The organism is Burkholderia reimsis (genome assembly GCF_003294055.1).
GTDB lineage: Bacteria > Pseudomonadota > Gammaproteobacteria > Burkholderiales > Burkholderiaceae > Burkholderia > Burkholderia cepacia.
Map to the genome: position 1 here is coordinate 115,344 of NZ_QMFZ01000001.1, position 230,686 is coordinate 346,029.

188 protein-coding genes and 5 pseudogenes (2 of these 193 only partly in view) are annotated in these 230,686 nt (G+C 66.4%); 98 read left to right on the plus strand and 95 right to left on the minus strand.

All coding sequences use genetic code 11. The features are described from left to right. Nucleotides 1–3: the start of a LysE family translocator gene (locus DPV79_RS00530; protein WP_113044477.1), read on the minus strand. The gene continues 615 nt to the left of window position 1, outside the view; the window shows 3 of its 618 coding nt (coding positions 1–3); the start codon lies at nt 1–3; its stop codon lies off the left edge, out of view. 67 nt (nt 4–70) lie between these two features. Between DPV79_RS00530 and DPV79_RS00535 the strand changes: the two genes are divergently transcribed. Then, complete coding sequence (locus DPV79_RS00535) at nt 71–994, plus strand: LysR family transcriptional regulator (RefSeq protein WP_113044478.1); 924 nt, start codon at nt 71–73, stop codon at nt 992–994. Between the two features lie 121 nt (nt 995–1,115). Here DPV79_RS00535 and DPV79_RS00540 read toward each other — a convergent pair whose 3' ends face one another. Further along, entirely contained in the window at nt 1,116–1,988 is an 873-nt protein-coding gene (locus tag DPV79_RS00540) for a LysR family transcriptional regulator (protein ID WP_113044479.1), read from the minus strand. Between the two features lie 96 nt (nt 1,989–2,084). Between DPV79_RS00540 and DPV79_RS00545 the strand changes: the two genes are divergently transcribed. Next, on the plus strand, nt 2,085–3,491 hold the full coding sequence (locus tag DPV79_RS00545) for an MFS transporter (protein WP_113044480.1): 1,407 nt from the start codon (nt 2,085–2,087) through the stop codon (nt 3,489–3,491). On the opposite strand, the gene DPV79_RS00550 is transcribed toward DPV79_RS00545, so the two are convergent. Continuing rightward, nucleotides 3,485–4,093 carry a short chain dehydrogenase gene (locus DPV79_RS00550; protein WP_059489384.1) on the minus strand — a complete coding sequence of 203 codons (609 nt, stop codon included), beginning with the start codon at nt 4,091–4,093 and terminating at the stop codon, nt 3,485–3,487. The genes DPV79_RS00545 and DPV79_RS00550 overlap by 7 nt on opposite strands. A gap of 106 nt (nt 4,094–4,199) precedes the next feature. Here DPV79_RS00550 and DPV79_RS00555 point away from each other — a divergent pair, with 106 nt between their 5' ends. Further along, entirely contained in the window at nt 4,200–5,105 is a 906-nt protein-coding gene (locus DPV79_RS00555; RefSeq protein ID WP_113044481.1) for a LysR family transcriptional regulator, read from the plus strand. A 208-nt stretch (nt 5,106–5,313) separates the two neighbouring features. Here DPV79_RS00555 and DPV79_RS00560 read toward each other — a convergent pair whose 3' ends face one another. Continuing rightward, a complete protein-coding gene (locus DPV79_RS00560) occupies nt 5,314–5,940 on the minus strand; it encodes an NADPH-dependent F420 reductase (RefSeq protein ID WP_113044482.1) in 627 nt (208 codons plus the stop codon). Between the two features lie 81 nt (nt 5,941–6,021). Here DPV79_RS00560 and DPV79_RS00565 point away from each other — a divergent pair, with 81 nt between their 5' ends. Next, a complete protein-coding gene (locus tag DPV79_RS00565) occupies nt 6,022–6,402 on the plus strand; it encodes a winged helix-turn-helix transcriptional regulator (protein ID WP_034196196.1) in 381 nt (126 codons plus the stop codon). A gap of 393 nt (nt 6,403–6,795) precedes the next feature. Here DPV79_RS00565 and DPV79_RS00570 read toward each other — a convergent pair whose 3' ends face one another. The 3 genes from DPV79_RS00570 to DPV79_RS00580 all read right to left on the minus strand — a co-directional run bounded on the left by DPV79_RS00570 (nt 6,796) and on the right by DPV79_RS00580 (nt 9,264). Next, complete coding sequence (locus DPV79_RS00570) at nt 6,796–7,179, minus strand: nuclear transport factor 2 family protein (RefSeq protein WP_113044483.1); 384 nt, start codon at nt 7,177–7,179, stop codon at nt 6,796–6,798. A gap of 329 nt (nt 7,180–7,508) precedes the next feature. Beyond that, the gene (locus DPV79_RS00575; RefSeq protein ID WP_341867597.1) at nt 7,509–8,141 is read right to left on the minus strand and encodes a 2'-5' RNA ligase family protein; all 633 of its coding nucleotides are present in this window, start codon (nt 8,139–8,141) and stop codon (nt 7,509–7,511) included. 217 nt (nt 8,142–8,358) lie between these two features. Next, a complete protein-coding gene (locus DPV79_RS00580) occupies nt 8,359–9,264 on the minus strand; it encodes a LysR family transcriptional regulator (RefSeq protein WP_021160247.1) in 906 nt (301 codons plus the stop codon). Between the two features lie 118 nt (nt 9,265–9,382). Here DPV79_RS00580 and DPV79_RS00585 point away from each other — a divergent pair, with 118 nt between their 5' ends. The 3 genes from DPV79_RS00585 (at nt 9,383) to DPV79_RS00595 (ending at nt 11,501) form a co-directional block, all read left to right on the plus strand. Next, nucleotides 9,383–9,973 (plus strand): flavodoxin family protein, encoded by a 591-nt coding sequence (locus DPV79_RS00585; RefSeq protein WP_021160248.1) that lies wholly within the window; start codon nt 9,383–9,385, stop codon nt 9,971–9,973. An 87-nt stretch (nt 9,974–10,060) separates the two neighbouring features. Further along, nucleotides 10,061–11,116, plus strand: coding sequence for an aldo/keto reductase (locus tag DPV79_RS00590; RefSeq protein WP_113044485.1), 1,056 nt, complete (start codon nt 10,061–10,063; stop codon nt 11,114–11,116). 94 nt (nt 11,117–11,210) lie between these two features. After that, nucleotides 11,211–11,501 carry a DUF1330 domain-containing protein gene (locus DPV79_RS00595; protein ID WP_113044486.1) on the plus strand — a complete coding sequence of 97 codons (291 nt, stop codon included), beginning with the start codon at nt 11,211–11,213 and terminating at the stop codon, nt 11,499–11,501. Between the two features lie 142 nt (nt 11,502–11,643). Here the strand turns inward: DPV79_RS00595 and DPV79_RS00600 are convergent, their stop codons facing one another. After that, entirely contained in the window at nt 11,644–12,672 is a 1,029-nt protein-coding gene (locus tag DPV79_RS00600; protein WP_113044487.1) for an NADPH:quinone reductase, read from the minus strand. A gap of 143 nt (nt 12,673–12,815) precedes the next feature. On the opposite strand from DPV79_RS00600, the gene DPV79_RS00605 reads away from it, so the two are divergent. Both DPV79_RS00605 and DPV79_RS00610 read left to right on the plus strand, forming a co-directional pair. Beyond that, complete coding sequence (locus DPV79_RS00605; RefSeq protein WP_059585989.1) at nt 12,816–13,169, plus strand: winged helix-turn-helix transcriptional regulator; 354 nt, start codon at nt 12,816–12,818, stop codon at nt 13,167–13,169. A gap of 119 nt (nt 13,170–13,288) precedes the next feature. Beyond that, nucleotides 13,289–13,711 (plus strand): hypothetical protein, encoded by a 423-nt coding sequence (locus DPV79_RS00610; RefSeq protein WP_113044488.1) that lies wholly within the window; start codon nt 13,289–13,291, stop codon nt 13,709–13,711. Between the two features lie 243 nt (nt 13,712–13,954). Here the strand turns inward: DPV79_RS00610 and DPV79_RS00615 are convergent, their stop codons facing one another. Both DPV79_RS00615 and DPV79_RS42450 read right to left on the minus strand, forming a co-directional pair. After that, nucleotides 13,955–15,022 (minus strand): hypothetical protein, encoded by a 1,068-nt coding sequence (locus tag DPV79_RS00615; RefSeq protein WP_425267345.1) that lies wholly within the window; start codon nt 15,020–15,022, stop codon nt 13,955–13,957. Nucleotides 15,023–15,230: 208 nt separating this feature from the next. Further along, nucleotides 15,231–15,386 carry a hypothetical protein gene (locus DPV79_RS42450; protein WP_165843467.1) on the minus strand — a complete coding sequence of 52 codons (156 nt, stop codon included), beginning with the start codon at nt 15,384–15,386 and terminating at the stop codon, nt 15,231–15,233. Nucleotides 15,387–16,079: 693 nt separating this feature from the next. Here DPV79_RS42450 and DPV79_RS41885 point away from each other — a divergent pair. From DPV79_RS41885 to DPV79_RS00630, 3 genes are all read left to right on the plus strand, one after another. After that, a complete protein-coding gene (locus DPV79_RS41885; protein ID WP_133295594.1) occupies nt 16,080–16,310 on the plus strand; it encodes a hypothetical protein in 231 nt (76 codons plus the stop codon). Between the two features lie 214 nt (nt 16,311–16,524). Continuing rightward, a complete protein-coding gene (locus tag DPV79_RS00625) occupies nt 16,525–17,691 on the plus strand; it encodes a porin (RefSeq protein WP_042975541.1) in 1,167 nt (388 codons plus the stop codon). A gap of 686 nt (nt 17,692–18,377) precedes the next feature. After that, nucleotides 18,378–20,891 carry an EAL domain-containing protein gene (locus DPV79_RS00630; protein ID WP_113044491.1) on the plus strand — a complete coding sequence of 838 codons (2,514 nt, stop codon included), beginning with the start codon at nt 18,378–18,380 and terminating at the stop codon, nt 20,889–20,891. 20 nt (nt 20,892–20,911) lie between these two features. On the opposite strand, the gene DPV79_RS00635 is transcribed toward DPV79_RS00630, so the two are convergent. Beyond that, a complete protein-coding gene (locus tag DPV79_RS00635) occupies nt 20,912–22,153 on the minus strand; it encodes a YncE family protein (protein WP_208866693.1) in 1,242 nt (413 codons plus the stop codon). Between DPV79_RS00635 and DPV79_RS00640 the strand changes: the two genes are divergently transcribed. Next, nucleotides 22,136–22,537, plus strand: coding sequence for a hypothetical protein (locus DPV79_RS00640; protein ID WP_048027594.1), 402 nt, complete (start codon nt 22,136–22,138; stop codon nt 22,535–22,537). The two genes, DPV79_RS00635 and DPV79_RS00640, sit on opposite strands and share 18 nt — an antisense overlap. 193 nt (nt 22,538–22,730) lie before the next feature. On the opposite strand, the gene DPV79_RS00645 is transcribed toward DPV79_RS00640, so the two are convergent. Beyond that, on the minus strand, nt 22,731–23,021 hold the full coding sequence (locus tag DPV79_RS00645) for a toxin-antitoxin system YwqK family antitoxin (RefSeq protein ID WP_081066321.1): 291 nt from the start codon (nt 23,019–23,021) through the stop codon (nt 22,731–22,733). Nucleotides 23,022–23,114: 93 nt separating this feature from the next. Continuing rightward, nucleotides 23,115–23,447 (minus strand): hypothetical protein, encoded by a 333-nt coding sequence (locus DPV79_RS00650; RefSeq protein ID WP_113044493.1) that lies wholly within the window; start codon nt 23,445–23,447, stop codon nt 23,115–23,117. 299 nt (nt 23,448–23,746) lie between these two features. Between DPV79_RS00650 and DPV79_RS00655 the strand changes: the two genes are divergently transcribed. Continuing rightward, complete coding sequence (locus DPV79_RS00655; protein ID WP_165843468.1) at nt 23,747–24,271, plus strand: GNAT family N-acetyltransferase; 525 nt, start codon at nt 23,747–23,749, stop codon at nt 24,269–24,271. Nucleotides 24,272–24,354: 83 nt separating this feature from the next. On the opposite strand, the gene DPV79_RS00660 is transcribed toward DPV79_RS00655, so the two are convergent. Next, nucleotides 24,355–24,870: an SRPBCC domain-containing protein gene (locus tag DPV79_RS00660; RefSeq protein WP_165843469.1), complete on the minus strand. Its 516-nt coding sequence runs from the start codon at nt 24,868–24,870 to the stop codon at nt 24,355–24,357. 367 nt (nt 24,871–25,237) lie between these two features. On the opposite strand from DPV79_RS00660, the gene DPV79_RS41890 reads away from it, so the two are divergent. Then, nucleotides 25,238–25,996, plus strand: coding sequence for a hypothetical protein (locus DPV79_RS41890; RefSeq protein WP_133295596.1), 759 nt, complete (start codon nt 25,238–25,240; stop codon nt 25,994–25,996). A 116-nt stretch (nt 25,997–26,112) separates the two neighbouring features. Here the strand turns inward: DPV79_RS41890 and DPV79_RS43200 are convergent, their stop codons facing one another. Next, nucleotides 26,113–27,117 carry a hypothetical protein gene (locus DPV79_RS43200; protein ID WP_244321686.1) on the minus strand — a complete coding sequence of 335 codons (1,005 nt, stop codon included), beginning with the start codon at nt 27,115–27,117 and terminating at the stop codon, nt 26,113–26,115. 1,139 nt (nt 27,118–28,256) lie between these two features. Between DPV79_RS43200 and DPV79_RS00670 the strand changes: the two genes are divergently transcribed. Together DPV79_RS00670 and DPV79_RS43795 are read left to right on the plus strand one after the other, a co-directional pair. Next, nucleotides 28,257–28,868 carry a GNAT family N-acetyltransferase gene (locus DPV79_RS00670; protein ID WP_027792048.1) on the plus strand — a complete coding sequence of 204 codons (612 nt, stop codon included), beginning with the start codon at nt 28,257–28,259 and terminating at the stop codon, nt 28,866–28,868. Between the two features lie 31 nt (nt 28,869–28,899). Then, nucleotides 28,900–29,070 carry a phosphotransferase-like protein gene (locus tag DPV79_RS43795; protein WP_080982067.1) on the plus strand — a complete coding sequence of 57 codons (171 nt, stop codon included), beginning with the start codon at nt 28,900–28,902 and terminating at the stop codon, nt 29,068–29,070. Between the two features lie 352 nt (nt 29,071–29,422). Here the strand turns inward: DPV79_RS43795 and DPV79_RS00680 are convergent, their stop codons facing one another. Further along, nucleotides 29,423–30,730: an MFS transporter gene (locus tag DPV79_RS00680; protein ID WP_113044496.1), complete on the minus strand. Its 1,308-nt coding sequence runs from the start codon at nt 30,728–30,730 to the stop codon at nt 29,423–29,425. 1 nt (nt 30,731) lies between these two features. After that, nucleotides 30,732–31,082, minus strand: coding sequence for a carboxymuconolactone decarboxylase family protein (locus DPV79_RS00685; protein ID WP_113044497.1), 351 nt, complete (start codon nt 31,080–31,082; stop codon nt 30,732–30,734). A gap of 328 nt (nt 31,083–31,410) precedes the next feature. On the opposite strand from DPV79_RS00685, the gene DPV79_RS00690 reads away from it, so the two are divergent. Further along, nucleotides 31,411–32,934, plus strand: a complete 1,524-nt coding sequence (locus DPV79_RS00690) for a sugar ABC transporter ATP-binding protein (RefSeq protein WP_113044498.1) — start codon at nt 31,411–31,413, stop codon at nt 32,932–32,934. Nucleotides 32,935–32,946: 12 nt separating this feature from the next. Beyond that, a complete protein-coding gene (locus DPV79_RS00695; protein WP_369869768.1) occupies nt 32,947–34,002 on the plus strand; it encodes an ABC transporter permease in 1,056 nt (351 codons plus the stop codon). A gap of 40 nt (nt 34,003–34,042) precedes the next feature. On the opposite strand, the gene DPV79_RS00700 is transcribed toward DPV79_RS00695, so the two are convergent. The 4 genes from DPV79_RS00700 to DPV79_RS00715 are packed head-to-tail and all read right to left on the minus strand — an operon-like array spanning nt 34,043 to nt 38,583. Continuing rightward, nucleotides 34,043–35,002: an ABC transporter permease gene (locus DPV79_RS00700; RefSeq protein WP_113044499.1), complete on the minus strand. Its 960-nt coding sequence runs from the start codon at nt 35,000–35,002 to the stop codon at nt 34,043–34,045. Beyond that, nucleotides 34,995–36,023, minus strand: coding sequence for an ABC transporter permease (locus DPV79_RS00705; protein ID WP_048027770.1), 1,029 nt, complete (start codon nt 36,021–36,023; stop codon nt 34,995–34,997). The genes DPV79_RS00700 and DPV79_RS00705 overlap by 8 nt, the downstream gene beginning before the upstream one ends. Beyond that, entirely contained in the window at nt 36,020–37,570 is a 1,551-nt protein-coding gene (locus tag DPV79_RS00710) for a sugar ABC transporter ATP-binding protein (protein ID WP_060064093.1), read from the minus strand. The genes DPV79_RS00705 and DPV79_RS00710 overlap by 4 nt, the downstream gene beginning before the upstream one ends. Continuing rightward, nucleotides 37,567–38,583, minus strand: coding sequence for a sugar ABC transporter substrate-binding protein (locus DPV79_RS00715; RefSeq protein WP_059688730.1), 1,017 nt, complete (start codon nt 38,581–38,583; stop codon nt 37,567–37,569). Before DPV79_RS00715 ends, DPV79_RS00710 begins: the two co-directional genes overlap by 4 nt. Nucleotides 38,584–38,832: 249 nt before the next feature. Here DPV79_RS00715 and DPV79_RS00720 point away from each other — a divergent pair, with 249 nt between their 5' ends. Both DPV79_RS00720 and DPV79_RS42455 read left to right on the plus strand, forming a co-directional pair. Beyond that, the gene (locus DPV79_RS00720; protein WP_113044500.1) at nt 38,833–39,903 is read left to right on the plus strand and encodes a substrate-binding domain-containing protein; all 1,071 of its coding nucleotides are present in this window, start codon (nt 38,833–38,835) and stop codon (nt 39,901–39,903) included. A 215-nt stretch (nt 39,904–40,118) separates the two neighbouring features. Further along, nucleotides 40,119–40,265: a hypothetical protein gene (locus tag DPV79_RS42455; RefSeq protein ID WP_165843470.1), complete on the plus strand. Its 147-nt coding sequence runs from the start codon at nt 40,119–40,121 to the stop codon at nt 40,263–40,265. A gap of 146 nt (nt 40,266–40,411) precedes the next feature. On the opposite strand, the pseudogene DPV79_RS43205 reads toward DPV79_RS42455, so the two are convergent. Further along, nucleotides 40,412–40,679 (minus strand): annotated as a pseudogene (locus tag DPV79_RS43205) (site-specific integrase); the annotation flags it as partial. Between the two features lie 415 nt (nt 40,680–41,094). On the opposite strand from DPV79_RS43205, the gene DPV79_RS00735 reads away from it, so the two are divergent. Further along, nucleotides 41,095–41,427 (plus strand): cupin domain-containing protein, encoded by a 333-nt coding sequence (locus DPV79_RS00735; RefSeq protein ID WP_059495802.1) that lies wholly within the window; start codon nt 41,095–41,097, stop codon nt 41,425–41,427. Nucleotides 41,428–41,599: 172 nt separating this feature from the next. On the opposite strand, the gene DPV79_RS00740 is transcribed toward DPV79_RS00735, so the two are convergent. Continuing rightward, nucleotides 41,600–41,899, minus strand: a complete 300-nt coding sequence (locus DPV79_RS00740) for an H-NS histone family protein (RefSeq protein WP_021160271.1) — start codon at nt 41,897–41,899, stop codon at nt 41,600–41,602. Between the two features lie 280 nt (nt 41,900–42,179). On the opposite strand from DPV79_RS00740, the gene DPV79_RS00745 reads away from it, so the two are divergent. Continuing rightward, nucleotides 42,180–42,668 carry a RidA family protein gene (locus tag DPV79_RS00745; RefSeq protein ID WP_113044502.1) on the plus strand — a complete coding sequence of 163 codons (489 nt, stop codon included), beginning with the start codon at nt 42,180–42,182 and terminating at the stop codon, nt 42,666–42,668. Between the two features lie 783 nt (nt 42,669–43,451). Further along, the gene (locus tag DPV79_RS00750; RefSeq protein ID WP_042975551.1) at nt 43,452–43,703 is read left to right on the plus strand and encodes a hypothetical protein; all 252 of its coding nucleotides are present in this window, start codon (nt 43,452–43,454) and stop codon (nt 43,701–43,703) included. A gap of 63 nt (nt 43,704–43,766) precedes the next feature. Here the strand turns inward: DPV79_RS00750 and DPV79_RS00755 are convergent, their stop codons facing one another. Continuing rightward, complete coding sequence (locus tag DPV79_RS00755; RefSeq protein ID WP_059652168.1) at nt 43,767–44,879, minus strand: histidinol-phosphate transaminase; 1,113 nt, start codon at nt 44,877–44,879, stop codon at nt 43,767–43,769. A 434-nt stretch (nt 44,880–45,313) separates the two neighbouring features. Between DPV79_RS00755 and DPV79_RS00760 the strand changes: the two genes are divergently transcribed. From DPV79_RS00760 to DPV79_RS00775, 4 genes are all read left to right on the plus strand, one after another. Next, complete coding sequence (locus tag DPV79_RS00760) at nt 45,314–46,399, plus strand: helix-turn-helix transcriptional regulator (RefSeq protein ID WP_244321687.1); 1,086 nt, start codon at nt 45,314–45,316, stop codon at nt 46,397–46,399. Between the two features lie 456 nt (nt 46,400–46,855). Beyond that, nucleotides 46,856–47,842: a TRAP transporter substrate-binding protein gene (locus tag DPV79_RS00765; protein ID WP_048027553.1), complete on the plus strand. Its 987-nt coding sequence runs from the start codon at nt 46,856–46,858 to the stop codon at nt 47,840–47,842. Then, the gene (locus DPV79_RS00770; protein WP_113044504.1) at nt 47,839–48,411 is read left to right on the plus strand and encodes a TRAP transporter small permease; all 573 of its coding nucleotides are present in this window, start codon (nt 47,839–47,841) and stop codon (nt 48,409–48,411) included. Before DPV79_RS00765 ends, DPV79_RS00770 begins: the two co-directional genes overlap by 4 nt. 4 nt (nt 48,412–48,415) lie before the next feature. Then, complete coding sequence (locus tag DPV79_RS00775) at nt 48,416–49,768, plus strand: TRAP transporter large permease (protein ID WP_027792027.1); 1,353 nt, start codon at nt 48,416–48,418, stop codon at nt 49,766–49,768. Nucleotides 49,769–49,868: 100 nt separating this feature from the next. Here DPV79_RS00775 and DPV79_RS00780 read toward each other — a convergent pair whose 3' ends face one another. Genes DPV79_RS00780 through DPV79_RS00890 form a run of 23 tightly spaced genes read right to left on the minus strand, consistent with a single transcriptional unit; the run spans nt 49,869 to nt 73,649 of the window. Then, nucleotides 49,869–50,117 (minus strand): hypothetical protein, encoded by a 249-nt coding sequence (locus DPV79_RS00780; RefSeq protein WP_113044505.1) that lies wholly within the window; start codon nt 50,115–50,117, stop codon nt 49,869–49,871. 32 nt (nt 50,118–50,149) lie between these two features. Next, nucleotides 50,150–51,568: an FAD-binding oxidoreductase gene (locus tag DPV79_RS00785; RefSeq protein ID WP_113044506.1), complete on the minus strand. Its 1,419-nt coding sequence runs from the start codon at nt 51,566–51,568 to the stop codon at nt 50,150–50,152. A 2-nt stretch (nt 51,569–51,570) separates the two neighbouring features. After that, nucleotides 51,571–52,113, minus strand: coding sequence for a hypothetical protein (locus tag DPV79_RS00790; protein WP_021160282.1), 543 nt, complete (start codon nt 52,111–52,113; stop codon nt 51,571–51,573). A 44-nt stretch (nt 52,114–52,157) separates the two neighbouring features. Further along, nucleotides 52,158–53,237: an ABC transporter permease gene (locus DPV79_RS00795; RefSeq protein WP_060170278.1), complete on the minus strand. Its 1,080-nt coding sequence runs from the start codon at nt 53,235–53,237 to the stop codon at nt 52,158–52,160. Beyond that, complete coding sequence (locus tag DPV79_RS00800) at nt 53,230–54,243, minus strand: ATP-binding cassette domain-containing protein (protein WP_113044507.1); 1,014 nt, start codon at nt 54,241–54,243, stop codon at nt 53,230–53,232. Before DPV79_RS00800 ends, DPV79_RS00795 begins: the two co-directional genes overlap by 8 nt. A gap of 13 nt (nt 54,244–54,256) precedes the next feature. Continuing rightward, nucleotides 54,257–55,330, minus strand: coding sequence for a TauD/TfdA family dioxygenase (locus DPV79_RS00805; protein ID WP_048027529.1), 1,074 nt, complete (start codon nt 55,328–55,330; stop codon nt 54,257–54,259). Nucleotides 55,331–55,333: 3 nt separating this feature from the next. Then, on the minus strand, nt 55,334–55,996 hold the full coding sequence (locus DPV79_RS00810) for a class I SAM-dependent methyltransferase (protein ID WP_060221573.1): 663 nt from the start codon (nt 55,994–55,996) through the stop codon (nt 55,334–55,336). Between the two features lie 38 nt (nt 55,997–56,034). After that, nucleotides 56,035–57,279, minus strand: a complete 1,245-nt coding sequence (locus DPV79_RS00815) for a citrate/2-methylcitrate synthase (RefSeq protein WP_113044508.1) — start codon at nt 57,277–57,279, stop codon at nt 56,035–56,037. Between the two features lies 1 nt (nt 57,280). Continuing rightward, nucleotides 57,281–59,131, minus strand: coding sequence for an acyl-CoA dehydrogenase family protein (locus DPV79_RS00820; protein ID WP_165843471.1), 1,851 nt, complete (start codon nt 59,129–59,131; stop codon nt 57,281–57,283). Then, the gene (locus tag DPV79_RS00825) at nt 59,131–60,222 is read right to left on the minus strand and encodes a hypothetical protein (RefSeq protein ID WP_113044510.1); all 1,092 of its coding nucleotides are present in this window, start codon (nt 60,220–60,222) and stop codon (nt 59,131–59,133) included. The genes DPV79_RS00820 and DPV79_RS00825 overlap by 1 nt, the downstream gene beginning before the upstream one ends. Continuing rightward, nucleotides 60,219–61,811, minus strand: a complete 1,593-nt coding sequence (locus DPV79_RS00830; RefSeq protein ID WP_113044511.1) for an acyl-CoA ligase (AMP-forming), exosortase A system-associated — start codon at nt 61,809–61,811, stop codon at nt 60,219–60,221. The genes DPV79_RS00825 and DPV79_RS00830 overlap by 4 nt, the downstream gene beginning before the upstream one ends. 24 nt (nt 61,812–61,835) lie before the next feature. Then, nucleotides 61,836–63,011 (minus strand): PLP-dependent decarboxylase, encoded by a 1,176-nt coding sequence (locus DPV79_RS00835; protein ID WP_060307511.1) that lies wholly within the window; start codon nt 63,009–63,011, stop codon nt 61,836–61,838. Then, entirely contained in the window at nt 63,001–63,981 is a 981-nt protein-coding gene (locus tag DPV79_RS00840) for a beta-ketoacyl-[acyl-carrier-protein] synthase family protein (protein WP_113044512.1), read from the minus strand. The genes DPV79_RS00835 and DPV79_RS00840 overlap by 11 nt, the downstream gene beginning before the upstream one ends. 3 nt (nt 63,982–63,984) lie before the next feature. Continuing rightward, nucleotides 63,985–64,968: a ferritin-like domain-containing protein gene (locus DPV79_RS00845; RefSeq protein WP_165843472.1), complete on the minus strand. Its 984-nt coding sequence runs from the start codon at nt 64,966–64,968 to the stop codon at nt 63,985–63,987. Further along, nucleotides 64,969–65,601 carry a hypothetical protein gene (locus DPV79_RS00850; RefSeq protein WP_113044513.1) on the minus strand — a complete coding sequence of 211 codons (633 nt, stop codon included), beginning with the start codon at nt 65,599–65,601 and terminating at the stop codon, nt 64,969–64,971. Between the two features lies 1 nt (nt 65,602). Further along, nucleotides 65,603–66,505, minus strand: coding sequence for a hypothetical protein (locus DPV79_RS00855; RefSeq protein WP_059590712.1), 903 nt, complete (start codon nt 66,503–66,505; stop codon nt 65,603–65,605). A gap of 7 nt (nt 66,506–66,512) precedes the next feature. Next, nucleotides 66,513–66,767, minus strand: a complete 255-nt coding sequence (locus DPV79_RS00860) for an acyl carrier protein (RefSeq protein ID WP_011350104.1) — start codon at nt 66,765–66,767, stop codon at nt 66,513–66,515. 58 nt (nt 66,768–66,825) lie between these two features. Next, complete coding sequence (locus DPV79_RS00865; RefSeq protein ID WP_111999175.1) at nt 66,826–67,929, minus strand: hypothetical protein; 1,104 nt, start codon at nt 67,927–67,929, stop codon at nt 66,826–66,828. 14 nt (nt 67,930–67,943) lie between these two features. Next, nucleotides 67,944–69,263 (minus strand): hypothetical protein, encoded by a 1,320-nt coding sequence (locus tag DPV79_RS00870; RefSeq protein ID WP_113044514.1) that lies wholly within the window; start codon nt 69,261–69,263, stop codon nt 67,944–67,946. Then, complete coding sequence (locus DPV79_RS00875; protein WP_059688706.1) at nt 69,253–69,993, minus strand: outer membrane lipoprotein-sorting protein; 741 nt, start codon at nt 69,991–69,993, stop codon at nt 69,253–69,255. The genes DPV79_RS00870 and DPV79_RS00875 overlap by 11 nt, the downstream gene beginning before the upstream one ends. Next, entirely contained in the window at nt 69,990–71,207 is a 1,218-nt protein-coding gene (locus tag DPV79_RS00880; RefSeq protein WP_113044515.1) for an ABC transporter permease, read from the minus strand. The genes DPV79_RS00875 and DPV79_RS00880 overlap by 4 nt, the downstream gene beginning before the upstream one ends. Then, the gene (locus tag DPV79_RS00885) at nt 71,179–71,889 is read right to left on the minus strand and encodes an ABC transporter ATP-binding protein (RefSeq protein WP_113044516.1); all 711 of its coding nucleotides are present in this window, start codon (nt 71,887–71,889) and stop codon (nt 71,179–71,181) included. Before DPV79_RS00885 ends, DPV79_RS00880 begins: the two co-directional genes overlap by 29 nt. Continuing rightward, nucleotides 71,886–73,649, minus strand: a complete 1,764-nt coding sequence (locus tag DPV79_RS00890; protein ID WP_113044517.1) for a fatty acyl-AMP ligase — start codon at nt 73,647–73,649, stop codon at nt 71,886–71,888. Before DPV79_RS00890 ends, DPV79_RS00885 begins: the two co-directional genes overlap by 4 nt. Nucleotides 73,650–74,067: 418 nt before the next feature. Here DPV79_RS00890 and DPV79_RS00900 point away from each other — a divergent pair, with 418 nt between their 5' ends. The 3 genes from DPV79_RS00900 (at nt 74,068) to DPV79_RS00910 (ending at nt 77,552) form a co-directional block, all read left to right on the plus strand. Continuing rightward, a complete protein-coding gene (locus DPV79_RS00900; RefSeq protein WP_059484001.1) occupies nt 74,068–75,015 on the plus strand; it encodes a fatty acid desaturase family protein in 948 nt (315 codons plus the stop codon). A gap of 56 nt (nt 75,016–75,071) precedes the next feature. After that, the gene (locus DPV79_RS00905) at nt 75,072–75,944 is read left to right on the plus strand and encodes a ferritin family protein (RefSeq protein ID WP_113044706.1); all 873 of its coding nucleotides are present in this window, start codon (nt 75,072–75,074) and stop codon (nt 75,942–75,944) included. Between the two features lie 615 nt (nt 75,945–76,559). Then, a complete protein-coding gene (locus tag DPV79_RS00910) occupies nt 76,560–77,552 on the plus strand; it encodes a LysR substrate-binding domain-containing protein (protein ID WP_048027489.1) in 993 nt (330 codons plus the stop codon). Nucleotides 77,553–77,891: 339 nt separating this feature from the next. Here the strand turns inward: DPV79_RS00910 and DPV79_RS00915 are convergent, their stop codons facing one another. After that, on the minus strand, nt 77,892–78,197 hold the full coding sequence (locus tag DPV79_RS00915; RefSeq protein ID WP_113044518.1) for a DUF4148 domain-containing protein: 306 nt from the start codon (nt 78,195–78,197) through the stop codon (nt 77,892–77,894). 278 nt (nt 78,198–78,475) lie between these two features. On the opposite strand from DPV79_RS00915, the gene DPV79_RS00920 reads away from it, so the two are divergent. From DPV79_RS00920 to DPV79_RS00935, 4 genes are all read left to right on the plus strand, one after another. Further along, nucleotides 78,476–78,685, plus strand: a complete 210-nt coding sequence (locus DPV79_RS00920; protein WP_113044519.1) for a hypothetical protein — start codon at nt 78,476–78,478, stop codon at nt 78,683–78,685. A 321-nt stretch (nt 78,686–79,006) separates the two neighbouring features. Further along, on the plus strand, nt 79,007–79,684 hold the full coding sequence (locus DPV79_RS00925) for a response regulator transcription factor (RefSeq protein WP_021160456.1): 678 nt from the start codon (nt 79,007–79,009) through the stop codon (nt 79,682–79,684). A 79-nt stretch (nt 79,685–79,763) separates the two neighbouring features. Next, nucleotides 79,764–81,095, plus strand: a complete 1,332-nt coding sequence (locus tag DPV79_RS00930; RefSeq protein WP_244321699.1) for a HAMP domain-containing sensor histidine kinase — start codon at nt 79,764–79,766, stop codon at nt 81,093–81,095. A 58-nt stretch (nt 81,096–81,153) separates the two neighbouring features. Beyond that, nucleotides 81,154–81,837, plus strand: a complete 684-nt coding sequence (locus tag DPV79_RS00935; protein ID WP_113044521.1) for a response regulator transcription factor — start codon at nt 81,154–81,156, stop codon at nt 81,835–81,837. Nucleotides 81,838–81,896: 59 nt separating this feature from the next. On the opposite strand, the gene DPV79_RS42460 is transcribed toward DPV79_RS00935, so the two are convergent. Beyond that, nucleotides 81,897–82,052 carry a hypothetical protein gene (locus DPV79_RS42460; protein ID WP_165589098.1) on the minus strand — a complete coding sequence of 52 codons (156 nt, stop codon included), beginning with the start codon at nt 82,050–82,052 and terminating at the stop codon, nt 81,897–81,899. Between the two features lie 69 nt (nt 82,053–82,121). Continuing rightward, nucleotides 82,122–82,394 (minus strand): DUF4148 domain-containing protein, encoded by a 273-nt coding sequence (locus tag DPV79_RS00940; RefSeq protein WP_113044707.1) that lies wholly within the window; start codon nt 82,392–82,394, stop codon nt 82,122–82,124. A gap of 322 nt (nt 82,395–82,716) precedes the next feature. Here DPV79_RS00940 and DPV79_RS00945 point away from each other — a divergent pair, with 322 nt between their 5' ends. Next, nucleotides 82,717–83,892 carry a porin gene (locus DPV79_RS00945; protein WP_113044522.1) on the plus strand — a complete coding sequence of 392 codons (1,176 nt, stop codon included), beginning with the start codon at nt 82,717–82,719 and terminating at the stop codon, nt 83,890–83,892. A gap of 455 nt (nt 83,893–84,347) precedes the next feature. On the opposite strand, the gene DPV79_RS00955 is transcribed toward DPV79_RS00945, so the two are convergent. From DPV79_RS00955 to DPV79_RS00995, 9 genes are all read right to left on the minus strand, one after another. Further along, nucleotides 84,348–94,931 (minus strand): LysM peptidoglycan-binding domain-containing protein, encoded by a 10,584-nt coding sequence (locus DPV79_RS00955; protein ID WP_133295597.1) that lies wholly within the window; start codon nt 94,929–94,931, stop codon nt 84,348–84,350. Nucleotides 94,932–94,991: 60 nt separating this feature from the next. Next, nucleotides 94,992–96,428, minus strand: a complete 1,437-nt coding sequence (locus DPV79_RS00960; RefSeq protein ID WP_113044524.1) for a hypothetical protein — start codon at nt 96,426–96,428, stop codon at nt 94,992–94,994. Next, nucleotides 96,425–100,027, minus strand: coding sequence for a hypothetical protein (locus DPV79_RS00965; protein ID WP_113044525.1), 3,603 nt, complete (start codon nt 100,025–100,027; stop codon nt 96,425–96,427). Before DPV79_RS00965 ends, DPV79_RS00960 begins: the two co-directional genes overlap by 4 nt. 719 nt (nt 100,028–100,746) lie before the next feature. Beyond that, complete coding sequence (locus DPV79_RS00970) at nt 100,747–101,094, minus strand: hypothetical protein (protein WP_124923075.1); 348 nt, start codon at nt 101,092–101,094, stop codon at nt 100,747–100,749. A 461-nt stretch (nt 101,095–101,555) separates the two neighbouring features. After that, nucleotides 101,556–103,022 carry an efflux transporter outer membrane subunit gene (locus DPV79_RS00975; protein ID WP_113044527.1) on the minus strand — a complete coding sequence of 489 codons (1,467 nt, stop codon included), beginning with the start codon at nt 103,020–103,022 and terminating at the stop codon, nt 101,556–101,558. Continuing rightward, the gene (locus DPV79_RS00980; RefSeq protein ID WP_113044528.1) at nt 103,015–104,220 is read right to left on the minus strand and encodes an efflux RND transporter periplasmic adaptor subunit; all 1,206 of its coding nucleotides are present in this window, start codon (nt 104,218–104,220) and stop codon (nt 103,015–103,017) included. The genes DPV79_RS00975 and DPV79_RS00980 overlap by 8 nt, the downstream gene beginning before the upstream one ends. Next, nucleotides 104,210–107,464 (minus strand): efflux RND transporter permease subunit, encoded by a 3,255-nt coding sequence (locus DPV79_RS00985; protein WP_113044529.1) that lies wholly within the window; start codon nt 107,462–107,464, stop codon nt 104,210–104,212. Before DPV79_RS00985 ends, DPV79_RS00980 begins: the two co-directional genes overlap by 11 nt. Before the next feature lie 157 nt (nt 107,465–107,621). Continuing rightward, nucleotides 107,622–108,296 (minus strand): response regulator transcription factor, encoded by a 675-nt coding sequence (locus DPV79_RS00990; protein ID WP_021160466.1) that lies wholly within the window; start codon nt 108,294–108,296, stop codon nt 107,622–107,624. 22 nt (nt 108,297–108,318) lie between these two features. Then, nucleotides 108,319–109,227, minus strand: coding sequence for a LysR family transcriptional regulator (locus DPV79_RS00995; RefSeq protein ID WP_042975648.1), 909 nt, complete (start codon nt 109,225–109,227; stop codon nt 108,319–108,321). Between the two features lie 422 nt (nt 109,228–109,649). Between DPV79_RS00995 and DPV79_RS01000 the strand changes: the two genes are divergently transcribed. Then, a complete protein-coding gene (locus tag DPV79_RS01000; protein ID WP_021160469.1) occupies nt 109,650–110,024 on the plus strand; it encodes a hypothetical protein in 375 nt (124 codons plus the stop codon). A gap of 75 nt (nt 110,025–110,099) precedes the next feature. Here the strand turns inward: DPV79_RS01000 and DPV79_RS01005 are convergent, their stop codons facing one another. Next, nucleotides 110,100–111,188, minus strand: coding sequence for a porin (locus DPV79_RS01005; RefSeq protein WP_165843480.1), 1,089 nt, complete (start codon nt 111,186–111,188; stop codon nt 110,100–110,102). A gap of 920 nt (nt 111,189–112,108) precedes the next feature. On the opposite strand from DPV79_RS01005, the gene DPV79_RS01010 reads away from it, so the two are divergent. Further along, a complete protein-coding gene (locus DPV79_RS01010; RefSeq protein ID WP_113044708.1) occupies nt 112,109–112,783 on the plus strand; it encodes a lytic polysaccharide monooxygenase auxiliary activity family 9 protein in 675 nt (224 codons plus the stop codon). A 98-nt stretch (nt 112,784–112,881) separates the two neighbouring features. Here DPV79_RS01010 and DPV79_RS01015 read toward each other — a convergent pair whose 3' ends face one another. Continuing rightward, nucleotides 112,882–114,285 (minus strand): GGDEF domain-containing protein, encoded by a 1,404-nt coding sequence (locus DPV79_RS01015; protein ID WP_113044531.1) that lies wholly within the window; start codon nt 114,283–114,285, stop codon nt 112,882–112,884. Nucleotides 114,286–115,099: 814 nt separating this feature from the next. On the opposite strand from DPV79_RS01015, the gene DPV79_RS01025 reads away from it, so the two are divergent. Then, nucleotides 115,100–116,173 carry a chitinase gene (locus DPV79_RS01025; RefSeq protein WP_244321688.1) on the plus strand — a complete coding sequence of 358 codons (1,074 nt, stop codon included), beginning with the start codon at nt 115,100–115,102 and terminating at the stop codon, nt 116,171–116,173. 54 nt (nt 116,174–116,227) lie between these two features. Here the strand turns inward: DPV79_RS01025 and DPV79_RS01030 are convergent, their stop codons facing one another. Then, nucleotides 116,228–117,106, minus strand: a complete 879-nt coding sequence (locus tag DPV79_RS01030; protein WP_113044534.1) for an SDR family oxidoreductase — start codon at nt 117,104–117,106, stop codon at nt 116,228–116,230. A 185-nt stretch (nt 117,107–117,291) separates the two neighbouring features. Here DPV79_RS01030 and DPV79_RS01035 point away from each other — a divergent pair, with 185 nt between their 5' ends. Then, the gene (locus tag DPV79_RS01035) at nt 117,292–118,254 is read left to right on the plus strand and encodes a GlxA family transcriptional regulator (RefSeq protein ID WP_059686248.1); all 963 of its coding nucleotides are present in this window, start codon (nt 117,292–117,294) and stop codon (nt 118,252–118,254) included. A gap of 78 nt (nt 118,255–118,332) precedes the next feature. Here DPV79_RS01035 and DPV79_RS01040 read toward each other — a convergent pair whose 3' ends face one another. Next, nucleotides 118,333–119,265 (minus strand): LysR family transcriptional regulator, encoded by a 933-nt coding sequence (locus DPV79_RS01040; RefSeq protein WP_113044535.1) that lies wholly within the window; start codon nt 119,263–119,265, stop codon nt 118,333–118,335. Between the two features lie 208 nt (nt 119,266–119,473). On the opposite strand from DPV79_RS01040, the gene DPV79_RS01045 reads away from it, so the two are divergent. From DPV79_RS01045 to DPV79_RS01055, 3 genes are all read left to right on the plus strand, one after another. Then, nucleotides 119,474–120,340 (plus strand): NmrA family NAD(P)-binding protein, encoded by an 867-nt coding sequence (locus DPV79_RS01045; RefSeq protein WP_113044536.1) that lies wholly within the window; start codon nt 119,474–119,476, stop codon nt 120,338–120,340. 219 nt (nt 120,341–120,559) lie between these two features. Then, the gene (locus DPV79_RS01050; RefSeq protein WP_048027470.1) at nt 120,560–120,967 is read left to right on the plus strand and encodes an MAPEG family protein; all 408 of its coding nucleotides are present in this window, start codon (nt 120,560–120,562) and stop codon (nt 120,965–120,967) included. After that, nucleotides 120,942–121,952 carry a PLP-dependent cysteine synthase family protein gene (locus tag DPV79_RS01055; protein ID WP_244321689.1) on the plus strand — a complete coding sequence of 337 codons (1,011 nt, stop codon included), beginning with the start codon at nt 120,942–120,944 and terminating at the stop codon, nt 121,950–121,952. The genes DPV79_RS01050 and DPV79_RS01055 overlap by 26 nt, the downstream gene beginning before the upstream one ends. Before the next feature lie 704 nt (nt 121,953–122,656). Here DPV79_RS01055 and DPV79_RS42465 read toward each other — a convergent pair. Further along, complete coding sequence (locus tag DPV79_RS42465) at nt 122,657–122,809, minus strand: hypothetical protein (RefSeq protein WP_165843473.1); 153 nt, start codon at nt 122,807–122,809, stop codon at nt 122,657–122,659. A gap of 110 nt (nt 122,810–122,919) precedes the next feature. On the opposite strand from DPV79_RS42465, the gene DPV79_RS01060 reads away from it, so the two are divergent. The 5 genes from DPV79_RS01060 to DPV79_RS01080 all read left to right on the plus strand — a co-directional run bounded on the left by DPV79_RS01060 (nt 122,920) and on the right by DPV79_RS01080 (nt 129,623). Next, nucleotides 122,920–123,519: a LysE family translocator gene (locus DPV79_RS01060; RefSeq protein ID WP_060067513.1), complete on the plus strand. Its 600-nt coding sequence runs from the start codon at nt 122,920–122,922 to the stop codon at nt 123,517–123,519. A 496-nt stretch (nt 123,520–124,015) separates the two neighbouring features. Continuing rightward, nucleotides 124,016–125,632: a tryptophan halogenase family protein gene (locus tag DPV79_RS01065; RefSeq protein ID WP_113044538.1), complete on the plus strand. Its 1,617-nt coding sequence runs from the start codon at nt 124,016–124,018 to the stop codon at nt 125,630–125,632. Further along, a complete protein-coding gene (locus DPV79_RS01070; protein ID WP_113044539.1) occupies nt 125,632–126,717 on the plus strand; it encodes a monodechloroaminopyrrolnitrin synthase PrnB family protein in 1,086 nt (361 codons plus the stop codon). Before DPV79_RS01065 ends, DPV79_RS01070 begins: the two co-directional genes overlap by 1 nt. A gap of 65 nt (nt 126,718–126,782) precedes the next feature. After that, on the plus strand, nt 126,783–128,483 hold the full coding sequence (locus tag DPV79_RS01075) for an NAD(P)/FAD-dependent oxidoreductase (protein ID WP_048027462.1): 1,701 nt from the start codon (nt 126,783–126,785) through the stop codon (nt 128,481–128,483). Nucleotides 128,484–128,507: 24 nt separating this feature from the next. Further along, the gene (locus DPV79_RS01080) at nt 128,508–129,623 is read left to right on the plus strand and encodes a Rieske 2Fe-2S domain-containing protein (RefSeq protein WP_059492937.1); all 1,116 of its coding nucleotides are present in this window, start codon (nt 128,508–128,510) and stop codon (nt 129,621–129,623) included. A 285-nt stretch (nt 129,624–129,908) separates the two neighbouring features. Here the strand turns inward: DPV79_RS01080 and DPV79_RS01085 are convergent, their stop codons facing one another. Then, nucleotides 129,909–130,166: a DUF4148 domain-containing protein gene (locus tag DPV79_RS01085; RefSeq protein ID WP_059492936.1), complete on the minus strand. Its 258-nt coding sequence runs from the start codon at nt 130,164–130,166 to the stop codon at nt 129,909–129,911. Nucleotides 130,167–130,366: 200 nt separating this feature from the next. On the opposite strand from DPV79_RS01085, the gene DPV79_RS01090 reads away from it, so the two are divergent. Both DPV79_RS01090 and DPV79_RS01095 read left to right on the plus strand, forming a co-directional pair. After that, a complete protein-coding gene (locus tag DPV79_RS01090; RefSeq protein WP_021160488.1) occupies nt 130,367–131,044 on the plus strand; it encodes a heavy metal response regulator transcription factor in 678 nt (225 codons plus the stop codon). After that, nucleotides 131,041–132,552 (plus strand): heavy metal sensor histidine kinase, encoded by a 1,512-nt coding sequence (locus DPV79_RS01095; protein ID WP_113044540.1) that lies wholly within the window; start codon nt 131,041–131,043, stop codon nt 132,550–132,552. The genes DPV79_RS01090 and DPV79_RS01095 overlap by 4 nt, the downstream gene beginning before the upstream one ends. On the opposite strand, the gene DPV79_RS01100 is transcribed toward DPV79_RS01095, so the two are convergent. The 3 genes from DPV79_RS01100 to DPV79_RS01110 form a co-directional block, all read right to left on the minus strand. Continuing rightward, the gene (locus DPV79_RS01100) at nt 132,533–134,074 is read right to left on the minus strand and encodes an efflux transporter outer membrane subunit (protein ID WP_113044541.1); all 1,542 of its coding nucleotides are present in this window, start codon (nt 134,072–134,074) and stop codon (nt 132,533–132,535) included. The genes DPV79_RS01095 and DPV79_RS01100 overlap by 20 nt on opposite strands. A 30-nt stretch (nt 134,075–134,104) precedes the next feature. After that, on the minus strand, nt 134,105–135,496 hold the full coding sequence (locus tag DPV79_RS01105) for an efflux RND transporter periplasmic adaptor subunit (protein WP_113044542.1): 1,392 nt from the start codon (nt 135,494–135,496) through the stop codon (nt 134,105–134,107). A 70-nt stretch (nt 135,497–135,566) separates the two neighbouring features. After that, complete coding sequence (locus tag DPV79_RS01110; protein ID WP_113044543.1) at nt 135,567–138,794, minus strand: efflux RND transporter permease subunit; 3,228 nt, start codon at nt 138,792–138,794, stop codon at nt 135,567–135,569. A 269-nt stretch (nt 138,795–139,063) separates the two neighbouring features. On the opposite strand from DPV79_RS01110, the gene DPV79_RS01115 reads away from it, so the two are divergent. The 6 genes from DPV79_RS01115 to yjfF all read left to right on the plus strand — a co-directional run bounded on the left by DPV79_RS01115 (nt 139,064) and on the right by yjfF (nt 144,845). Beyond that, complete coding sequence (locus DPV79_RS01115; RefSeq protein WP_021160494.1) at nt 139,064–139,342, plus strand: DUF4148 domain-containing protein; 279 nt, start codon at nt 139,064–139,066, stop codon at nt 139,340–139,342. 13 nt (nt 139,343–139,355) lie between these two features. Then, nucleotides 139,356–139,619 carry a hypothetical protein gene (locus DPV79_RS01120; protein ID WP_113044544.1) on the plus strand — a complete coding sequence of 88 codons (264 nt, stop codon included), beginning with the start codon at nt 139,356–139,358 and terminating at the stop codon, nt 139,617–139,619. A gap of 543 nt (nt 139,620–140,162) precedes the next feature. Next, complete coding sequence (locus DPV79_RS01125; protein ID WP_060330537.1) at nt 140,163–141,125, plus strand: ABC transporter substrate-binding protein; 963 nt, start codon at nt 140,163–140,165, stop codon at nt 141,123–141,125. A gap of 83 nt (nt 141,126–141,208) precedes the next feature. Beyond that, complete coding sequence (locus DPV79_RS01130) at nt 141,209–142,723, plus strand: sugar ABC transporter ATP-binding protein (protein ID WP_021160498.1); 1,515 nt, start codon at nt 141,209–141,211, stop codon at nt 142,721–142,723. After that, nucleotides 142,720–143,760 (plus strand): ABC transporter permease, encoded by a 1,041-nt coding sequence (locus DPV79_RS01135; protein WP_113044545.1) that lies wholly within the window; start codon nt 142,720–142,722, stop codon nt 143,758–143,760. Before DPV79_RS01130 ends, DPV79_RS01135 begins: the two co-directional genes overlap by 4 nt. Beyond that, nucleotides 143,757–144,845: a galactofuranose ABC transporter, permease protein YjfF gene (yjfF, locus tag DPV79_RS01140; RefSeq protein ID WP_059492929.1), complete on the plus strand. Its 1,089-nt coding sequence runs from the start codon at nt 143,757–143,759 to the stop codon at nt 144,843–144,845. Before DPV79_RS01135 ends, yjfF begins: the two co-directional genes overlap by 4 nt. A 99-nt stretch (nt 144,846–144,944) precedes the next feature. Here yjfF and DPV79_RS01145 read toward each other — a convergent pair whose 3' ends face one another. After that, the gene (locus tag DPV79_RS01145) at nt 144,945–146,033 is read right to left on the minus strand and encodes an aldose epimerase family protein (RefSeq protein ID WP_113044546.1); all 1,089 of its coding nucleotides are present in this window, start codon (nt 146,031–146,033) and stop codon (nt 144,945–144,947) included. A 27-nt stretch (nt 146,034–146,060) separates the two neighbouring features. Next, complete coding sequence (locus DPV79_RS01150) at nt 146,061–147,254, minus strand: XylR family transcriptional regulator (protein ID WP_021164181.1); 1,194 nt, start codon at nt 147,252–147,254, stop codon at nt 146,061–146,063. Nucleotides 147,255–147,518: 264 nt separating this feature from the next. Between DPV79_RS01150 and xylA the strand changes: the two genes are divergently transcribed. The 6 genes from xylA to DPV79_RS01185 all read left to right on the plus strand — a co-directional run bounded on the left by xylA (nt 147,519) and on the right by DPV79_RS01185 (nt 154,688). Further along, the gene (xylA, locus tag DPV79_RS01160) at nt 147,519–148,841 is read left to right on the plus strand and encodes a xylose isomerase (RefSeq protein WP_113044547.1); all 1,323 of its coding nucleotides are present in this window, start codon (nt 147,519–147,521) and stop codon (nt 148,839–148,841) included. 4 nt (nt 148,842–148,845) lie between these two features. Then, entirely contained in the window at nt 148,846–150,324 is a 1,479-nt protein-coding gene (gene xylB, locus DPV79_RS01165) for a xylulokinase (RefSeq protein WP_113044548.1), read from the plus strand. A 115-nt stretch (nt 150,325–150,439) separates the two neighbouring features. Then, nucleotides 150,440–151,468: a D-xylose ABC transporter substrate-binding protein gene (xylF, locus tag DPV79_RS01170; protein ID WP_021163238.1), complete on the plus strand. Its 1,029-nt coding sequence runs from the start codon at nt 150,440–150,442 to the stop codon at nt 151,466–151,468. A 60-nt stretch (nt 151,469–151,528) separates the two neighbouring features. Next, nucleotides 151,529–153,088 carry a D-xylose ABC transporter ATP-binding protein gene (xylG, locus tag DPV79_RS01175; RefSeq protein WP_113044549.1) on the plus strand — a complete coding sequence of 520 codons (1,560 nt, stop codon included), beginning with the start codon at nt 151,529–151,531 and terminating at the stop codon, nt 153,086–153,088. Further along, nucleotides 153,085–154,320 (plus strand): sugar ABC transporter permease, encoded by a 1,236-nt coding sequence (locus DPV79_RS01180; RefSeq protein WP_021163236.1) that lies wholly within the window; start codon nt 153,085–153,087, stop codon nt 154,318–154,320. Before xylG ends, DPV79_RS01180 begins: the two co-directional genes overlap by 4 nt. Nucleotides 154,321–154,358: 38 nt before the next feature. Further along, nucleotides 154,359–154,688 carry a hypothetical protein gene (locus DPV79_RS01185; RefSeq protein WP_021163235.1) on the plus strand — a complete coding sequence of 110 codons (330 nt, stop codon included), beginning with the start codon at nt 154,359–154,361 and terminating at the stop codon, nt 154,686–154,688. Between the two features lie 172 nt (nt 154,689–154,860). On the opposite strand, the gene DPV79_RS01190 is transcribed toward DPV79_RS01185, so the two are convergent. After that, nucleotides 154,861–155,817, minus strand: a complete 957-nt coding sequence (locus DPV79_RS01190) for a mannuronate-specific alginate lyase (protein WP_113044550.1) — start codon at nt 155,815–155,817, stop codon at nt 154,861–154,863. Between the two features lie 193 nt (nt 155,818–156,010). Here DPV79_RS01190 and DPV79_RS01195 point away from each other — a divergent pair, with 193 nt between their 5' ends. From DPV79_RS01195 to DPV79_RS01220, 6 genes are all read left to right on the plus strand, one after another. Then, nucleotides 156,011–157,510, plus strand: a complete 1,500-nt coding sequence (locus DPV79_RS01195) for a sensor histidine kinase (protein WP_113044551.1) — start codon at nt 156,011–156,013, stop codon at nt 157,508–157,510. Continuing rightward, the gene (locus DPV79_RS01200) at nt 157,492–158,877 is read left to right on the plus strand and encodes a sigma-54-dependent transcriptional regulator (RefSeq protein ID WP_113044552.1); all 1,386 of its coding nucleotides are present in this window, start codon (nt 157,492–157,494) and stop codon (nt 158,875–158,877) included. Before DPV79_RS01195 ends, DPV79_RS01200 begins: the two co-directional genes overlap by 19 nt. Before the next feature lie 399 nt (nt 158,878–159,276). Further along, nucleotides 159,277–159,816: a hypothetical protein gene (locus tag DPV79_RS01205; RefSeq protein ID WP_226193319.1), complete on the plus strand. Its 540-nt coding sequence runs from the start codon at nt 159,277–159,279 to the stop codon at nt 159,814–159,816. 40 nt (nt 159,817–159,856) lie between these two features. Then, on the plus strand, nt 159,857–160,402 hold the full coding sequence (locus tag DPV79_RS01210) for a hypothetical protein (RefSeq protein WP_021163229.1): 546 nt from the start codon (nt 159,857–159,859) through the stop codon (nt 160,400–160,402). A gap of 13 nt (nt 160,403–160,415) precedes the next feature. Next, nucleotides 160,416–161,675 carry an MFS transporter gene (locus tag DPV79_RS01215; protein ID WP_113044709.1) on the plus strand — a complete coding sequence of 420 codons (1,260 nt, stop codon included), beginning with the start codon at nt 160,416–160,418 and terminating at the stop codon, nt 161,673–161,675. Between the two features lie 37 nt (nt 161,676–161,712). Beyond that, nucleotides 161,713–162,966 (plus strand): arsenic transporter, encoded by a 1,254-nt coding sequence (locus DPV79_RS01220; protein ID WP_059813180.1) that lies wholly within the window; start codon nt 161,713–161,715, stop codon nt 162,964–162,966. 36 nt (nt 162,967–163,002) lie between these two features. Here DPV79_RS01220 and DPV79_RS01225 read toward each other — a convergent pair whose 3' ends face one another. Both DPV79_RS01225 and DPV79_RS01230 read right to left on the minus strand, forming a co-directional pair. Continuing rightward, nucleotides 163,003–165,108 carry a TonB-dependent siderophore receptor gene (locus DPV79_RS01225; RefSeq protein WP_113044710.1) on the minus strand — a complete coding sequence of 702 codons (2,106 nt, stop codon included), beginning with the start codon at nt 165,106–165,108 and terminating at the stop codon, nt 163,003–163,005. 355 nt (nt 165,109–165,463) lie between these two features. Next, nucleotides 165,464–166,165: a FadR/GntR family transcriptional regulator gene (locus tag DPV79_RS01230; protein ID WP_059492907.1), complete on the minus strand. Its 702-nt coding sequence runs from the start codon at nt 166,163–166,165 to the stop codon at nt 165,464–165,466. 233 nt (nt 166,166–166,398) lie between these two features. On the opposite strand from DPV79_RS01230, the gene DPV79_RS01235 reads away from it, so the two are divergent. From DPV79_RS01235 to DPV79_RS01270, 8 genes are read left to right on the plus strand one after another with little or no spacing between them, the layout of a single operon-like run. Beyond that, complete coding sequence (locus DPV79_RS01235; protein ID WP_048027418.1) at nt 166,399–167,943, plus strand: sugar ABC transporter ATP-binding protein; 1,545 nt, start codon at nt 166,399–166,401, stop codon at nt 167,941–167,943. Further along, the gene (locus tag DPV79_RS01240) at nt 167,936–168,967 is read left to right on the plus strand and encodes an ABC transporter permease (RefSeq protein ID WP_011549867.1); all 1,032 of its coding nucleotides are present in this window, start codon (nt 167,936–167,938) and stop codon (nt 168,965–168,967) included. Before DPV79_RS01235 ends, DPV79_RS01240 begins: the two co-directional genes overlap by 8 nt. Nucleotides 168,968–169,009: 42 nt before the next feature. Further along, nucleotides 169,010–169,957 (plus strand): ABC transporter substrate-binding protein, encoded by a 948-nt coding sequence (locus tag DPV79_RS01245; protein ID WP_113044553.1) that lies wholly within the window; start codon nt 169,010–169,012, stop codon nt 169,955–169,957. A 36-nt stretch (nt 169,958–169,993) separates the two neighbouring features. Continuing rightward, complete coding sequence (locus tag DPV79_RS01250) at nt 169,994–171,010, plus strand: aldo/keto reductase (protein WP_113044554.1); 1,017 nt, start codon at nt 169,994–169,996, stop codon at nt 171,008–171,010. Further along, nucleotides 171,007–171,882 carry an amidohydrolase family protein gene (locus DPV79_RS01255; protein WP_113044555.1) on the plus strand — a complete coding sequence of 292 codons (876 nt, stop codon included), beginning with the start codon at nt 171,007–171,009 and terminating at the stop codon, nt 171,880–171,882. The genes DPV79_RS01250 and DPV79_RS01255 overlap by 4 nt, the downstream gene beginning before the upstream one ends. Nucleotides 171,883–171,904: 22 nt before the next feature. After that, the gene (locus DPV79_RS01260; RefSeq protein ID WP_113044556.1) at nt 171,905–172,915 is read left to right on the plus strand and encodes a zinc-binding alcohol dehydrogenase family protein; all 1,011 of its coding nucleotides are present in this window, start codon (nt 171,905–171,907) and stop codon (nt 172,913–172,915) included. 31 nt (nt 172,916–172,946) lie between these two features. Beyond that, a complete protein-coding gene (locus DPV79_RS01265) occupies nt 172,947–174,107 on the plus strand; it encodes a mannitol dehydrogenase family protein (RefSeq protein ID WP_113044557.1) in 1,161 nt (386 codons plus the stop codon). After that, nucleotides 174,104–175,627: a UxaA family hydrolase gene (locus DPV79_RS01270; protein WP_113044558.1), complete on the plus strand. Its 1,524-nt coding sequence runs from the start codon at nt 174,104–174,106 to the stop codon at nt 175,625–175,627. The genes DPV79_RS01265 and DPV79_RS01270 overlap by 4 nt, the downstream gene beginning before the upstream one ends. A gap of 227 nt (nt 175,628–175,854) precedes the next feature. On the opposite strand, the gene DPV79_RS01275 is transcribed toward DPV79_RS01270, so the two are convergent. After that, nucleotides 175,855–177,441, minus strand: a complete 1,587-nt coding sequence (locus tag DPV79_RS01275) for a methyl-accepting chemotaxis protein (RefSeq protein WP_113044559.1) — start codon at nt 177,439–177,441, stop codon at nt 175,855–175,857. Nucleotides 177,442–177,839: 398 nt separating this feature from the next. Here DPV79_RS01275 and DPV79_RS01280 point away from each other — a divergent pair. Beyond that, nucleotides 177,840–178,813 (plus strand): annotated as a pseudogene (locus DPV79_RS01280) (methyl-accepting chemotaxis protein); the annotation flags it as partial. Between the two features lie 178 nt (nt 178,814–178,991). On the opposite strand, the gene DPV79_RS01285 reads toward DPV79_RS01280, so the two are convergent. The 3 genes from DPV79_RS01285 to DPV79_RS01295 form a co-directional block, all read right to left on the minus strand. Further along, nucleotides 178,992–180,170 (minus strand): fumarylacetoacetate hydrolase family protein, encoded by a 1,179-nt coding sequence (locus DPV79_RS01285; protein ID WP_113044560.1) that lies wholly within the window; start codon nt 180,168–180,170, stop codon nt 178,992–178,994. Nucleotides 180,171–180,202: 32 nt separating this feature from the next. Continuing rightward, complete coding sequence (locus DPV79_RS01290) at nt 180,203–181,984, minus strand: IlvD/Edd family dehydratase (protein WP_113044561.1); 1,782 nt, start codon at nt 181,982–181,984, stop codon at nt 180,203–180,205. Nucleotides 181,985–182,163: 179 nt separating this feature from the next. Next, entirely contained in the window at nt 182,164–183,201 is a 1,038-nt protein-coding gene (locus DPV79_RS01295; RefSeq protein WP_174392705.1) for a LacI family DNA-binding transcriptional regulator, read from the minus strand. Nucleotides 183,202–183,497: 296 nt separating this feature from the next. On the opposite strand from DPV79_RS01295, the gene DPV79_RS01300 reads away from it, so the two are divergent. Together DPV79_RS01300 and DPV79_RS01305 are read left to right on the plus strand one after the other, a co-directional pair. After that, nucleotides 183,498–184,844: an MFS transporter gene (locus DPV79_RS01300; protein WP_113044562.1), complete on the plus strand. Its 1,347-nt coding sequence runs from the start codon at nt 183,498–183,500 to the stop codon at nt 184,842–184,844. Nucleotides 184,845–185,455: 611 nt separating this feature from the next. Further along, a complete protein-coding gene (locus tag DPV79_RS01305; protein WP_165843474.1) occupies nt 185,456–186,787 on the plus strand; it encodes a DUF4832 domain-containing protein in 1,332 nt (443 codons plus the stop codon). A 103-nt stretch (nt 186,788–186,890) separates the two neighbouring features. Here DPV79_RS01305 and DPV79_RS01310 read toward each other — a convergent pair whose 3' ends face one another. Beyond that, entirely contained in the window at nt 186,891–188,057 is a 1,167-nt protein-coding gene (locus DPV79_RS01310; RefSeq protein ID WP_113044564.1) for a pyridoxal phosphate-dependent aminotransferase, read from the minus strand. Nucleotides 188,058–188,110: 53 nt separating this feature from the next. On the opposite strand from DPV79_RS01310, the gene DPV79_RS01315 reads away from it, so the two are divergent. Further along, nucleotides 188,111–188,761 (plus strand): GntR family transcriptional regulator, encoded by a 651-nt coding sequence (locus DPV79_RS01315; RefSeq protein ID WP_244321690.1) that lies wholly within the window; start codon nt 188,111–188,113, stop codon nt 188,759–188,761. A 45-nt stretch (nt 188,762–188,806) separates the two neighbouring features. Further along, the gene (locus tag DPV79_RS01320) at nt 188,807–189,319 is read left to right on the plus strand and encodes a hypothetical protein (RefSeq protein ID WP_133295598.1); all 513 of its coding nucleotides are present in this window, start codon (nt 188,807–188,809) and stop codon (nt 189,317–189,319) included. A 97-nt stretch (nt 189,320–189,416) separates the two neighbouring features. Here DPV79_RS01320 and DPV79_RS01325 read toward each other — a convergent pair whose 3' ends face one another. The 4 genes and pseudogenes from DPV79_RS01325 to DPV79_RS01335 form a co-directional block, all read right to left on the minus strand. After that, nucleotides 189,417–190,061 carry an NUDIX hydrolase gene (locus tag DPV79_RS01325; RefSeq protein WP_113044567.1) on the minus strand — a complete coding sequence of 215 codons (645 nt, stop codon included), beginning with the start codon at nt 190,059–190,061 and terminating at the stop codon, nt 189,417–189,419. 161 nt (nt 190,062–190,222) lie between these two features. Further along, entirely contained in the window at nt 190,223–190,795 is a 573-nt protein-coding gene (locus DPV79_RS41895) for a hypothetical protein (RefSeq protein WP_133295599.1), read from the minus strand. Nucleotides 190,796–190,994: 199 nt separating this feature from the next. Continuing rightward, nucleotides 190,995–191,204, minus strand: coding sequence for a hypothetical protein (locus DPV79_RS43210; RefSeq protein WP_244321691.1), 210 nt, complete (start codon nt 191,202–191,204; stop codon nt 190,995–190,997). Nucleotides 191,205–191,285: 81 nt separating this feature from the next. After that, nucleotides 191,286–191,438 (minus strand): annotated as a pseudogene (locus tag DPV79_RS01335) (transposase domain-containing protein); the annotation flags it as partial. Nucleotides 191,439–191,892: 454 nt separating this feature from the next. On the opposite strand from DPV79_RS01335, the pseudogene DPV79_RS01340 reads away from it, so the two are divergent. After that, nucleotides 191,893–192,126, plus strand: a pseudogene (locus DPV79_RS01340) (response regulator transcription factor); the annotation flags it as partial. Between the two features lie 121 nt (nt 192,127–192,247). Here DPV79_RS01340 and DPV79_RS01345 read toward each other — a convergent pair. The 9 genes from DPV79_RS01345 to DPV79_RS01385 form a co-directional block, all read right to left on the minus strand. Further along, a complete protein-coding gene (locus tag DPV79_RS01345; RefSeq protein ID WP_165843475.1) occupies nt 192,248–192,547 on the minus strand; it encodes a hypothetical protein in 300 nt (99 codons plus the stop codon). 128 nt (nt 192,548–192,675) lie between these two features. Beyond that, nucleotides 192,676–192,984 (minus strand): EthD family reductase, encoded by a 309-nt coding sequence (locus DPV79_RS01350; protein ID WP_113044568.1) that lies wholly within the window; start codon nt 192,982–192,984, stop codon nt 192,676–192,678. A gap of 70 nt (nt 192,985–193,054) precedes the next feature. Then, nucleotides 193,055–194,536, minus strand: coding sequence for an MFS transporter (locus tag DPV79_RS01355; protein WP_059648722.1), 1,482 nt, complete (start codon nt 194,534–194,536; stop codon nt 193,055–193,057). Nucleotides 194,537–194,586: 50 nt separating this feature from the next. After that, nucleotides 194,587–195,183, minus strand: a complete 597-nt coding sequence (locus DPV79_RS01360) for a TetR/AcrR family transcriptional regulator (protein WP_048027395.1) — start codon at nt 195,181–195,183, stop codon at nt 194,587–194,589. Nucleotides 195,184–195,314: 131 nt separating this feature from the next. After that, the gene (locus tag DPV79_RS01365; RefSeq protein ID WP_113044569.1) at nt 195,315–196,787 is read right to left on the minus strand and encodes an NAD-dependent succinate-semialdehyde dehydrogenase; all 1,473 of its coding nucleotides are present in this window, start codon (nt 196,785–196,787) and stop codon (nt 195,315–195,317) included. 99 nt (nt 196,788–196,886) lie between these two features. Next, on the minus strand, nt 196,887–197,378 hold the full coding sequence (locus DPV79_RS01370) for an Lrp/AsnC family transcriptional regulator (protein ID WP_006749694.1): 492 nt from the start codon (nt 197,376–197,378) through the stop codon (nt 196,887–196,889). Nucleotides 197,379–197,463: 85 nt separating this feature from the next. Then, nucleotides 197,464–198,864 (minus strand): aspartate aminotransferase family protein, encoded by a 1,401-nt coding sequence (locus DPV79_RS01375; protein WP_113044570.1) that lies wholly within the window; start codon nt 198,862–198,864, stop codon nt 197,464–197,466. A 161-nt stretch (nt 198,865–199,025) separates the two neighbouring features. Continuing rightward, the gene (locus DPV79_RS01380; protein WP_059555402.1) at nt 199,026–199,952 is read right to left on the minus strand and encodes a 2-hydroxyacid dehydrogenase; all 927 of its coding nucleotides are present in this window, start codon (nt 199,950–199,952) and stop codon (nt 199,026–199,028) included. 12 nt (nt 199,953–199,964) lie between these two features. After that, on the minus strand, nt 199,965–200,825 hold the full coding sequence (locus tag DPV79_RS01385; protein ID WP_027792827.1) for a GNAT family N-acetyltransferase: 861 nt from the start codon (nt 200,823–200,825) through the stop codon (nt 199,965–199,967). 432 nt (nt 200,826–201,257) lie between these two features. Between DPV79_RS01385 and DPV79_RS01390 the strand changes: the two genes are divergently transcribed. The 15 genes and pseudogenes from DPV79_RS01390 (at nt 201,258) to DPV79_RS01460 (ending at nt 219,922) form a co-directional block, all read left to right on the plus strand. Further along, the gene (locus DPV79_RS01390) at nt 201,258–201,926 is read left to right on the plus strand and encodes a haloacid dehalogenase type II (protein ID WP_021156521.1); all 669 of its coding nucleotides are present in this window, start codon (nt 201,258–201,260) and stop codon (nt 201,924–201,926) included. A gap of 173 nt (nt 201,927–202,099) precedes the next feature. Then, nucleotides 202,100–203,638 (plus strand): methyl-accepting chemotaxis protein, encoded by a 1,539-nt coding sequence (locus DPV79_RS01395; RefSeq protein ID WP_113044571.1) that lies wholly within the window; start codon nt 202,100–202,102, stop codon nt 203,636–203,638. A 741-nt stretch (nt 203,639–204,379) separates the two neighbouring features. Then, the gene (locus tag DPV79_RS01405; RefSeq protein WP_113044573.1) at nt 204,380–205,966 is read left to right on the plus strand and encodes an ABC transporter substrate-binding protein; all 1,587 of its coding nucleotides are present in this window, start codon (nt 204,380–204,382) and stop codon (nt 205,964–205,966) included. A 79-nt stretch (nt 205,967–206,045) separates the two neighbouring features. Next, nucleotides 206,046–206,999 (plus strand): ABC transporter permease, encoded by a 954-nt coding sequence (locus DPV79_RS01410; RefSeq protein ID WP_048027389.1) that lies wholly within the window; start codon nt 206,046–206,048, stop codon nt 206,997–206,999. A 30-nt stretch (nt 207,000–207,029) separates the two neighbouring features. Next, a complete protein-coding gene (locus DPV79_RS01415; protein WP_021156526.1) occupies nt 207,030–207,989 on the plus strand; it encodes an ABC transporter permease in 960 nt (319 codons plus the stop codon). Then, on the plus strand, nt 207,989–209,863 hold the full coding sequence (locus DPV79_RS01420) for an ABC transporter ATP-binding protein (RefSeq protein ID WP_113044574.1): 1,875 nt from the start codon (nt 207,989–207,991) through the stop codon (nt 209,861–209,863). Before DPV79_RS01415 ends, DPV79_RS01420 begins: the two co-directional genes overlap by 1 nt. 197 nt (nt 209,864–210,060) lie before the next feature. Next, complete coding sequence (locus DPV79_RS01425) at nt 210,061–211,338, plus strand: NAD(P)/FAD-dependent oxidoreductase (protein ID WP_165843481.1); 1,278 nt, start codon at nt 210,061–210,063, stop codon at nt 211,336–211,338. Between the two features lie 107 nt (nt 211,339–211,445). Next, the gene (locus DPV79_RS01430) at nt 211,446–211,910 is read left to right on the plus strand and encodes a helix-turn-helix domain-containing protein (protein ID WP_113044711.1); all 465 of its coding nucleotides are present in this window, start codon (nt 211,446–211,448) and stop codon (nt 211,908–211,910) included. 91 nt (nt 211,911–212,001) lie between these two features. Further along, nucleotides 212,002–212,736, plus strand: a complete 735-nt coding sequence (locus DPV79_RS01435) for a cupin domain-containing protein (RefSeq protein WP_060147576.1) — start codon at nt 212,002–212,004, stop codon at nt 212,734–212,736. Nucleotides 212,737–212,738: 2 nt separating this feature from the next. After that, complete coding sequence (locus DPV79_RS01440) at nt 212,739–214,064, plus strand: NAD(P)/FAD-dependent oxidoreductase (RefSeq protein WP_021156532.1); 1,326 nt, start codon at nt 212,739–212,741, stop codon at nt 214,062–214,064. Between the two features lie 192 nt (nt 214,065–214,256). After that, nucleotides 214,257–215,726, plus strand: coding sequence for an aldehyde dehydrogenase family protein (locus DPV79_RS01445; protein WP_113044575.1), 1,470 nt, complete (start codon nt 214,257–214,259; stop codon nt 215,724–215,726). Nucleotides 215,727–215,795: 69 nt separating this feature from the next. After that, nucleotides 215,796–216,983: a M20 aminoacylase family protein gene (locus DPV79_RS01450; RefSeq protein ID WP_113044576.1), complete on the plus strand. Its 1,188-nt coding sequence runs from the start codon at nt 215,796–215,798 to the stop codon at nt 216,981–216,983. Between the two features lie 11 nt (nt 216,984–216,994). Next, a pseudogene (locus DPV79_RS01455) lies at nt 216,995–217,270 on the plus strand (hypothetical protein); the annotation flags it as partial. A 724-nt stretch (nt 217,271–217,994) separates the two neighbouring features. Continuing rightward, nucleotides 217,995–218,261, plus strand: a complete 267-nt coding sequence (locus DPV79_RS41900; RefSeq protein ID WP_124467537.1) for a hypothetical protein — start codon at nt 217,995–217,997, stop codon at nt 218,259–218,261. Between the two features lie 17 nt (nt 218,262–218,278). After that, nucleotides 218,279–219,922 (plus strand): DUF2334 domain-containing protein, encoded by a 1,644-nt coding sequence (locus DPV79_RS01460; protein ID WP_048027378.1) that lies wholly within the window; start codon nt 218,279–218,281, stop codon nt 219,920–219,922. A gap of 169 nt (nt 219,923–220,091) precedes the next feature. Here DPV79_RS01460 and DPV79_RS01465 read toward each other — a convergent pair whose 3' ends face one another. From DPV79_RS01465 to DPV79_RS01480, 4 genes are all read right to left on the minus strand, one after another. Then, nucleotides 220,092–222,050, minus strand: coding sequence for a phosphatase PAP2 family protein (locus DPV79_RS01465; RefSeq protein ID WP_113044577.1), 1,959 nt, complete (start codon nt 222,048–222,050; stop codon nt 220,092–220,094). Nucleotides 222,051–222,386: 336 nt separating this feature from the next. Beyond that, the gene (locus DPV79_RS01470; RefSeq protein WP_113044578.1) at nt 222,387–223,907 is read right to left on the minus strand and encodes a sensor domain-containing diguanylate cyclase; all 1,521 of its coding nucleotides are present in this window, start codon (nt 223,905–223,907) and stop codon (nt 222,387–222,389) included. 276 nt (nt 223,908–224,183) lie between these two features. Then, complete coding sequence (locus tag DPV79_RS01475; protein WP_113044579.1) at nt 224,184–226,529, minus strand: sensor histidine kinase; 2,346 nt, start codon at nt 226,527–226,529, stop codon at nt 224,184–224,186. After that, nucleotides 226,522–227,355, minus strand: coding sequence for a response regulator transcription factor (locus DPV79_RS01480; protein ID WP_059485554.1), 834 nt, complete (start codon nt 227,353–227,355; stop codon nt 226,522–226,524). Before DPV79_RS01480 ends, DPV79_RS01475 begins: the two co-directional genes overlap by 8 nt. Before the next feature lie 1,436 nt (nt 227,356–228,791). On the opposite strand from DPV79_RS01480, the gene DPV79_RS01485 reads away from it, so the two are divergent. Continuing rightward, nucleotides 228,792–230,686, plus strand: the 5' end (the start) of a protein-coding gene (locus DPV79_RS01485; protein WP_113044580.1) for a YadA-like family protein. Its footprint extends 2,908 nt past the window's final position; 1,895 of the gene's 4,803 nt are visible here — the first part of the coding sequence; the start codon lies at nt 228,792–228,794; the stop codon falls past the right edge of the window.

Here is a 230,686-nt window from a genome sequence, read left to right on the forward strand (position 1 = left end):
CATCGTCCTGTCCTTGCGATTGATGGCTTGATGGCGCAATCTTATGGGTCAATTTTCATCCGGAAAAGCGATGATTTCTGACCAGAATGGTGAGGTGGATTCACAATCGATGCGCGCGAACCTGCCTTCGCTGATGGCGCTGCGTTGCTTCGAGGCGGCGGCGCGTCACGAGAATTTCAGCCGTGCCGCCGACGAGCTGTGCCTGACCCACGGCGCGGTCAGCCGCGCGGTGCGGCTGCTCGAGGACGACCTGGGCGTGGCGCTGTTCCAGCGGCGCAGCCGGCGCGTGTTCCTGACCGACGCAGGCCGCAAGCTGGCGCAGGCGGTCCACGACGGGCTGGGGCTGATGCGTCACGCCGCGCAGGAATTGCGCACCGAGGCCGCCCGGGCGCGGCGCTGGGTCCTGTCGTGCGAGCCGACGCTGCTGATGCGCTGGCTGATTCCGCGCTGGCCGGATTTTCAGGCGCGACATGCGGGCATCGACGTTCACCTGGCGGCCGCGGGTGGCCCGTTTTCATTCGACAGCGGCATCGACATGGCGATTCGACGCAACGACTTTGCGTGGCCGGCGGGTTATCACGCGGAGCGTCTGTTCGCGGAGCGGGTGGGGCCGGTTTGCCGGCCGGACAAGGTCGATGCGTGGTTTTCCGCTCGTCGCGGCGAGCGTTCGTTGAAGGCGGACGTTCCGCAGTTGCATACGCGGACACGGCCGGACGCATGGAAGGAGTGGGCGGTTGCCGCGCATCAGCCGGCCGTGAGCGGGCGCGGGCAGGTGTTCGACCATTTCTACTTCAGCCTGCAGGCGGCGGTTGCGGGGCTGGGTGTCGCCATCGGCCCGTGGCATCTCGTTCGCGACGATATCGAAAGCGGTGTGCTGGTCGCGCCGATGGGGTTCGTCGAGGATGGTTCGCACTACTGCCTGTTGACGCCGGAGCCGGTGGTGGCAGGCCGTGCGCAGGCGGATGTGCTTGCGTGGTTGAGGGCGGTGGCCTGAACGGCGCGCGGATGCCGGGGACGGGCGGTTGACGATGAGCGGGACCGGTTGCTTCCGACGTTGAAGCGGCACGCTGACGGCCGGCTCGGCCAGCACGATCGGGCGACCGTAGTCGCCGTCGCTACGGTCGGGCGTCCGGCGCGAACGTCCTGCCCGTCACGTCCACGATGAAGTCGATTGCCGCGCGAATCGTCGGCGCATGTCTGAGGTCGGCATGCACGACCAGCCAGAGATCCCGGGCATACGGTTCCCCGTCGAACGGCAGGCGCTGCAACCCGGGATCGTCGTCGCCCATGAACACCGGCAGCCCGGCCACGCCGATGCCTGTACGTGCCGCCACCTGCTGCGTCGTGATGTCGCTCACCTCGCACGCGATACGGCGGCCTCGCGCGATCGACTCGAGCCATTTCTGATGCGGCATTTCCGCGAATTGCGCGTCGTAGCAGATGAAGGCCCAATCGTCGGGCGACGACGCGTGCGCATAGTCGCGGCTCGCATAGAGCCCGAACGCCATCTCGCCCAGCTTGCGTGTCACGTTTTGCGGTTCCTCGGGGCGAAACAGGCGCACGGCGATATCGGCTTCACGACGGGCGAGCGACACGCGTTGCGCCTGGCTGGCCATCGACAGCCGAATGCCCGGATGCAATTGCGCGAATTCATGCAGATGATTCGCGAAGAAATTGTTTGCGAGTACGGGCGGCACGCTGATCGTCACGGTGCCGTGCATCGGCAGGTGTTCCGTGAGCGCGAGGCGCTCGATCGCAAACGCATGCGCCTCCATTTTCTCGGCGAGCTCGAGTATCTGCCGGCCGGCGGCGGTCGGTCGGCACGCGCGCGGCAACCGGTCGATCACGCGGATCTTCAGTTCCGCTTCGAGTGCGCCCAAGCGGCGGCTGACGGTTGCGTGGTCGACATTCAAGCGCCTGGCGGCTGCCGAAAGACTCCCCGTTTGTGCGACGGCAACGAAGTAGCGCAGGTTTTCCCAGTCGAACATCGGTGCATTTTCTCCAGGTTGCTGTGCTGTTTTGCGGAATATTCGCACAGAAGGCGATCCTCTACGCTTCAATCCTCCCCATGCGAAGGATTGCCGATGCAGACCTCATCCAGACATCACGCGCGACTGGTTCAGACGGCCGCGTGCCTCGGTTTTGCTGTCGTCCTGATCGACGTCAGCGTCGTCAACGTTGCGCTCGATGCATTGCGGATGGCCTTTGGCGCAGCGGTCACGGACCTGCAATGGGTCGTCAATGCGTATGCGCTCGTGTTCGCGGCAACCCTGCTGATGGCCGGCGCCCTCGGCGACCGGCTGGGCGCAAAGCGCGTGTTCATTGCCGGCTACGCGATATTCACGCTCTCGTCGATCGGCTGCGGCATCGCGCATTCGATGGAAGCGTTGATTGCCTGGCGGCTCGTTCAGGGGATCGGCGCGTCGCTGCTGGTGCCGAACTCGCTGGCCGTGCTGCGCGTCGCATTCGACGACGCGGCGGCGCGCAGCCGGGCGATCGGCTGGTGGGGCGCCGGCGGCGGCATCGCGCTGGCCGCTGGGCCGTTGGCCGGCGGGTTGCTCATCGCTGCCGTGGGTAGGCGCAGCATTTTCCTGGTCAACGTGCCGGTCGGCCTGGCCGGTATCTGGATGACGTGGCGGTTTGCACCAGACACGAAAGCGCAGCGCGGAAGGCGCCTGGATCTTCCCGGACAACTGACCGGTGCGTCGGCGCTGGCGGCGCTCACGTTCGCGTCGACCGAGATCAGTGCACTGGGGTGGCGCAGCCCGGTCATCGTGGGCGCATTCGCGTTGTGCGTCGGGCTGGGCATCGCGTTCGTCCGGCTGGAAGCGCGCAACCCGGACGCGATGCTGCCATCTGCGTTGTGGCAGGACCGGATCGTCCGCAGTTCGATCGTGATCGGCGCGATCGCGAATCTGGTCTTCTACGGGATCGTGTTTACGTTGAGCCTGCTTTTTCAGTCGGTGTGGCATATGACGCCCGTGCGTACGGGCGTCGCATTTCTGCCGATGATGGGCGTGCTGATGGTCATGAGCATCGCTTCCGGCAGACTCACCGGCAGGCTCGGTGCGCGCACGCTGGCGACGGCCGGCCTGTCGATATCCGCGGTCGGGTATCTCGCGATGTGGCCGGCGATCGCCGTGCACTCCAACGCGCTGCTCGCGATACCGATGCTGCTGGCAGGCAGCGGCATCGCGCTGACGATACCGACCATCACGGACGCGGCGCTCGCGGCGGTGAGCGCCGCGCAGTCAGGGGTGGCGTCCGGGTTGTTGAATACGGCCCGGCAGGTGGGCGGCGTGTTGGGCGTCGCGCTGTTTGGTTTCTTCGTTCGGGCGGCAGACGGCGCGACGTTCGTTCACGGAATGGCGCGGGCGTTGATCGTTTCGGTTCTGTTGCTGGTGGCCGGTGCGGTGATGGCGTGGCGGAATCTGGGGCAGGCAGGGGCGCGAGGAATTCGGGCTCGCGGGGCGAGCCCTCAACGTCAATGACCGACCCGATAGACGCGACCGCTATGCACGCCTTCCACGCTGCGTCGATAGGCCATGGCCACACGTGACGCCGGCACGCTCTCGCAGCCGGGAAAGAACGGACCGAACCGATCCATGGATTCCGTCAGCACCGTCGGGCTCACGACGTTGATCCGGATGCCGCGCGGAAAATCGCACGCGGCCGCGCGCACGAATCCTTCAATCCCGGCATTCGATGCGGCGGCATGGGCGCCTTGCGCAATCGGATCATCGACCGCGATGCCCGAGGTCAGCGTGATCGACCCGCCGTCGACCAGATAGTGCTGGCCCACCAGTGCGACACGCACCTGGCTCAGCAACTTGTCCTGCAATCCCTGGTGGAAATCGGCCGCCGTCATCTTCTCGATCGGGGCAAGGATGACATTGCCCGCGGCGGCGACGATTGCGTCGACTTGCCCGATCTTCTCGAACAGCGCACTCACGCTCTCGTCACGGGTGATGTCGACCTGATGGTCACCGGACGTGCGACCCACGCGAACGACTTCGTGTTTTCCGTCACGCGCAAGCTCATCTGCCACGGCACGACCGACGTCTCCGCCGGCGCCGATTACAACGATCTTCATGGAACCACTCCTTTTCGATTTCAGGTTGGAGCAGCCATTGTTCTTCGAACCAATATTGAGATAAATGTGCTCTAATTTCCGACACTACTAATCGCCAGTTCGCAATATGGACAAGCTGCGTTCAATGGAAACCTTCGTTGCCGTCGTGGAAGGGGGCAACTTCACCGAGGCGGCGCAGCGGCTTGGCATGTCGGCGGTCATGGTCGGCAAGTACGTGCGCGAACTTGAAGAGCGCCTCGGCGCGCGCATGCTGGAGCGCACCACGCGACGGCAGAGCCTGACGGATGCGGGGCGCGTGTTCTACGAAGACGCCAAGCGCGCGCTTGAACAGGTGCGGATCGCCGAGACGTCGGTCGAGCGATTGCGTGCGTCGCCGTCCGGCACGTTGCGGATCAGCGCGCCGATTACCTTCGGCGCATGCGTCGTCGCGCCGCTGGCCGCGACGTTCCAGCAGATGCATCCACTCGTGCGCATCGAGTTGGCGTTGAGCAATCGCGTCGTCGACCTGGTGGACGAGGGTTTCGATCTCGCCGTTCGAATTGGCGAACTGGGTGACGTCGATCTGATCGCAAAGCCGTTGACCATGTATCGCATGGTGATTTGCGCATCGCCCGGTTACCTCGCGCGGCATGGACGTCCGGAGACGCCGCAGGATCTGGGCGTGCATCACTGCCTTTCTCACTCCGTGTGGAACGGCCGTAACGGGTGGAAGCTCGGCGGGTGGGACGGGCCACAGGTTTCGCAGGATCCGGTCTTCACGTGCGACGACGGGAACGGGCTGCGCATGGCCGCCATCGCGGGCGCGGGATTGTTGCTGCAGCCTGAAGTTCTGGTGGCGCACGATCTGGCGAGTGGCGTGCTGGTGCCGGTGTTGCAAGCGTACTTGCCGGCGCCGCACCCGGTTCATGTCGTGTATCGGCACGATCGGCGGCCATTGCCGAAGCTGACTCGTTTCGTCGAGCATTTGATCGAGCATGGTGCGGGGCCGGGGGGCGAAGTCGGACGCAGGTAGCGATCGTGGAATCGTGGCGAAGCGAATGTCGACGGGAAACGACGCGTCGCGGGTGTCTATGTGTCAACTGAACCAACGGGAAGCAGGCGACGCGTCGCGAGTGCGTGGCACTTGAGAGCCGAAGCGATCGTCAGCCCGCTGGCGCCGCGCCATTTCTGCGCGGCCGGGATTCCATTGGCGACCGCGTCGAGGTTGAACGCCCAGGTTTCTAAGCGAGCGCGCGGTGGTACACGAAGCCGGCATTCGTTCCGCCGCCCCGGCCTACGGCGATCTGAATATTGAGGTGTGCCATGGCCTCGAGATAACGGGCGTAGTTCAAGGGGCCGGTCACGACGGGCGCGAACCCCGCACTTTCCGCGATCCCGGCGACTGTGGTGTTGGCCTGGACGTCGTTGCCCGCGATGAATGCCGTAACGGCATGGCCGCCCCGATCGATGCGATCCGGCGTCATGATGTCGGCGAACACCGTGTTGAAGCACTTCACCAGACGCGCGCCCGGCAGCAGGTGGCCGATCGCCTCGGCTGCCGATCCGTCGGCCCCCAGCGGAAGTGGCGACCAGTCGTCCTTCAGCGCATTCGTTGCGTCAACAACGACCTTGCCGGCCAGCTGATGTGCAAGGGAGGGAAGTACCTCGGCGCACGCCTGATAGAGGACGGCGATGACGACAACATCACCATGCGCCGCAGCCTCTTCCAGCGACACGACTCGGTACCGGGCGCCCGGGCGCGCCCTCGCGGGATTGCGCAAGCCGACCACCACATCATGTCCCGCTGTGACCAGCAATTCGGCCAGATTCCCGCCAAAATTTCCACCGCCCAGGAATGCGATCTTCATGGCATGTACCTCACGATTGATTGGGTGGCATCATTCTTTCAATTCCGGTTTCTGCAATCAATTAGGTACCTGAGAGTAACCATGACGAAGAAGATCGAGTTGCCGCCCGATGCGTTCCTGAAAGTCTGTCCGTCACGCGCGGTGCTTGCGCGTATCGGGCAGAAGTGGACCGTGCTGGCCATGGTCGCGATGAAGGATGGGCCGATGCGTTTTGGCGACATCAAGCGCCGCCTGGAAGGTGTGTCGCAGAAGATGCTGACCCAGACGCTGCGCGCGATGGAGCGTGACGGACTGGTGGTGCGCAATGTCTATGACGAGCTGCCGCTGCGTGTCGAGTATGCGCTGAGTTCTCTGGCCGGTACGCTGCTTCCGCTCGTCATCGATCTCAAGGCATGGGCGGAGAATGCGCTCGCGACGATCGAGGCGAGTAATCGTGCGTTCGATCGTGAGCATGCGGAGTAGAGGGAGGGGGGCTGGGTGGGTTCAAGCCTTTTATGCGCTGGCGTGCTCGTTGTTCGCGCGGTCACTCGCGAATCCGCTGACAACGCGGGTGCGTGACAATGCCCGGTTCCAACGTTTCTCCGATCACCTGCTGAACGATTCAATCAAGTTGTTGCATCGACCGGTTGAATCCGCAGCCCGGAGGCGACACTCACAATCCCCCAAAGCGGCCATCAGACTGGCGACAAAGTATGCCCCGTGCGGTTTGGCCAGAGGCCGATTGGCACGCCACTCGTTCCGCGTGATGGCCAAGACTGTCGTAGTGCACTCTTGGCCCTTGATGCGACGACGATGAAGTCAAATTCAAGCAAGGCAACCAGTAAGCGACTGGGCTTATCTCGCTGCAATGCGTTGTCACCCGATCTGCTGAACCCATTGACTCCGCCAACCCGGTGCTTCAAAGGGCTCCGAAAAATACTGGGTTTCGTGAACGACCTTGCCGTTGCGGAACTCCATAATGCTTACCGTGTAAGCAGGTCGCCCGTTATAGGTGATGGAGTATTCCGTAATCCATAGATTGCCTTCTCCTAGAATCCGTCTGACATCGAAACCTGCTGGCTTGCCTGGATGATGACTCCGCAGTTCCTGCAAATTCATCCGCCCGAGGATTCGTTCACCCGACTGGGGATAGTCACAGATGGCATCGTCATCGTAAATATCGTGCTCTGCATCGAGATCGCCGGCCGCCGACGCTTGCCAGTGCGCATTCAGAGCTTCACGTATTTTATCTTCCTGCATGGAATACCTCCGGATATCATTTACGTTCATCGATTGCGTGCGTCGTGGGTGAAACCCGGGGCTGTCCATCTTGAGGACTGCGACTCCGCGAAGCATGTGCTTAACGAGTGCTCTTGCGGCGGGAAGTAAAGGTCTCGACTTCATCGGGACGGGCAGTCGATAGCCACGGGGCGAGCTTGCGAATTGTCTACGATCTTCGAGCACGTGTCGAACGGCCGGTTGTGGGCCGAACGCGACCGGCCTGCTTTCCACAAAGCGGCCATTCGCTTCAGATGGGGCAAACGCCTAGTCCCATGGAACAGTCCAGACCGGACTGCGGTCGATCGTCGCTACACGTAGACATTTGGAAGATCAATCACATGCATCTTCCTCCAGTGGCCCGACGAGTTCTCCAGCAGAGTGACAGCGCTACAGCGCGTTCGAATGGTCCCCCGCGCAGACAGACGATGTTCGAGCTCGACGGCAGCCAAATGTGCTGTCGCAGCATCTCCGTGCGCGACAGTCAGATGTGGAACGATGCCATCGTGTGCACCACCATAGGGGCGAAACATGGGGAAGCGCTCGACCAACGCAGTCGTCAAGGCGACGAACGGTTCTGGTGGATCGGGAGCAAGATAAGTGGTGACCGCAAACCGCTCGACCTTCGTCAACGAGAATTCGAACGGCTGCACAACACTCAGCGCGCTTTGCGCCTGGCGAAGGACATCGGGCGTAATTTCGTCAGGCGGCATGAAGGGAAACAGAACCGTGATATGCGCCGGCACGCCCAGGTCAGAGGTGGCATCAAACCGGCTCCGAAGGTCCGCTACTGTTGACTCGGCTGCGGGAACCTCAACGACGAACGCTGTTGTGAGCATTCCGGAATCCTCTCGCGTCGATTGACCATTTATGGTTGCGGATCCAACCCTTCTTGACCTGCGTCGAAAGCCAAATCGGACATTCATCGTGCTGCCTGCGGACATCAAGCGACCGTCCAGCTATGATCGCCTGACCTATGGATTCTGATCCAACGCTTCGCAACTTTGCGATTTGCCACGACCATTCGACTTGCGTTCCAGTAAGCGACCTTCGACGAACGTACCAGCGCCAGCGCGATTCAAGGCGTGATCGACGAAGGTGTCGGCGAACGACCGTATGACCGAACGACCCGCGCCGGACATAATCCACCACACCCGCCGCTCAATCAAGATAAGGCTCCAGCACCCCCTCGATCCAGTCCATGAAGGCCCGGACGCGAGGCGACAGATTGCGCCGATGGGCCACGACAAGCGACGCGGCGAGCGGCTCGGGCCGCAAGTCGGGCAGCACCTCCACCAGCGCGCCGCTTTCGATGTAATGCGCAAGCGTCGGATATCCCGCCTGGATCAACCCAAGGCCTGCCAGCCCGGCTGCATGATAGGTCTGCACACTGTTGACCTGCATCGCGCTCGGCAGCGGTAGCGACGCATAGCCGTCGCCGTCCGGGTATTCCCATCCGGCGTGCCTGGCACCGAGTGTCAGCGTGTAGTGGATCATCCGGTGTCCCTGCGTGCGCAGATCATCGAGCGTGTGCGGTGTGCCGTACCGCGCCAGATAGCTCGGGCTCGCCGCATTGGTCATCCGCAGTTTTCCCAGCGGCCGGGCAATCAGCGTCTCGTCGACGATCGGCCCGAGCCGGATCACGCAATCGAATCCCTCCTGGACGAGATCGACACGCCGGTCGGTGCTCGAAAGTTCCAGTTCCAGTTCCGGATGCGCCGCCATCAGTTGCGGGAGTGCGGGAATCACGACGCTGCGTGCCAGCTCGGTGGGCATGTCGACGCGCAGCCTTCCCCGCAACGGTGTGCCGTTGCCGGAGAACATCGATTGCAACTCCTGTACTTCGGCCAGCAGGTCGCGCGCGCGTGAATAAAAGGCGCGCCCGTCTTCAGTCAGCTGAACGCGCCTCGTGGTCCGGTGCAGGAGCGCAACGCCCACATCCCGCTCGAGTTCACGGATCACCATCGACACACGTCCCTTCTGAATACCGAGGCTTTCGGCCGCGCGCGTGAAGCTCGTCATTTCGGCGACACGGGCAAAGATCAAAAGCGCGTCGAGGTTTTGCATTGTTCACCCAGCGAGTAACAGAACGTTCAATTTGTCATCGTTTATAACTCAGTTGCGGCTCGGTAGAGTGGCTTTCCATGTTGTCCACCGCGGACAACCCGAACGAAAGGAAGCACCCATGACACCACACGCCGCTCCGGTCAACACAGTCGTCGTATTCCACTCCGGCTACGGGCATACCGAGCGCATGGCAAGCGCTGTCGCCGAAGGCGCCCGCGCCGTGCTCGTCGCGATCGACAGCGAGGGAAACATTCCAGCGGATGCCTGGGAAACGCTCGCCGGCGCGGACGCGATCCTGTTCGGCTCGCCGACCTACATGGGCGGCCCGAGCTGGCAGTTCAAGAAGTTTGCCGACGCATCCTCGAAGGTCTGGTTCGAAGGCGGATGGCGGAACAAGATCTTTGGCGGCTTCACCAACAGCGCCAGCATCAACGGCGACAAGCTCAACACGCTCGAATACTTCTTCCTGCTGGCCGGGCAGCACGGCGGCATCTGGGTCAGCATGGACATCAAGCCGGCGAACGTGAAAGCCTCGATGCGTGACGACCTGAATCGCATGGGCGCCTATATCGGGCCGATGGCGCAAACGCCTGCCGATGCGTCGCCCGAGGAAATGTCGCCAGGCGACCTCGAGACGGCACGCCGCCATGGCATGCGCGTCGCGACGATCGCCGGACAGTTCCGGTCTGGAACACCTCGAGGCAACTGAAATCCCGGCATGCGCGACGGGACGGGACGTGACGCAACGCAACGGACGCCGCCGCATGCCATTCAGCCACGTTTGAAGGGAAGGGTGATGAAATACAAGCAACTGGGCCGCACCGGCCTGTACGTTTCCGAGTTGTGCCTCGGCACGATGACGCTGGGCGGCAACGCCGACGCCGGCATGTGGAAGGCGATCGGCGCCGTCGAACAGGACGAGGCGAACCAGCTGATCGCCCGCGCGCTTGCCGACGGAATCAATTTCATCGATACCGCCGACATTTACTCCTTTGGCCAGTCTGAACGCATCGTCGGGCAGGCTCTCCGGGACATCGGCGTGCCGCGCAGCGAGATCGTGCTCGCGACCAAGACGGCCGGCGTGATGGGCCGCAAGCCCAACGAACAGGGGGCGTCGCGCGGCCACATCATGGATTCCGTGCAGAGAAGCCTGGAACGGCTTCAGGTCGACCATATCGACCTGTACCAGATTCACGCCAACGATCCTGTCACGCCGATCGAAGAGACGCTGCGCGCCCTCGACGATCTCACGCGGCAGGGGCTGGTGCGATATGTCGGCGTGTCGAATTGGCGCGCGGGCAAGATCGGCAAGGCGCTCGGGCTGAGTGAGGCGCTTCGCGCGACGCGCTTCGAGACGCTCCAGGCCTACTATTCGATCGCCGGACGTGACGTCGAGCGCGAACTGGTGCCACTCGTCGTCGAGGAGCAGATGGGGCTGCTCGTCTGGTCGCCCCTCGCCGGCGGGTTGTTGTCGGGGAAGTTTGGTCCCGGTGCGTCGACCGACAGCGGTTCGCGGCGCACCCATTTCGATTTTCCGCCGGTCGATCCTGAGCGAGCCTGGCCGTGCGTGGCAGAGATGCGCGTCATCGCCGATGCGCACGATGTCTCGGTCGCGCGGATCGCGCTCGCGTGGCTGCTTGCGAGGCCGCACGTCACGAGCGTGATTGTCGGCGCCAAACGGATCGAACAGCTTGAAGACAATCTCGGCGCGGTCGATGTCGTCCTGACCGAGGCCGAGCTTGCGCGTCTCGATGCCGTGAGTGCTTTGCCGGCCTGCTATCCCGGCTGGATGATCGAGCGTCAGGAGGCGGGCAGGCGCCCTCAACCTTTCCGGCGCGTCGGGTCGGAATAGAACCGGCTAATGCACCTCAATCCGGTCGAAGCAAGTCGTTGAAGATCGCCCCCCGCATTGAATTGCGTGTTCCCGCTACCCAAGAGAGATCGACATGCCAAAAGGTTATCTAGTCGCACATGTCAGCGTTTCGGACCCCGTCGCCTATGCTGCTTATGCGGAAGCCGCGGGCGATGCAATCAAGGCTTTCAGCCCCAAGGTCATTGCGGCCTGGGGGCAGTATGAAAACCTCGAAGGCGAGGCCCATGAGCGGCATGTGGTCCTCGAGTTCGATTCGTTCGCCGAGGCCAGGCGTTTTTATGAGAGCCCCGAATACCAGACGGCCAAGGCACTCCGCGCCGGGGCGGCAACCGGGACCTTCGTCATTCTCGAGGGAGCTTCATGACGCTGACCACGACACGTTCGAACATGAGCGTCGTCGGTTCGATCTCGCGGCAGGGGGCCTCACGAATTCCGGCCGTCCTTCGCCGGAGGTGCCCGGCTTGCGAATGCGGGGACGCTGGTTTGCCGACACGTCCTTGCGGTGATCAATCATTCGGCTGAATGTCCCCCGGCCCATGCGACCGGACGAGCGACGGCCTGACGATGATCTTGCCGATAACCTGGCCAGATTCTTGCGCCTCGTGGGCTTCGACGATGGCGTCGAGCGCGACTTGCATGCCTATGGTCGGCACATAGGCGCCGTCCTCGAGGCATTGGCCGATCGCTGAAACGGCTGCGGACTTGGCGGCCGCCGGGACGGTGTAAATGTAGATGAACCGGAATGAGCAGCCTGCGATCATGGCGTCGAGCAGGGGAAGCGGCACCTGATCGGCAGCGGATCCTACGGCATACGAACTGATGATGCCGCCGTTGGCGAGGCAACGCATATCGATGTCGAGGTTGTCTTGCAGACTGACTTCCACGATACGATCGACTCCCCGCTGCTGTGTTGCCGACTTCACGATCGCGACCACATCCTGCAGCCGTCGATTGATCACGAGGTCGGCACCCGCACGCCGTGCAGCGTCTGCCTGCCCGGGCGTTGAAATGGTGGTCGCGACCCACGCGCCGGCCCATTTTGCAAGCAGGATTGCTGCGGTTCCGACTGCTCCCGCGCCGCCCTGGACGAGTATCGCGCGACCGTTGATGTCGCCGTCCGAGAAGAGACATCGATGGGCCGTGAGTGCCGGAATGCCCAGGCAGGCGCCGACCTCGAACGAAACGTTGTCGGGCAAAGGAACGGCCTGTGCTTCCGGAACGACCGCATATTCCGCGGCCGTGCCGAAGGGGCGGCGATATTGGGCTTCGAACAGCCACACCCGTTCGCCTGTCCGTGTCGGCGCAACGCCGGCACCGACCGCGTCGATCACGCCCGCGCCGTCTTGATGCGGAATGACCATCGGGAATGCGGAAGGGCCGGAGAAGCCGGTACGCGCCTTGATGTCGCTGGGATTCAGGCCCGATGCGTGGATGCGCACCCGGACTTCGCCCGGACCCGGTTGCGGAACCGGAAAATCTCCGAGCCTCAACACTTCCGAAGCGTTGCCCTGACGTTCGTAATAAGCGGCCTTCATCGATCGGGTCCCTTGAATGAGTCCGGTCGCCGGTTATCGGCGGCCGATGTAACGATGCCGGGACTATCGGCGGTCGGCCGCTTTTGCACAAGAAGGCACGTCTTTGATATATAGGGAAAGAAATTATCCTATTGGGAGCCGGCATGACATCTTCGGTTAGCACGTATCCGTGCTCGGTCGCCGCGACGGTCGATGTCGCGGGAGGGAAATGGAAGCCGCTGATCGTGCACTATCTGCTGGGCGGTACCAAAAGGTTCGGCGAGTTGCGCGGCTTGATCGGAGCGGTGACCCAGCGCTCGTTGACGTTGCAGCTTCGCGAGCTCGAATCGGATGGCATCGTGACCCGTACGGTTTTCGCCGAGGTCCCGCCCCGCGTCGAATACACGTTGACCGAATTCGGCAGAACGCTCGCCCCGGTGCTCGACGCGATGAAGCAATGGGGCGATGCTTACCTCGCGCGACTGGAGCAATCCGCGGGGCGCCGGCCGTGTTCGTGAGTGTCCCGTTGCGTTGGCGATGGATGTCCGGACACCGTTGCCCGGCGAGTCGTTGAAAACGCGCACGTGCCATAATTCGCCGGTTCCTGGGCTACCCGACGCATCGTGTCCTTCACGAAATGATTTTGATCAGATCTCTCGCCGCCGCCTGCCTGTTGCTGGCGGGATGTATTGCCGCGGCGCACGCCGAGACGTATCCGCCAGAAGTGTCGAGAAACATCGACAAGCTCCAGTCCCGATGTGCCGGCAAGTCCAACGACCCCAAGGCGGCCGCCTGCATCGAATACAAGGCGACGCTGGCCCGCACCGTTCCACCTGCTGTCCAGGCGTTGATGCGTCAGGAAGAAGTGGTCGATGGCCAATGCAGGAACGGCGCGGCACCGAAACTATTGCCTGACGGGCAATATGCTCCGGGCAGTGCGTGCGCACAACGCGAGCTGATGATGAAAACCATTCGCCAGCATGGCTGGTGCTGGGGGCATACGGACATGGACAGCTATCATCCGGGCTGGGTGGTCTGTCATCCCGGTGAATGGCAGTGAAGCCGGGCGAAGCTGTTGCTGAAACGCTCGCGTGACGGCATCGGCGGCGTTCGCGGATGGTTGCGGATTCGACGCGCCGGGGGCGACGGGCCGAGGATTGTGAATGATCGAGCGGCTCGTGCCGAACGACCTTTTGAATCCGCCGCGGAACCCGGTCACTGCCTGCTTCGACAATTCGCGACTGACCTGACCCGGTTCGCTAAAGGCTATCGACACTGGTGCGTGTTGAAAACACGCCGACTGTCACTCGGACGACGCCGGCACCTCATTTCCCTGAGCCGCACCGCATTGATGGCAATGCGGGAAAAAGAAGAAATTCCGGCCGCCGCATTCGCAGACATTGAAGAGTCGTAATCCGCAATGCACGCAGAACGTGGAGTCGTCGCCGCCGAGATTCCATTGTTTGTCGCATGACGGGCAGCGCTTCTTTTCGAGCGAACGAACGGCTTTTTCGTAGCCGATCGTGCGCGCGCGTTCTCCCTGATCCTGCTGCAATTCGAGCCGTTTGCGTTCGGCATAGCGCTGAAAGGCCTTCATCATGTAAAGGCCGGCGAACACCGTGAGCGCGATGCCCACCAGGACCCGGACATAACCGCCGAAATTCGGCAAGTACGGAACCAGTTCGATGAAGAACGCGCTCAGTGCAAACAGGCCAAAACCGTACACGAAAGGCCAGTAGCGCATCTTGCGGTAGCGTATGAACAACCAGATCGCAACCAGGAGTATCGGCAGCGTCAGCGCAAGCCGCAGCCCGAACACTTGCAGCTCGTAGTGCCGTGTCGCTTCGTCGAAGCGCCGTTCGGCTGCCGCGTCCGCTTCGGCGATCTGCGTGTCCACTTGAGTCTGCTGCGATGCCAGCGCCCGTTGCTGGTCGTTGATCGCATCGATCTGATGCTGCCAGTTGACCACCACGGCCTGGAGCGAATCCAGTTTGCGAGTTCTCGCCAGAATGTCGGGGTCCCTCGCACTGTCGCCGGTCACCGAGCGCGTCGCCAGCCAGTTGCGGAAGCTTTCCTTCTCGGCCGCATACTCCTTCGCGGCGCGGCTGCGCGCGACCTCCATGGTGTCGGCCTTGTCGGCAAGCGCGTTGTGCTGCGCCTGCAGATTGCGCCGCGCTGCGTCCAGCCGCGCTTTCGTCGGCGCATCGGCGAATTGCTCGATGGCGGGCGGGCCGCCCGTCGGGGCAAACGCCATGTCGCGGATCACGAGGCTGCCGAGCATGTTCAGAAAGACGGCGAAGATGATCGCGATTACCCATGAGGCGAGTCGCAGGAGCCGCGCGGGACTGGTCAGGCCGTCGCCGGAAGTCATCATTGTTTTGCCTTTGTTGGAATGGTTCGCAGTGTTATCAATCTTGACACAATGGTCGAATGTCGCTTTTTGGCCGGCTGACTGCCGCCTGATGCGGTCAGCGGTAATGCGTCAAAGCGGCCGCCGGTCACCCGGAAACGCCGCCCGTTGCACTGAACCACGCAGCCCTTGACGTTGGCTCAGATGAAATGTCGGGCTTGCAAGGCGGTCATCGCGGCGAATCCAGGCCGAGTTGCTCCGCTAGCTCAGGGAAGCCAAGCGACGTTGCCATCCTGGCAAAGGCATCCTGCTCTGTTGTCGATGCAACTGCAAGTGCCGCTGCGATCTCCTCAAGCGCGTTGACGTCGTCGTCCTCGGCGTGCAAGTTACTCCGCTGATCGCGGGAGCCACGACACATGACGGGCCACTTGCGAGCTCATCTGCAATTCGCAAAATCGCTCGATGTCGGACGGTACGTGTTCACGGAGTCGAACGGGGCATGAATTCATTCAGGTACCGGAAGCAGCCAGGCGCATTTCTCGAAAGGAGTCACACGCGGTCACGGAATCATCACGACACCGGGTTTTCGTCTGATCGTGGATCAGCGTCACGGCGCGGATCTTGCTGACGCGGTGTCCTCGGGCCAGTTCCTATAAGGGTAAGTCCGGCATGGCGCAACGTTATCAAACCAGATTAACTTATATCAAACAATTTTTGACGCAAAATTATGTTCCTGATATGGTCTTTCGCACTCGCTAAGCGCGATCCGGCCACGTTGGTGCCCGGCGATTAGGTCGCGTACTTCGCCAGCGGTTGAACCGGACGCTCAAGCAGCCTGCAATGGGGGCCGGTACTTCCAGACGGTCTTTTGTAACAGGTGGAGCGTGGTCCGGTTTCGTCATCGCCGGACTTGCTCGCGGGCATTGCACGGGCGCTGGACGTGACGACGCCGGACTGCTCCGAAATGCCATCGGGGAACGTTCGGCTGAGTGAGGTGATCCGCTCGAGTTGTCCGGCTTCGCGGATTCGGTACATCGGTTCGCCGGATCATGAATACGGCGGGACGATGTCAGTTCGAATGAATCCTCTAGTGCGCGCTCGTGGTCAAGGTGTACCCGGAAATCACCGCGCAGGGGACAAGTTTCTTCGCGTGATCGACGGTGAAGTTTCGCCGGAGCTGGAAGGCAAGGTATCGATGCGGCAAACAGGCGACCCGGCACATTCCCGATTCACGGTGCCATATGGCCGGAGCGACAACGGAAGCAAGGAAGCGGCTTTGATCCAGATCGGGATGCCGCGATTGTTCTGATCGAAAGCGTGCCGGACAGGTCGAGATGCGTGGTACCTCTCCGCATGCAATTTTGAGGATGACGAAATGATTGATTTGATTATGCCGATCTGGCGAATATGACGCTGGCCGTTGCGGCCGAGACGACGCGCAGGCCGTGCGCCGTCATCTGCATTCGAATACGACACAACCCGTTTCAAACAATCCCAAAACCACTCCTGACTGTGAAATACAGATGAAAAACAAAAACATCAACGTCAGCGTTATCGCTGTTGCCGCATTCGCCGCATCTTCGGCAGCAATGGCGCAGTCGTCGGTCACCCTGTACGGCATGCTCGATTCGGGTATCGGCTACACCTCGAACATCAATGGCCACAAGCGGTTCGGCCTCGACGGCGGTGCCGTAGGTTCGAACAAGTGGGGCCTCAAGGGGGACGAAGACCTCGGCGGCGGCCTCAAGGCGGTATTCAAGATCGAAAACGGTTTCAACATCGGTACAGGCGGGATAAACGGCCAGGGGCCGATTGGTTCCACGCGTTCGCTGTTCAACCGCCAGGCCTACGTCGGCATCGCTTCCGATCGGTACGGTACGCTGCGCATGGGGCGCCAGCTCGACGCCGTGACGGAAATGGTGCAGGGCCTGACGGGCGACGCCATTTCAGCATCGACATTCTCGACGCCGGGCGACGTCGACAACAACGACAACACGACGAACCAGAACAGCGCCGTGAAGTACATTTCGCCGGTCATCAACGGCTTCCAGGCTGAAGGTGCGTACTCGTTCGGCGGTGTTGCCGGTGCGATGGGTTCGGGGCAGTCGTGGTCGGTGGCGGCGAACTACGCTCAAGGCGGCCTGACCGTCGCCGGCGGTTACTTCCGCGCGACCAACCAGGGTGAGAACGGGTGGCAGAACGCAACGGCACAACCGGGTTTCGGTACCGCGCTGGGCTATCCGAGCTCGGGTTACAACGGTGGCAACGCGTTCAAGAGCGCGGGCATCGCCCAGGTCGCTACCCAATACCAGATCGGTCCGTACACGGCGGGCTTGCGGTACTCGAACGCGCAGTACCAGGGCAACAACGGCCAACCGTCGATCCACTTCAACGTGCTGGGCGCACTCCTGCAGTACCAGGTCACCCCTGCATTGTCGCTGGCCACCGGGTACACGTATGTCTACGGTTCCGCAGCCACGCCCAGCCAGGCTGCCGAAGGCCGCACGATGGCTTCGATCAACCAGGCGTCGCTCGGTGCCATGTACGCGCTGTCGAAGCGCACGTCGGTTTACGCCGTCGGTGCCTACGTCCATGCCCAGGGCGCTCAGGCTTCGGCTGCCGACTTTGGCAACACCTCGTCGGGCGGTAACCAGGTTCAAGTCAACATCGGCATGCACCATAGCTTCTGATCCTCAAATTGCAGGCCCGGAAGCCCGGAGTAGTGGGTGCAATACGCCGGGCTTGCAGCATTCTGGTGGTTCCACATGACCATGAGCGCTCGGATCGTCAACGATTCGAGCGCTCGTGTCAGACGGCTGCAAGCGGGGCCGCAAACGGGCCGCAAGCGGCCGGGGCGCAGCTGGCCGCCCGATCTCGAGTCTCGTTCGACGAATCGCCCGGACTTCACGGCAGCCGCGACCGGCTTCCATTCCTCCATGAGCGTCGCCGCCGGTCCATGCGACGCCTTGTCGCCCGCGTGTAGCAAAAAAAGCCAGCTGAAGCCGGTGGTGTCTCGGCCACATTGACGGTTCACCGGTCCCGCAGCCGCTCGACTTGCCGTCCCGCAGCACGAATGTCGTCGCGGCACTCAACTCTTCCACGAATCTGTCGTTAACTCAGGGCGGCTGCCTCCGAGTGGGCGGCGCTCCGGCGTCTGAACCCGCTGGACAAGGGATCGTCAAATGCGACGTCGCGGCCCATGTGCCACGCCCGCCGCCGCGACGCCTCACGCGATGGGTCAATGCCCCGTCTGCGAGTTCGATGAGTACGCAACCATTCAGGGCAAGCGATATCGCACCGTGCCTGTCGCCGCGGGCGAGCCTGAAGGTTGCCGGATCGAAGCGCGCCGGCGAGGGCTTTTCGTCTTGGTTAGAGAATGTATCCGAGCAGCTACGATGTTCCGATTGCGCGCCTCGTCGCGCGTCAGATTCTGTCCTGCACGCCCGCCACGCCGGTGCGGGAGGTCGCGCGACGCATGTTCATCGAGCGTTGCAGCTCGATCGTCGTGATGGAGGATGAACAGGTCGTCGGGATCTGGACCGAGCGCGATGCACTGTCGGCCGGCGACGATCCGCACGGGCTCGATCGGCCGGTCAGCGAGGTAATGAGCCAGCCGGTGCTGACGCTCGAGGCCAACACGCCGCTGGGCGAGGCCGCGATGAAGTTCAAGCAGTCGGGCGTCCGGCACTTCGTGGTGGTCCGCGATAGCGCCCCGATCGGCGTGCTGGCGCAGACCGACGTCGTCGTGAACCAGGGGCCGGAGTTCTTCCTGTACCTGAAGCCGATCGAATCGATCCGCATCCATCCGCCCGTCGCGGTGTCCGAGCAGGTCGCGCTGCACGACGTCATCGCACGGATGCGCACGCAACGACTCGACGCGATTCTGGTCGGCTACGACGACGGCGAGCACGGCATCCTGACCGAGCGGGACATCGTCCGGCTCCTGGCGGAAGGCGCGTCCGAGGGCGCGGTCGGGGCCTACGCGAGCAAGCCGCTGCAGATGCTGAGCGCAAAGCAGAGCCTGTATACAGCACAGCGCTTCATGACCGAGCACAATATGCGGCACGTCGGCATTCGGGACGAGGCGGGCAGGCTGACCGGGCTGCTCTGTTTCGCGGACGTGCTGCAGAGCATCGAGCATGAATACGCGAACGAGTTGCGCAGCGCCGTGCGCGAGCGCGACGAAGCGCTGGGTCTCGCGCGCTTCAACCTGCGCATGGCGGATCGGGTGTTCGAATCGGCGCTCGAAGGCATCATGGTCACCGATCGGCACGCGAGGATCGAGCGCGTCAACCAGGCCTTCACGCGCCTGACCGGGTACACCGCGGACGAAGTGATCGGGCGCAACCCGGGCCTGCTGAGTTCCGGGCGCCAGACGCCGGATTTCTACAAGCAGCTGTGGCATTCGCTGACGACCGATGGCCACTGGCAAGGCGAAATCTGGAATCGCCGCAAGACCGGCGAGCTGTTTCTGGAATACCTGACGATCACCAGCATTCGCGACAACGACGACGAGATCTCGCACTATGCGGCGATCTTCTCCGACATCACACAGCGGCGTCAGGCGGAGGAGCGGCTGGGTTATCTCGCCACGCACGACGTGCTCACCGATCTCGCGAACCGGGCGCTGTTCGAGGAGCGGCTCGCGCACGCGATCGCTCACGCGAAGCGGCTCGGTCACAAGGTCGCGGTGATGTACCTCGATCTCGACCGCTTCAAGCTGGTCAACGACACGCTCGGCCACAACGCCGGCGACGAGGTGCTGAAGCAGGTTGCGGAGCGCATCGTCGCGTCGGTGCGCGCGAACGACACGGTGGCGCGCATGGGCGGTGACGAATTCGCGCTCGTGCTCGAGGAATTCGACGATGTCCGCGACGTCGGGCGCGTTGCACGCAAGCTGCTGGACGAAGTGGCGCGGGCGATCGATGTCGGCGGTCGCGAGATCTTCGTGACGCCGAGCATCGGCATCAGCATCTATCCGGATGACGGCACCGAGGCGGAACACCTGATCCTGCTCGCGGACCAGGCGATGTACGGCGCGAAAAGTCGCGGCAGGAACGTGTTCCAGTTCTTCGAGAGCAAGATGACGTCGTCGGCGATGGAGCAGCTGGAGACGCTCGGCGAGCTGCACCGCGCGCTCGAGCAGAACGAATTCCGGCTGTTCTACCAGCCGCAATACGATCTGGCCAGCGGCCGGATCGTCGGCGTGGAGGCGCTGCTGCGCTGGCTGCATCCACGCAAGGGCCTGGTGCCGCCGGGCGACTTCATCGGGCTGGCGGAGCGGTCGGCGCTGATCGTCCCGATCGGCCGGTGGGTGCTGCGCGAAGCCTGCCGGCAGGCGCGCCGCTGGCTCGACGAGGGTTTCGAGTTCGGGCGGGTGTCGGTGAACGTGTCGGCGCGGCAGTGCTTTACCGACCATTTCCTCAGCGACCTGACGACCATCCTCAGCGAAACCGCGCTGCCGGCCGAATGCCTGCAGCTCGAGTTGCTCGAAAGCATGGCGATGAACACCCGCGAGGAAATCGGCATCCTGCTGCGCGAACTGGCGACACGGGGGATCAGCCTGGCGATCGACGATTTCGGTACGGGCTATTCGTCGCTGGTGTACCTGAAGGATCTGCCCGTCGATACGCTGAAGATCGATCGGTCGTTCCTGACGGACTGCGGTTCGGGCAGCACGGATGATGCAATCGTGCGCGCGATCGTTGCGATGGGGCGCGCACTGGGGCTCGATGTCGTGATGGAGGGCGTCGAGACGGAGAAACAGCTGGCGTTCCTGCAGGAAATCGGCTGCCACCAGGTGCAGGGGTTTCTGTTCGCGCGACCGCAGCCTGCTGAACAGCTGGCCGGGATCTCGTTGCGTCGCGGTGTCGAATTGCTGACCGAGTGAGGCGGTCGGGTGTCAATATGTCAGCCGCCGAGGTTCCCCGCGATCGCGCTACTGCCGCTTTTGAACGACAGCATGTCCGTCACCTTGCCGGTATAAAAATCGATGATTTCACCGCCATGCGTCAGCAGCCGGTCGCCGAACCAATCTGCTGCCAGTCGCGCGGGCGGCCCACGGTGACGTTGAATGGCATGTTCGACCGCACCGGTATGTGCGTCGATCACCAGATCCTCGCCCCAATTGCAGCGTGCCGTTTCCGGCAAGGGTAAGCACAAATGGCTGCCACTCTTGTTGAACAGGATGTTGGCCGAGAGAACCTCGCCAAATTCACCAATATCGCGCGACCATACCACCGAGCCATTCCGGTCACAGCACAGCAATTGATTGGTATCGCTCGCGACGAACATGACTGACCCATCGCGCGCAAAGCGCAGGCGCTTGACCTTGCCGCCCGCCGGGAGATTGACTGTGTTGATCTCGCCGCTGCGGCAATTCACGGTCAGCACCGAATTCCTGGTTCGTTTGTCTGGAGCCCACAGGAGTCCGTCGACCGGATCCACGTCGCCGAAACGTGCATCGAAATCGCGCGCGACAGGATCGCCAAGCTCGCCGGTGTCCAGATCGATCACCACCGGACGGCCTTTGTCATTGCTCTTGAAGACGCTTACCAGCGCATAGCGCCCGGAAGGATCCAGGCGCGTCCAGAACGACAGAAACTTGTCGGTCTGATGCAGGACGGTGCCATCGGCAACTACGGTCAAGCGGCTACGGTTGGTATTGCGTGCGATTATCCACGACGCCGATGCCAATGCAAGGCGACGGCCGTCGCGCGATACATCACACACCGTATCGTCCGTCTGCGCGCCGGCGACCGAGGTAATCGTTTTCGAATCACGGTCGTATTGCACTAACGCCGGCTCGGGAAGGAAAGCGTCAGTTGGGTCAAAGAACACGAGACCGCGGGGGACATCGATGTACACAAGTAACTCCGGCGAGAAATGCGCAAAAGACGTGTCGATCGCGATTGTTTGGGTTACCACTGACGCCTTGCGTCGGCGGATCATGTCCTGATTATCAACAGACTGGCACGTGGCGTCGAGCGATTGGTTCTGGGCGGCTGGTCGGAGCTGGTTGACCGTGGTCGAACCTGAAGAGACGGTCCGGTTTGCCGGAAGCAGGCATTCAACATTACACTTGGCCTTTGATTTACCTTCCCCTATCGAGCTTTCTTTCGAGCCCGCTTTGTCATGGATGACTCCGCTCAAATCGACAAAATCGTGGAAGATTCGTTTGGCCTTTGGATTACGGGTCTTTTCAGCGCGATCGGCGGCAATTCACCGGGTATGGCCTTCCATAGTCATAGAGATGCATTCTTTCGAGTCGTCGAGCATCTACTTCAGACGGGAAGGATCAAGTTCATTGCCCCGGGAGCGGATTGCTATGTCTCGCCCGAACATCCGAATCCTCGATTTACGATCAACGATCACCAAGCGCAGTGGCACGCTTCGCCTGACGAGATCATCTCCTACCTCCGAGACAGGTGGCCGGAGGCTGCATGCCATGAGCACGATCTGTTACTGCTCGATTACTTCTACAGCATCCCCGCAGTGATATGGGTTGGCGACGACGGCACCTTGGTGGCATCTTGATCGGAGCGATCGCGCCAACTATTCGAGAAGCTGACCGAAGCCCGATTGATGACGATCTAGGTGGTGATGCCGGATGTCTGAAAGTGGCCGACTGCAGCCCGACGGCGAGCCGTTGTCGGATGCCGGCGTCGAACGGACTGCATCCGGTTGAATCCACCACCCACAACGGCCGTTGCTGCCGGGCAGGCTTGCGCTATGTCTGGGGCTGACCATCTGCATTCCAATACTCCCAGACTCCAACCTCGGTTCCCCGATCATAGTTACCGGACGCAGCAATGCTGCCGTTAGGATGGAAGTCCTTCCATGGACCATGTTCGACGCCGTGATCATAGTTTCCCTCGGAAACTACGGTGCCATTCTCGCTATATGCGACAAAGAGACCATGCCTAATCCACCGACTGCCGTCGGAATTGAGGTACCGAGAGTAACGATATTTGATGTCACCGTTCTCGTAATAGATCTCCGCGATCTCCAAATCGGGCATGCTCTATTGTTCTCCGAGTTTTCCAGAATCCCAGTATGAGTTTCTTGTCTGCGAAGCATATCAGTGACCGCACTTGGCCGGCAGCAGACTGCGCTAGCTGGTAATGCTTTTCCCTCTCAAATAGTTGAGCAGGTCTTCTTGTGTCAAGCCCGGGGCTCCCCAGTCCAGCCAGTTGCGAAAATATTCCGGGTAAGCGAAATACACACGCTGGCCAACCTTGACGAAACCGTCTTGCTTGCCATGGGCGCTCACGAAACGAAGGTGCTCAATCGTCATTACGTAAGCGTTGCGCGCATCGTCGCTCGGAAAATGTTCTATCGTCGGGGAAACCCGGTACGAGGAGTCGCCAAGAAGCAAGTCCACAAGGTCCAACGCGTGGCCGCCGTCAACCAGCCGAAGGATTTCAGATCTATCCGCTGCGCTCACATGATGCTCCCTTTCAAAGGTAGGGATGAGGTGCGACTCTCGGCCATCCTACCCTACTACCGACTAGTAGGGCCGCCGGCCTCCATTGAACCCGCTCCTGCCAGATCGGGCAATCTCAGTGAGCGTGGCGAGTGGCTGCTCCTGGCCGACTGCAGCCCGACGGCGAGCCGTTGTCGGATGCCGGCGTCGAACGGACTGCATCCGGCGGGATGCTGACCCGGAGCGGTCACTCAACGTTCCTCCAAGCGGACGTTCGCGGCGACAGCGCAGTGCACCATTGCCGAATTAACCAGCTTAGAATGGAATTTCTCATTTCGCACGAGTACCCGATGCTCACAGCGCTCCTACTTGTCAGCGAATCTGCTAGCGACTACGCAAACGTCTTTCGCGTCTTTATTGAAGCACCTTCGTACACGGAACTCGTTGAAGGCCGTTCGCCCTCCACGGAAGATGTCAACGATTTCTTCTTCGGCAAGCCAGTGGGCACGGATGCGGCACAAAAATCAGTCTTCGGATTTTTTGTCGGACCGGACATGATCGGCTGCGCAGATGTGATTCGTTCGTATCCAACTGACGACTGCATATGGATTGGCCTGATGCTCCTCACCGAAGCGGATCAGGGGCGAGGCTATGGAAAGGCCGCTTTAAAGCTGTTGATTGAGATGGCGGGCGAGTGGGGCTATCGCGCCGCGCAACTTGCAGTCGTTTCAACCAATCCTCGCGCATATGCATTCTGGCAGCGCGAGGGCTTTGAGGAGATTCGACGCGCGAGCAGTCCGAGATTTACCGGTGATCTCATCGTCATGCAGCGCCCAATCGGATAGCGAGCTCGATCGGCTCAAAATGGTCGGCCAACGACGGCCACTGTTGACCTCGTCGGCGTCGGACGTCAAGCATGCATATGCGCTCAGGACCGGTTCGCTTCCACATGTCGCTTGATCGCAGTATTCATTGCCTGAAATTCTCGTCGCGTTTCCTTGATCACGTCTCTAGTCAATCGCCCGGCGAGCAACCCAGAGAACGTCTCCGTCTGTTCAAGATGGGTGCCGTTAGCTGCAGCAGTGAGGCGAATGCAATGCGTCCCGTCGAAAACGCCCCGAACCCATACGCTGCCACGCCAGCAAAGATCTCGTTCCGGGCGAACGAGCAGAACAGTCGGCTTGAATACCATCGAATCCGTTCCAGCGCCCAACACGATCCGGATCGTTGCACCTTCCTTGAAATCGCCGTCAATACGCGTAATGAAGGGATTCCAATTACTATATCCGGCACCTTCCGATACAAGCTTCCAGACATCGGCGGGAGGTCGATCGATAAGAACATCTGCATTTACCGTACTGTCTTCGTGAAGGGCGTATAGGCTTCCAAATATGCCAACAACACCGGCAACGGTGCCTCCTAGCAACCATCTTCGTAAGCCCATATTCGCTCCGTAATCGGTCGCAATCTTTCCGACTCGACCTCGGTCACGGATTGTCGTCGATCTACGCATCGATGTCGAACGGCAGAAATTGGCCGGCTGCTACCTTCCGGGGTTGCTTGCACTTGCCCTAGCACAGTTGCCCGAAACCGACCCGGAGCGGCCCTCCAGATAGGGCCATGCGGTTCCCCGGCTACAATGATTGTAGCAACCGTGCTGACAGCTTCGTCCAGTATCGGTCTTGCAAAGCAGGGACCCAGGTATTTTCTCTGAGTTGTCGCGGCCCTGATTACGTCGAGCCTCTTGATGCGAGTATTTCTATATGTCATTTCGATCCCTTCATGACGACCTGCTCGCATACCAAGGCCAGATGGCGTTCGTCGATGTGCTGATTCCTTGGATAGAAGAGAATCCCGCCGAAATCGAACGGCTCCGATCCATTCGCTTAAGAAGCGGTAGGCCTATTCCGAATGTATCCGAAGACGAACGCTGGTTGCTTTATGCAGCTAGCCGCGTTTTCGAGCTTCTAGTGCTTTGTTTCCAGAGTGGACGAGCCGATGGAACTGAGTGGCGTGGCCCCGCCATCTCGGAGGATGAGCTTGTGTGCTTCTCGGAACGCATCGGCTTGGATGTCGTGCGACCCAATCGATATTCGCCTTTCCATCACGAGATCGCTGCGCTACTTTGCTCTGCCGAGGCGGCTCAGTCACCTCAAATTGCCAAATATCACTGGCCATGCCTGATGCTCGGTCCGCTTCTTTTGATGCGGGCGGGCGTCACTCTATCTGCAAACGCCAGTGTCATGCGCCCAGAGGTCGCTGACGCTTCTACTCTTTATTGGGCTTTTCGCAGAAAGACACGACCGCACCACGATCTCGCCCACGGGTGGGGGCACAACTCATCATGGCGAACTTCTTTTAGGCGCGATTACCACTTGGGCGACACCTTCCACTTTAATGTCGACGGCACGGTTGATCTTTTGGAACTTCATGCAGAATCGTGCAACGAAGAAGGACTGTCGCCGAAGGAGCGCATGGAACTCCTCGCGAACCGCTGTTTTGTTACCGCTATCAAGGATAGCGTCGATCACTTTCCCTATGATGATCGGTTTTCAATGAAAGCTATGTAGCAGAGGTCGCCGGCCCGACCCTTTCATCGAAGGAATCCTCCCAGAGAATTTCGACTGCTTACAGTCGTCACTCATATGACCGCTTCTCCGCCGGCGAGAACTTGCCAGACTCCTCCTTACAAAGAGGAAGTTTCGAGGCAATCACTTCGACGGATCAAGACCCTCACCGCGCGCAAGAGGTGATGGTTTATCGTCGGAATCAGTGTTGCCGGAATCTCATAAGGGCCTGCGGTCCGAAAGTCGGCTGCATGCATGATGTGAACCAACCCGACGTTGAACTGAACGAACGCTTCAATGGTCTGGTCGTTCCGCATGGCGGCTTTCATTGCGTCCTCGTCGAACCAACGCGACGAATATAGTGTGAACGTCGGTGCGTCGACCGGCGGAAGCGCCCGGAAACCCGCATGGTCAAGCCAGTCGAATTGCGCCCGGTTCACCTGGACGATACTGGACATGCCATAAAGGCCTGTACCGCTGCGCTCGAGATGGTCGATCCACCAGTCGTTTTGCCATCGCTCGTAACCGAGCAACGCGCCCTCTAAGCGCACCATGTTCTCGCAGCCGTCGCCTTCCCTGTTGAGATTCTGACGAAAAAATTCCAGAGCCGGGATGCGCCACTCCTCGCCTTTGAGCGTATACAGAACTTGTCCGATTCGACGCGCCGGGCGGCCTGGACAAGCCGGTACCTCGCGGATGATTTCCTGGGAATGCAAGACGCCTTGAGCCACATACTCGTCGAAGCGAGCCTTCAGTACGACCGACGGCGGCCATTCGCTGTTGAATTCAATGAACCCGAATGGTTTGCGCCCTTGCACCATCAAAGCCAGCTCGTAGCCGGTATGGACAAGGTACGGTACGAGAATGCGAGCCGTCACATATTTTGCGAGAAGGGTTTCGCGCGAACCATGTTCAAACTCGATCGCGAAGGCGTCGCATACGTTGGCGACCTGTGTCGGCGACAGAAGATAGCAGTCGTCGAGGTCCGCATCCTCGGATGCGTTCGGGTCGACCATTCGCCGCAGCGCATCAAGGTCGTCGGTTTCGAATCGAACCTCGAGGCACGGGTACAGAAGATCCGGATCGATCGCCGACAGAATGAACGAGGTTCTCGGATATCTCATGGTAATTCCCGGTGCGTCAGTTCGAAGACTTCGACATACGCCAGATCCTTTGGGCAACGCGACACTGCCATGTCGTTGCTCGAAGCGCGTGCTGATTGTTGACGATCTGCTGGAGGATGTCGAATGGCTGGTCCTTGTTATCGTTATGCGCCGGGTCGGGATGCTAAAGCCGGGTGATACTGATCGCTACCGCTCTCCATCACCAGAAACTGGCCAAACGGCGAAGTTCGCGCGGACGCGCCCGGGCCGCTGGTAAACTCGGGCTGCCAAAGCAACTTTTCCCGGTCACATGAGCACGCAACCCGCAGCAGCACCTGCAACCGTCACCCCAATGATGCAGCAGTGCCTGCGCCTTGCCTGACAAGGATCAGCCCGCAAAGCTACGCCAATAACTACGTCCACCCTTTTCGGAATCTGTCGTTAGCCCAAAAGGGCATGGCATCGAACGTGTCACAATCATGCGTCGTCGCGAAAAACCAACTGGGCAACTTGTGAAGTCACTACTCATTCTGGTTGCATTAACAGGCTTGTCGGTCGTTTCGACAGCGCAGGGACAGAACGCTGCGACTCTCATCGGGTTATCAAAGGATCTATCTAGGCATATGAATGGCCCCGACGGCGAGTACGGGTTCATTCGTGTCGAGACGCCTCACTGCCGTCAGTTTGGACTGGGAGCCAGCGAAGATCTGCCACCTCCAAATCAATACCGTTTCGTAGATTTTATTCACGCGCAGAATGCGAACGTCGATACGCGCGGAGTGACGTTTACGATGCGGTCAATACCTTTGCCCTGGTGCAAGCCGGGCGAAGGTATGTACTAATGGTCCGTCTCTGATATTTTGTGATTGCTTGTTCGTTGTCTAGCGTCGCGAGAGTTTGGAAACGCTTGGCTGCCGCTCACCATCACCCGCACCTGGTCAAACGGCGAACTTCGCGCGTGAACGCCGAAGCCGCTGGTAAACTCGGGCAGCCAAAGTAACTTTTCCCGGTCACATGAGCACCCAACCCACCACAGCACCTGCACCCGTCACCCCAATGATGCAGCAGTACCAGCACCTTATCTGATAAGGCTCAAAATCAAAAGCTACGCTGTAAGTTACGCCAATTCATTCAACGAGCGCCTGCTGCCTAAACCGAACATGCACGATACAAAACTATCGGTAGCGCCCCTGCCGCATCAGTTCCTTGAATCGGCGTTGGTTTTGCTGGATGCAGCGTTCGAACAAGACCCAATCCTTGCCTGGTGCCTGTTCGCTGAAAACTGGGGATTCGACGAGCGCCGCACAAACTATCTGAGAAGCTATTTGAGATATCACCACGATGCGCTCATGCCTGCTTTGGGCGCGTGGCGTAGCGGTGACCTCGTTGCCGTGAGCTACTTTGCGCCGGCGTCCCGCGCAGAATCATCCGGCAACTTTGCCGAGCTGGGACATCAGATCGCAAGCACCTGTGGCGAACTATCCTTGCGAAGAATCGATCTGCTTCGCGAGAGTTCTGGCTCGAACTCCTCTGTTGCAAACTCAAGCTGGATTGAGTTCATCGGTGTGTCCCCGATGCTACAAGGCGAAGGGATCGGGTCGACGCTCCTAAATGCGACCTTGGCGCATCTTCGCGAGATCGAACCATCTGGGATGATTTCCTTGGAAACCGCTGAGTCGCGCAATATTCCGTTCTACGAGCGCCATGGCTTTGCGATCAAGGAACGCATTGATCGTCCGGGACTGACGCAATATCGCCTATCAATCAGCTAGTCGCCCCTTCGGGCTTAGAACGGGCTCCGTGATGCCGATCACCGAAACGCTCCCCCCTCCGGGAGCCATCGTTGTACTTAACGGGCCAAGTAGCTCGGGCAAAAGCACGTTGTCCAAGTATCTGTGCGAGAACCTGCAGGAACGCTACTTACATGTCGAGCTTGATCATGGTCATGAGCGTTCTCCTCGGGGTAAAAAATAAAAAAGCGCCGTAGGCGCCTTGGTCGTGTGTACAGGAAGGGGGAGCTGCAATCCCGGATGTCCTGCTATGGACGTAACGAACCACGGCGCATCGAGTGACGGCCGTGATGATGACGAGATTGGTTCGGGACGTTACGGATTTCCATGCCGGTCATATTGGCACATTGATTTTGATTTGTGAACTGATCCGCCTGGCTGCGCGGCCGCAAAGTATGCGCGAACCCTGTCGGGAAACAGCTCTGGCGCATGCGTCGAGCGTTATTCGAGCCGATCGTCATACGCGAACTTCAGCCGGGACTCGAACGCAGTCGACAGTGACGAAGCCATACCCGGCACTGGCAGGAATGGACAGGTCACGACGGCGATTGAAGATCGAACAGTTCGCGGTTGGTCTGGAGATAGTGGGGCAAGCCGCCATCGTCGGAATTGAGCATGAGCCTCAACGGCCTGGAAAAGGCAATGCAAAGGAGCGCAAGTACGAAAAGTTCGCTGCCGTAGATGATGACTGCGTTTGGCGATAAGGCTTTCAGCGCCGCGCCCGACATCCAGATACCCAATGGAGCGGCGGCCGTGCAAAGAAACATCAGGCTCGATTCCATGCCGGCACGATGCCCGGCTGGAATGGCCATTGCCCGTTTCGAATTGACGGTGACGTTGAACATCGTCAATCCGGTACCCAATGCGAAACCGAGCATGCACCAGACGGGGAGCGTGTGCGAGCAACCGAACGCGAAGATGGAGGCGCCGATCATTGCAATGCCGACGATCGAAATGGCGTGATCGGAAACAATGCGTCGTGCCTGCTGGATCAGCAAGGCCGAAGCCGCCAATACGCCCGCACCTAATGACAGTTCGATGCCGGCGACGTTCAGCATCGAGCCTCCCTCCGCGAGAACCTTGGCCGGCAACAGGAAGAAAACGAACGGGACGAACAGCATGTTGGCAAGCAGCGACGCTGTCGCGATCGCCCGCTCGGCGCGAATACCGAGCACCCGCTGCATCCCGCGGCGCAGATCCTGGAAAAACGACGGCGCTTCGCCGGGGCGCGCGTGCACCGATTGGCCCGCGCTGAACGACATGTGGAAGGCGAGCGCCGCTACGACGCCGAGACAACTGCTTGCGACACTCACCCATAGCGCGGACTCGCCGCCGAATGCCCCGATCATGAAACCTGCCAGCGTCGGGCCGAACAGGATATTCAGGATGAAACCTGACGCCTTCAGGCGCAGACCTCGACGAACCTCGTCGGCATCCGGTGAAATTTCAGGTATGAGCGGCGTGCTCAGCGGCATGAGGGCCGCCACGGCGACACTCGAAGTCACGCTTGCGACGACGATGACGACGATAAGCCAGTTCGTGTTGGTGCCGTGAAGCGCAAGTGCGACGACGACGACCGGTATCACCGACGCAAGGGCAAGCAACGATGCGCCCAGCAAAACCGTACTTTTTCGGACTCGGTCGGCGACGATGCCGGTGAACGGAAGGATCAGCAGGGTCGTCGCCCACGTTGCGATCAGCGTCAGCGTGAGTGCCGACGGGTTCGCGATACCCTTGAGCAAAAGCCAGGTGGCATAGAACTGCAGGATGCGAGACGAAACCGTCACGGCTGCGTCGGCGCATACATACGTCACGATCAGTTGCCACCGGGTCGAGGGCATCATGCTATTCGTTATTCTGAAACGTGTCGGCGACGGATTTGAAAATGGCTGCCGCATTGAACGCCCGCGCATTCCCGGCAAAACCTTGCAATGAATACCTCGCGGATCTGCTCGACCGATATGCCGATACGCCGAGATGCAAGGCAGCGCCAGGCTGGAAACACAATTGATTCTCGCAGCCGCTCATCGCACTGCTTACTCCAAGCGTGACGAGGTGCCGCGTCTTCAGATCGATGCCGGGCCGGCGATACGCGTATCCGTAAATGTCCAGACTCTTTGCGAATCGCGCGAACTGCGGGGCTATGTTTTCAGATAAACAAAGTCGGGTAAACAAAAAAATATTGGAGCGCGTCACGCAGCGGTTCCCACATCCCCGGCAGCGCTAGGGGCGTGACAAGGTGCGAATTCGGGATTCTCGCCCACGTCATATCGATGACAGAAATCGTTGTTTGCGGGTACGTCGTGCGGCACGCTAGATTGGCCGAACCGGCGTCGATGCCTGCGCGTCGCAGTCATGCTCAACGTGGATCGACGTGGAAGCTGAAGCCGATAAGCCGCGGCACGCTGTCCCCGCCCAAGCGGGATTGCCCCTGCGCAAAGCATTCCGCCGCACGTTTCCGGTGACCGGGTGGCGTTGCGCACATGGCGCCGCTCGCCGAGCGGCACATCTTTTCGACACGGCATTGACGACGACTTCATCAAATCCCCGAATTGATCGACGGCATCGCGTCGCGCGGCCGCCCGTCCTGACGGCCATCGGCGTGTCGAAGCGCTTCGGCGCGACGACCGCGCTCGCATCGCTCGACCTGTCGATCGGCGCCGGCGAGGTCGTCGCGCTGATGGGGGCCAACGGCGCGGGCAAATCGACGTTCGTCAAGATCCTGAGCGGCGTGATCCGTCACGACGGCGGCACGCTGACGCTGCGCGGCACGCCTTACCGGCCCGCGTCGCCGCACGCGGCGAAGCAGCTCGGCATCGCGACCGTGCATCAGTCGGTTGCCGACGCGGTGGTGCCGACGCTGTCGATCGCCGACAACCTGCTGCTCGACCGGCTGTGCGATCCGGCATCGCCGTGGCGCGTGCCGCCGGCCGCCCGGCGCGATGCCGCACGGCCGCTCGCCGAACGCGTCGGGCTCGATGCCGACCTGGCGGCGCCGCTCGCGTCGCTTTCGCTGGCGGACCAGCAGCGTGTGACGCTCGCGCGAGCACTTGCCGGGCAGCCGGGCCTGCTGATCCTCGACGAACCGACGGCGAGCCTGTCGGCGCCGGAGGCCGAGCGCCTGTTCGCGCTGCTCGATACATTGCGTGACGAAGGCGTCGCCGTCCTGCTGGTGTCGCACCGGCTCGGCGACCTGCGCCGTATCGCTGATCGCGTCGCGATCGTGCGCGACGGACGGATCGTCGCCGATCTCGCCGCACCGGTCGATTTCGACGCGGCGGTCGAAACGATGGTCGGGCGGCCGTTGCCGAAGGCGCGTGCGCCGGGCCCGGCGCCGATCGCGCGGCCCGGCGACGGCGGCCTGAGCGTGCGCGGGTTGCGCCTGACGCAGGCCAGCGCGCCGTTCGATCTCGACGTGCGGCGCGGCGAGATCGTCGCGATCGCGGGGCCCGTCGGCGGCGGCAAGTCGCGCTTCGCAAACACGATCTTCGGCGCCGTGCGCGCGGCGCAGGGCGCGATGACGCTCGACGGCAGGCCGTGGCGCCCGCGTTCACCTGCCGACGCGATTCGCGCCGGCGTGTTCCTCGCCGGCGAGGATCGCTGGCGCACGTCGCTGTTTCCCGACAGCGTGCCGTTTGCGTCGATCGCGGGCACGATCAGCTTTCCGTTCCTGTCGCGCTGGTTCGGCGGCGGCGCGGTGCGCGCCGAGCGCGAGCGCACGGCGGCGGCCGCCGCGATCGCGCGCTTCGGGATTCGCTGCACGGGCCCCGACGACCGTCTCGTGCGGCTGTCCGGTGGCAACCAGCAGAAGGTCGTGCTCGCCCGCTGGCACGCGGAACCCGCGCGGCTGCTGCTGCTCGACGAACCGTTCCAGGGCATCGACGCCGGTGCGCGCGCCGATATCGTCGACATGTTGCGGCGCCATGCGCACGAACGCGCGACGCTCGTGTTCGTCAGCGATCTCGAGGAAGCGGTCGAAGTCGCCGATCGAGTCGTCCGGTTCGATCGCGCGACGCTCGATCATTCATCCTCCCACCCGTCGGACTGATCCATCACGATGCTGAAATCCGCCACACCTGCCGTTGCACCCGATGCGCCGTCCACCAGGCCGGCGCTGTCCGCGTCGGCCCGCCTGCGCGCCGGCCTCGAACGCACCGGCATCCTGCTTGTGCTCGCCGCGCTGGTCGTCGTCTTTACCGTCAACGAGCCCGCGTTCCTGAACGTGGACAACCTGTTCAGCATCCTGCAGGCGGTGTCGATCGTCGCGCTGCTCGGGATCGGTGTGACGATCACGCTCGCGGCGGGCGGCTTCGACTTGTCGGTGGGCAGCATCGCCGCATCCGCGCAGATGGCGGCCAGCTACGTGCTGGTTGTCTGGCACGGCAGCGCGCTCGCGGCGGTGGCGGCCTGCGTGGCGCTCGGTGTGGCAGCCGGCCTGTTCAACGGTGTGCTGATCACGCGCTTGCGCGTGCCGGACCAGCTTGCGACGCTCGGCACGCTGTTCCTGCTCGCGGGCCTGCAGTTGATTCCGACCGGCGGGCGTTCGCTCGCGACCGGTTCGGTGCTGCCCGACGGCACGGAAGCGAGCGGCATGTTTCCCGACGCGTTTCTCGCGCTCGGGCGCCTGCGTGTGTTCGACGTGGTGCCGTTGCCGGTTCTGATACTGGCGGCGGTGACGGTGCTGGCTTGCGTCGCGATGGAAGCGACGCGCTGGGGCCGCGTGATCTATGCGATCGGCGGCAACGAGACGGCCGCGCGGCTGGCCGGTGCGCCGGCGGCGCGCTACCGGGTCGCGGCGTATGTCGTATCGGGCGCAATCGCGGCATTGGGGGGCGTGCTGATCTCTGCCCGCGTCGGGCGCGGCGACGTCAGCGCCGGGCACTCGCTGCTGCTCGACGCGGTGGCCGCCGCGCTGGTCGGGTACGCGGTGTGGGGCGCGAAACGGCCGAACGTGTTCGGCACCGTGGTCGGGGCCGTGTTCGTCGGCGTGCTGCTCAACGGCCTGACGATGCTGAATGCGCCGTATTACCTGCAGGATTTCGTGAAAGGGGCGCTGCTGGTGCTCGCGCTGGCGTTCACGTTCGGCATCGGCCGGCGCGCGGACGCCCGCGCCTGAGCGCGGCGTTGGGGGGGGCGGGGGCACGGCGTGCGGCGGCTCACGCGGCGCGCACACGCCGCCCCATGAAACTCAGCGCGAGCACCGCGAGGATCAGCGCGCCGGTGGCGACCTGCTGCCAGTAGAAGTTCCAGCCGATCAGCAACAGCCCGTTGGCGACGAGGCTGATCAGCAGCACGCCGAGCAGGGTGCCGGCGACGCCGGGACGGCGTGTCGGCGACAGCGTCGTGCCGATGAAGGTCGCGCCGATCGCGTTCAGCAGGAAGCCGTTGCCGGCATGCGGCACATAGGCCTTGACCGTCGACGACAGCAGCAGGCCGACCACGCCGTAGACGAGCGCGCTCGCGACGAACGTCGCCACGACGGTCGCCGCGACCGGCAGCCCCGAATGGCGCGCGACGCCCGGCTGCGCGCCGAGCGCGGCGCTGTAACGCCCGAACGCCGAATGCGCGAGCACGACATGCACGGCCGCGGCGAGCACGACGACGCACCACAGCGGCACCGGCATGCCCGCGAGCGTACCGTGCGCGAGCGCGCCGAACAACGGCGGCAGCGCCACGTTCAGCAGGTAGACGGGCTGGCCGCCGCCGGTGGCGAGCTGCTGGACGGTCTGGCCGATGAACAGCGTGCCGAGCGTCGCGAGAAACGGTGCGATCCCGAGGCCGGCGACCAGCGCGCCGTTGAACGTGCCGACCAGCACCGCCGCACCGAGGCCGCCGAGCAGGGCCGGCAGCACGCCTACCTGGTGCGCGACCAGCTGCACGAACACGAGGCTCGCGACGTCGATCGCGGTGCCCAGCGACAGGTCGACCGCGCCGATCGACAGCGCGAGCGTCATCCCGAGCGCGGCGATCGCAAGCAGCGCGAAGTTGTTCACCAGCACGTCGGCGAGATTGGCGGGCCGCATGAACCCCGGTGCGAACACGGCGAAGAAGGCGATCACCGCGAGCAGTGCCGCCACGAGCGAGAACCGCTGAAGGCGGCCGATCCGTTCAGTCATGGGCATGGTGTTCCGTATGGCGGCGCCGAATCAGCGCGGTCGTTGCGACGACGAACAGGATCAGCGCGCCTTCGACGCCGTTGACCCAGTAGCTCGACACGTTGTCGAGCTGGAAGCCGTTGCCGACGATGCCGACGAACAGCGCGGCGAGCAGCGTGCCCGGTATCGTCGGCACGAGCCGCCGCGAGAACACGACGCCGAGCAGCGCGACCGCGACGACGGCCAGCAGGTTTTCGCCGGCGCCGGGCGAGCTGCCGCTCAGCAAGGCACTCGACGCCAGCGCGGCCAGCGCGGCGGAGACGCCGCTCAGCACGTAGCTGGCCGCGACATACGCGTTCACGCGCAGCCCGGCCGCGCGGGCGGCATCGCGATGCGCACCGGTCGCGGCGAGCCGCAGGCCGAAGCGGGTTCGGTGCAGCAGCACGCCAGACAGCAACGCGACGATCAGCAACGCGGGCGCGAGATGCGGTATGCCGAACGGGCCGCTGTCGATCAGAAAGGCGAGCACCGGGCTCGCCGCCGCGACCGACGTGTTCTGCGTCAGCACCAGTTCGAAGCCGGCGCACAGATTCATCGTCGTCAGCGTGGCCAGCAGCGGGACGATGCGCAGCGCGATCACCGCGAACGCATTGAGCGCGCCGACCGCCGCGCCGGTGGCCAGCATCAGCGCAAGCGCCGCGCCGTCAGGCGCCCCGTCGCGCAGCGCGACGGCCTGAACGGCTGCGCAGAGACCCATGTTCGCCGCGACCGACAGGTCGAGACCGCCGCGGATCGGATCGGGGCCGCCGCCGATCAGCACGGCCGTCAACCCGAACCCGAGGATGCCGACCACAGCCGACTGCTGCAGCACGTTCGCGAGGTTTGCGACGGTCAGAAAGAGCGGCGAGCTCGCGGCAAACACCGCACACACGACGGCGAACGCGAGTGCCGCGCCCCAGCGCAGCCAGAATTGCGCGCCGAACGTGCCCGGCAGCCGCGCGAACGCCGCTCCGGGCGGCGCACGATCGAGAATCCGGTTCATGCGGCCACCTCCTGCCGCGGCGTGTGGCCGCGTGCGCCGGTCGCCCACGCGAGCAGATCGTGGCGCGTGGCGTCGCGGGTCGCGACGTCGCGCACGATCCGGCCGCGTGCCATCACGAGCACACGATCGGTGACGTCCAGCAGCTCGATCAGGTCGCTCGAGAACAACAGAATCGCCGCGCCGTCGCGTGCGAGGCGATCGAGCAGCCGGTAGATTTCCGCTTTGGCGCCGATATCGACGCCCACCGTCGGCTCGTCGAACAGATACACCGGCGACGTGCGCTCGGCGCCACGGCTCAGCCATTTCGCGAGCGCGACTTTCTGCTGGTTGCCGCCGGACAGCTGGCGCACCGGCGCGTCCGGGCCGGGCGCCCGCACGTCGAGCGCGGCGATCAGCCGTTGCACCGCGTCGTCCTCGCGGCGCCGCGCGACCAGACCGAATCGGGTGAAGCGCGCAAGGCTCGCGAGCGTGATGTTCTCGCGCACGGACAGGCTCGGCGCGATGCCGTGCGAGCGGCGGTCTTCCGGCACGAACGCGATGCCGCGACGCACCGCGTCGCGCGGGCTGCGCAGCCGCGTCACGCGGCCGTCGAGCGTCACCGTGCCGCGCACGCCGCGTTCGAGTCCGAACAGGCTGCGCACGACCTGCTTTCCGCCGGAACCGAGCAGCCCCGTGACACCGACGATCTCGCCGCGCCGGACCTCGAACGACACGTCGTCGAACCGGCCGGGCGCCGCGAGGCCGGCGACCCGCAGCGCGGACGGGCCGGGCACGCGTACCGGCGCTTGCGATCGTGCGGCGATCCCGGTGCCGATCATCGCCGCGACGAGCGCCTCGGTCGGCGTGGTCCGTGCGTCGACGTGCGCGACGTCGGTGCCGTCGCGCAGCACGGTGACGCGATCGCAGATCGCCGCGATCTCGTTCAGGTAGTGCGACACGTAGAGGATCGTCAGCCCGCGGCGCCGCAGCCGGTCGAGTGTCTGCAGCAGGCGGTCGACCTCGCTGCTGACGAGCGCGGCGGTCGGTTCGTCGAGCACGAGGATGCGCGGGTCGCGCATCAGCGCGCGCGTGATCTGCACGATCTGCCGCTCGGCGACGCTCAACTCGGCAATCAGGCGGTTCGGCGGCAGGTCGAGGCCGAAATGCGCGTGCAGCGCGTCGCTGGCATCGCGTCGCATCCGGCGTGCCGCCAGCAGCCCGAGCGGCCCCGCGCCATAGGCCGGTTCGTTGCCGAACTGCAGCGCCTCGGCGACCGTGAACGTCGCCGGCAGCAGACGCTCCTGGTGAATGAACGCAATGCCTTCCGGCGGCGCGCGGTGTGCGAGCGCCTGTGTCGCACCGTCGATCGCGATCGTACCGGCATCGGCCGTGTCGATGCCGGCGAGAATCCGGATCAGCGTCGACTTGCCGGCGCCGTTCTGCCCGATCAGCCCGTGCACGGTGCCGCGCGCGACGTCGAGCGACGCACCGCGCAGCGCCGGCACGCCGTCGAAATGTTTGACGATCCCGCGCAGCGCCAGCGCGGGCGGGCGCGTGTCGGCGCTCATTTCGGGGCGGCGGCCTGCCCGAGCGTCTGCTGGGCCGAGCCGGCGTTGTCCTTCGTGACGAGCAGCGACGGGACGTACGTATAGGGCGGCAGCGTGCGCTCGCCGGCCAGGTAGCGCGCGACGTTGTCGACCGCGGTCTTGCCGATCAGCGCGGGTTGTTGCGCGACCACGGCCGCCGCGCTCGATTTCGGGTCTTTCACGAGCGCGACGACATCGGGGCTGCCGTCCACCGCGTAGGTCCTGATCTCGCTGCGGCGCGCGGCGTCGACGGCCTGCGTCGCGCCGACTTGCGGCACGTCCCACGCGGCCCAGATCGCGGCGATCTGCCCCTTCGGGTATTTCGCGAGCAGCTGGCTGACCTGCGCGTACGCGCTCTGCACGGTGTTCGGAATCACGTCGCGCAACTCGGGCTGCAGGATCTTCACCTTCGGGTAGTACTTGAGCACCGCCTTCAACTGGTCATAGCGGATCGCGCACACCGGCACGCCGTAGAAGCCGTTGAACACGAGAATGTTGCCTTCGCCGTGGATGTCGTTGACGAGCTTCAGCGCGAGTTGTTCGCCGATGAAGAAGTTGTCCGAGGTCGTGACGTTGAGGCTCGACGGCGAGGCCGTGTCGATCGTGAACAGCGGAATGCCGGCCTGCCGGATCTTTTGCAGCCACGGTTCGAGCACGCTCGCCGTGCCGAGCTGCTCGATGATCGCATCGGGTTTCTGCGCGATCAGCGTCTGGATCTGCGCGATCTGGCGGTTGTCGTTGCGGCCGGCGTCGAGTGCGATCGGCGTCCCGCCGAGCCGCTTCACTTCGTCGATCGCACCCTGGTATGCCTTCAGGTCCCAGTAATGATCGGTGCCGATCGCCGTGATGCCGATGCGCTTGCCTTTCAGCGACGGCACGGCGGCGTTACCTGCCGCCGCATCGCCTTGCGCGCGGGCAGGGGAGAGCGCGGCGACGGCGGCGAGCGTCAGCAGGGCGGCGGCAAAGGTGCGACGGGTTCGGGCGGGACGGGTCATGGCGTCGATGGGCGCTGAAAAAAAGAGTGGGCTGAACTTTGCGACTCTAATGACGACGCTCCCGCACGCTAACCATCGATTCCTGCTACGCATATCACGCGCGCGCTCGAATGCTTGTTCCGGGTGCGACGCGGCCGGCTTGAACGATTTGCCATCCGAAGGAATATCGATTGCCGAATCGCTCGGTTTGAACGGGTTCGCCGCGCTGATAGATTTTCCGGATACCGACACCAGCCAAGGAAGATCCGCATGCGATTCCCGTTTCGCCGTCCGTCCCGCCCCGTCCGGATGATCCGCGCGCTCGCGCTCCTGTCCGTTGCCGCGTTGACCGTGCCCGTGTCGCATGCCGGCCCGCTCAAAGGCGCACCCGCGCCGTTCGACAAGGGCGGCGTGAAGATCGCGCTCGTCAACTACCTGTCGACCGGCGATTTCTTCCAGGCATACGAGGCCGGCGCGCAGAAGCAGGCGAAGGCGCTCGGTATCGACCTGCGCATCTACGAAGGTCGCCAGGACGCAACCGAGCAGCGCGAGCAGATCCAGCAGGCGATCAGCGTCGGCGTGTCGGCGATCATCGTCAACCACGGGCTCCCCGAATCGCTGAAGGACGTCGTGCAGCGCGCGCTGGACAAGGGCATCAAGGTCGTCGCGTTCGATGTCGACCTCGGTAACCCGAAGGTGCCGCAGATCGAGCAGAGCGATCGCGACCTTGCGAACCTGTTGCTCGACCAGGCGGTGAAGGACAACGGCGATGCGTTCTCGGCCGGCTACGTGTATGTCGCCGGGTTCGCGCCGCTCGACCGGCGCGACGCCGCGTGGCGGGACTTCAAGCGCGCGCATCCGAAGGTGCGCGAGCAGGCGCGCTGGGGCACCGTCGACAATCCGATCGCGCAATCGGTCGCGAACCAGGCCGCGGCCGCCTATCGCGCGCATCCCGACATCCGCGTGGTGTTCGCGCCTTACGACGAATTCGCGCGCGGGGCGAAGCTCGCGGCCGACGAGGCGAAGCTGGCGTCGAAGTTGCGCATCTATAGCGCCGACATTTCGACCGCCGATATCGAGGCGATCCGCGCGCCCGGCAGCGCATGGGTCGCGACGGCCGCCACGAATCCCGCAGTCGTCGGCGCGGTGTCGGTGCGGGCCGCCGCGCTGCTCGTCGCGGGGCAGGATCCGGGCCGGCGGATCGTCGTCAAGCCGACGCTGATCACGCGCGATGATCTCGTGAAGAACGACATCCGCACGATCGCGGAGCTCGGCGCGAAGTTTCCCGCGTTCCGCGCAAGCGAGGCGGCGACGGCCTCGTGGATTCCGGCGACGGATTAACGCGCGGTCGCTTTTGCCTACGGTACGTGACCGTACGTAGCACTGGCGGGCTTCGATGCTCGGGCGCCTTTACGGGCAGACGCGGACCCGCCGTTGCTTTTGCATGGCTGATGCAGGAGATGCTGACGACCTCCGCGAACGAAGCCGGCCGCCGGGACTGCAGATACGCGGGCAAACGAACGCGATCGACGGGGAGGCCGATCACACGCGCCGTCGTGGACGATCATGCAGACGTCAACAATCTGACGGATATCCCGCATCCGATGCGAGCCGAACAGCACGGCAAGTTCAGTGTCGGCGATCAGCCTGCTAATGGCTGCGTTTATCAAAACCTGACTCGCGTGACCGACCCAATGGCTTGAACGACCGGCTAAACCCAACGATTTGCGTAACGTGACAGTTGTCGCCAGGAACGGCCGCATCCCGACGGGAAGCGGCCGTTTGCTTTGGATGGGCCAATGGCCGCTTGTGGCCGGCAAACGACCGCTCGCCGGCCGTTGGGTCGGGTCTGCGCTTGTTCCGCCATCTCAAGCGCATCGTCAACCTCGACGCCGAGGTATCGGCCAGTGCTCTCAAGCCTTGTATCCCCGGGCAGAAGTTGAACGGCCCGCAGGTTCTTCGTTCGCCGATAGATCGGAGAGACCCCTTTCCGCCGCATGGTGTGCGTGCCATACGCCGCGTCGTCCAGGCTGAGGGACGCGATCCAGCGATGAACCAGCCGAGCGTATTGTCGGCATCGAAAGATGCGGCGAAGCGTGCAGCCGGCTCGAAAACAGAATCAATTTTCGCTGCCTGTTTCGCTCTTCGTTCGTTTTGACGGTCAGGGAAAGCAACTCGAACGGGGTATTCGGATTCTGTAGCGTTGCGACCTTCGGATGTCCAGTGCGCAATGTTTCCAGCGCGTAACGTGCTTTCGTGTAGCGGTAAAAACGCATCGGCGGTTGGCAAGGTCAAGGATTCCGACACGATCGCGAACCAGCCCCGCCGTCTGCTCGACGCGATGTCTCCCAACAGCGTCCATTGAGAAAAGGACGATGATCGTCTGTTGCTGGCCGATCATGGAAATAGGCACCCCCATCGTCTTCTTCCAACGAAACGAGCCGGTTCCAATCGCATCCATTGGGCTACAGTGAACCTTTCCCGCCACCGTCAACCCTGGCGCCCATCCAATACCGCCGACGAGGCCAACCCATGCAACTTCAAACCGGCAACCTGTTCACCGCCGATGGCCGGCGCGATGAGGACGAAAAAATCGACCTCCTCGTCACGGGCCAGCGTCTGAACGTCGAGCGAATCGTATCGATGGGCCACACGAGCCCGGACGGTTTTTGGTATGACGACGCACGCGCCGAATGGGTCGTGCTGTTGTCGGGAGCGGCGGTGCTCGAATTCGAGGAAGGCCCGACGCGCCATGAAATGCATCCCGGCGACTACGTGCTGATCGAGCCGCATTGCCGCCATCGCGTTGCGTGGACGCACGAAGAAACGCAAACCGTCTGGCTTGCGATCTATTACGAACGTTGAATCAGGAAATAGTGCGAGGGCGGGGCCGAATGCAATCCGGCGCGCAGCATGCCGCCGCGCGCCGAATGAGACAAAGCCTCATCAACCCGGCACGGTCGTTGAATACCGCCGGTATCGATGCCCAAATAGCAGGACGGCGCGCAAAACCGCGCGCCGGTACGCGTCGAGAATCCTATTCCTGGATCAGGAATCGATTGCGATTCTTCGCGTCCTTGATCCATGCGGGCGCGCGACCGCGGCCCGACCAGGTTGCCCCGGTCTTCGGGTCGCGATACTTTGCCTGCACGGGGGCGGCCGCTTGCTTGGCCGGACGGCCGCGACGGTTACCGAAAATGTCCTTCTCGGTAATGCCGAATTCCGCAACCTTGGTGCGGATGTCGTCGACGATCGCCTGGAATTCCGCGGCACGTGCAGCTTCGGCTTTCTCGGCCAAAGCTTCCATCTGGGCTTTCAGTTCCTTGTACGTTGCCATGTATCGCTCTTCAGGTTTGAGTACTCACATGATAGCGGTTTCAACGGAAAATTTTGAGGAAAATTCGCCGACTACGTGTTTTGTCGTCAATATGGCGATGCAGGACTGCTTCGAACACCTGAGAAGTGTGTCGTATTGACGAACACGTAGAGGATTACCCGGGCATCTTTAACGGCACCAGCATGTCAAGTTGACCGATCGCACGGGTTTTCTTCTTCAAGACAGGCAACCGGGATTTAACGACTCTTTACATTTTTATGAAGTATCGGGGAATTCACTGATGAACAGAGACGAGAAGCTGATTCAGATTGCCGCCGAATTCGGCTTCAATCCGGATGAGGAAATCAGGATTGGTGGAAAGTACACCCCCATTCTGGTCGACGGGAATTCGGCCTATATTGCCGGCCAGATTCCACGGATCGGCGAAGTGGTGCATTTCGTTGGCGTAGTGGGGGAATCCGTTTCGCTCGATGAAGGTCGCCGGGCTGCCGGCGTATCGGCACTGCGTGCGCTCTCGCTGATCAGAAAGCGCTGCGGCACGCTTGACGTAATAGCGACAGTGCCGCGCATGACCGTGTATGTGCGAAGTGCACCCGGCTTCACGATGCAAAGCGAAGTTGCCGACGGCGCATCCGATGTTTTGTATGCAGTGCTTGGCGACGCCGGTGTTCATACGCGTACGTCGGTCGGCGTGCTGCAATTGCCCAAAGGCGCATCGGTGGAAGCGGATTTCATTTTCGGGTTGAAGCAGGGCAATGCCGATATCTGATTTCGACGGACTGTATCGCTCAGGTAGGTCGTTTCGCGAAACATCCGGATATTCGCGCGTGACATGCGAGTCACTACCGACAAGCGCTTGCAATACCTAAAAAACACCCGCCGATGGACTTCGACAGGTTGCCCGATCAAAAGGATTCGACGAAGCGTCAGGCGGCGTTCGATACCGGCGATGTGAATGCGCGCGGCGAGCCGGGCAAGTGGGCCGCGCCGTCGCGCACGCCGTGTCGAAACAATCTCGCACGCTGGCGCGTTACGCAGGCGCAAACGTTTTCGACGTGCACGGCGCACGACGGACGCCACACGCCACGCGTTCCTGTCCTCAATCGTCGTGAACACGAAACCCGGGCCACACTCATGCGCGCTGCAAATCCTCGCCCCGTGCCTGCCCGGCGGCAGTGCGCCGGTTGCACGCCATTCAAGTAGCCAGCCGATCGCGAATTGATCCCCGGCCGGCCGCCGCATGCGCGCCTCCCGACACCCCACGATTTCCGGAAATCCCCCCGCCAATATCTGCCGGCATCCCCACTTTGGGAGATGCCATTGCCCGACAGCAAGCCTACGATTGACCACAGGGCATCGGGGGCGGATGGCATCAGAACAAGCGGGCAGGCCCGCCATTCCGGGTCGAAATCAACACATGCCCACGCAGTTTATTGACACAGCTTCTGCGTACGATGGCGTTCGACGTGTGCGGTGAGTCGCTTTCATCGCAACACGATGGCGCGTTGATGACGGAAGGCCTGCTGTCGTATTTCGGGGAATTTCAATCAATATGCTGGCACGAGACTATGTGGAACGAGAGCTCTCTCACATCCAGAGAATGGTGGCTCTCCTGGACAGCGAACAGAACGCTGACGATGTGTCGATGTCGGGCGCGGGGCGCGTGCGGCATCCGAGCTACTGGCGCGGGCGAATCGAGGAGCTGCTGTCGGCGCCCGATGTGCCGCGCCACATCAGAAAGCTCAGCGAAGCGGTGCTCGCGAAGATCGACGAGATGGAAATGCGCTTCGCGGCGATGAAGTAAGTGCATCGTCGGATACGGCGCCGGCACGTTTCCCGTCGCGTCGTCGACCGGATGGCCGGTCGCTTATCCGGCCGCCATCACGTCAAGCAGGGCCGCACGGAACGCGGCCATCTCCGCAGCGGTGCCGATGGACACGCGCAGATACGCGGGCGGGCCCGATTCGCGAATCAGGACGCCGTGGCGCAGCAGGCCGCTCCAGATCCGGTGCCGGTCGGCAAACTCGCCGAACATCACGAAGTTCGCATCCGAATCGGCCACCGTGAGGCCCAGGCCGCGCAGCCAGCCGACGGTCGAATCGCGCTCGGCCTTGATCGTTTCGACTTGCGACAGCATCTCGTCGCGCGCGACCAGCGCCGCGCAGGCCGCCGCCTGGGTGAAGGCGGACAGGTGGTAGGGCAAGCGAACCAGCTTCAGCGCCTGCACGACCGCGGGCGCGCACGCGCAATACCCGACGCGGCCGCCCGCGAACTTGAATGCCTTGCTCAACGTGCGGGTCACGATGAGCCGCGGATGATCCGGTAGCAGCGTCACCGCGCTGGGTACGCCGTGACGCCGGAACTCCGCATAGGCTTCGTCGACGACGACCACGCCCGGCGCGACGTCGAGGATGGCGCGAATATCGCCGACCGGCAGCGCGGTTCCGGTCGGGTTGTTCGGCGACGTCAGCAGCACCACGCTCGGCTGGTGCGCTCGGATACTGTCGAGCGCCTGATCCACGTCCAGCGCGAAATCCCCGGTGCGCGGCAACGTGTGGAGGCGCGTGAAAGTCGTGCGGCAGTATTCGTCATACATGGGATACGCGGGCGTAAAGGCCAGCGCCGATCGCCCCGGACCGCCGAATGCCTGCAGGATCTGCTGGATCACCTCATTCGAGCCGTTGGCGGCCCAGATGCCCGCTGCGTCGACCGTCACGCCGGTGTCGTGCGTCAGATACGCCGCCAGATGCGATCGCAGCCCGGCAAAGTCGCGATCGGGATAGCGGTTCGCCGCGCGCGCGGCGTCGGCCACCGCGGTCGCGATGCGCTCGACGAGCGCGGGCGACGGCGGATAGGGATTCTCGTTGACGTTCAGGCAGACCGGCACGTCGAGCTGCGGCGCCCCGTACGCGTGCTGCAACCTGAGGTCCTCGCGCAGCGGCAGATCCGACAAGGCGACTTCTTTCCAGGTCTGTTGCATTGAAAACACTCCGTACGGTATCGATTGATCGGCGCAGCAGGTTTTTAAGGCGGCAAAAAACAAAAAAGGCGCCGCAGGCGCCTTGGTTGTCGTCTTGATCGGGCATTCACCCGATGCAATTGCTAGATGCGAAACGAACCACGGCGCAACAGGGGGCGTCCGTGGTGATGGTGCAGCGAGTGCGTGGTGTTTCGAATCGACATGCGTCGCATCATGGCATACCGCGGTCCCGAAGAAAAGCGCGCGACCCCATGTGCGCCGGATTCGATTGGACCCATGGCGCCGGAAAAATGCCCATTACGTCTGACGATAAACGGTAACAAACGTCGTATTTCGACCAAATGCGAACGAGTGATTCAAACGCTGGCGCCAATTGACTAAGATGCGCAGAAGACGTTCGACAAAAACGCACGGCGCGGGGTGGCCAGATGCAAATGAACGGGTTGATTCCATCGGCATGGATCGATGACGTCTATGCCGCGGCACTGGGCGATCAGCGCTGGGAAACGGTGCTGGACGGGCTGCGATCGTGGGTCGGCGTGCGCATGGTCACGCTGCTGTCGTTCGACGATGCGGCGCGGGTGCCGGCGATCGAGAAGGCGGCGGGTGACGACGCGTCATGGGTCGCCGCGTGTTACCACACGTACAACACCGAGTTCTATCGGTACGACCCGGTCGTGCCGGTCGCCGGCAACTGGCCGGCGGGCCGCTGGTTCGAGGACGTCAGGCACCTGTCCGCGCACCAGCGCGCGCACAGCGAGTTCTATCAGGAGTTCCTTCACCCTTACGGGATCGGCAGCATCTCGGGCCTGTACATCCATCGCGGCGTGGGTTCGGGCGCATTCCTCAGCGTCCAGGGCGGCCTCGAATCGCAGGGGCTGTCCGACGATCAGCGCCGCGCGATCGAAAACATGGGCATGCACATCAGCCGCGCGCTGCAGATCCAGGCGCGGATCGGCGAGCTCGAGGCGCGCGTGGCTGCGGCCGAATCGGCGCTCGATGCGATTCCGGTGCCGGTGTTCCTGCTCGGCGCGCAGCGCGAATTGCGCTATACGAATCGCGCGGCCGATCAGCTGATCGCGGCGGAGCCGGCGTTGCGGGTGGTGAACGGGCGTTTCGCGCCGGAAGGCTGCGTCGACGACGTGCAATGGCGGCACGCGTACGCGCGCGGCGGGCTGTTGTTGCGGCGCGCGACGGGCGAACCGTTGCCGCTGGCGTTGATGCCGGTGCCCGAGCAGTCGCGCCTGATGCGCGAGCGGCCGGGCGTCGCGACGCTGATGACGGCCGCCGACCTGCGTTCGCCGTCGGCCCGCGCGCAGCGGCTGCGCGTGTTCTACGGGCTGTCGTCGGCCGAGGCCGATCTCGCCGTGCTGCTGTGCTGCGACGGGCTGTCGCCGCAGGAGTGCGCGGGGCTGCGCGGCGTGTCGATCGGCACGATCCGCACGCAGATCAAGTCGATCTACGCGAAGACGGCCGTGGCACGCGCGGCGCAACTGACGTCGCTGGTCATGCAGACATGACGGCAACGGTAGGCGAGCGCGCCTGTCGTTGCACGCTTTCCCCCTTCTTTCCTTCCTGAATCGCGCCGCCGGCGGCGCGTGCGCATGACATTGCGCCGACGTACACGCGTCGAGATCAGTCATCCTATGACATTGGAAAGCAAAGCGAACGATCGATTTCCACCGTCGGTAGCGGCAACCGACCAGCCGCTCGCCGCAAATGTGAACCCGCTTCCGGAAAACGTTTCGCATGGCGCCACCTAAACAGAGAATACGATTCCCCGAAATTCGCTGCAAACCCTTCGTGGCTGCGGTTCTACGGGTATGCACCAAGTGAGTTAAACGATTAACCGACGTACATTCGCGTCAACACGTCATACGACGTATGACTCTGCGGTCGGCGAGCACGGCGTCGAAGCGTGCGCATGCCGGCCGCTCGCCGCGCGACAACGAGTACAACCATCAAGGAGACTGACGATGAAGCACCGATTCACCCGCTCCCGTACCGCCCTGGCCGTTGCGCTGCTGGCCGGCTTCGCGATGTCCGCCCAGGCGCGCGTGTTCCGCTCGGCGGACGTGCATGGCGACAACTTCCCGACCAACATGGCCGTGAAGTTCATGGGCGACGAACTGTCGAAGCAGACGGGCGGCAAGGATTCGATCAAGGTGTTCGGCAACAGCGCGCTCGGCTCGGAGAAGGACACGGTCGACCAGGTGCGGATCGGCGCGATCGACATGGCGCGCGTGAACGGCGCGTCGTTCAACGAGATCGTGCCGGAATCGCTGATCCCGTCGTTCCCGTTCCTGTTCCGCGACGTCGATCACTTCCGCAAGGCGATGTACGGCCCGGCGGGCCAGAAGATCCTGGACGCGTTCACCGCGAAGGGGATGATCGCGCTGACGTTCTACGAGAGCGGCGCGCGCTCGATCTACGCGAAGCGCCCGGTGCGCTCGCCGGCCGACATGAAGGGGCTGAAGGTGCGCGTGCAACCGTCCGACCTGATGGTCGACGAGATCAAGGCGATGGGCGGCACGCCGACGCCGATGCCGTTCGCCGAGGTGTACACGGGGCTGAAGACGGGCCTCGTCGACGCGGCCGAAAACAACATGCCGTCATACGAGGAAACCAAGCACTACGAAGTGGCGCCCGACTACTCGGAGACGCAGCACGCGATGACGCCGGAAGTGCTGGTGTTCTCGAAGAAGGTCTGGGACACGCTGTCGCCGCAGGAGCAGGCGGCGATCAGGAAGGCCGCGGCCGATTCGGTGCCGTACTACCAGAAGCTGTGGACCGCGCGCGAGGCGTCCGCGCAGCAGGCGGTGACGAAGGGCGGCGCGAAGGTCCTGCCGGCCGCGCAGATCGATCGCGCGGCGTTCGTGAAGGCGATGCAGCCGCTGTGGACGAAGTACGAGAAGACGCCGCAGATGAAGCAGATCGTCGACGAGATCGAGGCCACCAAGTGACGCGTCGCACTTCCCTGAACGGCGCCGCGGCCGCCGGCGGGGCGGCCGCCGCTCCGGACGGCACGGGGCCGGCGCGGCCGCATGCCGCGCCGCTCCTGCGCTGCGTGAACGACGTGCTGTTCCGCGTGCTGGCGGTGATCGCGTCGACGTGCCTCGCGGTGCTGACGGTGCTGGTGTTCTACGCGGTCGTGATGCGCTACGCGTTCGAGAACGCGCCGGATTTCGTGGAGCCGATCGCGCTGCTGCTCGTGATCGTGATCGCGATGTTCGGCGCGGCGATGAAGGTGCGCGACGGTGGTCACATCGGCCTCGATTCGCTCGTGCGCCGGCTGCCGCCCAGGTCGCGCAAGGTGGTGATCGCGATCCAGCACGTGAGCCTGATCGCGTTCGCGATCATGATCATGGCCGGCTGCGGCAGCATGGCCGCCGAGACGATGGGCGACCGCATCCCGATCATCGGGCTGCCCGAAGGCGTGCGCTACCTGATCGCGATGCCGGCCGCGATCGCCATCATCCTCTTCTCGCTCGAGCACCTGCTCGCGCTTCGTCGTTCTTCGCCGGGGCAATAACGCCATGGAACTCGCGATCCTGTCCGTCAGTTTTCTGATTTTCCTCGTGCTCGGCGTGCCCGTGTCGTTCGCGCTCGGCATCGCCTGCGTGCTCACCTATATGGTCGAAGGCCTGCCGATCGCGACCGCGATGCAGGCGATGATCTCGGGGATGAATGCGTTCTCGTTCCTCGCGGTGCCGTTCTTCATCTTCTCCGGCGAACTGATGCTGCACGGCGGCATCGCGGACCGGATCCTGCGCTTCGCGCAGGCGACCGTCGGCCACTTTCGCGGCGGCCTCGGGATGGCGAACGTCGTCGCCTGCACGCTGTTCGGCGGCGTGTCGGGTTCGCCGACCGCCGATACGTCGGCGATGGGCGGCGTGGTGATTCCGCTGATGAAGCGCGAAGGCTACAGCGCCGCGTACGCGGTCAACGTGACGACGCACGCGTCGCTCGCCGGCGCGCTGATGCCGACGTCGACCAACATGATCATCTACGCGTTCGCCGCGCAGGGCATCACCGGGATGCTGCACGGCCAGCCGGTGAGCGGCGTGTCGATCGGCGACCTGCTGTTTTCCGGGCTGCTGCCGGTGTTGTGGGTGATGGGCTTCGTGCTCGCCGCCGCGTACTGGCAGGCGGTGCGCCACGGTTATCCGCGCCGCGAAGACGGTTCGTCCGCGCTGCCCGCGTTTCCCGGCTGGTATGCGGTGCTGCGCAGCTTCGTCGGCGCGGTGCCCGGGCTGATGGTGATCGCGATCATCCTCGTGTGCGTCGCGAAGGGGATCGCGACCGCGACCGAAGCCGCGGCGATCGCCGTCGTGTACTCGCTCGTGCTGACCGCGGTCGTGTACCGCACGCTGACGGCCGAGAAGCTGCGCCGCGCGCTGTCGCATGCGGCGCGCACGACGGGGGTCGTGCTGCTGCTGATCGCGGTGTCGAACATGCTGCGCTTCCAGATGTCGTACCTGGAGATTCCGGATGCGATCGAGGGGCTGCTGAAGCAGTCGACCGCCGCGCCGTGGCTGATGCTGCTGTACATCAACATCATCCAGGTGTTCCTCGGCACGTTCGTCGACATGGCCGCGCACATCCTGATCACGACGCCGCTGTTCCTGCCGATCGCGATGGCGTGCGGTGTCGGGCCGGTGCAGTTCGGGATCATGCTGCTGCTGAACTGCTCGCTCGGCCTCGTGCATCCGCCGATCGGCTCGGTGCAGTTCGTCGGCTGCGCGATCGGCAACGTGTCGATCGGGGAGACGACGAAGATGGCGTGGCCGTATTACCTCGCGATCTTCAGTGCGATCAACATCGTCACTTACATGCCGTTCTTCTCGACCTGGCTGCCCAGCCTGATCAGCGGGCACGCGGTGTTCTGACCGTATGCGTTGCCTGACGCGGCGCCGGACGACCGAGGTTGTCCGGCGCCGCGTTTGTTTGCGTGGCGCCCTTTCAATTCAACGGAATGCACATGCCCGCTCAATCCTGCTGCGTATCCGGCTCGCCGTTTCCATCGGCCGACCGTTCGTCGCGCCGGTCCGCCAGCTCGCGCCACAGCGCCGGGCGCGCATGATCGCGGGGCGGCAGCGGAATCACGTACGCCACCCCTCGCACGTTGATCACGGCCCCCGAGTCGGGCAGCGTGGCCGGAATGCCGGAGAGCGGCGGGTCGGTACCCGGTTCGGAATCCGTACCCGGGCCCAGGCTGGACGGGTGTCGAAGCATCATGCAAATTCTCCCTGGCGCCGCGAAACGGCGCATCAATAGCGCACCCGCCCGATCAACCCCAACGGATCGACGGCGTGCTGGACGGCGGCGGCGAGTTCCCGTTGTGCGGCCGGCACGTGCTTGCGGTAATACGCGACGTTGACCGGCCCGACGCCATGCTCCGCGCTGAAGCAGCCACCGGCCCGCACGACGCGCTCGTACAGCGCACCGCGCAGCGCCACCTGCTGCAGCGGCCCGTAGCGTTCCGCGCCGGCGTGGGGGATCGACACAACGAGATGGCAGCCGCCGTCGCCGAAATGACCGAACGCGTGGCAGCGCAGCGACGGATGCGCCGCCGCGATCCATTGCTCGGCATCGGCGACGAATGCGGCCAGCGCGCCGCGCGGAAACGACACGTCGAACGACAGCGGAATGCCGTGCTGCGCAACCGCGACCGGCAGTGCATCGCGGATCCGCCAGAACCGTTCGGCCGGCGCGCAGGCCGCGTCGAGCACCACGCGTTCACCCGCCAGCGTGTCGAGCGTCGCAATCGCGCGATCCTCGAGCAGCCCGTCGAGCCCCGGCATGCCGGTCGCGATCTCGACGAGCGCATAGCATGCGGCGGCATCCGCTTCAAACGGAATGCGCAGCGCAGGAAACGCGGCGGCGACGCAACCGACGGCCGCGGCCGACATGAATTCGAACGCCGACAGCATCTCGCCGAACGCGCGCTCGAACGCGAGCAGGCCGGCGAGCGCCGCGTCGTACGACGCAAACGCGACGAACGCGGCACACGACGACCGTTCGAGCGGTGCGAGCGCGAACGACACGGCCGTCACGAGCCCGTGGGCGCCGTTCGCACCGATGAAGCATTGCGTGACGTCGAAGCCCGCGTTGCGCTTGCGCAGCGGCGCGAGCGCGTCGATCACGGTGCCCGCCGCGTCGGCGAGCACGACTTCGACGCCGAGCACGTTGCGGCGCACGTCGCCGTACTTGATCAGGCGGCTGCCGCCCGCGTTGGCGCCGACGAGGCCGCCGGCCGCCGGATCGCTGCCGAGGTCGATCGGCAGGCAGAGGCCGGCGTCGGCCGCCACGCGGTTGATGTCGGACAGCCGCGCGCCGGCCTCGACCGTGATGCTGCGATTTGCCGCGTCGAACGCGCGAACGGCACGCATCCGGTCGAACGACACCACGCATTGCGTGCCGCTGCGATCGGGCACGGCGGCGCCGACGAGCCCGGTCCGCGCCCCCTGTGCGACGAGCGCGACGCGGTGCGCGACGGCGACCCGCGCGAGCGCGCTCGTGTCGGCGGTCGATGCCGGCCGCGCGACACCGAGCGCGAGGCCGCTGTGTCGCGTCACGTCCGTCGCGTAAGGCTCGCACGATTCGGCCGACGCACCGTCGAGCCAGCCGTCGCCGAGCGTCGCGGCGAGCGCGTGCCGTTGGGCGGCGCGGTCGGGCAGCGCGCTCATCGTCAGCCGGCCCGCACGAGCTGCTTGCGCAGGCGGCCGCGCACGACGACCAGCGCGATCAGCGGCACGACGCCGCCCCACAGCGGGCTGTGGCGCATCGCGATCGACACCGCGAGCGCGACGACGGTGACGGCGAGCAGCACGATCGACAGCGAACGGGCGCGCGCATGGTCGACGAACGTGCCGTCGACGAACCCGCCGTCCGACCACGCGGTATGCACGATGCCGACGACCAGCACGCACACGAGCATCGCGGCCGGCCCGAGTTCTTCTCCCCACAAACGGCTACCTGTCGGCGACACGAGCGCCAGCACCGCGCCGATCACGAGGAACAGGTCGACGCCGATCGCGATGCTGTTGCGGTCCGCGCGGCGGATCAGCCATGCGCCGTGCACGAGCGCGAGCACGCCGCCGATCAGGAACGCGTGCGTCCAGCGCACGTCCGGCTGTCCGGGCCCGAGCCGGCCGTAGAACAGGAACACGATCGCCGGCAGGAAGTTGCTCGCGTGCAGCAGGTAGTCGGTGATGGGATTGCTCGATTTCATCGGGGGATTCTCCTTCGTCGAAACAATGGGCGACGCGTCATGCGTCATGCGTCGTGCCAGCGGAACAGTCGCGCGGCGGCGAACAGGAACAGCGCCGTGCTCGCGGTCATGCCGAGCAGTTGCGGCGCGAGCTGCGCGTACGGGGCGCCGTCGACCAGCGCGCCGCGCAGCGCGACGGCGAACTGGTTGGTCGGCAGGAATGCGAGTACCGCCTTGAGCCAGGCCGGTGCGTCGTGCATCGGGATCGTCAGGTCGCTGAAGAACAGCAGCGGGTAGTAGGTGACGTTGCACGCGAGTTCCGCGGCCGCGAGCGACCGCGCGCGGCTCGCGAGCAGCACGCCGATGCTGAGCACCATCGCCGCGCCGAGCAGCACGATCGGCAATGCACGCAGCCCGTCCGGCGTCGCGATCGGCAGCGCGATGCCGAACGCGACACGCGCGACCGTCAGCAGCACGAGCGCCGACAGCGCCATCATCACCATCCGCGCGACGATCAGCGCGGCGAGGAACACGCCGCGCGAGACCGGGAAGCACACGTACAGCTTGAAGGTATTGCGTTCGCGCAGCGACGCGATCGCGGTGGTCGTCGAGTTCAGGCCGATCGCCATGAACGCCATCACGAGAATGCCGGTCGCGAAGAACGCGCCATAGTCGAACGGGCGGCGCGCCGGTGCCGCGTTCTCGAAGCGCGCCTGCGCGGCCGGCAGCCCGAGCCGCTGCGCGGCGCAGCGGGCGAGCGCGATCTCGACGACGCGCGACGCGGCCTTGACCGCGAGCGAGCCGTTGAAGTCGTAGCGGATCGTCGCCGGCGTGCGCTCGTCGGCGCCGAGCACGACGGTCACGCGATCGGCCGCCGCGCCGCGCCCGCCGAAGGTCGCCTTCACCGTGTCGCTGTGCGTGAGGCTGGCGACGATCTGCGCTTCGCATGCGCGGCTGTACGGCGTCGCGCCGCCGGGCACGTCGAACGCGATGTCGGCGGTGCCGAGCGACCCCGATCCGCCGAACGCGAACAGCATCACGCTCAGCAGGAACACCGGGAACACGAGCGTCCAGAACAGCGACGAGCGGCTGCGCAGATAACCGAGCAGCTCGTTGCGCACGAGAATCAGGAACACCTTAGTCATGGACGGGGCCCTCGGTACAGAGGCGCAGCAGGTCGCCCGGCGTGCTCGGCGCGAGCGCGAGATGCTGGATGCCCTGTTCGCCGACGATGCGGTGCACGTTCGGATGCAGCGTCGCATCGCCGAACACCTCGACGACGTGCGCGGCCGACACGCGCACGCCGGTCACGCCCGGCAGCGCCGCGAGCCGCTTGCGCAGCGCGCGCGCGTCGGCTTCGTCGCGGCAATGCAGGACCGCGCGCGCTTCGCCGACGAGCTCGGCGCGCAGCGCGTCCTTGTCGCCCTGGTAGCGCACGCCGCCGTCGCGCACCCAGACGAGATCATCGACGACGGCAAGCTCCTCCTCGGCGTGGCAGATCATCGCGACGCTCGTGCCGCGCGCGCGGTGACGCAGCAGGTCGATCACGACGCCCGCATAACGACGGTCGAGGCCGGTGAACGGTTCGTCGAGCACGGCCAGTTCGGGGCGGTGCGCGAGCGCCACGTAGAGATCCACGCGCTGGCGCTGCCCCTTCGACAGCGCGCGGCACGGCTTGTCGAGCAGTTCGGCGATGCCGAGCGCCTCGGTGACCGCGGCGTCCGCCTGCACGTACATCGCGCGGTGCAGCGCGACGATCTCCGACACGCGGAGATGGTCGGGATACTCGACCTTCTGCAGCTGCGCGCCGAGCCGCCGCAGCGACGGCGTGTCGCGCATGAAGCGCGCGGCCGGCACGTCGAGTACGCGCACGTCGGTGCCGCCGCGCCGGAAGCCGAGCAGCGTTTCGAGCAGCGTGGTCTTGCCGGAACCGTTCGGCCCGACGATCGCCGTGACCGCGCCGAGCCGGAATCGCACGTGCCGCGCGGAGAAACGGAAATCGCCGGCCGCGACGTCGATCGCGCGCGCGCCGAGCGCCGCACCCGGCGCGTGCGCATCGGGCAGCGGCTGCGAGGCCGTGCGCAGCGGCCGGTCGAACGCGGCGTGCGGGCCGAACAGCGCGCGCACGGAGGCGAGGAACGAATCGCTCATCGTCGGCTTCCTGTCAGTCGAACAGCATGACCTGCGTGTCGCGCGCGCCCCGGTACGGGTTGCGGCCGTGCGCGACCAGCATGTTGTCGACGACGAGCACGTCGCCGGCCTGCCACGGGAATGCGAGCTCCTCTTCGTCGAACGCATCGTAGATCGCGACGAGATCGTCGAACGGCATCGGCGAGCCGTCGCCGTAGCGGATCTCGTACGGGAACGCGGCGCGCGCGCCGTACATGCGCTGCAGGTAGCGGTAGCTGAGCTCGCCCATCGAGCGCGGGTTCGGGTGCTGCGCGCTGGCCTGGTTGAACCAGACGGTTTCGCCGGTGCGCGGATGCGCGCGCAGCGCGCTGCCGACGTGCGACACGGTCACGCTGCCGTCGTCGAGCCAGCGGCAGCCGACGCCGCGTTCCGCGCACAGCCGCTCGACCTCGTCGCGGTCGCGCGTGCCGAACGCGTCGTGCCACGGCCGGTGGTATTCGGCGAACGGCAGGTTCGGGTTGGCGGCGAGGCCGTCCGCGCGATCGCCGGGCGCCGCGAAGTTGCGCAGGTACATCACGCCGCGCGCGGCGAACCGTTCGCGCAGCGCGGCCGGCACGCGTGCCGTCACGCGCCGCATGTCGCAGATCGGCGTTTCGCCGCCCGCATCGGCCGGCTGCCGGCAATAGAACGCGACGAGGCGCGGGAACGCGGGCATGTAGGCCATCTCCTGGTGCAGCCCGATCTTGAACGGCGGCGGCATGCGGGTCGATTCGTACACCTGGCCGTCGATCTGCTTGCGCGGCGCGGCGCCCGCCGTGTAACCGTTCGCGTGCGCCGGATACAGCGCGCCGAGGCGGCCGAACGCGGCGGTGTCGGGCACCGCGAAACCGCGCCACAGCAGCGCGCCGCACGCGTCGAGCAGCGTGTCGATCGTGTCGAGCCGCGAGCGGTACCACGCGACGAACATCTCCGGCGAGGTCGCGAGCTCGGCGCTGCGCGGCGTCACGCACAGCGGCAGCGTCGCGCCGGGCGCGACCGCCGCGCAGTGCACGTCGTCGGCGCCGAGCCGCACGGCGGCGTGCGCGGCGAGAAAGGCGAGGTCGGTCATCGCTCAGGCCAGCGCCGGTTTCTTCAGCAGGATCTCGAAGCCGAGCGCGCCGAGCCCGGCGCTCGGGCTGTAGATCGACGCGACGTCCGCGAGGCCGGCTTCGGCGACGAGCGCGCGCGCTTCGTCGAGCGTGATCTTTTCCTCGACGTGGGTCGGCGGATAGTCGGCGGCGGCGCGCATCTCGGTGAAGCGGTCGAGCAGGTGCTGCGGCGCGTCGCGGCGCATGTCGTGCACGAGCGCGATGCCGCCCGGCTCCAGCACGCGATACATCTCGGTCAGGCTGAGCGCCTTGTCGGGCAGGTGGTGCAGCGTCGCGCGGCCGACGGCCATCGTCAGCGTGCCGTCGTCGAACGGCAGCGCGAGCGCGTCGCCGACGCGCATCTCGATCGTGTCGTCGAGATCGAGTTCGCGGATGCGCGGGCGGCCTTCGTCGAGCATCGCCGGATCGAGGTCGATGCCGACGTAGCGCCAGCCGCGCATCGCCGGGTCGGTGGCGAGCCGCACCGGCACGACGCCGGTGGCCGTGCCGATGTCGGCGATCACGCCGGGCGTCATTCCGCGCGCGAGCTGGCGGATGCGGCTGATGAACAGCAGGTCCCACGGTTCGAGCGTTTCGGTGGCGAAGCGATCGTAGTCGTTCGCCGGGCGCAGGTTCTTGAGCAGCATGACGTTCCTTTTGCTGAATGGTGCCGATGGATGAAGGTTCACAACCAGCCGACCGGCACGGCGGCCAGCAGCCGTCGCGCGGTCGCGCTGTTGACGCCGAAGGCCGGGCGTCGCCGGCGCTCGACCGCATGCGCGGCCATCGCCGCGATGCGCGCGCCGAGCCCGACACCGACGCCCCACGACGGCGCGGCGACACCGAGTTCGAGCAGCGTCGCGGCCGTCAGGAAATCGATGTTCGGCCGCAACGCGCGGCGGGCGTCGGCCTGCGCGCAGCACGCGTCGAACAGCGTCACGTATGCACCGTCGAAGCCGTGCGCGGCGAACAGGCCGCGCATGTGCGGCGGACGCGGATCGGCGACGAACAGCGGATGGCCGAAGCCGTACAGCGTGTGTTTCGCGTCGAGCGCCGCATCGATCGCCGCGCGGCCGGCGGCGTCGTGCGCGGCGGGCGGTGCGTCGATGCCGCCCGGGACCGAGCGTGCGAGCGCGGCGAGCCAGTGCATCGCTTCGAGTGCCGCGCCGACGTGCGACGGGCCGCTCGCGAGGAAACCGGACGCGATCGCCTGCGTGAGCGTGACGCCGGTGCCGATCGCGACGCGCGGCGCGAGCACGGTCGGCGTGATGTAGCCGAAGCCGGCGTGCCACGCGACGAGCAGCATGTCCATTGCCGCTTGAGCCTGCGCATCGTGGCGCGTCGCGCCGGTCAGCACGAGCATGCGTTGCGCTTGCGTCGCGGCGGTATCGAGCGAAGCGCCGCCGTCGGTGCCGGCGGCAAACGGACGGCCTTCGATCGCCGCGTGCAGCAGGAACGGCGCGGCGGCCGCGCACAGCAGCATCGTGTCGAGATCGGCGTCGTCCGGCGCGTTGCCGGGCATGCGTGCCGTCACGTCGTCGAAGCCGCGCAACAGGCCGGACGCGGCCGCGAACACCGGCGCGACACCCGCCGCGCCGAGATCCGCGGCGACGGACTGCGCGGCCGAGCCGGGCGCCAGCGCCGAGGCGAACGCCGCGAGCCGCGTGCGGATCGCGGCCTCGTGTTTGCCATGAGCCGTGTTGCCCGGCGCGACGTCGAACCACAGGTGCGCGAGCGCGCCTTCGAACGTCGTTGCGCCGATCAGCGCGTTCAGGTCGAGATCGCGCACGCGCAGCGCCTCGGGCTCGAGCGTCGCGCCATCGATGTCGGTACCGCGATGGCGCGTTGCGGGGCGGCCGAGCAGGTTGCGCGGGGCGTCGCCGGTCGAGGTGGTCGAAGCGTTCGTGCCGGAATCGAGTGTCGTGTCCATGTCATTCCGCCTGCACGAGTTCTTCGCTGCTGACGCTGATCGCCGCGTGCGCCATCGCGGCGATCACGGCCGCGTGCTGGTCGACCACGGGCAGCACGTTCGCGAAGTAGTAGCGCGCGCTTTTCAGCTTGCCGCGATAGAACGCGAGTTCGGCCGGCGTGTCGGCCGTGTCCGGCGCGTCGAGCCGGCGCGCGGCGATCGTCGCCGATTCGAGCAGCACCCACGCCGACGTGACGACGCCGAACATCTCGAGAAAACGCGTGTAGAACTGGCTGCTGCGGTGCGTATGACCGTCCTGCACGTCGCGCGCGATGTCGTCGAGCGCGGCGGCGATCCGGTCGGCGCCCGTGCGCAGCGCGTCGAACAGCGAGCGCAGCTCCGCATGCGTGCCCGTGTGATGCTGGCGCGCGAGGAACACGTCGAGTTCGTCGCGGTAGTACTGGATCAGCCGCGAATGGCGGCCGAAGCCGAGCTTGTCGCGCACGAGGTCCTGCGCCTGGATGTAGTTCGTGCCTTCCCAGATCGACAGGATCTTCACGTCGCGCGCGTTCTGCTCGACGGGGCTCGCGTCGGTGTAGCCGAGCCCGCCGTGCACCTGGATCGCGGTTTCGCAGATCCGCCATGCCTGATCGGAGATGAACGCCTTGCAGACCGGCGTCAGCAGCAGTTGCAGCTTGCGATGGCGCTCGATCTCGGCCGGATCGGCGTCGGGTGTCGCTTCGAGCATCGCCGCGCGCGTCGCGGTCGCGGCGAGCTTGCCGAGCAGGCCGCGGCAGCCGTCGACGCGGCTCTTCATGTCGACCAGCATGCGCTGCACGTCCGCGTGCTCGACGATCGCGACGCGCGCGGCATTCGTGTTCGACGCGCGCTCGATCGGCCGGCCCTGCAGCCGGCGGCCCGCATACTCGACCGCGTGCAGGTACGCGCTCGACGCGACGCCGACGCCGAACATCCCGGTACTCATCCGCGCCTGGTTCATCAGCGGCATCAGCTGCAGCAGGCCGACGTTGCGCCGGCCGCCGAGCAGCCAGCCGCGGGTCGTGCCGTTCGCGCCGAACACCAGGTGCGTGTTCGCGCAGCCCTTGAGCCCCATCTTGCGCGGCAGGCCGATGCAGTCGACATGGTTCGGCTGCAATTCGCCGGTTTCCTCGTCCGGCCAGAAACGCGGCACGACGAGGCACGACAGCGAGAAGGAATCGGGCGACGCGGTGTCGATGCGGCCGAGCACGAAATACAGCGTGTTCTCGGTCAGCTCGTGCATGCCGGCCGAGATGTAGACCTTCTCGCCGTCGATCGCGTAGATGTCGCGTTCGAGCGGCGTCGCGCGCAGCGCGACCGCGGTGAGGTCGGTGCCGGCCTGCGGCTCGGTCGCGCAGAAGCACGCATCCCAGCGGTACGCCTCGAGCGGCGCGATCAGCGCTTTCTGGTGCGGCGTGCCGTGCATCTGCAGCAGCTTGATCGCGGGGCGCGTGAAGCCGCCGTACGTCATGAACGACGGGTTCGCGCCCATGAACATCTCGTAGATCATCTGCGTGACGATCGGCGGCAGCCCGTGCGCGGTGCCGAACAGCGTGTTCGACCATTCGTCGCGAAACCGCGCCCACAACGCGTGGAAATGCGACGGAATGCGCACCTGGCCGTCGTCGAGCAGCGTGCAGCCCTCGACGTCCGCCTGCTGGTAGCTGCGGCCGAGGTCGAGCGCGAAGTCGCGCGCGCGTTCGAGCAGCGCGTCGATCGATGCGCGGTCATGGGTGCCGTACAGGCCGTGTTCCGCCAGGAACCGCTTGTCGGCTTCGAACAGTTCCCACAGAAAGAAGCGCAGTTCGCGCAGGCTGACCTTGTAGGCGCTCATCATGCGTCTCCTTCGATATCGAGTGCGGCATCGAGGCCGCCGGCGAGGTCGACGACGGCCGCCGCCGCCGCGCCATGCAGTGCCGCATCCCACACGAGCACCGTGCGGCGCTCGCCTTCGTCGAGCGCACCGGCGAGCCGGATCAGCGCGGCCGCCGATTCGGCCGACGACAGGTGGCCCGAGCCGTCGTGCTGAATCCGCGCGCCGACCGGGATCGACGCGGCGTCGGCCACGCGCGCCGCGAAGCCGGGATCGAAGCCGGGAGGCACGCACCAGTCGATCTGATCGGCGCGCAGCCCGGCCATGTCGAGCGCGCGGCGGATCGCGCGCGCGGCGACCGGCGCGAGCGTGTCGCGCAGCGCGCCCGGCGCGTCGGCCCACGGATCGGCGATCGACGGCCCGAACTCGAGCGCGACGGACCGCACGCCGCCCCAGTCGGCCGGCTCGGGCGCCGGGCCCGCGCGCGACACGAGCAGCGCGGCGGCCGCGTCGCCGTAGCCGACCAGGTCGCCGAACTGGCGGAAGAACGGATATAGCCACTTGTCGCTGAGGATCACGAGCGCCTGGTCGCCTTCGTCGAGCAGCCCGTCGAGCAGCATCAGCGCCGAATACCAGCCGAGCGTGCCGTTCTGGCCGAGCGCGAACGGCGTCACGCGTTGCAGGCCGAGTTCGTACTGCATGCGGCCGACGACCGAGTCGCCGATGCCTTCGTTGAGCGCGCAGCTCGCGACGATCACGTGGGTCGTGCGGGCCAGTTGCCCGGAGCCGAGCTGGTCGCGCAGGTCGAGCGCGGCGTCGGCGGCGAGATCGGCGAGGCTGCGCCCGGGCGGTGCGACCCGCAGCGCGGGCCGGCCGCCCGGCGCGAGGCGCGTGCCTTCCTCGGGCGTCAGCGCGCCCATCCCGCGCGGCCGCGCGAAGCGCGCCTGCGGCAGCAGCAGGTGCCGGTAGCCGGGATGGCGCTCCTGTGCCTGGATCGCGCTGAACACGACGGCGGGCGGCAGCACCACGACGCCGCCGGACAGGGCGAGCGTGCCGGGCTCGGCGACGCGGCGCGCGCCGAGGCAGGTTTCATCGAGCGTCGACAGGGTCATGCGGCGGTCTCCTCGTTCGTGCGCGCGAACGCGTCGCGATACTGGTTTTTCAGCGCGGGGCGGTCGATCTTGCCGTTCGGGTTGCGCGGCAGCGCGGGCAGCGGTTCGACGACGAGCGGGCTCATGTAGGTCGGCAACGCGTCGCGGCATGCGCGTGCGATGTCGGCGCGGCACGCGTCGGCGTCGAGCGTCGACACGACGCATGCGGCGATCGCCTCGCCGAGCGACGCGTGCGGCACGCCGAACACCGCCGCTTCGCGGATGTGCGGCAGCGCGAACAGCACGTCCTCGACTTCGGTCGGGCTCACGCGGTAGCCGGAGGTCTTGATCATGTCGTCGCCGCGCGCGACGAAATACAGGTAGCCGTCGGCGTCGCGCCGCACGATGTCGCCGGACCACACCGCGACGTCGGGGCGCGGGATCTCGCCGTGCCGGCGCGGCAGCGGGCGAAAGCGCTGCGCGGTCAGCTCGGGCCGGTTCCAGTAGCCGAGCGTGACGAACGCGCCGCGATGCACGAGTTCGCCCGGCTCGTCGGCCGCGCATTCGCTGCCGTCCGCACGCAGCACGAGGATCTCGGCGTTCGGCACGGCCTTGCCGATCGACGTCGGGCGCAACGCCGCGTCGGCCGGCGGCAGGTACGTCGAACGGAACGCTTCGGTCAATCCGTACATCAGGTACGGCGCGGCGTGCGTGAACAGCGCCTGCAGGCGGTGCAGCAGCGGCGTCGCGAGATGGCCGCCGGTGTTCGCGAAGCGGCGGATTCGCGTGCGCGCCGTGTCGCTCCAGCCGGCCGACGCGAGCTGCATCCACAGCGGCGGCACGCCGGTGATCGACGTCACGCCTAACGCGTCGCAATGGCGCGGCACGTCGGCCGGCTGCAGGAAGTCGAGCGGCGCATAACACGCGCCGGACGCCAGCGCGGTCGTGAGCTGGCTCAGGCCAGCATCGAAGCTGAGCGGCAGCACGCCGAGCACGACGTCGTCGTCGGCCAGCCCCTGGTACGCGGCGACGCTGAACGCGCCCGACACCAGGTTGCGGTGCGATACGACCACGCCTTTGGGCTTGCCGGTCGAGCCGGACGTATAGAGCAGCGCGGCGGGATCGTCGTCGACCGGGCGGCCGGCGGCCAAAGGTGCCGAAGGTGCCGAAGGTGCCGAAGCGCCGGCGTCGGACGCGGCGATCGCATCGGCCAGCTCCTCGATCAGCATCGCGCGGGTGCCGACGAGCGCGGCGAGTGCCGGCAGGCGCTTCAATCGCTGCGCGCCGGTCATGAACAGCGCCGCGCCGCTGTCGGCAACGATGTGTTCGATCTGCGCTTCCTTCAATTGCGGATTGACCGGCACGAAGATCGCGCCGAGTGCGTTGGCCGCGAGCATCGCGACCACGGTTTCGATGCGTTTCGGCGCGTAGATCGCGACGCGCTCGCCGGGCCGCACGCCGCGCGACGCGAGCGCGGCGGCCGCGCGGCGGACCGCGCGCGCGAGCTGTTCGTAGCTCATCGTGCCGCCGCCGTCGGCATACGCGGGATGATGCGGCCAGCGCGCGGCGCCGTGGTCGAGCAGGTCGGCGATGCTGATCAGGGCGTTCATGATCGGCTCCTCTCTCTGGTGGGTCTAGGCGGGCCGCACGTACACGTGCGCGGCTTCGTGGGACAGAAAATGCGCCATCGAGTACGTCCGGTGATAGGCGCCGCAGCGCGCGAATACGGCGATATCGCCGACCTGCGGCGGCGCGCCCGTATCGTCGCGGCCGATCACGTCCGCGCGGCTGCACGTGCTGCCGGCGTAGATCGTCGGCACGCCGCGCGCGGGCGGTGCAGGCGTGCGGCGCACGAGCGACGGCGCGGCCAGCCGGCGCATCACCGATTCGGTCTGCGCGAGCAGGAACGCATGCGACAGCCCGCCGTCGCAGACGGCGATCGTGCGGTCCGGCCATGTCTTGACCGCGACGACGCGCGTCGCGAACACGCCCGCGTCGGCGAAGATCGCGCGACCGGATTCGTGCGCGAGCGAATACCGGCCGGCCAGCGGGGCGAGCGCGGCCGCATAGCGGTCGAACGCGGCATCGCCCGGGTGATCGTCGGCGAAGCCGCCGCCGAGGCTCAGCGAGCCGAGCGGTGCGCCGTTGGCCGGCGCGAGATCGCGGGCGAGCGCCGCGAGCCGCTCGGGCAGCACGAGCGTGTCGGGCTGCGTCGCGTCCTGGCGGATGAACGAATGCGGGCCGGAGAACACGTGCAGCCCGGCAACGGGCAGGCCGGCGGCGGCGAGCGTGCGCACCGCGTCGTGCGCCTCGTTCGGCGTCATCCCGAAGTGGTCGTGCCACAGCGCCCGCGCGTCGTCGCCGGCCAGCGCGCCGGCGTTCACGCGCAGCAATACCGGGCCCGGCGTGCCGCCGCCGGCCGCGGTTTCGCGCGCCAGCGGCACGAAGCGCGCGACCGCGTCCGGGTTGTCGAGCACGAAATGGCAGCGCGACGCGAGCCCGGCACGCATGAACATCTCGTCCATCGACGGGTTGTTCAGGTAGCGCGGCGTCCTGATCCGGCCGATCACCGCGTCGAGTTCGCCGCGGCTCGCGAGTTCGACGCCGTCCTCGTACGCATGGGCACAGCGCGCGAGCATGTCCTGGTTCGGGTTCGCCTTCAGCGACACGATCAGCCGCGTGCCGAGCCGCGCCTTCAACGACCGGTAGCGCGCAATCGCGACTTCCGGCTCGTACACGTAGCACGGCGTGCGCAGGTCGGCGATCCACGCGTGGTCGCCGGCGGGGGGAAGCGGGCGCTCAGGCGTCATGGCGGCCCACCGGATGGAGCGTGGCGGCCGCGTACGCGCCGCAGTTCGACTGCATCACGCCGAGCACGCGCTGCCCGCGCGCGACCGCGTCGAGCCCGACGTCGGCCAGGTTGATCGGGAAATCCGAGCAGCACGCATGGCCGCGTGCATGGATGTTCTCCGCATACAGCCGCTCGGCCGGCACGCGCATCGCGCGGCACAGCGCGTTCCAGCCCGGCAGGTCGGCGTTGTGCGGCAGCACGAGCTCGTATGCGTCGAGCGCATGCGGTTCGAGCGCGACCGCCGCGTCGATCGCCTTGCGCGTGTACGGCCACTCCATCATGATCAGGTCGGCCTCGTTCGCGGCGACGGTATCCGAGCCGCGATGCCATTTCGCGTGCGTCTCGATCGCGATGCCGCCGAGCCGGTTCTTCGTGCTGTTGCGCGCGATCAGCATCGCGGCCGCGCCGTCGCACTGCACGCCCGTCATCTGCCGCATCCGGTAATCCTCGCCGTACACGCGGTCGGACGACACGACGAGCGCCGCGTCGAGTTGCGGATAACGGCGCATCAGCGCGCGAACGGTCTCGATGCCGGCCGCGACCGACACGCAGTTCAGCTGCGCGACCGAGCCGAGCCACAGCGGCTCGATGCCGAGCTGCGCGGCGAGCTCGTGCGGCAGGCTGCGCGGCGCGGGCGGCACGCTGAACTGCTGCGTGTGCACGTGGACGATCGCGCCGACGTCGGACGGATGCACGCGCGCGGTGTCGAGCAGGCGGCCCGCCGCCGCGATCGCGAGATCGGTCTCGCTCGTGTCGAGCGCCATGTGGAAGTAGCGGCTGCCCGATTGCGCGATCGCCGCGGCCCGTTGCGCCGGGTAGTCGCGCTCGGCGGCCCATGCCTCGATGTCGACGGGCAGGCCCGGCAGTTCGTAGGCCACCGCGTCGATGCCGATCCAGAAATCGCGTGACGCCTGGGAGGAGTTCGTCATGGTTCAGTTGAGCGGCATCGCCGCGTAGTCGAGAACATCGAGTTTTTCGAAGGTCGCCTGCACGGTCGGCGTGAGCAGGCCCATCTCGCGGATCGTCGGCACCAGGCGCCGGAAGATCGAGCGGCGGATCGAGCTGGAGACCGGCGACTCGCGCACCATCGCGCTGCATTCGCGCTTCGACAGGCCCATCGGCTCCCAGATGTCGTCCGCGCACAGGTGCTCGTACAGCACGGCCGCGCCTTCGCAGACGAATTCCTCGCGCTCGCGCAGCTCGGTCGAGCTCATCTCCGCATACACGCGGCACAGCGTGATCCGGCCGACCGCGAAGTGACGCGCCTCGTCGCGCTGGATCCGCAGGAACAGATCCTTGATGAACGGATCGGTGCTGTACGCGACGACACTCTGGAAGATCGACAGCGCGATGCCTTCGACGAGCACCTGCATCCCGAGGTTCGTCATGTCGAGCGCGCTGCTCGTGATCGTGTCGTGCAGCAGGCCCTTCAGCGAGCGGCTCATCGGGTAGCTGACGTCGAGTTTCTCGTTGACGAGCTTCGCGTATGCCTCGACGTGGCGCGCTTCGTCCATCATCTGCGCGGCGGCGCACAGGCGCGCGCTCAGCCCATCCTCGGCCGACGCGAGCTTCGATGCGCAGATCAGCGCGGCCTGCTCGCCGTGCAGGATCTGCGACAGCAGCCAGCCCTGCGCGTGATGGCGCACCTCGCGCTTGTCGGCGTCGGACAGCTTGCTCCACAGCTCGGTGCCGTAGATCAGCAGCGTCGGGTCGGGCATGCCGAGCGGATTCGCCGGGTCGAGGTCGTGGCTCCAGTCGACGTCGGTCGCGACGTCCCACTGCGCGGCCTTCGCCTTTTCGTAGAGCCGGTTCAGCGCCTCTTCGCGCAGCGCGTAGTCGTTCGACATCAGGGCGTCGACGGGCATCGACCAGCGGATGTCGGCCGTGTCCTGCATAACGGTGAGCGTGTCAATCATTTAGGGTCTCCCCGGCCGCGCGGCGGCGCCGGAATGATGGGCGGAATCGGTAAGCGTCGCGGCGGCGGCGCGCGGTGTCGGCGGATGCGGCACGAGGCGGATCGCATACGACGGCCACGGGCCGCGCAGTTGCGCGTCGAGCGCATCGGCGAGCCGCGCGGGCCAGATCGCGCAGCACACGCGGTTGTCGCCGGAGAACTCGGCATCGCGCAGGATCCGGTCGCCGATCCACACGACGGGCGCGCCGCGCGCGGCGTCGCGCAGCGCTTCGTCGTACAGGTGCACGCCGAGCAGCACGTGCGGCGCGAGCAGTTCGGCCGGCAGCGCGCCGAAGTACGGCGCGCAGACTTCGATGAACACACGTGCGTCGGGATGCACCGCGCCGCGGATGCGCGCGGACACTTCCGCAAGGAATGCGAAATACTGGACGTGGTCGAGGAGCACGCGGCGCTCGCTGCCGGATGCGTCGCCGGCATCGCCGGCGTCGTACGGTTCACCGGCCGCTTCCGCGAGCGCGGCGCGCGCATAGTCGGCCGGCGTGTCGAGCGGCATCCGGTACGCGCTCGCGGCGACCGCGACCGGCTGCCGCGCATCGCGCTCGATCCGGTAGGTGAAGTGAACGGGCCGCACCATGTCATGCCTCGCTGTCGAGAGAGAACGTCGCGTCCGGCGCGAATGCGACGTCGGCGACCGCGTAATAGCCGTTCAGCGCGAGCGAGCAGACGGCCGCGCGGTGCGGCGTGTCGCCGTCGCGATGCGCGAGCAGCACCGACAGCCACGGATCGCTGCCGAACGCATGGCCGAACAGCCCGTGGCCGTCGGGCAGCAACGGCGTCTTGCCGACCGACGCGAGCAGCGCGCGGCGCGACGTCGCCGGAAAGAACGGCAGCGCCGCGTGCACGCCGGGGCGGGCCGCGCAGAAGGTGCGGATGTCGCGGCCGAGCCGCACGACCGCGCTGGCCGGCGGCGCGGCGTCCGCGAGCACCGACGGTGCGGCCGGCGACGCTTCGCGGCCGACGTCGATGAGCAGCGTGCACACGCCGAAGCCCGAACGCCCCCACGCGGGGTTGCCGTGCCAGTACGTATAGCCGTGCACGTCGACGTCGACGATCTGCAGCAGCAGCGTGCGCGGCCCGGTTTCGGCCGCGGTGGCGAGCGCGCGGCGCAGCACGTAGCCCCAGCCCGCGCATTCGTACGAGCAGGTCATCCAGTCGGGCGTGTAGTCGTTCGCGCCGGCGAGCGCCTGCGCGAACACGCGATGCTGCGGCGAATCGTTCATCAGCAGCATCGACAGGATCGTCGAGCTGACCACGTAGTCGTCCGCGCCGACCGCGCCGCACAGCCGCTCGCGTTCGGCGCACGCGAGCGCGCCGATCGCGCGGGCCGTGTCGTCGAGCGGCACGGCCGCGCCGTCGCGCGACGGCGCGACGCGCCGGTACGCGAGCGCCTGCACGGTCAGCGCGGTCGCCGGGGCCGCCGGGGCCACCGGGAGCGGCTCGGCGGCGGCGGCCGCCACGGTCGCAAGGGGCGCGAGCATCGTCGTGTCAGGCGGCGTGCTGCTGGCGGCGCAGTTGCGCGTCGAGCTGCTGCAGCGTCGTGTACTGCGTGATGTTCAGCGCTTCCGGGTCGATCGAACCGTAGAGCTGTTCGCAGAACACGATCAGCTCGACGATGTTCAGCGAATCGATGCCGAGTTCGCCGATGCCGGCGTCGGTGTCGACGGTCTCGACATTGAGGATCTTCGCGACTTCGCGGGACAGGATGTCGAGCGCGTCGGCCGGAACGTTCTGGGTCGTCATGAGAGGAGCTCCTGGTAATGAAGTGGGTTGATCGGGATCGATCGGCCTGTCGCGTGGGTCAACTGCCGGCTTCGCAGCGCAGGCTCTTGCGAAGCTCGTGATAACAACGGTACGAACTGCCTTCCATCTTCGAAAACGCCAGCAGGTCGCGCTGGTCGTCGAACGTCGCGACCCGGCCGTCGCGCACGAGCGCCGTCAGGAACTCGTTCGACAGCAGCTTGATCGCGAGCACGCGCTGCACCTTGCCGAAGCTGTAGTGCGCGTCGTCGGTCTGGTTGCGCGCGGCGTCGGCGATGAAGCGGTGGACGGCGCGCGCGTCCGCGTCGAGCTCGACGCGGCCGGTTTGCGCGAGCCATTCGACGTGCGCCATCAGCGCGCGGACGAAGTAGGGGCGCACGACGGTCAGGTACTTGTTGAACACGGTCGGGCCGCCGATCCGCAGGCGATCCTCGGCGCTCACGCGCACCTGGCCGCCGACGTTCGCGAGCTGCAGGTTGCCCGCCAGGAACGGCGCGCCGCAGGTCGTGCGCTCGAGCTTGCGGTATTCGTCGGGCCACACGAGGTACGCGGCCGGGAACATCACGCCCGGCAGCCGCGCGGCGACGACCGCCATGCAGTCGCGATGCGCTTCGATGCCCCACACCTTGTCGACGGTGAGCGCAAGGCCGTTGTCGTCGCTGCGCACGACCGTGCGCCAGGCGGCGAGGGTCGGGCCGCCGCCGTCGCTCATCAGGAACGCGAAGTTGTGGCCGCTGTCGATGCAGTCGCATGCGCGACGGTTCTGGTCGTCGGAGAAGAACAGCCCGAACATGATGCGGATGAATGCGCGCATGAACGGTTTGAACAGGTGGTGAAACCCTTCGCGTTCGATCTGGCCGAGCAGCGCTTCGGTGAGCGGCGCCTCGTCGTGCCGCAGTGGCGTCGATGCGGATGAATCGGGCAGCACGTCCGGCGTGGCGGCGCGCAGCGCGATCACCATCTCGCTGTCGAGCAGCCGCACGGCGGCCGCCTCGACGAGCCGGGCGGCCGCGCGCGGCGGCGTGCCGATGGTGCCGATCGAGTCGAGGTGGCGCAGCACCGGATACGCGGCCTGGTCGGCCACGCGCAGCAGCAGCGGTGCGGGCAGGTCGACGGACGAAGCGGGGGCGGAAAGCGTGGACATGGGGCGGGTTCCTGTCAGAAGCGCACGCGCACGGCGGCATCGATACGGGTGCCGAGACCGACCATCCGGTACTCGGAGTTGCTGTCGGAGAACGCGCGGGTGAGCGCGACATCGACGCTCACGCGCTTGTTCACGTCGGCGACGATCTGGGCGATCGCGAGCAGGCCCTTGTCCTGCGGCGAATAGACGCCGCGCAGCGAATACTCGACGCGGCCGATCTTCTTGCCGAGCCGCGCGAACAGGTAGTCGCGCAGGTTGCCGTCCGCGCTCACGAAATCGGCGGTGCCGCCGAGGCCGGCCAGTGCGGCGCCGGGCGCGACGGGCAGCAGCGCGTTGTTCGCGCGCACGGCGCCGACCATCCGGCGCCACTGGTTCGCGTCGTAACGCGCCTCGTCGTGCGACCACTCGACGATCAGCGACAGGTTGCCGGGCAATGCGCTCTGCATGCCGACCGCGCTGCGCCACATGACCTGGCGGTCGTTGCGGCGATCGACGGCGTCGTATGCGGCCGGCGAATCGAGCGGCGTGCCGTTCGCGATGAAGGCCGGCAGCGGCCGTGTCGTGCCGCGTTCGAGCCATGCGCTCGCATAGACGGTGTTCGAGCGGGCGACGTCGAACGACAGCGTCGCGCCGGCGCCGCCGCGGCCCGCATGACGTCCGGCGAGCAGTGCGGCCGAGCCGCCCGACCAGTTGTACGCGCCGCGCACGAGCTGCGTCGCGCCCTGCACGTCGCGGTTGTCGACGTCGTTGCGCAGCGTGCGGTTCTCGCCGGCGATGAACTGCAGCGTGGCCTGTTCGCCGGCCCATTTCGCTTCGACGAGCGGCGTGCCTTCGACGTCGCCGTAGCGGTCGTAGATGTCGGCCGTCGCGGCCCGCTTCTGGAAGAAGCCGAGCGGGAAGAACGCCTGCGACGTGTCGAGCGGGTCGATCCGCTTGCCGGCGGTGAGCGTGATGCCGTTGTCGAATGCGTAGCGCACGCCGGCCTCGTTGAAGCGGGTGGCCTGCGCGCCGAGCGAATGGTTGCTCGCGACGGCGCGCGCGTTCAGGAACAGGTTCTCGCCGTCGATGCGCGCGAGCAGGCCCGCTTCCTGCTGGTTGCGCGGCTGGTCGCCGATCAGGCTGCCGAGCAGCGCATGGCCGTCCATGCTGTCGACCGAGCGTGCGTAGGCGATGCCGTTCAGCGTGCTCAACTGTTCCATCAGCGATTCTCCGTGCGCGAGCGTGCAGCCGAGCGCGAGCGGAACGGCGAGGACGACGCCGCGCCGGAGGCGACTGGACGGGGGACGAGGGCGGTCACGACGGGCGTCGGCATGGGCGTCGTGGTCACTGGCCATCGGCAAGCGTGTCGGGGTTGAACCAGCCCGACGGAATCTTGCGCGGCTGGCCGTCGAGGATGTCGACGACGCTCGCGCGCTGCTTCTCGATCTCGTTGCGATAGGTGATCTTGCGGATCACCTTGCGCCCGTTCGCATCGACCGGCGCGGAGAAATCGGCGCTGCGGAACAGCAGGCCGCTCGCGAGGAAGAACTGCGCGCGCACCGGCACGTCGGTGTCGGGCGTGACCCACAGCTTGATCGTCGGGTAGACGTTGTCGGGATCGGTCGCGGTCAGGTCGAGCTCGGTGGCCGGCTTGCCGGCGATCGTCGTCGCGCCGGGCGCGGCCGACGCGCGATAGCTGTCCGCCCAGTGCGTGCGCGTGATGTCGCTGATCACGACCTCGCCCTGCAGCCGCTGCATCCCGTTGATGCGTACCGCGCTGCGCGTGTTCGGCACGTAGAACCAGTGGCCGCGCGTCGTCGCGAGATACTTCTGGCCGTCGTTCTCGCCGCTGCGCGTCAGCGCGAGCGTGTCGCCGTTGCCGCGCGTGTAGACGAGATAGCGCGTCGCGTCGCCGGATTGTCCGCCGACCTCGTTCGTGATCCGGATGTTCGTCTGCGTATCGGCGGCCGTGCTGCGGTACGCGTCGGCACGGGCGAGCATGGTCTGGGCCGCCGGTGCGTCGGCTGCGTGGGCGAGCGGCGCGCACGCGACGAGCGCGGCGACCATCAGGCGAATGCGGTTCATGGGGCGAGTCCTTCGAGGATGTTGCGTTTGGCGAGCCCGAGCGTCGCGAGCAGCGCGGCGGCCACGCCGAGCACGACGAACGCGCCTTCGACGGCGGCCACGGCGGCCGGCGAAACCGCGAATTCGAGCAGGATCGGCTTCACGCGGCCGGGCGGCGCGGGCAGGTGGATCTGCGCGTGGTTGAGCATGACCATCGTCAGCAGTGCCGCCGCGATGCCGGCGGCCGCGCCGAGCAGGCCGAGGAAGGCAGTCTCCTGGATCAGCACGCCGCGCACCGTCGCGGCCGGCACGCCGAGCGCGCGCAGCGTCGAGATCTCGCGGCGGCGCTCGACGATGCTCATCAGGATCCAGTTGCTCATCGACAGCAGGATCGTCACGCACAGGATCGCGCCGAACACCGAGAACTGGTTCTTGTACAGCGCGACGACCTGGTGATAGAGCGACACGAGCTGGTCCCAGGTCTTCACGTCGAGCGCGGGCAGCGCGGCGCGCAGCGTCGCGGCGGCGGCCGGCGTGTGCGCCGTGTCCGACAGGAACACCGCGATGCGCGACGCGCGGTCGGTGCGCAGCAGCGCCTGCGCGGCCGCGAACGTCACGTTGACGATCCGTTCGTCGACGTCCTTGTTGCCCGTGCTCATCACGCCGACGATCTGCGCGTCGGTCGCGTTGATGCCGCCGTGCGCGGTCGAGGCCATCAACTGCACGACCGAGCCGACGTGCACGCCGAGCTTGCGCGCGAGTTCGGCGCCGACGACGACTTCGGTGCCGGCATTCGCGGGCGACAGGTAGCGGCCCGACAGCACCGTGTGATAGTCGAAGAAGCCGGGCGGCTCGCGGTTCGGCTCGATTCCTTCGCCGACGAAGCCGTAGCTGAGATCGCCGTTCGAGATCAGCCCGTCGAAGTCGATGCCGCGCGCGGTGGTGGCGACGCCGTGCAGCGCGGCGACGGCGCGCGCGGCGGTTGCCTGCTCGTCGGCGGTCAGCCCGTACTGCAGCGGCCGTTCGCCGATCAGGTCGAGATAACCGTGGTGCAGCACCTGCACGTGGCCGACGCCGCTGTCGATCGAGCCTTCGCGCACCGCGTCGAAGGTCGCGATCACGTAGCCGAGCGCGAGGCTCGACGCGAACGCGGCGACGCCGATCATCGCCATCGTCAGCACGGTGCGGCGCTTGTTGCGCCAGAGGTTACGCCACGCAAACGTCGACCAGTTCACGATTCACTCCCGGTACGCCGTCGCGCATCTCGATGCGGCGCGGCAGGTGCGCGCACAGACGATCGTCGTGCGACGCAATCAGAAAGGCGGTGCCCAGCGTGCGGTTGGTGTCGAGGATCAGCTCGGCCACCGCGCGCGCGTTGGTGCTGTCGAGGCTGGCGGTCGGCTCGTCCGCGATCACGATCGCCGGCTCCTTGGCGAGCGCGCGCGCCAGCGCGACCCGTTGCTGCTCGCCGCCGGACAGCTCGCCGGGGCGGTGGCGTTCGCGCGCGGCGAGCCCCACCGCGTCGAGCATCGCGCGGGCCCGCTCGCGGCGCGTGCGCTGCGTGCCCCACGCGAAGCAGCCGAGCTCCACGTTCTCGAGCGCCGACATCACCGGAATCAGGTTGAACTGCTGGAACACGAAGCCGATGCGCTCGCGGCGGATCCGTTCGAGCGTGTCCGGCGCGTCGTCGATCCGACGGCCTTCGAGCCAGCGTTCGCCGCTGCTCGGCACGTCGAGAAAGCCGGCCAGGTTGAGCAGCGTGCTCTTGCCGCTGCCCGACGGGCCGACAAGCGCGACGACGTCGCGCCGGCCGATCGAGATCGTCGCGTCGCGCACCGCGACGACGCGGCCCGCGCCCTCGTACACGCGCGTGACGTCGCGCAGCTCGAGCACCGGCGTGAGCGGGGCGGCCGTCATGCGTACGCTCCCTGGCCGGCTTCGACCGCCGCCGCCGCGTGGATGACCGGCAGCGCGCCGTTCGCATAGAGGTCGCGGCATTTCAGGCGCTGCAGCTTGCCGCTCGTGGTGCGCGGCAACGAGCCGGGCTCGACGAAGCACAGATCCTGCGCGGCGAAGCCGATGCGCGATGCGAGCAGCTGCTGGCACTCGGCACGCGTCTGCGGTGTCGCGTCGGCGGGCCGCGCCTCGATCGCGACGACCAACCGCTCGGTGCCCGTCTCGGGGTCGGGCAGCCCGAACGCGATGCACGTGCTCTTGCGCAGCGTGCGATGCGATGCCAGCGCTTCCTCGATGTCGTGCGGGAAGTAGTTGCTGCCGCGGATGATGATGACTTCCTTCTTGCGCCCGAGGATATGGAGCTGGCCGTCCGCGACGTAGCCGATGTCGCCGGTGCGGAACCAGCCGTCGGCCGTCAGCGGCGCGGCGATCGAGCCGTCGTCGGGATTCAGGTAGCCGAGCATCACCGACGTGCCGCGAATCGCGACTTCGCCGACGGCGCGGTTCGCGAGCGCGTGGTCGCCGTCGTCGAGGATGCGGAAGGCCATGCCGTCGATCGGCGTGCCCATCGCGAGCACGGTTTCGGTCTCGGTGTCGGCGCCGTCGTTCGCGGCGGCCGGTTGCGCGTCGCGGCGCTCGATCAGCGCGCGCCGGTCGAGCGTGTCGGCGATCACGTACGGTGCGCCGTCCACCGTGCCTTCATGCCACGCACGATGCATCGACACCGCGAGCGTCGATTCGGCCATCCCGTAGCACGGCTGCAGCGCCGATGCCGCGAGGCCGTACGGCGCGAACGTCGCGGCGAAGTCGCGCAGCGTCGTGTCGTCCACGCGTTCGCCGCCGATGAAGATGTTGCGGCATGCGGACAGGTCGACGCCTTCCATCGCGGCGGCATTGAAGCGGCGCACGCAGTAGCGCAGCGCGAAGGTCGGCACCGACGTCGTGGTCGCGCGCGATGACGCGATGCGTTTCAGCCAGCCGAGCGGATTCCGGATGAAGCTGTTCGGCTGCATCATCAGCAGCGGCGCGCGGTAGTGCAGGTTCGACAGCAGCGTGAGCAGCCCCATGTCGTGATAGAGCGGCAGCCACGAGGCGGTGCCGTCACCGGCCGCGATGTCGAAGCGGACCGACCCGCCGATGCCGAGCACATTCGCGATCACGTTCTCGTGGCTGAGCACCGCGGCTTTCGGGTGGGATGTCGAGCCCGACGTGAGCTGCACATGGTGCGGGTCGCGGCCGCTTTTCGCGCTGATCAGCGCGCGCGCGCCGGCATCCGCGGCGATCGACAGCGTGTCGAGATCGACCACGCGCGTCGACGCCGCGGGAAACGCGTCGTCGCGCCACGCGGCGGCCTGCGCATCGGCGGCAATGACGAGGCGCGGCCGGTACAGCTCGCACGCGACGTCGATCACTTGCCTGCCGGCGGTGGCGCGGCGCGCGGGAACGGGCACGGTGCAGGGCAGCGCGCCCGTCATCACGCAGGCCATCATCGCGACCGCGTGCTCGACCGACGCGGGCAAGGCGAGCATCACCAGGTCGTTCTCGCGCACGTCGAGTTCACGCAGCGCGCCGGCCTGGTGAAACACTGCTTCCGCGAAGCGCCGGTACGTGATGCCTGCCTCGTTGCCGGCCTCGTCGACGAACGTCATGCGACGCGTGGCGCCCGCGACGTCCTCGAGCGATTCGATCAGGCGATGAATGGTGGATGCGCACTTCGTCACGAGAATCTCCCGTTGAGGAACACGGCCGCTCGTGCCACGGTGCCGGCGGCGCCGTTCGTCGAGTGAGGGGGATTCTTGCCGGATCGACATGACGCGACAAACGGAATATTTGCAGGCTATGCATGAGCGGCACGCATCCACTCGGGTCTGCCCCGCACGGATGCATGTGAACCCGCGCCAGGTGAATGACCGGTACGCATTCGACCGGTCGTCTAGTTCACGATGTGGTGCGCTCATGCGCGGGCGTCATGCAATGCGTTCGGAAAATTCGTTTGTCCGAAGCATCGACTCACAGAAGAATTGCAACCCGGCAGCGCGCCAGCGTCGCCGTGTCATGGCGCCGGGCAGGGTCCGGCTCAAGGAGAGCGTCTTGTCCGTCACCTCATCGCTTGTCGCCCGTCAGAAACCGGTTGCAGACATGAAGAGCCGCCCGAGCGGCGTCGTCTTCTCGCTGAAGCTCGCGGTATACGTCGCGCTCATTGCGCACGGCATGCTGTTCGCGCTGTCGACGTATGTGATCCTGAAGATCGTCGGGATCCTGCTGATCGGCGCGATGTACGCACACGGCGTCGAGCTGCAGCACCAGGCGCTGCACTACCAGGGGTTCCGGAGCAAGCGGCTCAACATGGTGTTCGGCGTGCTGCTCGGCATGCCGATGCTGGTGTCGTTCCACGCGTACCAGGACAGCCACCTGCGTCATCACCGGCTGCTCGGCACGCCGGAGAACAAGGAGTTCTTCGACTACGGCGACCAGTACGGCGCGAGCCCCGTCGTCAACCTCGGCCTGTGGGCGTGGCGGCTGTCGATGGCCGCGCACTATATCCAGTTCGCGAAGAACGTCGCGAAGCTCGTCGTGCCGGGAGCGCGCTTCGGCGACAACCCGCTCGTGTCGCGCGCGATCCGCCGCGATCACCTGCTGATGGTCGCCGCGATCGCGCTGCTGGCCGGCGTGTCGGTCGCGCTGCATACGTGGTTTGCCGTGTGGGTGTGGGTCGTGCCGCTGGTGTTCGTCGCCGCGCCCGTGCATGCGCTGGTCGAGATGCCCGAGCACTACCGCTGCGACCTGACGAGCACCGATCCGTTCCGCAACACGCGGACGATCGAGAGCAACGCATTCATGACGTGGTTCACGAACGGCAACAACTATCACGTCGAGCATCACATGATGCCGAACCTGCCGATCGAGCGGCTGCACGACCTGCATGGCGCGATCGGGCCGCGCATCCGCTATTACCACCGCACGTACCGGCAGTTCTATTACGCGCTGCTGCGCGGCAGGCTGTCGCCGCGCACGGTGGACGACGATGCGGACGAGCGTGCGCCCGATGCCGAAGCGGCGGCGCCGGCGTCCACGCAATCGGCATGACCGCGACGGGGCCGGCCGCCCGCGTGCGTGCCGTGCCGGAACGTTGTTCAACGACGGTGACGACGATGCTCTATCCGGAATTATTCAGGTCGCTCGAAGCAGTGCGCTGGAACATGGAGAAGGACATTCCGTGGGACAAGTTCGACGCTTCGCTGCTCACCGACGAGCAGGCGAAGACGATCAAGATGAACGCGATCACCGAATGGTCGGCGCTGCCCGCGACGGAAATGTTCCTGCGCGACAACCAGCACGACAGCGACTTTTCCGCGTTCATGAGCGTGTGGTTCTTCGAGGAGCAGAAGCATTCGCTCGTGCTGATGGAATACCTGCGCCGCTTCCGGCCGGAGATGGTGCCGACCGAAGAGGAACTGCACGCGGTGCGCTTCGAATTCGACCCGGCGCCGCCGCTCGAGACGCTGATGCTGCACTTCTGCGGCGAGATCCGCCTGAACCACTGGTACCGCTGCGCGGCCGACTGGCACACCGAGCCGGTCATCAAGCAGATCTACGAAACGATTTCGCGCGATGAAGCGCGCCATGGCGGCGCCTACCTGCGCTACATGAAGAAGGCGCTGAACAACTGCGGCGACGTCGCGCGCGCGGCGTTCGCGAAGATCGGCGTGCTGATGGCGTCGGCGCGCCGCACCGAGAAGCCGCTGCACCCGACCAACCTGCACGTGAACCAGGCGCTGTTCCCGCGCGATACCGTGCAGTCGCGCCTGCCCGATCCGGAATGGCTCGAGCGCTGGCTCGACGAGCAGATCCGGTTCGACGGCGAGTGGGAAAAGAAGGTCGTCGAGCGGATCCTGCACAACCTGTCGATCCTGTTCGAGCGCACATTCACGACCGCGCAGGAGCTGAACCGCTATCGCCGCGAAGTGACCGCGCGGACGAACCGTGTGGCGGATGGCATGGTGGACGCCATATAGCGGATGCGTGTTCCGCCCAGCATGGGCGGAACCGATTCCGGCCGGCAAGATGACGTGGTGAGCACGGCGTGCTCTATCCGGCCGGCGGGATATTCATTTCCGGACACAATTGGTTCATCAATTTCCTGTTATTGCATAGTTCAATCCAATTTCGTGCGTTTAGTATATTTTTATAAACATGGAATTCCGGATTTAAATGGTATTCCGCGTGTATGTTGAGGTGTGTTTTCTTTCCGTAATGCGGCAAATTAATAAATATGTCGGGCGGCTGAAATTGTATTGTAGGCGCGGGTGCGTGATTCCGTTGCGACGTCGGGATGCCCGTCATGACATCGTTCTTCGCCCGCAATGCGCTGTTTTTGCGGGTATTTTCAGGCCGTTCCCGGCATCATTCCACCTGGATATTTATTTACAAAATCACTACTTCATAATTTTAATGTAAGAATTTCCGTGGTGGCTAAAATCGATAGATAAATACAAGTGTCACGATTGAAAATAAGAATGATCCGCATCCATCCTTCAATATAAAATCGCTTCAGAATCCAAATAGGAGAAACGATTCAGGGGAACGAAAGGCGACTTGCCTGTCGATGGGTGCAACTTTGAGGCGGCGGTATGGCTAATGTGAGATTGGCAAAACGATTGAGAAGTATGCCTTCGCTGGATTTCCTGAGAGGCTTCGAATGCGCGGCGCGTCATTTGAGCTTTACACGCGCCGGGCAGGAACTGAACGTCACGCAATCTGCCGTGAGTCGGCAGGTCAAGGCACTCGAGGAGCAACTCCGGATCGAGCTCTTTCACCGGCACATTCGATCCCTGACGCTGACCGACAAGGGACGGGAGCTGTACGACGCGATCTCGTTCGCGTTGTCCGACCTGGAATCGGTGATCGGCAAGCTGTCGTCGAGCGTGGGACAGCGCGCGATCTCGTTGTCGACGACCGTATCGTTCGCGGCGCTGTGGCTGATTCCGCGCCTCGGTTCGTTCCGCGCAAGCTACCCCGACATCGACGTGCGCGTATCGGCAACGAGCGAAATTGAAGATCTTAAGCGCAAACGTTTGCACCTGGCCGTGCGATATGCGGGGCCGTATACGTCGACGGACGATACGGACGTGCTGTTTCGCGAGCGCGTCGTGGCGGTCTGCAGCCCGAGCCTGATGGCGACGGCGGGCGATGCGGCGTCGATGAAGCCGGAGGACCTTGAAAAGCACGTGCTGCTGCATCTCGACGATCCGCGCTGCGAATGGCCGTGGCACGGGTGGAGCCATCTGCTGAAGGAACTCGGCGTGCCGCGCTTGCGGCCTGCCGGCGCGCTGCATTTCAGCCAGTACGACCAGCTGGTGCAGGCGGCGGTCGACGGGCACGGCATCGCGATCGGGCGGCGGCCGCTGGTCGACGGGCTGCTGAAGCAGGGCCGGCTCGTCGAGCTGTTCGCGCACTGCACGGTCGCATCGGGCAGTTACGTGCTGGTGCAGAACCCGGATGCGTGCAACGAGTTCGACATCGCGGTGCTGACCAACTGGCTGCTCGAACAGGCGCGCCATCCGCTCGCGTCGGGTCAGGAAGCGGCCGGCAGCAACGTGCTGCCGATGTATCGCGTCGGATAGGACGGCAGGCGGCGTGCCGTCGGTGCGATTGACGCGCCATGCGGTGACGAGCGTCGTCGTGCCGCCGAACAGCGACACCGCACGTTGAAGCCGATCGCGAGCGCGTATGTGCTTGCCATACGGAGGACAACGCGCTGTCGCGGCGGCCCGTGGTATCCGGTGAAGTCGATCGCGCCGATCACCGCGCGTCCGGCGACGTTCACGATCACGACGTTGCCTTCCGTCGCGATCCGCCCGTCGTTGATAAAGACGGTCGCGCAGCGCGCGCGGCATCGACGAAAAAAAACGCGCGGCCGCGAGGCACGCGCGCAAACTCGGAGATCGTTCGCCGGTGGCGAGTCAGTTGCCGTTCGACGCGACGGTGTTAGCTGCGCCCGCGCAATCCTTCTGATACTCGTTCATCAGGCGCGCCTGCGCCGAATCGATATCGTCCGGATAGCTGCTCTCGTCGCCCGACGACGGGTTGTAGCCGACGGATTCCAGTTCGTTCAGCTCGTTGATCAATTGCTGATGGGAGACCGGGCCGTGCGTATGCACGAACGGATAGTCGTGGCATTGCGCCGGCGTGAGCGTCGGTGCGGCATGCGCGGCGAAGCTCATCGCGAGCAGCGCGGAACAGGCGAGGTAACGGGCGGGATGTTTCATCTTCGACTCCTGGGAAGCGTTGGGAACCGGCCGTACGGTGGATTGCCAGCGTCGACCTCACGACACAGGTTAGGCACCGTGGACTATCGAAACGGCCGCGCGAAGATGAAACTAGTTTTATCCGCATCGACCGCGCGCGGAAGCGATCGTCGTCGTACGCATCGAACCTTAAAAAAACCTTCATGCACGCGCGACCGAACGGTTAGCCGTGCGGGCGTATCGTCGAACCCGTGATCAATCGACGCTGCGCACGGCGCGGCCTGCATCGGGGTAATGCAATGAAAGAGACCGTCAGGATGGCCGCGCTCGTCGCGCTGGTGTGCTCACCGGTGCTGGCGTTCGCGAAGGTGCAGGGAACGGGGCTCGCGATTGCCGACGTGACGCTCGCGCACGAGAAGGCCGAGCGCATGCAGCGTGTGGAGAACGCGGCACATCGCGTCGCTTCGCATCGCGTCGATCAGCCCGGCGTGGAGCCGCACCGAAGCTGATGCGCGATTCTTTACCGATACCTTTCGACGCGATCGGTTGCAACCGTCCGTGCGCGAAGGCGAAGGGCCGTGCGGCATCCTGTCGCAACAACGCGCGCCGGTAACGCCGGCGGGCGTTGCCGCCGTTGATGAAACTTTCTTCATGAAGTCGACGCGCACGATTTACACGCGCGCGTGTAGTCTCCATCCGAACGCGCTCACCCTTCGGGTGTCGAAGCGCGTGCGTACCTTCGCTGAAGACGAGAATCGTAAATGGCATCATCAGTTTCCCCCGGTAACACGCCGGCCCTGCCCGACAGGCTGGCCAGGAGCGGTACGGCCATGGCGCACGTACTGACGATCGAAGACGACGAGATCACCGCGAACGAAATAGTCAGGGAGCTGCAAGGGCGCGGCTTCACGGTCGAATGGGTGGCGAACGGCCGCGACGGCATGGCCCGCGCGCTCGGCAACGAGTTCGACGTGATCACGCTCGACCGCATGCTGCCGGTCGTCGACGGCCTCACGATCCTGACCACGATGCGCAGCGTCGGCGTGCGCACCCCGGTGCTGATGCTGAGCGCGCTCGGCGATGTCGACGAACGCGTGCGCGGCCTGCGTGCGGGCGGCGACGACTACCTGACCAAACCGTTCGATCCCGAGGAAATGGCGGCGCGCCTGGAGGTCCTGCTGCGCCGGAGCCAGACCGCGCCGGCGCCGTTCGCCACGACGCTGACCGTCGGCCCGCTCAGGCTCGACCTGATCTCGCGCAAGGTGTTTCGCGACGGCGACGAAATCGCGCTGCTGCCGACCGAATACCGCGTGCTCGAATACATGATGCGCAATGCCGGCCAGACCATCACGCGCACGATGCTGTTCGAGGCCGTCTGGGGCTATCACTTCGATCCCGGCACCAACCTGATCGAAGTGCACATGGGCCGGCTGCGCAAGAAGATCGATCCGCCCGATGCGAAGCAGATGATCCAGACGGTACGCGGCGCGGGCTACATCCTTGGCTGAGTTCGCGACCTTGACGTCCTCGACGGATCATGTCCCGCCGGCGCCGAAGCGTCGCTGGTATTCCAGCACGTTCCGGCTCGTGTCGGTCTATGCGGTGACGTTTTCCATTTCGGTGATGCTGCTGCTCGGCTTCATCGCATCGATCATCACGCACGACATGGAGCGCGAAACCGACGTGGTGATCGACTGGCAGATGATCTACTTCGATTCGCTCCAGGACAGCCAACTTGCCGCGGCCATCCAGCACCGGATCGAGCACGAGCGGATGCACACCAACTACTACGGACTTTTCACGGCCGACGGCAGGCATGTCGCCGGCGACGTGCTGGCGATGCCCGACGGCATCCGGCCGGATCGCAACGGCGTGACGCTCGACCACACGATGACGATCGCGGGCGACCAGGTGCCGCCGGTCGTCCGCACGATGGCGGAGCGGCGCGCCAACGGCGACGTGCTGGTGCTCGGGCGCGACCTGACGCACATCCTGCGGATTCGCGCGGCGATCATCCAGGCGCTGGTCGGCGGCGGCCTGTTCTGCCTGGGCGCGGGCGTCGTCGGCGGCCTGATTCTCAGCGTGCGGCAGATGCGGCGCCTGAAGGAAGTCCGGCGCATCACGCAGCGCATCGCGCAGGGCGACCTCGGGCAGCGGCTGCCGATCGGCGGGCACGACGAGATCGACCTGCTGTCGCATCTGGTCAATCACATGCTCGAGGAAGTCGAGCGCCTGATGAACGAGGTGAAGGGCGTCTGCGACGGTATCGCGCACGACCTGCGCACGCCGCTCGCGCACGTGCATACGCTGCTTGCGCATGCGGCGGAGCGCGCGGACGGGCTCGACGATGCCGCGCTGGCGTCGCTCGTCGCCCGCGCACGCAACGAGACCGACGTGCTGCTCAGCCGGTTTCGCGCGATGCTGCGTATCGCCGAAATCGGGTCGCTGCAGCGGCGCGGCGGGTTCGCCGAGCTCGCGCTGGAAGATCTCGTCACGGACGTCGGGCAACTGTTCGAGCCGCTCGCCGACAGCCGTGCCATCCATTTCGTCGTGCTGGTCGAACCGGTCGCGCGGATTCACGGCGATCGCGCGCTGCTGTTCGAGGCGCTCACGAACCTGCTCGACAACGCGCTCAAGTACACGACCTCGGGCGACACCGTGCGCCTCGAACTTCACGATACGCCGTCCGGTCCGCGCATCGACGTGGTCGACAACGGCCCGGGCATCGCGGCGAACGAGCGCGAGGCCGTGCTGCAGCATCGTTACCGCAGCCGCCGCACCGGGCACCTCGCCGGCGCCGGGCTCGGCCTGAGCATCGTGTCGACGGTCGTCAACGTGCACGACTTCACGCTGCGCATCGGCAACGCCGAGCCCGGCACGCGCGTGACGATCGAATGCTGGCCGAGGTCGCTCGGATGACGGTCGTTCGCATCCGGCTGCAGGTGCGCGCGCATTGCTGCCGCGAAGGGGGCTGACGATGCGCGTGCTGCTCGTGACTTCGCCGCACCCGGAAGCAGCGTGGCTGTACAAGGCGCTGCAGGAGAGCGGGCACAGCCTGCAGCGTGCGGACGACCTGCGCGACGGGTTGTTCCTCGCGTCGCAGGAGACGTTCGACGCGATCGTCGCGACCGCGTTCGAGCCGGGCAGCGATGCCGCGCTGATCGCGATGCTGCCGCGTTTCGTCGCCGACGGCGGCGGCGCGGCACTGGTGGTGCTGATCGGCCAGGCGTCGGCGCGCGAGCGCATCCGCGCGCTGCACGCAGGTGCCGATGCGTGTTTCGGCGCGCCGTATTCGTTCATCGAGCTGCACGAGCGCCTGCAGGCGTTGCAGCGGCTGGCCGGGCCGCGCGACATGGAAGGCCCGGTCGCGTCGGTGTCCATGCTGGAAACGCTCGCGCGCGAACTCAAGGACGGCAAGCTGCGCCTCGCCGTGACGCGGCGCGAATGCCTGCTGCTCGAATGCCTGATGCGCCATCCGAACGCGCCGGTGCCGCGCGACCAGTTGATCCGGTATGTGTGGCAGGACAAGGACGATGTCGACCCGTCGAGCGTCAATCTCGTGGTGTCGCGGCTGCGCCGCAAGCTCGCGCGGCATCTGCCCGATGTCCGGATCGATACGGTGAGCCGCTACGGCTACCAGGTGACGCTGCCGGACGCATAGCCGCGCGGCCCCCCTGTACGAACGGGCGCGTTGCCGATGGCAGCGCGCCCGTCGTGCGTTTACGAGCCGAAGAACGGCACACAGAAATCGGGCGGGCCGACACAATCGCCGGGGCCGTCGGGTTGCGCGCCGGCGCAGCCCGACAGCATCACGCCGGCCGCGATCGCGACGAGCGCAGCACGGGCGGAACGAACGAGCAAGGGACGAAGCTTCATGAATGACGGGTGATGCGAGGGATGGGCGGCGCGCGCCGGGCGGCACGCCCGGCCGCACGGCGGTGCGCATCAATGCGAATAGAGCGTGGAGTCGAGGTACTTGATCTGCCCGTCCTGTTCGGCGTGCACGAGTTCGGCGTAGACCTGGGCACGCGTCTTCTCGTGGATCGGCTGTCCGTACGGCGGCACCCATTGGCCGGCGGCCTGCGCGCCGGGCACGCCGTCCTTGGTGGCGGCCGGCGTCATCTGCGTCGCCTGGGTACTCGTCTGCGCGAACGCGGGAACGGACAGTGCGGCGCATGCGGCGAGCAGCGTGGAAGCGACGATCGTGGTGGTTTTCATGTTCGGAATCCTCATGATGATTGACTGGATCATCCCCGGTGCGGCCAGTCGATGCCGCGCATCGGGTTGGGGACAAGCATAGGGGAGCGGCGCTATCGGATCGGCATACGCAACGTGAAAAGAAATTCATGCGCCGGCGCGTTTCGCACGGACATGAATGCGGCGCATCGCGAGGATGAAAAAGGTTTCATTTTTCGGGCCGTTTCGATAACGGCGCTGTCATGCCCGCTGCCTAAATTGTGCGCCATCGCATCGCGGACGGATCGGCCGTTCCACACCGGCCGGCGATGCGAGAAGACCGATCCACTCTAGCGAAACCATCATGAAGAAACTTCTGGCAATCCCGGCAGCGGTTGCGTGCCTGCTTGCAGGCGCGGCGCATGCGCAGAGCAGCGTCACGCTGTACGGCACGATCGACGCGGGCCTGGACTACATCAGCAACCAGAAATCGGCGGCCGGCGCGGGGCCCGCTTACGGCGTGCAGAGCGGCAACGTCAGCACGTCGCGCTGGGGGCTGCGCGGCAACGAGGATCTCGGCGGCGGCCTGGCCGCCGTGTTCACCCTCGAGAACGGCTTCAACGTCGCGAACGGCAAGTTCGGCAACGGCGGCGACGAGTTCGGCCGTCAGGCCTGGGTCGGCCTCGCGAGCCGCCAATGGGGCACGGTGACGCTCGGCCGGCAATACGATTTCCTGGTCGACTTCGTCGCGCCGCTGTCGGCGACGGGCTCGGGATTCGGCGGCAACCTCGCCGATCACCCGTACGACAACGACAACCTCGCCAACGACACGCGGATGAACAACGCGGTGAAGTTCCGCAGTGCAGACTATGGCGGCTTCACGTTCGGCGGCGCGTACGGTTTCAGCAACCAGGGCGGCGGGTTCAGCAACAACAACGCGTACAGCGTCGGCGCGCGGTATGCGAACGGTCCGCTCGACGTGGCCGTGGCGTACCTGCAGTCGAACCAGCCGGGCGGCGTGAATGCGCCGCGGAACACCGGTGGCTCGCTGAGCAGCTCGGACGGCGATGCGATGCTCTCGGGCGGTCGCTGGCGCACGTTCGGCGCCGGCGCGCACTATGCGTTCGATCACGCGACGATCGGCTTCGTCTATACGAGAACGATCCTGAACGACCCGCGCGAACTGTCGCAGGGCGGCGCGTACGGCACCGTGAACGGCCAGTTGCTGACCTTCAGCAACTACGAACTGAACGGGCGCTACTTCCTGACGCCGGCCTTCTCGCTGGGCGGCTCGTATACGTTCACGCAAGGCCGCTTCGACGATGCGGGCCGCAGCATCGCGCCGAAGTGGAACCAGTTCATGCTGCAGGCCGACTATGCGCTGTCGCGCCGCACCGATCTCTATCTCGAAGGCGTGTATCAGCGCGTGACGGGCGCGGACGGTGTCGCGGTGCTCGGTAACGCGGGGATCTTCAATCTGGCCGCGTCGGGCAACGATCGCCAGGCGGTGGTCGCGGCCGGCATCCGTCACAAGTTCTGAGTGCGCCGGGCCCGCGTAAAAAAGCTCGGCGCGGGAAACCGATGCGCCCCGGAGAGCGATTGCGAAACCTGACGCCTGACTTTATCGAGGTCAGGCGGCGAAATCGCTCGATCGCAATGCACGTCGGGCACCGGGTTGCCGGACAGGCTGTCGGCTCGAGCGGGACGCTTGCGCGAAACGACTCGAGCCTTCTTCGAGCAGCTGCCCGCGGGGTATCGAAGCGCTCGCGTTTCAGGTGCTGCCACGGCGCGCGTTTCGACTCGCGGCGGCATGGTTCGGTGACGATCGAGCGCGTCGACGGTCGCATGGGTACGCGGCGAAGACGGTCAGCCCGTCTCGCGCGGGTACCGGCAGGCCGGCCAATCAAATCGGCCGAAACGAAGGGGCGGACAGGCAGCCTCGCTGTCCACCTGGCAGATTGCCCCCCTCGGTTCCGGCGCCGGAGCAACGAACGTTCAGGCAAGGTCGTCAATATCGACATACACGTCGTCCATCCTGACGATCGGAAGGCTCACTCCCGGCGCGGTGCCGTGCAGCGTCACGGCGAGGTTGATCGTTGCACCGATGCCCTTCAACGCGCTGCGATGGTCGGTGAGCCATGCGCTGACGGCATTGGCGAGCGCCGCGACGTTCGACGCCGACGGTTCGCCGGATGGCATCAGCGCAACAGGTAGCGTGATGCGAGGGCCATCGACCGCCGCGCTGATCGGGTACCGGGCACTTGCGCTGACCTGAGCGATCACCCATGTTGCGTCGTCCGTCGCGAGCAATTGCGTGAAGAACGCGTCGAGATATGCCGATAGCGGCGCCGGCGGCGCGACCGGCGGCGTGAGCGACGCGAGGTCGTAGCGCGTGCCGGGTGCCGGCACGAGCGGAACGGCGGGGGTCGCGAAAGCAACGGGCGGCGTCGAGAACACGAAGTCGTCGCTGACCGTCTTGCCGGGAACGAGATCGAGATTGCGCCGGAATTCGATCGACGTGTCGCCCGTCTGGTAACGAATCGCATCGAGCGCCGGGAAGGCCACCGTCATGGGCAGTCCGAGCGCGGCGTCATAACCGAGATACTCCTTCGTCGCTGAATCGTAGTAGCGATAGGTCGCAGGGAATGCCGGGGGCGGATCGGCGGGCAGCGGGGTATACGACGTGGACAGGAACTCGATGAGCGGGACGAGGCTTGCGTCACCGCTCACATGATCGACGATGACTCGCGCGGAGCCATCGCTTTTGTCCTTTTCCAGCTCGACCGAGAAGCTGAGCGTGACGGGCGGCGGGCCCGAGGGCGCGGCGTAGGGCACGGCGCGCGCGGAGAGCGTGCGGTTCGCCCAATCGGAGTAAGCGGCATTCAGGCTCCCGATCAGCGTCTTCCATGCGGCGAGCGCGGCGGCTGCGTTGAGGAAGGCGGGGCTGGTGGTGCCGATATCCGGCGTGATCTGTGGCAGGTACGTATTGAAGTCCGCAAAGATCGCGGGTGCGCAGGAAAGCAGTCCGGCCAGCGCGACGAACAGGGCATTGGACGGCGCATTCGCGCTGTTCGATTGCGCGGCGCGCGTGTTGAAGGCGACCGTCCCCAGCAGCGAATCCTGCGCGACCCCGCTTGGCACGTAGGTGAACGCATAGTCCCAGTGTGCGAGGTCGTGCGGGGCAGGGGCCGTCGGCAGCTTGCTCGCGTCCGCCGTTTGCGCCTGCGCCGTCGGCGGGGTGGGCAGCGCAAGCAAGGCGACCGGAATTTCCAGGTTGTTGCCGGCATTGATCGGATACGGGATCGGGCCCGTGACGAACCCGATCCAGCTGCTCTGGCGGTACCCGTCGATGCCGGCCACGGCGGTGATGTCGTTTTGCAGATGCGTGATCTGGTACGTGAGCGGAATGGACACGTTGGTCTGCAACGTGGGATTCGAGCACGTGAACAGGAAGGCGAGAGCCGACTCGGCGGTTCCGTCTTCCTCGGCCTTGCCGCCTTTGCTGGCATTGAGCGGCAGGAGCGCCTGCGAAAACGTATAGTTGGGCGCCTTCGCGTTCGGTGCCGAAGGGGCGGGATTCACGGGGAGCCCATAGAGGGACGGCGGACTCGCGGTGCCCGGCCGAGGCGGCTCGTGGGTGGTGGCGTTCGTCACGGGCAGCACGACTGTCGCGGTGACGGCGTAGGCGTTGCCGAGCTGCTGAAGCAGGGACTGTTTCAACGTCTCCCTGGCGGCCGCCAGCGTAGCCGGCGACGCATCCGGCTGGGCGAGGATCGACCGGATGGTGCCGGCGATCGTCGTGGCGAGCGCGGACTTGTCCTGGAGTATGTCGAAGAGGTAGCCCGCGGATGCCGGATCGTTGCCTTGCAGCTTGTCGAGCATGAAGGTCTGAACGACATACGTGGGCGACAGGAAGTTGTCGACGAGTCCCAGTGCCTGCCCGAACCAGCCGTTCAGGTCGACGTTCGTAAAGCGCGTGATGGGGCCGCTTCCAAACTCCAGCGGCTTTCCGGTCGTGTAGACGGGCAGGACGACGCTGCCCGAATAGAGGCTGTTGGCGAGCGGCTTCGGTGCGAAGAACGAGGCCGCTGTACCCAGCGTGAACGCGATCCCTTTCGACGAGTCGTTCAGGTTGAAGCGAACCGACCATACCGTGTAGGTCTGGTTCGAGAGCGCCTCGTCGGGGTCCGCCGGTCCGGTGCCCGCGCGCAGTTGCCAGTCGTGCGTGACGAACGCGGTTTCGAAGTCGCGGGCGAAGGTGAGCAGCGCGTCCACGGACGCATCGGACGCCGCGTCGTCTGCTTCGCCGGCAGGCGCCGGCACGGAGAGCACGTAATCGAGGTGGGGCGAGATCTCCGTTTCGATCGATGCGCCCCCCGTCGTATCGAGCAGGCTCGGGTCGACGAGATCCGTCCGGCGGCGCTGAACCAGCCAGAGCTGGAGACGGGTGACGTTCTGATCGACAACGCTCGCGAGATCGACGTCGAGCGTGAGCGTGACGGAGAGGTTCGCCGGCGGTGCGACAGGCTGGCTTGCGGCGGCGGCATTGACGGTCTGCGCGCAACGGTTGACGAAGTCGATCAATTGCGCGGAGGCGGTCGTGTCGAGTGGCTGTGCCGCTGCGCCCGTCAGGCTGTTGCGGATCGCGAGGGTGACGGCGGCGCCGGTGAGACCCGGGATACCGAGGCGGGAATAGTCCTGATTGAGCTGGAAGTAGACGTTGTTGAAGAGCGTCGCATCGGTCACCGCCGCTTGCGCCGGCTGGCCCGCCGAAGGCTGGTAGGCCGCGGTGTTGAGCTGGAGCGTGATCTGCAGCTGCGGCGCGCCTGCGGCGCCCGCGTAGCGGTAGGACGCGCTGACATTCGGCCACTGGCTCAGCGCGATGAGCCGATCCGTGTAGAGGATCGGTATCGGGGCGTTGTTCAGCGGGCCGGCGTAATCCGTCGGCGGATCGTTGAAAGGCGTGGCGGTCTGGTTGCCGAATACGTCGAGCCAGCGCAGGTTGAGCTGCGCAAACGTTCCGACGCCCAGATACGGATTGGCGCTCGCCGGCGGAAGATGCGCCGGCGGATTGGCGGGTGCGGCGTTCGCGAGCGCGTTGGCGCCGAACGTGAGCGCCTGTTCATAGCCGAGGATGCCGCTGGCCGCCTCAGCCTGCAGCATGGCCCGGCGCGCATCGGGGTCGCGGATGGCGGCAACGCGCGACGCATGCCGCAACGACGCTTGCAGCGTGCGATCGGCGTGCCGTGCGGAAAGCTGCCGTCGGGTCTGCGGCGCACTACTGTTGTTCGTCGGCCCGAAGGGCAGGCCGGCGACGCTGTTCGAAAAGAACGGATTCGCGTAGTAACCGGCGTCGAGCAGCGAGTAGAGCGAGAACAGGTACTGCTGCCCATAGTCGGCGCTGGCCGGATCGGTGGGCGTCGGGAGATTCGCCCGCGCGAGCTGCAGGCCGATGTTGCCGACGCCGATCGACTGCGACACCGAGAAGCTTTGCGAATCGACGTTCAGCGGTTGCGTGCCTGCAATCAGCCCCGCTGCGTGCTGCGCCATGCTGCCGACCTGCTCCGCGTCAAGGCCGAAGTAATCGGCGATGCCGGAGAAGGTATCGCCCTGTTGCACGACGTAATCGATCGTGGGAATGAACAGCAGCGTGTAGAGCGTGGGCGCCGTGACGCGAGGGTTATAGCCTTGCAGGGCCGCGGCGGTGATGACCGTGGCCGGCGTGGCGTGATGCGAGTAGTAGCGCGCGACCGTGCCCCAGACGTCGCCGCTTGCAACATCGGCAGGGGTGACTTCGTGCACGGCGGCGCTCAACGCGAAGGTGCTGCCTTGGGTCAGCGGCGCCAGCAGGTTGTCGCGGGCGACCGTGCCGGGCGTCATCGAATAACGCGTCGCGAAGCTCGCGAGCGTATCGGTGCTGCGCATGCCGGCCGTTTGCGGATTCGACTGCGAGACCATGACGAAGGTGCTGCGGGCCGGATCGATGTTGCCGGTCGTCACGACGGCATTGCAGCAGTCGGTCATCCGGGCGCTCGAGGGCAGGCTCGCGTCGCGCGCATAGGTGACGAGAATCGTGAGCGTCGCATAGCCGCTTGCGTCGAAGATGCCGGACGGCAGGGCGGTGCCCTTCGCCAACCCGTTCCAGTAGAAGCTGTAGCCGCCGGACTGCACGGTGCTCAACTCCCAGAGCAACTGGATGAATTCGCTGAAGTCGTTGGCGAAGTTGTTGACGAGCGATGGCTGGGCGTCGTCGGCGGAAGCGAGGCCCGCGGTGGCACGGCGAACCTGGGGCGGCGGATTGCCCTGCGTCGACAGATTGGTGCGCGTCACGAACGTGTAGACATCGCTCGTCAGGTGGCCGACCAGGCCGGCCTGTGCGCCGGACGGGTCCCCGTAGCCGACGATCAGGCCGCTGACGGCCGACGGCCCGGCTGCCTTGAGCAGGAGCAGGATGCGCTCCAGCAACTGCGCGTCGCCGGGGTTGGGGCCGAGCAGCTCATAGGCATTCGGGGCGAGTTGCGTGACCGGGGGCGTGTTGCCGGGGCCGGCCGGCAGCAGCGTGTTCGTCCTGGCCGTCTGGGTCTGTGCGCCGGCCGATTGCTGCAGTTGACGGATCTTGAAGTCGATGCGCGTGGCCAGCGTGAAATCGTCCACGGGCGCGGGGATCGCGATATGCGTGGTCGGGTCCGTGGTGAGCGTCATCGGCGCCAGCACGGGCAGATAGGGAAGCGCAGCGCTCAGGTCCGCATCCGCCGTCAACGCGCCTTGCTGAATCTCGACGGCGCTCAACAGCGAGGACGGAAGCGCCCACACGATGGGTTTCACCTGCGCCGTAGGACTCGGCGTGAACCCCGGCGCCGATGCGATCCGCAGCATCTCGGCCGTGCCCGAGGTGGCCCACGGCAGATACGCGGACGCCGCGAACTGCTGGGGCACGAGCCGAAGCGGCGATTCGGCGGCGACGGTCAGCGGCGGGTCCACGTCCTGGCCGCTCGGGTTGTAGCCGTGGGCGATGGCCCAGTCGAGCACGGTCTGCAGATGCGCCGCTGCCGGCGTGAGGTCCATCTTTCCCGAGTCGTTGCCGGCGCTTCCGTTGATTTGCAGCCAGTCGAGCGTCTTGTCCTTCGCCAGCGAGACCGGAACCTCGGTAAACGAAGTCACCGGGAATTGCTGGCCGGTCAGCTGATAGAGGCCGTAGTCGGGCTGCTGCGCGGGATACAGGAAGCCCGACGGCAACGTGAGCCCCGACGTGCTGGGCAGGCGCAGCCCTTGCAGCATGAAGCGCGAGACCATGCCGGCCGTGTTGCCGATGGTTTCACCCGCAGCGACTGCCTGAGCCAGCTGCTCGCCCGTGAGGTCGTCCAGGTTGGACAAATGGACGAGCGTCGCCCGGCTCGCATCGAACGCGAAGAGGCCGGTGACGGTCAGGTTTTGCGCCACGCCGACGAAAGCCTCCGTCGTGAGGCCGAACGCGTTGAAGATCAATTCGAGCGTGTCGAGCGGGCTCTTTGCCGTGGTGTAGGCGATCGACGGAATCGCAAGCGTCGCGCCCGGCAGCAGGAGCGTGTTCATCGCCCACAGATTCTTGTCGGCAGCGAGCGTGGCCAACGGGATCCCGAGCGCGTCGGCGACCGATGCGAAGCTGCTGCCGGGTTCGGTCGTCGTCGATGCCGCTCCGACCGTGATCGTGACGCCCGGCTGCAGCAGCGCCGTCGCACGCGCGTTGGCGTCGAGCACGATCAACGCATCGGGAGCCGTCGCGTAGGCCGCCGTCGAGTTCGACGGCGCGCTGTAACGGGCGGCGATCGCGTTGAGCGTGTCGCCGCTTTGCACCGTGTACCCCAGGCCCGCAAGCTGGAGAACGTTGCCGGCGGCGAGCGCCAGCGCGCTGTTGGCGTTGACGAGATCGGCGGGCGTGAAGTCGGGATTGTGCTTGCCGTCGATGTGGGCAAAATCGACGATCGACTGGATCGAATCGTTTTGCCGCAGGACGTACGGGTAGGACGCGTAGGCGTCGATCGCGGCTTGCAGCAGCTGGCGCGCGATCAACGCGAAGGAATCCTCGAAGACGACCTGCGTGAGCGACTCCGGCGTCGAGCTCGGGGTCGCCGGCGGGCAGTCGGAAGGCGGCGGCGACGCCGGAGGGTTCGCCGGATTGACGAGCGTCGCGGCGAGCTTGTTGAACGCCGCGATCACGGCGCTGCGATAGTCCGGCGTGACCTGGGCCCAGTCGCCGAGCGCGATCGAGACGGTCTTGCCCTCGGCCGTGGGAGACGGCACGGTGAGTTCGAGCCCCGGGAGCGCGGGGAAGATCACGGCACCGGCCGTGAAACGGTCCTGCAATGATGTGTCGAGCAGCGCAGGGTCGGTGACGACGTCAACCGTAAAGGTCGCCTTCAGGAAATCGACGATGCTCGCCATGGGAATGGCAGGCTGCGTGGTGGGGCACGCGAGCGAATTGAGCGTGACCTTCAGATCCTCGATGGTCACGGGCGTCGTGTCGAACGCATCGGCGGCGACGCCCGGATGGGAGGTGATCACCCACGGCAGCAGTGCGCTGCAGAGGCTCGCGAACGACGAGCCGGACGCGTTACCTTTGCCGTCCGCCGAAGGCGCGTCCATCGAGAACAGCGTGACGAACGCGCCTTGCTGGCCCGCGAGCGTGAGATTGGCGACATCCGGCGCGAGCACGGTGAATTGCGGTGCCATCAGGATCGTCAGGGTCGCGGGAGCCGCGTCGGCCACGCCGGCCGCGTTGGCCCTCGCATGGGCCGCGAACGAAGGATGGGCGGCAAACGTCAACGGAACGAAGCCGCGCCGCGCTTCCATGCGGCGCATCCGTCCGACTTTCGCGCGGTAACGGTCGCTTGCCGGGAGCGCACGGCCGCGCGGCGCCTCGAGCGCCCGTGCCGCGCCCGGCGGCGTAAGCCAGGGCGCCGGGGCGCCGCTCGGGTTCCGGATCGTGAAGTCCTCCGAGATCGTCGTGGCGAACGAGAAGCTGATCGAGAACGAGAAGAGGCCGAGATTGATGCGCACCGAAACCGATACCGAGACGGACGCGGAGACCGAAAGCGGGATGTCGTGGTAGGCCTCGTAGACGACCTGTGCGGCGATGGTGATGGTGAGCGAGACGCTAGCCGAAATGATGGCGAAGTTGACGGTGCCGTAGAGCTTGCCGCAGATGCCGAACTGGCCTTCGAGCCAGAAGTAGTTGGTGGCCTGGACGCTGGTGTCGCTGTCGGGCTTGTTCGGCAACTGATAAGGATGGTAGGGCGCGATGACGCCCTGAATGATCCCGAAGAACGTGATCGAGAAGCCCGCCGAGAGGATGCCCTTGTCGATCGAGTAGCCGATGCCGGCCTGCAGGCCGAGGCCGAACTCGATCACCGGATCGAAAGTGCCATAGATCGTTTTCGGCAGGTTGGTCGCCGTTGCGTTACTCAGTTGACCGTAGTAGAAGCCGCCGCCGCCCATGACCGGTATGCCGGGCGGCACGACCATCTGGATCACGAACGACTGCGAGAAATCCATGTTGTACGGGAAGCCGACGTCGAAGAGGAAATCTCCGTTGGTGTACACCTCCACGCCGATCGACGGCAGCGTGATGTTGACCGCGCCGAAGTTCCACTGCCGCAGCGCGGTGGGCAGCGTGAACTCGATCTGATAGACGCCGATGCTGTCGGTGACCTTCTTGTACATGATGTCGAACGACAGGTCGGCGAGCGGGCCGGCTTTGCTGCCTGCGAACGCGAGGCGCAGGCCGTAGAGATTGGGGTCGTTGAAGACCACCATGACGTCGATGGTGTAGGTGTAGCCCTTGCCGCCCGGGTTCTTTACGCCGAGCAGGAGCATATGGGCGGCAATCAGCCAGTTGCTCTGCGCGTTGTAATACGGCTGGTTCGCCGCGCCGCTGCCGGGATTGACGGGATTGCCGCCGCCGGCAAGCGTGCTCGGGATGAGCTTGAGCGAATCGATGACCTGCTTCGTCGTGTCGAGGTTGGCGTCGTTGATCGACACCCGCTGGCCGAGGGCCAGCAGCTGCAGGTCGAAGAGCTCGTTGCCCTGGCCGGGCACACCGGGCATCCGGGTGACGTCCTGGCCCTGCGCCGGCTTCGACCCGTCGTTGTCGGGGCTGGCGAAGAGGTTTTTCCATTGGTCGCTGCTGCTCGCGAGCGGTGACGAGCCGCGGATCGAAAAGAGGATCCTGTTCGTCTTCGGATCGCGATTGAAGTCGAAGCCCTCGATGTTGAGAAAGCCGGTGGTGATCGGGCTCGGCAGCGTGTAGGAGGCGGTGATCTGGTTTTTCGCGTCGGCGGCGAGATAGAACGTAACGGACAGGCCGTCCAGCGAAATCGCGTTGAGGAAGGTCCAGGGGCCCGACAGCGTGAAATAGGCATCGCCGGTCAGCGCCACGAGTTCCGTCACCAGCGTGCCGAGGCTCCAGCCGTTGAACGACAGCCTGATCGTCTGATGCGTGCTGTCGTAGGCGCCCGTCACGCCCGCCCATTGGACGGTCAGCGTCGTTCCGCCCTGGCTGCCCGGCTGGTTGAACGCGTAGCCGATCGTGAGCGACGGGATCGACGCGAGGCTGATGGTGCCGAGTACGGAGCCGGAGAACCGGTTGGTCGCTTGGCTGCCGTCGTAGGCGAGCGCGAGGCTCGCCTTGCACGCGATCGGCAACCCGGGCAGCGCGTCGGTGCGCCAGTCCAGGGAGCCCGAGATCGAGTACGAAGACGCGCCGCTGCCGGTGGGAATGACGGCGTCGACCGCGAACGTATCGACGACGAGATGGCTTGGCAGGAAATCGGGGAGGAAGCTGCCGAGATCGCTGTCCAGCACGTCGAAGAGGTCGACGAGCAGTTCGCCGAGATTGAGCGGCGACGCGAGCGAGCTGCTGAGCAGCCATTGCGGGTGCTCGGCTGCGCCGTCGTACTCGATTGCGACGTTCAGCCCCACGGGGCCGACGATCAGCCCACCTTTCATCGACGCGCTGTAGGTCGTCTTCGCGCCCGCCTTGCGCGGCGTTTGCGCGCTGATCGCCAGCACCATGTCCTGCACGCGCAGCAGCGGATTGCCGTTGTAGGTGATGACGTCGAATTCGAGGGTGACGGCGAACGAGAAGGAATACGCCCCGGCGCCGGTATCGATGGAGAGCAGGACGTCGCTGAACGTCACGTCGATGCCCGAGGGCATGCCGACGAGGCCGCCGGTGATCGCCGGCAGCAGGTCCGCCAGGCTGACCTGGCCGTTGAAGGCGGCGGTGATCGCGTAGTTCTGGTCGATCGTCACGACGAACTGTCCGCCATCCTTGCCGTCGTCGTCCTTGAACACGGTCGGCATCAGGGTGAACGTGCTCGTGAACAGCAGCGATTGCTGCCTGGATTGGGTGGCCGGATTGAGAACGTACCAGTCCAGCTCGAGCGAGGTGAGGGTGACGCTGAACTTGCCGGTGGGGTCGTCGATCAGGATCAGGCTGAAGTCGTCCACCGTCCCGACGGAGACGCCCGTCGACGTGATCGATGGCATGGCTGCGCCCGAGGACCACACGGCCGTGACGTTGACGCCGTAGAGGGCGATGCTCGTGAAGAAGCGCTGGATCGGCGCCGGCACCGCGTCGATGAATGGCGTCCCGAGGCCGGCGATGGCTGCGATGTTCGCGGGTGTCAGGGCGTTCGGCAGCGCCTTCGACGGCGTGATGAACAGCGAGTAGTTGCCGCCGCCGGCGGCGTTGTCCGCGAAGATCACGACCGAGCAGTCCACCACGAGCGGCGGCGTGGAGGCCGTGGTCACGGTGGCGGCGAATACGTAGGCGATGTCCTGCGCGGCGTCCACGTCGTCGTCGGGGTCCGCGTCCGCCGGAACGGGGCCGATCGAAAACTCGAAGCGCGGCGCGACGGCGCTGAAGCCGAGCAACGAGAAGCTCGTCGGCGGCAGCCATGCCTTCAGATCCATGACCGGATAGGCGCCCGAGGCGGCGACGGCCGACGCGTCGAACGGACCGCTGATGACGAGCGGCGAAGGCAGCGTCAGCGCCGGGCTCGTGAAGCCCAGGATCGATTGCGCATAGTCGTTGAGCTGCGCCGTGCCCGCGAAGTTCATGCCGGCGGCGAGCGCGATTGCGTTGCTCGACGGCGTGGGCCAGTTCACGCTGCCCGCTGCGGAGGAAAACAGCATGCAGGGCTGCGTGATGGCGAGCGTCGAAAACGGCTTGCCTACCATCTGGAAAGCGCTGCTGGCGAAGGTCCAGCCCCCGCGCAAGCTCGTGACGATTTGCACCAGCAGGATCGAGGTGTCCGCCGGCAGCGTGAACACGAGCGCGACGGAGGTATTGGCGGCCGTCGCGCCGAAGAGTCCGTTCGTCAGCGTTGCGCCCGTGACGCTGAACGTGTCGCCGGTCACCGCGCCGACCGTGCCTTGCCCGACCGGCAGGCCCGTGGCATTGCCCAGGCAGAACGCGCTCTTGAGCAGCGCATCGAAGCCCGCAGGCGGCGTCACGCCCGCCGAGGAAAGAAAGGCGGCGTTGAGGGTGACGGGCCACGAGGCGTTGGCGAAGGCGGTCTGCAGCGACTGAAGAGACACGATTGAACTCCCGGGTAGTTAGGGCTGCATGACGTTCGAAACAGGCGCGCCGCGCTTCGTCTAGAAGCTGAAAAAGAGGGGAAGGTGATCGCTGGTCCCGCGCACCGTGGGGTAGTTGTCCAGATTGCGAATGAACCCGTTCCGGATGCCCAGGATGTTGGCGGTGGTGGCCCGGACGGCGACGTCGGGCGGTATGTTCGTCGGTGGCGCAGGCGGCGGCGGGGTATACACCAGGTTCCAGACGGTTTCGAGCTGCGTCGTGAATGCCTGGTGCCCGACATTGGCTGCGCCGGGGTTGCCGCCCACGGCACGATAGACCGAACCGACGACACCGTTGATGATCGTCATCTGCGGCGGGTTCACGACGGCCGCCGCCGCGCCGGTCTTGTACAGGATGTTGTCGAGCGAATCGGACGGCGACACGATGTTGCCTGCGCGGTCGTACGAAACCGAGGTGTAGTCGAAACCGGGATAGTTGCTGTTCCTGACCGACGTGCTCCAGAAGCTCGCTCCCGGACGGATGACGTTGCCGTATTCCCGATCCTTCGTCGATTTGATCGGCAGGATATGCGTCGCGAAGTAGGCCCGGTACTGGGCCACCATGCCCGGCACCGGGGCGGGACCGATCGGGTTGGGGAGCAACCCGACGGTGAACGGATCGGCAACCGGCGGTGCGCAGAGCCTGCCGTAGCAGTTCGTGTAGGCGCCGGCCGGCGTCAGCAGGTTGAGGTTGAAGTCTCCCAGGACGAGGCGTATCTCGTCGGCGGCAGCGGCGCCGGTGATGGCGGGAATCGTGGCCAGGTTGTTCAGAAAGGTCGCGGCCGCGGCCGGCGATGGCGGCGAGTGCACGATGAAGAGATTGACGTTCCGATTGTTGGCGATATCCCAGAACGTCGCCTGCATCGGCGCTCTCAGCGTGCCGAAGTTGACGTTGCCTCCAGGTGGTGCCGCCAGGGCAAACTCGACGCGCGCCGCGCATCGGTTCTGGGTTGCGCCGCCGCCGTGATTCCACGCGCCGGCAGGAATCGCGGTGGCGGCCATGGTCCGCCAATTCAACGGATAGTCGGCACTGGTTGCGAAGGTCGTCGCGTTCGGCGATGGTCCGTTGCCGCCGGCCCAGAAATTGGGACCGGTGAAAACCAGCTGGTCACGACGAAAGAAGATGCCGACGCTCTCGTGGTTGCCCGTCTTGATGGGGGGCACCAGATCGTACGGTCCGATGTTCCGCAGGCTTTGCAGCAATACCAGCAGTCCGGAGCCGCCGCCGCTGAAATCGTGGACGAGTTCTCCGCGCGCGGCGAGCTGGGGCGCCTCGACCTCCACGACGACGAAGATCTGCGGTTGCAGGTCTTCGACATGGTCGGCGATGTAGTTGAACCGGAGCGCCGAGTGGGTGTCGAGCTTCCGGCGCTTGCCGTATTGGTTACGCTTTTTCCCCTGGTCCTGAATCTTGTTGATCGCGAAGTCCTGGATATTCCAGTAGAGAATCGTGCTCATTGCGCCGTCTCCAGGGAGGTCGCCAGCCGGGCGTTCGCGGATGCGCTGTTCTCGACGTAGGCCGCGTACCAGCCCAGGCTTCCGGTGCCGTTGGGATCGCCGAAGAGAAACATGTCGATGCTCGCGCTCGAGGGCAGCCTGGCAAGGCCCAGAAAGCTGACGGCGATATCGCCGAGACACAGCGTGAACGTGTAGGTGGGCGGCTTCACGCCGTTGTCGATCGGCGCATACGAGAGCGAGAGGCTGCCGACGGTCAGCTTGACCACGCCCTGCAGGCTGAATGCGCTGGCGCCGGGGGAAGCCCCCGGAAGCTGCAGGCCCGCAAAGGCCGCGTAGCTTGTCGCGCTGCGGGCTGATTGCGGGCTCCACGCGAACAGCAGTTGAGAGGTGAACCCCGCGGCCGAGGCGAGCGCGCCCGGGCCGCCCATGTTGACCAGAAAGGAAATGCCGTACCAGTCCTGGGACACCGGCAATTGCGGCGGCGCGCCCGTTGTGAAGCGCACCGGCAGGTAGCCCTTGGCGGCGGGCGTCGTGCCGGCGGTGGCCGCCACGAAGCGCTGCGGTTGCAGCGCAAGGCCCGCCGCCGTGCTTCCGGCCCGAAGCAGACTGCCTGCCTGATCGAAGACCATGTCCGTTTCGACGATCCGGTACGTCGTCATGTTGGGACTCTCGACCGGCGAAGACATGTCGATGTGGAGGTTGGAGAACGTGAGGCCGCCGGTGGCCTGCGCGGCATCCGTGCCCACCGGCATGCCATAGGACATGACGTCGAAGGTGTTGCCCTTGCCGTCGTTGAGCACGGCGAAGTCGAGGCTGCCCCAGATCAGGATGCGGCTCAGGATGTTGGGCGGCGTCGCACCGTCGTTGCTGGTGAGCGTGTTGTAGATCATCTTGTCGATCACGAGCGCATCGAGGACGTTGCTGTCCGGCACCATCACCGTCGTGGCGTCGCTTTCGAACAGGTAGGTGCCGGTGTCGCCCTGGCTCTGGTAGTACCCGGTCAGCACGACACCGTTGGCCGCGAGCCGCGTGGCGCCCGCGTACGAGGCCGTCACGGTGGAACCGAGGGCCTTGTTGATCGTGACCTGCACGTGGCTCCGGAAATCGATGACGGTGCTGTTGTAGAACAGGCTCTGCAGCTGCAGGACGGTGAAGTCGTAGTCGCCGCTGGCGGGCAGCGGCAGCGGCTGGGTGGGCGAGCCGCCGGCGGCGAGGTTCTGCACGTAGGCAGGCAGTTGATAGTCGACGAGCCCGAAGAAGCTGCTTTGTCCGGGGATGGAGAAGTTCTGGCCGTCAAAGTGAACGGGGCTTGCCGTCACGCCGAAGTGGTGGGCGCGAAACTGACTGAAATCGATGCCCGCGGCAAGGCCGGCGAGTTGCGGCGGCAGATCCTCGGGCGTCATGTCGGCGGCGAGCACGAGTACGCCTTGCCACTGCGGGTTGGTCACGATGGCCTTGAAGTTCGCGTAGAGCGTGTTGCCCGCGTCTGCCTTGGCGATCGCGTTGGCGAAGTAGTCCTGCAACGCTTGCGACAGCACGGCCACGCCGGAGCTGACATCCGGGTTGGAGAAGTCGGCCGGGTCGACCCATGTGCTCGGCGTGGCCGCAAGGTCCACGAGCGTGCCGACGCAGAACTTCAGGATGAGCACGTTGCTGACGTTCGACGAGCTGGCGGTTCCGCCGACATTGGCCTGCATGGTCCAGCCGGCGACGTCCACCGTGTTGGCGAACCTGCCATCGGCGGAGGTGCCCACGTACTGGTCGTTGACGATGACGGCGAACAACTGGTTGGTCTGGAACAGGCCCTGAAGCTCCGGGCTCATGTCCAGAAACGCCATCTGGATGGGCGTCTGGGCCGGATCCGGCTGCGACTGGGCCAGAATCACCGCCGCATAGTCGGTCTGGCCGCCTGCCGTCTCGATTTGCGCGAGCAAGCCTTGCGGGGTCGTGCCGTTGGGGATGACCGCCGGCGGGGCGGCTGTCGCCGCGAGCGCCGCGCGGGCCGCCTTGGCAGAAGCGATCAGGGGGCGCGCGGACGCGAGAATCGCATTGCGCCGGGTTGCCGAGAGCACTTTGGCGTCGTAGCTGCTCCATTGGTCCGGCGGGATTCCCTCGGTGTCGGATACCGGCACGCCGGCCCAGGGCGCCAGCGGGAAACTGACGGGCCCGAGCGTCGTGGTGGGATGCAAGGCGCCGACCACGGTGCTGCCGTTGCCGTAGGGGCCGGCCTGGCCAAAGAGCGGATTGCCCTCTGGCTGAGCGCTGTAGGTCGGCGCCGCCTGCGCCCCGGCGATGACTTCGGCCCAGCTCGTGAGGTACGCCGTTGCGCCGGGGGCGGGCTGTGGAAGGGGCGGCGTCGCTACCCCCGAGGACGGATTGGACAGGTCGGCGGCCGGCAACGGAAAGACCGGCGTGTAGGCGGGCGAACAGGCGACAAACCGCAGCAGATCCGCTGCCGCCGTACCGTCGGCGGACGTCATGTTCAAGGTTTCGGTGCCCGCAAGCCCGCACAGCACCGAAATCCCGGTCGTGCTCCCCGCGACGCCGAGCCGATAGTTGCCGACAGGCGCGACGTAAGGCGTGGTGCTGACCGGCAGGCCGGTCGCCGGATCGATGGCCTTCGGGGTGACGGGCTGGAAGACGAAGCCCGCGTCGTACGCGGCTGGCCCTGAAGGCACGCTGCCGCTCGCAACCGGAAGCAGGTGCACCGGTTGATTGGTCGCGGTGCGGTAGCAACTCGGCAACGATATCTCGGCACCCGGCGCGGGCAGCGTCACGATCGTGCGATAGATGCCTGCGGCCGGTTGCGATTGCGACAAGGGGCCGGCGCAGATCGGATCGAGCGGGTCGAACGACGCCAGGTAGGGCATCGTTTGGGCCGCGCTCGAATCCAGCAGGGGAAACGGCTGCACGGTATCGGGCGCTCCCGGATTCCCGTGGGCGAACTGCATGCCGATGAGCAGATTGCCGGCCCCGGGCGTGATGGTCATCTTGCCGGCCAGGACGAGGCAACCCGCGCAGTTCCCCGAGAACGGCAGGTAGGCCTCGTTTTCGGCGTTTTCGGTTGACGCAACGGTGAAGCTGAGCGTGGCGGGACAGTTGATGGCGATAAAAGGACTGAGCCCCCGGAAGTGGAGGCTGTCTTGCTGCGTGTCGAGAAAGATCCCGCTGGGTATCGAGAGGAAGAGATTCGTTCCGACGTTCGCGTTGAAGTCGGACTGAAGCGTCAACCCCGCGATCTGCCGCGAAAAGGAGAACGCGAAATACTTCGCGTTGCTGTCGCTGAAGGAGGGCGCCCCGAAGGTCAGCGGAGCGGCACTGGGGAGCCAGACGCAATACCGTCCCGGCACGCCGGAAGGCACGAGCCAGTTCTGAACGGCCGATACGAAGTCGTTGGCGGCTTCCGTGCTGGTGAACGACGGGGCTGCCGGTGCGAATACAAACGAGCCGCTAAAGCCGGTCAGCGCGGCTTGAAGCGGGATCGGCGCGTTCGGATTGTCGTCCTGCGGGGAGAGCAGGTACGCGCACCAGCCGACGGACGCGCCGGACGGGACTTGATAGAGGCCCGACTTGGCCACTTGCTCGAACGCTACGCTCATCTTTGCTCCCCAGAGGCCAGATCGCGATATCGGCTGCGAAGTTCGTAGGCGGTGCCGTTGCTGACGAGAAGGTGCAGGACAGGAACACTTGTCCGTTCGCCAGCCCGGAAGGCGGCGTGAGCACGAACTGCGCGCCACTGTTGATCTTGTCCGAACCCACGATCAGGTCGGCCGGCACAACGGCAACCGGAGAAGGCGGTAACAAGAAAGCGGTGAAGATCTGCTGCCCCGCGTCGATGAAGGCGACCTCGGCGCCATGACGACTGCCGTTCCGGATTCGTGTTCGGGCCAGGACGGAACTCGTAAGGTTGTAATCCATCTGCGCGAGTACGGCTGTATCAGGTACGTTCCATGACACCACACTGCCTTGAAATTGAAACGATGGATTCTTCTGCGTGTGTATGGAGAAGAAACCATCGATATGGGACGGATCGGGCGAAGCAGCAATGACGAGACCGATCGAGCCTTCCGCCTTGATACTGTCGAAAGCGACTGAAAAGTGATGCAGCGGCTTTGAATACGTGAGGACAAAATGATCGACGCTTTCGCCGCCCAGGCTCAGCGAAATATCTGCCTGCACTTGCGGGGTATTGCTGGTCGAATAAAAAAAGGTAAGCGATGAGATTTCACGCTGGCCGGACACGGTTTGTGCCGCGGCCAGCGTGTGAGCGGTGATGAGAGTCGCAATCGTGAGAAAACGACGAATCATCACCGAATGATTATTTATCCGTCAGCGTCCAGCTGTACAACAGGTTTTGCAACTGGATTCCCTTGTTGTCGCCGTTATCGTAGGTGAGATTGGCGAAGATGTTTCCGGATTGCAAGGAGGTGGGTACGGTCAGCGTAAACGAGCTGCCGGCGTAAATCACGACTTGGGCGCTGCCGCTGCCGATCTTGATTTCGGGCGTGACGCCGACGTTTGAGGCTTGAACCAGTACCTGGGTCCACATGACCGTGCCAGCGTTGATGATGCTGATGGTGGCCACGTTATTCGTCGATGCGCCCTGCGATGTGACTACGGTTTGAATTTGTACGGCAGGCGTGAGGTTATAGCTAAGAGTGGGCACGGGTTCCTCCATTAATGGTTAAAACCGCTCATTGACTATGGAGGTCGGTCACTAAAGTGTCAAGCCATTTTCCATTTCGATGGTTTTGCTTTTTGCAATTAACAATGGTTTTGTTTTGGATTTGGAAAGACGGATTTATATTTCATTTTCGTGAATAAGCCTTTCTGTATCGTAATTAAATGTTTGCTGATCGGAACGGCCAATCCGATGATCGGGCGCGGCGCGGCTCGGTGGCGCGATGCGAAGTCGTATTCCGCATCTTCTGGAGGGGCGGCCCGGGTTCGTGAATATGTGAAGCTTCTGATATTCACGAATCCCGGCCGCCTTTCATCCATGTGTTTGCCTTTCATTTGCCCGGCCTTGCCATGGGTCCGCGGACGATATGCCCCGCGTAAAAAAAGCACCCGTCGCGATGACGGGTGCATCCAAACGCGACACGCTCCCCACGTGCCGCAACGGGCTCAGGTCGTCGAACGCGCCGGCGTCGCGCCCGGCGCTTTCGCGCCGGACGCTGCGTCGTCGGCCGACCACCCTCCGCCCAGTGCCGCGATCAACCCGACCGCCGCCAACTGCCGGCGCGTATCCAGTTCCAGCATCGCCACCTTCGTCTCGAGCTCGGTGGTCTGTGCGGTCACCACGTCGAGATAGCTGACGACGCCGTCCCGATAGCGCGACATCGACAACTGCAACGTGCGTTCGGCCGCGTCGAGCGCTTCCTGTTGGCGATCGGCTTCGTCGCCGAGATGGTGCGTGAGCGCGAGGTTGTCTTCCACCTGCTGGCACGCGTCGAGTACCACTGCGCGGTATTTCGCGCCGTTCTCGGCCAGCTGCGCGTGCGCCTGGGCCGTGAGCGCCTGGCGGCGGCCGCCGTCGAACAGCGTGAGCGCGAGGCTGGGCCCGATCGACCAGATCTCGTTCGGCGCGCTGAGCCAATGGCCGAGCCCCGAACTCTCGTACCCGCCGATCAGCCCGAGCGTGATGTCGGGGAAGAACGCCGCGCGCACCACGCCGATCCGCGCGTTGGCGGCCGCCATGCGGCGTTCGGCGGCCGCGACGTCGGGCCGCCGTTGCAGCAGCGTGGCGGGAATGCCGGCCGGGATCGCAGGCAGATACGCGACGCTCAGGTCCGGCGCGAGCGAGAACGACGAGGCCGGCACGCCGGTGAGCGTCGCGATCGCGTGCTCGAACAGCGCGCGCCGTGCCCGCACGTCCTCGGCCGACGCGCGGGCCGAGTCGAGCTGCGTCTGCGCGCGCGAGACGTCGAGATCGGATGCGATGCCGCCCGCGTGCCGGCTCATCGTGAGTTTCAGCGCACGCCGGTACGTGTCGATCGTGTCGGACAGCAACTGCTGCTGCTGGTCGAGCCCGCGCAGGGTGAAGTACGCGTTCGCGAGGCTGGCCTGCAGGCTCAGCTGCACCGATGCGAGATCGTCGGCGCTGGCCTGCGCGTTCGCGCGCCCGGCCGCGACCTCGTTGCGCACCTTGCCCCACAGGTCGAGGTCGTAGTCGAAGCCGGCCTCGAGCGTGTTCGAGCCGTACACGTTCGGCTGGTTCGCGCCGCGCAGCGGGCGCGTGGCCGATTGCCGGTTGCTCGAGACCTGCGCGCCGAGGCCGATGGTGGGGAACAGCCCCGCGCGCGCCTGATCGAACAGCGCGCCGGCTTCGTCATGGCGGGCCACCGCGGCGGCCACGTCGGGGTTGGCGGTTGCCACCCGCGCTTCGAGCTGGTCGAGCACCGGATCGCGGAACGCCTTCCACCAGCCGTCGCGGGCGATGCGGTCGGCCGGCTGTGCCTGCTGCCAGCCGCCCGCTTCCTTGAAACGGGCAGGCAGCGCGGTGGTCGGCGCGTGATAGACGGGCGCGAACGAGCAGGCGGAGAGGAACGCGATGCCGGCGAGCATCGCGCAGAGCCGACGCGGGTTAGCCATTCGCACGCTCCGTGTCGCGCACGGCCGCCGCGACGGTGCCGGCCGGCGTCGCGAGCCGGACGCGGTCGCCCGCGGACAGCGAGTCGGGCGGGTTGTCGATCACGCGATCGTCGGGCGCGAGGCCGGTCGCGATCTGCACGTGCGTGCCGAGGTCGGTGGCGATCGTGACGGGCTTGAGCACCGCACGATCGTCCTTGCCGACCACGGCGACCTGCAGGCCGGCCTGGCGGAAGATCAGCGAGCTGGCCGGAATCGTCAACGCGCGGCTGCTGCCGGCCGGCAGCGCGAAATGCACCTCGGTGTATTCGCCCGGAATCAGCTGGCCGTCGCGGTTGTCGACCATCAGCTGCACGAGCAGCGTGCCGGTCGAATCGGCGATCGAATCGTCGGTGTCGGCGAGCGTCGCATGGAAGGTCTCGCCCGGATGCTCGGGCACGGTCAGCGTCGCGCTCATGCCGGGGCGGATCGCGGCGGCCTCGTTCTGCGGCACGCTCACGTAGACGCGCATCCGGTGCACGTCGGACACGGCGAACAGTTCGGGGCCGGTGCCGCCGCCGGCCGAGATCAGCTGGCCGATGTCGGTCTTGCGCGCGGTGACGACGCCGTCGAACGGCGCGACGATGCGCTTGAATGCCTCCAGCGCGTCGAGACGCCGCACGTTGGCCTCGTTGGCCGCGACGATCGCCTGCTTGGCGGCGAGGTCGCTGGTCTTCTCGTCGGTTTCCTGCTGCGACACGGAATCCTGCGCGAGCATCCTGGTCCAGCGCGCGGCCGTCGACGCGGCCAGCTTCTCGTTGGCGAGCGAGCTTTGCAGGTCGGCGCGCGCCTGCTGCAGCTGCTGGTCGAGTTCGGGCGTGTCGATCAGGCCGAGCAGCTGGCCCGACTTCACGTGCGCGCCGATATCGGTGTACCAAGCATGCAGGTAGCCCGACACCTGCGCATGGATCGGCGCGCTTTCGAACGCGGACAGGTGGCCGGGCAGCACGAGCGCGGCGCCGTCGCCGCCGGTCGTCGGCGTGTAGGCGACCACGGTCGGCACCGCCTGTTCGGCGGACCATCGGGTCAGTTCCTGTTTCGCGTGCGCGCGGCCTGCGATGCCGGCCGTCACGATGCCGGCCGCGACCAGCGCGGCGATCGTGGCGACGAGCTTGAGGTTGGGCAGCCGTTTCGGCGACTTGATTTCGATCTCAGTGGACATGGGAAGCTCCGGACGCGGAAGGGGAGGAAGCGCGGGGTGCGTCGTGCTTCAGCGCATCGCGCCGATGCACGAGGCTGAACACGACGGGAACGAAGAACAGTGTCGCGATCGTCGCGCACGCGAGACCGCCGATCACGGCGCGGCCGAGCGGCGCGTTCTGCTCGCCGCCGTCGCCGAGGCCGAGCGCCATCGGCGCCATGCCGATGATCATCGCGAGCGCGGTCATCAGCACGGGCCGAAAGCGCGTGAAGCCGGCTTCGAGCGCCGAGGCGAGCGCGTTGCCGGTTTCGGCGAGGCGCTCGCGCGCGAAGCTGACGACGAGGATCGCGTTCGCGGTGGCCACGCCCATGCACAGGATCGCGCCGGTGAGCGCGGGCACCGACATCGGCGTGTGCGTGGTGAACAGCATCCAGACGATGCCGGCCAGCGCCGCCGGCAGCGCGGAAACGATCACGAACGCATCGGCCCACGAGTGGAAGTTCACGACGATCAGCAGGTAGATCAGCACGATGGCGCCCGCCAGCCCGAGCAGCAGGCCGGTGAACGCGCTGTTCATGGTCTGCACCTGGCCGCGCAGCGTGACGGTCGAGCCCTTGGGCAGGTCCTTCGCGGTGGCCTTGACGACGCTGCCGATGTCCGCGGCGACGGCGCCGAGGTCGCGGCCTTGGGTGGTCGCGTAGATGTCGAACAGCGGTTCGATGTTGTAGTGCGACACCACCGCGTTGCCGACGCCGCGCGTGATCGTCGCGAGACCGCCGAGCAGCTGCGACTGGCCGTTCGCGCCGGTGACGGGCAGGTTCTGCAGCGCCGACAGCGTGGTCATCCGGTACTGCGGCGTCTGCGCGACGATCGGATAGGACACGCCGTTACGCGGGTTGAGCCAGTAGGTCGGGTCGACCTGGCTGGTGCCCGCGAGCGTCGCGACCACCGAGTTCGTCACGTCCTGCTCGGTGATGCCGAGCTGGTCGGCACGCGTCCGGTCGACCGCCACCGTGAACTGCGGATAGGTGCTGGCCTGCTGGATGCGCGGGTCGGCCACGCCGGCGATCAGGCGCAGCTTGCGATACAGCTCCCGCGCATAAGCGAGGTTGGCCTGCTGGTTGGGGCCGGCCACCTGCAGGTCGACCGGGGCCGGTGCGCCGAAGTTGAGGATCTGGCTGACGATGTCCGCCGGCAGGAACGAGAACGTCGTGCCCGGATAGGCGCGCGGCAGGCGTTCGCGCAGCTCGCGCACGTAGTCGGCGGTCGGCGCGTGGTCGTGCGACAGCGAGATCAGGATGTCGCCGTCCTGCGGCCCGAGCGTGCCGCTGTTGTTGTAGGTCAGGTTGATCCCGCTGTTCGGCAGGCCGATGTTGTCGATCACTTCGCGCAACTGCGCGGGCGGGATCACGCCGCGAATCGTGTTTTCGATACGGTCGAACTCGGCGGCGGTTTCCTCGACCCGCGTGCCGACCGGCGCACGCACGTGCAGCGAGATCTCGCCCGAGTCGATCGTCGGGAAGAAGTTGCGGCCGAGCCACGGGACGAGCAGGAACGATGCGGCCACCACGCACAGGAACGCGACGACGAACGGCTTGCGGCGCGTGAGCGCGAGGCCCAGCAGGATGCGGTACGACGCGCGCACGGACTCGAAGCGGCGTTCGAATGCACGCTGGAAGCGCACCAGCGGATTGCGCGACGGCGGCACGTCGTGCGCGCCCGCATGGCCCGCATGCGAATCCATGATCGCCGCGAGCTCGCCCGACGCATGGCCGGCCGACGCGTGCGGCTTGAGCAGGTATTGCGCGAGCATCGGCACGAAGGTGCGCGACAGCACGAACGACGACATCATCGAGAAGATCACGGCCTTCGCCATCGGCACGAACAGGAAGCGCGAGATGCCGTCGAGCATCAGCATCGGCACGAACACGATGCAGATGCACAGCAGCGAGACGAGCGCCGGCATCACGATCTGTTTCGCACCGTCGACGATCGCGGTGCGCGTGTCCTTGCCCTGTTCGAGGTGCCAATTCACGTTCTCGATCGTCACCGTCGCATCGTCGACCAGAATCCCGACCGCGAGCGCGAGGCCGCCGAGCGTCATCACGTTGAGCGTTTCGCCGGTGGCCGCGAGCAGCGCGATCGCCGAGAGCACGGCCAGCGGGATCGACGCGGCGATGATCAGCGTCGAGCGCCACGAGCCGAGGAACAGCAGGATCATCAGCGAGGTCAGCGCGGCGGCGATGATGCCTTCCCGCGCCACGCCGCTGACGGCGCCGTTCACGAAGGTCGACTGGTCGCCCATCGTGACGAGCTTCAGGCCCGGCGGCAGCGTCTGTTCGACCAGCGGCAGCTTCGCCTTCACGCCCGCGATGATGTCGAGCGTCGATGCCGAGCCGTTCTTCAGGATGCTCATCAGCACGGCGCGATGGCCGTCCACGCGCACGATGTTGCCCTGCGGCGGGTAGCCGTCGCGCACATGCGCGACGTCACGGATATAAATCGTCGTGCCGTCGACCGACTTGATCGGCAGGTCGTTCAACGCGTCGAGCGAGAGCGGGCTGTTGTTGAGCTTGATGTTGTATTCGAAGCGGCCGATCTTCTGCGTGCCGGCCGGGATGATCTGGTTCTGCTGCGCGAGCGCGTGCGCGACGTCCTGCGCCGACAGCCCTTTCGACTGCAGCGCCTGCGGGTCGAGGTCGATCTGCACTTCACGCGACTTGCCGCCGTACGGCGTCGGAATCGCGACACCGGGCACCGACAGCAGCTGCGGTCGAATGAAGTTGACCGCGTAATCCGCCAGCTTCTGTTCGTCGAGCGTGTTGCTGGTCAGCGCGATCTGCAGCACGGGGACGGTCGACGCGTTGTAGTTGAGGATCTGCGGCGGCGTGGTGCCGGGCGGCATCTGTTTGAGCACGGTCTGCGAGATCGACGTGACCTGCGCGGTCGCCGTGCGGATATCGACGGTCGGCTGGAAGAAGATCTTCACGATGCCGTAGCCGCGGAACGATTGTGATTCGATATGCTGAACATCGTTGACCGTCGTGCCGAGCGTGCGCTCGTAGTACGTGATCACGCGTCCGGACATGTCGTCCGGCTGCAGGCCGGCGTAGTTCCAGACGACGCTGATCACCGGAATGCGGATATCCGGGAAGATGTCGATGGGCGTGCGGAGTGCCGCAAGCGGACCCGCGATCAGGATCAGCAGCGCCAGCACGACGAACGTGTAGGGCCGGGTGAGCGCGAGCCGGACAATTTTCAGCATGGGGTGCTGCTCCGTTCAAAAGCGTCGTGAAGAAGAGCCGGATGCGCGCGGCTTCGGGAAAACACCGATACGCAGCCGATGACCGCATTCTGCGGAGCGGCCCCTAACAGCCGGTCGCTAAAAAAATGAAACAAGTTTTAGGTGGCGGCGGCCGGATTCAGCCGAGCATGTAGCCCGCGCCGCGGATCGTGCGGATCAACGGTGCCGCATCCGGCCGGTTCACCTTCTTGCGCAGGCGGCCGACGTGGACGTCGATCAGGTTGGTGCCCGGATCGAAACGGCAGCCCCACACCGCCTCGAAGATCATCGTGCGCGTGAGCACGCGCCCGGCGTGGCGCATCATGAATTCGAGCACGCGCAATTCGGTCGGCAGCAGCGCGAGTTCGCTCGCGCCGAGCGTGACGCGGCGCCGCACCAGGTCGAATGCGAGCTCGCCCGTGCGCAGCACCGTCTCGACCGGCGCGCCGCGCGGCCGGCGGCGGATCAGCACGTCGATGCGCGCGCACATCTCGTCGAGCGAGAACGGCTTGACGAGATAGTCGTCGCCGCCCGCGCGCAGCCCCTGGATGCGCTGGTCGACGTCGGACATCGCGCTCATCACGAGCACCGGCGTGTCGAGGCCGACGCCACGCATCGTCGCGAGAATCGTGAGCCCGTCGAGATCCGGCAGCATGCGGTCGAGCGTCACGACGTCGTAGTCCGCGCTCATCGCCCTGGCCATGCCGTCGCGGCCGGTGCGCGCGACGTCCACCTGGTGGCCGGCGGCGCGCAGCGCCTGGGTGATGTGATCCGCGATCAGCGGATCGTCTTCGATCGTCAGGATGTGGGGCATGGACGGAGCGGCCCGGGCGGAATCAGGCGGCGGCGCGCTCGGGCGCGCGATAGTGGTCGACCACGTAGTCGATGAAGCTGCGGACCTTGGTCGACAGATGGTTGCGGCTCGGGTAAAGCATCGAGATGCAGCGCGCGCCGCCGTTCACTTCGTAGCGTTCGAGCAGCGGCACCAGCGCGCCGCGTGCGAGATCGTCGGCGACGAGCGGGTGCGGCAATTGCGTGATGCCCATGTGATTGAGTGCCGCGATCCGCACCATCATGCTGCCGGTCGAGGCCAGCGCGTTGCCGGTGTAGACGCGGTAGGAACCGTCGACGTCCGAGAATTCCCAGCTGCGCGCGGTGCCGTTCGACACGGTCAGCAGGCTGTGTTCGTTCAGTTCGGCTGGGTCGTTCGGCGTGCCGTGGCGCGCGAGGTACTCGGGCGATGCGACGACCACGTCGCGCACGCTCGTCAGCATCCGCGACACGAAGGTCGCGTTGACGAGGCGGCGATCGTCGCAGAAGCAGACGTCGTAGCCGCCCTCGACCATGTCGACGTGCGTGTCGAACGTGGTCACGTCGAACCGGACGCGCGGATGCCCGTCGCGATATGCCGACAGCAGCACGCCGAGGCCGGCCGCGACGGAGGTCGCCGACGCGGCGATCCGCAGCGTGCCGCGCGGGTCGCGCGTGACCTGCACGAGGTTCGATTCGATCTCGTCGAGCTTCTCGATGATCGTGCGGCAACCGTCGAGATATTCGCGGCCGGTCTCGGTGAGAGACAGGCTGCGGGTCGTCCGGTTCAGCAGTCGCATGTTCAGGTGCGCTTCGAGCATGCCGACGCTGCGCGTGACCGCGGCCGCCGACATCCCGAGCTGGCGCGCGGCGAGATTGAAACTCGACAACTCGACTACGCGCGTGAACACGCGCATCGCTTGCAGTTGGTTCATGGTCCGCCGAAGGAAAGAATTGACCGTTCGCATGCGCCGCCGACGCATCGCTCGATGCGTACCGCCGCGCGTGACCGGCAAGGTAGCGAGCCGATTATGGGATGCGGGCCGGCGCCGGACGCTTAAAAAACGACGCGCAATGGATGAAATTTCGTTTAAGGAAGCGGCGGACGACGCGGGGGAAGACGCGTGCGCGTGCGGGACGGCGTTCTCGCCTGTTGCTGCGATTCACTGGACACGCGTGTCGTCGAAGGTCTCGACCATACCGTCGAGATCGTCGTGCGTCGCGACGACGAATACGCGTTTGCCGCAACGGAGGTCAACCTAAAAATAAATTAATGAAGCTGCATCAAATCTTCAGGTGCGCGCGTGACGCGGCTGCCGATAATGGGCCGATACGAGTAGCCACGAGGAACGCAATAATGACGCAGCCGCTGAGTATCAAGATGATCCAGGAACACGGCAAGCCGGTGGTGCTGGTGTCGATCGAACGGGGTGCCGCGGTGCTCGATCCGGAGGACGTCGATGCGGTCATCCAGTATCTGAGCCTGTTGCGCGCGTCGATGCAGCCGGCCGTGCCCGAGATGCCGCCGCGCGCGCAGCAGTTCGTGACGGAGATGGACCCGTGCTGGTATGCGGAGCGCCATCCGCTGTATGGCGGCGCGGTGCTGTTGCTGCGGCACACGGGGCTCGGCTGGGCGAGTTTCGCGCTGCCGCCACGCAGCCTCGAGCGTCTGCACGGGTCGCTCACGCAACTGCTCGAGGACGAGCAGATGGTGGTCAGCCTGCCGAACTGATTCGGCGCGTGGGTCGATCGCACCGGCCGGGGCCGGCTTCCGGTACACGGGAAGCCGGCCCCTTCGCGCGATCGCCTAGAACGTGTGGCGCAGCCCGATCCGGCCGACCGCCTGCCGGCCGCTCGACGACGGATCGAAGCCCGCGACCTGCGCGACGGCGCCGCCCGACGCCATCTGCAGTGCCGCGAGTGCATAGATCGCCGTGCGCTTCGACAGTTCATACTCGGCGCTCGCGTTCAACTGACGGTATTTGGGTTCCTGGCCGGTCGCGTGGTCGCGGCCGGTCGTGTAGGTATAACCGAGGCCGAAGTTGAGCTGGCTCGTGGCGGCGAGCGTGCCGGCGACTTCGTAGTTCTGGAACTTCACGTCCTGCTCGTCGTCGCCTTGCTGGAAATCGACGTCGGTGAAGTTGCCCATCAGCTTCAGTTTGCCGAGCTGGTACGACGCGCCGGCCGCGAAGATGTTCTGGCTGCGCGCGTTCATGAGCGCGTCGCCGTACACCGCGTTCGTGTATCCGCCGCCGTTCTGGTAGCTCTGCACAGCCTGCTCCGGATCGTTGACGCGCAGGTAGCCGACGCCGGCCGAGAACGGCCCGTTCGTGTACGCGAGCGCCGCACTGTACGCGGCGTTGTCGGAGAAGCGGCCGGGCTGCCCGCCGAACGAGTAGAGCGCCTCACCCGTGAAACCGGCGATCGTCGGGCTCGTGTATTTCACGGCATTGCTGATCGCGAAGCCGTTGTCGAGGTTGTCCATGTCGTTCGGGTGCGAGAAATACCAGCCCCCGTAATAGTCGTTCAGCGAATACGGCTCGATCAGGTCGACGATCGGATCCCACTGCCGGCCGAGCGTCAGCGTGCCCATGCGTTGGTCGGACAGCCCGACGTAAGCGTTGCGCGAGAACGCGAGGCCGCTGCCGAGCCCGCCGTTCGTGGAATTGAAGCCGCTTTCGAGATCGAAGATCGCGGCGAGCCCGCCACCGAGATCTTCCTTGCCGCGCAGCCCCCAGCGGCTGCCGGCGCTGACGCCGCTCGCCATCTGCCACAGGTGCTGGCCGTCGACGTTCGACGCGAAGTCGATCCCGGTGTCGATGATGCCGTACAGCGTGACGCTGCTTTGCGCATGCGCGTGGGAGAACAGGCCGCAGCAGGCGAGTGCGCACGTCATGCGCAGCAGCCGTGTCGTTTTATTCATGGATGAAGGTCTCGAACGTAGGTTGACGGATATTATTCGCAGTCCTTGTTTAAAGGGCTGGTCGTCGAGAATATAGCTGCGTCAAAAGCGTGCGGATCGGCAATTCAGTCTTTCAGTTTTTGCGTTGGTTTCGTGCCTGCGGGCGGTCGACAACGCGGGGGTTGGGCGCTGTGGGTTGTTCGCTTCGGGGTGGGGGCTTGGGGTTGTGATGGCTCGTTTGCCCTTCCGGGAGGCGGGCATGCTCCCGGCCGCATCGCTGGGGAGTTGACGCCGCGCGTCGCAACGCGACCGATATCGATGCGCAGCGCGCCAGCGATGGAATATGCCCGGATCGGGAGGCTCCCGGTCGTCGATGACCTTTGAGCTATTTTCAAATCAGGCGTAACTTCCAGCGAAATAATCATTCTTCCCGATCCGGATTTTGAATGAATGGTGATCTTGATTCAATTCAAATATCAATCAAGGAATCAAATTATTAAACAATGGAGGCGGCCATGCCGGTAGCCTCCAAATGCGAAATGCCGGGATCGATCATTCACGATCGTCAAGCACCAGAATCCGCGTTACGTCAGGGTTGACGAGCGAAGCAAGCGGGAATGGATGATTCGATGCCGCGAATCAAAAGATTAACAACGAGGGACGTTTATTTTTCCGGTTTTTGCGGATAAGGTTCGACTCGGTGAAAGTGATTTGTCAGAAAGCATGGCGATTGATCATTGCTTGCCGCGGTTTCATTCGACCGCCGCTTTCGCCGATCAGCATGCGCGACGACGCGTCGACAGGAATCTCTTCGCGGAATCTTGCGACAGGCTCGATGTGCGCATATCCGTTTCGACATTCATGCCATGAGAGGGCTCATGAACAAGAACATCCGCAGCTACGTTGCTTCCGTCATGCCACGCGCGCTGGCCGGTGTCGCACTGCTGGCCGCGGCGGCCGGTGCGCACGCGCACGGCCGTTTGACCGAACCGCCTTCGCGCATCGTGCTGTGCACGCAAGGCCAGAATCCGAACTGCCCTGTCGACGCGTGGCACGCGAACGCGATGGAGAACGGCAAGTTCTTCCCCGCGACGCAAAGCGGCCTGTCGGATCCGTTCGCGCCGGACGACGCGAAGAATGCCGCGCCACCGAAGGACGGCGAAATCGCCGGCGCCAGCACGAATGGCCCGCTGCCCGTGCTGAACGAGCAGTCGCCGGGCCGCTGGCAGAAGATCCCGCTGCGGCCGGGCGCGGTGCAGAATTTCAAGTGGGAGTTCAGTGCCGTGCACAAGACGCGTCGCTGGAACTACTTCATTACACGCGCCGACTGGAACCCGTCGGAAAAGCTCACGCGTGCGCAGTTCGAGCCCACGCCGTTCTGCACGATCCAGAATCCCGGCCAGCCATACTGGGACCCGAACGCGAACCTGGTGCCCCAGCAGCCGACCATTCACGCGTGCCGGCTGCCGATGCGTAGCGGCTACCACGTGATCCTCGCGGTCTGGGAAGTCGCGGATACGGCGATGGCGTTCTATCAGGTCGTCGACGCGATCTTCACCGATGGCGATACGACACGCAGCCCGTTCTGATACGGCCGCGACATGACGCGCCCGGCGATGCCCGGCGCGTCATGAGCTGAAGAACCCGTGTGAGGGGCGCGGTGAGCGTCACTGACACGGCAACCGGCTTACCCGGCGACCACCTGGTTGCGGCCTTGATGCTTCGCGCGGTACAGGCGTTCGTCGGCCTTGCGCAGGATCGCGTCGATCGTCTCGCCGTCCCGGCCGAATTCGGAGGCGCCGACACTCACGGTGACCTTGATCGGTTCGCCGATGCCTGCTTCGAACGGCGCGCCGGCGATCGCCGCGCGGATGCGCTCGCCGATCGACCGGGCCGTGTCCAGCGCGGCTTGCGGCAGCAGCACCATGAATTCCTCGCCGCCCACCCGCGCGACGCCATCGTACGGCCGGATCGCATCGGCGCATTTGTCGACGAAACGTTGCAACACCTGATCGCCCGCCTGATGCCCGTAACTGTCGTTGATCGCCTTGAAGTGGTCGAGGTCGAGCGCGAGCAGCGAGAACGGCGCGCCGTTGCGCTTGGCCCGGTTGATTTCCGCTTCCACGCTTTCGATGAATTGCCGCCGGTTGGCCGCGCCCGTGAGTGGGTCCGTGGCCGCCAGGTGCTCGAGTTTTTCGTTGGTGTGTTGAAGCGCCTGCAACGCGCGCTCCGTCCTGGCCATCGCGTCCCTCAACCGGGCAAACAGTTCCGCCTGGCTGTAGATCTTCGAAAACGAACGGGTCGTTTGAAAGGCCTGAACCACGCCGAAACTGAGCAGGAAGAAGCCGGCTGCGAAAATCGCGTGCGTGAGCCACCACATGTGATTCCAGGGCCGCCCGAGGATGAAGGCGAGCGACGAGAGGGCGAACGACGTGACCGAAATGCCGTAGATCGTCATCAGCGGCGAGCGGATGCGACGTACGACCAGCGCGACGACGTTCACGGCCGAGAGCAGCAGTGCGCCGCCTTCCATCGACAGGCGCACCCACAGGTGGCCGGCCACCGGCGAGAAGGCGATCACGGCGACCGCGACGTCGACGAGCCCGAACAGCGCGAGCCAGGGTAACCAGATGCGGGGATCGGCGCGGGTCGCTGCGCTGTCGGCCTTGTGACTGTACGTGAGCTGCCCGACAAGGATCAGGATCGACATGGTCAGGCGCGATGCCGGCCCGTACAGCAGGAACAGCCAGATGTTGTGATGCGCCATGCCGGTGAACAGGCCATGCAACGCATAGATGACGGAAAAGCCCAGAAAGCCCAGCGTAAGCCAGCGAAGCAACGGCTCACCCGACAGGCGATAGCAGCGCCAGCAGACATACGTGACGAACGCGCCTTCGAGCGTGGCGGCCGCGATCGCCAGCTCGTGAAAGGCGTGATTCTCGAATTTCAGCGACGGGTCCTGGAAGAAGTACAGGTAGGCGATCAGATAGGCGGGCACCAGCGCGAAGCCGACCAGCAGGAGCCTCGCGTACACCCGGGTGATGAGTTGGGCGGTGCGGGTCGACGCTTGGGGGGCGAGATGGACAGTCATGTTCGGCCTCCGGGTTCGGTGGATGCATCAGGGACGGCAACGTGACGTCATCGCGGGTCGGCCGCCAATACGATGAAGCCCGATCGCATCGCCTGAATTTCGTTGATTTGAACAATCAGCCAAATGGCTGCGGGATATCCGGTTGAATTATCGAATGGCGATAATTTCAATATGGCAATGCGATCGCGTGAATATTTCCGGTTTCGATATGGGTGAAAATACTCGATTCAAGGGTTGATGCCTGACGATTATGTAGTATAACCAAACGAAACGTGGGCGTCGGATTGAAGCATCACTACATCGGCTGTCGAAAGACCCGTATCCGCCGCCGCGTGGCAGGCACGGCTATCCCAAGCCTGCGTGACGGCTTCACGTACCGCCTGCATCGCGCTTGTGACGGACATCCGGTCTTGCGCGAAAGTGGCGTGCACATGCTTCACCAGCATAGACCGAAGTCGTCGTTTTTTCCGTCGTAGAGATAAAAACAGAATCAATATAGAAATTCGTCTTCAGGTGGCAATTTGTAAGGTTGATTTCTTGTGAATTCGACCTGGGTGGAGCTTTGTCGATCGAAAGGGGAAGCCACCGGGTGGAGGAGCCGCATGGCTGTTCTGATCACGATGTTGATTTGGTAGTCCGTATCAACGATGCCGACGCTTGCCGTCCGCGTGACGTGGCGGGTTTCCGTTACGCCTGCGTGGGCGGAGCGCGTCTTCCTGAAATATTCCCCGGCATGGATCGCGTGGAAGACCGATGCCGGTAATGCGTAAAACGCGATGAGGGCGTGAAAATGAAGAGCAACCGATCCGGAATCATGCAGCGATCGACCCTGAAGGGCGCGCTGGCGCTTCTGTTGGCATGGTCGTCCTTCGGCACTGGCACCGGCACCGCCGCGGCAGCCGGGACGGGTACCGGCACGGCGCCGGCATTCGTTTATAGCCCGTACAAGGACGCGACGATTTCGATGAACTGGAACACGAACGTCATCTCGTCGAACGTCACCGGTCAGATGAGCCCGGTGCTGTCGGTGCTGCCAGCCGGTGTCCGCACGCTGACGCTCGCGTTTGCGACCGGCGAATGCGGCAGCGAGAACTGGGCGGGCGTCGACGGCGGCGCGATGGCGGCCGCCAACGTGCCGCTTTTCACCGCGGCCAATGTGAATTACGTGATTTCCACCGGCGGCGCGGCCGGCATGTTCACGTGCGGGTCGGATGCGGGCATGGCGGCCTTCATCAATCGTTATGCGTCGAGCAACCTCATCGGGATCGACTTCGATATCGAGGGCGGGCAGACACAACAGGTGATCGACGATCTCGTCCGGCGCGTGGCAGTCGCCCAGCAGAATTATCCCGGCCTGCGTTTCAGCTTTACGCTCGCGACACTGGCCCCTTCCCAGCAGGGCGCGACCACGGCCAGCTCCTGGGGCGCCAGCGCCCCCGACAGCTTCAACGTGTATGGAGACTGGGTCATGCAGGCGATCCAGGCGCACGGCCTGAAGAACTACACCATCGACCTGATGACGATGGACTACGGGTCGGCGGGGGCGGGGAACTGCGTGGTGGCGAACGGCACCTGCCAGATGGGACAGTCGGCGATCCAGGCGGCGATGAACCTGCACGATCACTGGGGCGTGCCGTACAGCCAGATCGAGCTGACGCCGATGATCGGCGGCAACGATGTGAGCGGCGAAACCTTTACGCCGGCCGATGCGGACACCGTTGCGCAGTTCGTGAAACAGAATGGCCTCGTGGGTGTCCACTTCTGGTCGTTCGACCGTGACGTCGATTGCCCGCCCGGCGCCGCATCGTCGACGTGCAACTCCATCGGCGGCGTCGGTACGCTCGGTTATACGAACCGGTTTGCCAACGACCTCGCGCCCGGCAATTGAACGAACTGGGGGCAGCGCGTCGGATCGGTGTCGGCTTCTGCGTCGACCGTACCTTCAAGCCGCGGCGGATCGCCCTTTCGGCTCGGCGAGGTGTGCCAGCCCGAGGCCCTCGAGCACCTGCGCCTGAATCGAAGCCGCTTGAGCGTTGAGGGCGTCGGCGCCGAATGACTGGCCCACGATCAAACGCGGCGGGCGAGTACCGTTGGCTTGTGCGACAAGCTGCACGATTGCGTCGGCGACGTCGTGCGGGTTCGGCGCGTGGTCGCTCGCGAACAGCGCCATGAGCGTCTCCACCATCTTGTCCGGAATCGCACCGGCCTCGCCGTAGCCGGGTACGCGCGCGGCGTCGGCGGGCCGCTGCGCGCTGGCGAAAATGTTCGTCGGATAGTTACTGGGTTGAACGAGAACGACGTCGATGCCCGACGTCGACAACTCATAGCGGTAGCTGTCGGTCAACGCTTCGAGCGCGAACTTCGATGCGCCATAGAGACCGAAGAACGGAAACGTCACGCGGCCGAGTATCGAACCGATGTTCACGATCAGGCCTTCGCCCTGTTTCCTGAAGGTCGGCAGCACCGCCCGCGACGTTCGCTGGATGCCGAATACATTCACGTCGAAGAGCGCCTGCACCTGCTTTGTCGTGAACGCCTCGGAAATACCCGCTGATCCGATACCTGCGTTGTTGACGAGGACGTCGAGATGCCCGGCATTTTCCAGCACGGAAGCTACGCCTCGCTCGACCGACGCATCGTCCGTCACATCCAGTTCGATGACGTGCATGCCTTTCGCTTGAAGGGCATCGGCATGCGGCCTGTTTCGGCCGGCGACGTCGCGCATCGACGCGAATACCCGGTGCCCGGCCGCCGAGAGCGCTTCTGCAGTGTCGCGGCCGAAGCCGCTGCTGGCGCCGGTTATCAGAATAGTTTTGGACATGTCGAGTGTGTTCCAGCAAAACAAGGTTGGAGAGCCGCAACCGAATCAGCGCGAGCATGTCCGATGCGGTCGAGATGAAATGGACGGCGTCGTTGGAGAAATCTTCGCCGCATTGCTGTGCAGTCTAGGTTTTTCACGGAAAGCGGGCTATAGTCGTAAATGACATTAATAGATGTGTTTACGACATGAGATTGTCCATTCTGGCGCTCGAAGGGCTGTTCGACACCGGCCTGACGGTGCTTTTGGATACCTTCGCGATGGCCAACGAACTGGCTGCCGCTCAGGGCTTTGCCGCGCCGCCCTTCGACGTCGGAGTGGTCGGCGTACGCAGGCGCGTCCGTACCGCGCACGGACTGTCCATGCTGGCGGAGCCCGCAAGCAGCGCACGCCATGCCGACTGGGTGGTCGTGCCCGCGCCCGGCATCAGGCAGCCGGAGCGCCTGATCGAGGCGCTGGAGCGTCCGGACGTGCGCGATGCCATGGCGCACCTTCGGGCGTGGCATGCCGATGGCGTCGGCGTCGCCGCCGCTTGCATCGGTACGTTCGTGCTGGCGGAAGCCGGGCTTCTGGATCATCGCGAGGCGACGACCACCTGGTCGCTCTCGCCCTTCTTTCGGCAACGTTATCCTGCAGTCGATCTGAACGATTCACGGATGGTCGTCGCCGCGGATCGCTTGGTGACGGCGGGGTCGGCCATGGGCCATCTCGACCTTGCGCTGTGGTTGCTGCGTCAAGCGAGTCCCGAACTGGCCACGCTCGTTGCCCGTTTCATGCTGATCGACAAGCGTTCGTCACAGGCCGAATACATCATTCCGGATTACCTTGCCCATGCGGATCCGCTGGTCGCTCGATTCGAGCGATGGGCCCGCGAGCATCTTTCCACGGGTTTTTCGCTTCAGGCGGCGGCCGCCGCATTAGCCGTTGGACCGCGCACGTTGCAGCGCCGTACCGAGGCGGTACTTGGGAAGTCGCCATTGGCGTTCGTCCAGGATCTCCGCATCGAACGGGCGCAGAATCTCGTGTCGATGGGTTACGACCTGGAGACGATTGCAAGCGAGGTCGGCTACGCGGATGCGGCGACGTTGCGGGCCTTGTTGCGTCGCAGGCTCGGCCGTGGGGTGCGGGAATTGCGCGCCGACAATCGGTAGTGTCCGGCCTTGAAAAGCGGCGCTGCCGTACGCTGCGAATGCCGAGCCAAGGGGCCGTGGGGCGCCGCCGGAACGGCACTAGCGCATGCCGGCGCGCCCGTGAATACCCGTCAGTTCGACCATGAAATCCAGGAACGCCCGGGTCTTGGCCGGCACGTGATGCCGGGATGGGTAGTACGCATATAACGGATACCGCTCGTCGGCCCATTCGGGAAAGAGATTGATCAACCGGCCGTCGGCGATCAGCGGCTCGGCACCGAGCAGCAGCATCTGTGCAATGCCTGAACCGGCGAGGCACGCGCCGAGCAGGGCGCCCGGATCGTTGACCGTGAGGCGCCCCCGGGTGTCGACCACGATGCGTTTGCGCCGACGATGGAATTCCCAGGCGAACGGCTTGCCTGTCTCCGGGTTGCGAAATTCAAGACATCGATGGCTGCGGCTTTCGAGATCCTCGGGTTTGGCCGGCCGTCCCCGGCGAGCGATGTACGACGGCGCCGCGACCGTCACGACGCCGGTATCGAGCAGTTTTCTCGCAATCAGGCTGGACGATCGCGGTTCGCCGAATCGCACGGCGAGGTCGAAGCCATCCATGACGAGGTCGCCCAGGCTGTCTCGCGCGATGAGCTCGATTTCGAGGTCGGGATGCGCGTCCATGAACGCATCGAGTCGTTGCCCGAGAATGGCCCGGTAAACGACGGGATCCAGGTTGATTCGCAGCTTTCCGCGCACGACGGAGGCGCCGCCCGCGGCCGCCGCGGCTGCTTCCTCCAGCCCGGCAAGATGCGGCATGACCTGCTCGTAAAACCTGCGGCCCTCTTCAGTCAGCGACACCGACCGCGTCGTTCGATTGAAAAGCCGGATGTTCAGCCTTCTTTCCAGTCGCGCAATCGCTCGACTGACGCCCGGCGGCGTCATGCCTATTACGTCGGCCGCAGCCGCAAACGTGCCGGCATCGACCACGGCGGCGAACACGCTGATGCTGCCGGACAGTTTCTCGCTACTGGATCTCATGGTTGTTCGAGTGCATACGGTGGCGGATCGCGGGCGACCCACGGAAGGCCGACACGCCGACGCCGGATAACGCGGCCATGCCGGTCGTCTGCGTCGATCATGCCGAATTAGTGACGCGTTGTCACTTATCTGCTTCCATCCATGTCGTTTTGTTTCGCTCGATGTTTGGCCAGAATGCGACCGACGTATTCACACACGGAGAACGAGCATGTATGCGATAACAGGCATCACCGGCAAGGTCGGCGGCGCATTGGCCAGCGAGCTGCTGGCCTCGGGACGGTCGGTGCGCGCGGTCGCGCGCGACACGACGCGGGCAGGGGCGTGGGCGGCGCGCGGGTGCGAGATTGCGACCGCCTTCATGGAAGACCCATCGTCGCTCACCGCCGCGTTCACGGGCGCTGCGGGCGTTTTCATCCTGCCGCCTTCGGAGTTCGATCCGGAGCCCGGGTTTCCCGAGGCGCGGAAGGTGATCGAGGCCGTGTCCGCGGCGCTTCTGCAGGCGCGCCCCGAAAAGGTCGTTTGCCTGTCGACGATCGGTGCGCAGGCTGACGAGCCCAATCTGCTCACGCAACGCACGCTGATGGAACAGGCGCTGCGCGAGATGCCGATGCCCGTGACCTTCCTGCGGCCCGGCTGGTTCATGGAGAACGCCGCGTGGGACGTCGCGTCCGCGCGCGACGATGGCGTCGTCGCCAGCTACCTGCAGCCGCTCGACAAGCCGGTGCCGATGGTCGCCACCGCGGACGTAGGTCGCGTCGCGGCAGAACTGCTCCAGCAGACCTGGCGCGGTGTGCGTGTCGTCGAGCTCGAGGGCCCGCGCCGCGTGAGCCCCGACGATCTTGCACTCGCCTTCGCTCGCGTTCTGGGCCGGCCGGTGCGCGCGGAAGGCGTCGACAGGCGAACGTGGGAAGCGCTGTTCCGCGCGCAGGGCATGAAACATCCACTACCCCGCATGCGCATGCTGGACGGCTTCAACGAAGGCTGGATCGATTTCGAAAGTAATCCGGAAGAAATCATGCGCGGGCACATCGAACTGGATGCGGTTCTCGGCGAGCTTGTGTCGCGTGCGGTCTGAATGAATGCGGTGGGCGACGTGTGGCGCGTTTGTGCCACGCGCCAACGATGCATCGTCGCGGTCGAACGACTGCGGGATTCCATGTCGAGCGGGTGTCGCGATTGTCGCTATTAATGTCATTTGTGACTATGGATCAGACCTCGTCGCGAGTCTAGACTGCGAAGCATTTCCGGCATCCGCAGATCTCTGCCGCACCTTCTGTTCGACAAGGCCAATCCGATGACATTTTCGCCAGAACTTCACCTGCTGACGCTCACTGCACTCGCCACGCTGCTGATGTGGATTCCGTACATGCTGGCCAGGATCACGACGCGTGGCCTGATGGCGGCCCTGAACAATCCCGATCCGTCCCGTCCGCCCGATCCGCCGTGGGCGGAACGCGCACGTAGCGCGCATGCGAACGCGATCGAGAATCTCGCCGTGTTCGCCCCGCTCGTGCTGATGTGCGCGATGACGGGGGCGAGCGGCCCGGCGACGGTGTTCTCGGCCAAGCTTTATCTGGGTGCCCGGTTGGTTCACTACGTGGTCTACGCCGCCGGCATTCCCGTCGTTCGCACGATCGCTTTCCTGGCCGGCTTCGCGGCGACGCTCACGTTCGCTGTTGCATTGCTCGGACACGCGAGCTAACCCCACGCACTTGCGTTTCACTTGCCCGCTTACTTCAGAGGTCACCATGAAATCGACTCCCGGCAACATCCTCGACACGATCGGCAACACGTCACTCGTCCCGTTGCGAAACGTCGTCCCGAAGAACGGCGCACGCCTTTTCGTCAAGCTCGAAAGTCAGAATCCAACCGGCAGCATGAAGGATCGGATCGCGCTCGAGATGATCGAAGCTCCCGAGCGGGATGGGCGCCTGAAGCCCGGCGGCGCAGTGGTCGAATACACCGGCGGCAGCACCGGCGTGTCGCTGGCGCTGGTGTGTGCCGTCAAGCGGCATCCGCTGCATCTGGTTTCATCGGATGCGTTCTCGAAGGAAAAGCTCGATCACATGCGCCTGCTGGGCGCGAAGCTGACGCTCGTCCCCAGCGACAACGGCAAGCAAACCGAGAAGCTGACGAAGGACATGATTCGCGAAGCGCATCGAATTGCCGGCGAGACGGGCGCATACATCACGGCGCAGATGGAAAACACCGATCAGCTCAACGCCTATACGAAGATGGCCGACGAGATCTGGGAGCAGACCGGCGGCCGCCTCGACGGTTTCGTCCAGAGCGTCGGCACGGCCGCGTCGCTGCGCGGGATTTCGCGGCGCTTGCGCGAACACGATGCACGCATTCGGATCGCCGGTGTGGAGCCGGCCGAATCTGCGGTACTGTCGGGTGGCTCTACCGGAGCGCACAAGATCGACGGGATCGGCGCGGGTTATGTCGTGCCGCTTTGGCGCAACGGGATTGCTGACGAGCTCGAGCGTGTCTCCACGGAGGAGGCGAGAGCCATGGCGTTCCGACTGGCCGCCGAAGAGGGGTTGTTCTGCGGTACGTCGACCGGAGCCAACGTAACCGGTGCATTGCGACTCGCCGAACGGCTTGGCCCGGACGCCACGATCGTGACGATCATGTGCGACACCGGCATGAAGTACCTGAAGTCGTTCGCGCAAACGACGGGCTGAAGGCCATTCGTCGTAGCCGTATCGTTCTGCACCGAGACCGGTTTCGTCATGCGTATCAGGTGAACGACGATCGGCGCGACCGGCACGACGCTGATGATTCAGTGGCGGGCATCGCGCCGTGCTGGCGGGAAGGCCCCGGGTTCACTCACGTCCGCCTCACGCATGGATGATGCATCGCTCTACTGACCGACATGAAAGGATTCCTGATAACAAAGAGGTGGAGCGAATGAAAAGGGACGGCGTCTGCGACGCGGCCCTCTACCGTTGATCGACGATCGACCGGTGCCGCATCGGGATGCGCGTGCGACGGCGGACAGTCGTTACGGTTGGTCGGCAGCAGTGCGTCGGCTTCGGTATCGGCATCGATCGGTTGCTGGCAGACTTCGGCGCGCGTGAGCGACGCCAGCGTGGACGGTGTGAAAGTCAGCGTGCCGAACGGCAGGATCGGTGCCTGCTATTAACCTATATGGATCCGGCCATTGGCGGCATTGGCGGATTTGGCCCGCAGCGTATTCAAAGTGATGCGCAGGTGATGCTTGCCTTTACCGCGCGATTCTCTTCGCGGCTATTGGGGCCATCCTGATCGTCGTGACCCGATTAAGCGATTAATGGCACGTAATCGAATCAATCACGTGGAAAGTTACGCTTTGCTTTTCAGAATAAAAAATGTGTGATTGAGTAACATTGATTGCGTCTATTTTAAATCACGCGCAGGCATTTTCAGGCGCGGCATAATTCGGATCGGCGGCGTACAATTCGCTGCGAAACGGCAATGCCGTGACAAATTCATCATTCCCAAAAATCCCGTTGAAACCAGTTGGTTTGCTCTGATCGCCATTAGCATGGTTGCCGGGCACAGCTAGCGCCTGTCGCGCACGCCCACAGCAGCCCGAATGCAGAATGACCCCAACCGATACGACAACTCGCCCCGACACATGGCGACCGTCATCGACACCAAGGAAGCAAGATGCCGACATTCCAGGTGATGTTGAAGATGGCACTCTACGTTTCGCTGGTCCTGGCCACGCCAGGCCCGACAAATACCTTGTTGCTGTCCTCGGGAATCAAGGTCGGCTTCCGGCAATCGTCGCGACTCCTGGTGGCGGAGGCATCGGGCTACGGCTTCGCGATATCCCTGTGGGGTTTCTTCCTGGCGACCTTCGCGGCCACGCGGCCCTGGCTTTACGATGTGCTGAAACTGGGGAGTTCGGCCTACATCTTCTATCTCGCCCTGCAGCTATGGAAAAGCCCGCACCTTGACGGTATCCGGTCGGGCACCATCGGCTTTCGCGACATGTTCGTCGCGACAACCATGAACCCGAAGGCGTTGTTGTTCGCCACGGCGATCTTTCCCCCGCAGGCTTTCGTATCGGTTCCGTTCTATCTTTGCTCGATCGCGGTCTTCACGGTGCTCGCCGTGACGATCGGTTCGATGTGGCTTGTCGTCGGCGGCGTCCTGACGGCGCGCCGGTCGCTGGCCACCCATACCGGAACGCTGCTTCGCGGCGCGTCGGTCGTGCTGGCGATGTTCGCGGGCACGCTGGCGTTTTCCGTACTCAACCGCTAAGGCCTGTCGGGCAGCACCCTCTCATCGCCGGGGGCAGGTCAAGTTCGCCGAAATGCGCAAGGGTCGACATCATCGTTTCGCAAATGGTGCCGACCTCATTCGTTTCCCGTTAATTGGGTAGTTCATTTATCGTTTTTATACAATAAATTGATGCGTTGTATGAAAGTGAAATGATTGATTTTTAAAAATGTAAATGCTTGTCGAGAAAGTATCTGGACGATATTTTATGGATTGAATATTTCTCTGGGGTAATGAAAATTGATATGAAATTTTGCGGGATGTGCCGACGTGAACGCTGTTAAGGTGTGTCTGGCAGGTTACGCGAACGGTATGGAAAGCTTCGGAAAGCTGAAGTTTTAGGTGTATTCGATACGCTAATGGCAATTGCCGCATCGGCAAGCCAATCCATTCATGGCGCGTTACCAGACGATTTACGCGTTCAGCTCGATCAGGCGGCACTATCCCTTCAGGTTTCAAATCCTATGAGAACCGTGTCATGAGCAACCCGATCAAGAATATCGTCATCGTGGGCGGCGGCACCGCGGGCTGGATGGCCGCTTCGTACCTCGTCCGGGCACTCCAGCAGCACACGAGCATTACGCTCGTCGAGTCCGCGGCGATCCCCCGGATCGGCGTGGGCGAGGCGACCATCCCGAGTTTGCAGAAGGTGTTCTTCGACTTCCTCGGGATACCGGAGCGGGAGTGGATGCCCCAGGTGAACGGCGCGTTCAAGGCCGCCATCAAGTTCGTGAACTGGAGGAAATCCCCCGAGCGCTCGCGCGACGATCATTTCTACCACTTGTTCGGCACCGTGCCGAACTGCGACGGCGTGCCGCTTACCCACTACTGGATGCGCAAGCGCGAACAGGGCTTCCAGCAGCCGATGGAGTACGCGTGCTACCCGCAGCCCGGGGCGCTCGACGCCAAGCTCGCACCGTGCCTGTCCGACGGCACCCGCCAGATGTCCCACGCGTGGCACTTCGATGCGCACCTGGTAGCCGACTTCCTGAAGCGCTGGGCCATCGAGCGCGGGGTGAAACAGGTGATCGACGAGGTCGAGCAGGTTCACCTGAATGAACGCGGCCACATCGCCAGCCTGTCCACCAAGGAAGGGCGCACGCTGGAGGCGGACCTGTTCATCGACTGCTCGGGCATGCGGGGGCTGCTGATCAACCAGGCGCTGAAAGAGCCCTTCATCGACATGTCCGACTACCTGCTGTGCGACAGCGCGGTCGCCAGCGCCGTGCCGAACGCCGATGCGCGCGTGGGAGTCGAGCCGTACACGTCGGCGATCGCCATGAATTCGGGGTGGACCTGGAAGATTCCGATGCTGGGCCGGTTCGGCAGCGGCTACGTCTTCTCCAGCAAGTTCACGTCGCGCGACCAGGCCACCGCCGACTTCCTCAACCTCTGGGGCCTCTCGGACAAGCAGCCGCTCAACCAGATCAAGTTCCGGGTCGGGCGCAACGGGCGGGCCTGGGTCAACAACTGCGTCGCGATCGGGCTCTCGTCGTGCTTCCTGGAGCCGCTGGAATCGACGGGAATCTACTTCATCTACGCGGCGCTTTACCAGCTCGTGAAGCACTTCCCCGATACCTCGTTCGACCCGCGGCTGGCGGACGCATTCAACGCCGAGATCGTCCACATGTTCGACGACTGCCGGGATTTCGTCCAGGCGCACTATTTCACCGCGTCGCGCGACGACACGCCGTTCTGGCTCGCGAACCGGCACGACCTGCGCCTCTCGGACGCCATCAAGGAAAAGGTTCAGCGCTACAAGGCAGGGTTGCCGCTGACCACCACGTCGTTCGACGATTCCACGTACTACGAAACGTTCGACTACGAATTCAGGAACTTCTGGTTGAACGGAAACTACTACTGCATCTTTGCGGGCCTGGGCTTGCTGCCCGACCGGTCGCTGCCGCTCTTGCAGCACCGGCCGGAGTCGATCGACAAGGCCGAGGCGATGTTCGCCCGCATCCGGCGCGAAGCCGAGCGTCTGCGGACGAGCCTGCCGACCAACTACGACTACCTGCGGTCGCTGCGCGACGGCGGCGCGGGGTTGTCTCGCAGCCAGCCCGGGCCGACGCTCGCGGCGCCGGAAATCCTGTAGTGGAGCGCACCCTCGACCGCGCATGCGCATTCGCGGCGACGCACGCCGCGGTGGCGGCTTGCGATCCGCTGCGGGCGCGGGCACTCGTTCTGCAACTGCCGGGCCTGAACCGCCAAAAGGACGTGCCCGGCATCGTCGGCCTGTTGCGCGAGTTCCTCCCGGTGCGCGGCGTGCCCGCCGGCTGGGGCTTCGTCGAAGCCGCCGCCGCGATGCGGGACATCGGGTTCTTCCTGGGCTCGCTCAAGCGGCACGGCCACGAGCCCGTGGACGCGGTGCCCGGGCTCGAGCCGGTGCTGCTCGACCTGGCGCGCGTGACCGGCCTGCCGCCGCGCGAGACGCTCCTGCACGTGACGGTCTGGAACCCCGCGGCGGCCGACGCGCAGCGGAGCTACACCGGGCTGCGCGACGAAGCGCACCTGCTCGAGAGCGTGCGCATCTCGATGGCGGCGCTCGAGGCGGCCATCGGGATGACCGTCGAGCTGTACGACGTGCCCCTGCGGTCGCCGTCGTTCGCCGAAGGGTGCGACGAGCTGGCGGACTATCTTCACAAGATGGTCGAATCGATCGTTTATGCCTACCGCTATATCTCGGTGCAGGTCTTCTACGACGAGCTTCGGCCGTACTACGAACCGATTCGGGTCGGAGGCCGGAGCTACCTCGGCCCCGGCGCGGTGGAAATGCCGCTCTTCGTGCTGGAGCACGTGCTGTGGGGTTCGCAATCGGACCACCCGGGTTATCGGGAATTCAAGGAGACGTACCTGCCCTACGTGCTTCCCGCGTTCGGGGCGATCTACGCGCGGTTCGCCGGGGCGCCGTCGCTCGTCGACCGCGTGCTCGGCGAGGTGCAGGCGACCGGCGCGCGGGGCGAGTCCGTCGTGGCCGGGCTGGCCGCCCTCGACCGCGTCTTCGAGATCCTGCTGCGCTTCCGCGCGCCGCACGTCAAATTGGCGGAGCGGGCGTACGAAGTCGGGCGAAGCGGCCCGACGATCGGCAGCGGGGGGTACGCGCCCAGCATGCTCGGCGATCTGCTCACGCTCACGCGTGCCGTGCGGTCCCGCCTTCGCGCCGCGCTCGACGAGCCCTGACACCCGACGCCCGACACCCGACGCGTGCGGCCATGTGTTCCATCTCACAAGGAGAGTGTGCCCCCATGACTCAAAAGAGCCCCGCGAACGGGCGCGACAGCAACCACTTCGACGTGATCATCCTCGGGTCGGGCATGTCCGGCACCCAGATGGGGGCGATCCTGGCCAACCAGCAGTTTCGCGTGCTGATCATCGAGGAGTCGTCGCACCCGCGCTTCACGATCGGCGAATCGTCGATCCCCGAGACGTCCCTGATGAATCGCATCATCGCCGATCGCTACGGCATTCCGGAGCTCGACCGCATCACGTCGTTCTACGCGACGCAGCGTTACGTCGCGTCGAGCACGGGCATCAAGCGCAACTTCGGCTTCGTGTTCCACAAGCCCGGCCAGGAACACGACCCGAAGGAATTCACGCAGTGCGTGATTCCCGAGTTGCCGTGGGGCCCGGAAAGCCACTATTACCGCCAGGACGTCGACGCCTACCTGTTGCAGGCCGCGATCAAGTACGGCTGCACGGTGCGCCAGAAGACGAACGTGACCGAATACCATGCCGACAAGGACGGCGTCGCGGTGACCACCGCCCAGGGCGAACGGTTCACCGGACGGTACATGATCGATTGCGGCGGGCCGCGCGCGCCGCTCGCGACCAAGTTCAAGCTCCGCGAAGAGCCGTGCCGATTCAAGACGCACTCGCGCAGCATTTACACGCACATGCTCGGGGTCAAGCCGTTCGACGACATCTTCAAGGTCAAGGGGCAGCGCTGGCGCTGGCACGAGGGAACCCTGCACCACATGTTCGCGGGCGGCTGGCTCTGGGTGATTCCGTTCAACAACCACCCGCGATCGACCAACAACCTGGTGAGCGTCGGCCTGCAGCTCGACCCGCGCGTCTATCCGAAAACCGACATCTCAGCACAGCAGGAATTCGACGAGTTCCTCGCGCGGTTCCCGAGCATCGCGGCGCAGTTCCGCGACGCCGTGCCGGTGCGCGACTGGGTCAAGACCGACCGCCTGCAATTCTCGTCGAGTGCCTGCGTCGGCGACCGCTACTGCCTGATGCTGCATGCGAACGGGTTCATCGACCCGCTGTTCTCCCGGGGGCTCGAGAACACCGCGGTGACCATCCATGCGCTCGCGGCGCGCCTCATCAAGGCGCTGCGCGACGACGACTTTTCTCCCGAGCGTTTCGAGTACATCGAGCGCCTGCAGCAGAAGCTGCTGGACCACAACGACGACTTCGTCAGTTGCTGCTATACGGCGTTCGCGGACTTCCGCCTGTGGGACGCGTTCCACCGGCTGTGGGCGGTCGGCACGATCCTCGGGCAGTTCCGGCTCGTGCAGGCCCATGCGAGGTTCCGCGCGTCGCGTGACGAGGGCGACCTCGACCACCTCGACAACGACCCTCCGTACCTCGGATACCTGTGCGCGGACATGGAGGGGTACTACCAGTTGTTCAACGACGCCAAGGCCGAGGTCGAGGCCGTGAGCGCCGGGCACAAGGAGGCCGGGGAGGCCGCGGCGCGGATTCACGCCCTCATCGACGAACGCGAGTTCGCCAGGCCGATGTTCGGCTTCGGGTACTGCATCACCGGTGCCAGGCCGCAACTCAACAACTCGAAGTACAGCCTGGTGCCCGCGATGAAGCTGATGCACTGGACGCAAACCAGCGCGCCGGCAGAGGTGAAACGGTACTTCGACTACAACCCGATGTTCGCGCTGCTCAAGGCGTACATCACGACCCGCATCGGCCTGGCGCTGAAGTAGCCGGCCGACACCGCCAGGAAAACGATGAACGACGTTCAATTCGATCAAGCGGTCGCCACGGAGCAAGCCCCGGGGGTGTACGACGCGACCACGCGCGTGGCCGCGAGCTGGTACGTCGCGATGCGCTCGGACGACCTCAAGGACAAGCCGACGGAGTTGACGCTGTTCGGCCGTCCGTGCGTGGCGTGGCGCGGCGCGACCGGGCGGGCGGTGGTGATGGATCGCCACTGCTCGCACCTCGGCGCGAACCTGGCCGACGGGCGGGTCACGGACGGGTGCATCCAGTGCCCGTTTCACCACTGGCGGTACGACGAGCAGGGCCGGTGCGTTCACATCCCCGGGCACAGCCAGGTGGTGCGGCAGCTGGAGCCCGTTCCGCGCGGCGCGCGTCAGCCGACGTGGGTCACCGCGGAGCGGTACGGCTACGTGTGGGTCTGGTACGGCTCCCCGCAGCCGCTGCACCCGCTGCCCGAAATCGCCGCGGCCGACGTCGACAACGGCGACTTCATGCACCTGCACTTCGCGTTCGAGACGACGACGGCGGTCTTGCGGATCGTCGAGAACTTCTACGACGCGCAACACGCGACCCCGGTGCACGCGCTCCCGATCTCGGCCTTCGAACTCAAGCTGTTCGACGACTGGCGCCCGTGGCCGGAGGTCGAGCCGTTGGCCCGGGCGGGCGCGTGGTTCGGTGCCGGGATCGACTTCACCGTGAACCGGTACTTCGGGCCCCTCGGCATGCTGTCGCGTGCGCTCGGCCTGAACATGTCGCAGATGAACCTGCACTTCGACGGCTACCCCGGCGGGTGCGTGATGACCGTCGCGCTGGACGGAGACTTCAAGTACAAGCTGCTCCAGTGCGTGACGCCGGTGAGCGACGGCAAAAACGTCATGCACATGCTCATCTCGATCAAGAAGGTGGGCGGCGCCTTGCGCCGCGCGACCGACTACGTGCTGTTCGGGTTGCAGACCCGACAGGCCGCGGGGTACGACGTCAGGATCTGGAACGGGATGAAGCCGGACGGCGGCGGTGCGTACAGCAGGTACGACAAGCTCGTGCTCAAGTACCGCGCGTTCTACCGGGGCTGGGTCGACCGCGTCGCCGAGACGGGCGGCGCTCGACCGCACCGCCGCGAGTGAGCGGCGAGGCGTGAGGCGAGGCGTGAAGCGGCGGCCGGGAACCGGCCAATGAGCAGGATCGCGCCGGCAACGCATGCGGCCGGCACGCCCGGGCCGAGCACGGGTTTTTTTTCGCGTTCATCGTTTCACGTCGTCGGGCAGGCGGGCGGCCGTCGGGCCGGTGCGCTCAAGCGCCTGAGCCACAAGGATTTCGGGGGCCCGGCTGCGGGTGCCGCGAAATCCGCCGACAGGCGCCGGGTCGGCGCGCGATCCGGCTGTCGGCCGGCTGCCGGACACAGGCGGAGATCAATTGCCGGCCGATGCCGTCGCGACCGGCGCCGCATCGGGATGCGCGCGCGCGTAAAGCTGGCGATTGCGCGCGATCTGCGCGTGCGACGGCGGATAGTCGTTCCGGTCCGTCGGCAGCAGGCCGCCGGCTTCGGCATCGATCAGCTGCTGGTAGATTTCGGCGCGCGTGAGCGGCGCCTGCGTGGACTGGGCGAAGGCCTGTGTACCGAACGGCAGGCTCAGCGCGGCAACGACAAAGGCAGTGAAGAGTTTCATGGCGATTCCCTGGTGGGTTGAACGAACGGGCGAGTGGGGCGGCCCCACGTATCCCATTCTGGTTGCCGCGGCAGTCACGACGCTGACCCGCCGATTACAGATTTGTAATCCGCCCGTTTCGCGCTTGCACGATGCGGCTCGCGCGCCGCGTTTCCCGGTAACATCGGCGCATGTCACCACCCCATGCGACGGAGCCGACCATGCGCATCCTGATAGTCGAAGACGAACCGAAGACCGGCGCGTACCTGAAGAAAGGGCTCGAGGAATCCGGCTTCAGCGTCGATCTCGCGAAGGATGGCGGCGAGGGCCTGACGCTCGCGCAGGAGGAAAGCTACGACGTGATCGTGCTCGACGTGATGCTGCCCGTGCTCGACGGCTGGAGCGTGCTCAAGCGGCTGCGCGACACGCATGCGACGCCCGTGCTGTTCCTGACCGCGCGCGACGACGTGCAGGATCGTGTGCACGGCCTCGAACTCGGCGCCGACGACTACCTCGTGAAGCCGTTCGCATTCGTCGAGCTGCTTGCGCGGATCCGCACGCTCGCACGGCGCGGGCCGCCGCGCGAGACGGAGCGCATCGCGGTGGGCGACCTGGAGATCGACGTCGTGCGCCGCCGCGTGAAGCGCGGCACCGTGCGGATCGACCTGACGCCGCGCGAATTCTCGCTGCTGCAACTGCTCGCGCGCCGGCAGGGCGAGGTGCTGAGTCGCACGCAGATCGCGTCGTACGTGTGGGACATGAATTTCGACAGCGACACCAACGTCGTCGAAGTCGCGATCCGGCGGCTGCGCGCGAAGATCGACGACGATTTTGCGGTCAAGCTGATCCATACGGTGCGCGGCGTCGGCTACGTGCTCGAACCGAAGGACGCCGCATGACGCTCGGCCGCTTGATCGGCCGCTCGATCGGCGCGACGCTCGCGCTCGCGTTCGGCGCGACCATGCTCGCCGTCTTCGCGCTTGTCGGCACCTATGTGTATACGGCCCTCGAGCGGCAGGTGAGCACGCAGGACGACCTCGACATCGTGCTCGCCGCGCGGCACACGCGCCGGCTGGCGGGCGAGCTCGATTCGCTCGACGCGGTGCGCACGCATGCGGACCGGCTGACGAGCCAGGTGCTCGGCAACGCGGCGCTGTCGATCGCCGTCGTCGACGGGCAGGGCAACGTGCTCGCGCGCCACAACGTCGAGCGCACCGGGTTCGAGGACTCGCCCGAGCCGGCGGCAGCCGCATCGACGCCCACCTCGCCCACCTCGCCCGCGCTGCCGGCATTGCCCGACGCCGAGCTGTTCCCGCCGCACGCGACGCCGGTGCCGGCGAACGAACGGATCACCACCGACCGGATCGCGACCTGGACGGCCGGCGGCGGCGTATCCGTGCGCGGCGTCGTCAGCGATGCACAGTTGCGCGACCACTCGACGATCCGGATCGCGATCGCGCGCAACATGAGCGATCGCGCCGCGATGCTCGACGGCTACCGCGACCGGCTGAAGATCGCCGGCGGCCTGGGTGCGCTGTTCGCGATGCTGCTCAGCTACGGGCTGATCCGCACATCGCTCGCGCCGCTGCGCGAGATCGTCGCGAACACGGGCCGGATCACCGTCGACAAGCTCGATACGCGGCTCGACGCGTCGCGTGCGCCGCGCGAGCTGACGGCGCTCGTCGACGCGCAGAACGCGATGCTCGGCCGCCTGCAGCAGGCGTTCGGACACCTGTCGCAATTCAGCGCGGATCTCGCGCACGACCTGCGCACGCCGCTGAACAACATGCGCGGCGCGACCGAGGTGGCGCTCGCGCGGCCGCGTTCGCCCGACGAGTACCAGGCGTTGCTCGAATCGAATCTCGAGGAATACGACCGTCTCGCGCGGATGATCGAGAACGTGCTGTTTCTCGCGCGCGCCGAGCATCCGGGTTTCGTCACGCGGCAGCGTGCGTTCGACGTGCACGACGAACTGGAGCGTATCGCCGGTTATTTCGAAGGGCTCGCCGACGAAGCAGGATCGACGCTGCGCGTCGACGGGCACGGGCAACTGACCGCCGATCTCGAACTGTTCCGCCGCGCGGTCAGCAACCTGCTCGCGAACGCGCTGCGCTATACGCCGGCGGGCGGCGTGATCGCGATGAGCGTCGACGAAACGGCGGATGCGGTGCACGTCGTCGTCGCGAACCCGGGCGAGCCGATCGATCCCGCGCTGCTGCCGCGCATCTTCGAGCGTTTCGTGCGCGGCGACCCCGCGCGCAGCGGCGGCGTGCCGGGCGGCACGGCCGGGCTCGGCCTCGCGATCGTGCGTTCGGTGATGGAATTGCACGGCGGCACCGTACGCGTCGAAAGCGACGCGGCCGGCACGCGCTTCATCCTCACGTTCGTCAGGACGCCGACGGCGTAGCGGCCGCGTGCGCGGCAGCCGTTGCGTGCGCATCCATATCCGTATCCTTGTTCCAGCCGCCGCCGAGCGCCGTCAGCAGCGCGACCGCCGCCTCCATCCGGCGCGCGGCGATCTGGTCGGCCAGGCGCCGGTTCGACAGCGCGATCGTCTGCGCGGTCACGACGTCGAGATAACTGACCGCACCGGCGTTGAAGCGGTTGGTCGTCAGCTTCAGCGACAGGTCGGCCGCGTCGGTCGCGCGCTGCTGGCTGTTCGCTTCCGATGCGAGCGCATCGAGCGCGGACAGTTGATCCTCGACCTGCTGGAACGCGGTCAGCACGGTCTGCCGGTAATCGGCGACCACGCCGTCGTACTGCGCATGCGCGGCGTGCAGCGACGCGCTGCGGCGCCCGCCGTCGAACAGCGTGCCGGCGAGCTGCGAGCCGAGCGACCAGAACAGGCTTGGCGCGGTGAGCCACGGCGCGAAGAACGAACTTTCGAGCCCCGCGCTCGCCGACAGCACCAGGTCGGGAAAAAACGCGGCGCGCGCCTCGCCGATCTGCGCGTTCGCGGCCGCGACGCGCCGCTCGGCCGCCGCGATGTCGGGCCGCCGCTCGAGCAGTTGCGACGGCACGCCGGCCGGGATCGCCGGCACGTCGAATGCCTGCACGCGCGGCGGCAGCGTGAAGGTCGACGCGTTTTCGCCGACCAGCGTCGCGAGCGCATGCTGAAGTTGCGCGCGGGACGCGTCGATGTCGGTGTCCTGCGTCTGCGTCGATTCGAGCTGCGTCTCGGCTTGCGCGACGGCCGACGCGTCGATCGCGCCGTCCGCGAGTTGCTGCTTCAGCAGCTTCAGGGCATCGGCATACGCGCGCACCGTTTCGTCGAGCAGTTGCTTCTGCGTGTCGAGCGAGCGCAGCGCGAAATAGTCGGTCGCGAGCTCGGCCGTGACGGACAGCCTCACGGCCTGCAGGTCGGCCGCGCTCGCGTCGGCATTCGCCTGCGCGCCCGTCACGGCGTCGCGCACGCGGCCGAACAGGTCGGGTTCCCAGCTCGCGGCGACGCCGGCCTGGTAGTCGGGCGTCGTCTTGCCGGCGAGCGACGAGCCGAGCTTGTTCTGCGACAAGCGCGAGCGGCTCTGCGCGACGCCGGCCGTGACGGTCGGCAGGAACCCCGCACGCTGGTAGCCGACCATCGCGCGCGCCTGCTGGAGATCGGCGACGGCTTTCTTCACGGTCTGGTTCGAGATGTCGACGCGCGCTTCGAGCGCGTTCAGTGCGGCGTCGTCGAAGACGGTCCACCAGGGGCCGCGCGACGCGGCATCGGCGGGCGTGGCGACGTTCCAGCCGGGTTGGGAGACGGGGGCGGCCGAAGCGGGTACGCCCGAAGCCGGTACGCCCGTAGCCGGTACCCCCGCATAGCGCGCAGGCACCGCGACGGTGGGGGGCGAATAGGCGGGTAGCGTCGAGCATGCGGTCAACGCGGCGGCGATGCCGAGCGCGACGACGCGGCGTGCGAACGGAAGCGGATGAAAGAGGCACATGGTGGAGATCTCGCGGGTTGTCATGAACGGTCAGCCGTGGGACTGCGTCGACGTCGCGACCGACGTCGCAACCGGCGTCGACGCGGGCGCCGCGACGGCGGCCGGTGCTGTCGCGGCCGCTACCGCGCGAGGCACCGCCGGCACGCCGGTAGCCGAGCCGGCCCGCGCAGCCGCCTGCGCCGCGCCGGGCTCGAGCGCCACGATCTTCACGGTCTCGCCGTCGGCGATCGAATCGCCCGGGTTGTCGATCACCCGATCGGTCGCGGCCAGCCCCGCGACGATCTCGACGTGCGTGCCGAAATCGCGGCCGATCTGCACGGTCTTCAGCGCGGTGGTGCCGTTCGCGGCGACGGTCGCGACCGTCACGCCGTTCGGCCGGAACAGCAGCGCGCTGACCGGCAGCTCGAACGCGGGCGCCGCACTCGCGACGAGCAGGTGCGCCTGCGCATACGCGCCCGGCATCAGCGCGCCGTCGCGGTTGTCGACGTCGATCTCGACCCGCAGCGTGCGCGTCACGGGATCGATCGCGCCCGCGCTGCGCGCCACGCGCGCGACGAAGCGCCGGCCCGGATACTGCTGCGTGGTCAGGTACACGGGCGTGCCGGCCGATACGCCGGCAGCGCTATCCTGCGGGACGTCGACGAACACGCGCAGCGTGTCGGTCTGCTCGAGGTGGAACAGCTCGCCCGACAGCCCCGGGCTGCCCGGTGTGCCGCCCGCCGTGACGAGCGTGCCGACGTCGACGTTGCGCGCGGTGATCACGCCGTCGAACGGCGCCGTCACCGATTCGTACGACACGAGTTCGTTCAGGTGGGCGGCATTCGCCTGCGCGGAGGCGAGCATCGCGCGCTTCGCGTTCATGTCGGCGACCTTCGTATCGGTGTCCTGCTGCGATACCGACTGCGTCTTCAGCATCTCCTGCCAGCGCTGTGCGGTCGATTTCGCGTAGTCGTAGTTCGCCTGCGCGGTCGACGTGTCGGCGTGCGCCTGACGCAACTGCGCGTCGAGGTCGGGCGCCGTGATCTGCGCGAGCGTCTGCCCGGCTTTCACGTGCGTGCCGATATCCGCACTCCAGTGCGCGATGTAGCCGCTCGTGCGCGCGTAGATCGACGCTTCCGCGTAGGGCATCACCGCACCCGGCAGCGTGAGCGTCTGGTCGGCCGGCGCGGCGCCGGGCCGGATCACGGACACCGGCAGCGCCTGCTGCGCGGCCACCTGCACGCGCTGCGCGGCGCGCGCATCGATACGCGGCACGATGCCGGCGGCCAGCAGCGCGGCGGCGAGCGCGAGCGCGGCCAGCGGCACGGCGAGCCTGCGGCCGCGACGGGGCAGCGGCGCGTCGGGTGCGGTGTCGCGCGCGACAGGCGGCACCGCCGCCGTTTCGGCGGAAAGCGGGGCGAGAGGTTCGGTCGAGTCGTTCATGATGGGTTCGAAGTCGGGCGAGTCGGAGGAAATCGGCGGGTATCCAGTCCAGCTATCCGGGTATCCGTGCTCAAGGCAGGGCCGGCGTGTCCGGCACGCGGCGTGCGGTGGCCGCATCGCGTCGCCGTTCGAGCCACGCGTGGACGAAGCCGAACACGACGGGTACGAACAGCAGCGTCGACACCGTGCCGAACGCGAGGCCGCCGATCACCGCGCGGCCGAGCGGCGCGTTCTGTTCGCCGCCGTCGCCGAGGCCGAGCGCCATCGGCAGCATGCCGATCAGCATCGCGAGCGCGGTCATCACGACCGGGCGGAACCGGCTGAACCCCGCATCGAGCGCGGCCTGCCACGGCGGCGTGCCGCCGGCGCTCAGCTCGCGCGCCGCGTTGACGACGAGAATGCTGTTCGCGGTCGCGATGCCGATGCACAGGATCGTGCCGGTCAGCGCGGGCACCGACAGCGTCGTGTTCGTGACGAACAGCATCCACGCGATGCCCGCGAGCGACGCGGGCAGGCCGCTGACGATCACGAGCGGGTCGAGCCACGACTGGAAGTTCACGACCATCAGCAGGTAGACCAGCGCGATCGCGAGCACGAGGCCGCTCAGCAGCCCCGCGAACGACTGGTGCATCGCCTGCACCTGGCCGCGCAGCACGATCGACGAGCCGGGCGGCAGTTGCGCGCGTGCGGCGTCGACGAGCTTCGTCACGTCGGCCGTCACGCCGCCGAGATCGCGGTCCTGCACCGACGCGAAGATGTCGAGCACCGGCTGCACGTTGTAGTGCGACACGACGGCCTGCTGCTCGGCGCGCGAGAAGGTGCCCAGCGTGCCGAGCAGGTTCTGCGCGCCCGCGCCGGCCGCGGGGCCGCCCGCGGGTGTCTGCGGCGATTGCGCGGCGGTCGGCATCGCGATGTTCGCGAGCGACTGCAGCGAATTGACGTCGTACTGCGGCGCCTGCACCAGCACCGGATAACTGACGCCGTTGGCGGGGTTCTGCCAGAAGTTCGGCGTGGTCTGCGAGCTGCCGGACAGCGCGATCAGCAGGTTCTGCGCCACGTCGCGCTGCTGGAGCCCGGCCTGGATCGCCTTGGTGCGATCGACGTCGACGTTGATCGCGGGTGCGTCGCCGGGCTGCTGGATGCGCGCGTCCACGAGGCCGCGCACGCCGCGCAGTTGCGCGAGCAACCGGTTCGCGACCGCGCGGTTCGCATCGAGCCGGTTGCCGACGATCTGGATGTCGATCGGCGCGGGCAACCCGAAGTTGAGGATCTGGCTGACGATGTCGGCCGGCAGGAACGCGAAGGTCACGCCCGGGAACGCCTGGTTCAGCAGGTTGCGCAGCTTCGTCACGTACTGCGCGGTCGGCCGGTGGTTCGGCTTCAGCGTGATCATGATGTCGGCATCGCCGGCGCCGACCGGATCGGACGAGTCGTAGGTCAGGTTGATCCCGCTGACCGGCACGCCGATGTTGTCGAGCACGCCGGCCAGTTCGTTCGCGGGGATCACCGAGCGGATCCGCGTCTCGACCTCGTCGGTCAGGCGCGCGGTCTCCTCGATCCGCGTGCCGGTCGGCGCGCGCAGGTGCAGCCGGATCTCGCCGGTATCGACCGACGGGAAGAAATCCTGCCCGGCGACGGCGAACAGGCTCGTGGAAGCCACGCAGGCGAGCAGGAACGCGGCCGCGAAGCGGCGCCGGTTCGCGATCGCGGCCGACAGCAGCGCGCGATAGCGCGCGCGGACCGCTTCGAAACGGTGCTCGAAGGCGGCCTGGAAGCGCGCGAAGCGAGCGAAGATGCCGCGCGGCGGCTTGCCTTGCCCCTTGGCGCGCATCAGCACCATCGCGAGCGTCGGGATCAGCGTGCGCGAGAAGAAGTACGACGCGATCATCGCGAAGATCACCGCTTCGGCCATCGGCACGAACAGGTAGCGCGCGACGCCCGTCAGCAGGAACATCGGCGCGAACACGATGCAGATCGACAGCGTCGACACGAAGGTCGGCACGGCGATCTCGCCCGCGCCGGTCAGGATCGCCTCCTCGAGCGGCGCGCCGCGTTCGAGGTGGTGCGTGATGTTCTCGATCGCGACGGTCGCATCGTCGACGAGAATCCCGACCGCGAGCGCGAGCCCGCCGAGCGTCATGATGTTGATCGTCTCGCCGAGCGCGGCCAGCGCGCACAGCGACGTCAGCACCGCGAGCGGGATCGTCACGGCGATGATCAGCGTCGCGCGCCAGCTGCCGAGGAACAGCAGGATCATCAGCGCCGTCAGGCACGCGGCGATCAGCGCCTCGCGCGCGACGCCCTGGATCGCCGCTTTCACGAACACCGACTGGTCGCCGAGCGGCGTGATGTGCAGCGCCTTCGGCAGGCCGGCCGCGATCTTCGGCAGCATCGCCTTCACCTGGCCGATGATCGTCAGCGTCGATGCGCTGCCGGTCTTCTCGACCGTCAGCAGCGCCGCGCGCTTGCCGTCGCTGCGCACGATGTTGGTCTGCGGCGCGTAGCCGTTGCGCACGTGGGCCACGTCGCGCACATAGACGACGTTGCCGCCCACGGTCTTCACCGGCAGGTCGTTCAGCGCGGCGACGGTCTGCGTACTGCCGTTCATCTGCACGTTGTATTCGCGCGCGCCGATCTTCGCGGAGCCGCCGGGCAGGATCAGGTTCTGCGCGTTGATCGCGTTGACCACGTCGATCGGCGCGAGCCCCTTGGCCTGCAGCGCGCGCATGTTCAGGTCGACGACGATCTCGGGCACCTTGCCGCCGAACGGCAGCGGCACGGCCGCGCCCTGGACGGTCGCGAGCTGCGTGCGGATGAAGCTGTTGCCGAGGTCGTACAGCTGCTGCTCGGCGAGCGTGCTGCTCGACAGCCCGAGCTGCAGGATCGGCACCGTCGACGCGTTGTACGTGATGATGTTCGGCGGCAGCGTGCCCGGCGGCAGGATCCGCAGGATCGACGCGGAGTTGCTCGAGGCTTCGGCGATCGCGCGATTGATGTCCGCGCCGGGGTGGAAGAAGATCTTCACGACCGACACGCCGTTCAGCGATTGCGATTCGATGTGCTCGATGTCGTCGACGTCGGACGTGAGCGCGCGCTCGAAGTTGGTCGTGATGCGCTTGGCCATGTCCTCGGCGGAAAAGCCGTTGTACGACCAGACGATGCTGACGACCGGGATGTCGATGTTCGGAAAGATGTCGGTCGGTGTGCGCAGGATCGCGAGCGTGCCCGCGATGAAGATCAGCAGCGCGAGCACGACGAACGTATAGGGCCTGCGCAATGCCAGCCGGACGATCCACATGATGTTTTCCTCGAAGCAGGGCAAGGGCGCCGCGATGGATGCGACGAGCGTGCAGTCTGCCGGTGCCGCGTTGACCCGGCCCTGACTCGAAGATTACGAAACGGTTATCTGCGCGTGGCGCCGCAGATTTCAGGATTGTCATGTGGCGGTCAGCGTCGTGCCGGCCGCCGTCACCAGAATGAAGATGTCGGGCGGAGAACCGCATCCGCGGCACCGCCGGCGGCGCATCGACGATGCGTCCTCATCGAACCGTTCTGGGGAGTTTCATCATGAATCGCAGACTGATCGCAGCGACCGCGCTGCTCGCCCTCGCCATCGGCACGCCGGTTGCCGCTTTCGCGCAAGCGTCGTCGTCGGGCCCGACCCGTGCCGACGTGATCGCCGAGCTCGTTCAGGCGCAGCGCGACGGCACCGTGCCCACGTCGAACTGGGACTATCCGCCGAGCCCGTCGACGATTGCGCGCAATCGCGAGCTCTATGCGATCGCGCACGGCGAGCAGGCCACCGCGACCGCGTCGACGCCGGTGCCGGCCGTCAGCGCGCAGTGACCGGAGACAGGCGATGAAGCGCCTTTCCCGGCTGGCGATCGCCGCGCTGCTCGCGGCGGCGGTCGCGCCGGCCTTTGCACGCGGGATGCCGCAATTGCCCGATGACGAGGGTGGGCGCGCGAGCGTGCTGCAAGCGTTGAACCCGGCGCGCGCGGCCGACGCCGGTCGGCCGCATGCGGCCGGCGTCGTGCCGAATCGGGGCGGAGAGACGCCGCGCGGTCGCGACGGCGGCATCGACCGGCGGCTCGGCGTGGCCGGCGATGACGATGCGCGGTAATTCTGGCCGTCGTGAGCGACGGTCGGACAGAAGCGCGCGGTCGGCGCGTTCATGCCGGTATGGGCACCGGGAATGAACGATCCCCAAGCAAAGGCGAGCGCCTGCTGGGGCCGGAACGTCGACTGCATCCCGTGCACGGCCCGGAGCGACCGTGCCGCCAGGCAAAAACTCGTGGCGCTCACCCGGTAGCGGTCGAAGCGATCCGTCAGCCAGCCGCTCGCGACCGAGCCCGGCGTGCCGCCCCAGTTCACGAAGCCGCCTTGCGCGCTGGTATAGCCGGCGTTTTTCATAGCCGGCGCCTTTCCCCATCGCCGCCACGCCGTCCCCCAGCCCGTTTAGGTGTTTATACGTATGCCGATTCCGATATCGCCCGAATCCAATATTTCATTGGAAGGTTATCGGACTTGTTCATAGACTGATGCGGGGCATGCAGACCGGGCCGGCCGCATGCGCCAGCCCGGTCTGCAGTCCCGACCCGCATCCCCGCGCCAAGCAGAACCACAACAGCGCAGCGGCATACAACGACATCATCGGAGACGGACCATGACATTTTTCAGGAAGCTGACGGCCGGCGCGCTCGTCGCCGCGGCGACGGTGTTCGCGCACGACGCGTTCGCGCAGCAAAAGCCGATCACGCTCGGGTTCTCGCAGGTCGGCGCGGAAAGCGCATGGCGCACCGCGAACACCGTGTCGGTGAAGGGCGCGGCGAAGGACGCCGGCATCAACCTGAAATTCTCGGACGCGCAGCAGAAGCAGGAGAACCAGATTCGCGCGATCCGTTCGTTCATCGCGCAGAAGGTCGACGTGATCGCGTTCTCGCCGGTCGTCGAATCGGGCTGGGAACCGGTGCTGACCGAAGCGAAGGCCGCGCATATCCCGGTGATCCTGACCGATCGCGCGGTCGACGTGAAGGACCCGTCGCTGTACGTGACGATGATCGGCTCGGACTTCCTCGAGGAAGGGCGGCGCGCCGGCCACTGGATGGAAGAGCACTACAAGAACGACGCGGGCCCGATCAATATCGTCGAACTGCAGGGCACCGTCGGCTCGGCGCCGGCCAACGATCGCCGCGCGGGCCTGCTCGAAGTGATCAAGAACAATCCGAAATTCAAGGTGATCGCGTCGCAGAGCGGCGACTTCACGCTCGCCGGCGGCAAGCAGGTAATGGAAGCGTTCGCGAAGACCTACGGCAAGCAGATCAACGTCGTCTACGCGCACAACGACGACATGGCGCTCGGCGCGATCCAGGCGATGGAGGAAGCCGGGATCAAGCCCGGCAAGGACGTGAGCGTCGTGTCGTTCGACGCGACGAAGGGCGGTTTCCAGGCGATGATCGCCGGCAAGATCAACGTCGACGTCGAATGCAGCCCGCTGCTCGGCCCGCAGCTGATGAGCGCGGTGAAGGACGTGGTCGCCGGCAAGCAGCTGCCCAAGCGGATCGTCACGAACGAGACGGTGTTCCCGATGAACGTCGCGGCGCAGGTGCTGCCGACCCGCAAGTACTGATGTCCCGCACGGGCGGCGGCGCGGCTGCCGCCCGGGTCGCAACCGCTTTGCAACCGCTTCGCAACCGTTTCGACGGAGGGGTCATGACGCAATCGCCGGTGGTCGAGATGACCGGCATCGACAAGTCATTTCCGGGTGTCAGCGCGCTGCAGCGCGTGGACTTCCGGTTGTTTCCCGGCGAGATCCATGCGCTGATGGGCCAGAACGGCGCGGGCAAGTCGACGCTGATCAACGTGCTCACCGGCGTGCATGCGCACGACGCGGGCGAGATTCGCGTCGGAGGCCGGCCCGTGCGCTTCGCCGCGCCGCGCGAAGCCGAGGCGGCCGGGATCCAGACGCTTTACCAGGAAGTGAACCTGTGCACGAACCTGTCGGTCGCCGAGAACATCTTCGCGGGCCGTCAGCCGATGCGGCGCGGCGCGATCGACTGGAACGCGATCCATGCGCGTGCTCGCGCGGCGCTCGCGGAACTCGACCTGTCGCTCGACGTGACGCGCTCGCTCGACGCGTACCCGATCGCCGTGCAGCAGATGGTCGCGATCGCGCGCGCCGTTTCCGTCGACGCGCGCGTGCTGATCCTCGACGAGCCGACGTCCAGCCTCGACGACGGCGAGGTCGCGCGGCTGTTCGACGTGCTGCGCCGGCTGAAGGCGTCGGGCATCGCGATCCTGTTCGTCACGCATTTCCTTGAGCAGACCTATGCGGTGTCCGACCGGATCACCGTGATGCGCAACGGCGAGCGCGAAGGCGAGTACCTGGCGCGCGACCTGCCGGTCGATGTGCTGGTCGCGAAGATGACCGGCCGCGAGCGGATGTCCGATACGCTGCAGGCGGGTGCCGCGGCCGCCGTGCGCACCGCGGGCGACGCCGCGCCGTTCCTGTCGATGCAGCAGGTCGGCCGGCGCGGGATGATGAGCGCGCTCGATCTCGACGTGCGGCCCGGCGAGATCGTCGGGCTGGCCGGGCTGCTCGGCTCGGGGCGTACCGAAACCGCTCAGCTCGCGTTCGCCGCGGAGCGCCCGGACACCGGCGCGATCGAGATCGACGGCACGCGCACGCGGCTCGCGTCGCCGCACGACGCGGTGCGGCACGGCATCGCGTACTGCCCGGAAGACCGCAAGAAGGAGGGTATCGTCGCCGCGCTGTCGATCCGCGAGAACATCATCCTCGCGCTGCAGGCGCGGCGCGGCTGGTGGCGGCTGATCGGGCGCGCGCGCCAGCGCGAGATCGCCGAGTCGTATATCGCCCGGCTCGGCATCAAGGCGCGCGACGCGGAGCAGCCGATCGGCCTGCTGTCGGGCGGCAACCAGCAGAAGGTGCTGCTCGCGCGCTGGCTCGCGACGGACCCGAAGCTGCTGATTCTCGACGAACCGACGCGCGGGATCGACGTCGCCGCGAAGTTCGACATCATGGAGCGCGTGCTCGCGCTGTGCAAGACCGGGCTCGCGATCCTGTTCATCTCGTCGGAGATCGGCGAGGTCGTGCGCGTGAGCCACCGGATCGCGGTGCTGCGCGACCGTCGCAAGGTCGCCGAGCTGAGCGGCGCCGATGCATCCGAGGAGCAGGTGTACCGTCTGATCGCGGGAGGCCAGTCATGACGCCGCTGCGCATGCTGTTTCGTCATTCGCTCGCGTGGCCGGTGCTGACGCTCGCGCTGCTGTTCGCGCTCGATGTCGCGCATCGTCCGAGTTTCCTGTCGATCGCGCTGCTCGACGGCCACCTGTTCGGCGCACCGGTCGACATCCTGAACCGCGCGGCGCCGCTCGTGATCGTGTCGCTCGGGATGACGCTCGTGATCGCGACGCGCGGGATCGACATCTCGGTCGGCGCGATCGTCGCGATCGCCGGCGCGGCCGCGGCGATCGTGCTCGACGGCGATCCGTCGCGGGTCGGTGCCGCGCTGGCCGCCGCGCTCGGCGTCGGCTTGCTCGCGGGCGCCTGGAACGGGCTGCTCGTCGCGTTCGTCGGGATGCAGCCGATCATCGCGACGCTGATCCTGATGGTGGCCGGCCGCGGCGTCGCGCAGCTGCTGACGGGCGGCCAGATCATCCCGATCGGCGCGCCCGGCTATCTCGCGCTCGGCGGCGGGTATCTCGCGACCGTGCCGTGCGCGGTGTGGATCGCCATCGCGACGATCGCCGCGACCGCGCTGCTGGTGAACCGCACGGCGCTCGGGCTGTTCATACGCGCGATCGGCGTGAATCCGGTCGCGACGCGGCTCGTCGGGCTGCGCGCGGGTGCGGTCGTGTTCGGTGTGTATCTGTGTTCGGGCGTGATGGCGGCGCTCGCCGGCATCCTCGCGAGTTCGAACGTGCGCAGCGCCGACGGCAACAACGCCGGGCTGCTGCTCGAACTCGACGCGATCCTCGCGGTGACGCTCGGCGGCACGTCGCTGCTCGGCGGCCGCTTCAGCCTCGCCGGCTCCGTGCTCGGCGCGCTGATCATCCAGACGCTCACCTACACGACCTATTCGATCGGCGTGCCGCCGGAGGCGACGCTCGTCGTCAAGGCGGTCGTCGTGATCGTCGTGACGCTGATCCAGTCGGAGGCGGCGCGCGCGCTGGTCGTCCGGCATGCGTCACGGCTGCTGCCATCCGCGCGTTCGCGCGCCACCACCGGAGCGACGCCCCGATGACACGATTCCTTGGCCGGCTCGCCGACCCGCGCACGCTGCCGATCGTCGTGACGATCCTGCTGTTCGTCGCGCTGTTCGGTTTCGGGTCCGTGATGTATACGGGCTTCTTCTCGATGCAGGTGCTCACCGGGCTGCTCGTCGACAACGCGTTCCTGCTGATCGTCGCGATCGGGATGACGTTCGTGATCGTGTCGGGCGGGATCGACCTGTCGGTCGGCTCGGTCGTTGCGCTGACAACGATCTTCTGCGCGGTCGGCGCCGAGCGGCTGCACTGGCCCGTGTGGATCATCGTGCCGCTCGTGCTCGCGTTCGGCGCGCTGTACGGCGCGGCGATGGGCGCGCTGATCCATTACTTCCGGCTGCAACCGTTCATCGTGACGCTCGCCGGAATGTTTCTCGCGCGCGGCGCGTGCTTCCTGATCACGACGCAGTCGATCACGATCAACGAGCCGACGTTTCATGCGATCGCGGGCATCAGCGTGCCGGTCGGCGGCGGCACGCTGAGCGCGGGCGCGCTGATCGCGCTCGCGACGCTGGCCGCCGCGATCTACGTCGCGCATTTCACGCGGTTCGGCCGCAACGTGTATGCGGTCGGCGGCAACGAACGTTCGGCGCTGCTGATGGGCTTGCCGGTCGCGCGCACGAAGATCGGCGTGTACGCGCTGAGCGGCTTCTGCTCGGCGCTCGGCGGCGTGGTGTTCACGCTGTACGTGCTGTCGGGCTACGGGCTGCAGGCGCAGGGGATGGAGCTCGACGCGATCGCCGCGACCGTGATCGGCGGCACGCTGCTCACGGGCGGCGTGGGTTACGTGATCGGTTCGGTGTTCGGGGTCGGCATCCTCGGCACGATCCAGGTGTTGATCACGTTCGACGGCACGTTGAGCTCGTGGTGGACGCGGATCGTGATCGGCGCGCTGCTGTGCGTGTTCTGCGTGCTGCAGCGGGTGATCGAGCGGCATGCCGCGCGGCGGCGCACCGGCGGCACGGGGCTGGGCGAGCGGCCGCGGCCGGCCGACGCCGCATCGGCACGGCCGGCCGGCGCGGGCGAGGATGCGGCGCTCGTGTCGACGATGCGGCGCGCGTAGGGGGATCACACCGGCGATCGCACCGCGCGTGCGGTGCAGCGGAACGGAATCGACCGGGCAACGGCGCGCGACGTAGCCGCGCCGTCGCCGTGCACCGCGTCAGGCGCGAACGCCGACGCGGTACTGCGTGGTCTGTCGATAGACGGCACCCGGTTGGACGATGACGGCGTCGCGCAGGCCGTCCATGTTGACCTGATCCGGAAAGCCGCCGGCTTCGACGCACAGCGCGGCGTGTCGCGCGCAGCGCGTGCCGCCGCTCACGCGCACGCCGTCCAGGTAGTTGCCCGTATAGAGTTGCAGGCCGCGCTGATCCGTCGACACGAGCAGCTCGCGGCCGCTTTCCGGGTCGTAGATCGCCGCGACGGGCCTGAGCGCGTGCGCGCCGTCGCGCAGCACGAAACAGTGGTCGAACCCGCGCGCCCGCGCGAGCTGCGCGTGCGGCCAGTCGAGGCGCGCGCCGAGCGGTGCGCTGTGCCGGAAGTCGAACGCGGTGCCGGTCACGTCGGCGGTGCCGGTCGGGATCAGCGCGTCGTCGACTTCGAGGAACGCGTCGGCGTCGATGCTCAGCACGTGGCCGCGCACGTCGCCGCCCGCGCGGCCGCTGAGGTTGAAATAGCTGTGATTCGTCAGGTTGAGCGGCGTGGGCGCGTCGGTGACGCCGGTGTAGTCGATCGTCAGCGTGCCGTCGTCGTCGAGCGCATAACGCACCTGCACGCTCACGTTGCCCGGAAAACCCGCGTCGCCTTCGGGCGAATCGAGTTGCAGCGTCAACCCGCCGCAATCGTCGACGACGGCCCAGCGCTGCCGGTGAAAGCCGTTCGCGCCGCCGTGCAGCAGATTGCCGCGCTCGTTGCGGTCGAGCCGGTAGTCGACGCCGTCGAGCGTGAAGCGCGCGCCGGCGATCCGGTTCGCCCAGCGGCCGACCGTTGCGCCGAGGTAGGCGCCCGATTCGATGTATTCGGCGGGCGTGTCGTGCGCGAGCACGATATCGGCGAAGCGTCCGGTGCGGTCGGGCGCGAGCCACGACACGACGGTCGCGCCGAGGTCGCTGACGACGACGCGCATCCCGTGCGCGTTGCGCAGCGTGTAGCGCCGCACCGTGTCGCCGTCGGGCAGCGTGCCCCACGGTTCGGAAGGGACGCGTGCGACGCCGGGCGCCGGGCGGGGAGTGTCGGTATCGATATGCATGGGTGGATTCGATGGGTAGGGCCGGCTTCAGTGCGCGGCGATCGTGCGTTCCTGGTATTCGCGCGGCGTGCATCCGAGCTCGCGGCGGAATACCGCGTACATGTACTGAAGCGACGTGAAGCCGCAGCGGATCGCGACTTCGGCGCTCGACGCCTGCCGGCCGGCCAGCAGCGCCTGCGCCGCTTCGAGCTTGTGGCGCAGGATTTCCTGGTGCACGGTGCGCTGCAGTTCGCGCCGGAAGTGTTCCTCGAGCAGCGAGCGCGACACGCCGACGTAGTCGGCGACCTGTTCCGTCTTGATGCCCTGGCACGCGTACTGGCGAATGAAGTGGCGCGCGCGCATCACGTAGGGGCTCGTGAGCGGCTGGTGGCGTGTCGATTCGAGCACGTTGATCCCGACGGGCGGCACGAGAATGCGCCGGTCGGGAAAACGCACGCCGCGCAGCATCTGGTGCAGCAGGTGCGCGGCGGTCCGGCCCATTTCCTCGGTGCCCTGGATCACGGACGACAGCGGGATGCGCGTCAGCGTGCGCGTGAGCGGATCGTTGTCGATGCCGATGATCGCGACCTGTTCAGGCACCGCGAGGCCGGCGATCAGGCAGGCCTGCAGCAGGTGCCGCGCGCGCGCGTCGGTCACCGCGATGATGCCGACGGGTTTCGGCAGCGCATGCAGCCAGCCGATCAGCTGCTCGATCGCGTGATTCCATGCCGATGCGCTCGTCGACAGCCCGCGGTAGATCGGCGCGTCGAGGCCGTCCGCGCGCGCGAGCCGGTCGAACGCCAGCTCGCGCTGCTGCGCCCAGCGGTTCTGCTGCGCGTCGGGCAGGCTGTACATCGCGAAGTGCGCGAGCCCGGCGCCGATCAGGTGCGTGTACGCGAGCGACACGAGTTTCGCGTTGTCGGTCGCGATATACGGCACGCCGTCCGGATACTGCGCGGGATCCTCGTAGGACGAGCCGAGCGCGACGACCGGCAGCGGCGAGCCGGCGAGCGCGTCGGCGACGGCCGGATCGTCGAAGTCGGCAATGATGCCGTCGCCGTCGAAATGCTCGATGCCGGCGAGCCGGCAGCGGAAGTCGTCCTCGAGGAACAGGTCCCACACCACGCGCGTCGAGCGCAGGTACTGGCCGATGCCGCTGATGATCTCGCGGTCGTAGACCTTGTTGGCGTTGAACAGCAGCGCGATGCGGTGCGGTGTCTGGCTGGAAGGGGCGCGGGTCATCTCGGTCTCGAGGCGCGTGCCGTGCGGGGCGTCGCGCCGTTGTCTCCGGGGGCGCGGACGGTGCCGCGCGCTTGTCTGGTGTCCGGCGATTGTAGGACGGAACGCGTGCGGTGCGCAGCGCGCTGGCAAGAATCGTTAAGCGTGCTGCGCAATTTCGCAATTGCGGGGGCGGGGGCGCGCGGGCACGATCCAGCCAGACCGAATTCGGCCCGCACGCCAACGCGCCGCGCGCCGCACTGCAACAAGAAACCGGACGGAGACGCCATGTCGTATTTCGAACAGATTCCCGCGATTCGCTACGAAGGTCCGCAATCGGACAACCCGCTTGCCTACCGCCATTACGACCGCACGAAGCAGGTGCTCGGCAAGACGCTCGAGGAACACTTGCGCATCGCGGTGTGCTACTGGCACACGTTCGTGTGGCCGGGGCACGACATGTTCGGCCAGGGTGCGTTCCGGCGGCCGTGGCAGCAGCCGGGCGACCCGCTCGAGCGGGCGCGGCAGAAGGCGGATGCGGCGTTCGAGTTCTTCACGAAGCTCGGCACGCCGTTCTATACGTTCCACGACACCGACGTCGCGCCGGAAGGCGACAGCCTGCGCGAGTACGTCGAGAACTTCGCGCGGATGACGGACTACCTGGGCGAGCGTCAGCAGGCCGCCGGCGTGCGGCTGCTGTGGGGCACCGCGAACCTGTTCTCGCATCCGCGCTTCGCGGCGGGCGCGGCGACCAACCCGAATCCCGACGTGTTCGCGTGGGCGGCGACCCAGGTTCGCCACGCGCTCGACGCCACGCACCGGCTCGGCGGCGAGAACTACGTACTGTGGGGCGGCCGCGAAGGCTACGAGACGCTGCTCAATACCGATCTCGTGCGCGAGCGCGAGCAGTTCGCACGCTTCCTGTCGATGGTCGTCGAGCACAAGCACCGGATCGGCTTCAAGGGCGCGCTGCTGATCGAGCCGAAGCCGCAGGAGCCGACCAAGCACCAGTACGACTACGACGTCGCCACCGTGCACGGTTTCCTCACGCAATTCGGATTGCAGAACGAGATCCGCGTGAACATCGAGGCGAACCACGCGACGCTCGCCGGCCATTCGTTCCATCACGAGATCGCGAACGCGTTCGCGCTCGGCGTGTTCGGCAGCGTCGATGCGAATCGCGGCGATCCGCAGAACGGCTGGGACACCGACCAGTTCCCGAACAGCGTCGAGGAGCTGACCCTCGCGTTCTACGAGATCCTGCGCCACGGCGGCTTCACCACCGGCGGCATGAACTTCGACGCGAAGGTGCGGCGCCAGAGCGTCGATCCGGAAGACCTGTTCCACGGCCACGTGGGCGCGATCGACGTGCTCGCGCTCGCGCTCGAGCGCGCCGCCGTGCTGGTCGCGAACGACCGGCTCGACGCGCTGCGCCGGCAGCGCTACGCGCAGTGGGACAGCGCGTTCGGCCGCGAGATCCTGTCGGGCGGCTACACGCTGGAATCGCTCGCCGCCGACGCACTCGCGCGCGGCGTGAACCCGCAGCATGCGAGCGGCGGGCAGGAGCGGCTCGAGAACATCGTGAACCAGGCCATCTACGGGCTGCGCTGACGCCATGTACATCGGAGTCGACCTCGGTACGTCGGGCGTGAAGGCCGTGCTGCTCGACCGTGACGGCGCGGTGCGGGCCAGCGCGAGCCGGCCGCTGACGGTGAGCCGGCCGCGGCCGCGCTGGTCCGAACAGGCGCCGCGCGACTGGTGGGACGCGGCGTGCGGCGCGCTGGCGGCGCTCGTCGCCGATGCACGCGCGGCCGGCATCGATCCGCGCGCCATCGATGCGCTCGGCCTGACCGGGCAGATGCACGGCGCGACGCTGCTCGATGCGCGCGGCGACGTGCTGCGCCCCGCGATCCTGTGGAACGACGGCCGCGCGGATGCGGAGTGCGCGGAACTCGAGCGGCGCGCGCCCACGCTGCGCGCCGTCGCCGGCAATCTCGCGATGCCGGGTTTTACCGCGCCGAAGCTGCTGTGGGTGCGCCGGTACGAGCCGGACGTATTCGCGCGGATCGCCCATGTGCTGCTGCCGAAGGATTATCTGCGCTACCGGTTGACCGGCGCGTTCGCGACCGATCCGTCGGATGCGGCCGGCACGCTGTGGCTCGATGTCGCGAAGCGCGATTACGACGACACGCTGCTCGCCGCATGCGGGTTGTCGCGCGCGCAGATGCCCGCCGTGTTCGAGGGCAACCGCATCACCGGCACGCTGCTGCCGGCCGTTGCACGCGCGCTCGGGTTGCGCGAGATCCCGGTCGTCGCGGGCGGCGGCGACAACGCGGCCGGCGCGGTGGGTGTCGGGATCGTGCAGCCCGGCGATGCGCTGCTGTCGCTCGGTACGTCGGGCGTCTACTTCGCGGTGTCGGACGGTTTCCGCGCGAATCCCGAATCGGCGGTTCACAGTTTCTGTCACGCGTTGCCGCGCACCTGGCACCTGATGTCGGTGATGCTGAACGCGGCCGGCTGCGTCGATTTCACCTCGCAACTGGCCGGCTACGACGGCGTTGCCGCGCTGCTCGCCGACGCGGAAGCGAACGCGCGCGCGGAGCGCCCGTGGTTCCTGCCTTACCTGAGCGGCGAGCGCACGCCGCACAACGACGTGAATGCGAAGGGCGTGTTCTACGGGATGACGCCCGATACGCGGCGCGCGGATCTCGCGAACGCGACGCTCGAAGGCGTCGGCTTCGCGCTGCTCGACGGGATCGACGCGCTGCATGCGGCCGGGCTCGCGCCCGACGGCATCACGGTGATCGGCGGCGGCTCGCGCAGCGCGTACTGGACGCAGATGCTGGCCGACCTGAGCGGGCGCGCGCTGACCTTGCGCGCGGGCGGCGAAGTCGGCCCGGCGCTCGGCGCCGCGCGGCTCGCGCATCTCGCGCTCGAACCGGATGCGCCGCTCGACGCGGTGTGCCCGCAGCCGCCCGTCGTCGCGGTACGGGAGCCCGACATGGCACGCCACGCGTGGTACCGCGACGCGCGGCGGCCGACGTTTCGCGCGCTGTATCGGGCGCTCGAACCGGTGTTTGCGACAGGCGCGTGACGGGCGCGTGACACGCCGCACGAAGCCGTGCCGCGCGGTGGCAAGACGATGGGCGACCGGCTTCGGCGGCTGCCCGGCGTTCGTGGAGTAGTCCAATAAAGAGAGGAATGGAGACATGAAATCCGTGAAACGTCGTACGGTATTGAGCTCGCTTGCCGGCGCCGCTGCGCTGGCGATCCTGACACTGGGCGCACCGCTCGCGCATGCGAGCAAGGACAAGCCTGAAATCGGCTTCTGCATCGACGACCTGCGCGTCGAGCGCTGGTCGCGCGACCGCGACTATTTCGTGGCGGCCGCGACGAAGCTTGGCGCGAAGGTGTCCGTGCAGTCCGCGGACGCGAGCGAGGAGCGGCAGATCTCGCAGATCGAGAACCTGATCTCGCGCGGCGTGGACGTGATCGTGATCGTCCCGTTCAACTCGAAGACGCTCGGCAACGTGGTCGCCGAAGCGCGCAAGGCCGGCATCAAGGTGGTGTCGTACGACCGGCTGATCCTCGACGCCGACGTCGATGCCTACATCTCGTTCGACAACGAGAAGGTCGGCGAACTGCAGGCGCAGGGCGTCGTCGACGCGAAGCCGAAGGGCAACTATTTCCTGCTCGGCGGCGCGCCGACCGACAACAACGCGAAGATGCTGCGCGAAGGGCAGCTGAAGGTGCTGAAGCCGGCGATCGATCGCGGCGACATCAAGGTCGTCGGCCAGCAGTGGGTGCCGGAGTGGAGCGCGTCGACCGCGCTGCGGATCGTCGAGGATGCGCTGACCGCGAACAACAACAAGATCGACGCGATCGTCGCGTCGAACGACGGCACCGCCGGCGGCGCGATCCAGGCGCTCGCCGCGCAGCATCTGGCCGGCAAGGTGCCGGTGTCCGGGCAGGACGCGGATCTCGCGGCGGTCAAGCGCGTGATCGCCGGCACGCAGACGATGACCGTCTACAAGCCGCTCAAGCTGATCGCGAGCGAAGCGGCGAAACTCGCGGTGGATCTCGCGAAGGGCACGAAACCGGCGTTCAACGCCCAATACGACAACGGCAAGAAGAAGGTCGACACGGTGCTGCTGCAGCCGACGCTGTTGACCAAGCGCAACGTCGACGTCGTCGTGAAGGACGGCTTCTATACCCAGGCGCAGCTGGCGAGCCAGTAACGGCGCGGCGCGCGGGCGGCCCACCGGTGCGTCCGCGCGCACACTGCGAGGCATGAGCGAATGACCGAACCCTTGCTGACGATGCGCGGCATCGTCAAGGAATTCGACGGCGTGAAGGCGCTCGACGGCATCGACCTGGTGGTGCGGCCCGGCGAGTGCGTGGGGCTGTGCGGCGAGAACGGCGCGGGCAAATCGACGCTGATGAAAGTGTTGTCGGGCGTGTATCCGCACGGCACGTGGGAGGGCGAGATCCGCTGGGAGGGCGCGCCGCTCGTCGCGTCCGGCGTGCGCGACACCGAGCGCGCGGGCATCGTGATCATCCACCAGGAACTGATGCTCGTGCCCGAGCTGTCGGTGGCCGAGAACATCTTCCTCGGCAACGAGATCACGCTGCCGGGCGGCCGCATGAACTATGCGGCGATGGTGCAGCGTGCCGAGGCACTGCTGCACGAACTGCGGATCGACTCGATCAACGTCGCGCAGCCGGTGATGAACTACGGCGGCGGCCACCAGCAACTGATCGAGATCGCGAAGGCGCTGAACAAGCGCGCGAAGCTGCTGATCCTCGACGAACCGTCGTCGTCGCTGAGCGCGTCCGAAACGCGCATCCTGCTCGACATCGTGCGCGACCTGAAGCGCCGCGGCGTCGCGTGCGTGTACATCTCGCACAAGCTCGACGAGGTCGAGGCGGTGTGCGACACGGTGACGGTGATCCGCGACGGCCGCCATGTCGCGACCGAGCCGATGCGCGCGCTGACGACCGACCGGATCATCGCGATGATGGTCGGCCGCGAGATTCGCGACTTGTACCCGCGCGAGCCGCACGAGATCGGCGACGTCGTGCTGGAAGCGCGCCACGTGACCTGCCGCGACGTGACGAACCCGCGCCGCAAGCGGGTGGACGACGTGTCGTTCAGCGTGCGGCGCGGCGAGATCCTCGGCGTCGCCGGGCTCGTCGGCGCGGGGCGGACCGAGCTGATGCAGGCGATCTTCGGCGCGTATCCGGGCGCGTGCACGGCGACCGTGCTGATGAACGGCCGGCCGCTGTCGATCCGCACGCCCGCCGATGCGATCCGCGCCGGCATCGCGATGGTGCCTGAGGACCGCAAGCGCCACGGCATCGTGCCGCAGCTCGGTGTCGGCCACAACATCACGCTGACGGTGCTGCGGCGCTTCGCGGCGCGCGGCCGGATCGACGCGGCCGCCGAGCTGGACGCGATCCGCACCGAGATGCAGCGGCTGTCGGTGCGTGCCGCGCATCCGTTCCTGCCGATCGCGAGCCTGTCCGGCGGCAACCAGCAGAAGGCCGTGCTCGCGAAGATGCTGCTGGCCGAGCCGCAGGTGCTGATTCTCGACGAGCCGACACGCGGAGTCGACGTGGGCGCGAAAGCGGAGATCTACCGCCTCGTGTTCGCGCTCGCGAAGCGCGGCGTCGCGCTGATCGTCGTGTCGTCGGAAATGCCCGAGGTGCTCGGGCTCGCCGATCGCGTGCTGGTGATCGGCGAAGGCGAGCTGCGCGGCGACTTCGTCAACGACGGCCTGACACAGGAACAGATCCTCGGCGCCGCGCTGAAATCCGGCCGGCGCCCGACCGAACCCACCGCAGCGAGTGCGACATGAATTCCGAACTTTCTTCCTCCACCCCGGCGACGCAGGACGCGGATGCGCGCCGTTCAAGCGGCCACGAAGCAGGGCAACCGGCCGGGCGCTCGACCGGCAGCCAGCTTCGCCAGGTCTTCGTGCGCTACAAGATCCTCGCGCTGCTGCTCGCGGTCGCGGCGATCTGGGCGTTCTTCTCGGTGCTGACCGACGGCGCGTTCGTCACGCCGCGCAACGTGTCGAACCTGCTGCGGCAGATGTCGATCACAGGGATGCTCGCGTGCGGGATGGTGTTCGTGATCATCGCGGGCGAGATCGACCTGTCGGTCGGCTCGCTGCTCGGGCTGCTCGGCGGCGTCGCGGCGATCCTCGACGTGAACCGCCACTGGCCCGTCGCCGCGACGGTCCCGGCGGTGCTCGCGCTCGGCGTGCTGATCGGGCTTTTCAACGGCTGGTGGTCGACCTACCGGCGCGTGCCGTCGTTCATCGTCGGGCTCGGCGGGATGCTCGCGTTTCGCGGGATCCTGCTCGGCGTGACGGGCGGCTCGACGATCGCCCCGGTGTCCGACGGCTTCGTGTTCCTCGGGCAGGGCTACCTGCCGCGCGTGGCCGGCGACGGCCTCGCGCTGCTGCTGTTCGCGCTCGTCGCGCTGCTGGTCGTGCGCCAGCGCGGCACGCGGCGCCGCTACCGGCTCGCGGTCGCGCCGCTGTGGCAGGACGCCGTCAAGATCGTCGGCGCGGGGGCCGTGCTGTTCGCGTTCGTCGCGACGCTCGACCGCTACGGCGGCATCCCGGTGCCGGTGCTGTTGCTGCTCGCGCTGCTCGGCGTGTTCTCGTGGATCGCGACGCAGACCGTGTTCGGCCGGCGCATTTATGCGGTGGGCTCGAATCTCGAGGCGACGCGACTGTCCGGCGTCGATACCGACCGCGTGAAGCTCGCGATCTTCGCGCTGATGGGGCTGATGTGCGCGTTCGCGGGCATCGTGAACACCGCGCGGCTCGCGGCCGGTTCGCCGTCGGCGGGCACGATGGGCGAACTCGACGCGATCGCCGCGTGCTTCATCGGCGGCACGTCGATGCGCGGCGGCTCGGGCACCGTGTACGGCGCGCTGATCGGCGCGCTCGTGATGGCGAGCCTCGACAACGGCATGTCGATGCTCGACGTCGACGCGTACTGGCAGATGATCGTCAAGGGCGCGGTGCTGGTGCTGGCGGTGTGGATCGACGTGGTGTCGCGGTCGAACCGGCGGTGAGGCGTCGCGCCCTGGCCGCCCGTCAACGGGAGGTGGACATGAAACGGAACACGGTACCGATGCGCGGGATCTCCATGCTGACGGCGTCGCCGCTCGCGGCGCCGGCCGTCGAATACGATCGCGGGGCCGCGCTCGGCCTCGGCGATCCGCGCGATCGCCGGATCATCGCGGATGCGCTGCGCACGCTGTTGCGCGAGCGCTCGGAAGCGCTCGCGTTCGCGATGCGCGTGGCGGACGAGCATGATCGTCCGAGGCCGGACGCGAACGATTTCGCGCTGACCGACATCATCCGGCTCGCGCGCATCGTCGAGCGCGCGGAGCGCTACGGCGATGCGATGAACGAGCCCGTTCCGGGCGCTGCACGCTGATACGTGAATGGCCTGGCAGGCGCCGTTTGTGCGAGGTCGTGCGAGGTCGTGCGTCGCCCGAACAATTTCGCACTGGAAAGCGGCTGAAACGGGCGTCGACACGATCCGTGATCATGGCCCGGCTCGCTTCGCCGTCGCGGCGGCGAAACCTCCCGAACGCGCGCGGCGACCGTTACGGCAGCGGTGCACCCCACACCGCGCTCACGTCGCCGCCGAGCCGCCATTCGCTGAACGGGCGGCGCGGCGCGATGATCGCCGGCAGGCGGCGATCGCCGAAGCGCGCGTAGTACGGCTCGACCCAGCTCAGCTCGTCGCGGAACGTCCACGGGAACAGGTCCTGCCTGACCGGCGTGATCGTCCTGAAACTGTCGGGATTTTCCACCGCGTCGATCACGAGGTTGGCGAGGCGGCCGATCGCGCCGCCGTTTTCGCGGTACAGGTCGATCTTGCGCCGTTGCACGAGTTCCGCCGCGAACACGAGCGGCAGCAGCGCGAAGGTGTGATAGTGCAGCGCGCGGTTGCCGCGCTTGACTTCCCGCGCGAGCGAACCGTCGGCGCCGATGTCGCGGATGCCTTCGCGTACCCGCAGCAGGCCGGAATCGATCAGGCTCGCGTTGTCGGTCACGGTGCCGATGGCGATCAGGTCGAGGCCCGCCCAGTACACGAGGTTGTTGTGCAGGTGGTTGATTGCTTCCGAATCGCGCGTGGCGATCGCGATGCGTTCGAGCCACGGGTCGATTGCGTTGAACTGCGCGCGGTTCGCTTCGCGCATGCCGCGCGGCATGCGCAGGATCACCATCGCGAAGTCGGTGCCGGCCCACGAACGCTCGTCATACCCTTGATAACCGGTGATCTTGCCCATCAGCGCATCCGCTTGCGCCCAGCTGTCGAGCAGGGTCAGCGCGCACGACCAGTCGGCGTGTTCCGCCGCCGCGTTCAGCTTCGCGATGAAATCGCGCATCGGCTTCACGTCGCGCGCATAACCGGTCGGGTCGTCGTAATAGCCGGGCGGATCGATCGTCCGCACCGGCGCGGGCACGTCGCATGCGCGGCTGGCGGACGCGGCGCCGAGCAGCGCGCCGACGGTGAACAACGCGACCGATAGCCTTCGGAAAGAAATGGCGCGCATGCGGTCCTCGAGGGGGCGGGTTGGGGGCGTCGAGCCGGAGGCAGTCTAGCGCTTCGATCTTTCAGCGGCCTTTCCCGATCGCGGCCGCTGCCCTTCGGCGCGATGTCCTGCCCGATCCGGCAGGCCGGCGGCGCGGGTCCCGGCGTCGTATGCTTTACGTTATCCTGTCGCCCTCGACCGCCTGCCCGATCCGATGAAGCGTCCGCCGTTTTCCACTCAACTCGTCATGCTCTGGGCGCTCGTCGCGACGCTCTGCGCGACGCTCGTCGCGGTTGTCTGGGTGATGGCCAGTTCCGCCGAAGGGCAGCAGATCGCCGGCGCGCGGGCCGCGGGTGAAGCGGCCTGCGAAGCGGTCGCGTCGCGCTACGATGCGTCCGCCGCGCAGGCCGGCGCGCAGCCCGATTCGGCGCTGATGCATGCGATCCTCGATATCGTCCTGGCGCGCGCGCCGGACATGGAAGGCGGTTTCTGGACGGCCGGCGGCGCACCCGCGGCGAGCGGTTTTCTTGCGTATTCCTTTCCGACTTATCAAGGCAGCGGCATCAAGCGCGACGTGCCGGACGCGGAAACGCCGCTGATTCTCCGCACGCTGCGCGCGGCCGCCGCGACGCGTGCCACGGCGTCGAATGCGGTCGAGGGCGCGCAGGATGCCGTGATCGCGGCGGCGTGTCCGGTTCGCGCCGGGTCGGGCCTGTTCGTCTGGATGCTGACGCGCGCCCGCCCGCCGCTCGGCCGGCACGGCGAGCTGCTGGCGACGGGCCTTGCGGGCGTGCTCGCGGTGATTCTCGCGATCGCGGCGGCGCTCGCCATCGCGCTGCGGCGCTGGAAAGGCAATCTCGCGCGGATCGAAGCGGGGTTGGCGCCCGACGGCCGCGCACCGCACCTGCCGTATGTCGGCGAGCCCGATCTCGACCGGATCATCGATGCGTTCAACGCGCATGCACGGCGTGCCGAGCAACTGCAACAGCAGGCCGCCGAACTCCGCACGCGGCTCGCGCAGGCGGAACGCTTCGGGATGCTCGGCAAACTGGCCGCGCAGGTCGCGCACGAGATTCGCAACCCGATGGGCGCGATGCGTCTGAAAGCCGAAAACGCGCTGGCCGGCGACAGCCGACGGCAGCAGGACGCGCTGCGCGTGATCCTGGTGCAGATCGAACGCATCGATGCGCAACTGTCGGGCCTGCTCGCGCTGACGCAGCCAGTCAGCCCGCATGCGACGCGCGTCGACGTCGACGCGTGGCTCGCGCAGGTCGTCGACACGCACCGCGAGCTCGCGCAGCGGCAGGCGATCGATCTCGCATGGCTGCCCGGCGAGCAGGGCGAACGCCTTGCGCAGCCCGCCGCGTTCCCCATGTTCGATCCCGACCAGATGCGTCGCGCGCTCGACAACCTGTTGCTCAACGCGCTGCGCCATGCCGGCGACGGCGGTGCGGTCACGCTCGCCGCCGCGCGTCGCACGTCCGCCGGACGCGACTGGCTGCGGATCACCGTGTCGGATACCGGCCCCGGGGTTCCCGCCGAGGAGCGCGAGCGGATTTTCGAGCCGTTCGTGACGGGGCGGGCGGACGGCACCGGCCTCGGTCTTGCCGTCGTCCGCGAAGTGGCCGCGGCGCATGGCGGCCAGGCCTGGCTCGACGACGTTCCGCACGGCGCATCCTTCGTCATTGAAATCCCATGGCAACCATCCTCATAGTCGACGACGACGCGGCATTTCGCGACGGCCTGGCCGAGACGCTCGCCGATCTCGGTCATCGGGTCGTCGAAGCCGGGACCGGGCGCGCGGCGTTGAGCGCGCTGCGCGACGGCGGCCGCGTCGACTGCATCTTTCTGGATTTCCGCTTGCCGGACCTGGACGGGCTCGCGGTGCTCGCGCAACTGCGCGACGATCCGGCGCTGGCCGCGATCCCGGTCGTGATGCTGACCGCGCATGCGACCAGCGACAACACGATCGACGCGATGCGGCTCGGCGCGTTCGATCACCTGACCAAGCCGATCGGGCGTCGCGACATCGCGCAACTGCTCGCGCGCATCGTTTCCGCGAACGCACCGCCGGCGGCCGTCGAGCCGCACGATGGCGGGTTTGCGCGCGAACCCGCATCGGCCCGCCCCCGGCTGCTGGGCGTGAGCGCCGCGATGCGCGACGTGCAGAAGCAGATCGGCCGGGCCGCGACGAGCGACGCGACCGTGCTCGTCACCGGCGAGACGGGCACCGGCAAGGAAGTGGCGGCGCGCGTGCTGCATGCCGCGTCGATGCGGCATGCCGGGCCGTTCGTCGCGGTCAACTGCGCGGCGATTCCGGCCGACCTGCTCGAAAGCGAACTGTTCGGGCATCGACGCGGCGCGTTTACGGGGGCGCACGTCGATCGCGCCGGGCGGCTCGTCGAGGCCGACGGCGGCACGCTGTTTCTCGACGAGATCGGCGACATGCCCACCGCCATGCAGGCCAAGCTGTTGCGCGCGCTGCAGGAGCGCGAGGTGACGCCGCTCGGTGCGGATCGTCCGACGGCGATCGACATCCGGGTGGTGGCCGCGACGCACCGCGATCTCGCCGAGGCCGTCGCGAACGGCACGTTTCGCGAAGACCTGTTCTACCGGCTGAACGTGATTCCGCTGCACCTGCCGCCGCTCGCGGATCGCGTGGCCGACATCCTGCCGCTGGCCGCGCATTTCCTGGCGTGCGCGGCAGGCGCGCGCCCGTTGCACCTGACGAACGACGCACAGCGGGCGTTGCTCGATCATCGCTGGCCGGGCAACGTGCGTGAGCTGCGCAACGTGATGGAGCGGGCGGCCGCGCTGGCGCCCGGGCCGGCCATCGGCGCGGCCGATCTCGGGCTCGGCGTCGTGCCGGGGCTTGCGTCCGGCGGCGACACGCTCGCGCTGCCTGCGCCGCTGTTCGACATGCCGTTGCCCGACGCGCTGGCGGCGGTCGAGCGCGCCGTGATCCTGCGCGCGCTCGAGCGCGCGAACGGCAATCGCGCGGAGGCGGCACGGCAGCTCGGCATCGGCCGTCAGTCGCTCTATGCGCGCATGGCCCATCTGGGTATCGAGCGCGACGACTAGCGGCGCCATGACGCCTGTCGGGATTCCCGACAACGGCGGGTAAAACGTGTCGGGAATCCCGACACGAGTTGCACGATTCATGGTTCGATACGCGGCCCGGCGGGCACATGGGTGCTGGCACGCGTGTTGCAGATATCACGGCATCGCAACCCGTTGCCGGAGCCCGCCATGAAGTCGACCCCACGCGCCGCGCGTTCGCGGCCACCGCGCCGCGTCGCCGTTCGCCGCAGCTGTGCCGGACTTTGTGCCGCCGCGCTGATCGCCGCAGCGACCGCCTGCGCCGCGCAGATTCCACCCCCGCCGCGTGCGGACGAACCGCCCGGTGCGCCGCCGCGCGCCGGTTTCGAACCGGCTCCTCTTCCGCCTCCGCCGCAGTCGCCCGTCGCCTCCGACACACTCGTGTCCGGCACGCTTTCGCGCCTGACGATCAACCCGGAAGGCGCGGTCGACGGTTTCGTGCTGACCGACGGGACGCTCGTCGGCGTGCCGCCGCATCTCGGCACGCAGCTGATCGCGCTCGCGCGGCCGGGCGACCGGGTAACGGTGGCCGGCGAACGTCGCGTCGGCGACGACATCCACGCGCGCGTCGTGCGCAACGACCGCAGCGGCGCATCGTTGTCCGACCAGCCGCCGCCATCCGCCGCACCGATGCCGCCCGCGCTGCGCGGCGTCAATCTGGCCCGCCTCAGCGTGTCGGGTGTCGTGCGGCGCGTCACGCGCGCACCGCGCGGCGAGCCGGACGGCGTGATGCTCGACAGCGGCGCGATCGTCAAGCTGACGGTGCCGGCTGCCCAGCAGTTCGGCGCGCTGCTCGTACCCGGCGCGCGCGTTGCCGCGGTCGGATACGGCACGCGCAATGCCTACGGCGAAGCGCTGCAGGCCACCGCATTCGGCTCGCCGGGCCGCGTCGTGAATCTTTATGACGACGTCGTGCGCTGATCGCGCGTCGTCTTCCTGCCATCCCACAAGGAGTCCTGCCATGCACTGGATCGATCCCGCCTGCCTGCCCGAAACGCGCGGCCGCGTCACACAGTTCCTGCTCAACCCGCACGGGGACATCGACGGCCTGATCCTGAACGGCGACCTGCAGGTTCACGTGCCGCCGCACCTGGGCCGCGAACTGGTTCGCCATGTCGAGGTGGGCGACCGCATTCGCGTGCGCGGCGTCAAGTCGCGCGGCGCCGCGATGATCGTGGCGGTGCAGCTGACCGGGCGCCACGGCGTCGACATCGTCGACAACGGGCCCGTGCCCGGTGCGCCGAAGCCGCCGCATGGCGGCCGCAAGCTGATGGAGATGAGCGGCGAAGTCGCGTTCGCGCTGCACGGCCCGAAAGGCGAGCTGAACGGCGCGTTGCTGACGAACGGTGTCGTGCTGCGGATGCCACCGCATGCGGCAGCCGAGCTGAGCGACTATCTGCGCGCCGGTATCCACGTCATGGCGTGGGGGCAAGGCGTCGTCACGCGGTACGGCGCGGTGCTCGAAGTGAGCGAGATCGCCGAGCTCGTCGATGTGGACGACGAATGACTGCCCGTCGACGATGAGAGCGGCGCGCGCGCTCGAGGCGCTCAATTTCTTCCTGGCCGACGTGCAGGCCGGCATCGGCCCGTTCGTCGGCGTGATCCTGCTGTCGCGCGGCTGGAGCGCCGACGCGATCGGCTCGGTCATGACGCTGGCCGGGCTCGCCGCGATGGCCGCGACGCCGCCGGCCGGCGCGCTCGTCGATGCGCTGCGCGCGAAGCGCGCGCTGATCGTCACGGCCACCGCCGTGACGGCGCTGGCCTCGCTGGCGCTGATGTTCGCCGACGGTTATCCGGCGGTGGCGGCATCGCAGATCCTGGCCGCCGTCGGCGGCGCGGCGCTGGCGCCGGCCGTCGCGGGCGTGACGCTCGGCATCGCGCGCCGGCGGGGTTTCGACCGGCAGTTCGGCCGCAACCAGATGGCGAACCATGCGGGCAACGTGGTGGGTGCGGCGCTCGCCGGATGGCTCGGCTGGCATGCGGGCTTCGACGCGGTGTTCGCGCTCGTCGCCGTGTTCACGCTCCTCGCGATCGCGAGTACGTTGGCGATTCCCGCGCGGGCCATCGACCACGCGTGCGCACGCGGCCTGGACCATGCCGAGCCGCGCACGCATGCCGTGCGCGATGATCCGCCCATGGGCGCGTCGGCGCCGCCCGCCGGCGGCTTGCGCACGCTCGTCTCGAACCGGCCGCTGGTCCTGCTCGGCGCGTCGCTCGCGCTGTTTCATCTCGGCAACGCGGCGATGCTGCCGCTCTACGGAATGGGCGTGGTCGCCACGCATCGCAGCAACGCGAGCATGTTCACCGCGCAAACCATCGTCATCGCGCAGCTCGTGATGATCGCGGCCGCGTGGGTCGCGCCCCGGCTGATTCGCGCGCACGGTTATTGGCGCGTGCTGCTGCTTTCCTACCTGGTGTTGCCGGTGCGGGGCGTGCTTGCCGCCGTGCTGATGAGCGAGGCGGGCGTCTGGCCGGTGCAGGTGCTCGACGGCATCGGTGCCGGCCTGCAAAGCGTCGTCGTGCCGGCGCTCGTCGTGCGCCTGCTGCACGGCTCCGGCCGCGTGAACGCCGGGCAGGGCGCCGTCGCGACCGCGCAGGGGATCGGCGCGGCGCTCAGTCCCGTGCTGGGCGGCGTGCTCGCGCAGCACTTCGGTTATCCGGTCGCATTCGTCGTGCTGGGCGCCGTGTCGACGGGCGCGCTCGCGCTCTGGCTCGGTCACGCGCGAGCGCTGAGCAGCGTGTGCGGCAAGCCGGCCGACCTGCCGGCCGCGTCGTCCTGAACGTGCTTTCCTTCTCCCTGCGATTCCCGACCTGCCCATGAATTCCGTTTCGCTTGCATGGCTGATTTCCGCGCTCGCCACGGCGGGCGTCATCGCCCGCCCGTTCGGCTGGCCCGAGGCAACCTGGGCCGTGAGCGGCGCGTTGCTGCTGGTCGTGTGCGGCCTGTTGCCCGTGCATCCGGCGCTCGACGCCGTCGCGAAGGGCGGCGACGTGTACCTGTTCCTGACCGGCATGATGCTGCTGTCCGAGGTCGCGCGGCGCGAAGGGCTGTTCGACTGGGTCGCGACGCGCGTCGTCAATCTCGCGCAGGGTTCGCCCCGGCGCCTGTTCGCGCTCGTCTACCTGGTGGGCACCGTGACGACGGTCTTCCTGTCGAACGATGCGACCGCCGTCGTGCTGACGCCCGCGGTCATCGCGGCCGCGCGCCGGGCGAAGGCCGATCCGCTGCCGCTGCTGTACATCTGCGCGTTCGTCGCGAACGCGGCGAGTTTCGTGCTGCCGATCTCGAACCCCGCGAATCTCGTGCTGTACGGCGCGCGCATGCCGTCGCTCGGCGTATGGCTCGCCCACTTCGCGATCCCGTCCGTCGCATCGATCGCATGCACGTTCCTGATGCTTCGGATGACCCAGCGGCACGCGCTCGGCGGCCGGTGCGAATCCGGTTTGCCGACGCGGCCGCTCACCGGCGGCGGGCGTATCGCGCTGGCCGGCATCGCGATCACGGCCGCCGCGCTGATGACGGTGTCGGCGCTCGATCTTCCGCTCGGGTTGCCGACCGCGGCGGCGGGGATCGTCACCGTCGCATGCGTGCTGGTCAAGGATCGCACCGCGTGCATGCCGATCGTTCGCGCGATTTCATGGAGCGTGTTGCCGCTCGTCGCGGGGCTGTTCGTACTCGTCGAGGCGCTCGACCGGAGCGGTGCGGTGCGTGCGCTCGCCGGGCTGCTGCGCGCGCTGACGGCAAGCGGCGAGCAGACCGCCGCGGCCGCGGCGGGCGTTGCGATCGCGCTGGCGTCGAACCTGGTCAACAACCTGCCTGCGGGGCTCATCGCGAGTTCGACGGTCGACGCCGCACGCAGCCCGCAAACGGTGATCGACGCGATCCTGATCGGCGTCGACCTGGGGCCGAACCTGTCCGTCACCGGATCGCTCGCGACGATTCTGTGGCTCGCGGCCATCCGGCGCGAAGGGTTGCAGGTCGGGTTCGGCGCGTTCCTCGCGGTCGGCGCGTGCGTGATGTTGCCGGCCTTGCTGCTCGCGCTGGCGGCGCGGCTCGTGCTCGGCGCGTGAAGCGCATGAAGCACGGCGCCGGCCGGCCAACCCCCGCTAGAACGTATAGGCGAGCGACGCGAACAGGCTGCGCGGCGCGCCCGGCGTGACCCACAGGCTGTTGTAGGAGCTGACGTAGGTGGTGCGATTGAACAGGTTGTTCAGCACGACCGACGCACGCAGGTGCTTGTTGACCTGCACATAGCCGTTCAGCTGCACGGTCGCATAGGCCGGCAGCTCGAACCCGTCCTGCGTGTTCGCGGTATTGCCGGCCCGGCGCCCGACGTAGATCAGGCCGGCGCCGGCACCGGCCTTGTCCGCGAACGGTACCGCGGTTTCGTACAGGAGCAGCGCGCTGCCGCTCAGGCGCGGAATGTCGACGAGGCGTGCGCCGGGTGTCAGCACCGCGTCGTGCGTGACTTCGGCGTCGACATACGCAAGGTTGACGAGGCCGCGCACGCCGTGGCCGAGATCGCCGTTCCATTCGAATTCGACGCCGCGGCTGCGCACCTCGCCGGCCGCGCGCGAGAAGCCGGCGTTCGCCGGATCGGCGGTCAGCACGTTGCGCTTGGTCACGTAGAACGCCGCGACGGTCGCGAGCCAGCGCGCGCCGGCCCATTTCGCGCCGGCTTCGTAGCCGTGCCCTTTCTCCGGATCGAACGCGCGGCCGTCGACGTCGGCGCCGTTGTTCGGCCGGAACGAATACGCGGTGTTCGCATAGAGCGACAGGGCGGGGCTCATCTCGTACACGATGCCGATGCGCGGACTCAACGCGGTCTGCACCTGGCTGCTCGTCGTGCCTTTCAGGCGGTTCTCGACCGACTGGTGGAAGCGATCCCAGCGCAGCCCGGCGAGGATTTTCCAGTGCGGCCCGAACGCGAGCGTGTCCTGCGCGTAGAGCCCCTGGCCGTCGTCGCGCTCGAGCAGGTTGGTCGCGGTGCGCGGCGTGGGCGCCGGCTGGCCGTAGACGGGATCGAAGATGTCGATCGCATACGGCGCGGCGGCCGTGGGCGTCGAGCGCGCGACGAACTGGTCGTAGTTGAAGCGGTACGCATCGACACCCAGCACGAGCGTGTGGCCGATGCCGCCGGTTCGGAACTTGCCGGCCGTTTCGATGCGGCCCTGCAGGTCGTTCGAATGAAACGCGACTTGCCGGTAGCGGCGCCACAGCGTGCGGCCGTCCGGCTGCAGCGCGAATGCCTCGGACGAGCGGCCGGACAGGTCGGTGGTGCGCTGCGCGAACCCGGCGTTGACCGACCAGTTCGCATCGACGCGATGCTCGAGCGTGAACTGATGGCCCGTATTGCGCACGTCGTAGTCGCCGTCGCGCGGCTCGCCGAGGAAGCGCGATGCCGGAATCGCACCGAGCTGCCCGCCCACCGCGACCACGCCGCGATCGAGCGGCGCGCGCTGGCGCGCACTCTCGAATTCGTAATGAAGCGTCGTGTCGGCGCCGATGTCCCACGTGAACGACGGCGCGAACAGGTAGCGTTTGCTCGACACCGTATCGCGGAAGCTGCCGTTGTTCTCGTTCATCGCGACGAAGCGGTACGCGAGCGATTTCGTGACGGGGCCCGTCGAATCGAGTGTCTGGCGCAACGCGCCGTAGCTGCCGGCCGACACGCCGATGGTGTTCGCGCGAGCGAACTGCGGCTGCTTCGTCGTATAGCTGATGATCCCGCCCGGATCGCCGCGGCCGTAAAGCGCGGACGCCGGCCCCTTGAGCACTTCCATGCGCTCGAGGTTGACGGTGTCGCGCGGCACGCTCATCCCGCGATTCCACGAAAAGCCGTTGACCAGGTAGTCGGTGCCGGACGTGTTGCCGTCGCCGGCGAAGCCGCGCACCGCGTAGTTGTCCCAAAGACCGCCGAAGTTGTTCTGCCGCGCGACGCCCGCGACCCAGTCGTACAGGTCCTCGCCGCGCGTCGCCGCGACCGTGCGCACGAGTTTCGCATCGACGCTGCTGACCGCGAACGGGATCTTCATCACGTCCGCCTCGCCGCGCGTCGCGCTCGTCGAGTCACGTGTGCGAAACGGCGCGCTCGCGCGCTGCCCCGAGATCTCGATGGTGGGCAGCGTCGCCTCCTGCGCGTCGGCCGTGCCCACGCCGGTCGCGCCGACGACGATGGCCATCGGTGCGGCCGCCCAGTTCCTCCTGCTCATACCTCTCCCTTTCGTGTCGTTCGCGTTCGGGCACGGCGGGCGGCCTTGCGCCGACATCGGTGTTCCAAACAGTACATTTGCGCGGCAATTTAATGCAAATGAGAGGCATTTGCAATCGTAATTTTGAGGATTGGTACGGGGAGCGAAACGGTGGGGCGCACGGATGCGAGCGAGGGGATGGGTGGGTTTCCCGAAATGCCGAACGGCGGGGAAACAAACCATGGCGTGGTGAAGGCCGGATAGCGCTTTCGTCACGCCTGCGCGAGAAATATGAGTGAAATTGCAGGGGGCACGGCGCCACGCGATGCACGACACCGCGCTCGCCGACGCGCGCCGGCGCCCGTGCGTGTTCAGCTCAATCCGGATCGGCTTTCAGCCCACCCTCGATCCACCGCGCTTCCGACGCGCGAAGATGCGCGCGAATGGCCGTCTGCGCCGCGATCGGATCGCCGGCCTGCAACGCGAGCAGCACGTCCTCGTGTTCGCGCACCGCGGCGGTCCACGTCTGCGGATTCTCCGCATGGCCGCGCATCGCGGCCGCGATCGGGTCATGGCGGCTGTCGAACAGCTCGCCGACGAAGCGGGTGAGCACCGAGTTGCCGGCGGCTTCCGCGATCAGCATGTGGAACTGCCGGTCGGCTTCGACCGGGGATTTGCCGGCCTCCGCGAGCCGCTTCATGCGCTGAACGGTGCGGCGCAGCCGCTCGAGCATCGCGGCCGTCATCCGCGCGGCGGCCAGGGCCGCGACGCTGCCTTCGACGGCCGCGCGGGCCTGCATCAATTCCGACGGACTGTCGCCGAGCGTGGCCATCGGGCCGACAGCGTCGGCGGCCGTATCGCGCACATACACGCCGGAGCCCATCCGGATCTCGATCTGCCCGCCGATTTCCAGCGCGATCAGCGCCTCGCGAAGCGACGGCCGCGACACGCCGAGCGTCAGCGCCAGCTCGCGCTCGGGCGGCAGCCGCTCGCCGACCGCGAATTCGCCCTGGCGAATCAACGCGACGATCTGGGCCGCGACCGATTGGTAAAGCCGCTTGGGTTCTGTCGATTTCATCCGAGTGATAGGGATCAATGCGCTTCGGGCGCAAGCGCGTGTCGCGGAGTCTATCACGCCGGACGCATCGCCCCGTGCAGCGGCGCGTTCATCCGGACGTCCGGGTTTTCACTATTGGTAAGATCAGATGTAAATAATTAAATTGGCTTGACCAAAATGGGTTTGATTGCTGTAATTCATCCAAATTGGACTGACCGGTTAGTGCCGAGGTCGATCCATCCCCAGGAGACGCAATGGCAATGCCTCGCAATCTGCCCGGTCAGGCCGCGCAGGACGAACCGGACCGGGAGATCCTGCGCCTGGACGGGATTCGCAAGCGCTTCCCCGGCGTCCTCGCGCTCGACGGGATTCGCCTCGACCTGCGCCGCGGCGAGGTGCATGCGGTGTGCGGCGAGAACGGCGCGGGCAAATCGACGCTGATGAAGATCATCAGCGGCCAGTACCTGCCCGACGACGGCGTCGTTCACTATCGCGGCGCGCCGGTGCGGTTTCATTCGGCCTCCGAAGCGCAGGCGGCCGGCATCTCGATCATTCATCAGGAGCTCAATCTCGTCCCGCACCTGAGCGTGGCGGAGAACCTGTTCCTCGCGCGCGAGCCGCGGCGCGGGCCGTTCGTCGATACGAAACGCATGAACGCGGAGGCGGCGCGCTGCATCGCGCGCATCGGCCTGAACGTCGCGCCGACGACGAAGGTCGGCGTGCTGTCCATCGCGCAGCAGCAGATGGTCGAGATCGCGAAGGCGCTGTCGCACGATGCGCGCGTGCTGATCATGGACGAACCCACGTCGTCGCTGACCGAAACGGAAACGGTGCAGCTGTTTCGCATCATCGAGGAACTGCGCGCCGACGGCGTGGCGATCCTGTATATCTCGCACCGGCTCGACGAAATGGCGCAGATCGTCGATCGCGTGACGGTGCTGCGCGACGGGCGCCACATCTCGACGGACGCTTTCGCCGACGTGAGCATCGACGACATCGTCGCGCGCATGGTCGGACGCACGCTCGACGACGCCTATCCGTCGCGGCAATCGGTGCCGACCGACGAGGTGCTGCTCGACGTGCGGGACCTGCGGCGCGACGGTGTGTTCGGGCCGGTGTCGTTCGCGCTGCGCCGCGGCGAGATCCTCGGTTTCGCGGGCTTGATGGGCGCCGGGCGCACCGAGATCGCCCGCGCGATCTTCGGCGCGGATCGCCCCGACGGCGGCACGATCGCGCTGCACGGCCGGCCCGTGACGATCCGCTCGCCGCGCGAGGCGATCCGGCACGGCATCGCGTATCTGTCGGAGGATCGCAAGAAGGAGGGGCTCGCGCTGCCGATGCCCGTCGCGGCGAACCTCACGCTCGCGAACGTGCGCGGCATCACGTCACGCTTCGGATTCCTGCGCTTCGACGACGAACTCGACGTCGCGCGCCGCTACGTGCAGGACCTCGCGATTCGCACGCCGTCCGTGCACCAGCGCGTCCGAAACCTGTCCGGCGGCAACCAGCAGAAGGTCGTCATCGGCAAATGGCTGTACCGCGGCTCGAAGATCCTGTTCTTCGACGAGCCGACGCGCGGCATCGACGTCGGCGCGAAATTCGCGATCTACGGGCTGATGGACCGGCTCGCCGCCGACGGCGTCGGCGTGGTGCTGATCAGTTCGGAACTGCCCGAACTGCTGGGCATGACCGACCGGATCGCCGTTTTTCACGAAGGTCGATTGACCGCATTTCTCGATACGAAACACACCAGTCAGGAGGAGATCATGCACTACGCGTCGGGGCGTTCCCATGCTTGAAATGACATCCGATCGAAGCCAGGCCGACGAACGGGCGGCGCGACAGCGGCGGCGCGACCTGATCCAGAAGTTCGCGGCGCTGGGCAGCCTCGTCGTGCTCGTGTTCGCGTTCTCGATCTCGAGCGCGGCGTTCTTCTCGGTCGACAACCTGATGACCGTCGGCCTGCAGGTCACGTCGATCGCCTATCTGGGCGTGGCCGCCACCTGCGTGATCATCACGGGCGGCATCGACCTGTCGGTCGGCTCGGTGCTCGCGCTGGCCGGCGTGTGCGCGGCGCTGCTGGTCAAGGCCGGCGTGCCGGTGCCCGCCGCGATGGCGGCCGGCATCCTGGTCGGCGCGCTGTGCGGGCTCGTCAACGGCATCTGCGTGACGCAGATGGGCCTGCCGCCGTTCATCGCGACGCTCGGCATGATGCTCGTCGCGCGCGGCATCGCGCTGCAGATCACCGGCGCGCGGCCGGTATCGGATCTCGGCGACGCGTTCGGCGCGCTCGGCAACGGCGCGCTGCTGCGGATCTCGCGCATCGGCGCGGACGGGTTCCCCGACACGACCTTTCCCGGCATTCCGTATCCGGTCGTGATCATGGTCGTGCTGTTCGTCGTGGTGTCCGTGCTGCTGTCGAGAACGTCGCTCGGCCGCCATATCTATGCGGTCGGGTCGAACGCGGAAGCCGCCCGGCTGTCGGGCGTGAACGTGCAGGGCGTGAAGCTGTTCACCTACGTGCTGTCCGGCGCGCTCGCGGGCGTGACCGGCTGCGTGCTGATGTCGCGGCTCGTCACCGGGCAGCCGAACGAAGGCGTGATGTACGAGCTCGACGCGATCGCCAGTTCGGTCATCGGCGGCACGTCGCTGATGGGCGGCGTCGGCACGATCTCCGGCACGGCGATCGGCGCGTTCGTGATCGGCGTGCTGCGCAACGGCCTGAACATGAACGGCGTGTCGAGCTTCATCCAGCAGATCATCATCGGCGTCGTGATCCTCGGCACGGTGTGGATCGACCAGTTGCGCAATCGCCGGCCCTGACCGGCAGCAAGCAGTCCCTACCAACGAGAAGCGGAGCGAGACATGAACAAATCCATCCTGCTGGCGGCATCGGCGTGCGTGTTCGCGGTGTGCAGCAGCGGCGCGTATGCGGCGGGCGGCGAGATCGCCGTGATCGTCAAGACGGTCAATTCGAACTACTGGCAGAACGTGCAGAAGGGCGCGAAGGCGGCGCTCGACGGCGCCAAGGGTTACACGATGACGTTCCAGGGCCCGGCGGCCGAGTCCGACATCAGCGGGCAGGTCAACATGGTCGACAACGCGGTCACGCGTCACGTGGCGGGCATCGTGCTCGCGCCGTCCGATCCCGATGCGCTCGTGCCCGCGATCAGGAAGGCGTGGGAAGCGCACATTCCCGTCGTGCTGATCGACTCGGCGATCGCGGACGCGGGCAAGCCGTACTACCAGGCGTTCCTGTCGACCGACAACGAGAAGGCGGGCGCGCTGTGCGCGAAAGCGCTGATCGACCGCGTCGGGCAGTCGGGCAAGATCGCGATCATGTCGTACGTGCCGGGCGCGGGCTCCGAGGTCAGCCGCGTCGGCGGGTTCCGCAAGTACATCGAGAGCCATTCGAAGCTGCAGGTCGTCGGCCCGTACTACTCGCAATCGCAAATGGCGACCGCGCTGAACCAGACGACCGACGTGCTGTCGGCGAACCCTGACCTGAAGGGCATCTTCGGCGCGAACGAGCCGACCGCGGTCGGCATGGGCCGTGCGCTGAAGCAGTCGGGCAAGGCGGGCAAGGTGGTGGCGATCGGGTTCGACGGCAACGAGGACCTGCAGGGCTTCGTGCGCGACGGCACCGTGCAGGCGATCGCCGTGCAGGGCTCGTGGCAGATGGGGAACCAGGGCGTGCGCACGGCGCTCGACGTGATCGAGCGCAAGCCCGCGCCGAAGCTGATCGATACCGGCGTCGTGATGGTCGACAAGCAGAACCTCGATTCGCAGGCAGCGAAGAATGTCCTGTACTGATCACCCGTGCCGCTTGCACGCATCGAGTTACCACTCATGAACGCAAACGATACGCGCACCTTGCCGCGCAGCGGGCTGACGGTGTCCGCGCTCGGTCTCGGCTGCTCGCAGCTCGGCGGCCTTTATCGGCCGATGTCGGCAGCCGACGCCGCCGCGCTTGTCGACGCCGCGTGGGCGGCCGGCCTGCGCTACTTCGACACCGCGCCGTATTACGGCTACACGCTGTCCGAGCGGCGGGTGGGCGCGGGGCTCGCCCCGCGCGAGCGCCGCGCGTTCACGCTCAGCACGAAGGTCGGGCGGCTGATGCGCGCCGACGCGAGCGTGCGGCCGGGCGACGACGGCTGGGCCGAGCCGCTGCCGTTCCGGCCCGTCTACGACTACAGCTACGACGGCATCATGCGCTCGCACGACGACAGCCGGCAACGGCTCGGGCTCGCGCGGATCGACATGCTGTACGTGCACGACATCGGCGCGATGACGCACGGCGATCGTCACGCGCACTACTGGGAACAGTTGACGCGCGGCGGCGGGTTTCGCGCGCTGGATGCGTTGCGCGCCAGCGGCGAGATCGGCGCGTTCGGTCTCGGCGTGAACGAATGGGAAGTCGCGGCCGACGCGCTGAACGAAGCGGCGCTCGATGCGGTGCTGCTGGCCGGCCGCTACACGCTGCTCGAACAGACGGCGCTCGAGCCGCTGCTCGACGTGTGCGCCCGTGACGGGACGGCGATCGTGATCGGCGGCGTGTTCAATTCCGGCCTGCTCGCCGGCAACGGCAAGTTCAACTATGCGGACGCGAGCGCCGACGTGATCGACAAGGCCACGCGGCTCGGCGCGCTGTGCAACCGCTTCGACGTGCCGCTTCCCGCCGCCGCATTGCAGTTTCCGTTCGGTCATCCAGCCGTCGTATCGTGCGTGGTCGGCGCGCGCAGCGTGGCGCAGTTGAAGCAGAACATCGACTGGTTCGAGCGTCCCGCGCCGGCCGAACTGTGGGATGCGCTGCGCGACGAAGGGTTGATCGCGGCGCACGCGCCGGTTCCGGGAGCCCACGCATGACCATGCGCATCGACGCCCATCAGCACTACTGGCGCATCGACGCACGGGCCGGCAGTTGGCCGCCGGCCGAACTCGATGCGATTCACCGGGATTTCGGCCTGGCCGATCTCGCGCCGCTGCTCGACGCCGCGCGCATCGACACCACCGTCCTCGTGCAATCGCTGCCGAGCGAAGCGGACACGCGCTTTCTGCTCGATCTCGCGGACGAAACGCCGAGCGTCGGCGCGGTGGTCGGCTGGGTCGACCTGAAGGCCGACGACGCACCGGCGCGGATCGCGGCGTTTGCGTCCGCGCCAAAGGCGCGCGGCTTGCGACCGATGCTGCAGGATCTGCCCGACGACGCGTGGATCGACGATCCGCGGCTGGATCGCGCGGTCGCCGCGATGCTCGAGCACGGGCTGCGTTTTGATGCACTGGTGATGCCGCGCCATCTCGATGCGCTGCATGCATTCGCGCGACGCCATCCGGATCTGCCGATCGTGATCGACCATGGCGCGAAGCCGTTCATCGAGCGCGGCGAATGGCAGCCGTGGCTGTCGGCGATGGGCCGGCTTGCGCGCCTGCCGAACCTTCATTGCAAGCTGTCCGGCCTCTGGACCGAAGCAGGGCCGTCGGCTGGTCCCGACGCCGTGCGCGCGCGCACGCGGCCGTACGTCCACGCGCTGGCCGAGCTGTTCGGGCCGACGCGCCTGATGTGGGGCAGCGACTGGCCGGTGCTGCGGCTGGCGTCGGCGTGCGGCGGTTACGGCGAATGGCTGGCCGCGTGCGAGGACGATTGCGCGCGGTTGCTCGGCGCCGCGGCGCTGGACGGCCTCTTCGGCGGCAACGCACACCGCTTCTACCGGATCGACACCGCACGCCACGACGAATGAACCAGAACGAAAGGAACCCGACATGCTCAGCGTGATTTGCGAATCCCCCGGCGTGCTGCGCGTGCAGCAGCGCGAACTGCCCGTACGCGGCAGCGGCGAAGTACTGTTGCGCGTGCAACGGGTCGGCATTTGCGGCACCGACCTGCATATCTTCACCGGCAACCAGCCGTACCTCGACTATCCGCGCGTGATGGGGCATGAGCTTTCGGCGGTCGTCGTCGAGGCGGAACCCGAGTCGGGGCTCGGCGTCGGCGACGCGGTGTACGTGATGCCGTATCTGTCGTGCGGGCACTGCATCGCCTGTCGGCACGGCAACACGAATTGCTGCGTGAACATCAAGGTGCTCGGCGTGCATCGCGACGGCGCGCTCGCCGAATACCTGAGCGTGCCCGCGCAGTTCGTGCACAAGGCCGACGGCATTTCGCTCGACCAGGCGGCGATGCTGGAATTCCTCGCGATCGGTGCGCATGCGGTGCGGCGCGCGGACGTCCGCGCCGGGCAGCGGGCGCTGGTCGTCGGCGCCGGGCCGATCGGCATGGCCGCGATGATCTTCGCGAAGCTGCGTGGCGCCGATGTCACATGCCTCGACACGCGGGCGGATCGACTGGCGTTTTGCCGGCAACATCTGACGGTCGATGCGACCGTGGAGGTGGGCGCGGATGACGCGGCGCGTCTCGCGGCGTTGACGAACGGCGAGTATTTCGATGCGGTGTTCGACGCCACAGGCAACCTCGATGCGATGAATCGCGGTTTCGAATTCGTCGCGCACGGCGGCAAATACACGTTGATCTCGATCGTGCGCGGGCACGTCGCCTTTTCGGATCCCGAATTCCACAAGCGGGAAACCACGCTGCTCGCAAGCCGCAATGCGACGGCCGAGGATTTCGCGACGGTGCTCGACGCGATGCGCGGGGGGCGTATTCCGGACCGCGCGCTGAACACGCACCGGATGCGGCTCGAAGAGGTGCCGGATGCGCTGCCGCGTTTGCTCGATGCGGGGCAGACCGTCGTGAAGGCGCTCGTCGAATGCTGATCGATCGAATCCGGCACGCGGAGCGCATGCGATGACGCCGCCGATCCTGCAGTTCGGCACGAGCCGCTTCCTGCTCGCGCACGTCGACCTGTTCGTCTCGCAGGCGCTGGACGACGGCAATGCGATGGGCGGCATCGGCATCGTGCAGACGACCGGCAATCCGGCCAGCCGCGCCCGCATCGACGCGCTGCGCGCCACCGGTCGCTATCCGGTGCGGATTCGCGGGCGCGACCGCGGCGGCGTGGTCGACGAAGTCGTCGAGTGCCGCGCCGTGCAGCGCGCGTGGGGCGCCGAGCACGACTGGGCGGAGATACGCGGCGCCGCGATCGAGACCGTACGCGTCATCGTGTCGAACACCGGCGACGCAGGGTATCGCGCCGATCCACGCGACACCGTGGACCTGCTGGCCCAGCCGAAGCACGCACCGCACGGCTTTCCGGCGAAGCTGCTGGCGCTGCTGCATGCGCGCTGGCAGGTGCGGCCCGATGACGGCGTCTCCATCCTGCCTTGCGAACTGGTGACGAACAACGGCGACACGCTGCGCGACATCGTGCTGGACCTCGCGCGCCGGTGGCGGCTGCCCGACGCGTTCGCCGACTATCTGGGCAACCGCTGCGTGTGGGTCAACTCGCTCGTCGACCGCATCGTGTCCGAGCCGCTTCATCCGGTCGGCGCGATCGCGGAGCCCTACGCGCTATGGGCGATCGAGCGGCGTGCCGGCATGGCGCTGCCGTGCACGCACGCTCAGATCGTCGTCACCGACGATTTGCGCAGCCACGAGCGCCTGAAGCTGTTCTTCCTCAATCTCGGGCACAGCTGGCTCGCGGAGCAGTGGCTCGCGGCGGGGCGCGACGCATCGGAAACGGTGCTGGACGCGATGAACGACGCGCGGTTGCGCGACGGTCTCGAAGCCGTGTGGCGCGATGAAGTCGCGCCGGTATTCGTGGCGCTGGGCTTGCGCGAAACGGCGGAACGCTACGTCGACAGCGTGCGCGAGCGCTTTCTCAATCCGTTTCTCGCGCATCGCATCGCCGATATCGCGGTCAACCATCGCGAGAAGGTCGCGCGGCGGATCGAGCCGCTGCTCGCGCTCGCCGATTCGCTGGCGCTGGCGGCCGAACAACCGCGGTTGCGGCAACTCGTCGCCCGCTGCGAACCGGTGGCCGCAACGACTGGGAGAAGACCATCGTGAAGCAACCGACCATCGTGATCCTTCACGGCAACGATAACGTCGCCGTCGCACTCGATGCGCTGGCGCCGGACGTGCCGATCGACGTGCACGGCGCACCGCTGCGGCCGGCGGCCGCGATACCGGCCGGTCACAAGATCGCCACCACGCCGATCGCGCGTGGCGACGCGATCGTCAAATGCGGGCAGCCGATCGGCGTCGCGCTGCGGGACATCGCCGCGGGCGAGCACGTGCACGTGCATAACGTCGGGATGCCTGAGCGGCATGCGCACGACGACGGGCCGGCGGGCGACACGCACGACGTTCCGGCCGATCGCCGCGATACCTTCGACGGATTCGTGCGTCCCGACGGCAGCGTGGGGACGCGCAACTACGTTGGCGTGATCGCGAGCGTCAACTGTTCGGCGAGTGTCTGTCATGCGATCGCCGATGCATACCGGCACGGCGCGCTCGACGCGTTCGGCCATGTCGACGGCGTCGTCGCGATCACCCATCAGAGCGGCTGCGGCATGTCGGCGACCGGCGACGGCATCGAACTGCTGCGACGCACGCTCGTCGGCTATGCACGGAACCCGAATTTCGCCGGCGTGCTGCTCGTCGGCCTCGGTTGCGAGGTCAACCAGGTCGGCGCGCTCGCGGAGCGGCTCGACGCGGCAGCGCCGGGCACCGTGCGCACGCTGGTGATCCAGGACGAAGGCGGCGTGCGCGACACCGTGGCCAAAGGCGTGTCGATCGTGCGCGAGTTGCTGGAGGCGGCCGACGGCGCGCGTCGCAGCGCCGTGCCGGCCTCGCGGCTGACGGTCGGCCTGCAATGCGGCGGCTCCGACGGCTACTCGGGCATCACCGCGAATCCGGCGCTCGGCGCGGCCGTCGATCTGCTGGTCCGCAACGGCGGCACCGCGATTCTGTCCGAGACGCCCGAGATCTACGGCGCCGAGCATCTGCTGATCGCGCGGGCGGCGTCGCGCGACGTGGCCGAGCGTCTGCTCGGCAGGTTGCAGTGGTGGGAGCGTTACGTCGCCGACAACGGCGGCGAAATGAACAACAACCCGTCGCCCGGCAACCTTGCCGGCGGCATCACGACGATCCTCGAGAAATCGCTCGGTGCGGTGTCGAAGGGCGGCCGTTCGCCGCTGCGCGCGGTCTACGACTATGCGGAGCCGGTGCGGCAAGCGGGGCTCGTGTTCATGGATACGCCCGGTTACGACCCGGTGTCGGCCACCGGGCAGATCGCCGGCGGCGCGAATCTCGTGTGCTTCACGACGGGCCGCGGTTCGGTGTTCGGCTCGAAGCCGGTGCCGACGATCAAGATCGCGACGACGACCGGCCTGTACGAGCGGATGCAATCGGACATGGATTTCGACAGCGGCGGGATCGTCGCCGGTTCGCTCTCGGTCGGCGAAGCGGGCGAGCGGCTGTTCCGGCTGATGCTCGACGTTGCCTCCGGACGACGATCCCGCAGCGAGGACAACGGCATCGGCGAACGCGAGTTCGTGCCGTGGCTGCGCGGCGCGGTCATGTGACGCGAAAGGCGACGTGCGACCGCGTGCGCAATCGGACAGCGAAGGAGAAGCCGCGATGGAAACCCGCATGAGCGAGCCGGCGATCGGCGAAATCGGTCAGGATGGCTCACTGTCTGAACTGGAGAAGGGCTTGCTCGGCGAAGCGCTGCGCTTGCTCGCCGAGACGCGCGCACGGGCGCTCGAACTCTGTGTCGAGGTGAGCCGGCGGCAGGGCGGCGGGCGCCGACCTACGCGCCGGCCATGCGCGCGTCGAGCCGGAACAACGAGACGGCGTCGGCAAGCCGGTTTCCCTGTTCCTCGAGCGACTTCGAGGCGGCGGCCGCCTGCTCGACGAGCGCCGCATTCTGCTGGGTGACCTCGTCCATTTGCGTAATGGCGAGATTGACCTGCTCGATGCCGCGGCTCTGTTCGCTCGACGCCGCAGCGATCTCGCCCATGATGTCGGTCACGCGCGAGATCGCATGCGTGACCTCGCTCATCGTATCGCCCGCGTTGTTCGCGATATGCGAGCCGTCCTCGATTTTCCGGACCGATTGCGAGATCAGCTCGCGAATTTCCTTCGCGGCGCTCGACGAACGCTGCGCAAGACTTCTGACTTCGCTTGCCACCACCGCGAAGCCGCGGCCCTGTTCGCCGGCGCGGGCAGCCTCCACGGCCGCGTTGAGCGCGAGGATGTTGGTCTGGAACGCGATCCCTTCGATGATCCCCGTGATCTCGGCGATCTTGGCGGAGCTCGCGCTGATGTCGGTCATCGTGTCGACCATCAGGCCGACCGCCGAGCTGCCGCGCTGCGCGACCTCCGATGCGTTGTTGGCCAGGCCGCTCGCCTGTTGCGCATTGTCGGCGTTCAGGCGCACGGTGGAGGTCAGTTGCTCCATGCTCGACGCGGTTTCCTGCAACGACGCGGCCTGCTGTTCGGTGCGGGACGACAGGTCCTGGTTGCCGGACGCGATTTCGCCTGCGCCGGTCGCGACGTTGCCCGATGCGGTACGGACTTCCGAGATCAGGCGGATCAGGTTCGCCTGCATGTCGCGCATCGAAGCCAGTACGCTGCCGGCCGGCGCGGCGCCGGTCGTGGCTTCGGCGCCGAGATTGCCGGCGGCGATATGGCCGGCGATATCGCTGAGCACGGCAGGCTCCGTGCCCAGCGAGCGCAGCAGGCCGCGGGTGATGAAGAGGCCCGAGAGCGCGGCCGCGGCGGCGGCGGCGATGCAGATCGCGATCAGCATCAGGCGTCGCGAGGTATAACGGTCGTCCGATTCCTTCACCAGCTGAGCGGCCCGCGCGCGCGAGTACGTCGCATACGTGTCGGTGGCCGCGACGAGCTGGGCCAGCAGCGGTCGGCACTGTTCGTTGATCATCGTGATCGCCTGATCGCGCCGGTTGTTCGCCGCCGCGTCGACGATGGCGCGCGCCACGGGGCCGTACTGCGCCTCGACCGCCCCGATTTGCCGAACCAGTTCGCGCGCCTTGTCGGATGCGCCGCTGCCCTCGCGGACCGCATTCGTCAGTTCGCCCATCAGCGCGCCGACTTCGCGGTCGGCCTGCAGCGCCGCTTCCTTCTCGATGTCCGCGTCGCGCGGGCTGGCCGCGAGAACCTGGTTGCGGGCGGCGATCGCGCGCCGGTCGACCGCGAAGCGAATCTTGTCGGCCAGGTTCGCGCGGGCGTTGGTGCCGTTGACATAGTCGTCGAATGCCGCGTTCGCGTTGCCGAGCGAGACGATGCCGACGACGGAGACGAGCACGACCGTGCACGTAAGCAGTCCGAAAGCCATGATCAGCTTCGTGCGAACGGTTAATCGTCGATCGTTCATGGGAGGAATCCGGTTGTGGTTATCAAATAGATTTCCTGATTAACGGAATGGTGAAGGAACAGTTTAGGGCCGGCGCTGCGGGGCAATCGTTTGCGGGTTGCCTGTCGTCAAAATAAATCCGACCGCGATCCGCATTCGTCACGCCGAGCCGGAGAACGGCGCCGTTTTCGCCCGTCGCAACGGGTTTCCGCGTTCGCGCTTCGCGCGATAGCGCCGCCGTGTCGCTCTCCGCATGCATGTGCCGGCCGTGGTCCTCCCGGCATCGCACAACTTCCCGCCTCCGGTGCCGTCAAACGGATCAGGGTCGCCTTCTTCAGCGATCCCATTTCAATCACGCGGTAACGGAAACCGAAGTCATCATGCTGTCATCAATTCGCGCACGGGTACTTGCGACGTGTGTCGCCATCGTCGCGGCGGCGCTGGTCGGCGCGATGACGAACGCGGCCTTCAAGCACATCCTGATGGTGCGCGACGCGCTCACGGACGTCTCGGGCGGCAGCGGCGACCTGACGAAGCGCCTGCCGGCCGACGGCGCGGACGAAGCCGCGCAGATCGCGCGAGCGTTCAACGCGTTCGCCGAGAAGATCAGTACGATCCTGCGGTAGATCCGCGATTTCAGCACGTCCGTGAACCTCGCGAGCGCAGAGATCGCGCAGGGCAACCAGGATCTGTCGGCCCGCACCGAACACGCGGCGTCGAGCCTGCAGGAAACGGCCGCCGCGCTCGAGGAGATCGCCGGAACGGCCCGCAACCCGGCCGATGCGGCGAGCCAGGTGAACCGTCTGGCGGAATCTGCGTCGGATGTCGCGCTGCGGGGCGGCACGGTCGTGCGCGACGTCGTGTCGACGATGAACGACATCACGCAGGCGTCGGCGGAGATCGCCAACATCGTCGGCGTGATCGACGGCATCGCGTTCCAGACCAACATTCTCGCGTTGAACGCCGCCGTCGAGGCGGCCCGCGCGAACGAGCACGGCCGCGGCTTCGCGGTCGTCGCCGGCGAGGTGCGTGCGCTCGCGCAGCGCAGCGCGCAGGCCGCGTGGGAAATCAAGCAGCTGATCCACTCGTCGGTCGAGAAGATCGAGGCGGCTCCGGGCTCGTGCAGACGGCCGGTGCGACGATGGACGAAATCGTCGACGGCGTGCGCAACATCACGAGCGTGATCGCCGAAATCAGCGTCGCCGCGAAGGAGCAGAGCACGGGACTCGAGCAGGTGAATCAGGCGGTGTCGCAGCTCGACAATACGACGCGGCAGAACGTGGCGCTGGTCGAGCAATCGGCGGCTGCCGCGACGTCGCTGCGCGAGCAGGCGGCCCGGCTCGCGCAGACGGTCGGCGAGTTCAAGCTCGCGGAGCGCGCGGTGGCGGCGTGATGGTTTGATTGACGGGGCCCGAGGGCCCCGGTTTCATGCGAAGCCAGTCCGGCTGGCGCACCGGCCGACGACTGGCGGGATTTCGTTTGGATCCTGCACCGGTCCGCTGTGTGTCGCCCACGCCGTGGCTGACCGTGATCGATCGCGGGCGGGCAGGCCGGTATCGCTGCCGTTCCGCTCAGGCAAGCAGCCCGCGTGCCGCCAGATTCGCATACAGCGCACGCACGCCGAAGGTCCACGGCGCGATCTCCGTGCAAAGCCGCACGGTGTTGACGAGTGCGCCGAGCGCGGGCGTGGAGATCGTGACGCGGTCGCCGAGGTGATGTGTGAATCCGCCGCCGGGCGCGTCGCGATCCTGGATCGGCGAGAACATCGTGCCGAGGAACAGCATGAAGCCGTCCGGATACTGGTGATGCGCGCCGCAGGTCTGCGCGACGAGGTCGGTCGGGTCGCGGCTGATCTCGCGCATGTGGCTGATGCCGTCGAGTACGAAGCCGTCGTCCGCGCCTTCGACGCGCAGCGACACGCTGCATTGCCGCACGCTGTCGAGCGTGAAGCCGTCGTCGAACAGCCGCACGAACGGGCCGATCGCGCACGAGCCGTTGTTGTCCTTGCATTTGCCGAGCAGCAGCGCCGAACGGCCTTCGATGTCGCGCAGGTTCACGTCGTTGCCGAGCGTCGCGCCCACCGGCCTGCCGTCACTGGCGACCGCCAGCACGATCTCCGGTTCCGGGTTGTTCCACACCGACACGGGCAGCAGCCCCACGTCCGCGCCGAAGCCGACCGCCGACATCGGCTGCGCCTTGGAGAACACCTCCGCATCCGGGCCGATGCCCACTTCCATGTATTGCGACCATGCGCCGCGGCGTTCGAGCTCCGCCTTCAGGCGCAGCGCGGCTTCCGAGCCCGGCACAATCTTCGATAGATCGGTGCCGATGGTCGCGGCGATGGTGTCGCGAACCTCCCGCGCTTTGGCCGGATCGCCGCCCGCCTGTTCCTCGATCACGCGTTCGATCAGGCTGACCGCAAAGGTCACGCCGCACGCCTTGATCGCCTGCACGTCGCACGGCGCGAGCAGGTGCGTCGCGCCCGGCGTGCCGTCCAGCGCGGCCTGCAACAACGGCTCGACACGGCCGAGCGAATCGCCGGCAGCGGTGCGCGCGATGGCGACTGCATCGGGGCGATCGAACAGGTCGGCGGTGGTCGGCACGGTGCGCGTGATGTCGAACACTTCGCCGCCGCGCACGGCGACGACGCTCGGGCCCGCGTGGGCGCCGTCGTGTCGCCAGACGCGGCCGATCAGCAGCGCGTGGTCGAGGTCGTGCGGCAGGCAATCGGAAACGGAAGGCGTATGCATGGTCAGCTCGGCAAGAGTCGGGGGGCGGTGGGTCAGTGCGAATGGCGCGGGTTGCCGCGCTGCTCGATCACCTTCAGGTACAGCGTGGCCGGTTCGAGGCAGCCGCCGGTGGACAGCTGGCCGACGAACCGGCGATAGAGTTCCTGCCACGGCGTTTGCGCCTGCGGCACGGTGAAGCTTTCGGTTTCGCGGCGGCGCGCGAGTTCGTCCTCGTCGACGAGCACGTCGACGCTGCGGCGATTCAGGTCCACGCGCACGCGATCGTTCGTGCGCAGCAGCGCGAGGCCGCCGCCGACCGCCGCTTCCGGCGACATGTTCAGGATCGACGGGCTGGCCGATGTGCCGCTCTGGCGTCCGTCACCCATGCACGGCAGCGACGTCACGCCGCGCTTCACCAGTTCGGCGGGCGGCGCCATGTTCACGACTTCGGAACTGCCCGGGTAGCCGACCGTGCCGCAGCCGCGGATCACGAGGATGCAGCGCTCGTCGATGTTCAGCGCGGGATCGTTGATGCGCGCGTGATAGTCCTCGGGGCCGTCGAACACGATCGCGCGCGCCTCGAACGTATTCTCCGCGCCCGGCTCGGACAGGTAGGTGCGGCGGAACGCGTCGCCCACCACCGACATCTTCATGATCGCGCTGTCGAAGAAGTTGCCCGACAGCACCATGAAGCCGGCGCCATGCTTGAGCGGCGCGTCGGGCGTGCGGATCACGTCGCGGTCGGCGTCCTGCGCGGTGTCGGCGATCTCGCCGATCGCGCGGCCCGATACGGTCAGGCAGTCGCGCCGCAGCAGCCCGGCCGAATCGAGCTGGCGCAGCACCGCGGGCACGCCGCCGGCGCGGTGGAAGCTCTCGCCGAGGTAGTCGCCGGCCGGCATGCAGTTGACGAGCAGCGGCACCGATTCACCCACGCGCTGCCAGTCGTCCAGGCTCAGTTCGACGCCCATGTGGCGCGCAATCGCGATCAGGTGCGGCGGGCAGTTGGTCGATGCGCCCAGCGCGGACGCGACGACGATCGCATTCTCGAATGCCGCGCGCGTCATGATTGTCGACGGGCGCAGGTCTTCGCGAACGAGCTCGACCGCGCGCTTGCCGGTCGCGTAAGCCATCTGGCCGCGCTCGCGATAGGCGGCGGGAATGCTCGCGCAGCCGGGCAGCGACATGCCCAGCGCCTCGGCGAGGCTGTTCATCGACAGCGCGGTGCCCATGGTGTTGCAATGGCCGATCGACGGCGACGAGGCCGTAGTCAGCTGCATGAAGCCTTCGTAGTCGATCTCGCCCGCCGCGAGCAGGTTGCGCGCATGCCAGATCACCGTGCCCGAGCCGACCCGCTTGCCCTCGTGCCAGCCGTCGAGCATCGGGCCGCCCGACAGCACGATCGCGGGCATGTCGACGGTGGCGGCCGCCATCAGGCACGCGGGCGTGGTCTTGTCGCAGCCGGTCGTCAGCACCACCCCGTCCAGCGGAAAGCCGTGCAGCACTTCCACCAGCCCGAGGTACGCGAGATTGCGGTCGAGCGCGGCGGTGGGCCGGCGGCTTTGCTCGGCCAGCGGATGCACGGGGAACTCCATCGGAATGCCGCCGGCGTCGCGGATGCCCGCCTTGGTGCGTTCGGCCAGCTCGATGTGATGGCGGTTGCACGGCGCGAGGTCGCTGCCCGTCTGCGCGATGCCGATAATGGGGCGGCCCGACTGCAGTTCCTCGCGCGTCAACCCGTAGTTCATGAAGCGCTCGACATAGAGTGCCGTCATGTCCGCGTGCGCGGGGTCGTCGAACCATTCCTGGCTGCGCAGGCGGCGAGGGGTGTGTGACATGGCAGGCTGTCTCCTGAGGGGCCTTTTTCATTTTGCATGCCGGATGGTACCGGTAACATTGTTTGGATGTTAGCACGGGTTTTTTGCGCAGCGGAAGGGATTTCGTGCGCAGGTGGCGAAGGTGAGGGCAGGGGGGCGGTACGAAGCCGCGCGTCGGGATGCGTGCGGCCGTCGGCCCGTCAGGCGCTTTCCCGCGCGATGATCGTGTAGTCGATACGGATGCTTTTCGATTCGGTCCGCTCGCCGCCGTCACGCGCTTGCAGCGCCGCCAGCAACGCTTCGCCCGTGCGCAGCCCGATGCCGTACGCGTCGACCGAGACGGTCGTGATGGTCGGATGGCAGCAGGTCGCCACTTCGAAGTTCCCGAAGCCGGCCACGGCGATGTCGGCCGGCACGGCGAGCCCGCGCCGGTGACACTCCATGATCGCGCCGAACGCCGACATGTCGCTCACGCACATCACCGCGTCGGTATCCGGCCATTGCTCCAGCAGCGCGGCCATCGCCGGCCCGCCGTGGCTCATCGTGATCGGCGATTCGCCCAGCCGCACGACGCGCGGTTCGCCCAGCCCCTGCGCCTTGATCTCCGCCTGGTAGCCCTTGAGCCGGTCCAGGCCGCGGCGATCCAGTTCGCTCGCGCCGACCAGAAAACCGATGCGCCGGTAACCGCGCTCGGCCAGGTGGCGCACCATCGCACGGGCGGCGCGCACGTTCGAGAAGCCGACGGCGGTGTCGATCGGGCGCGTCGGCAGGTCCCACATCTCGACCACCGGAATCGCCGAGCGTTCCAGCACCTTGCGTGTCGCATCGGTGTGCTGCGACCCCGTCAGCGCGATGCAGCGCGGCTGGTGTCGCAGCATCGACCGCACGAGCCGTTCTTCCCGTTCGAGGTCGTAGTCGGTATCGCCGAGCAGCAGTTGCAAACCATGCGGCTCGAGCGCATCGGTCAGGCCGCGCACGGTGTCCGAGAAGTTGGAACTCGACAGCGACGGCACCAGCACCGCGACGAACTCCGAGCGCCCCGACGACAGCGCACCGGCAGCGGCATCCGCCACGTAGCCGAGCTGGTCGATGGCCTCGCAGACCCGGGCGCGCGTCTCGGCGGCCACGCTGTGGCCGGCGAGCACGCGCGACACCGTCATCTTCGATACGCCGGCGAGGCGCGCTACGTCGGACATGCGGGGCGGCCCGGCGGGCCGGACGGCGGTGGGACTGGGCATCGGAATCGCGATCGGGAGAAGGCCGGAAAGGCTACATCATACCGGTGCGGCATACCGCGCAGGCGGGGCGCGGCGTGCCCGCCGCGGTGAGAGTCGCACTAGGGAAACCACGCGTCCGGCGGCACTTGTACACGTATGTCGCCGCATGCTACCTTCGAATGTGTTACCGGTATCAGATTGCCGATCGCTCCGTCGCCTCGTCGGCTTTTTTTGGGTACCGGATGTTACCGGTAACATCGATGCGCGCAGCGCACGCGACGGTACGAAGAAGATCGACATAATCAGGAGACAGACCGATGCCATCCCTTACGCAGGCCGCTGCCGCACCGGCCGCGGCCGACTCGTCCGAAGACGCCCTTTACCGCAAGGTCATGCGGCGCATCCTGCCGTTGCTGCTGCTCTGTTACGTCGTGGCCTACCTGGACCGCGTCAACGTGGGCTTCGCGAAGCTGCAGATGCTCGACGACCTGAACCTGAGCGACGGCGTCTATGCGCTCGGCGCCAGCATCTTCTTCTGGGGCTATTTCCTGTTCGAGATGCCCAGCAACCTGCTGCTGCACCGCTACGGCGCGCGCTTCTGGATCGCGCGGATCATGATCACGTGGGGCATCGTGTCGTCGTCGATGGCGTTCATCGTGCCGCTCGCGCAGTTCTTCCACGTGCAGACGACCACGATGTTCTACACGCTGCGCTTCCTGCTGGGGCTGTGCGAAGCGGGTTTTTTCCCGGGCGTCATCCTGTACATGAACTACTGGTTCCCGGCGCGGCGCCAGAGCGTGGCGATGTCGGGCTTCCTGGTCGCGATCCCGCTGAGCCTGACGCTCGGCAGCGTGCTGTCCGGCTGGCTGATGGAGCAGACGCACGGCCTGTCGGGCATGAGCGGCTGGCAATGGATGCTGCTGCTCGAAGGGCTGCCGTCGATCGTGGTCGCGTTCATCGTGCTGGCCTGCCTCGGCGACGGCCCGCAGACGGCGAAGTGGCTGTCCGCCGACGAAAAGGCGGTGCTGTCGCGCAACCTCGAATCCGAGGCCGCGCACAAGTCGCACAGCATCGGCGCCGCGCTGCGCAGCCCGCGCGTCTGGCTGCTCACCTTCATCCTGCTGACGTTCAATACCGGTTTCTACGGGCTGGCCTTCTGGCTGCCGTCGATCATCCGCGCGTCGGGCGTGCACAGCCCGCTGCACATCGGCGTGCTGACGGCCATTCCTTACCTGACGGCGATCTTCGCGATGGTGTGGAACGCGTCGCACTCGCGCAAGACCGGCGAACGCCGCCTGCATGCGGCGATTCCCGCGCTGATCGGCGGCGTCTTCCTGATCCTGAGCGCGGCGTTCGCGCACAACGTGGCGCTGTCGATCGTATTCCTGACCATTGCCACCTGCGGCATCCTCGCGCTGATGCCGATCTACTGGACCTTTCCGGGGCAGATCCTGTCCGGCACGGCCGCGGCCGCCGGCATCGCACTGATCAACTCGGTGGGGAACCTGTCCGGCTTCACGGGCTCGATGATCACCGGCGTCGCCAAGCAGATGACCGGCAACATCAACAACGGGACTTATGCCCTGGGCGCTTGCCTGCTGGTCAGCTGCGTGTTGATCGCGTCGATTCCGCGCGATATCCTGCGGCCGCCGGTGGGGCGGTAGGGCGTTCGCGCGACGTTACGTCCGGCCGGGGCGGGGGCATCGTGCCGCCTCGGCGCCGGATGCATCACGTCGCGCGGATTGTCACGAACGGTACTTTCGCAAAAAGGTAGGATCTCGTGTGAGTTCGCTCGACCATGAGGTCCGACATGCATCCGCTTCGTTCCTGCTCGATCGCCATCTGTATTGCAGTGCTGATTACATTTGCCTGTGTTTCCGATGCGCTTGCGCAAGGAAGGCAGAGGGTGATTGAAGGCGATTCGCAGGTGATCGTCGTTGCCCGGCTACCCGCGAAGGCGACATTGAACGGTGCAACCGGTCAGTGGACCGTGACGGGGGAACTGTTCAATCCCGATAGCGGCTTCTACGCGAACGTGGCACAGAAACAGATCGGGCCGCACAATCCGCCGTGCGCCGATTGCGCACCCGATCTCGGTTTCCAGTACACGAAGTCCGACGCGGCGCCGTTGCCCGGCTCGCCGGTCAACCTCTACGGGCGCGTTTCGTGGCATACGCTTGAACCGGTCGAGGGACGCTACGATTTTTCGACCATCGATCACGTGCTCGAACCGTGCACGTCTTCGGCGCCGTCGGCGCCGTGCCTCGCGCGTGGCATGACGTTCGGCTTTCGCGTGATGGCGCTCAATCCGCAACACAATCTCGATACCAGCGTCAGCACGGGTACCGACGGTTTTCCCGTATATAGCGACTCGCCGGCGTACCTGCTGAGGGACAGCGACGGCAAAACGCACGGCTGGCTTTTGCCGCTCGATCCGGGCGATGTCACGCAAGGTCACTACTTCATTCCCGACTGGAACGATCCCTTCGTTGTCCAGCGCATCGACGCACTTCTGAAGGCACTGGGGCATCGCTATGACGACGATCCGCGCATCGGCCCCATCGATATCGGTCTTTACGGAAGCTGGGGCGAATGGCATACCGCGGGCCTGCCCGATACCGCCGGCTACAAGTACGGCAGGATTCCCTATGATGCGACCGACACCAACTTCGCGATCAATCAGGCGGCCTATCTCGCCAACCATGGCGTACCGGGCGCCTATCAGGCCGGCAGCGAAGCATCGAAGGAAGCGATTATCCGGGCACACGTGCGTGCGTTCCCGAACAAGCAACTCGTCATGCTGACCGACGACGCGGGCAGCCTGTGCACCGCGATGCGCATTCACACGGACCATCTGCCGATCGGGCTGCGTCGCGACAGCCTGGGTTCGTATACCGGGTGGGCCGCGCAATTCCCGCCGCATTCGAGTTGCACGTCGCCGGATGGACAGGACCTCGTTGCAGAACGCTGGAAGCGCGCGCCCTTCATCACCGAGCCGTTCGGCAACGGCAGTTCGCCCACGTTCCCCTGCCAGACGTTCGAGACGGACCCCGCGACGGGGCAGCTGGCCATGCTAGAGGAAGTGCCGCAATACCATGTCGCGACGATCAAGAACGCGAGCTATTGCACCGGCACGTGGTCGGCGCTCACGCCGGCCGAACAGGGCGCCGTATGGACTGCGGGACTCACGGCAGGGTATCGCTACGCGCCCGTAAAAATCACGCTGTCGGGCGGCGAAGCGGGAGCGGGGCGTCGCAAGCTCGTGGTGAAGACGGAATGGAGCAACGCGGGCGTCGCGCCGACCTATACGCATTGGCGCGTCGAATTTCGTTTGCGCCCGGCGATGACCGAACAGGCCATGCTCTGGAGCCGGGCATCGGCCCGCATGCCCTCCGCCGTCGATCTGCGCAAGGTGCTGCCCGGCAGCGGATACACGTTTGACGATGCGTTCGAACTGCCTCGCGACATGCCTACGGGAGCGTACGAACTGGACGTCCGTGTGGTCGACGAAAATCGCTACCTCGAGCCGATGCAACTCGCCCTGACGGGGCGAACGGAGGACGGCTTTTATGCGTTGGGGACGGTGAAGATTTCTCAATCGAGATGAAGCGGGTGCGGGAAGGGTGCGCGAGCGAGGCGACATCGGCCGGGTGGGCCGGCTTTCTGCGCGGGACGCCCGGCGCGCGACTCCGCTTTCTCGTGAGCGGCCGTCATGCGTCCTCCAGTGCGAAGCGCACCTTGTCCCCGAGCGTGCGCAACCGGTCGACCGGTTCGTTCGAGAACACGAAACGGACGTACTGCTCGCCGTGGGCGACGCCCCATCCGGTCATGGCCGTCGCACATACGCCCCGGCGCAGCAACCGTTCCGACATCTGCGATCCGGTCAGACCGAAATCGGCGACGCGCAGCAGCATCGACCAGCCGCCCGCCGGCATGCCGAACGGGAGCCCCGACAGTTCGGCGGCGACCGTGTCCCGCCGTCTCTCGAGTTCGCTCACGTAGCCAGGCAGATCGGATGCGGAATGTTCGAGCGCAACCGCCGCGGCCTCCTGGGCTATGCCGACCGGTACCACGACATTGGCGAGCGACACGGCCACCAGATCCGGAATCAGCCATTCCGGCGCGACGATCCAGCCGACCCGCCAGCCGATCATGCGCAACTCTTTCGACGCCGCGCCGACCGTGACCGTACGCTCGGCCATGCCGGGCAGGCCGGCGGGATGGATGACCGTGCGTCCATCGAAGAGCAGCCGTTCCATCGCGCTGTCGAGGATCAGCAGCAGATCGTTCTGCACGCACAGGCTCGCGATCAGTTGCCAGTCGGACGCATCGAAGAAGCCGCCCGAAGGCATCGACGGCGACATCAGCAGCATGGCCCGCGTTTTCGGACCGATTGCTGCCCGCAGTGCTGCCTGGTCCAGCTTCCATTCGCCGCCCGGCGTGAAGGTGAACGGGACTTGCTTGGGCACACCGCCCGCCAGGCGGATGCGGTTCAGCAGACCGGCGTAGGTCGGATCGGTGACGATGACTTCGTCGCCCGTCTCGACGGTGGCGAGCAGCGTATTCAGAATGCCGGAGAGCCCGCCCGCCGACACCACCACCTGGTCGGCCGTGAAGCGCTGCCCCGAAAGCGCCGACACGTGGGCGGCAGCGCTCGCGCGCAGCCGATCCTGACCGACGAAGGGCAAATAGGAGTTGGCCGAGTCTCGCTGGATGGCTTCTCGGGTGAAGGCGAGCGCTTCCGAAGTGGGTGGGAGGTCGGTGTCGAGATTTTCGAGTCGCAAAAGGTCGACGTCGGCATGATCGGCGATCGAGCCCATGCGATCGACGCCGATGCCGGCAATGTGCTGCAGACGGACAGGGCGGTGGTGGTGCATCGGACCTCCGGGTTTGTTACAATTTAATAGATAATCTATGCATGGTGGTCGGGATGAATTTGGAAGTCAAGGAGGATCGCTCGCTGGCTGATCGGATCGCCAGCGCATTGGCGGACCGCATCATCTCGGGCGTCATCGCGCCGGGGGAGTGGCTGCGTCAGGACCACACCGCGGCAGAGTTCGGCGCGAGTCATGTGCCGGTGCGCGAGGCGTTCAGACGGCTGGAAGCGCAGGGGTTGGCCGTGGTGGAACCGCGACGGGGCGTGCGGGCGGCGCCGCTCGAGCCGGCGGACGTGCTTGAAATGGCGAAGATGCGTGCGGCTTTCGAGGCGCTGGCGCTGCGCGAGGCGATTCCCGCGCTCGACGCACGGGCGCTGGAGGAACTCGATGCGATCCTCAATCAGGAGGCGGCGGCGCGTGGCATCGCCGTGCTGGGCACGCTGAATCTGAGGTTTCATCGGGCGTTGACCGCGCCGTGCGGGATGCCGCGGCTCGTCGCCGCGATCGGCGACATGCATCGGGCCAGTTCACGGCATCTGTATGCGACGTGGCAGCAACTCGACTGGCAGGATCGCTCGAACGACGAACATCGGGACATCGTTCGGGCGATACGCGAGGGGAATGTCGACGCGGCGTGTGCGGCTCTGTCCGCGCATATTCTGGCTGCGGGGGATGCGCTGGCACAGGCGTTGGGTAGGCGGTAGGGATGTGGGGCAGGCCGGGGGCATTGACCGGTGCGGAAGGCTGGTATGGGAAATGGCTGGCGTTTTCTCTGGGGTAGCTATAGTCAAACGCGTCGGGCGGCATCCGGCCAGATGCGGTCAGTCGACAGGCCAGCGCAGATCGTCGACGAGTTGTTTGAACCGGAGAGAATTACCTTGGGAATAAACGAAGACATCTGGGATATACGCGGCTGCGGCATTGTACGCTGCGGAGTTTTACCATTTCCGGCGCCGAGTCCCGCTGCTGTAGCGAAAGCGTTCGAGTTGCGCGATGACGACGCCTGTTACCGCGAAATCGATGAAAGTGAGGCACGTTGGATTATTGCTGAGGCGCTACATCGCGACCAAGCGTACCGCGCTGAATTAATGACCGCGGCTCAGGCGGAACAGTTGACAGCAGAATTTCTTGAGCAGTTCGGCGCTCAAGCTCGGTACTTCACCCATAACGGGTATTCGGTTACCGAAGCCGCGTTCGACACAGGGGTCCTCGTGATCGGTGCCTTTCAGTCCGGTTGTCTCTGGGTCGAAGACGAGGATTGAGATGGTGACCGCCGCCTCGGAATGGCTCCCCTGTCGTATTGATCGGCATTCGGCCAGATGCCGTCATTCGGATCGAACTAACATTCACCCGAAAACCTTACGCCTTGCGATTTAGAATGTGAAAACACAAATACTCCAAAATGCAGTAGTACCAACCTATATTGTCATCGTTCTTCATTGATTCTATATTGGCCCAGTCATTTTTGTTAGAAAAACTCCAGCGCCAAACCCATTTCAGCTCGTTATCGGCCGGCCACTCTTTTATACCGTGCTTCCTTGCATATAAAGTTATTTCTGAATACGTTTTAATGTCTCTACGCATAATCGCCCCGACAATATCCCTGGAATTAGGTAGGGCGATTTCTGATATATTACTCCACGTATTTTCCACATCTTCTTCGCTTGCGCAAAAATATACTGCCGAAAAAGCATAGTTAGTTGCATTGGGCGGCAATGCCTCACCCTTCACATTGAATTTCACTGTTTCCGGCGGATTATTATCGGGGCTAAGCGGCAAATTGAATCCAGTTTCCTCCAGGAACTCGCGCCTAGCACCGTCCTCGATGTTAGGTTCCTCTAGCTTGCCTCCAGGCAATGCATATTCTCCGGGACCGCTATTTATTGTCCACCCAAGCGCATTGACCTTCCCCCCGCCGGCTTGGGTATAATATGACTTCATCTGCTTTTTAGCCATTAGAAACGTACCGCTTTTATCGTATAAGACGGCATAAACAGAAGCCATGATGCCTCCAAAATTTTATTTTGTGCACGATGCCGTTCCGCATTGATTCGACTGCCGAACGATCGATGTTGCGAGATTTGATCGATCTATTTCCGCTCTGCCGATGGCGGGCTACGCCCGCCATCAGTGTCCCCAACAGTTGAGGTTCACGAAATTTAAGCTCAGCCCTGCACTGTCAGTACCTTCCATGTGCCGCTACCGCCGTCACGATTGGCGAGACGCGAACCCGTGACCAAATATTGGAAGGGTTTATTATTACCTGCGCCGTTGGTGTCCAGAACGCCTGCCAAATTATTAAAATTAGCCACCAAAATTATGTTGTCCTCGTAATTCAAGCCGACATCTTTGCCGCTTTTTTTTGTGGTAATAATGATGGTCCAGTTGATGGTAACCAGAGCATCATCCGTATCAGTGGTTGTTGCCACGGGGTAGCCGGAATCGCTCGGGGCATAGCTGTTGAATAATGCCAAATTACCACCATCACTAGCATTTACCAGGGTAATCGTATCGCCACTATAAACGGAGCTACCGTCACCAGAGGATTCCACCAACCCTATTGTCCATTGCGTTTCATTTACATAATCGCTAAATGACTTGTACGTTCCAATTGGGTCCAGAGCACTGGTTATACTCGTAGTCTGTTTGGTATTGATGCCGAGATAGCTGGGATTACCTTCGCCTCCGTAAAGATTGCTAATGCGGATATTCTTGCCATATTGCACATAATTTGACATTTTCGTTCTCCGGTTTTCAATTTGACGACGAATGCGACCTAGCCATCATGATTTTGGCAAAAAAATTCAAATCCGCTTGAATTCGCAGCGCAAAATAAGAAAGCTCGCGCAAAAAAAATATAGAAGCTCGCGCGCGGAAGATCAATTACACTCAATTACACGAAATAAATATAAATTAAGAAATAAAATAACTCGCCATTCAGCAATAACGAGTGCCCCACATAGCACGCACCAAAAACAACCGGGAGGCGTGTTGCAGCACACCCCCGCGGTCGCCCTGCTCAAGGGTCTGCGCGAGCCGCCGCAAGATCGCAGCGGCCGCAGGCGACGGTGTGTTGTCGACCTGCCGAGCACGCGCGGTATCGCTGCGCGTAAATTCCTTGAGTGTGAAGTGCGGTGTGAGTTGCATGTGGCGATCCAAACTGCGATCCACGAACGACGCCCCTCAGAGTAAATCGGTGGAGCGCTTGAGGCGCGGTAAGGAAGTGGATCAGCGCAGGTCGGCCGGCATTTTCCAGGGCAGCAGCGCGTCGTAGTCGTCGACGGTGGTCGCCAGCGGGAGGCGTTGGAACAGCCAGGTGAGATAGCGATACGGGTCGATGCCGTTGGCCTTGCAGGTCTCGACGAGTGAGTACAGATTGGCCTCGCGTTAGGGGACGTGGCGTTGCTGGATCGACGTATTAGGCCGGGCGGTCGCTTGCGTCGCGTCGACGCCGGGGCTATCCGGATCATAGATGTGGCTCACGAGCGCCGTGATGAGGAAAGTCGCTCGTGACAAGTGCATGGCGTGCACGTAACCGATGATCAACAACTTGGGTGCATGCGCAACAATAAACCTCTCATCAAAAGGACGGGGGTGCAACTTTAATGCCGGTTTTCCAGGGTGGGGGAGGCTGTCGACATTGAGCCGCGGTGCACGCCCATGTCGCGCTTCAACTCCATCGTTTGGAATTCAGCGCACGTCGACGAAATACCTCGCCAGCGACCTGCCGCTGCTCACTTCCTCAGCTTGACGTTCGCCGCCCCGCGTTAGCGGAATCATTGGACACGATTAGCGCTCGAACGGACACTATTAGCAGAATCTACGAACTTCAACACCCGTGCCCCGGCGCATCGCCACGGGCGCGTCGGCCGTTGGCCCGCGCCTGTCCGCGCGGGAAATCGACGTCCTGCGCGCAATTTCCCGCGGCGCGAGCAACAAGCAGGTCGCGCAGGCGCTCGCGATGAGTCCGAGCACGGTGCGCACCCATGTCGAGAAGGCGTTTCGCAAGCTCGAATGTTCGACGCGCGCCGCGGCGACCCTCAAGGCGTCGGCGCTGGGGCTGCTCTGACGCGCTCCGCGACGCGGATTCGCTTTCGTGTGTGCGCGGACGGCCCGTCGGGCCGGCGCGACCTTTGACGCTCCGCTGTCCGGTGGCTTACCCCGCGTATCGAAGATGGCGGTTGCACCATTCAAGTCGACCAGTCGTTGATCCGTTCCCTGCGATCCGAGGCTGTCGCGTCGGTGTCGGCCCAACCGTACCCCAACGTCGCGATTGCGAAGTAGACGGCACCGACGGCTTCGCAGGAAAGCAGCGCGCCGGCCAGCGCCATTCGCGCTCCACCCGAGACCGTTTGCACCGGCGCGTCGGCGTGTTTCCCGCGATGCACCGCGGTGCCGATCCGAAACAGGCCCGACACGATAGCGAGCACGCCGAACGCACGCGGCAGGCCGCTCGCCAATGCGACGATGAAGATCTGACGTCCCGACATTGCAGTGATCCTCCCGGTCCGGTATCGCGTGACGGCTGCCTATCCTGACACCCGATCGTTCGCGGCGCCATCGGACAAGTGACCGATGGCGCCGGCCGAAACCGATGCATGGCGGCGCGCGATCGGCGCTACGACCCGCGCGAGAACACGTCCGTGATGAGCCGATCGGGTTCGATGTCGGTGAACGCATCGATATCTGCCATGACGTCTGCCGTCTCCGCGGACGCGAACGCAGCGTCCAGCGCCGCACTGTCCTTGAAACGGCACATCGCCACGACGATCAGTTCGCTGTCCTCACGTGCTGGAAAGAAAGCGTCGATAGCGCCGAGCCCGTACGGCTTCCAGGATTTTTCCACCAGCGGAATGTGTTGTTCGACGTAGTAACGGGCATCGAATCGCGTGCCCGCGGCTCGGCGATAGGAGACGATGAAATACACGAAGAACCTCCAGGTCGGACTGACGCGGCGATGAATGTCGGTACGGGAAAATACGGGCAAATACAAACGATCACGGCCGTTCGCGTTCGGGGCCGAAGCCCGGACGCGCGGCGGCCCGCATCGACGTATGAGCGGCGCCCGCCCGTGCAAGCGAGATGCCCAGCGCGGCGCCCACGGCGAGGAACACCGAGATCGACAGCAGTGCGACGATGAACGCATGCGCGATGGCCGCCGGATCGTGGCGCGTGCCGAGCGTCGTATAGAAAATGCCGCCGATGATCGCCACGCTCAGCGACGTGCTGACCTGCAGCGTCGAGCTGGCGATGCCGGCGATCATGCCGGACAGCGCCGGTGCGACGCGCCCCGTCACCATGCGCATCAGCGTCGGCAGCGCGAGACCTTGTCCGAAGCCGATGACGAAGAGCACGACGGCGAGCGGCGCGGCCGCGAGCGGCATCCCGATCGGCGTGGCATCGATCAACCACGCGAGGCCGACGAGCCCGACGATCTCCAGACTCATGCCGAACGGATTGACGTAAGCGCCGATGACACGCGTGCAGGCAGGCGTCGACAACGGGCCGAGCAGGAACCCGACGCCGAACGGCAAGAACACGAGGCCCGCGCTCAGTGCGTCGACGTGCAACGCATTCTGCAGATACACCGAGAACAGCAGGAAGAACGCGCCGATCGAGTACAGCAGCAGCGCGATCAGCAACGCGCGGCCGAGCCCCGGTGCGCGCAGCGCGGCCGGATCGAGCAGCGGTGCGCCGCCGCGGCGGCCGAGCCGGCGCTCGTAGCGCCAGAAGAACCCGGCGAGGGCCGGCACCGCGAGCAGCGACACCCATGCCCATACGGGCCAGCCTGCTTCGCGCCCCTCGATCAGCGGCACGATCAGCGCGCCCAGTGTCAGCATCGACAGCGCGGTGCCGCCGAGGTCGAGCTTGCGCGCATGCTGCGCACGCGTTTCCTTCAGCAGCGGAATCCCGAACAGGACGACCAGAATCGCCAGCGGCAGGTTGACGAGGAAGATCGTGCGCCAGCCCAGATTCAACAGATTCAGCGAGATCAGGATCCCGCCCAGCGCCTGCCCGACCACGGCGGCGAGGCCGAATACCGCGCCGTACAAGCTGAGCGCGAGCGGCTTTTCCGCTTCGGGGAAGATCGCCTGGATCGAAGCGAGCGCCTGCGGCGCCATGATCGCGGCCGTCACGCCCTGCAACGCGCGGCCGACGATGAGCGTCCACGGCGAACTGGCGAGACCGCACAGCGTCGAGGCGATCGCGAAGCCGATCAACCCGAGGAAAAACACGCGGCCGCGGCCGAACAGGTCGCCCAATCGCCCGCCGGTGATCAGCGTTACCGCGTACAGGCCCGCATACGATGAAATGACGAGTTGCTCGGCCGACGACGAGGCGCCCAGTTCCGCGCGGATCGACGGCAGCGCGACGTTGACGATGAAGAAATCCAGCGGCGGCAGGAACGCGCCGACGAGCAGGACCGCAAACATCGCCCAGCGGCGCGGGTCGGGGGATACGGGGTCATTCCGTGACATGGATGGCTCTCCATACGGAACCAATCGGTTCCAAATTGGGTAAAAAAATATCAGTCGAGGATGCGCATCGTGCGATCGACCAGCGCGAGCATGTCCTGCTCGGACACGCCGGTTTTGCCCAGCACGCGCATGCCCTCGATCTGGCAGACGAGCAAACGCGCCAGCACCTGTTCGTCCTGCTCGGCGATCTCGCCGCTCGCCTGGCCACGGACGATCGCACCGGCATAGAGCTGTTGCAGCCGCCGGAACATGCGCCCGGTGCGCTCCGCGACATCCGCGTCGCGCGCGGCCAGTTCCGTGGTCATCGCGACCGCGAGACATCCGCGCCGGCCCGCCTCGCCGACGGACAGGCGCGCATAGCGCAGCAGCGAATCGCGAATCGCATCCTTGACGGCGCCGGGTTGCGACAGAATGTCCGCGGTCGCCTTGAGCCCGTCGGCCATGTACAGGTCGAGCGCCGCCAGCAGCAGCGCCTTCTTGTCGCCGAACGCCTTGTACAGGCTGCCGCGCGACAGGCCGGTGCCGGCCATCAGGTCGGGCAGGGACGCGCCTTCGTATCCGCGGTCCCAGAAAACGTCCATCGCGTCGCGCGCGGCATCGCCAAGTTCGAATTCGCGTGGGCGGCCCACGCCAGCCGGATTTGCCATTGATCGGTGTCGCAAACGATGCGGTGCCAAAAGTTGGATGCATTATATGGACCGATCGGTTCCGATGTCAACGCATGCCTGACGACCGGGCGCGGCGAGGGCCGCCTCGCGGACGGCCCGGATTCATCCGATCAGTCGAGCCCGCCCTGGCACAGGTACTTGATCGACAGATAATCGTCGAGCCCGTAGCGCGAGCCTTCGCGACCATAACCCGATTCCTTCACGCCGCCGAACGGTGCGGCCTCGCTCGCGAGCGCGCCTTCGTTGATCCCGACGATGCCCGTTTCGAGCCGCGCCGACACGCGCGCGATCCGACGCACGTCCTGCGTATAGAAATACGCGGCGAGCCCGAACGGCGTGTCGTTCGCGGCATCGACCGCTTCGTCCTCGGTATCGAAGCGAAACAGCGCCGCGACCGGGCCGAAGGTTTCCTCGCAGGTCAGCTGCATGTCGGCGGTGGCGTCGGCGAGCACCGTCGGCGCGTAATAGTTCGCACCGAGTTCGACCAGACGCTTGCCGCCGGCGAGCACGCGCGCGCCGCGCTCGATGGCGTCGCCGACGTGGCGGGCAATCTTGTCCACCGCACGCGCGTTGATCATCGGGCCGATCTGCGCGGCCGGGTCGGTCGCCGGCGCGACCTTCAGCGCGGCGACGCGCGCCGCGAGCTTCGCGGCGAATGCATCGTAGACGCCGGCCTGCACGTAGACGCGATTCGGCGACACGCACGTCTGCCCGCCGTTGCGGAACTTGGCGGCCATCAGCCCGTCGACCGCGGCATCGAGCTCGGCGTCGTCGAAGACGATGAACGGCGCGTTGCCGCCGAGCTCCAGCGACAGCTTCTTCAACGTCGCCGCCGACTCGCGCGCCAGCAGCTTGCCGACAGGCGTCGAGCCGGTGAACGTGATCTTGCGCACGCGGCCGTCGGCGAGCCAGTCGGCCACCGCATCGATGCCACGTTCGCGCGATGCGGCGATCAGGTTCAGCACCCCGGGCGGCACGCCGGCTTCCTGCGCGAGAAACGCGAGCGCGAGCGCGGTCAGCGGCGTGTCCTCCGCCGGCTTCGCGACCACCGTGCAGCCGGCCGCGAGGGCGGGCGCGATCTTGCGCGCGATCATCGCGAGCGGGAAGTTCCACGGCGTGATCGCGGCGACGATGCCGATCGGCTCCTTCACCGCGCTCAGCCGCTTGCCGCGCTGCTGCTGCGGAATCAGGTCGCCATACGTGCGTGTCGCTTCCTCGGCGAACCACAGCACGTACGACGCGCCGTATGCGACTTCACCGCGCGCTTCCGCGAGCGGTTTGCCCTGTTCGCGCGCCATCAGTTTCGCGAGATCGTCGGTATGCGCAACGATCGCGGCATGCCATGCGCGCAGGATCGCCGCCCGTTCGCGGGCGGGGGTCGCGCGCCATGCGGGCAGCGCGCGTGCGGCCGCGTCCGTCGCGGCGCGCGCGTCGGCGGCGCCGCTGTCGGGTGCGTGCGCGACGATGTCGAGCGTCGCGGGATCGACGACGTCGAAGCGACGGCCGTCGAGCGCGTCGCGCCACGTTCCGTCGATCAGGTTGGCGGTGCGAACGAGTTCGGTTCGGGACAGCGTAAGCGGCATGACAGGTCCTTGGATGAAGCCGGTCGGCGAAGGCGCGGGCGCGCGACTACCCCGCACGGACAGCACGTTGCCGCGTTCGGGGTTGCCGCTGGCCGCCCGTCAGTGACGTTCGCCGAACAGCGATTCGAGCGGGTAGTGCCGTTTGACGAACGGCGATTTGATGATCACGTAACTGAAATACTTCTCGATGCCGATGTTCTGCTCGAGCAGCCCTTCGACGATCGTCTGGTAATGGCTGACGCTGCGCGTGATGAACTTCAGCAGATAGTCGTAGCCGCCGCTCGCGAGGTGGCACTCGACGATCTCGTCGACGTTGCGGATCGCCGCGACGAAGCGGTCGAAGTCCTCGCGCCGGTGGTCGGCCAGCGTGACCTCGGTGAACACGACCTGCACGTCGCCGAGCTTCTCGAGCTGGATGTGCGCGCCGTAGCCGCCGATGTAGCCGGCCTTCTCCAGCCGCTTCACGCGGATCAGGCAGGGGCTCGGCGACAGCCCGACCGCATCCGCCAGCTCGACGTTGGTCATGCGGCCGCGCTTCTGCAACTGGGAGAGGATGCGCAGGTCGATGCGATCCAGCTTGCTGTCCGTCATGTTCACGTGAGTCGGAAAAAATGGAATGTCCGGTTACTTTAGAGTCGAACGATGGCCGCCACAAGCCCGGCTTTCCCTTGGCCGGTCAGGCCGGCTGCGCGTGCGCGGCGTCGAGGGCGCGCTGCACGCCCGGATCGGCCAGCACGTCGTCGAGCGTCTTGCGCACGCGTTCGAACATCAGGTCGAACTCGCCCGCGGTGAAGCTCAGCGCCGGCGCGAAGCCGAGCACGCCGTCGCCGAACGCGCGAAACACCACGCCGTTCGCGTAGGCGGCCGCCGCGATCTTGTCCGGCACGTTCAGCGCCGCGTCGAAGCGCGTCTTGTGCGCCTTGTCGGCGACCAGCTCGAGTGCGCCGAGCAGGCCGGCCGAACGCGCGTCGCCGACGAGCGGATGCGCGCGCAGCGCATCGAGCCCCGCCGCGAAGCGCGGCGCCAGCGCCTGGCCGTTCGCGAGCAGTCCGCCTTCGTGATAGAGCTTCAGCACCTCGAGGCCGATCGCCGCGCTGACCGGGTGCGCGGAATACGTATGGCCGTGCCCGACCGCGGCCGACTCGGCACGGCTGCCCGCGATCCCTTCGTAGACTTCGTCGGACATCAGCACCGCGCCCATCGGCGCATAGCCGGCCGTCAGCCCCTTCGCGACGGTCATCAGGTCCGGATCGACCTGTTCGGTCTCGCACGCGAACAGCGGGCCCGTGCGGCCGAAGCCGGTGATCACCTCGTCGGCGACGAACAGGATGCCGAGGCGCCGGCACGCGTCGCGCATCGCCTTCAGCCAGCCGGCCGGCGGCACGATCACGCCGCCGGAACCCTGCACGGGTTCGCAGAAGAACGCGGCGACGTTGTCGGCGCCGAGTTCGGCAACCTTGGCTTCCAGCGCGGCCACCGACGCGGCGATCAGCGCCTGCGGATCGCCGCCGAGCGGATGGCGGTACGGGTAGGGCGACGGGATGTGGTGCTGGTCCGCGCGCGGCAGGTCGAAATGGCGGTGGAACGCGGGCAGCGCGGTGAGGCCTGCGCCGATCGACGACGAGCCGTGATAACCGCGCTCGAGCGCAATCATCTGCTTCTTCGACGGGCGGCCTGTCGCGTTGAAATAGTGCGTGATGAAGCGCACCGCGGAATCGATTGCGTCCGAGCCGCCGAGCGTGAAGTACACGCGGTTCAGCGACGGCGGCGCGAGCGCCGCGAGCCGTTCGGCCAGCTCGATCGCGGGCTGCGAGCCGAAATGGAAATAACCGGTCGCGTAGGGCAGTTTCGCCAACTGGTCGGCGGCGGCTTTCACGATGCTGTCGCGGCCGTAGCCGACGTTGACGCACCACAGACCCGAGAACGCATCGAGCAGCGTGTGGCCCGCGGCGTCGCGCAGGAACACGCCGTCGGCGGATTCGAGCACGGTGACGCCGCGCGCCTCGTGCGCACGATAGTTGACGACGGGGTGGATCAGGTGTTGACGATCAGCTTCGATCAGCGCGGCGTGGTTCATGGCAGGGCGGGACTCTCGTCGGGTGTCAGCGATGAGTTCATGCTACCGGGCGAGCCATCCTCATGCGTTTTCAATTTGCAGTCTGAAACATACGAACGCGGCGTTTGTGCGGGGCGCTGCGGCATTTTCTGCTGCGCGCCCCGCCGGGCCGGGCGCACGCGTCAGTAGCCGCGCGCGCGATCGACGACGCCGATCATCGGCTGCCCCGCGCGATGGCGCGCGAGGTTCGCGAGCACGGCCTCGACCGCGGTGTCCGGCCGCGTCGCGCTCGCGATGTGCGGCGTGATCCGGATGCGCGGGTGCGTCCAGAACGGATGGCCGGCCGGCAATGGTTCGGGGTCCGTCACATCGAGGATCGCGCTGTCGAGCCGGCCGCTCGCGAGCCCCGCGAGCAGCGCGGTTTCGTCGAGCTGCGGGCCGCGCCCGACCTGCACGAGCGACGCGCCCGCCGGCAGCGCATCGAACACGCGTGCGCCGAGCAGCCCGCGCGTATCGTCGGTGAGCGGGAGCAGGCAGATCAGGATGTCGGTGCGGGCGAGGAACGCATCGAGTGCCGCGTCGCCCGCGTAGCAGTCGATGCCGTCGAGCGTGCGCGGCGTGCGGCTCCAGCCGGCGCACGGGAAGCCGAAGCGGCGCAGCGTATCGAGCACGGCCTGGCCGAGCGTGCCGAGCCCGAGCACGCCGACGCGCCGCGACGCGGCCGCGCGCACCGGCTGCTCGCGCCACACTTGCGCGCGCTGCTGCGCCGCGTAGTCGAGCAGGTCGCGGTGGATCGTCAGCACGGCCTGCGTCACGTACTCGACCATGCCTTCGACGATGCCCGGCTCGATCATCCGCACGACCGGGATATGCGCCGGCACGCGCGACAGGTCGAACTGATCGATGCCGGCGCCGACCGAGAACACGACTTCGAGATTCGGCAGCAGCGTGGCCGGATCGTCGGGCGGCTGCCACGCGGCGAGATAACGGACGGCTTCAGGATCGCCGAGGTCCGGCCAGATCCGGAACGGCAGCTCGGGCGCCTGCTGCGCGAAGCGCTGTGCCCATTGCGCACCGCGCACCGGGTCGGCCTTGTAGAGAAAGCTCATCGTGGATACCGCTCAACCGAGGGCCTGGTTCACGATCGCGAACGCGCGCAGCGCCGGGTCGCGCGCGGGCGTTGCGCCGCGCGCCATGGCGACGACGGTGTCGACGCGCGGCAGCCCGAGCCCCTGCAACCAGTCGGACAGCCCGCTGTCGCCCGGCACGTCGAGCCGCACGAACTTCCCTTCGTGCAGCGCGAGCCAGTGGCTGATCAGCGCCTGCGCGCGCTGCGCGTCCGGCGCGACCACCGGGCCGATCGCATGGCCGCGGCCGAAGCGGCGGAACAGCGCGAAGCCGAGCAGTTCGCCGTCGCGATCGAGCGCGATGCCGTTCGCGACGCCGAGCAGCGCCTCGATCACCTCGTCGCGCCGATAACCCGCGGCCCGCGACGCGAGCGCGGCAAGTCGCGGGCCGTCGTTTGCGCCGATGGGCCGCAGGCGCTCGCCGGGCGGCAGCGATATCAGCGGCGGCTGGAAGGCGGCACCCTGGTGCTGGTCGATCGTATCGATCACCTCGAACCCGAATTTCGCGTACAGCGGCTCGCCGGCCGGCGTCGCGTGCAGAAAAATGGTTCGCGTGCCGAAGCTGTCGACCACGCGGGTGAGCAGTTCGCGCCCGATGCCGCGGCCCTGGTGCTCGGGCGACACGATGACCATGCCGAGCGACGCGTGCGCTTCGCCGAAGCGCCAGCCGAGCGCGGTGCCGACGATGCCGGTTTCGTCCTCGGCGACGAAGCCGTCGCCGAGCTGGAGCACGAAGCGCCAGTCGTCGAGCCGGTGCGGCCACTTGACTGCTTCCGACAGACGATGCGCGGCGGGCAGGTCGGTTTCGGCGAACCGACGATAGATAAGCGTGCGGGAAGGGTTGAGATCGGACACGCTGGACTCCGGATGGGTAGGAATGACATATCGACTCTGCCAGCGACACCGCGGCACGGATAGGATGATTCGCCTGTTTTCCGGCGACGGCGGGCGGCCGTGCAAGATCGACGCAAACCGGCTCGATCGGCGCGTGCGAACGCGTGGATCGTGCCGCCGCGGCCCGTCAATCCGACAGCGCCTGCTGTGGGAACGGCACTACGATGAAAACACCGGTGTCGCGGCCGCTTGCCGGCGAGCCGCCCCGCCGGTGCGGCGGGGCCGCGCCGGCAAGCGCCGCAGATCGTGCTGCCCGCGCCGCGCAACACGCGGCGATTCTGCGTTTTGGGCGGCGTCGAACGACGTGCGCCGGGTTTTTTGCCCTGATTCAATTTCGTACCACCCCAGCCCGTCCCCGGCCCTGCCGGGGCTTCACACCGACAGGACGTCACCATGATCCAATTTGAACCGAAGTACATCACGTTCGACTGCTACGGCACGCTGACCCGCTTCCAGATGGCGGACCTGGCGCGCGAGATCTACGCGGACCGGCTCTCGCCGGTCGCGATGGAGGATTTCGTGCGTGCGTTCGCCGCTTACCGGCTCGACGAGGTACTCGGCGCGTGGAAGCCGTACCGCGACGTCGTCGTCAACGCGATCCGGCGCACCTGCGCGCGCGTCGGCGTGAAGTTCGACGAGGCCGAGGCCGAGCGCTTCTATCATGCGGTGCCGACGTGGGGCCCGCATCCGGACGTGCCGGCGGGCCTGTCGCGGCTCGCGACGAAGTACAAGCTCGTGATCCTGTCGAACGCGATGGACGAGCAGATCATGAGCAACGTCGACAAGCTCGGCGCGCCGTTCCATGCGGTGTTCACCGCGCAGCAGGCGCAGTCGTACAAGCCGCGGATGCAGGGCTTCGAGTACATGTTCGGCAAGCTCGGCTGCAAGCCCGAGGACGTGCTGCACGTGTCGTCGAGCCTGCGCTACGACCTGATGACGGCCGAGGATCTGGGCATCAAGCACAAGGCGTTCGTCAATCGCGGCCACGAGCCGGGCACGCCGTTCTACAACTATTACGAAGTGTCGGATATCGGCCATCTCGCGACGCAGCTCGGGCTGTAAGCCGCCGGGGCGGCCGATCCATCGCGCGACGGGACGCGGCCGCGATGCCGGCGCGCCCCGTCACGCGTTCGATCAGCGTACGAAACGAGGGTAATTACCGATATCGAGTCGTTCAAGGCGGGGCCACCCCGGCCGATATATGTACCGAACGGTTAATATTTCGAGGCCCTCGCATGAAGTTGTCCACCAAACTGCTGTTGCTCGTCGCTGCGGCGCTGCTCGGCGTCGTCCTGCTCGCCGCGTTGTCGCTGCACACGCTGCGCGATGCGCTGATCGACAGCCGCCGCGAAGAGATCGTCATTCTGCTGACCAAGGCCGAGCATCTGGTCGATTCGTATCGCGCGCTGCAGACGAGCGGCACGCTCACGCAGGAGCAGGCGCAGCAGCAGGCCAAGGCCGCGCTGGCCGCGCTCAACGCGAATTCGAAGAGCTACTTCTGGGTCACGACGTCCGACGGCGTCAACCTCGTGCACCCGAACGCGAAATTCATCGGCACGCGCGCGAAAGGCAACCGCACGACCAGCGGCATGACCGACAGCGAGGCGTACCGCGCGGGGATGGCGCAGGCGCATTTCGCGCTCGTCGACGTGCTGATCAAGCGTAGCCCGGACGCGGACCTGGAGCCGAAGCTGCAGGGCGTGGTCGCGATTCCGGACTGGAACTGGTGGATCGGCACCGGATTTTTCTACGACGACATCAACGCGGCGTTTGCCCGGCTCGCGATGGTGCTCGGCGCCGTCGCGCTCGTCATCGCCGCGGCGCTCGCGGCCATCGCCTGGGGCGTGCTGCGCAGCGTCAGGCGCACGCTGGGCGGCGAGCCCGCGCATGCGACGCAGATCGCCGCCCGCATCGCGGCCGGCGAACTGGACGTGCAGTTCGATACGGCGCACGCCGCGCCCGGCAGCCTGCTCGTCGCGCTGGGCGACATGAAGGCGCGGCTGACCGACACCATCGCCGAGATCCAGACCACGACCCACTCGATCGCCACCGGCACCGGCGAGATCGCGCAAGGCAACCTGGATCTGTCGCAGCGCACGGAGCAGCAGGCCGCGTCGCTGCAGGAAACGGCGGCGAGCATGGAGCAGATCACGTCCACGGTCAAACAGAACGCCGACAACGCGCGCCAGGCGAATGCGCTCGTGGCCCAGGCCAAGGATGCGACCGAACTCGGCGGCGCCGCCGTGCAGGCGGTCGTCGAAACGATGCGGCAGATCTCGGATGGGTCGGTGCGGATCGCCGACATTACCGTCGTGATCGAAAGCATCGCATTCCAGACCAACATTCTCGCGCTCAACGCCGCGGTGGAAGCCGCGCGGGCCGGCGAGGAAGGGCGCGGGTTCGCCGTCGTCGCGTCGGAGGTCCGCTCGCTCGCGCAACGCAGTGCCGCGGCCGCGAAGGACATCAAGGGCTTGATCGACGCGTCGGTCGAGCGGGCCGGCAGCGGCAGCCGGCTCGTCGAGACGGCCGGCGAGCGCATGACGGAGATCGTCCGGTCGATCGACCGGGTGGCCGGCATCATGGGCGAGATTTCAGCGGCGTCGGCCGAGCAAAGCACCGGCATCGAACAGATCGGGCTGGCGGTCGCGCAAATGGACGAAGTCACCCAGCAGAACGCCGCGCTCGTCGAGCAGGCGGCGGCGGCCGCTTCGTCGCTGGACGAGCAGGCGGCGCGCCTGCGGGCCGCCGTATCGGTATTCCGGCTCGCTGCCTGACGGCTTCGCGCCGCTCACTGCCGGCCAGCGCATCATTGCGCCTGCCTCGGGCCGCGCCGGCATGCGCCCGGCGTGCGCGCCGACATGCCGGTGACGCGCGCGTCGCCGCATGGCGATACGATTCCTGACGACTGCACGACTGCACGACTGCACGACTGCACGACTGCACGACTGCACGACTGCACGGGTCCGGTTTCCCGGCGGTCCCGTCATCCTCCCGTCTTCCCGCCAAGCCGTTCCGATCGAGCGGCATTCTTCTGAGCTTTCCCGCGCGACGTCCCGTCGCGATCCCCACCGTCGACGCCCGTGCATGCGGCGATCTGCCGCAATACACCGTGCGTTTCAGCCGTCATCGGCATGCGGACACGCATTCGACACAAACGTGCGGTTTGCGTGTGCCAAACGCGCGCCGGATGCCGAACGGACAATTTTGTCGGCGCAATCTGCGGCGGCTGCGGCCTTACGATTTCCTGCATCGACACGGGTTGGGCAACCACCGCGACACGCCGCCGGGCGCACGGCGACACGTGGGCGCACGCAGCAATTCATGCTGCGCGGGCGGCTCAAAACGGTCGATTCGTATCGTGCGGGCGGCCCGAATCGCGACAAACCGCATTTTGGCGATGCTTAAATGAATTGCATGTGTACGACGTTGCGCCCGCCACCAGCAAGCGGGCACTGCGGGATTCGAGAACCACGCTGGACCCCAGACCCCACTTTCAACAGTCAGGAGCAGTTCGGATGAGCGACGATATCGACAACGGCGGCGGCAACGGTGGTTTCACTCGCCGCGACATGATGAAGGTCATGGCGGCGAGCGGCATGATGGCCGCCGGCGCCGGCGGACTCCTGATGAACCCCGCGTCCGCATTCGCGGCGCCCGTGGCGAAACGCGGCGGCAAGATCCGGGTCGCGAACGAATCGGGTTCGACGGCCGATACACTCGACCCGGCCAAGGGCTCGACCGGCGCCGACTACATTCGTTTCTTCATGTTCTACAGCGGCCTCACGCAGCTCGATGCGAGCCTGACGCCGCAGATGAACCTCGCCGAGTCGCTGCAGACCACCGATGCGAAGACGTGGGTCATCAAGCTGCGCAAGGGCGTCACGTTCCACGACGGCAAGTCGGTCGGCCCGGCCGACGTGGTGTATTCGCTGATGCGCCACAAGAACGCCGCCACCGCATCGAAGGTCAAGCCGCTCGCCGACCAGTTCGCCGACGCGAAGGCAAGCGGCCCGGACGAAGTCACGCTCACGCTGGTCAGCGCGAATGCCGATCTGCCGGTGATTCTCGCGACGCCGCAGCTCGTGATCGTCAAGGACGGCACGACCGACTTCAGCACCGGCATCGGTTGCGGCCCTTACAAGCTCAAATCGTTCAAGCCGGGCGTGTCGACCGTCGGCGTGCGCAACGACAGCTACTTCAAGCCGGGCCGGCCGTATCTCGACGAGATCGAGCTGATCGGCATCGGCGACAGCGCCGCGCGCCTGAACGCGCTGCTGTCGGGCGACGTGCATCTGATCAACGCGATCGATCCGCGCTCGACGCAGCGGGTCTCGTCGACGCCGGGCTACGCGCTGAAGGAAACCAAGTCGGGCCTCTATACCGACCTGATCGTGCGCAGCGACAACCCGATCGTCTCGAATCCCGATTTCGTCGAAGGGATGAAGTACCTGTTCGATCGCGAGCAGATCCGCTCGGCGGTGTTCCGCGGCTACTCGGTGATCGGCAACGACCAGCCGATTCCGCCGGGGCATCGTTACTTCAACGCGTCGCTGCCGCAGCGCGCGCACGATCCGGACAAGGCGAAATTCCTGCTCCAGAAGGCGGGCGCGCTGGGCGTCACGCTGCCGCCGATGTATGCGACGTCCGACGCGAACGGGTCGGTCGAGATGGCCGTGCTGCTGCAGCAGGCCGGCCAGAAGATCGGGCTGAACCTGCAGGTCAACCGCGCGTCGCCCGACGGCTACTGGTCGAACCACTGGATGAAGCACCCGCTCACCTTCGGCAACATCAACCCGCGCTCGAGCGCCGACGTGCTGTTCACGCAGTTCTTCAAGTCGGATGCGCCGTGGAACGAGTCGGGCTGGAAGAACGCGAAGTTCGACCAGCTGCTGCTCGCCGCGCGTTCGGAAACCGACGACGCGAAGCGCAAGCAGATGTACGGCGACATGCAGGTGATCGTGGCGCAGCAGGGGCGGGTCGGCATTCCGGCTTTCATCAGCTTCCTCGACGGCTACGACAAGCGGCTCGCCGGTCTCGGTTCGATCCCGACCGGCGGGATGATGGGCTTCATGTTCGCCGAGCACGTGTGGTGGAACGCGTGACGTCGTTGCTGGCGGCCGCCGTGCGGCCGGTGCGGGTGACCGCGCCGGCCACGCGCGGCCTTTTCGGGAGTGTCGCTTCATGAACCGAATTCTCATCGGCCTGATCGTCCGGCGCATCGCGGTCACCGCGCTGACGTTGCTGATCGTGTCCGCGATCATCTTCACGATCACGAACCTGCTGCCCGGCGACGCCGCGCAGGCCGCGCTCGGCCAGTCGGCGACACCGGAGACGGTTGCCGCGCTGCGCCAGCAGTTCGGCCTCGACATGCCCGCGCACGTGCGTTACGCGCACTGGCTCGCCGGCCTGATGCACGGCGATTTCGGCCGTTCGCTGTCCGGCGACATGCCGGTGTCGGAGATGATCGGCGGGCGCCTGCCGAAGTCGCTCACGCTTGCGGCGATCACGACCGCCGTGTCGGTGCCGATCGCGCTGCTGCTCGGCATCCTCGCGGCGGTCAAGCGCGAGTCGCTGGTCGACCGCGTGATCAGCCTCGGCACGCTGTCGCTCGTCGCGACGCCGGAATTCCTGATCGCGACCGTCGCCGTGCTCGTGTTCGCCGTGAAGCTGCGCTGGCTGTCCGCGTTGTCGTACAGCGGTGAGATCGAAAGCCTGCACGATTTCCTGCGTGCGTATGCGATGCCGGTGCTGACGCTGTGCGCGGTCGTGATCGCGCAGATGGCACGCATGACGCGCGCCGCGGTGATCGAGCAGTTGAGCGCGTCGTATGTCGAGATGGCCGTGCTCAAGGGCGCGAGCCCTGCACGCGTCGTGCTGCGCCATGCGTTGCCGAACGCGATCGGCCCGATCGCCAATGCGATCGCGTTGAGCCTGTCGTATCTGCTCGGCGGCGTGATCGTCGTCGAGACGATCTTCAACTATCCGGGCCTCGCGAGCCTGATGGTCGACGCCGTCAGCAATCGCGATTTCCCGTTGGTCCAGGCGTGCACGATGATTTTCTGCGTTGCGTACCTGACGCTCGTGCTGTTCGCCGACCTGTGCTCGATCGTGTCGAACCCGCGACTGCGGACCTGACCGTCCCGTCCTTCTCCCGAGATGCCGCCCATGCACCCGACCGACCCCGTTCAACGCAGCAACACGCTGCCGCCGTCCGGCGAACCGCGCCCGCCGTGGGGCGGCGCGACGCCGCCCGCCGCCCCGGCCCCCGACCAGCCGCGCAAGCGCCGTGCCGCACGCATCGACTTGACGGCCGGCGGCCGTGTCGGCCTGTCGATGGTCGGGCTGATGCTGTTCATCGCGGTGTTCGCCCCGCTGCTCGCGCCGCACGACGTGGGCGCGATCGTCACGCCGGACGTGTTCGCGCGGTTCAGCGCGAAGCTGCCGTTCGGCTCCGACTTCCTCGGCCGCGACATGCTGAGCCGGATCCTGTACGGCACGCGTCTGACCGTGCTGCTCGCGCTCGCCGCGGTGCTGCTCGCCGCGCTGACCGGCACGACGCTCGGGCTGCTCGCGACCGTGTCGGGCCGCGCGGTCGACGAGACGATGAGCCGGCTGCTCGACGCGCTCACGTCGATTCCGTCGAAGATGTTCGCGCTGATGTTCGTCGCCGCGTTCGGCTCGTCGCTGCCGCTGCTGGTCCTGACCGCCGCGGTCAGCTACATGCCGGGCTCGTACCGGATCGCGCGCGCGCTGGCGGTCAACATCAGCACGCTCGAATTCGTGCAGGTCGCGAAGGCGCGCGGCGAAAGCGCGCTGTACATCGCGTGCGTCGAGATGCTGCCGAACATGATTCATCCGATGCTCGCCGATACGGGCCTGCGCTTCACGTTCGTCGTGCTGCTGCTGAGCGGCCTGAGCTTTCTCGGGCTCGGCGTGCAGCCGCCGTATGCGGACCTCGGCTCGCTCGTGCGCGAGAACATCGCGAGCCTCGGCGACGGTTCGGCTGTCGCGATCATGCCCGCGGTCGCGATCGCGATCCTGACGGTGGGCGTCAACCTGTTGATCGACGGCCTGCCGCATCGCGGCCGCCGCAAGGGCGCGGCCGCGGCCGCCGGAGAACACTGATGCGAGATCAATCGACTCCGCTCGTCGAGGTGCGCGGGCTGCGCGTTGTCGGCGGTCGCCCGGGCGCCGCGGAAACGACGATCGTCCACGACGTCGACTTCGAGATCGGGCGCGGCGAGGTGCTCGCGCTGATCGGCGAGTCCGGCTCGGGCAAGACGACGATCGCGCTGTCGCTGATGGGCCACGCGCGCACCGGCTGCCGGATCGCCGGCGGCTCGGTGAAGATCGGCGGCACGGACGTGTGCAGGCTGTCGGCGTCGGGCCTGGCCGCGCTGCGCGGCCGCAAGGTCGCGTATATCGCGCAGAGCGCGGCTGCCTCGTTCAACCCGTCACGCACGATCCTCGACCAGGTGATCGAGAGCGCGCTGATTCACCGGACGATGTCGAAGCGCGATGCGCAGGCAAAGGCGGTCGAGCTGTTCCGCGCGCTCGCGCTGCCGGAGCCGGAGACGATCGGCAAGCGTTATCCGCACCAGGTGTCGGGCGGGCAGTTGCAGCGGCTGATGGCCGCGATGGCGCTGATCACCGATCCGGAGCTCGTGATTCTCGACGAACCGACCACGGCCCTCGACGTCACCACGCAGATCGACGTGCTGCAGGCGTTCAAGAGCGTGATCCGGCGCTACGGGATGAGCGCGGTATACGTGTCGCACGACCTGGCCGTGGTCGCGCAGATGGCCGACCGGATCGTCGTGCTGAGCGACGGCGTGATCCGCGAGACGGGCGATACCGAACAGATCCTGCATGCGCCGGCACACCCGTACACGCAGAGCCTGATCGCGGCGGTCACGCCGAACGATGCGCAACGCGACGGGAAACCGGCGCCGGCCGACCCGGCGCCGTTGCTCGAGGTGCGCGGCGCGGTCGCCGGTTACGGCGGCCGCAACGCGAAGGGCTGGCCCGCGAAGCTGATCCTGAACGAAGTCGACCTGCGCATCGGGCGCGGACAGACGGTCGGCGTGATCGGCGAATCGGGCTCCGGCAAGACGACGCTCGCCAAGGTGATCGCGGGCCTGGTGCCGGCGGCGGCCGGGAAGATCCTGCTCGACGGCGAGCCGCTCGCGCGCGATATCGGCAAGCGCACCAAGGAGCAGCACCGCCGCGTGCAGATCGTGTTCCAGAACGCCGACACCGCGCTCAATCCGGTGCATACCGTCGAGCGCACGCTCGCGCGGCCGCTCGCGTTCTACCACGGGATCAAGGGCGCGCGTGCGCGGCAGCGCGTCGCGGAGCTGCTCGAACTCGTGCGGCTGCCGCCGGCGGTGGCCGCGCGGCGCACCGGCGAGCTGTCGGGCGGGCAGAAGCAGCGCGTGAACCTCGCGCGCGCGCTCGCGGCCGAACCCGACCTGATCCTGTGCGACGAAGTCACGTCGGCGCTCGACACCGTGGTCGGCGCCGCGATCATGGACCTGCTGCGCGACCTGCAGGCGAAGCTCGGCGTGTCCTACGTGTTCATCACGCACGACATCGCGAAGGTGCGCGCGATCAGCGACGACATCGTCGTGCTGTATGCGGGCCGCCGCGTGGAGACGGGCAGCCGCGATGCGTTGTGCGCGCCGCCTTATCACCCGTATTCGCACCTGCTCGTGTCGTCCGCGCCGGAGCTGCGCGCGGGCTGGCTCGACGATGCGGCCGAGCGCTGCCATCGGCCGCTGGTGCCGATCGGCGAGCGTGCGGACGACGGCGAGCTGTGTCCATTCCTGTCGCGCTGCGCGATGCGGGTCGACGGCGTCTGCAACCGGACGCCCCCGGTGCTGCGCAAGCTCGACAACGGCGCGCAGGTGCTGTGCCATCGCAACGAGGAAGACCTGGCGCGCTTCCAGGCCGAGCCGACGCAGGCCGGTGCCGCGCCCGTGCAGCCCGTGCGGCTGTGATGCGCGACACGCCTCCGTTCGGCGTGCGCGACGCGGCGGCTGGCGCACCGCATAGTCTGCTGCGGCGGTCGCACAAAACGGCGATTTGCGCGCGTGCCGTGCGCGAATACGCGGCAACTGCGGTTTTTGATGGTGATTAAATGATTTCCCATGAACGGCAGCCGATCGTCGTCGCCGACAAGCTCGAGAAGGACCCGATGAAATTCGAATCGTACTGGCTGGATACGCGCCCCGCATTTCGTGCCGGCTGCGAGGGCCCCGTCGAAGGGCGCGCCGACGTGGTCGTGATCGGCGGCGGCTTTACCGGCTTGTCGGCGGCGCTCGCGCTGGCGCAGCGCGGCGTATCGGTGGTCGTGCTCGAAGCCGCGCAGGTCGCGGGCGAAGCGTCCGGCCGCAACGGCGGCCAGTGCAACACGGGCGTCGCGCAGGATTACGCGTCATTGGCCGCGCGCATGGGCGCGGAGCCGGCGAAGCAGTTCTATCGCGCCTACGAAAGCGCGGTGAAGAGCGTCGAGACGATCGTCGCCGAACACGCGATCGATTGCGATTTCCGGCGCGCGGGCAAGCTGAAGCTCGCCGCGAAGCCGCAGCATTTCGCGGGGCTGGCGAAGACGTTCGACGCGTTGCGGCGCGACGTCGATCCGGACATCGAACTGATCGAACCCGAGCGGATTCGCGATGAAGTCGCGTCCGACGGCTTCTACGGCGGGCTCCTGCAGCGCAATGGTGCGCAGATGCACATGGGCAAGTTCGGTGTCGGGCTTGCGCACGCGGCGGTGCGCGCGGGCGCACGCGTCTACGAACATGCGGCCGTCACGCAACTGGACCGGCTCGACGGCGAGCGGCACGCGATCACCTGCACGCGCGGCAGGATCGTCGCCGATCGCGTGCTCGTCGCGACCGGCGCGTCGCAGCACGGCCCGTTCGGATGGTTCCGGCGGCGCATTGCGCCGGTCGGCAGCTTCATCGTCGTGACCGAGCCGCTCGCCGACGCGCAGTTGAACCGGCTGTTGCCGCATCGCCGTGCGTACGTGACGTCGCGCCAGATCGGCAACTACTTCCGCGTGACACCCGACAACCGGCTGCTGTTCGGCGGCCGCGCCCGCTTCGCGATGTCGAGCCCGCGCTCCGACGCGAAAAGCGGCGACATCCTGCGCGCCGGCATGGCCGGTTATTTCCCGGAACTGGCCGACGTCCGGCTCGACTACTGCTGGGGCGGGCTGGTGGACATCACCGCCGACCGGCTGCCGCGCGCGGGCCAGCACGACGGGCTCTATTACTCGATGGGCTACAGCGGCCACGGCGTGCAGATGTCGGTGCACATGGGTCGCGTCATGGCCGACGTGCTGTATGGCGCGACGGCCTCGAATCCGTGGCGCGAACTCGACTGGCCGGCGATGCCCGGGCATTTCGGGCACGCGTGGTTCCTGCCGTTCGTCGGCGCGTATTACCGGGTGCAGGATTTTCTGCACTGAAGCGGGCGCCGGGGAGAATTCAACATGACAGCGCGTTTCGTTTGCCCGTCAGCGGGCGCCGCCTTGCCGGGCGTGACACCGCAGGCGGCGACATGAGGACTGCCAGCATGCTCGACCTGATTCACGATTCGGTCGAAGACACGACGCCATGCACACCGCGCGTCGCGCGGCCTGTCTCGCCGGCGATCGGCGATGTGCTGCGCACGATCGACGCGTCGTTCGCGCAGCCGCTGAATCTCGACACGCTCGCGGCGGTGGCCGGGTTGAGCGTATCGCGTTTCACCGCGCGCTTTCGCAGCGAAACCGGGTTGTCCCCGCACCGGTATCTGTGCCTCGTCCGGGTGCGGCGCGCGCAGGACCTGTTGCGTGCCGGTGTTGCGCCGTCGGTCGTCGCGACCGACGTCGGTTTCTTCGACCAGAGCCATCTGTGCCGGCATTTTCGGCGCGTGCTCGGGATCACGCCGCGCGCTTGCGTGGTCGCGCGACCGGGCGGTGCATCGGCGCGCACGACGTCGGCGCGCGCGCACACCGAACGCCACGCGGGCGCAAGTGCGGGCGGTTTGCACACCTGACGGGATTCCGGCGGGTTCGCCGGCGAACGGAGATTTCCAATATTGCGCGACGGTTTTCGATCCGGCCGCCGCGCACTGCAGAGGAGCAGAAATGACCGCAGCTTTCGTGTTGCATCGTGCCGACGGCGCGCCTTGTTCCACCTCGTTCCGCAAGCAGGCATTCGGCGAGGGCGATCCTTTTGCGCGACATCGGGAGATCGCGTGGGAAGGGCCCGACTCGATGGCCGCGGGACGTATCGCCTTCGTCGGCGAACTCGACGTGGCGCGCTTTCCGCACATCGAAACGATCGCGGTCATCGAAGGCGAGCTGACGCTCGAAGCGGCCGGGGCCGCTCCGCTGGTGCTCGGGCCGGGGGAAGGGGCAGTCATCGGCGCCGGCACGGCGGTTCGCATCAACGCGGAATCGCGCGTGTTGCTGATGTTCTGCGCAGCCGCGTGCACGACGCCGACGAAACACGGCCTGTTTCCGCTGCGGGCCGACGCCGACTTCAAGCCTTCCGCATCGCTGCCGCCCGAGGTGCTGCTCGGCCCCGCACCACAATGCCGCAGCGACAACGTGTTCCTCGACGACGGCGCCGGGTATTGCGCCGGTACGTGGGATTCGACGCCCTATCACCGGATCGTTCGCCCGCATCGCGTCAACGAGTTCATGCTCCTGCTGGCCGGCAGCGTGCGGTTCGCCGACCCCGACGGCAGCGTGCTGTCGCTCGGCACCGGCGATGCGTTGTTCGTGCCGCGCGGCGCATCGATCGGGTGGGAAAGCAGCGAACGCGTCGCGAAGTTTTACGTCGTGCAGAACGTACCTGCCTCAACCGAACGAGACTGACCATGTCCCCACCGCTGCGCCTTATAGAAACCTCGCCCACGCCGCCGGCATCGGCCGACGTCGTCGTGATCGGCGGCGGCATCATCGGCGTCTTTACTGCCTATTACCTCGCCCGGCGCGGGGTATCGGTCGCGCTCGTCGAGAAGGGGCGAATCGGTGCCGAGCAGTCGAGCCGCAACTGGGGCTGGTGCCGGCAGCAGAACCGCGACGAACGCGAATTGCCGATGGCGAGCAAGAGCATCGATCTGTGGGAACGATTCGCCGCCGAATCCGGCGAAGACACCGGTTTTCATCGCTGCGGGCTGTTGTACCTGAGTAACGACGAGGCCGAGCTGTCGCGCTGGGCCAGCTGGGGCGAGTTCGCGAAGACCGCGGGCGTGACGACCTACATGCTCGACCGCAAGCAGGCCACCGAGCGCGGGCATGCGACCGGGCGGACGTGGAAAGGCGGCGTCTTTTCGCCGACCGACGGCACGGCCGACCCGGAGAAGGCCGCGCCGGCCGTCGCCGCCGCGCTGATGAAGCTCGGCGGCAGTGTCCACCAGCACTGCGCGGCGCGCGGCATCGAACTCGAGGGCGGGCGTGTCGGCGGTGTCGTCACGGAGGCCGGTGTCATCAAGACCAGGACGGTCGTGCTTGCCGGCGGCGCATGGGCGTCGTCGTTCTGCCGCCAGCTCGGCATCCGCTTTCCGCAGGCGTCGATCCGTCAGTCGATCCTGAGCGTGTCGCCTGTCGAGCATCCGCTGCCGGATGCGATGTATACGTCCGGCGTGTCCGTGACACGCCGCAGCGACGGACGCTACGCGCTGGCGATCAGCGGTCGCGCGCGGGTGGACGTGACGCCGCAGTTCCTGCGCTTCGCACCGCAGTTCTTGCCGATGTTCGCGAAGCGCTGGCGCAATCTTCTGCCGGGCTGGCTCGAAGGCGTGCGCGGCGGGCATGAAACGCTGAAGCGCTGGCAGCTCGATGAACCGACGCCGATGGAGGCGGTGCGCATTCTGGATCCGAAACCGGACATGCCGACGGTCAACGAAACCTACCGGCGCGCCGCCGAACTGTTTCCCGAACTTCGCGACGCGAAGATCACGCACGCATGGGCCGGGTTCGTCGACAGTACGCCGGACGGCGTGCCGGGCATCGGCGAAGTGCCGGGTGTGCCGGGGCTGATCCTTGCCGCGGGGTTTTCCGGCCACGGCTTCGGAATCGGGCCGGGCGCCGGGCATCTGATCGCGGATCTCGCGACCGGTGCGCAACCGCTGGTCGACCCGGTGCCGTATCGGCCGGAACGGTTCAGCGATTCCGCGTGGGGCAAGGTCGCGGATTTCTAGTACGCGGGGCGATGGCGGCCACGGCGCGAACCGTGGTCATGCCGATGGCGCGAATCATCGACGGACGGTCGACGGACGCGCCCATCTCAACCCGTCGACAAGCTTCGACCGGCCCGTTATATCCGACCGCTTCGGCAGACCGTCGTTCGTGCCGTTCGCGGGCGTGCAGTACCGCCTCAAGGACATCCTGCAATGAATTCATCCGTCATTTCCCCCGTTCGTCACCTGATGCAAGCCGGCAGGCTGGATCGTTTCTTCATCGACGGCGACTGGGTCCTGCCCGACGGCGGCGACCGGTTCGCGGTCGTGTGCCCGTCCACCGAGGACACGGTGTGCGACATCCCGCTCGGCAGCGCACGTGACGCCGACCGGGCCGTCACCGCCGCGCGCCGGGCGTTCGAACGGTGGTCGGCCACTTCGCCGCAGGCGCGCGCCGCGCTGCTCGATCGCGTCCACACGTTGATGCTGGAGCGAACGGAACTGTTCGCCATGGCGCTGGCCACCGAGATGGGCGCGCCGATCGCCTATGCACGCGCCGCGCACGTGCCGCTCGCGGCCGAGCATATCCGGGTCGCGCGCGACAATCTCGCGCGCTATCCGTTCGTTTCCCGGCGCGGGACGACCGCGATCGTACGCGAGCCGATCGGCGTGTGCGCGCTGATCACGCCGTGGAACTGGCCGATCTACCAGATCACCGCGAAGGTCGGCCCGGCGCTCGCGGCCGGCTGTACGGTCGTCCTGAAACCCAGCGAGCTGTCGCCGCTCAGCGCATTGCTGTTCGCGGAAGTGATCGCCGACGCGGGGGTGCCGGCAGGCGTATTCAACCTGGTGAGCGGCAATGGTGCGGAGGTCGGCTCCGCGCTTTCGTCGCATCCGGAGGTCGACATGGTGTCGATCACCGGGTCGACCCGCGCGGGCGTGCTGGTCGCGCAGGCAGCGGCGCCGACCGTCAAGCGCGTCGCGCAGGAGCTCGGCGGCAAATCGCCCAACATCGTGTTGCCGGATGCGGACTTGCAGCGGGCGATCGCACCCGGCGTGGCCGCCGCATTCAGGAACATGGGCCAGTCGTGCAGCGCGCCGACCCGCATGATCGTGCCGCGCCAAGTGCTCGGTACGGTCGAGGAACTGGCCGTCGCGGCAGTGGAACGGCTGGTGGTCGGCGATCCGTTCGCCGAGGCTACGACGCATGGGCCGCTTGCCAATCGCGCGCAATTCGGGCGGGTCGCGCAGATGATCGACGCAGGCATCGACGAACGGGCGAAGCTCGTCGCCGGCGGCCCGGGGCGGCCGGCGGGATTCGATCGGGGCTTCTACGCGCGGCCGACCATTTTTTCCGACGTGCGCACCGACATGACGATCGCGCAACAGGAGATTTTTGGTCCGGTGCTCGCGATCCTTCCCTACGACACCGTGGAAGAAGCGATCGCCATCGCGAACGACACGGTGTACGGGCTCGGCGCGCATGTGCAGGGCAGCGACGACGAAAGCGTGCGCGCGGTGGCCGCCCGCATCCGGGCCGGGCAGGTGCATCTGAACTATCCGGCATGGGATCCGCAGGCGCCGTTCGGCGGCTACAAGCAGTCGGGCAACGGCCGCGAGTACGGGATCGAAGGGATGGAGGACTACATGGAAATCAAGTCGATCATCGGCTTTTACGACTGACGCAGCCGCTGCGTGCGAACGCGGCGGCAGCACGGACTGGAAGCCGCTTATTTTCGGAAGGTGCCGAAATTGGAAAAACCTGTCATTCCCGATACGTCGCTGCAGGCGCATCACGCGCACTGGGCAAGGCTGCGGCGCGATCTGCATGCGCATCCCGAGCTGCGATTCGAAGAACACCGGACCGCCGACGTCGTTGCCCGCGAGCTTGAAGCGCTCGGTTATGCGGTATCGCGTGGGCTGGGCGGCACGGGTGTCGTCGCGAGCCTGCCCGGTGCCGACCCGGCGCGCGGCATCGTGCTGCGTGCGGATCTGGATGCACTGCCGATCCAGGAAGCCAACGACTTCGCGCACGCATCGTGCACGCACGGGATCATGCACGCATGCGGGCATGACGGCCATACCGTCATGTTGCTCGGCGCCGCGCGCATCCTGAAGGAACTGCCGCCATTGCCGGGTGCCGTTCATTTCGTGTTCCAACCGGGCGAAGAGGGCGGCGCGGGCGCGCGCAAGATGATCGACGACGGGCTGTTCGAGCAATACCCGACCGAAGCGGTGTTCGGCATGCACAACTGGCCCGGCTTGCCTGCCGGGCATTTCGGATTGCGTACCGGCCCGATCATGGCCGCGGGCTCGCGCTTCAGGATCAAGGTGACCGGCAAGGGCGCGCACGCGGCGCAGCCGCATCTGGGCATCGATCCCGTTCCGCTCGCGTGTTCGATGGTGCTGCAGTGTCAGACCATCGCCGCGCGGCACAAGGATCCCGTGGACCCTGCGGTCATTTCCGTCTGCATGATCCATGCGGGCACGACGGACAACGTGATTCCGGACAGCGTCGAGCTGCGCGGGACGATCCGCACGCTGTCGTCCGCGTTGCAGCAGAAACTGCAGACGGATGTGCAGCTCACGTGCGAGGGGCTGGCGCGTGCGTATGGCGCGCAGGTCGACGTCGAGTTTTTCCAGTACTACCCGGCGACGGTCAACACGCCGGCCGAGACGGCGCTGTGCGAAGCGGTGATCGGCGACACGTTCGGTGGCGAACGCCTGTACCGCGACGTGCCGCCGAACATGACGTCGGAGGATTTCGGCTTCATGCTGGAGGAGCGGCCCGGTGCTTACGTGCTGATCGGCAATGCGCCGGAGGGCGCGGCGGCACCGTCGCTGCATCACCCGAAATACGATTTCAACGACGAAATCATCCCGGCCGGTGTCCGGTACTGGGTCGCGCTGGCGCAGCATTACTACAGGCGATCGTCGTGAACGCATGCCCGATGTCGGGGCGCGGCATCGTGCTGCGCCAGATATGGGACGTGCGCGCGCTGCTCGACAGCGGCGCGCCCGTGCAGGTGCTGCCCGACGTCGCGCATCCCGCGAACGTGTGGGCGGTGTATCCGGCACGGCTGGCTGCGTCGGCGAAGGTGCGGGTGTGCGTCGACTTTCTGGCGGACGGATTCGGCCGCATGGCCTGGCCGGCCGTGTTCGGTGTCAACCTCCGCTATGTCGCGGCCGTCGTATCGTCAGGCCGCGCCGCCGAGGCGCGTCGCTGAATGACCGCATGCGATGAAAGCCATCCTGGTACCTGATTGACGATTGCAGGAGGATCGTCTTTTGTCATACGACAAAGGGTTCACGCTCCCGGACAAGTTCGCGTGGCCACGGGCGAATTGCGCCGGACAGGACCGTCTTCACGGGACAGCGCGAATTCTCAGGATCGAAACGTTTCGACATGCAGGGTGTCGAGCCCCCGCGATTCGTGATCCATAGCATTTTTCACCCCACCGGCTCGGCCGCAAACCACGCGCAGAGTCGAAACGCATTTCCTCTCCCCCTGCCGGCATCGATGTTCCATGGAGCCGGTACCACGCTGCATCGTCGCCCCGCGTTTCTTTGGCGTTACGTTTTTTTTGCGTTGCGACGTCCTCCTCCTTCGTCTGTTGCCGTCCCGCTTCCATGGAACGGTGCCTGGCATCGTTAATGCATGCGTGGTCGGTGTGATGAGCAAACGAGGGCCGCAACTGCACGCTCGACACACGCATCGGGTGTCTGCCGTTTGCGGGTGCAGTCGCGGTCATCACAGGGCGACGTGACCGACGCCGGCGGCGGTTCCGTCGTCACGCAAGTGACGATGCGGGGCGCAATTCGTACGAGGTTGTTTCAGGCATCGACATCCCCCAGGGTTCGCGATCCCCAGACACTCAATGCTCAGGCCAGGCGTTGTTCCGATGACAGACCCCCGGTTTTCGCGCAGAGACCAGTGAAAGGAGTTCTCCAATGAAATCCCCACTCAAGCTTGCCGTGGCATGTGCAGCGATCTTGTCCGCGACGGCATTGATGAGCCCCGTTTGCAACGCGGGAGCGTCCGGTGCTTCCGCCTCACACAAACGCGTCGAGCCGCCACCGCGCGCGGCCGTCGTGACGGAGATCGTGCCAGGCGTGCCGGAAGAAGAGAAGCGGAATGCCGAGCGCGAGCATGGCAGGGAACCGAACTTCAACGAAGGCAAACATCGTCGGGCCAACGGCGACATTCAGCGCGATTAAGCACGAAGGAGATCACAATGAAAAAGCTCGTTCTCGCATGGGTGCTGGTGCTCGGATTCGCATTCGGCCAGATGCCATCCTCCGTGCTCGCCCAGACCACCACGGCGAACGTCCTCGTGCTCTATGACGCCCCGCCGAACGACCCGTACACGAAGCTCGGCATGGCTTACGCGATCATGCTGCGCAACCTGCTTGGCCATTTCAACACCAACGTCACGCTTGCGCCCGTCGACAGCTACACGGCAGGAACCGTCGAAAAGTACCAGGCGACTTTCTATCTGGGGAGCTATTACAACAACACCCTTCCTGCCGCATTTCTGTCGGACGTCGCCAAGACGTCGAAGACGGTCGTCTGGTTCAAGGACAACCTGTGGGAAGTCGCGTGGGATCCGTCGTACAACTTCACGGCCCGCTACGGATTCACCTTTAGCGGGATCAGCGGGCTGGCCTACGCGCCGACCAGCAGCAACCCGAACCCGGACTTCTTTGACACGGTGCTCTACAAGAACATGAGCATGGTCAAATACTATGCGTTCAACGCGAGCACCGGCGTCGTCAGCGCGGACCCCGACATCGGCGTCACCGCGGTGTCCGATGCGACGAAGGCCAGTGTACTCGTCACCATCAAGGACAGTCAGACCGGTGCGCAGGCGCCCTATGTCATGCGCGCGGGCAATTTCTGGTACTTCGCCGACATGCCGTTCTCGTACATCGGGCCGCGCGACCGGTACCTGGTGATCTGCGATCTGCTGCATGACATTCTCGGGACCAACCAGCCGGTGCTGCATCGCGCGATGGTGCGTCTGGAAGACGTCAACGCGTTCACGACCTCGGCGTCGATGAAGACGCTGACCGACTACATGTATTCCAAGAACATTCCGTTTTCGATTGCAACCATCCCGCTGTACGAAGATCCGCTCGGTGCCTATAACGGCGGTGTGCCGCTGATCGTACACCTCGCGCAGGCGAGCAGCCTGAAGCAGGCGCTCAATTACGCGCTGATCCGGGGCGGCAGTATCGTGATGCACGGTTACACACATCAATACAATTCGACGCCGAACATCGACAACGCGGTCAGCGGCAATGACTACGAGTTCTGGCTGGCGACGCAGAACCGTCCGGTGGACGAAGATTCGACACAGTGGGCATCGAACCGTCTGAAAGCGGGCCTGCTGGAACTGTCGACGAACGGCTATGTTCCCTTTGCGTGGGAAGCGCCGCACTACCAGTCGTCGCCCCTTTCGATCAAGGCCGTTCCGCCGCTGTTCAAGACGACGTACCAGCGGGTCGTCTACTACACGTCGGATCAGCCGAACCTGAATTCGACCGCGCCGAATCACGATTATTCGGTCGGGCAATTCTTCCCGTACATCATCAATTCCGACTATTACGGGCAACGGGTGCTGCCCGAGAACCTCGGGAACGTCGAATACAACATCTGCAGTATCGATCCGTTCTCGTGCCTGTCCTACACGTGGCAGGATCTCTACACGAATGCACAGTACGCGCTGACGGTTCGGGATGGTTTCGCATCCTTCTTCTTCCATCCGTTCTGGCTCGAGCCCGACCTCGGCACGCCCGGGTTCCAGGATTTCCAGAGCCTGGTGAACGGGATCACCGGTCTCGGCTTTCAGTGGGTCGCCGGGAATGGCGTCAAGTAGATGATTCCGGAATCGGGAGCGAGCCGGGGAACCGGGCTCGACTCCCTCACCGGGTTCGATGGCGCTACGTTTCGCTTCGTCCGAACGAACGGGACGCGGCGCACGGTCGTTTCGCATGGACGTCGCCGCCGGTCGGAGGCGACGTCGCGCGGATCGATCGCGGTGCCGGTTACGCCGCCGACAGCACGATCGACACGCCCGTCGCCGTATAGACCGGCGTCGCCTTGAAGCCGTCGACGGTCACCGTCGCGAATTTCGCCGCGCCCGCTGCCGCGTCGATCAGTGCGATGGTGTCGCCGGCCTTCGGCGCATAACCGTTCACGAACTTCACGTGCAGCGTGCCGCCCGCGACGGTGAACGCGCCGCCCACGCGCAGGCGGCCGCCGCCGTTGCCGTCGATGTCGAGTTCGAGCGTCGTGTTGTCGAGCTGCGTATAGCGCGTCGCGATCGTGACGGGCGCACCCGCCGCGATCCGGATGCCGCCGCCGGCGCCGACATACACGTCGCCGTTGCCGAACGCCGTCGCGGACGCCGCGGCGAGCGTGCCGCCGCTGACCTGCGTGCCGCCCGTGTAGCTGTTGTTGCCCGCCAGCGTCAGCGCGCCGCTGCCTTGCAGCGTCAGCTTGCCGGTGCCCGTGATGTCGTTGCGCCACAGGTCGGCGGCGTTGAGGCCGCCCTTCGACGCATCCATCGCGACAATCACGTTGCCGTTGAATGCGCCGTAACCGTCGGCGGCGGCGAACAGGTTCAGCCGGCCCCAGCCTTCCGCGTCGTCCATCACCGGGTAGCCGGACGGCAGCTCGGTGGTCTTCAGCACGACGCGCCGCTGATCCGCACCCAGGTACGGGAAACGCGTCTGCAGCAGGATCTCCGCCCCCTTCGGCACGACCGGCGGCGCACCGGTCGCGTCGAGCGCGCCGAAGCCGTAGGTCATGCGGCGCGCGAAGGCCGCCTTGTTCGTCGCGTAATCGGCGAAGCGGTCGGTCGCCGTCGTGCCCGAGCGCGCGAATGCCGGGAACGTCGAATCGGTCGTGCCGGTGAGTTGCTGCAGCGTCTGGTGCGCCTGCCCGTAGGCGGCCTGCGCGTCGTTCGCGTAGGCCGCGAGATTGGCCGCGCTGATCGCCAGCGCGAGCATGCGTCCGCCGATCACGTCGAGCGGCGAGTGCATGCCGGCGAGGATGCGGTTCTCGCCGAGTTCGAGGCCGCGGCTGACCATTTCCTGGTAGCGCTCCGGCACGAGCCACGCCATCGTCACGGCGTCGCGCATCGCTTCTGCCTGGTGGCCGCTGATGAACCCGCCGTCGGTCGCGGGCGTCGTGCTTTCCGCCGGCACGAGCGTGGGGGCGACGACGACGCTCGTGCTCCAGCGGTACGGCCGCGCATACTTGTAGAAGCGTTTCGCGGGTTCGGTCGACGCGTTGTTGCCCATCTCGTTGAGCAGGTCGACGACCTTCCCGAAGCTCGCGTTCGCGCTGCCGCCCACACCCACGTTGTTGCCCGTGTCGTTGTACAGGACGGTCGTCGCGTCGGCCGGCACGCTGGTGATGCTGGTCGTCTGCTGCGCGGCGGTGCGCCATGCCGAGGTGAGCGGCCCCATGCCGTCGGTCACGCTGTAGCCCTTGCCGCGCCGGTCGTCATAGTACGCGGCGTCGGCTTGCTGCGGCGTGCGTGCGGTCGTCGCGTTGACCACGTATTGCACGTTCGCCTGCAGCACCGCGTCGTTCAGGATCGTGCCGCACGGCGTGCCGTTGCCGGGCAGCCCCGTGCAGGTCGACGGCGAAATGGCCGGAAACGCGCCGTTGGCCGGCGCGCTCACGCCCGCATCGACGAGCATCGTCGCCGGCTGCCACAGGTCGAGGAAGCGGCTGACCACGCGTACCGCGGCGTTCGTCGACAGCGTGGCGTAACGCGCGTCGCCGCGCTGGTTGGTCGCGACGTTGTCGACGAAGGCGGGCACGCTCGGAACCGGCGCGCTGTCGACGAAACCGGGGTCGGCCGGCGGCGCCGGCATGGCCGCGCTGGTCGGGGTGGTCGAGGCGACATCGTCGCCGCCGCCGCACGCGGCGAGAACGATCGCACTCGACAGCGCGGCGACATGCAGCGGGAAACGGCTTCGTGACGCAAACATGCAAGACTCCATCCTGATGGTCAAAGATGGCGAATTGTGGTGACGATTCGTTACGCGGCCGTTAAGGATTTGTTGCGTGTCGTGCTCCGTGCGCGAAAATTCCCACTATCTGGTTAATTCCCGATACTGAACATCGCGGATGCCATTTTTTCGCGCCCGAGACGGATATTTGGCGGCGTGCCGCTACGCGCCGGCCATGCGTATGGATGGAAAGTCCGGCGGCTTCGTTATTGACTGACGATCCCTGTTGCCGCCACGACACGTGACGGGACAGTGGCCCGGGACAATCGTGTGTATGCAACCCGCGGCCGGGAACCTCGACTCGCCCCATGGCCGTCATGCCGAGCGCGCGAGCGGCTCCGTTTCCGCGCAACACACCCGGTTTCTGCCTTCCCGCTTCGCACGGTACAGCGCCATGTCCGCCTGATGCGACAGCGCGTGCACGGAGGCGGGGCGTGCGCGATGGCCGGTCGCGCAGCCGATGCTGACGGTGAACGGCGGAACGGGTTCCGCAAACCCGTCGAGCCGGTTGCGTTCGACCTCGCGGCGAATCGCCTCCGCGACCTTCGCGGCGCCGCGTTCGTCGGTGTCGGGCAGCACCGCGACGAACTCTTCGCCGCCGTAACGCGCGGCGAAATCGCCGCGCCGCTGCGTATGGGTACGGATGCATGCGGCGAGGAACCGGAGCGCCGTGTCGCCGCGTGCATGCCCGTATCGGTCGTTGTATTGCTTGAAGTGGTCGGCATCGATGAACAGCACCGACAGGCTGCCGTCGTGGCCGCGCTGGAGCCGTTCCCATTCGTCGGCCAGCGCGACGTCGAGCGCGCGGCGGTTGTGCAGGCCGGTCAGCGGATCGGTGCGCGTGAGGTCGGTGAGCAGCGTCTGCTTGCGAAGGTTGTCCCGCAACGCGAACGCGAGCAGCCAGACGACCGCGCAGAAGAGCGCGCAGAGGAGCGACGCCGACACGCCGACCGACCACGACATCCGGATGAAACCGGCCAGCACGTCGGCTTCGGCCGGCGCGACGACGGCGATCAGCGGTGTGCCGGGCACCCGCTGGAACGTATAGAGCCGCAGCGTTCCGTCGATGCGCGAATACGCCGCATAAAAGCCCGAATCCTGGTTCAGCATGCGATCGAAGGCTTTCGAGCGGCGCAGGCGGATCATCTGGTGATCGTTCAGCGACGGGTTGCGGGCGAGGATGGTGCCGTCCGCGCGCACGATCGCGCTGATGCCGTGCGGCCCGACGTCCAGCCGGGACAGCAGCTGATCGAAATAGGCGAGATCGATCGCGACCACCGCGATGCCGTTGAACGTGTGGTCCGGTCGTTCGATGCGCCGCGAGAGCGCGATCGATTCCGTGCCGCCGCGCGAGCGCGCACGATAGGCCTCCGACACGTAAAGGCCGACGTTCGGCGAGTCGCGATGGACCTTGAAATAGTCGCGATCGCCGAAGTTCCAGTGGTGCGACGGGCCGCAGCACGCGTCGATCAGCTGGCCTTCGCGGTCCGTCACACCCATCCCCGTCACGTATTGCGCGGCCGCGCGCTGGAACAGCAGGTCGTGCCGCAGCCCGGCGTCCATGCGTCGCACCGCCGGCTTGCCGAGATCGGCGGAGAGTGCGATCAGCGCGTTGTTGGACGTTTCGACGGTCCGCGCGATCTCGCTGACCAGCACGGCGGCGACGTTGCGCGAGGTTTCGTGCGCGTGCTCGACGACTTCGCTTCTCGTGGCCCAGAGCGTGGCCGCGCTGATGCCGATCGCCGCGAACGACATCAGTGTGCCCAGCGCGCCGACGACAAGATGGTTTCGTCCCGCCCAGTCGGCGATTTTCTCGATGGAGGTGGATGCGGACATGCTGGCGCTCGCAGGGGAGGCCCGGCGCGATGAACCGGGCTGCGCTGAAACCCGGGTTAACGGCAGGTCGTCGCGGAAATCGAGGCCTGGATGCAACGCAAGTGGGCGCGGCGCGGCGCGCAAACGTGTGCGTGCCGGGTGCTCGACGGGGCGCGTATCGGCAAGCGCGAGCGGGGGGACGGCTGGCGAAGCGATCGCGTCGCGGGCTCGACGTTCGGTGCGGCGGAACCCGGAACGCGGGCCTGACGCGGTGCCGGCGGTGTCCCGCCCGCGCGATCAGGCCGGCCCGGCCGCGTCCGTCTCCGCGTCGTCCGTCGCCGCGTGGCGCGCACGTTTCAGCGTACCGGCCAGCTTCTCGATCGCATGCAGGTCCAGCGTATCGAGATGCTCGCGCACCGCCTGCACGAAGGCCGCGTAATCCGGTTCGTCCGCGTACTGGCCGAGCCATTCCTCGATATCGGTGAGCTGCCCGTTGCCGGCGAGCCGGATCAGCGCGTCGAGTGCATCGTCGGGCGGGCAGCCCATCGCGGGCGCGGTGCCGCCCGGCACGACCTCGTCCGCCGCATGAAACCGCCGCACGAGCTCCGATGCCGGCACGAGCACGTGCCCGACGGCCGGCGCGACGATCGCGAACGAGAACGACGTGCCGACGCCGGGCTGGCTCGCGACGGCCAGCTCGCCACCCATCGCACCGACGATGCGCTGTGCGATGAACAGGCCGAGCCCGGTGCCGCCGTTGACGGCCTGCACCTGCTGGTACGCGCGAAAGATGTCGCGGGTGCCGCTGATGTCGATGCCAATGCCCGTATCGGCGACCTCGAACAGCAGGCGCCATGCGTCGCCTTCGCGCGACGCATGCACCGACAGCGTGACCGTGCCGTCGCGCGTGAACTTCGATGCGTTGGACAGCAGGTTCAGCAGCACCTGCTGCAGCCGCATCCCGTCGATCGACATCGTGCGCGGCAGCGGGCTGGCCGGCCGGTACACGAACCGGTTGTCCTGCTGCGCGCACAGCGCGAGCGCATAGTGGCCGATGTCGTCGAGCAGACCGGGCAGGTCGGTCGTGTCCGGCGACACGCCGAGCGGCTGCAGCTCGGCTTTCGTGAACGCAAGGAGTTCGTCGATCAGCGTGAGCTGGTAACGGATGCTGCGGTCGATCGAGCGGATCAGCCGCGCCTGCCCGCGCGTCGCGCCTTGCAGCAGCAGCTTCGCGTAGCCGTTGATCGTCGATAGCGGCGCGCGCAGGTCGTGGCTGACGTAGCCGAGCGTCTCGATCTTCTGCTGCATGTGCGTCGTGACCTGCTGGAGCGCGTCGTTGAGCGCGAGCGTGCGCCGTGCGACTTCGTCGCGCAGGCGATCCTGTTCGGTGAGCTGCCAGTGTTCGAGCCGCTTGCGTGCTTCGGTGCGCTGGCGGCCCACGTGATGAATCCACGCGGCCAGCACCAGCAGGTGCGTGGCAAGCCCGACGATCGCGATGACGGGGTTCGGATAGATGTCGGACTTGAGCCAGGACAGCACCGGCGGCAACGCGTCGATGCCGTCGAGCACGCGGATCAGCATGTTGAAGGTGGCGAACGCGATCGCGATCAGCATCACGCGGCCGGTCGGCGTGCGGCGGATGGCGAGCCACAGCGCGAGGCTGATGTTGACGATCCCCAGCGCCGCGTTCAGCCGCAGGCAGAACCACGTGAAGGTCAGCAGGTCGCCGAAAGCGGCGCCGGCCACGCCGACGAACTCGAGCGCGAGGAATGCCATGTAGACCACGCGCAACGGCAGCCTGGCCTGCTCGCGCCGGGCGACCGTCAGGATGAAGAGGATGAAGCAGGCGATCGCGAGGTACACGAAGATGATTTCGCCGCGTGCCGACCACTCGCGCAGCGCGGGCGGCAGCGCCATCGCCGTATAACCGCGGTAGGCCGCCTCGAACAGCGTCGTGCCCAGCGCCAGCCCGGCCAGTACGTAGAACACGCCGCTGCGCGAAAAGAACCCGATCAGCAGCGCGCACCACACGAGCGCGAGCAGCCCGCCGAAGAAACCGAAGTCCCACATCGTCGCGCGCCGTTCCAGCGCATCCCATGCCGCGCGGGTGAATGCCGCCGGCGCGAGCCGCATCTCCTTGCGCGACGTGACGCGGATCAGCACGGGGATGCTTGCGCCGGCAGGCAGCGTGACGTCGAGTTCCGGGTAGCGCGACGGGGGGCCGGCCGTATCGCCGCCGGCATCGGCCGCCGGGAAGCGGCTGTCGAGCGTCCACCGGCCGTTCCGGCCGACATGGAAGTCGGCATGGTCGACGCGCGCATCGCGAATCGCCAGCACCAGCGGCCGAGCGGCGCTGTCGCGGTTGGTCAGCGTCGCGCTGACCCACCATGCCGACCGCGAAAACGCGATGTTGAACGAGGGCGCGGTCGTCGTGGCCGCATCGTGCGGACGATCGGCAACGTGCGCCGCGACCTGTGCGGCGGTCATCGTCGTGCTCGTGTCCTCGAACACCGACACGGCTTCCAGTTGCGCGGGGTTCGGCGTCGCTGCCGCGCGGGCCGTCGCGCAGGTGACGGCCAGTGCGATCAGAAGCAGCAGCACCGCGCGCCATCCGGCTGCCCACGCCGCGCCGCGACTACACATCGGGATGATGCCCGCCGGGTGTGGGCGGCGCGTTGACCGCATGGCGCTGGCGCCGCCAGTCGGACGGCGTGATGCCGAAGCGTTCGCGGAACGCCGTCGCGAAATTGCCGGGCGTGGAAAAGCCGATTTCCTCGGCGATGTCGCCGATCCCCATCGACGTCTCCGCGAGGAAATGCATCGCGGCGCGCAGGCGCGTATCGCGCAGGTACTCGAACACGGTCTGGCCGAGCTGGTCGCGGAACACGCGCGACAGCCGCTTTTCGTGGGTGCCGACCTGCCGGGCGAGATCCTCGAGCGCCGGCGGATGGCGCAGGTCGCGCAGCAGGACCTCGGCCGCCGCGCGCACGAGGGCCGCCTCCGGGTTGTCGGGCATCTCGGGCAGGTGCGCGAACGGCTGGCTGCGCCGCGCGCGCTTCAGGTGGTTGCGGATCCGGGCCAGCACTTCGGTCGGCTCGAACGGCTTGACGATGTAGTCGATCGCGCCGGTTTCGAGCCCCGCGATGCGATCCTCGAGATCGCCCGCGGCCGTGAGGATGATGACCGGGATGGACTGCGTCGACGGCGTCGACGCCAGCAGCCGGCACGCGGCGAAGCCGTCCATGCGCGGCATGCGGACATCCATCAGGATCAGGTCGGGTGCGATCGCCTGGGCGCGGTGATACGCCTGCAGCCCGTCGAACGCGACGCTGATCCGGCACCGCGCGGCACGCAGGATTTCGGTCAGGAGCCGCAGGTCGTTCGGGCGATCGTCGACGACAAGAATATGGGCGTCGGCGAGATCCGGCGTGGAGCGAAGCGACGCCGGGCTGGACGAGCGGGATGACATGGTGGCGGACGCGGTGGAAGGGTGGTCGGTCGGATTGAAAGCTTCGCTTTCAGCGCGATTGTTGCGAAAAATTATATGTCGACAACAGTACCGATTGTGAGGATTCCGTGCGGCCCGTGTGGGCATATCCGGCGGGGCGCTGCGCGATTTCGGCACCGGCGCTCCGCCGAATGGAATCGGAGTGGAAAAACATGCCGAATTGCATTTTAATATCGGTCTTTATTTCCGGATTTTATCGATTGCTGAATCGAATTGGCCCGCAGAATGAATTCGAGCGAGTTGTGTCGAGAGACGATGCGTTTCAGTGGGAAATGGATGCGCTGAATCGACGCCCGCCCGATTAATGTCTTTTTGCGGGGTGGTCAAGATTTATCTTGGTGAAAACCGTATTTCGGGCGTGAATGTATGAATGTGAATGCCGTCCGCTCGGGAAAAGCTTTTTTCCGCTCGAGAAAAGATGCGTTTGAATGGATGACCGCACACTAGCCCCGGCGCGGTTGGAATCGGTTCTTCGAGGGGAACGGTTTTGCAAGGATTCCTGCCGCTGCCATATTCGGATGACGCGATATCGAATGTGACATCGAATGATGGCAATTCTCAGGATGTGAGAATGCGACGACGGACAAGAAAATTGGCACGAGGGTAATACAAATTTCATAATTTTCCGAACGAGTACGTATAAAAGACAAGCGGAAAGATTGTGAGGTTGGTCAGGGTGTGACGCATCGACCAGAAAAATCGTCAAGAAAATTCGACCGATTAAATCGATGCGGGGGCGTTCGGCAAGTCAGGCGCTATTTCCGGAAATCCGGAAAGGCGTTTGACTGCCGGCGGAGAGAGTGAGCGGCTGCGTGCGCAGCCCGGCGGCCTGATCCGTCCGGGTGCGATCGCGCAGCGCGTTCTCGAATCAGGCGGGCACGAAAAACATGAATGCGACAGGCATGGCAGGTCAACGCACCGGTTCGAGCGAACCGGGTGCGCATGCTTCATACCCGGGGACCACTCGGCGTCATCCTCCTCCTGAATGAATCGTGACGGGCCGTCCCGAGGTACGGGGCGGCATCCGTCCATCCGGCGTCTGAACGACGCCTTCCCATGACATTCGAGGTCGCCGCCGGCTCGGCGCGACGGCACGCGCACGCGGATTCGCGATGCGCGGGGTCGCGCGCCGCCGTCTTTCGCGCGACATCGGCTTCGATGAACCGATAACCGGCGAATGCCGCCGCGCCGCGTGCCGATGCACGCGTACGGCGTGCAGTCGTGCGATCGCCCGCGCGATCGCGATTACCGAGCAGTGTTGTTCGATCGTTTAGTTAGCTATCCAAAGTGAAGCGCGAAGCGTCGCGGCACGGACGAGGAGGCAGACCGGCGCGTCATCGCCTGCCGTCGCGTTTGCTGCCGCGTCATCCAGCACATGAGAACCGAGGGAACACAAGATGAACAAGTCGTTCAAGTCGATCTGGAACGAAGCACTGGGGGCCTGGGTCGCGGCTTCCGAGCTTGACCGTGCGCGCGGCAAGCGTGTCGCGTCGGCGAGCGGCCCGCGCGAGCATGCGGCGAACGAGGGCGCCGCGCGACGCGCGGGCCTGCTTTCGGCGCCGTCGCCGCGACGGCTGGCCGTGTTGATGGCGTCCACGTATCTTGCGTTGTTCCATGCGGGGGCGCACGCGCAATACGCGCCGGACGGCGGGTCCGCGACCGGCGGCGTGACGTCGATCTCGATCGGCGTCGGGTCGAGTGCCGCGCAGCAGAACTCGACCGCGCTGGGCAACCTGTCGACGGCCGCGGGCGTTTCTGCCACGGCGCTGGGTCCGGGCGCACATGCGATGGCGGACGGTTCGACGGCCGTCGGCATCAACGCGCAGGCGACCGGCGTCAACAGCGCATCGCTCGGCGTGCAGGCGATCGGTTCGGGCGCATATTCGGTTGCCGTCGGTAATTCGGCGCAGGCGACGCAGACGGGCACGGTGGCGATCGGCAGTGGCGCGACCGCGAACGGCACGTCCGCCGTCGGCCTCGGGAACAATGCAACGGCATCGGGTCAGTATGCGGTTGCGCTTGGACTCGGTGCGGTTTCGTCGGGCATCGGCGGCGTTGCGCTCGGTTATTCGTCGCAGGCGACCAATCAGGGCGCGATTGCGCTCGGCAACCAGTCGACGAGTTCCGGCGCAGCCGGCGTGGCGGTGGGCAGCGGTGCGTTGACGACCGGCAATTCCTCGATCGCGATGGGTGTCAACAGCGGCGCGAAGGGCGCGACGTCGATCGCGATCGGCTGGGGCGGGACGGCCGGCGTACCGGGCTCGGGCACGCAGTCGCTCGGCACCAGTTCGATTGCATTGGGTTCAGCCACGACGGCCGCGGCCAATCAGGCGATGGCGCTCGGCTTGAGCGCGAACGCATCGGGCGTCAGTTCGATTGCGGCAGGCGTACAGTCGACCGCGACCCAGCAATTCGCGGTCGCGCTCGGCAATCTCGCGCTCGGCAGCGGCGTCTCGGCGACGGCCCTGGGCTCGGGGGCGACGGCGTCGGCCACGAATGCGACGGCCATCGGCATCAACAGTGTCGCGGCCGCGGCGTCCACCGTGGCGATCGGCGACAGCAACTCGATCGCGGCCGCGGCAGGCGCGGGGTCGATCGCAGGCGGCAACAGTTCGAAGGTGTTGAGCGGCGTCGGGGCGGTCGCGCTCGGCCTGGGGCAGACGGTCAGCGGCAACGGCGCGGTGGCGATCGGCGACCCGAGCACCGCGATCGGCACCGGCGCGGTCACGATGGGGTCGAACAACACCGCGAACGGCGACGGCGCGGTTGCGATCGGCAATTCGAACATCGCGCAGGGCACGGGCTCGCTCGCGCTCGGCAATACGTCGACGGCAGCGGCAGCCGGTGCGGTGGCGTTCGGCGCGTCGGCCGTGGCGAACAATGCAAACGACGTCGCGCTCGGTTCCGGGTCGACGACGGCCGCGCCGAATCCGACGGCGAGCGCGGTGATTGGCGGCGTCACCTACAACTTCAACGGCACCAACCCGACCAGCGTCGTCAGCGTCGGTGCGGCGGGCACCGAGCGCCAGATCACCAACGTCGCGGCCGGGCGCATCAATTCGGCGAGCACGGATGCGATCAACGGGTCGCAGCTCGATGCGACGAACCAGGCGGTGAATTCGCTGTCGACGTCGACCGCGTCGAGCGTCAGTTCGTTGTCGACGGGGGTGTCGTCGTTGTCGACCGGGATCGGCTCGCTGTCGACGGGGTTGAGTTCGACCAATAGTTCGGTGACTTCGTTGTCGACGTCCACGTCGACCGGCTTGTCGTCGGCCAACAGCGCGATTTCGTC

Coding starts and splice junctions, on each gene's coding strand:
- DPV79_RS00535 (WP_113044478.1), top strand. CDS start 71: ATGATTTCTGACCAGAATGGTGAGGTGGATTCACAATCGATGCGCGCG.
- DPV79_RS00540 (WP_113044479.1), bottom strand. CDS start 1,988: ATGTTCGACTGGGAAAACCTGCGCTACTTCGTTGCCGTCGCACAAACG.
- DPV79_RS00545 (WP_113044480.1), top strand. CDS start 2,085: ATGCAGACCTCATCCAGACATCACGCGCGACTGGTTCAGACGGCCGCG.
- DPV79_RS00550 (WP_059489384.1), bottom strand. CDS start 4,093: ATGAAGATCGTTGTAATCGGCGCCGGCGGAGACGTCGGTCGTGCCGTG.
- DPV79_RS00555 (WP_113044481.1), top strand. CDS start 4,200: ATGGACAAGCTGCGTTCAATGGAAACCTTCGTTGCCGTCGTGGAAGGG.
- DPV79_RS00560 (WP_113044482.1), bottom strand. CDS start 5,940: ATGAAGATCGCATTCCTGGGCGGTGGAAATTTTGGCGGGAATCTGGCC.
- DPV79_RS00565 (WP_034196196.1), top strand. CDS start 6,022: ATGACGAAGAAGATCGAGTTGCCGCCCGATGCGTTCCTGAAAGTCTGT.
- DPV79_RS00570 (WP_113044483.1), bottom strand. CDS start 7,179: ATGCAGGAAGATAAAATACGTGAAGCTCTGAATGCGCACTGGCAAGCG.
- DPV79_RS00575 (WP_341867597.1), bottom strand. CDS start 8,141: ATGTCCGCAGGCAGCACGATGAATGTCCGATTTGGCTTTCGACGCAGG.
- DPV79_RS00580 (WP_021160247.1), bottom strand. CDS start 9,264: ATGCAAAACCTCGACGCGCTTTTGATCTTTGCCCGTGTCGCCGAAATG.
- DPV79_RS00585 (WP_021160248.1), top strand. CDS start 9,383: ATGACACCACACGCCGCTCCGGTCAACACAGTCGTCGTATTCCACTCC.
- DPV79_RS00590 (WP_113044485.1), top strand. CDS start 10,061: ATGAAATACAAGCAACTGGGCCGCACCGGCCTGTACGTTTCCGAGTTG.
- DPV79_RS00595 (WP_113044486.1), top strand. CDS start 11,211: ATGCCAAAAGGTTATCTAGTCGCACATGTCAGCGTTTCGGACCCCGTC.
- DPV79_RS00600 (WP_113044487.1), bottom strand. CDS start 12,672: ATGAAGGCCGCTTATTACGAACGTCAGGGCAACGCTTCGGAAGTGTTG.
- DPV79_RS00605 (WP_059585989.1), top strand. CDS start 12,816: ATGACATCTTCGGTTAGCACGTATCCGTGCTCGGTCGCCGCGACGGTC.
- DPV79_RS00610 (WP_113044488.1), top strand. CDS start 13,289: ATGATTTTGATCAGATCTCTCGCCGCCGCCTGCCTGTTGCTGGCGGGA.
- DPV79_RS00615 (WP_425267345.1), bottom strand. CDS start 15,022: ATGACTTCCGGCGACGGCCTGACCAGTCCCGCGCGGCTCCTGCGACTC.
- DPV79_RS41885 (WP_133295594.1), top strand. CDS start 16,080: ATGAATCCTCTAGTGCGCGCTCGTGGTCAAGGTGTACCCGGAAATCAC.
- DPV79_RS00625 (WP_042975541.1), top strand. CDS start 16,525: ATGAAAAACAAAAACATCAACGTCAGCGTTATCGCTGTTGCCGCATTC.
- DPV79_RS00630 (WP_113044491.1), top strand. CDS start 18,378: ATGTATCCGAGCAGCTACGATGTTCCGATTGCGCGCCTCGTCGCGCGT.
- DPV79_RS00640 (WP_048027594.1), top strand. CDS start 22,136: ATGGATGACTCCGCTCAAATCGACAAAATCGTGGAAGATTCGTTTGGC.
- DPV79_RS00645 (WP_081066321.1), bottom strand. CDS start 23,021: ATGCCCGATTTGGAGATCGCGGAGATCTATTACGAGAACGGTGACATC.
- DPV79_RS00655 (WP_165843468.1), top strand. CDS start 23,747: ATGGAATTTCTCATTTCGCACGAGTACCCGATGCTCACAGCGCTCCTA.
- DPV79_RS00660 (WP_165843469.1), bottom strand. CDS start 24,870: ATGGGCTTACGAAGATGGTTGCTAGGAGGCACCGTTGCCGGTGTTGTT.
- DPV79_RS41890 (WP_133295596.1), top strand. CDS start 25,238: ATGGCGTTCGTCGATGTGCTGATTCCTTGGATAGAAGAGAATCCCGCC.
- DPV79_RS43200 (WP_244321686.1), bottom strand. CDS start 27,117: ATGAGATATCCGAGAACCTCGTTCATTCTGTCGGCGATCGATCCGGAT.
- DPV79_RS00670 (WP_027792048.1), top strand. CDS start 28,257: ATGCACGATACAAAACTATCGGTAGCGCCCCTGCCGCATCAGTTCCTT.
- DPV79_RS43795 (WP_080982067.1), top strand. CDS start 28,900: ATGCCGATCACCGAAACGCTCCCCCCTCCGGGAGCCATCGTTGTACTT.
- DPV79_RS00680 (WP_113044496.1), bottom strand. CDS start 30,730: ATGATGCCCTCGACCCGGTGGCAACTGATCGTGACGTATGTATGCGCC.
- DPV79_RS00700 (WP_113044499.1), bottom strand. CDS start 35,002: ATGACTGAACGGATCGGCCGCCTTCAGCGGTTCTCGCTCGTGGCGGCA.
- DPV79_RS00705 (WP_048027770.1), bottom strand. CDS start 36,023: ATGAACCGGATTCTCGATCGTGCGCCGCCCGGAGCGGCGTTCGCGCGG.
- DPV79_RS00710 (WP_060064093.1), bottom strand. CDS start 37,570: ATGAGCGCCGACACGCGCCCGCCCGCGCTGGCGCTGCGCGGGATCGTC.
- DPV79_RS00715 (WP_059688730.1), bottom strand. CDS start 38,583: ATGACCCGTCCCGCCCGAACCCGTCGCACCTTTGCCGCCGCCCTGCTG.
- DPV79_RS00720 (WP_113044500.1), top strand. CDS start 38,833: ATGCGATTCCCGTTTCGCCGTCCGTCCCGCCCCGTCCGGATGATCCGC.
- DPV79_RS00735 (WP_059495802.1), top strand. CDS start 41,095: ATGCAACTTCAAACCGGCAACCTGTTCACCGCCGATGGCCGGCGCGAT.
- DPV79_RS00740 (WP_021160271.1), bottom strand. CDS start 41,899: ATGGCAACGTACAAGGAACTGAAAGCCCAGATGGAAGCTTTGGCCGAG.
- DPV79_RS00745 (WP_113044502.1), top strand. CDS start 42,180: ATGAACAGAGACGAGAAGCTGATTCAGATTGCCGCCGAATTCGGCTTC.
- DPV79_RS00750 (WP_042975551.1), top strand. CDS start 43,452: ATGCTGGCACGAGACTATGTGGAACGAGAGCTCTCTCACATCCAGAGA.
- DPV79_RS00755 (WP_059652168.1), bottom strand. CDS start 44,879: ATGCAACAGACCTGGAAAGAAGTCGCCTTGTCGGATCTGCCGCTGCGC.
- DPV79_RS00760 (WP_244321687.1), top strand. CDS start 45,314: ATGAACGGGTTGATTCCATCGGCATGGATCGATGACGTCTATGCCGCG.
- DPV79_RS00765 (WP_048027553.1), top strand. CDS start 46,856: ATGAAGCACCGATTCACCCGCTCCCGTACCGCCCTGGCCGTTGCGCTG.
- DPV79_RS00775 (WP_027792027.1), top strand. CDS start 48,416: ATGGAACTCGCGATCCTGTCCGTCAGTTTTCTGATTTTCCTCGTGCTC.
- DPV79_RS00780 (WP_113044505.1), bottom strand. CDS start 50,117: ATGATGCTTCGACACCCGTCCAGCCTGGGCCCGGGTACGGATTCCGAA.
- DPV79_RS00785 (WP_113044506.1), bottom strand. CDS start 51,568: ATGAGCGCGCTGCCCGACCGCGCCGCCCAACGGCACGCGCTCGCCGCG.
- DPV79_RS00790 (WP_021160282.1), bottom strand. CDS start 52,113: ATGAAATCGAGCAATCCCATCACCGACTACCTGCTGCACGCGAGCAAC.
- DPV79_RS00795 (WP_060170278.1), bottom strand. CDS start 53,237: ATGACTAAGGTGTTCCTGATTCTCGTGCGCAACGAGCTGCTCGGTTAT.
- DPV79_RS00800 (WP_113044507.1), bottom strand. CDS start 54,243: ATGAGCGATTCGTTCCTCGCCTCCGTGCGCGCGCTGTTCGGCCCGCAC.
- DPV79_RS00805 (WP_048027529.1), bottom strand. CDS start 55,330: ATGACCGACCTCGCCTTTCTCGCCGCGCACGCCGCCGTGCGGCTCGGC.
- DPV79_RS00810 (WP_060221573.1), bottom strand. CDS start 55,996: ATGCTGCTCAAGAACCTGCGCCCGGCGAACGACTACGATCGCTTCGCC.
- DPV79_RS00815 (WP_113044508.1), bottom strand. CDS start 57,279: ATGGACACGACACTCGATTCCGGCACGAACGCTTCGACCACCTCGACC.
- DPV79_RS00820 (WP_165843471.1), bottom strand. CDS start 59,131: ATGAGCGCCTACAAGGTCAGCCTGCGCGAACTGCGCTTCTTTCTGTGG.
- DPV79_RS00825 (WP_113044510.1), bottom strand. CDS start 60,222: ATGACCCTGTCGACGCTCGATGAAACCTGCCTCGGCGCGCGCCGCGTC.
- DPV79_RS00830 (WP_113044511.1), bottom strand. CDS start 61,811: ATGAACGCCCTGATCAGCATCGCCGACCTGCTCGACCACGGCGCCGCG.
- DPV79_RS00835 (WP_060307511.1), bottom strand. CDS start 63,011: ATGACGCCTGAGCGCCCGCTTCCCCCCGCCGGCGACCACGCGTGGATC.
- DPV79_RS00840 (WP_113044512.1), bottom strand. CDS start 63,981: ATGACGAACTCCTCCCAGGCGTCACGCGATTTCTGGATCGGCATCGAC.
- DPV79_RS00845 (WP_165843472.1), bottom strand. CDS start 64,968: ATGATTGACACGCTCACCGTTATGCAGGACACGGCCGACATCCGCTGG.
- DPV79_RS00850 (WP_113044513.1), bottom strand. CDS start 65,601: ATGGTGCGGCCCGTTCACTTCACCTACCGGATCGAGCGCGATGCGCGG.
- DPV79_RS00855 (WP_059590712.1), bottom strand. CDS start 66,505: ATGCTCGCGCCCCTTGCGACCGTGGCGGCCGCCGCCGCCGAGCCGCTC.
- DPV79_RS00860 (WP_011350104.1), bottom strand. CDS start 66,767: ATGACGACCCAGAACGTTCCGGCCGACGCGCTCGACATCCTGTCCCGC.
- DPV79_RS00865 (WP_111999175.1), bottom strand. CDS start 67,929: ATGTCCACGCTTTCCGCCCCCGCTTCGTCCGTCGACCTGCCCGCACCG.
- DPV79_RS00870 (WP_113044514.1), bottom strand. CDS start 69,263: ATGGCCAGTGACCACGACGCCCATGCCGACGCCCGTCGTGACCGCCCT.
- DPV79_RS00875 (WP_059688706.1), bottom strand. CDS start 69,993: ATGAACCGCATTCGCCTGATGGTCGCCGCGCTCGTCGCGTGCGCGCCG.
- DPV79_RS00885 (WP_113044516.1), bottom strand. CDS start 71,889: ATGACGGCCGCCCCGCTCACGCCGGTGCTCGAGCTGCGCGACGTCACG.
- DPV79_RS00900 (WP_059484001.1), top strand. CDS start 74,068: ATGAAGAGCCGCCCGAGCGGCGTCGTCTTCTCGCTGAAGCTCGCGGTA.
- DPV79_RS00910 (WP_048027489.1), top strand. CDS start 76,560: ATGGCTAATGTGAGATTGGCAAAACGATTGAGAAGTATGCCTTCGCTG.
- DPV79_RS00915 (WP_113044518.1), bottom strand. CDS start 78,197: ATGAAACATCCCGCCCGTTACCTCGCCTGTTCCGCGCTGCTCGCGATG.
- DPV79_RS00920 (WP_113044519.1), top strand. CDS start 78,476: ATGAAAGAGACCGTCAGGATGGCCGCGCTCGTCGCGCTGGTGTGCTCA.
- DPV79_RS00925 (WP_021160456.1), top strand. CDS start 79,007: ATGGCGCACGTACTGACGATCGAAGACGACGAGATCACCGCGAACGAA.
- DPV79_RS00935 (WP_113044521.1), top strand. CDS start 81,154: ATGCGCGTGCTGCTCGTGACTTCGCCGCACCCGGAAGCAGCGTGGCTG.
- DPV79_RS42460 (WP_165589098.1), bottom strand. CDS start 82,052: ATGAAGCTTCGTCCCTTGCTCGTTCGTTCCGCCCGTGCTGCGCTCGTC.
- DPV79_RS00940 (WP_113044707.1), bottom strand. CDS start 82,394: ATGAAAACCACCACGATCGTCGCTTCCACGCTGCTCGCCGCATGCGCC.
- DPV79_RS00945 (WP_113044522.1), top strand. CDS start 82,717: ATGAAGAAACTTCTGGCAATCCCGGCAGCGGTTGCGTGCCTGCTTGCA.
- DPV79_RS00960 (WP_113044524.1), bottom strand. CDS start 96,428: ATGAGCACGATTCTCTACTGGAATATCCAGGACTTCGCGATCAACAAG.
- DPV79_RS00965 (WP_113044525.1), bottom strand. CDS start 100,027: ATGAGCGTAGCGTTCGAGCAAGTGGCCAAGTCGGGCCTCTATCAAGTC.
- DPV79_RS00975 (WP_113044527.1), bottom strand. CDS start 103,022: ATGGCTAACCCGCGTCGGCTCTGCGCGATGCTCGCCGGCATCGCGTTC.
- DPV79_RS00980 (WP_113044528.1), bottom strand. CDS start 104,220: ATGTCCACTGAGATCGAAATCAAGTCGCCGAAACGGCTGCCCAACCTC.
- DPV79_RS00985 (WP_113044529.1), bottom strand. CDS start 107,464: ATGCTGAAAATTGTCCGGCTCGCGCTCACCCGGCCCTACACGTTCGTC.
- DPV79_RS00990 (WP_021160466.1), bottom strand. CDS start 108,296: ATGCCCCACATCCTGACGATCGAAGACGATCCGCTGATCGCGGATCAC.
- DPV79_RS00995 (WP_042975648.1), bottom strand. CDS start 109,227: ATGAACCAACTGCAAGCGATGCGCGTGTTCACGCGCGTAGTCGAGTTG.
- DPV79_RS01000 (WP_021160469.1), top strand. CDS start 109,650: ATGACGCAGCCGCTGAGTATCAAGATGATCCAGGAACACGGCAAGCCG.
- DPV79_RS01005 (WP_165843480.1), bottom strand. CDS start 111,188: ATGACGTGCGCACTCGCCTGCTGCGGCCTGTTCTCCCACGCGCATGCG.
- DPV79_RS01010 (WP_113044708.1), top strand. CDS start 112,109: ATGCCACGCGCGCTGGCCGGTGTCGCACTGCTGGCCGCGGCGGCCGGT.
- DPV79_RS01015 (WP_113044531.1), bottom strand. CDS start 114,285: ATGACTGTCCATCTCGCCCCCCAAGCGTCGACCCGCACCGCCCAACTC.
- DPV79_RS01025 (WP_244321688.1), top strand. CDS start 115,100: ATGCAGCGATCGACCCTGAAGGGCGCGCTGGCGCTTCTGTTGGCATGG.
- DPV79_RS01030 (WP_113044534.1), bottom strand. CDS start 117,106: ATGTCCAAAACTATTCTGATAACCGGCGCCAGCAGCGGCTTCGGCCGC.
- DPV79_RS01035 (WP_059686248.1), top strand. CDS start 117,292: ATGAGATTGTCCATTCTGGCGCTCGAAGGGCTGTTCGACACCGGCCTG.
- DPV79_RS01040 (WP_113044535.1), bottom strand. CDS start 119,265: ATGAGATCCAGTAGCGAGAAACTGTCCGGCAGCATCAGCGTGTTCGCC.
- DPV79_RS01045 (WP_113044536.1), top strand. CDS start 119,474: ATGTATGCGATAACAGGCATCACCGGCAAGGTCGGCGGCGCATTGGCC.
- DPV79_RS01050 (WP_048027470.1), top strand. CDS start 120,560: ATGACATTTTCGCCAGAACTTCACCTGCTGACGCTCACTGCACTCGCC.
- DPV79_RS01060 (WP_060067513.1), top strand. CDS start 122,920: ATGCCGACATTCCAGGTGATGTTGAAGATGGCACTCTACGTTTCGCTG.
- DPV79_RS01065 (WP_113044538.1), top strand. CDS start 124,016: ATGAGCAACCCGATCAAGAATATCGTCATCGTGGGCGGCGGCACCGCG.
- DPV79_RS01075 (WP_048027462.1), top strand. CDS start 126,783: ATGACTCAAAAGAGCCCCGCGAACGGGCGCGACAGCAACCACTTCGAC.
- DPV79_RS01080 (WP_059492937.1), top strand. CDS start 128,508: ATGAACGACGTTCAATTCGATCAAGCGGTCGCCACGGAGCAAGCCCCG.
- DPV79_RS01085 (WP_059492936.1), bottom strand. CDS start 130,166: ATGAAACTCTTCACTGCCTTTGTCGTTGCCGCGCTGAGCCTGCCGTTC.
- DPV79_RS01090 (WP_021160488.1), top strand. CDS start 130,367: ATGCGCATCCTGATAGTCGAAGACGAACCGAAGACCGGCGCGTACCTG.
- DPV79_RS01095 (WP_113044540.1), top strand. CDS start 131,041: ATGACGCTCGGCCGCTTGATCGGCCGCTCGATCGGCGCGACGCTCGCG.
- DPV79_RS01100 (WP_113044541.1), bottom strand. CDS start 134,074: ATGTGCCTCTTTCATCCGCTTCCGTTCGCACGCCGCGTCGTCGCGCTC.
- DPV79_RS01105 (WP_113044542.1), bottom strand. CDS start 135,496: ATGAACGACTCGACCGAACCTCTCGCCCCGCTTTCCGCCGAAACGGCG.
- DPV79_RS01110 (WP_113044543.1), bottom strand. CDS start 138,794: ATGTGGATCGTCCGGCTGGCATTGCGCAGGCCCTATACGTTCGTCGTG.
- DPV79_RS01115 (WP_021160494.1), top strand. CDS start 139,064: ATGAATCGCAGACTGATCGCAGCGACCGCGCTGCTCGCCCTCGCCATC.
- DPV79_RS01120 (WP_113044544.1), top strand. CDS start 139,356: ATGAAGCGCCTTTCCCGGCTGGCGATCGCCGCGCTGCTCGCGGCGGCG.
- DPV79_RS01125 (WP_060330537.1), top strand. CDS start 140,163: ATGACATTTTTCAGGAAGCTGACGGCCGGCGCGCTCGTCGCCGCGGCG.
- DPV79_RS01130 (WP_021160498.1), top strand. CDS start 141,209: ATGACGCAATCGCCGGTGGTCGAGATGACCGGCATCGACAAGTCATTT.
- DPV79_RS01135 (WP_113044545.1), top strand. CDS start 142,720: ATGACGCCGCTGCGCATGCTGTTTCGTCATTCGCTCGCGTGGCCGGTG.
- yjfF (WP_059492929.1), top strand. CDS start 143,757: ATGACACGATTCCTTGGCCGGCTCGCCGACCCGCGCACGCTGCCGATC.
- DPV79_RS01145 (WP_113044546.1), bottom strand. CDS start 146,033: ATGCATATCGATACCGACACTCCCCGCCCGGCGCCCGGCGTCGCACGC.
- DPV79_RS01150 (WP_021164181.1), bottom strand. CDS start 147,254: ATGACCCGCGCCCCTTCCAGCCAGACACCGCACCGCATCGCGCTGCTG.
- xylA (WP_113044547.1), top strand. CDS start 147,519: ATGTCGTATTTCGAACAGATTCCCGCGATTCGCTACGAAGGTCCGCAA.
- xylB (WP_113044548.1), top strand. CDS start 148,846: ATGTACATCGGAGTCGACCTCGGTACGTCGGGCGTGAAGGCCGTGCTG.
- xylF (WP_021163238.1), top strand. CDS start 150,440: ATGAAATCCGTGAAACGTCGTACGGTATTGAGCTCGCTTGCCGGCGCC.
- xylG (WP_113044549.1), top strand. CDS start 151,529: ATGACCGAACCCTTGCTGACGATGCGCGGCATCGTCAAGGAATTCGAC.
- DPV79_RS01180 (WP_021163236.1), top strand. CDS start 153,085: ATGAATTCCGAACTTTCTTCCTCCACCCCGGCGACGCAGGACGCGGAT.
- DPV79_RS01185 (WP_021163235.1), top strand. CDS start 154,359: ATGAAACGGAACACGGTACCGATGCGCGGGATCTCCATGCTGACGGCG.
- DPV79_RS01190 (WP_113044550.1), bottom strand. CDS start 155,817: ATGCGCGCCATTTCTTTCCGAAGGCTATCGGTCGCGTTGTTCACCGTC.
- DPV79_RS01195 (WP_113044551.1), top strand. CDS start 156,011: ATGAAGCGTCCGCCGTTTTCCACTCAACTCGTCATGCTCTGGGCGCTC.
- DPV79_RS01200 (WP_113044552.1), top strand. CDS start 157,492: ATGGCAACCATCCTCATAGTCGACGACGACGCGGCATTTCGCGACGGC.
- DPV79_RS01210 (WP_021163229.1), top strand. CDS start 159,857: ATGCACTGGATCGATCCCGCCTGCCTGCCCGAAACGCGCGGCCGCGTC.
- DPV79_RS01215 (WP_113044709.1), top strand. CDS start 160,416: ATGAGAGCGGCGCGCGCGCTCGAGGCGCTCAATTTCTTCCTGGCCGAC.
- DPV79_RS01220 (WP_059813180.1), top strand. CDS start 161,713: ATGAATTCCGTTTCGCTTGCATGGCTGATTTCCGCGCTCGCCACGGCG.
- DPV79_RS01225 (WP_113044710.1), bottom strand. CDS start 165,108: ATGAGCAGGAGGAACTGGGCGGCCGCACCGATGGCCATCGTCGTCGGC.
- DPV79_RS01230 (WP_059492907.1), bottom strand. CDS start 166,165: ATGAAATCGACAGAACCCAAGCGGCTTTACCAATCGGTCGCGGCCCAG.
- DPV79_RS01235 (WP_048027418.1), top strand. CDS start 166,399: ATGGCAATGCCTCGCAATCTGCCCGGTCAGGCCGCGCAGGACGAACCG.
- DPV79_RS01240 (WP_011549867.1), top strand. CDS start 167,936: ATGCTTGAAATGACATCCGATCGAAGCCAGGCCGACGAACGGGCGGCG.
- DPV79_RS01245 (WP_113044553.1), top strand. CDS start 169,010: ATGAACAAATCCATCCTGCTGGCGGCATCGGCGTGCGTGTTCGCGGTG.
- DPV79_RS01250 (WP_113044554.1), top strand. CDS start 169,994: ATGAACGCAAACGATACGCGCACCTTGCCGCGCAGCGGGCTGACGGTG.
- DPV79_RS01255 (WP_113044555.1), top strand. CDS start 171,007: ATGACCATGCGCATCGACGCCCATCAGCACTACTGGCGCATCGACGCA.
- DPV79_RS01260 (WP_113044556.1), top strand. CDS start 171,905: ATGCTCAGCGTGATTTGCGAATCCCCCGGCGTGCTGCGCGTGCAGCAG.
- DPV79_RS01265 (WP_113044557.1), top strand. CDS start 172,947: ATGACGCCGCCGATCCTGCAGTTCGGCACGAGCCGCTTCCTGCTCGCG.
- DPV79_RS01275 (WP_113044559.1), bottom strand. CDS start 177,441: ATGAACGATCGACGATTAACCGTTCGCACGAAGCTGATCATGGCTTTC.
- DPV79_RS01285 (WP_113044560.1), bottom strand. CDS start 180,170: ATGCATACGCCTTCCGTTTCCGATTGCCTGCCGCACGACCTCGACCAC.
- DPV79_RS01290 (WP_113044561.1), bottom strand. CDS start 181,984: ATGTCACACACCCCTCGCCGCCTGCGCAGCCAGGAATGGTTCGACGAC.
- DPV79_RS01295 (WP_174392705.1), bottom strand. CDS start 183,201: ATGCCCAGTCCCACCGCCGTCCGGCCCGCCGGGCCGCCCCGCATGTCC.
- DPV79_RS01300 (WP_113044562.1), top strand. CDS start 183,498: ATGCCATCCCTTACGCAGGCCGCTGCCGCACCGGCCGCGGCCGACTCG.
- DPV79_RS01305 (WP_165843474.1), top strand. CDS start 185,456: ATGACGTTCGGCTTTCGCGTGATGGCGCTCAATCCGCAACACAATCTC.
- DPV79_RS01310 (WP_113044564.1), bottom strand. CDS start 188,057: ATGCACCACCACCGCCCTGTCCGTCTGCAGCACATTGCCGGCATCGGC.
- DPV79_RS01315 (WP_244321690.1), top strand. CDS start 188,111: ATGAATTTGGAAGTCAAGGAGGATCGCTCGCTGGCTGATCGGATCGCC.
- DPV79_RS01320 (WP_133295598.1), top strand. CDS start 188,807: ATGGGAAATGGCTGGCGTTTTCTCTGGGGTAGCTATAGTCAAACGCGT.
- DPV79_RS01325 (WP_113044567.1), bottom strand. CDS start 190,061: ATGGCTTCTGTTTATGCCGTCTTATACGATAAAAGCGGTACGTTTCTA.
- DPV79_RS41895 (WP_133295599.1), bottom strand. CDS start 190,795: ATGTCAAATTATGTGCAATATGGCAAGAATATCCGCATTAGCAATCTT.
- DPV79_RS43210 (WP_244321691.1), bottom strand. CDS start 191,204: ATGCAACTCACACCGCACTTCACACTCAAGGAATTTACGCGCAGCGAT.
- DPV79_RS01345 (WP_165843475.1), bottom strand. CDS start 192,547: ATGTCGGGACGTCAGATCTTCATCGTCGCATTGGCGAGCGGCCTGCCG.
- DPV79_RS01355 (WP_059648722.1), bottom strand. CDS start 194,536: ATGTCACGGAATGACCCCGTATCCCCCGACCCGCGCCGCTGGGCGATG.
- DPV79_RS01360 (WP_048027395.1), bottom strand. CDS start 195,183: ATGGCAAATCCGGCTGGCGTGGGCCGCCCACGCGAATTCGAACTTGGC.
- DPV79_RS01365 (WP_113044569.1), bottom strand. CDS start 196,787: ATGCCGCTTACGCTGTCCCGAACCGAACTCGTTCGCACCGCCAACCTG.
- DPV79_RS01370 (WP_006749694.1), bottom strand. CDS start 197,378: ATGACGGACAGCAAGCTGGATCGCATCGACCTGCGCATCCTCTCCCAG.
- DPV79_RS01375 (WP_113044570.1), bottom strand. CDS start 198,864: ATGAACCACGCCGCGCTGATCGAAGCTGATCGTCAACACCTGATCCAC.
- DPV79_RS01380 (WP_059555402.1), bottom strand. CDS start 199,952: ATGAGCTTTCTCTACAAGGCCGACCCGGTGCGCGGTGCGCAATGGGCA.
- DPV79_RS01390 (WP_021156521.1), top strand. CDS start 201,258: ATGATCCAATTTGAACCGAAGTACATCACGTTCGACTGCTACGGCACG.
- DPV79_RS01395 (WP_113044571.1), top strand. CDS start 202,100: ATGAAGTTGTCCACCAAACTGCTGTTGCTCGTCGCTGCGGCGCTGCTC.
- DPV79_RS01405 (WP_113044573.1), top strand. CDS start 204,380: ATGAGCGACGATATCGACAACGGCGGCGGCAACGGTGGTTTCACTCGC.
- DPV79_RS01410 (WP_048027389.1), top strand. CDS start 206,046: ATGAACCGAATTCTCATCGGCCTGATCGTCCGGCGCATCGCGGTCACC.
- DPV79_RS01415 (WP_021156526.1), top strand. CDS start 207,030: ATGCACCCGACCGACCCCGTTCAACGCAGCAACACGCTGCCGCCGTCC.
- DPV79_RS01420 (WP_113044574.1), top strand. CDS start 207,989: ATGCGAGATCAATCGACTCCGCTCGTCGAGGTGCGCGGGCTGCGCGTT.
- DPV79_RS01425 (WP_165843481.1), top strand. CDS start 210,061: ATGAAATTCGAATCGTACTGGCTGGATACGCGCCCCGCATTTCGTGCC.
- DPV79_RS01430 (WP_113044711.1), top strand. CDS start 211,446: ATGCTCGACCTGATTCACGATTCGGTCGAAGACACGACGCCATGCACA.
- DPV79_RS01435 (WP_060147576.1), top strand. CDS start 212,002: ATGACCGCAGCTTTCGTGTTGCATCGTGCCGACGGCGCGCCTTGTTCC.
- DPV79_RS01440 (WP_021156532.1), top strand. CDS start 212,739: ATGTCCCCACCGCTGCGCCTTATAGAAACCTCGCCCACGCCGCCGGCA.
- DPV79_RS01445 (WP_113044575.1), top strand. CDS start 214,257: ATGAATTCATCCGTCATTTCCCCCGTTCGTCACCTGATGCAAGCCGGC.
- DPV79_RS41900 (WP_124467537.1), top strand. CDS start 217,995: ATGAAATCCCCACTCAAGCTTGCCGTGGCATGTGCAGCGATCTTGTCC.
- DPV79_RS01460 (WP_048027378.1), top strand. CDS start 218,279: ATGAAAAAGCTCGTTCTCGCATGGGTGCTGGTGCTCGGATTCGCATTC.
- DPV79_RS01465 (WP_113044577.1), bottom strand. CDS start 222,050: ATGTTTGCGTCACGAAGCCGTTTCCCGCTGCATGTCGCCGCGCTGTCG.
- DPV79_RS01470 (WP_113044578.1), bottom strand. CDS start 223,907: ATGTCCGCATCCACCTCCATCGAGAAAATCGCCGACTGGGCGGGACGA.
- DPV79_RS01475 (WP_113044579.1), bottom strand. CDS start 226,529: ATGTGTAGTCGCGGCGCGGCGTGGGCAGCCGGATGGCGCGCGGTGCTG.
- DPV79_RS01480 (WP_059485554.1), bottom strand. CDS start 227,355: ATGTCATCCCGCTCGTCCAGCCCGGCGTCGCTTCGCTCCACGCCGGAT.